Raw genomic sequence first — 165,263 nt, 5'->3', positions numbered from 1 at the left:
GGCGGGGGAGTTTAGCGATTACTTCGCCCGCCACTATATCTTGCCGATGGGAGCGGCGATCTGGTCATCGACCCTGGCCGATATGCGTGCCTTCCCCCTTGGCTTCTTCCTGCGCTTTTTTGCCAACCACGGCCTGCTCGATGTGGCCAATCGCCCCCAGTGGTACGTGATCCCGGGTGGCTCGCGGGAATATATCGGCCCCCTTACCGCGGGTTGGCAGTCGCAGATCCGCCTCGCCTGTCCGGTGCAGAGCGTACGGCGGGACGCGGACGGTGTGGTGATCCAGAGCAGTTACGGCGAGGAGCGGTTTGACGAGGTGATCTTCGCCTGCCATAGCGATCAGGCGCTGGCGCTGCTGGCGGATCCCGGCGAGCGGGAGCAGGCCATCCTCGGCGACATGCCCTATCAGGCCAACGATGTCTGGCTCCATACCGATGCTCGCTGCCTGCCCACCCGCCGCAAGGCATGGGCCAGCTGGAACTATCAGCTAGATGGCAACGACGAGGCGCGGCCGCTGGTGAGCTACAACATGAACATCCTGCAGGGGGTGAACTCGCCGGAGCCCTTCTGCGTCAGCCTCAACCCCAAGGGCAAGGTGGATGAGAGCAAGGTGCTGCGCCGCTTCGTTTACCACCATCCGGTGTTCAATCAGGCCTCCATCGCCGCCCAGCAACGGCGCGCGGAGATCTGCGGCCAGCAGCACACCCACTTCTGTGGTGCCTACTGGTACAACGGCTTCCACGAGGATGGGGTGCGCAGCGCGCTGGATGTCGCCAGGCGCTTCGGAGCCGAGCTATGAACGGCGCCACCGTTGCCACCGAACATGAGCGTACAGACGAACTGGCCGGTGTTACCAGCGCCATCTGGCAGGGCTCGGTGCGCCACCGCCGTTTTGCACCGCGGGCTCACGCCTTCTCCTACAGCCTTTTTATGCTGGGGCTGGATCTCGACGAGCTGCCGCAGCTCGATCAGGGGCGCTGGTTCGGGGTTGAGCGCTCGGGGCTGCTCTCGTTTCACCGCCAGGACTATCTCAAGGGGAGTGAGGGAAGCCTCAAGCAGGCGGTGTGGCAGAAGGTGAGCGAACTGGGTGGAGATGCCGAGCCCGAGGGGCGGGTACTGCTGCTCGGCAATGTGCGCTGTCTGGGGTTCTACTTCAGCCCGGTCAACTTCTACTTCTGCTACCGGCAGGGCGAGGCGCGCTATCTGCTGGCAGAGGTGTCGAACACTCCCTGGAACGAGCGTCACTACTACCTGCTGGATTTGGCGGCGCTGGCACCCCATGACAAGGATTTTCACGTCTCCCCCTTTATGGGGTTGGCGATGCGTTATCACTGGCGGATCAGGCCGCCCGCGCAGGAGACTCTGATCCATATCGAGAGTCATCCCGTATCCGGTGAAGCCAAGCTGTTTGACGCAACCCTGGCGCTCACTCGCGAACCACTGTCGCGCAAGGGGCTGGTGGCCCTGCTGGCCCGCTGGCCATGGATGACCATGAAGGTGCTGCTCGGGATCTACTGGCAGGCCCTGCGTCTATTTATCAAACGAACCCCGATTTTTACCCATCCGGAGAGCCGCTAATGGAACTTGCTCAATCAACCCTCTCTGCCTCTTTCATCGACAAGGGGGCAAGACAACTGCTGCTCAATCTGCTGGGTCGCCTCGAACATGGCCAGCTGCTGCTGCGGGATGGCGGTGAGCGCCACAGCTTTGGCGTCGCGGGTACCGATCTGCATGCCGAACTGGTGGTGCAGGATCCTGCCTTCTATCGTCGCCTGTTGCTGGGGGGCAGCATTGCCGCCGGAGAAACCTGGGTGGAGGGGCTCTGGACCAGCCCGGATCCGGTGGCGCTGGTGCGGCTGCTGGCCCGCAACCTGACCCTGCTCGACTCCCTCGAACGGCGCCTCGGCTGGCTCAGTTTCCCGTTCAACAAGGTGCGCCACTGGCTCAACCGCAATACTCTGACCGGTTCGCGCTCCAACATCGCCGCCCACTACGATCTCGGCAATACCCTCTATCAGGGGTTTCTCGACAGCCATATGCAGTACTCGAGCGCCATCTATCCGAGCGCCGAGGCCACTTTGGAAGAGGGGCAGCAGGCCAAGTTGCGCACCATCTGCGAGCGGCTCGAGTTAGGGCCTGACGATCATCTGCTGGAGATCGGCACCGGCTGGGGCGGCCTTGCTGTCTATGCCGCCCGCCACTATGGCTGCCGGGTGACGACCACGACCATCTCCCGGGCCCAGCATGACTATGCCAAGGAGTGGATTGTGCGGGAGGGGCTGGGGGATCGCATCACCTTGCTGCTGGAGGATTACCGCAAGCTGGAGGGCACTTACGACAAGCTGGTCTCCATCGAGATGATCGAGGCGGTGGGCCACGCCTTCCTGCCCGACTATTTCCGCCAGCTGTCGCGGCTGCTCAAGCCCGGTGGCCGTCTGCTCATTCAGGCCATCACCATCGCCGATCAGCGCCACGCCCAGTATCTGCGCGGGGTCGATTTTATCCAGCGCTATATCTTCCCCGGTGGCTGCCTGCCGAGTGTCTCCCAGATGGCGGGGCTGCTGGCGCGGGAGACCGACATGCAGCTGGTGCGGCTGCACGATCATGGTCATCACTATGCCCGCACCCTGGCTCACTGGTGCGAGCGGTTTCTGGCGCTGGCACCCGAGCTGCCCAAGCTCGGTTACAGCCAGGATTTCATCCGGTTGTGGCACTTCTACTTTGCCTATTGCGAGGGGGGATTCTGGGAGCGCAGCATCAGTCTGGTGCAGTTGGAGGCCGCCAAGCCGGGGCCTGCTGGCTGGTCGGGTGATGTGCCAGTAAGCGGTCACTGACCATGTGGCAGTGGGCTCACCTGCTGGGGTTCAACCTCTACTGGTTGCTGGCGGTGAAGTGGCAGCAGCCGGGCCCGCTGCTGGCAATGTTGCTGCTGCACTTTATCTTCTCACCCAGCCGCCTGCGTGACTGGCGGCTGCTCCCCATCGCGGTGGCCGGCTGTCTGCTGGATGCCCTGCTCTGGCAGCTCGGCCTGTTCCGGTTCCCGTCCGGTTTTCCCCTCTGGCTGGTGCTGCTCTGGCTCGGTTTTGCCCTGACGCTGGCCTACGGTATGCGCTGGCTGCTGCGCTTGCCTCGCTGGCAGCAGGCGCTGTTTGGCGTATTTGGTGGTGCCTCCTCCTATGTGGCGGGGGCCGCCATGGGGGCAGTACACTTACCCTGGGGCATCTGGATCAGCACGGCGCTGCTGGCAGTGATCTGGATGTGGTGGTTACCCGTACTCCTGTGGGTAATGGTCAAGCTGGAGGGTGAGTCATGACAAACACCTTTTCGACCGACTCGTTGCTTTTTTCCAAATGGACCAAAGAGAGCCAGCATGAGCTGACTGATCGCTTCTATCTGGTGGTTGCCTGCCAGCGGAATGCGCAGGGGCAGTTGGTGCAGGTGGTGATGCAGGATATCAACACCCTGCAAGAACAGGAGATGGACTGGCATGAACTGGAAGACCCCAACCACTGGCATATGGGGTGGAATTAACCCGCTGCTGCTGGCGTTTACGCTCTTTGCTGCAACCGCGGTGCAGGCTTCTTCCGCCCCCTGGCAGCAGTTGCGCCCGGTCGGGCAGGGGGAGATGAACTGGCTTTGGTTCAAGATCTACGATGCCACCCTCTACAGTGCGAGCGGGCACTATCAGCCCGGTCACTATCCGCAGGCCCTGACCCTCACCTATGCCAGATCCATCGAGCGGGAAGATCTGCTGAGCGCCACCGCCGCCGAGTGGCAGCGGCTCGGTCTTGGCTCTGACGCCGAGCGTCAGCGCTGGCTCGGCCAGCTCGCAGCACTCTGGCCCGATGTGCAGGCAGGCGACAAGCTCACCTTCTATGTCGACAAGGGCGGGGCAGGCCACTTCTGGTGGCAGGAGAAGTCCCTCGGTACCCTGGCTGATCCGCAATTCTCGGCCGCTTTTCTCGCCATCTGGCTGGCTGACAACAGCCGCGATCCCGCCCTGACCCGCCGCCTGCGTGGCCAACCCTGAACATGGAGTCTCTGATGCCTTTCTATCGTGCATACCGCTGGTTGCTGTTGCTCCCCTTTTTGCTGCTGAGCGGCTGTGGTGCCAGTCTCGATGACTATCGTGGGCAGGGGCCAAACTGGGATCTCGCCCGTTTCTTCAACGGCAAATTGGTGGCTCACGGCCTGGTGGCCGACCGCAGCGGCGAAGTGACCAGTCGCTTTCGGGTCGAGATGGTGGGTCGTTGGAAGGATGGCAAGGGAGAGCTGTTCGAGCAGTTCTACTTTGATGATGGCCGCCAGCAGACCCGTACCTGGTATCTGAGCAAGGGCGATGATGGTCATTGGCGCGGTACTGCTTCCGATGTGGTGGGGGAGGCGGTGGGTAAAACCCAAGGGTTTGCCCTCAACTGGCGTTATCAGCTCGATCTGGCGCTGCCGGATGGCGAGGTGGTGCGGGTGAGCTTCGATGACTGGATGTACCTGCTGGACGAAGATCGTCTGATCAATCGTGCCGAGATCAGCAAGTTCGGTATCCATCTTGGCGAGGTGATCCTCTATATCGAACGTCAGCCCTGACCGTTAACGCAAGATAACGGCCAATAAAAAGCGCGCCGATGGCGCGCTTTTGTTTACCGAAAAACCAGAGTCATCAGATGATGCGGTTCTCTTCCAGCATCTTGCGACGGGCCTCTTCCTTGGCCATCTTCTTCTTGCGGTTGTCGCAGGGTTCCGGGCAATCGCACTCTTTCTCGATGCCGACGCTACCCAGACCGCCACAGGAGCCGGAGATGGTCTTCTTCTGGAAGATGTAACCGATAGCCATGGCGGCTATCACCAGCATGAATACCCCGAAGGTGATCAGAAAAATCTGCATCTCTACCTCTTACTTCTTGACCAGATAGGGCTTGAAAGCATCGGAGTAAGCCTCTTCAAAGCCGTTGTCCGTCTTGGTGATCACGAAGATCGCCAGGCCGCGCTCGTTGGCATAGGCCAGGCTTTTCTCGGTCCCCATCACCATAAACACGGTGGCCAACCCGTCTGCGGTCATGCAGGAGGGGTGGATCACGGTGACCGATACCAGACGGTGCTGGATCGGCTTGCCGCTGCGCGGATCTATGGTGTGGGAGAAGCGCTGACCATCCAGTTCATAGTAGTTGCGGTAATCGCCGGAGGTGGCCACCCCGTTGTCACCGGGCACGATCACCTCTTGCACCGTGCCGGTGCCTGCGGTGGGCTTCTCGATGGCCACGCGCCAGGGGTGACCCTTGCCGTTGACGCCATTGATCCGCAGCTCGCCGCCAATCTCCACCAGATAGTTGCGCGCACCCAGTGACTCCAGATATTCGGCTACCTTGTCCACACCAAAGCCCTTGGCGATGGCAGAGAGATCGACGTAGAGGTCCGGAATATCTTTTTGCAGGGTATCGGCATCCACCGAGGTGATGACGTGCAGGTTGCCCAGACCGGTCTTCTGGCGAGTCTGGGTGATCAGCTCATCGGAAGGGACCTTGGTCGGCTTCTTGTCCGGGCCAAAGCCCCACAGATTGACCAAGGGGCCAACGGTGACGTCCAGCGCCCCCTGGCTCTCACGGCCAATGTGAATGGCCTCTGTGACGACCCGTGCGGTATCGCGGGAGACCACTACCGGTTTGTTGTCACGGCTCTGGTTGAAGCGCGACAGTTCGGAATCGGGGCGATAGGTCGACATCTGATCGTTGACCCGCTCCAGCAACACATCCACCTCAGCTTGAAGCTTGGCCGGATCGCTGATGGCGCTGTCCGCCACCTTGATGGAGTAATAAGTGCCCATGGTGCTGCCGGTGATGTGGATCTCCGGTTTGGATTGGACCGTCTCCTGACCGCACCCAGTCAAGAAAAAGGCTAGCCCGAAGGCTAGCCAGGTCTTTACAACACTGTGCATGGATTAACCACCAAAGTCATCCAACAGGATGTTTTCGTCTTCAACGCCCAAGTCTTTGAGCATGTTGATGACGGCAGCGTTCATCACCGGAGGTCCACACATGTAGAACTCGCAATCTTCCGGTGCTTCGTGGTTCTTGAGATAGTTCTCGTAGAGCACGTTGTGGATGAAGCCGGTGTAGCCGTCCCAGTTGTCTTCCGGTTGCGGATCAGACAGCGCGACGTTCCAGGTGAAGTTCTCGTTCTCGGCGGCGAGCATGTCAAAGTCTTCGACATAGAACATTTCGCGCTTGGAACGGGCACCGTACCAGAAGCTCATCTTGCGCTTGGACTTCAGGCGACGCAGCTGGTCGAAGATATGGGAACGCATCGGCGCCATACCTGCACCACCACCGATGAATACCATTTCGGCATCGGTGTCCTTGGCGAAGAACTCACCGAACGGACCGGAGATAGTCACCTTGTCGCCAGCCTTCAGGCTGAAGATGTAGGAGGACATCTGTCCCGGAGGGGCAGTCCAGTTGCTGGGCGGCGGGGTCGCGATACGCACGTTCAGCATGATGATGCCGAACTCTTCCGGATAGTTGGCCATGGAGTAGGCCCGGATGATTGGCTCATCGACCTTGGACTCCAGCTCAAAAATCTTGAAGCGATCCCAGTCCCCGCGATACTCCTCGGGAATATCGAAGTTCTTGTAGTGCACGTGGTGAGCCGGGGCTTCAATCTGGATATAACCACCGGCGCGGAACGGCACGCTCTCGCCATCGGGGATCTGCAGCTTGAGCTCCTTGATGAAGGTGGCCTTGTTATCGTTGGAGATAACAGTACATTCCCACTTCTTCACCCCGAAGATCTCTTCCGGCAGTTCGATATCCATGTCGGAGCGAACGGTAACCTGACAGGCCAGACGCTCGCCATGACGGGCTTCACCCTTGCTGATGTGATCCAGTTCGGTCGGCAGAATGTCGCCGCCACCGGATTTCACCCGTACCTTGCACTGGCCGCAGGAGCCACCGCCGCCACAGGCGGAGGAGACGAAGATACCGCTGCCAGCCAGCACGCCGAGCAGCTTGCCACCGGCCGGGCTGGTCACAGCCTTGGCCGGGTCACCATTGATGCTGATTGTCACGTCGCCCGCGGTCACCAGCTTGGACTTGGCGAACAGAATGACTGCCACCAGTGCCAGCAGGATCACGGTAAACATGACCACACCCAAAATAATTTCCATCTATCGTTCCTTTCTGATTGCAGGAAAGCCGATTACAGGGAGATACCAGAGAAGGACATGAAGCCCAGCGCCATCAGACCGGCGGTGATGAAGGTGATGCCCAGACCGCGCAGGCCTTCCGGAACATCAGAGTACTTCATCTTCTCGCGGATACCAGCCAGCGCAACGATCGCCAGCATCCAGCCTGCCCCTGAACCCACACCGTAGACCACAGACTCCATGAAGTTGTAGTCACGCTGCACCATGAAGGAGACGCCACCGAAGATGGCGCAGTTCACGGTGATGAGCGGCAGGAAGATACCCAGCGCGTTGTAGAGTGCCGGGAAGTACTTGTCCAGCGCCATCTCCAGGATCTGTACCAGTGCTGCAATCACACCGATGAAGGTGATGAAGCTCAGGAAGCTCAGATCCAGACCGGATACCAGAGCGCCATCTTTAAGCACGTAGTTGTAGATCAGGTTGTTGGCAGGAACCGCGATGGTCTGCACCACAATAACGGCAATACCCAGACCCATGGAGGTCTTTACCTTCTTGGACACCGCCAGGAAGGTACACATCCCCAGGAAGAAGGAGAGTGCCAGGTTTTCGATGAAGATCGATTTAATCAACAGACTCAGATAGTGTTCCATACCTTAATCCTTCGCCTCCACCTGCTTGGGATCCTTGGTGCGCACGCCCCAAATGATCAGACCAATGATGAAGAATGCACTCGGCGGCAGCAGCAGCAGGCCGTTGGGCACATACCAGCCACCGTTGTTCACCAGCGGCAGCAGCTCGATGCCGAACCAGGTGCCGGAGCCCAGCAGTTCACGCACGGTCGCGACGCTCAGCAGAATGGCGCCATAGCCCAGACCGTTGCCGATACCATCCAGGAAGGAGGGCAGCGGGGCACTCTTCATGGCGTATGCTTCAGCGCGGCCCATTACGATACAGTTGGTGATGATCAGACCCACGAAGACCGACAGTTGCTTGGAGATGTCATAGGCGTACGCCTTGAGCACCTGGTCAACCACGATAACCAGTGAGGCGATGATCGCCATCTGTACGATAATCCGGACGCTGTTCGGGATCTGGTTGCGGATCAGGGAGATGAACAGGTTTGAGAAGGCGGTGACCGCCATGACCGCGAGGGTCATTACAAACGCAGTTTTCATCTGGCTGGTAACCGCCAGTGCAGAACAGACGCCCAGCACCTGCAAGGCGATGGGGTTGTTGCCCAGCACAGGCGTCAACAGCAACTTCTTCATTTCGCTCTTGTCAGCCATTGTTGATTTCTCCTGCACGAACCTTGGCCAGGAAAGGACCGAAGCCCTTGGGACCCATCCAGAAGTCGAAGGTATGCTGTACGCCGTTACCGGTCAGAGTGGCACCGGAGAGACCATCGATCTCGTGCTCGGAGCCCGCCGGAGCATGGCCCTTGATGACGCGCAGCGCCGGCATGCCATTCTGGTCGAACAGTTTCTTGTCCTTGAACAGCGCCTGCCAGGCCGGGTTTTCGATCTCGCCACCCAGACCCGGGGTTTCACCGTGGTCATAGTAGGTGATGCCCTTGATGGTCTGGCCATCAGCGGCAACGGCGACGAAGGCATACATGGTCGACCACAGACCCTGACCGTAGATGGGCAGGATGATGCTGTCGATCTTGCCTTCGGCATCCTTGGCGAAGAATACCGGGATCTGCTTGGAGATCTGACGCAGGCTGGCCTTGTCGTCAGCGGCGGCAAGACGGATGCTGCGGGCCGGATCTTTGGCTGCCAGCTTGGTGTCGAAGTTGTCGGCATCGCCGTCAACAAAGTCACCGGTTGCCAGATCCACCAGACGCGCTTCGATCTTCTCGCCATACAGTTTGGCCAGGTCGCGCTTGGCCACTTCGCTTACATCCACACCGGCTACGGCGAGAATGTTGCTCTGCTTGTCCAGCGCCTTGTTTTCCTGCTGGGTAGAACGCAGGCCCACAGCGGCAACGGATACCACGATGGAACAGGCCAGACAGAGGCCGGTGACCACGCTGACGGTGCCGAGGGTTGAATCTTTATTAAACGCCACGAGCAATCCTCCGCTTGATGTTTGCCTGAGCGACGAAGTGGTCAAACAGGGGAGCAAACAGGTTCGCAAACAGAATGGCCAGCATCATGCCTTCCGGGAACGCAGGGTTGACCACGCGAACCAGCACGACCATTACGCCGATCAGGGCGCCATACCACCACTTGCCTTTGTTGGTAAAGGCTGCGGAGACAGGGTCGGTCGCCATGAAGGCCATACCGAAGGCGAAGCCACCCAGTACCAGATGCCAGTGCCACGGCATGTTGAACATGGGGTTGGTATCGGAACCGATGACGTTGAACAGCAGGGAGGTGGCGATCATACCGATCATCACGCCGGCGATGATACGCCAGGAGGCAATGCGCATGTAGACGATCATGGCAGCACCCAGCAGGATCATCAGGGTAGAGACTTCACCGATGGAACCCGGCAGGTTACCCAAGAAAGCGTCCATCCAGCTGATAGCCTGGCCGGTTGCACCGTTGATCAGCGCCATCTGGCCGCCTTGGGCCCACTGGCTCAGGGCAGTCGCGCCGGAGAAGCCGTCAACGGCAACCCACACGGCGTCACCGGAAATCTGGCCCGGGTAGGCGAAGAACAGGAACGCACGACCAGCCAGCGCCGGGTTCAGGAAGTTCTTGCCGGTACCACCGAACACCTCTTTGGCCATCACCACACCGAAGGTGATACCCAGCGCAGCTTGCCACAGGGGCAGCTCGGGCGGCACGATCAGGGCAAACAGAATGGAGGTCACGAAGAAGCCTTCGTTGATCTCGTGTTTGCGCACCATGGCGAACAGCACTTCCCAGAAGCCACCGACAAAGAAGACGGTGATATAGATTGGGAAGAAGTGGGTGGCGCCAATCAGCATCTTGCTGCCGATACCGGCAACAGCCGGATCGAGGGAGGCGCCCAGCATGGTAGCCAGGGCATATTGCCAGCTGCTGGCACCAGCAGCCGAGCCCATGTGGGCAATGGCGGCAATCGCCTGGTTACCAACGTTGTACATGCCCCAGAACATGGCCGGGAACACGGCCAGCCACACCATGATCATCATGCGCTTCAGATCGAGCGCATCACGAACGTGGGAGGCGTTGCGGGTAACGCTACCCGGGGTGTAGAACAGGGTGTACGCCGCTTCGAACAGGGCATAGTACTTGGCGTACTTTCCACCCGGTTCGAAGTGGTGTTCCATATTTTCAAGAAGTTGCTTGAAACTCATCGCTTAACCTTCCAGTTCAATCTTGGTCAGGCACTCACGCAAGATCGGGCCGTACTCTGTCTTGCCGGGGCAGACAAAGGTACAGAGCGCCAAATCTTCCTCATCCAGCTCCAGGCAGCCCAGTGCTTGCGCACCGTCGGTATCGCCGGAGACCATGTCCCGCAGCAGCAGGGTCGGCAGGATGTCGAGTGGCATCACCCGCTCATAGTTGCCGATAGGCACCATGGAACGGTCACTACCGTTGGTAGTGGTGGTGAAGTTGATCAGCTTGCCCTTCATCAGATGAGAGAGGGTGGTACGGGTGATAGAGAACTTGTTGGCGCTGGGGTTGATCCAGCCCAGGAACTCTTTCTCGCGACCTTCACCCAGCACGCAAACCTGATTGTGGTAGCGGCCCAGGTAGTCGTGAACACCTTCGGCTTTGGCACCACTCAGGATAGAACCGGAGATGATACGGTTTTCGTCGGCACGCAGCTCATTGTTGGTGAGCTGGCTGATGCAGGCGCCCAGACGGGTACGCAGCAGACGCGGCTTGAGCACGTTCGGGCCAGCCAGGGCGATCACCTTGTCAGTGAAGATCTGACCGGTGGTGAACAGCTTGCCGAATGCAATCACATCCTGATAGTTGATGTGCCACTGCACCTTGGTGCTGCTGACCGGATCCAGGAAGTGGATATGGGTACCCGGCAGACCGGCAGGGTGCGGACCAACGAAGATCTCTTCCTTGACCTGAGCCAGCGGAGAGTGGGGCAGACTGCCTTCGCCTTTACAGACGTAGACTGCGCCGTCGGTCAGGCGGGTCAATACGGCCAGACCATCGAGGAAGGCCTGCGGCTGTTCCTTGATAATCAGCTCGGCATCGGCTGCCAGCGGGTTGGTGTCCATTGCAGTCACAAAGATTGCGCGCGGGGCAGACGCTACCGCGGGGACTTTGCTGAACGGACGGGTACGCAACGCAGTCCACTGACCTGATGCGACCAGGATCTCTTGCACCTTGCTGCGCTCGAGCTTGGCCAGCTCGGCAGAGGCAAAATGCTCAAACGTCACCTGTTCATCGGAACCGTCGAGGTCGATGACCACTGACTGGAGAACACGTTTGGCACCACGGTTGATCTCTGAAACCACACCGGTGGCAGGAGCTGTGAATTTAACGCCCGGATTCTTCTTGTCTTCAAAAAGATCCTGACCTTTGATGACGCGATCACCTACTTTGACGAACATAGTAGGTCGCATCCCCACAAACTCCTCGCCCAGTGTCGCAACACGGGTGATGGCGGGGCCATCGTAGATTACTTGCTCTGGCGCACCCAGCACGGGGATGTCCAGTCCTCTTTTGATTGTAATCATACTTACTTGCACTACCGTTACGGGAGAGGTTGGTTAGCGCCGAGAAATACATCACGACGGGTGGTTGAATGAGTCGATGTTGTGGTTGCGCCAGGTGGGCAGGCTCAACAATTATTCAACATACAGGCTCACTCAAAAGCGCTTGAGTTTACCACTTAAGGTGCATTTTCTGCCATGCCAAATGGGCAAAATCCCCGTGCCATCACAAAATTAACCTGCAATGAATAAGCCCCCGACACCTTGTAAGTAGTGGTTTTAAAGGTTTTTTTATTTCGATACCTCGATGGGGGTATTTACCGTTGTCTCCACTATTAGCAAAAAGCCTTGATGCCGAAATATACCCCCTTGGATGTAGCCTTTTCGGGGCCAATGGGGGAAATATGTTTAATTTTTGTTGGCAGGTTCTCGAGGGGAATCCAGTGGTACAACCGGTTTCAGGAGAGTGACGGTTTGCCAACGCAGCTCGGGGTGCGCGGGGCGTGGCCTTTTTCCTGCCACTCGGTCTCTGTGTAGGTATGCAACGCCAGTGCATGAACGGCACCGGCCAGCTCGTCGGCCAGCACAGCATTGACCTGACGATGACGGGCCAGCAGCCGCTGCCCTGCAAATTGCTCGCTGACGATCACCACCTTGAAGTGGCTCTCAGATCCCGGTTCCACACGGTGCATGTGGCTCTCGTTGATCACCTCCAGCACGGTGGGGGAGAGGGCGGCGGTCAGCTTGGCTTCAATCAGTTGTTGGATGGTCATCGGGTCGGCTTCCAGAGTGAATGTCGGGCCATTCTATCGGCAGTCGCGGGATGGAATAAGCCCCCATAAGAGGGAAATCACCCGTCAGTTGCCCCCTTGATGCGCATCGAACTGGTGAAATTCCTGCTCCTCGCTAGAATAGCGCCACTTTGCGTCGCCCCTGGCGCCTGTATCCATGAATCAAGCCGAGGTTGGACTCTTCCTATGCAAACCCTTCTCGACACTCCCCATTGCCAGCTAACGCTCTACCGCTATCCGCGCCAGAGTCAGGAGACTCTGCAAGCCTGGGATGCGGCTGACGAATATCTGATCAACACCCTGGCTGAGTCCCCCCTCGAGCAGGCGGGCCCCGTCATCGTCATGAATGATGGCTTTGGCGCGCTGGCCGCCTATCTGCATCCGCACTCCCCCTGCTGCGTCACCGACTCCTACATCAGTGAGCGAGCGACTCTGGCCAATCTGGCCGAAAACGGGCTGGATGCGGGTGGTATCCGCTTGCAGGATGCACTGGCGCCGCTGCCCGATGCCCCAGCGCTGGTGGTGATCAAGGTCTCCAAATATCAGGCACTGCTGGAGCAGCAACTGCTGGCGCTGCGGGAGGTGGTGACACCGGCGACCCGCGTTATCGCTGCCGGCAAGGCGAAGGATATTCATACCTCCACCCTCAAGTTGTTCGAGAAGTATCTGGGGCCTACCCGTACCTCGCTGGCCTGGAAAAAGGCGCGCCTTATTCACTGCGAGCCGCAGGCAGAACGTCCCGCGCTGGCCAACCCCTTCCCGACTGTCTGGCCGCTGGAGGGGAGTGGCATGCTCATCCACAACCATGCCAACGTCTTCTCGCGCACCAGTCTCGATATTGGTGCCCGCTTTATGCTGGACAACCTGCCCATCCACAGTGCCCGCAAGGTGATCGATCTGGGCTGTGGCAACGGGGTGCTGGGTCTGTCGCTGCTCGCCAAAGACAGCGAGGTGGAGGTGACTTTTATCGATGAATCCTATATGGCGGTCGCCTCGGCACAGCTCAACGTCGAGCACAATCTGCCCGATGCACTGCTGCGCGCCCACTTTATGGTCAATAACTGTCTCGACGGGGTGGCGGTCGGCTCGGCGGATCGGATCCTCTGCAACCCTCCTTTCCATCAGCTGCAGGCGATCACCGATCATATCGCCTGGCAGATGTTCAGCGATGCGCACCGGGTGTTGCCTCAAGGGGGGGAACTCTGGATAGTAGGCAACCGTCATCTGGACTATCACAACAAACTCAAGCGCTTGTTTGCCAACGCGCAAGTCGTTGCGTCGAACAGCAAATTCGTTATTTTGAAAGCCATCAAACGCTAAAGCCAAAGGAAACCATGATGAAAAAGTCACTCTTGCTGCTGGCCGCCCTGATGCTGGGCGGGTGTGCCACTCATTGGCCGGAGACTGCGCTGCTCAATCCGCAGGTGATCCCCGCCAACCAGCAATACTACTCTGGCAATCGCATCACCATGGAAGGGGTAGACAAGCGTGAGGCTGCCTACGTCTTCTCCATCAAACATAAAGAGAAAGCCCCCGTGCTGGTCAACAGCGAGCGTCCGCTCAACCTGCTGATGGCCGAGCGGCTGGCCGAAGGGCTGCGCAGCCAGGGTCTCGAAGTGGGCAATAGTGGCACCACCAACCTGACGCTGGTGATCTCCAACGCCGCAGTCAATGTGGAAGAGAAGACCTTTACCTATGTCACCAAATCCCGCGTCAGCCTGCAGGTGATCGCCGATTTCCAGGGCAACCGTCTGACCAAGCAGTTCAACATGTCCTCCAGCAAGGAGAGCCCGAGCGAGCCAAGCATGGCCGACCTGGAGTCTACACTGAACCTGCAACTGGGTAGCGTGCTGCAGCAGATCATGGCGGATGATGCGCTGCGCGGTTACCTGAAAGGTCAACCGAACGGTGCAGGGGTCTGATGATGAAAAAACTCTGGTTGCTGGCCATGCTGATCGCCCCGCTGGCGTTTGCAGGCCCGAAAGTGAGAATGGAGACCAACCACGGCAATATCGTGGTTGAGCTGGCGTCCAAGCAGGCGCCCCAGACGGTGAAGAACTTCCTGCGCTACGTGGCTGATGGCAGCTATGACGGCAGCATCTTCCACCGGGTGATCCAGGATTTCGTGGTGCAGGGTGGGGGCTACAACCAGCAGTTCCAGCAACTGCCAACTTATGAGCCAGTGGTCAACGAGTCGCGCGGCGGTCTGGCCAACAAGCGTGGCTCCATCGCCATGGCCCGTACTCAGGCTGTTGACAGCGCTACTCGCCAGTTCTACTTCAATCTGGTCGACAACAATAACCTCAACGCCGGTGGCTCTGCGGGTTATACCGTGTTCGGTCAGGTGGTTCAGGGGATGGAGGTGCTGGACAAATTGGCTCAGGTACAGACCGGTTACAGCCCCATTCTGCGTGCCAACGATGTGCCGACCAGTCCCATCATTCTGAAGAAGGTGGTCTTGCTGGCAGAAACTCCGGCAGACAAGAAAGTCGACAAGAAAGCGGGCAAGTAACTCTCGCCGGACGCGGTTCGTCACCTCGCCTCGTCAGGTCACGATACAAGGCTCATCCCGTTCGGGATGGGCCTTTTCTCTATCCGGGCTTCTTTTGCCTATCTCTTTGCTTGCCTTGGCTATCTGCCATCAACCTGCCAAAATGACGCACTTTTCCAAAGTCGTCAGGTAGTTGAACATGATCCGCAAACCAAGCTGGAGAGAGTCCCTCGCCGTCTATCTCGAATTTCGGGTGTTTATTCTCTTTGCCATGGGTTTTTCATCGGGTCTGCCGCTGCTGCTGGTGTTCGGTACCCTCTCATTCTGGTTGCGCGAGGCCGATGTCAGCCTGACCGATATCGGCTATATGAGCTGGGTGGCGCTCGCCTATGGCTTTAAATGGCTGTGGTCACCGCTGGTGGATCGCATGCCGCTGCCGTTGCTCTCCACGCTGCTGGGGCGTCGCCGCAGCTGGATGTTCTTCTCCCAGCTGTTGATTGCCGCCGCGCTGGTCGGCATGGCGTTCTGCGATCCCAAGACCGAGCTGGCTCAGTTGGCGATGTTTGCCCTGCTGGTGGCCTTTGCCTCGGCGACTCAGGATATCGTTATCGATGCCTATCGCATCGAATCCGCCCCCGAGCGGCTGCAGGCGGCGATGGCTGCCTCCTACATGACCGGTTACCGGCTGGCGATGATCATGGCGGGCGCCGGTGCGCTGGCGCTGGCAGCCTGGTTTGGCAGCAATAGTGGCTATGACTATCGTGGCTGGCAGATTACCTATCTGGTGATGGCGGGTCTGATGTCACTCGGGGTTATCACCACGCTGTTTTGCCACGAGCCGAAAATTGATACCGCTGAACAAAATACAGAGCAAGTTATCTATAAAATGTCCTTGTTATCACGTGGGCATAATCTGTTTATTGCGTCTCTTCTAAGCTGGTGCCATGTGGCAGTTTGGTGTCCATTTGCCGACTTCTTTCGTCGCTATGGCAGCTCGGCGCTGCTGATCCTGGCTCTGATCGCCTGCTATCGGGTTGCCGATGTGGTGATGGGGGTGATGTCCAACAGCTTCTATGTGGATATGCAGTTCAGCAAGACTGAGGTTGCCACCATTACCAAGGTGTTTGGCGTCATCATGACGCTGGTGGGCGCTGCGTTGGGGGGCGTGCTGGTGATGCGCTTCGGCACGCTGCGCATCCTGTTCTTGGGGGCGCTGCTCACTGCCAGCACCAACCTGTTGTTTGCCCTGCTCAATCAGGTTGGTCACAACCTGGAACTGCTGACCCTGATTATCTCGCTGGATAACCTCAGTGCCGGTATCGCGACCGCTGCCTTCGTGACCTATCTCTCCAGCCTGACCAATGTGGCATTTTCGGCCACTCAGTACGCCCTGTTCAGCTCGGTAATGTTGCTGCTACCCAAGTTGCTGGCTGGTTTTTCCGGGCAGGTTGTGGAGCAGATTGGCTACAGTGCCTTCTTTGTCGGAACCAGTTTATTGGGCTTGCCCGTGTTGTTGTTGATTGTGCTTGTCGCCAGAAAAGGGAGTGAGTTGCTCTCAACGGCTGACAAATAGCAAGCGTTTGCGTAGAATCGGGGGTGATTAGATTCACACTTCCGGATAAAGTTCCCGAGAAGTTGTTTCACCCCCAATTTTATTTGATTAGAATCCCTCTCGCTCCTTGTGGGCAGGCTACGGAAAACCTCAACTAACGCACAAGAGACCAATAAAATGGCCAAATTTACCAAGACTCTGATCGCTGCCGGTCTGCTGGCTGCTGCCGCTACCCCGGCCTTCGCTGCTGACTACAGCGGTGATATCCACAAGAATGACTACAAGTGGATGCAGTTCAATATCATGCACACCATCGATCAGAAGCCCCATGGTCCGGATGGTTACAACGATACTTATTTCGAGATGGAGTTTGGTGGTCGTTCAGGCATTTTTGACCTGTATGGTTACGTCGATTACTTCGATATTTTTGACTCCAAGCACAGCGACAAGCACAAGCAAGAAAACCTCTTCATGAAGTTTGCTCCGCGTGTATCTCTGGATGCATTGACTGGCCAAGACCTCTCTTTTGGTCCGGTGCAAGAAGTTTACGTTGCTACCCTGTTTAACATCGGTGGTGTACAAGGCCTGAATGATGCATTTGTAGGTCTGGGTGCTGACGTTATGGTGCCGTGGTTTGGCAAAGTTGGTATGAACCTGTACAAGCGTCATGCTAACGAAACCTTCAGTGGTCAAGGCGAAGGCTGGAACGGCCAACAGTTCTCCATGAACTGGTTCAAACCTTTCTATACCTTCTCCAATGGCAGCTTCGTCTCTTACCAAGGTTATCTGGATTACACCTGGGGCATGAAAGAAACCAGTCATTCTGATGGTCTGGGAACCTTCCACGGTATCTACTGGCATTCCGACCGTTATGCCGTTGGCTACGGTCTGAAGTACTTCAACGAAATCTACGGTATCGACAACTCTGACGCGTTCAAGTCTACCGGTTTCGGCCACTACTTCTCTGTTACCTACAAGTTCTAATAAAACTTGGGGTACAAAAAACCGGAGCATCTGCTCCGGTTTTTTTATGGCCGCGATTTAGATAGCGTGGCGCGAGTCATCAAGTGCGCCACGGCTGAGTGGATAAATCAGTCGCGGAAGTTCTGGAACTGCATCGGTTGACCCAGTTCGGCGCCACGGACCAGTGCCATGGTCTCTTGCAGATCGTCACGCTTCTTGCCGGTGACACGTACTTCATCACCCTGGATGGCGACCTGTACCTTGATCTTGGAGTCCTTGATCAGCTTGACCAGCTTCTTGGCGATCTCTTTCTCGATCCCCTGTTTGAACTTGACGGTCAGGTGGAAGCGTTTGCCGGAGTGAACGGAGTCACCTACTTCCATGGAGCTGTTTTCGATGTTGCGCTTGAGCAGGGCACCGCGCAGAATTTCGACCATCTGCTTGAGCTGGAAATCAGCATCGGCTTCCAGTTTTACCTCTTCCTTGTTCAACTCGAAGCTGGCTTCTACCCCACGAAAATCGAAACGGGTGGCCAGTTCACGATTGGCGTTGTCGACTGCGTTCAACACCTCGTTCATTTTGACTTCAGAGACAATATCGAATGACGGCATAGCCGGAGCTCCTCATGTTGCGTTATCGGGGGGCAAATCTACCAGAAAACGGGCAAATTTGCTGATTTTGATGGGGTTGCTCTGCTAGAATCCCCTGCGCACAGGACGGGTGGACCCGTTAGTGTCCACCAGCGACATCTTCACTTATCCCCGGTAACAGGTTGAGAGGATTGCAACCCTTACCCTGACAGAGTCACACCATGCCAAGCGGATTAAAAAATTCCCGACAGCCCGTTATTCCACCCGTTACTCCTAAGTGGTCACTGTTGGGTTGTGGCGCCCTCGGCGGCGTTTTTGCCTCCCTGCTGACCCAGAGTGGTCAATCTACCCGTGTCTTGTTGCGCGAACATCATAAGTCCACGCTCCATCCGGGGATCGATTTCACCTCGCTGGAGGGGCATGTCCAGCTGCTCAATATCGAGCGCGGATTTGTCAGCAAACCTGGCAAGATCCAGCGTCTGCTGGTGATGACCAAGGCCAGTCAGGTGATTGCCGCACTGACACCGCTGGTGGGTAAGCTCGATGCCGGCGTGCCGATCGTGCTGCTGCACAACGGGATGGGCATTGCCGAGCAGGTGGTCGAGATGTTCCCGCACAATCCGGTGATTGCCGGTGTCACCAGCCATGGCGCCATGCAGTGCGGCCATTTTGTCTTCCGTCATACTGGCAAGGGTGAAACCTGGCTTGGCCCGATCAACGACGCAGCCAAGGCCCACGCCGCGCTCGCGGATGAGCTGGCGCTGGCACTGGGCCAGGCTGGTTGGGATGAGCAGGTATTGACGCGCCAGTGGCAAAAGCTGGCCATCAACTGTGCCATCAATCCCCTGACGGCCCTCTACAAGCTGAAAAATGGCGAGCTGGCTGGCCCCCGTTTTGCCGATGCCCTGCAGCAGATCTGCGTGGAAGTGGCGGATGTGATGTGTGCTGAAGGGATTGCAACCACGGCAGAGGAGTTGCAACGCCGGGTGATGACAGTGGTGGAACTGACCGCAGACAATTACTCCTCCATGCATCAGGATATGGAGCTGGGACGCGAGACCGAGATTGAGGCCATCACCGGCTTCCTGTTGGCCAAGGCTGCCCGGCATGGCATTGCCGTACCGGTCAATCAGGGTCTCTATCAGGCGATTAAAGAGAAGAGCCAGGCCGTCTGATCTTTTACATGGCAGAGCAAGCTGCAAGGAGGCGAACGTGAGTGTACTGGTGCTGGTGGCCCCCGGGTCGGAAGAGATAGAGACGGTCGCCATTGTCGATACCCTGGTGCGCGCCAGCATCGAGGTGGTGCTGGCCTCTTGTTGCCCTGCCGGATCGCGGCAGGTGAAAGCATCGCGCGGGGTACAGCTGGTGGCCGATTGTCATATCGACGAGCTGACCCGTCGGGACTTTGAAGCCATCGTGGTACCCGGTGGTCTGCCCGGCAGCGAAGTGATCCGCGATACCCCGCTGGCCATTGATCTGCTCAAAGAGCAGGCCGCTCTTGGTCGCTGGCGTGCTGCCATCTGCGCCGCCCCTGTGGTGGTGTTGCAACATCACAGTCTGCTGGGTGATGCCATCGTTACCTGTCATCCCGGCTTTCAGTCCCAACTACCGACATCGCAGCTGTCACATGAGCGGGTAGTCAGAGATGAGGCTCATCGCCTTATCACCAGCCAGGGGCCGGGCAGCGCCATCGAGTTTGCGCTTGAACTGGTCCGGGTGCTGCGTGGGGATGAAGTGGCGGCCACTGTCGCTGGCCCTATGGTGCTGCCTTGAGCGCACTCTGCTGCAGAATCAAGCTGGCCATGCTTTGAAAAACGGGCCCCGATCATTTTGATCGGGGCCCGTTTGTTATCTGCCGTTGTCGGTCACGCCATCTTGTCCGGCTCAGTAGTCGTACTGTGAGCACTGTTTTTTGTTGTACTCAGTTTTCCAGCGTGCCAATTCTTGCTCTGTGCCGAGCTTGTCTCCTTTCTTGATAGCCTGTTCCAGTATCTCAATCCGGTCATACAGCCAGCGGCACTCTGCCGTCGGGTTGTTCTTGCCGATGCCGGTCAACGGCAGCAAACAGAGTCCCAGCCAAAGATATTTCATCCCGAACGCTCCTTGTCATTGTGGTAGTAAAGGTCTCCTTGGAGTCTACTATTTTAGCCGCAATGAGAGAGATAGAGCTGCGGTTATCCTTGGGGTAAGATGATGCCATGTCTGTTTATTTATACAGTGGTATGCGCAAGATCATCCATATCGACATGGACTGCTTTTTTGCCGCGGTGGAGATGCGGGACAATCCGGCGTTGCGGGAGGTGCCGCTCGCCATCGGTGGGTCCTCCGAGCGGCGCGGTGTTATCTCGACCTGCAACTATGTGGCGCGCCGGTTCGGGGTGCGCTCCGCCATGCCGAGCGCCCTGGCGAAAAAACTCTGCCCGCCGCTGGTACTGATCCCTGGGCGAATGGCGGTGTACAAGGATATCTCCCGTCAGCTCAGGGCCATTTTCCTCCGCTATACCGATCAGGTTGAACCGCTGTCGCTGGATGAGGCTTACCTCGACGTGACCCACAGTCGTTGCTGTGGCGGCAGCGCCACCCTGATGGCGCAAGAGATCCGGCAAGCCATCGTCACCGAACTGGGATTGACCGCCTCGGCCGGAGTGGCCCCCAACAAGTTTCTCGCCAAGCTCGCCTCGGAGCAGCGCAAGCCTGATGGTCTGTTTGTCATTCGTCCCGACGAAGTGGCCGAGTTTGTCTGCCAGTTGCCCCTCGGCAAACTGCCCGGGGTAGGGCGCAAGACTGCCGAGCGGCTGGAGGCGCAGGGGCTCTACACCTGTGAGGATGCGCGGGCCTTGTCGGCACAAGAGCTGTGCAGCCGTTTTGGCAAGCTGGGGGAGATGTTGACGACCCGGATCTGGGGGCTGGATGAACAGCCGGTGCAGGCGCACCGGATCCGCAAAACCATCGGGGTGGAGACCACCCTGGCGAGCGATGTTTGTGACGAAGCCGCCTGCCTGACGGTATTGCAGCAACTGTTGCCGGAGCTTGAGCTGCGATTTCAGCTGGCGTGCCCTGCCGAGCAGGTGATGGGGCAGGGGATTAAACTCAAGTTTGCCGACTTCCACCAGACCACAGTCTATCGCAGTCAGGGTGGTTATCAGCCAGCCTTGTTCGTTCCCCTGCTCAAAGAGGGGCTACAGCGGGCGCAAGGGCGTTCGGTTCGCCTGCTGGGCTTGGTGGTGGGTTTGCCAAAAGAGGGTGAAGTTAATCAACTCTCGCTGGATTTGCTGTGAGAGAGTTAAGTTTTTGTTTATAAAGTCGATAATCTATCCATATCTGTATGACGTAGGAATATTGGCATGAGCGCTCTTTCTGTCCAGGGTCGTATTACCCTGATCGCCGGTTGCTGTCTGTTGGTGACAGCCGCCGCTCTGGTTGCCTCTTCGATTTACAACGCGAACAAGATGCAACAGCAGGTGCGCCAAGCCACCATGCACGAGGCGCAGCAGTCTGCCGAGAACTGGATGAAGGCGATGGGCTCGGAGCAGGCGGCCAAGGTGACCAGCTATCTCGATGAGGCCTATTTCCGCGCCAGTTTGCTGGCGGAGAGCGTGTTGTTCCAGCGCAAGAATGCGGCCGAGAACTTTGTCCATTCGGAGGCGCTGCGCAGCGCCGTCAATCAGCAACTGCACGATGCCGTTGCCTCATCGACCAATCTGCTTGGTGTCTATGCGGTGTTCGAGCCTGACCAGCTGGATGGGGAAGACAGCAACTATCAGGGCTCAACGGCGCTGGGTTCCAACGACAAGGGGCGTTTTTCCAGTTACTGGGCCTATGACAACGGCAAGATAGAGCCGGAAGTGCAGAATGAGGATGTACTGGCCGATGAGAGCCCGACTGAGGCTGGTGGAATCGAAAACGAGTGGTATCGCTGCAGTATTCGCACCCGTGCCCTCTGCCTGCTGGAGCCCTACCTGGACGATGTGGGCGATAAACAGATATTGATGACCTCGGTGACGGTCCCGCTGCTGGAGCAGGAGACCTTGCTGGGGATGGTCGGGGTCGATATCTCGCTGGCTACTTTGCAGAGTCTGGTCAGCACCATGGACAAGGAGCTCTATGACGGCAAGGGCAGAATATTGCTGGTCAGTCACGAGGGGCGTGTGGCGGGAGCCGATGAGTTCGATGTGACCATGGGGCGCGGGCTGGATCAGAAGTATCAGGGGCTGGCCAGCGAGCTGAAAGGCTGGCTCAGTCAGGGTCAGGAGCTGACTCGCTGGAGCAGCGATGGCACCCTGTTGCAGACCTTTGTCCCGGTATCCATGCGTGGCACCGACCGTAAATGGGGCATCTACATTGAATTGCCACGGGCCGTAGTACTGGCCTCGGCCCAGCAACTGCAAGATGAGCTGGCCAGTGAGGCCAATCGCAGCGTGGTCTCGCAGCTGTCGATCGGAGTGCTGATCTCGCTGGTTGCCCTGAGTTTTATCTGGTTGATGGCGCGCCAGATTGTGGCACCCATCCGCGCTGTAGTTGCCCGCCTCAAGGATATCGCCAGTGGTGAGGGGGATTTGACCCAGCGTATCGAGATCCAGCGGCAAGACGAGATCGGCGAGCTGGCCAAGTGGTTCAACAGCTTCCTCAACAAGTTGCAATCCACCATCAGTCAGGTGATTGATACCGTCTCCGGTACGCGCAACAGTGCCGAGCGAGCCGCGCAAGTGGCCGAGCGCACCAGCAGTGGCATGCAGGCCCAGTATCAGGAGATCGATCTGGTGGCGACGGCATTTGAGGAGCTGAGCGCCACCGCGTTGCAGGTCTCCGGTAATGCCGGCTCGGCGGTGGCGGCTGCCAACACCACTGATGCCGCGGCGCAAGAGGGCAAATATGTCGTTGCCGACACCCAGGAGGCGATGCGCAAGCTGATGACCATTATCAACGATGCCCAGCCGGTGGTGGAGCGGCTCTCCGCCAACAGCGACAACATCAATGACATTCTTATCGTGATCCAGGGAATTGCCGAGCAGACCAACTTGCTGGCGCTGAATGCGGCTATTGAAGCGGCGCGGGCCGGTGAGCAGGGCCGTGGCTTTGCCGTGGTGGCCGATGAGGTGCGCAATCTGGCCGGTCGCACCCAGAATGCCATCGTCGAGATCCAGACCCTGATCAGCCAACTGCAAGCCGGTACCGGCGCCGTGGTCAAGGCTATCCGCGATGGTCATGGTCAGGCTGACGAGACGCTCGCCAAGGTGGATCTCTCGGTGCAGGTGCTGGAGCAGATTATCCAGTCGGTCTCCACCATCCATCAGATGAACGAGCAGATTGCCCGGGCGGCGCAGGAGCAGAGCCGGGTGGCGGACGAGATCAACCGCAACGTCAGCAACATTCGCGATGTGAGCCACACCATTCGGGCCGAGGCGGCGACCTCCGCCGAAAATGGTCGCGAGCTCTCTGCGCTGGCGGATAAACAGCAGCAGCTGGTGGGGCAGTTCAAGGTATAGAAGGGATGAAAAAAGGCGCCATCCAGCTGGAGGCGCCAAACACATTCAGATGACAGACTGGGTCAAACCGGTGAGATTTGAGCCCCTCTTCCCGCAGAGGAAGAAACACAACACCACAATCGCAGTCGAAAGACTCACTAAAAACACATGTAAACCAACACGTAGTAGAAAATGTGAGCCATATGACGACTAATTGCTGGGCGAATTATGTTTATTCACTGGTCGACCCGCAACCGACAAATTATAATGCGCCCCATTAGAAAAACTCATCGTCGGCTGGTGTCATGTCTCGTCGTTTACCCCCGCTCAATGCCCTCAAGGCGTTTGAAGCTGCGGCTCGTCACTTAAGCTTTACCCGCGCAGCAGAAGAGTTGTTTGTGACTCAGGCTGCCATCAGTCACCAGATCAAGGCGCTGGAGGAGTATCTTGGCATCAAGCTGTTCCGCCGCAAAAACCGCTCCTTGTTGTTGACCGAAGAGGGGCAGGGCTATTTCCTGGATATCAAGGACATCTTTGCCTCCATTTCTGAGGCGACCGACAAGCTGCTGGCCCGCAGTGCCAAGGGGGCGTTGACTGTCAGTTTGCAGCCGAGTTTCGCCATCCAGTGGCTGGTGCCGCGGTTGGTCAAGTTCAGCGAGCGCCACCCCGATATCGACGTGCGGATCAAGGCGGTCGATCTCGATGAAGGGTCGCTCACCGACGATGTGGATGTCGCCATCTACTACGGGCGCGGAAACTGGCCGGGTCTGCGCTCGGACAAGCTGCATACCGAATACCTGATCCCGGTCTGTTCCCCCTTGCTGCTGACCGGGCCCAAACCGCTGCGTACGCCGCAAGATTTGACTCTTCATACCCTGCTGCACGATACCTCCCGCCGCGACTGGAAGGCCTGGTTCCGCCAGCTCGATATCGATGCCCCCAACGTCAATCAGGGGCCCATCTTCAGCCACTCAACCATGGTGATCCAGGCGGCGATCCACGGCCAGGGGGTGGCGCTTGGCCACAGCGTGCTGGCACAACCCGAGATTGAGGCCGGCCGCCTTATTTGCCCGTTCGAGCAGGTGCTGGTGAGCAAAAATGCTTTCTATCTGGTGTGCCAGGAACAACAGTCGGATCAGGGCAAGATCGTTGCCTTCCGCGACTGGATGCTGGAGCTGGTGGAGCAGGAAGAGGCGCGTCGCAGGGCAAGGCTCGCCGATGCGTGAGGTGATCCGCGAGGGGGCAATTGATGCCCCCGTTCGCATTTTGCTGGCCCACGGGGCAGGCGCGGGGATGGATCATGCCTTTCTTGCCGAGTTGTCACGTCTGCTGGCTGGCCCCGACATCGAAGTGGTGCGCTTCAACTTTCCCTACATGACCAAGCGTGCACAGGATGGCAAGCGCCGTCCGCCGGACAGGGCGCCTATGCTGCTTGCCCATTGGCACGACATGATCCGCGAGTTTGCCCATCCACGGCTGTTTCTGGCGGGCAAGTCGATGGGCGGGCGGATGGCGGCGGAACTGTATAGCGAAGGCGAGGGTGAGATGAATGCTGCAGGATTGCTCATTCTCGGGTATCCTTTCCACCCTCCGGCCAAGCCCGACAGCTGGCGAGGCGAGGTACTCAAGCATATTGCAGTGCCAACTCTGCTGTTGCAGGGGGAGCGCGATACCTTCGGTAGTCGCGCCGAACTGGCCGATTTCCCCTTCTCACCCGCCGTATCGGTTCATTGGTTGACCGATGGTGATCATGGTTTCAAACCGCGTAAAGCCAGTGGCGTGAGTGAGCAGGAGAATATGCAGCATGCAGCGGCGGCCATCAGCCATTTTGTGGCCCGGCATGGATAGCACGAGAGGGTTGGTTTGATTGCCAGCCGTGATGAGAGAGGGAGAGTGAGGATGCAGATCCATCGACATTGGCTGATACTGGCCGGTCTCTTCGGGTTGACGGCCACCATGCTGGGGGCTTATGGCGCCCATGGATTGGCGGCGACCGGCATTACGCCCGAGCGTCTGGCGGCGTTCAATACCGCCGTGCAATATCAGTTTTTTCACGCATTGGCCCTGCTGGTTCTGGGCTGGTGTGGTGTGCGCAGCAGGGTGATCCACCTGGCTGGCACCGCTTTTGTGCTGGGGATCATCGGATTCTCCGGCAGTATTTACGCCATGGTGCTGCTTGGCAGCAAGGGGCTGGGGTTGATTACCCCGGTCGGTGGCCTCTGTTTTATGTTGGGATGGGCGGCCCTGATCTGGGCTGGCTGTCGTCTTGGAGGAAAAAATGAATAATCTGCTGCTTTATTGCCGCCCCGGTTTTGAGAAAGAGGCGGCTGCAGAGATCACCGAGCGTGCCGGTAACATGCAGTGCTACGGTTTCGCCCGGGTCAAGGACGACAGCGGTTATGTGATCTTCGAACTGTATGACGAGGAGCAGGCGGACCTGCTGGCTCGCAAGCTGCCGTTCCGGGAGCTCATCTTCATCCGCCAGATGCTGGTGGTCACCCATGAGCTGAAGGATCTGGATGTCGCGGACAGGATCTCCCCGATCCTTGAGGCGGTGAGTGACTACACCATTTGCGGCGATCTGCGGGTCGAAACCGCGGATACCAACGAAGCGAAAGAGCTGTCGGCCTTTTGCCGCAAGTTCACCGTGCCGCTGCGTCAGGCGCTGCGCAGCAACGAGATCCTGACCAAGAAGGAGACGCCGAACCGTCCGGTGTTCCACGCCTTCTTCATGGCCAATGATCATGTGTTGCTGGGTTACTCCTATTCGTTCAACAACTCCGGATTCCACATGGGGATCCCGCGCCTGCGCTTCCCGGCCGATGCGCCGAGCCGCTCCAGCCTCAAGCTGGAGGAGGCGTTTTACGTGTTCGTGCCGCGGGAAGAGTGGGATGTGCGTCTCTGCTCAGGCATGAAGGCAGTGGATCTGGGGGCCTGCCCGGGTGGCTGGACATATCAGCTGGTGCGCCGTGGCATGATGGTGACGGCGGTTGACAACGGCATGATGGCCCAATCCCTGATGGATACCGGTCAGGTCAAGCACATCCGGGATGACGGTTTCGTCTGGCGTCCGAGCAAGAAGAACACCTACTGGCTGGTGTGCGACATGGTCGATAAACCGGCTCGGGTCGTTCACATGATTGCGGACTGGTTCCGTGAGGGTGACTGCCAGGAGGCGATGTTCAACCTCAAGCTGCCGATGAAGAAGCGTTATGCCGAGTCGGTGCACAATATCGAGGTATTGCGCGAGATGCTCAAGGAGATCGACAACGCGTTCGTGATCCAGGCCAAGCAGCTCTATCACGATCGAGAAGAGATCACCGTACATGTTTACAACAAGTACTGGGTCTCCAAACTCGAGCCCAAGGCGTGATGTAGCAGTTCTGCCCGTACGATAAATACCAAGGCCGACAGGGAAACCTGTCGGCCTTTTGCTATTCGGCTGCCGGAAAATATCAGAAACGGTAATCGAGGCGCAGGGAGGATTCGTCGTCGGTCACCTTGATCTCTATCTGCAGCGGGATGGTTTTGTCGACCGGATTGAATTGCATCTTTATCCCGTCTCCTCTCAGCCTGAGGGCGGTGTTCATTCCGCCAGCCTTGAACTTGACCTTGGGTCTGAAGCGTTCAACCGACAGACTGACGCTCTTTTCCGGGGTCAGATTGAGCTGCGGGTAGGAGGTGATCTTTTGATTGCCAAAGTTGTCTGTGGAGACTTCAATACCAAACGACAGGGGTTTGGGTGCCTTGAGCAGGTCGTTGGTATTCAGGCTCGAGCGCCATACCTCGGTGGCAGTCCGTTTTTCCTGCTGCGGCAGTTTGGCTGTTTGGGTTGATTGAGCCTGTTCGAAGGCACTTGCAGTACCACAAACCAGCATCAGACCCGAAACCAGATAGCACCCGTATCCCTTCATGAAAAACACTCCCTGTTCTTCTTCTCTATTGAACATAGTTGCTGTTTGGGGAGTGGCAAAGGATTCGGAAATATAAAAAAGGGAGCCGAAGCTCCCTTTTAAAATCAATGAATTAACTCACAGGCGATCGATGATGGCCTGGGTGAATTCGCTGGTGGAAGCCGTACCGCCCAGATCGCGGGTGACCCGATCACCGGATTCGATGGTAGCTCGTACCGCCTCGCGGATCCGCTCTGCTTTATCCTGCATGCCGAGGTACTCCAGCATCTGGATGGAGGCAAGGATCACCGAGGTCGGGTTGGCAATGTTCTTGCCAGCTATGTCAGGCGCAGAGCCGTGGACCGCTTCGAAGATGGCCGCGCCATCGCCGATGTTGGCGCCGGGCGCCATGCCGAGACCGCCAACCAGACCGGCGCAGAGATCCGAGAGGATGTCGCCGAACAGGTTGGTGGTGACCATGACATCGAAACGCTCCGGGTACATCACCAGATTCATGCAGGCGGCATCGACGATCATCTCTTCGCTCTGGATATCCGGGTAGTGGCTGGCGATTTCACGGGCTACTTCGAGGAACAGGCCGGAGGTTGACTTGAGGATGTTCGCCTTGTGGATGATGGTGACCTTCTTGCGCCCTTCCTGACGGGCCAGCTCGAAGGCGAACTTGACGATGCGCTCGGCCCCTTCGCGGGTGATGATGCTCATCGCCTCGGCACTCTTGTTGTCATCACTGCGCTTCTGACCTGCACCCGAGTACATCCCTTCGGTGTTTTCGCGCACCGTGATGATGTCGATGTTGTCGTAACGGCTTCTGGTGCCCTTGAAGGAGATGACCGGACGCACGTTGGCGTAGAGGTTGAACTTCTTGCGCAGGGAGACGTTGATGGAGGTAAAACCGCCGCCGACCGGTGTGGTCAATGGCCCTTTCAGGCTCACCTTGTTCTTCTCAATCAGATCCAGGGTAGCCTGGGGCAGCAGCTCGCCATGCTTCTCGAGGGCAACCAGACCCGCATCAGCGTATTCGTACTCAAAATCACAGCCCGCATGGGTCAGGATCTGGATGGCTGATTCAATGATGCTGGGGCCGATGCCGTCGCCGGGGATCACGGTAATTTTTCTTTTGGACATGAGAGGGTTCCACTTCCAGGGTATAGGGGAGGATGGGGCTGCTTTATAGCATTTACTCAGCAAACCAACCACATTCCTTTACATTCTACTCACTTTTATCAACAGCGAGGGTGAGTCTCGTCATGGTTCACGCCCTTGCCTGCATTTTTGTTCGGCACTTTAGTCTGGCTGGGGCGGGTAGCGGATGTCCCGCAGGTTGAATCCCAGCGGAATATCCCGCTGCAAGTGCACCAGCCGCTGGGCCAGCAGGGCCTCATCCTTATGTTGGCGCAGCTTGAGCAGTGGCTTGGCTGCGTCCTCTTGCTGACAGGCTTCGAGCATGGCTGCCAGATTGCCATATTGCTGCAACAGTTGGGTGGCGGTCTTGGGGCCGATCCCCGGAACCCCCTTGATATTGGAACCGCTGATACCGGTCAGGGCCCAGAAGTCGACCAGCTGAGCAGGGGCTACCCCATATTGCTGCTGGACGAAGGCGGCATCCAGCCAGCGCTTGTTGAAGTAGTCGCGCACCCGGATCTGCGGGCAGATAAGCTGGCAGAATCCCTTGTCGGTGGAGATGATGGTCGCCTGATGGCCATGGCTGGCGATGCCGCTGGCGAGGGTGGCGATAAGGTCATCCGCTTCATCGGTCTCGGAGAGCAGGGCATCGACACCGCACTCCCAAAAGGCATCCTGCAGGGTCGCCAACCCCTCACGCAGTTCAAGGGGCATGGGAGTTCGCCCCTCCTTGTAGGCCGGATAGACCTCTTTGCGCCAGCTATGCACCTCGCCATCAAACACGGCAATGACATGGGTCGGCTCGCTATTGGCCAGCAGCTTGCGACAGGTATTGATAAGGTTGGCGCGGGTTGCAACCAGCGCCTGGGCAGGGGTCAGTGCCTGCTGGGCCTGTACCGCGTGCAGACGGCGAATGAGGTTGAGGGCATCGATGATGAGCAGGTGTGGCCGGATAGTTGACATGGGGCACTCTTGGCGGTCGGGACGCCCCATTGTAACAAACCGCTCGCCTTATGGGGGATTGATGGCGGTTGGGAAGGCATAGCGCCAATAAAGAGGGGCGCCACTGCGCCCCTCTATCGATGATCAATCTGTACCCTAGCGGACGATTTCGTAGCAGGGCACATACTGGCTGCCCGGCAGCTTCATCCGCTGCTGCTTGACGAAGCTCTCCAGCAGCTTGTCCATCAGGTGCATCAGCTCCTTGTCGCCGTGCAACTTGAAGGGGCCCTTCTTCTCGATGGCGCGAATGCCCCCTTCCTTGACGTTGCCGGCGACGATGCCGGAGAAGGCACGACGCAGGTTGGCGGCCAGCAACTGGGGCGGCTGGTTGCGGTGCAGATCCAGACTGGCCATGCTGGCGTGATCCGGTTCGAAGGGGAGCTGGAACTCCGGCTCAATCTTGAGGGACCAGTTGAAGGAGTAGGCATCACCGACCGATTTGCGGTATTCGCGGATTTTCGGCATCGCCTCTTTCATCACCCGGGCCACTTCCGGTGCATCGCCGACAATGATCCGGTAGAGCTTGGTCGCCGGTTCACCGAGGGTCGCCTTGATGAAGTCGTCGATAGCACGGAAGTAGTCGGCACTCTCTTTCGGGCCGGTCAGGATGATGGGCATCGGCTGCCGCTCGTTGGCCGGGTGCATCATGATGCCGAGCAGATAGAGCAGCTCTTCGGCGGTGCCGACCCCGCCCGGGAAGATGATGATGCCATGGCCGAGGCGCACGAAGGCTTCCAGCCGTTTCTCGATATCCGGCAGGATCACCAGCTCGTTGACGATGGGATTGGGCGGTTCAGCTGCGATAATGGAGGGCTCGGTCAGGCCGATGTAGCGCCCGTTGCGCACCCGCTGTTTGGCATGGCCGACGGCAGCCCCCTTCATCGGGCCCTCCATGGCGCCAGGGCCACAGCCGGTACAGATGTTCAGCTCACGCAAGCCCAGCTCGCTGCCCACGGCGCGGGTGTACTGGTACTCGATCTCGTTGATGGAGTGGCCACCCCAGCAGACGATCAGGTTGGGATCGGCGCCGGGCAGGATCACCTTGGCGTTGCGCAGAATGGCGAACACCACGTTGGAGATGTGAGTGGAGTTGGTCAGATTGACCTGGCGGTTGGACTCGAGCTGATTGGAGACATAGAGAATGTCGCGCAGCACCGAGAAGAGATGCTCCTGAATGCCGCGAATGATCTCGCCATCGACAAAGGCGTGCTCGGGGGCATTGAACAGTTCCAGCTTGACCCCGCGCTCGCGCCGGATCACATGAATATCGAACGATTTGAAGCGCTCCAGGATCTCCTTGGAGCTGTCGGTATGGCTACCTGAATTGAGCACTGCCAGCGAGCAGTTGCGAAACAGTTGATAGATATCGCTGGAGGCAGTCTGCTTGAGGCGATCCACCTCGAGCTGTGACAGCAAATCCATGCTGCCGACGGGATTGATGTGCGTAATCATAGGTTCCCCTTTACTCACTTGTTATCGTTGTGTTTTTCCCTGGGGAGAAAAGGGGACGCTATGTTGCATCCCCTGAGATCGATAGTAGTGGTAACAGAGGGTGGAGGGAAATAGGGCGACGACTGTTCGCTGTTTTTTTGACCGCTCGTCAGGCCAGAGTCACTTGATCCCGACCGGTGTGCTTGGAGTGGTAGAGTGCCTTGTCCGCCCGTTCAAACACATCTGATGGGTTGTCCCCATCCTTGAACAGGGTTGCGCCGATGGAGATGGTGATCTCCACCTTGGCATCGCGAAAACGGAACGGGATGCTCTTGATGGTCTGGCGCAGGGTCTCCAGCGGCTTCTGGAACTTGTCCGGATTGATGTTGGGCAGCAACACCACGAACTCTTCTCCACCAAAACGGGCGATGAAGTCGGTGTCACGCAGCGCACTCTGCAGCGCTTTGGCGACCACTTTCAACGCCTTGTCACCCGCCATATGGCCGTAGTTGTCATTGATATTCTTGAAGTGATCGATGTCGATGATCGCCATGCAGAGCGGAGTGCGGTAACGAAGCCAACGTTTGTACTCCTGCTCCAGCCGTTCATCGAGGGCGGCCCGGTTGTGTACCTGGGTCAGGCTGTCGAGGAACAGCTTGTGTTTTTGAATGGTCAGCCGCTTCTTGTACTCGGCGGTCTCCTCCTTCATCAAGCGCAGCTTGGACTCCATGGTGGAGAGGCGGGTGAGCAGGTGACGCTCCCGCGCCGCCGTGCTGTCACGCTCTTGCAGCAGCAGGTTGATGGCGCCCATATGGCCGGAGATGGCGCGCTTGAGCGAATCGATGGAGTTATGGCTGGCCAGGGAGTGATCGATCGCCTGCAACTCGTTGACCAGCGCCTCGCGGGTCTCGCGGGTTTCGTTTTGCAGCGTACGCCCCTCATCGAGGGATTCGGTAAAGCCTACATGTACCGCGGAGAGGCTCTCGTTGAGGGAGCTGAGAAAGGCGCGGGAGGCTTTGCGTTCCTCACGGGTGCCCTCGATGATGAGCTCGATCACCTGCAGGCAGGTTTCCGCCAGCAGGGCAGGGTTGATCCCGATCAGCAGTTGGCGACGAATGTCGCTCAGGCTCTCGCCGATGGCGCCGGCAAAGTCGAGTTCGGTGATAAGCCGCTGCAGCTCATCGGCGATGCGAGCGTGATCCTTTAGATCAAACGGGTCGACATCGGGCTGGCCATCGTTGCTGGCAGTATCGCTTTCTTGTTGAGTTGCACCTGACGGTGCCAACAGCGGCTGACTTGGCAGCAGCTGGATCTTGATCGCCTGCTGGTAGAACTCCAGCAGCTTGATCACCTTCTTCTGGTGATCGGCAATGCCGTAACCGACCGGACTTGCCAGAAATTCCTTGAGGGACTTGCGGGTCTCTTCCGGGAAGCCCTTGATGGTTTTCAGCTGTTTGGAACCAAGATCGATGGCAGTTTGAGTCAGGGTGATCGACTCTTCCAGCGCATTGCTGTGCTGCTGCAGCAATTTTTCAATGGCCAGCAGGTCGGCGTCCAGCGAGGTAAATGCGGGATTGTTATCCAGTTTCTGCTTGAGCTTGGCGAAGCGATTGTCCAGCTCGCGGTCGAAGCCACGGCAGGAGAGCATCAACTTGTTGATAAACTGGATGCTGCGAGCACGCTCTGCATCGGAAAACGACAGCACGCCGTCGAGTTCCAGCTGTTTCTGCTGAAGGGATTCCCTGAGTCTTGCCAATTGTCCTGCTACGGCAGCGATGTCATTCATTATCAGGTCGCCCTGTTGTCATTATTGTTTTTGGTGTTGGATAGCAACAGTGGTCGAACCTGGTTTCGATCCTCGCCTGTTATCTACATTATTTCCTGGTGGTTATCGGCTGCCGGCTTCCTTGCAAGGCTGGGCCAATTAACCCATTGCTTTTCATGAGAAGAATTGACTTTTACCAGTCCCTTGTCAATTGCCATCAGGCCGCATTGCCACACATCTCCATTAAAAAATGCCGCTTGTTGGCAATCGATCGCAGCCAGCTCCAACCAGGCGTTTTGCTGGCATTTTTCACTGAGCTGAATGGCTCCCGACAGGGCGAGATAGCAGAGGTCAAACAGGCCATTGTGATCGAGCGCGGTCGCCGCTTTCGGCAGGAAGGGGTGACTGACAATCCCGAGGCTGATCTGGCGATCCAGCGGATAATTGCAAGGGAAGGCGGCGATGGCGGTCAGCAGGTCTCCCGCCAGTTGATGCAGGTTGGTGACGTGGCGCTGTGGCACCACATAGAGCATGTGTCCTTCACGCAAGTCATAGATACGGCCATCTTGCGGGGTCAGGGTGTCCATATAGGCACCAAAGGCCTGCTCGATTTCTCTGCTGGCCTGATAGCCGTGGCGCTCCAGCGTGTTGACCAGAAAGGGCACCCGGAACAGCAGATAGTGCAGCTTGTCATCGAACTCGCTGGAGGGCTGTTCACTGAGGTACCAGCGATCCGATTTCAGCTGGCGCTTTGCCATCTCCCTCGGCCAGCGGTTCATCAGACGCTGCCAGTTGGCTAGCCCCGAACGTGGCTCGATCAGCAGGGCCTCATTGGTCCGTTTCAGTTGCAGGCGGGCAGTACGCAGCTTGAGCCAGAGGGTGAAGAAGAGGTAGATAAAAAGCGCCAGCAGCAGGCTGGTGGTGATACTCGACCAGAGATAGCGCTCCTGCTGATGCTGGCTGTTGTTAAGCCGCTGCTCCAGCTCCTTGATATGTTGCACCCGCTCGACCTGGACATAGTTGTCGCGGATCGCCGCCTGCTCCATGGCCTGCTCCTGCTGGCGCACCTCCTCGCCAAGACGGTGGAAGCGCTTGTAGCTGTCGAGGGCCTGGCGCAGATACCCCTTCTGCTCATAGGCAAGCGACAAAAGGCGGAATACCTCGTACTGACGGCGGGTATCACCGAGCTGATTGGCCAGCGCGCGGGCGTTCTCCAACTGCAAGATGGCGATGGCGGCCTCCTGCTTCTTCAGATAGAGCTCGCCGAGCAGCAGCAGGGTATCGATCAGCGGCTCTTTGGCATCGCTCAGTTCGTGAGACTGACGGGCCGCATTGAGGTAGTTGCTGGCCAGCGAAAGGTTGCCGCTTTGCAGGTAGGTTTTGCCAATTTCATATTTGAGCAGGGAGGCTTGCGGTCGGTTGCTCCCCTCATCGAGCAGATCCAGCGCATTAAAGAAGTAGACCAGCGCCATATTGAGGTCGCCCTGCTCGCGGTTGAGTCGCGCCAGCACCATCAGGGAGTCGCACAGCAGGGAGGGGTTGCCGATGGAGTGGAAGTAGTTGGCCGCCTCATTGGCATACTGCAGCGCTTTCTGGGGCTCCTGCTCCTGCTGGTAAAGTTTGACTATCTGGTTCGACAGCAGGCCGAGAAAGAGCGGGTCGTTGAGGCTTTTGGCCTGTTGCTGGGCATCGATATATTCCCCCAGTGCCAGCTGTGGCTGCTGCAGCGCGCGATAAAGGTCGCCGCTGATGGCGCTGACCCAGGCACTGGCGAGAGGATTGGGGGTCTTGGCGGCCCAGATCCGCGCATCTGCCAAGTGGGCCTTGGCATCATCGAAGTGCTGGTTCTCGATGTCGTAGCTGGTGCGTTGCAGACGGCCATAAATCTGGAGCTGGCTCTGCTTGAGAGTGGGGACGGCCAGCTGTTCGTCCAGTTGATCCATCAGGGCGCGGCTGGTGCTCTGGTTATCCGGTTTGAGGGCCTGACTGCGGATCTTGAGATAGAGGCCGTGGGCCTTGAGTTCCGGTTGTTGCTCTTTGTCTGCCAGCGCCATCGCCTTGTCGAGCGCTTGCTGGGTGGCCTGATATTGGCCCAGTTGCAGCAGACACTCCCCTTTGAGCAAGTGGGCGCCTATGGTCTGGGCCGCCGTGCTGTAGCTCAGGATGGGTTCGCGATAACCGAACTCCTGGCGATTGCTGATGATTTGCTGGGGATTATTGGCTGCGCGCGTCAGGAAGGCGGTGGTGATCTGGACGCATCTGGCAGGATCGGTCAGTACCATCGATTGCGCTTGTTGCAGATCGATAGAGAGTTGCTCCTTGTCCAGCTCCAGATTCGGAGCTGACAGGGAGGACATCATCATGGCCAGAAAAAACAGTTGATTCATTGGATTAAGGACGGCGCAGAGGTGTTGGCATGTTATCCAAGCCCCCCCCTGCGAGTCCAGCGTTTACTGTGGTTTGCTGGTGGCCGGCAAGTGGGTTTCGTCTGGATTTTATTATCCAGCACCCTTATCCCAGCTGCGTAAAGCATCGATTGAAACCTTTTTGCCAGTCATGGAGGGCAGTGCGACTGCCTTCTCTGTCGCAACTCAACTTTATTGGCGGATCAGACGCAGGTTGGCGGGCACCGCTTCGAAATCGGAGCGGAACGGGTTGATGTCGAGGCCGCCACGGCGGGTATAGCGGGCATAGACGGTCAACTGCTCAGGCTGGCAATAGTGTTTGAGGTCGATAAAGATCCGCTCGATGCACTGCTCGTGGAACTCGTTGTGCTGGCGGAACGAGATGAGATAGCGCAGCAGCTTCTCCCGATCGAGTTTCGGCCCCTTGTAGCGGATCACCACTGAGCCCCAGTCGGGCTGGCTGGTCACCAGACAGTTGGATTTGAGCAGGTGGCTGTGCAGGGTCTCTTCTACCTGTTCGCTACCGGCCGCCCCTTGCAGCAGGGACGCATCAAACTCGTAATTGTCTACCTCGATATCCTGCTCGTCGATGCACTCGCCGGGCAGCTGGGCAATCTGGTGCGGCGCCTTGTCGAGGGGGAACAGGGTCACCTTGACGGTCTCACCGGCACAGGCACTCAGATCCTTGGTCAGCATGGCGGCGACTGCCTCGATAGAGTCGCAACGGGTCTGGTTGAAGGAGTTGAGGTAGAGCTTGAAGGATTTGGATTCGATCAGGTTCGCACTGGTGGCCGGAATGGCCACTTCACCCACCGCCACCATCGGCTTGCCCTTGGCATTGAGCCAGGAGAGCTCATAGAGGGTCCAGACATCGCAACCGCTAAAGGGCAGATCATCGCCCAGCTGGAGATCATCCCGGTTCAGGCTACGTGGAACCGGCTGCAGCAGGGAGGGGGTGTACTGACTGATGTAATCGGATTGCTGGCCCAGGCTCAGGCCGGTCAGGGCGCTGGCCCCGGCGTATCTATCTTGTTTGCTCACAGGGTTGCTCACGTAATGTGCTCATGATGAGTGGAATGAAACGGGCCATTGCAGAGCCGGATGGTTGTAGCCGTTTGGCTTGGGCGTCGGCCTCTCTGTATCCCGGGTTCTGTATCCCGGGTCGCAAGGTCGGCTGGCAACCTTGTCTGTTACCGGGTTTGGTGGTGCAATAGCGGACTTTGCCAGCAATTGTGGGGATTTTCGATGTCGGATCAAGTTTTGTCTGCCCTGGAGCACTTTTTTGCCTGCTGGCAACGGAATGGCGAGGCCAGACGAGGCCTGCCCCTGTGCGAGTGGGAGGCGGACTGGCGTTCCCCCTGCCAGCTTGGTGAGCCCGCCGATGGTCGGGTGGCCTGGCGTCCTCACCATCGTCCCGAACCCGCCGACTTTACAGCCATGGCCGATGCCCTCGAGCTGACGATTCATCCCAGCGCCATTGCCCTGTTCGGGCACTGGTTCAGCCGCCCTATCCCCTGCCTTTTCAAGGGGCTGCGCCTTGAACTGATCTTGCCGTGGAACGACGCGGATCTCGACCTGCTCAGGGAGAACCTCATCGGCCACCTGCTGATGCTGCGCAAGCTAAAACGAACCCCCTCCATCTTTATTGCCACCACCCGCAACGAGATGACGCTCATCTCGCTGGATAACGAGAGTGGTCAGGTGTGGCTGGAGTGGCTCGATTCTGGCCGCCGTCTGACGCTGGCTTCCTCCTTACCGGCGTTTCTGGAGCGGCTGGAGACGTTGCCGCAATAGCACCTGTTCGAGCCAAGGTTACTCATCGGAACGAAAAGAGCCTTGCCATGCGGCAAGGCTCTTTTTTATGGCATCGCGTACAGGGAACGCGCTTAATCCTTGAAATCCCAGGAGAGGTTGGAGACCAAGCGACAGCTGTCGCACTTGAAGTCGAAGATCTCGTGCAGTGGCTCTGCCAGCGCCCACTCACCGCCACAGCTGGGGCAGGAGCGCGCCTTCTCCTCGGCCGCGCTCAGCCCGCCCACTCGGTAGAGGTAGTAGTAGGTGGGGATGCCGCTCAGCACTTCCAGCCGTTTGGCCAGATCGCTGCCGCGCCGGTAGAGGCGGCTGCCCACTTCGCCGATTTCATGCAGCGCCGCATGTTCGGCGATGGAGCCGTTCATCTGCAGCTGATCGCATGCCTCCCAATCCTCCTGCCACTTGATGATCTGTTTCTGATCGCCGTTGGCGACCGCGGGCAGTTGGTAGAGCGGAATGGGGGCGAAGTGGTCACCACAGCGCAGCGGCGAGCAGGTATGCAGGAAGCTGGTATAGAGCATCATCCAGCTGGGGCGCTCGCCCTGTGTGCCGCAAGGGTCGGTGCTGTCGGAGAGCAGATCCGCCCCTTGAAGATGGAGCTTTGGCGCCAATAACCCGGCCTGATTGAGCTGCTGTTCGGCCAGTTTGACCTGCTCGCTCTGGTTGTCGGGGTGCAGGCTATCCTGCTCCGGGCAGACTACCCGACTGACGAAATAGCCGTCATGCATGCTGGTGGGGAATTCCCGCCCGAGGATCTGGCCCTGATAACGCAGCATGTCGAGGTAGTTGACGATGGCCCGCTCGGCTTCGCCAAGGGAGGTATCGCGGTAACACTCAAAGCAGAGTTCGACGATATACATGGTTCAGCCTTGCCCCTGCTGGAGGAGCAGGTCGGTCAGGCGATCCACCTTCTGTTCGATGCGCGCGAGCTGTTCGGCGAGTTGCTGCAGGGTGAGCTCCGGTGCAGGCTGAGGCGCGGCCTCTGGCAGGAGCTCGCTCTCGGCGGCCGCGACTGGCTGCTGCTTCCACTGGCTCAGCACTTTCAGCAGCTCGGCCATCGGCACGGGCTGGGTGAGGCGGGCCTTGATCATGGCGGTGGTGGGCGTCAGGCCCTTGGCGGCCAGCTCGTTGGCAATTCGGATGATCTCGTGGGCGGACATAAGCATGCTCTGGGTGAGAGGGGGGATCGATATCGGGGCGGGATCTTAACCAAAGCCGGCAGGGGAGGAAAGAGCGGCTTAGCGGGGCTGGCGCAGCATCACATCGAGCTGGTCGATCGCTTCACACCAGTCGGAGTCGTTCCACAGGGCATCGCGCAGAAAGCTGGCCTGGGCGGCGTTCCAGAAACCGGCCTCCGGCAGCAGGGTTTCATTGTCGAGGTGATGGTCGTGCACAAATCGGTGCAGGCTCAGCTCGTCGTTGGCCATCCCGAGCTGGGCAAACAGGGCTGGCAGATCGTGGACAAGGGGTTCCATCTCGTCTCTCCCTTTGTTTAATCCCTGAGATTATAGACAGGCACAGCCATCGGGCGCAGAGACGAGATTGGGGATCAGGCAGAAGGGATGCGATGGGGTGGCAGATCGACACCCACGACGTGCAGCCCCTGCATCTTGAGGGTGCCCTGATAGTGGCTCTCGCCATCGCTGGAGAATTCAAACTGATAGTGGGTCAGCAGCCGCAGGGGATTATGTGCCAGCTCCCGCCGATGGCGAGCCAGTGACAGCAGTTGCAGATCATGGTGCTGGCAGTAGCGGCGCATATATTGCCAGGCCACTTCTGCCTGTTGGCGTTGCAGCCAGAACAGGCCGGCAATCGCAATCAGCAACAAAATTCCGAGCATCTCTCCCATAGGCGGGCTTCCTTATCGTGATGTCGATAACCGGGAGTCCTGCTCGGCACTCCCGATCTCCTTTTCTATTTCCCGCCGTGTTGCCTCGTGGCGTGAGGGGGAGGCGAGGGATCAGGCCGAGGCAAACAGACGGCCGATGGCCTTGCCCAGCACATCGCTGCGCTCGGGGTCACGCAGTCTGGCCAGCATATCATTGCGCAGGGCCGGTAAAGTGACCAACTCGGCAAAAACCTGATTGAAGAACTGGGTCGGTTGCAGTGCCAGTTGTTCCAGATAGTGGCTGAGCAGATTGGCATCTTTCAGATCGGGCCAGAGCCGGCCGGCGATGGCGAGCAGCAGCGCAGGGCTCGGCTGGGTTTGCAGCAGGGTCAGCAGCTTGTTGGTGCGCAGCGTGCTGCCGGGGCAGGAGGCCATGGCGCGGCAGAGGTAGGCCAGGGTCTCCGGGTTGGGGGCGGCGCACTCCTGCTCCTTGCCGATCCGCTCGAGCAGGGCGCCTTGTACTGCTGGCGGCAGCGGGGCGTTTTCAAGGCTCTGGCAGAGGGCATAAAGCGGCTCTTGCGGCAGCTTGGGCAGCGCCTTGCAGATCAGCGCCAGATTACGCTCATCATGCAGTCGCTCGGCCAGATCGGCAAAGCCCTGCAGCCCCAGCGTCTGCCAACCGGTATCGTTGGGGGCGGCCAGATAGTGGCAGAGGGCATCGTAATAGGCGGAAGGGACCTGCTCCAGCTGGCGTGCCAGCTTGGCGTGCAGACTGGCCATCTTGGCCTCCGCCGGGCGGAAGGTGTAGGGATTGTCGGCCAAGCGCTGGGCCTTCTCTTCATCCAGATCGCCGGTGAGCTTGTAGCCCAGGGTCTCCACCACCTGATCCATGAACAGCTTGGGGCCATTTGACATCAGCAGGCCGCGCTCATCGAGGGCAAACTTGAGGAACCAGAGGTAGTGGCGAGACTCGCTCGGCTGGAAGAAGTGCACACCGAGCCAGGCGTGCTGTTGCAGCGGCCAGGGGTAGGGCTCCTGCTGCTGTTCGATGCGGACAAAGGTATCGCTTGCCAGTGACCGCACCTGGCGGCCCATGTCAAACAGCTGGAACTGGGTGCCAGCCTGAATCAGAAATTCGGTCAAGGTATTAATGGCAGTAGGCGTCGCAGACATGGTGAGATCCGGCTAATGGTGATGCGGGCCGATTATAAGGCCCTTGCCGAGGATAGCCAGTGGCAGCAGACGCGCGTTGCGGCAGATATCAACATGGCAGCCATGCGGGGGGAGGTGTATAGTATCGCCCTTTTTTAACGGCGGCAGGCCGCGCTGGTTGCCGTGTATGTCGTTGACCCGGCTGAACCGCCGGTGCTGTGCGACGGAATGTATCGGCATCATGGCTGACCCTGTCGGGTCGGCGGATCAATTTGTGGTTATGAGGAAGAGAGCGAGATGAATCAATATTTGCTGGTAGCTGGCCTGTTGGGGGAACTCACCGCCGAGTTGCAGCGCCTTGAGCGCTGGCAAGCTGACCATCCCGGTGACGAAGCCCTGGCAAGCACCCTGCCTTTTTGTGTCGATACCCTGAGCTTTGATCAGTGGCTGCAGTTCGTGCTGATCCCGCGCATGGAGCAGCTGGTGATGTTGCAGGCTCCGCTGCCCACCAGCGTCTCCCTTTATCCCATGGCCAGCGAAGTCTACAAAGAAGATCTGGCCGAAGCAGAAGCGCTGCTGCGCCTGATCGCCCGCTTCGATCTGCTGCTTTCCGGCAAAGTGATCGAACAATGATGCCAGATCAAACCCGAGAAGAGAGTGACTTGAAGCTGACCCTGCTCTATCAGGATGAGTGGCTGGTGGCGGTCAACAAGCCGTCCGGTCTGCTGGTGCATCGCAGTTGGCTCGACAAGGGCGAGACCCGTTTTGCCATGCAAATGACCCGGGATCTCATCGGCGGTCGCTATGTGTATCCGGTGCATCGCCTCGACCGACCCACCTCCGGTGTGCTGCTGTTTGCGCTCGATCCGGTGATTGCCCGCGCACTCACCGAAGCCTTTACCCAACGTCAGGTACATAAGGAGTATCTGGCATTGGTGCGGGGCTGGGCACCCGAACAGGGGGTGATCGACTATCCCCTCAAGGAGCAGTTGGACAAGATTGCCGATGCCATGAGCAACCCGGATCGCCCGGCGCAGGATGCCGTCACCACCTTCCGGCGCCTGCATCAGGTCGAGCTGCCCCACGCGGTCTCCAAGAAGCACCCTACCAGTCGCTACAGTCTGGTCAGATTGTTCCCGAAGACCGGCCGCAAGCATCAGTTGCGCCGTCATATGGATCACCTGTTCCACCCCATCGTCGGGGATACCACCCATGGGGATGGTCGTCACAACCGTTTCTTTCGCGAGCACTTCGGTTGCGAGCGGCTGCTGCTGGTGGCCCGCACCCTGAGCTTTACCCATCCGGTGCTCAAGGTACCGATGCGGATCCAGGCGCCGCTCGGTCAGGATGTGCTGCGCCTGTTTGCCGAGCTGGGCTGGCCCGCCAGCGAGAGCGACTACTAAGCGCCTGATCCTCAGCCTTGAACCGGTGGCATCTGACGCCAGCTTGCTGATAGAGTTGCTCAAAAGAGTGACTCACGCGGGGAGCGGAGAATGGCGCAGATCGATATCGTGGTAGGAACTGTCTATGGCGCAGCCATGCTGGTGGCCGAGACCTTGGCAGATGAGCTGGAACGCAAGGGGCATCACTGTTCTCTGCACGAAGAAGCACGGCTGGTGGACATCGACCCCGGCCGTTTTTTATTGCTGGTCAGTGCTACCACTGGGCAGGGGGACATTCCTCCCAATCTGCAGCCCTTTGCCAGCGAGCTGGCTGACAAGGCGCCCAGGCTCAAGGGGCTGCGGTATGCCCTGATTGCCATGGGTGACAGCAGCTATGACCATTTTTGTGGCGCAGGCCGTCGGCTGGACGGGTTGCTGCAAGAGCTGGGCGCCACGCGAGTGATGCCCACGCTGGAGCTGGATGCCACCGTGCACGATGAACCCGAACAGGTGGCACTCAGCTGGCTGAAAAAGTGGGATATTCAGCCCTGAATATTCTCTGAAATAGAGCCATATCAATCCCCTGATCCTTAACCGGCAGGGGATTGTTATTTGCACAAATGTCATCTCACTCAGCAAGCATATTTTCCACGCTTATTGTCGATAGTGGCGGAGGGATATTTTCCCCTTTTGGCATTCCATCGGCGTAATGGTTTCAAGCGTACCGCAGACCCGTCGTCCAAATAAAAGTTCAATCTTGAAAGCGATCTCAGTCATGTTTTTGTCATTCGAACGTAAAATAATGACTTTGGTTCAGTCGCGAATTAATTGCTGGTAACGCTTTCAAGTTTGGTGTAATTGCTTTTTTTGTGATTTTATTGGTTAACTATTGCTTAGTTTGTCGTTTTTTTGCTAGCAGGTGTTGTGGCGATCGTTTGCCGAGCGATTTGTCGCCATTTTGTGAGTCGCTTCATATTTGTCGTGAAATACGCTCCCTATAATCAACCTCGGTTATCACCAACAGGATTACATGGTGATAAGAAGTTGAATATTCAGGATCACACTCCTCACTGCGGGAAATAAGGAATATGACAATGAAAATGAAGTGGCTCCCGATTGCAGCAGCTGTTACTGCCGCCCTGGCTTCCCAAGCCGCCTTTGCCGTAGATTTCCACGGTTACTTCCGTTCCGGTGTCGGTGTTTCCGGCGACGGCGACATGGTTAAATACAACGTCAATAAAGTTGGCCGTCTGGGTAACGAAAATGATACCTACGGTGAAGTGCAACTGGGTCAGGAAGTATTCAACAAAGATGGCAAGACTTTCTATGTTGATTCCATGTTTGCCATGGCTTCCAACGGTTCAAACGACTGGGAAGGTACCGGTACTGTTTGTAACTTCGATGCCAAACAGTGCAATGGTGATTCTGACTTCGCTCTGCGTCAGTTCAACGTACAAGCCAAAGGCTTGCTGAACTTTGCTCCTGAAGCAACCCTGTGGGCTGGTAAGCGTTACTATCAACGCCATGACATCCACATCTCCGACTTCTACTACTGGAACATCTCCGGTGCTGGTGCTGGTATCGAAGGCATCCAGGCTGGTCCGGGTAAAGTCTCTTTCGCATGGGTACGTAACGACCGTAGCGCAAAAGACGTGTTCGGCGAGTACACCAATACCGGAACCAGTGCAGCTCCAAACTACGTGAAGAACGAAGATCTGAACGTAAATACTCTGGATCTGCGTTATGCCGGCATCCCGCTGTGGACCGATGCCTCTCTGGAACTGGGCGTGGATTACGCTCTGGTAAATGAAACCAATGATCAGAAAGCACTGAAGAAAGACCCGCAAGATGGCGTCATGCTGACTGCTGAACTGACCGCAGGCATTCTCGGTGGTTTCAACAAAACCGTGCTGCAATACGGTACCGAAGGTTACTCCAAGACCATGGCTTTCTACGGTGATGGTTCCTGGTACGGCGCTGAAGCCAAAGACGGTGCCGATGGTTTCCGTATCATCAACTGGGGCGTTGTTCCGATGGGCAACTCCTGGGAGATGGGTCATCAGTTGGTCTACGGTGTAGGCAACGAAATGTGGGATGGCAACGACAAGTACGAAACCATGTCCGCTGTTATCCGCCCGATGTACAAGTGGGATGACTTCAACAAGACCATCTTTGAAGGCGGCTACTTCAAAGACAACAACAAGTCTACCAATGGTAGCGAAGACAAAGATGCTGGCTACAAGCTGACCCTGGCACAAGCCTGGTCTGCCGGTTCCAGCTTCTGGGCCCGTCCGGAAATCCGTGTGTTCGCCTCCTATCTGGCTAACGACGAAGACAAGAAAGTCTTCGAAGGCAATACCTCCAAAGACACCTACCAGTTTGGTGTGCAAGCAGAAGCTTGGTGGTAAGCAAAAGTTTAAGTTAAGTTAGTGACTGCCCCCTTATGGGGGCAGTTTTGTTTCGCCGGATCACGGCCACCGGATTATGGAGATAAGAAAAATGAAACGGGTAAAGATGTCTATTGCAGCCGTAATCACTGCGCTATTAACCGGTTGTGCCGGAAACATGGTTGTTCCTCTGCAAGAACATGGCTCGATCTTGAGCGATGCAGATCAAGCCAAGCAAGCGTTGGCCAAAGCCTCCAGCTGCTGTGTGGCGTTTAAAGATTTCAGTTATGCCCCCTTGCCTGAAGGTGAGACCTTGCTGGCGATCGATGGCAAGCAACCCACTTTTCAGTTTGATGAGGGGATGAGTTACTTTGCGGCTTATCGCCTGCCGACCAACACCGGCAATCTGGCGATCAGCCTGGCATCACAGGTGAGTAAAACCGTGATGGTGCCCAAGGTTATTATGCTGGATGCCGAGTTCAAGGTGACTCGGGTCCTGGGTGAGTCAGTATTCAGCTATCAACCTGCTCACTTGCTCGATAACGACCGTATCGAAGGACGTGTTTTTGTTGACCGCAGCATGCCTGGCAACCCGGCCAGCGAAACATACATGATCGTTTATGCGCCCGCGGATAAGCTCTCAGGCAGCACAACAATCCTGCATCCATCAAAAGCATTTGCTCGCGCTAATGGTACCGTTGAGCCTGATATCAAGGATCCGGTGATCCCGCACTCCCCTTGGGGTTTGGTGCAGATCAAAGTCAAAGATATGGCCCGTGGGAGTGGCCTTGAAGCGGTATTCAAACCCGAATATGCCGACAAGGTGGCCATGAGCCAGGGTCAGCAGGTTGCAGCGATAGCGACTACCGCAGCCGTTACCACAACTGCAACAGCTGCGGTCGCAGCCAAACCTGCTCCTGCCATGTTGAGTGAAACTGAAGCCTTCTACCAGAGCCAGATCGAAAAAGAGGTCAAGGCGGGGGATATCGACAAGGCGATGAAGCTGGTGAACGAGGCCGAACGGGCTGGTTCAACCAAGGCAAAAAGCGTGTTTATTGATGCGGTCAAGCGGTCGCAAAAATAGAGTAATACGACCATTTACTGGTCAGATATATTTATTGAGGCCTCCCTTGTTGGAGGCCTTTTTAATCGGTAGACTGTAATAAATAAAAATCACGCCGTTACATTGAGTTACAATGAGTTTCCATTTGATATAAATGGCATTATTAAAATACAAAGTGAAACTGCTATTTATATATCTTTGTAATAGAGTGATAGTGCGGATTATTAACTTATATTAGATGCGTTTTTTAGCCGCTAAACAAGTTGTGATCTTCCCTCCAAATTCAATATTCCCCCGCCTTCGAAAGCAGCAATTTATGACCCGCTGGGTTATATTCTGATGGTCAAAATAAACAAGCCCGACTCGAAGATATCTGAATGAATCAGTCCTTATTTCATCCAGATAGATCGTTCAGGGACGACAATCCATTCAGGAGCGCACACAATGTTCAAAAATGCTTTCTCTAATCTGCAAAAGGTTGGTAAGGCGCTGATGCTGCCAGTATCAGTCTTGCCAGTCGCAGGTATTCTGCTGGGGGTGGGTGCTGCCCACTTCAGCTGGATGCCGGAAATTGTCTCCCAATTGATGGAGCAAGCCGGTGGTTCCGTATTTGGCCAGATGGCCCTGCTGTTCGCAGTGGGTGTTGCTCTGGGCTTTACCAATAACGACGGTGTATCCGGTCTGTCAGCCATCGTTGGCTACGGCATCATGGTCGCAACCCTGAAGGTCATGGCACCTGTGATGGGTGTTGAAACCATCGAAACCGGCGTGCTGGGTGGTATCCTGGCCGGTGGTATCGCTGCCTGGGCGTTCAACCGTTTCTACAAGATCCAGCTGCCAGAGTACCTGGGCTTCTTTGCGGGCAAACGTGCCGTACCCATCATCACCGGTTTCCTCTCCATCGGTCTGGGTGTGATCCTGTCCGTGATTTGGCCGCCAGTGGGTGGCGCCATCGGTGCCTTCTCTGACTGGGCTGCCAACCAGAACCCGGTACTGGCCTTCGGTATCTACGGCGTGGTTGAGCGCTCCCTGATCCCGTTCGGTCTGCACCACATCTGGAACGTACCGTTCTTCTATCAGGCTGGTACCTGCGTCAACGGTGCCGGTGAAACTGTTCACGGTATCATGACCTGCTTCCTGACTGCTGATGACGCTTCCCGCGCTGCCGGTAACGGCTTCGGTCAGCTGGCTGGTGGCTACCTGTTCAAAATGTTCGGTCTGCCTGCTGCTGCGTTCGCCATTGCTCACGCTGCCAAGCCGGAAAACCGTGCCAAGATCGTTGGTATCATGGCCTCTGCAGCCCTGACCTCTTTCCTGACCGGTATCACCGAGCCGATTGAATTCTCCTTCCTGTTCATCGCTCCGGTTCTGTACGCAATCCACGCTGTACTGGCTGGTCTGGCTTATGTGCTGACCAACTCTCTGGGTATCGTACACGGTCATACCTTCTCCAACGGCTTCATCGACTTCGTGGTGCAATCACCGCGTGCCGACAACATGCTGCTGCTGGTTGGTCTGGGTCTGGTTTACGCGGCCATCTACTACGTGGTATTCAGCTTCGTTATCCGTGCCATGAACCTGAAAACCCCGGGTCGTGAAGACGAGACTGCTGAAGAGGCCGTTGGCCAAGGCAAAGACGAAATGTCTGCTGCTCTGGTTGCCGCCTTCGGTGGTAAAGAGAACATCGCTTCTCTGGATGCCTGCATCACCCGTCTGCGTGTTGGTGTGAAAGATGTGGCCAAGGTTGACCAGGCTGGTCTGAAGAAGCTGGGTGCTGCCGGTGTGGTAGTGGCTGGTTCCGGCGTTCAAGCCATCTTCGGTACCAAGTCCGACAACCTGAAAACCGACATGGACATCTGGATGAAGAGCAACTAATTCTGTTGCCTGAATATCAGCGTGTTTGAAGAGGGAGGCGAAAGCCTCCCTCTTGCTATTTGTGCTTGCTTGTAGCGTGTCTCGTGGCTTGGCAGGGGTTGTGTTTTCCAAGGGGCGATATGTAACGGGTTGCCCAATGGTGGCCCAACAGCACAAGGTGGTGTGCTCCGCTCACCTTATCGCACGGCATTGCCAGATAACCCCATAGCCCCATAAAGCCAGCCAATAAAAAGAGCGCCACCAGGGCGCTCTTTTGTCGAGTCGGGGGGATTAGAGCTTCTCCAGATCCCGCTCGATTTCGCTGATCTTGTTCTGCACCACTTTTTCCAGATGGCGCAGGTCGCGCAGGATCTTCTGCTTGATGTCCGGGTCGGCCTGCTGATGAACGCCCTGGGTCAGGTTGTCCAGCTCATCTACCACATACTTGAGGTTGGCGTTGATCTCGGTGACATCCTTGTACTCATGGGTGCCCGAGTCAACCAGCATGGTCTTGCGCTGGCGGGGATACTTGAATTTGACACTCTTGGCGAAGAACTCGCCCTTCTGCTTCTTGAAGTAGATCTTGAGGATGTCGTGGTTGGCCTCCTGGCGCAGGGTGTAGCTGTCGACGGAGGCGGGATCCTGGATCCCCAGGCTCTTCAGATTCTCGTACATCAGGCTTCCTCGGTTTGAAACGATCCTGTCCCATCCATCTTAACCGATGCCTCATGGCTTGCCTGTGACAGGGGCGCCAAAATCAAAAGGGCGCCATCAGGCGCCCTTTCATCACAGCAATGCTGATTACTCGTCGATGGAGCGCAGCAGGGCGTTGATGCCGACTTTGGCACGGGTTTTGGCATCGACCTTTTTGACGATCACCGCCGCGTAGAGGCTGTACTTGCCGCACTTGGAGGGCAGGGAGCCGGAGACGACCACGGAGCCAGCCGGTACGCGGCCGTAGTGGATCTCGCCGGTTTCACGGTCATAGATGCGGGTGGACTGGCCGATAAAGACGCCCATGGAGATGACGGAACCTTCCTCGACGATGACCCCTTCAACCACTTCGGAGCGGGCACCGATAAAGCAGTTGTCTTCGATGATGGTCGGGTTGGCCTGCAGTGGCTCCAGTACGCCACCGATGCCGACGCCGCCGGAGAGATGCACGTTTTTACCGATCTGGGCGCAAGAGCCGACAGTGGCCCAGGTATCGACCATGGTACCTTCGTCAACGAAGGCGCCGATGTTGACGTAGGAGGGCATCAGCACGGTATTGGGGGCAATAAAGGAGCCTTTGCGGGCTGTTGCCGGCGGCACCACGCGCACACCCGCTTCCTTGAACTGCTCGGCGGTGTAGTTGGAGAATTTGAGGGGAACCTTGTCGTAGTACTGGGCATCGTCGCCCTTGATGATGCCGTTGTCGTTGATGCGGAAGTAGAGCAGTACCGCTTTCTTCAGCCACTGATGGACAACCCACTCACCGGCAATCTTCTCGGCAACCCGTGCCTTGCCGGAGTCCAGCAGGTCGATGGCTTGCAGGATGGCGGACTTGGTGGCGCTATCCACGGAGCCCGGAGTAATGGTGTCGCGGCGCTCGAAGGCCGCTTCAATGATCTGTTGCAACTCGGTCATGACAGGTTTCCTTTAAAAAATTCTGTTTGTTGTATCACACTTTTCCGACTGTTTTTAAGGGGTTGACCGGAATTCTTCCAGCCAGCGACCATTTCTTCATCCGATGTGCGCCAACCAGTTGTTTGGTATGGCAAAAAACGCCCGACAATCAGCCTCTTTCGAATCACTCTTCGCTTAATCAAGTACCGACTGCTGGGGGTTGAGTTGGTGTACCAGCCGCTCTTCCAGCTGCTGTTGCTGCTCGGCGGTCAATGGTTCTCCATCGAGGCTTGTCAGGCTGAAAAAGTCCTCGACCCTCTCACCGAAAGTGGCAATTTTGGCGGCGTGCAGCGACAGTCCGCACTGCTGGAAAACCGCACCGATCCGCGCCAGCAGGCCGGGGGTATCGAGGGCCGTCAGCTCCATCAGGGTGTGACGGCTCTCCCCTTTATGAGGCAGGAAGACTACCCGGGTCGGTACGCTGAACTGGCGGTGGCGCCGCGACAGCGGCTTATTGCGCAGCACCAGCTTGCCAGGCTCCTGCAGCGCCTTCTCCAGCGCTTTCTTGATGGTGGCTGTGCGGTTGGGGCTGATGGGCTCGCCGCTCGGCTCCAGCACCACGAAGGTATCGAGCACATAGTTACTGCGCGAGTTCATGATCTGGGCGTCGTGGATGTTGAGGTTCTTCTGATCCAGCGCCGAGGCCACGGTGGCAAACAGATTCGGGGTATCGCGGCAGTAGATAAATACCTCGCTGCCGCCGCGGGTTGGGTGTTTGCCGATGATCACCAGCGGCGCCGGATTGTCACGATGCTCGATGATATGGCGGCAGTGCCAGGCGATCTGCTCCGGGCTGTGACGCAGGAAGTAGTCGGCCTTGAAGTCGCCCCAGAGCTGGTTGATTGCTTCTTCCGATACATCCCGTTGCGCAAGCAGTTGCTTGGCCTGACGCTGGTTTTCGCGAATGCGCAGCCGCATGTCGGGCGGGTTCTCCAGCCCCTGGCGCAGCGCCTTCTGGGTCGCGAAGTAGAGCTCCCGCAGCAGGGTGCCCTTCCAGTCGTTCCACAGGGTATCATTGGTGGCGCAGATATCGGCCACGGTGAGGCAGTAGAGCAGGTCGAGATGCTGCTCGTCGCGCACCTTCTGGGCAAAATCGGTGACCACGTCGGGGTCATAGATGTCGCGGCGCTGGGCGGTGACCGACATCAGCAGATGGTGGCGCACCAGCCAGGCGACCAGCCGACTCTCGTAGCGATCCAGACCGTGCAGCTGGCAGAACTCCAGCGCATCGACGGCGCCGAGCTCCGAGTGATCGCCACGCCGTCCCTTGGCGATATCGTGGAACAGGGCGGCGATGCTGAGCAGCTCCGGTTTGCGCAGCCGGGTGAAGACCTCGTGGCAGAGCGGGTGGCTCTGGCGACTGGCCGGATTGGGGAACTGATGAATGTTCTTGAGCAGCCGATGGGTGTGCTCATCCACGGTGTAGGCGTGGAACATGTCGAACTGCATCTGGCCGACGATGAGGTTCCATTGCGGCAGATAGGCCGCCAGAATGCCGTACTTGTGCATCAGGGTGAGCGGCAGGCCGATGCCGTTGGGGTGGCGCAGCAGCGCCATAAAGAGGCGACGGCAGTCGGGCAAGTCCTGCAACCAGCAGTTGAGTTTGCGCCGTGCCTCCCGCAGCTGGCGCAGGGTGGCCGAGTGGATGCCCGCAATCTCGGGGTGTTGGGCCATCTGATAGAAGAGGCGCAGGATGGCGGCCGGTTCACGGCTAAACAACTCCGCATCCACCGCATCGATGAGGCGGCCACGGAGCTGGAACTCGTCGGAGAGGCGACGCACATCCATGGCGGTGTTGCCGAGGATCGCCTCGTCAAACAGCTGCAGCAGCATCTCGTTGAGCTCGGAGACCCGCCGCACCGTCTGGTAGAAGCGCTTCATCATCTGCTCGACCGGAGTGTTGCCTTCCCCTTCGAACCCCAGCATCTGGGCCACGGTGCGTTGGCGATCGAACAGCAGGCGGTTATCTCCCTTGTTGATGGCCATGTGCAGGGCGAAACGCACCTTCCAGAGAAAATTCTGGCAGTCGAGCAGCTCACGATACTCGGCGCGGTTGAGAAAGCCGTGGCTGGTCATCTCGAACAAGGTGGTAGCGCCAAAGTGGCGGCGGGCGACCCAGGCGAGGGTTTGAATATCCCGCAGGCCACCCGGATTGCTCTTGAGATCGGGCTCCAGCTTGTAGGCGGTGCCGAGAAACTGCTGATGGCGCTCCGTCTGCTCTTGCCGTTTGGCGCGAAAGAAGGCTTCGCTCGGCCAGAAGTGCTGGGGGCCGGTGGCCTCTTTCAGTTGTCGGAAACCCTCCTGGCGACCTGTGATGTAGCGGGCCTCAATGAGGTTGGTTGCGACCGTGATATCGGCGCGCCCCTGCTCGAGACACTCCGCCACGTTGCGCACCGCCTGACCCACCTCCAGCTTGAGATCCCACAGCAAGGTGATGAACTCGCCGATCCGCAGCCCCAGCACCTCGTCCAGCTCATCGCCGTCATAGAGGATCAGCAGGTCGATATCGGAGTGGGGGTGCAGCTCGCCGCGACCATAGCCCCCCACCGCAATGAGGGTGAGGTCGCTCTTGTCGAAGCCGAACTTCTGCCACAGCCGGCAGAGCAGCTGATCCATGTATTCGGAGCGGGTGGCAACCAGCTCGATGATGTTGTCGCCGGCATCAAAACGGGCGTGCAGCCAGCCGAGAAAGCGGCTCAGGTACTCTTTGCAGTTGTCGCGAGTGAGCTGGTCATCGGGTAACAAATGGGGGGAAAGCAGGCTGGCGTCCATGGCATCTCACACGCAAGTGGCAGGCAAATGGCTGAAACAGAAGTAAAAACCCCGGCGCGTTGGAAGTTCAGGGCCGGGGTTCGATGTTAGCTGTGTTTGATGAAGCGGTCGATAGTGTCATCGGGGCGCAGGGTGAGCACCTCGCAGCCGTCCTCGGTCACCAGCAGGGTGTGTTCCCACTGGGCGGAGTCGCCGCCATCCTTGGTGGTCACGGTCCAGCCATCCTTCGGATTGACCTTGCAGTGATACTTCTTGCTGTTGACCATCGGCTCGATGGTGAAGCACATGCCCGCTTTCAGCTCCAGCTTGCCGCTGTTGCGGTAGTGGAGGATCTGCGGCTCTTCGTGGAACTCGGCACCGATACCGTGACCGCAGTAGTCACGCACCACGGAGAAACCGGCCTTCTCGACGATGGGTTGAATGACGGCGCCAATCTCGGTGATGCAGGCACCCGGGCGCACCTTCTTGATGGCGGCATAGAGGCTCTCTTGCGCAACCTTGCAGAGCTGGCGGCGCAGCGGGGTGGTTTCACCCACGATGAACATGGCCGAGGTATCGCCGTGGTAGCCATCCTTGATGACGGTGATATCCAGATTAATGATGTCGCCATCGCGCAGCTTCTTGTGATTCGGGATACCGTGGCAGATCACATCGTTCACTGAGGTGCAGATGGATTTGGGGAAGCCGTGGTAGTTGAGCGGAGCTGGAACCGCCTGTTGTACGTCGACAATATAGTCGTGGCAGAGGGTGTTCAGTTCGTCAGTGGTGACGCCAGCTTTGACATGGGGCGCAATCATGACCAGCACATCGGCGGCCAATTGGCCGGCAACGCGCATCTTTTCAATCTCTTCCGGTGTCTTGATTTTAATGGACATGGGATCTCTCTTGCGGCCTGCCGCTGGGCCTGCGAGGGCAGACAGGACAGGTAATGAAAAATAGATGCGTTTGCAATCAGGGCAAAATTTTATCCGCAACCCCCTCGTACTTCCAGTGTGATTGTCATCACAACGTCAAATCAGCGTCGCAGCATCCTCTGGCGGGATCCATATTTACACCTGTTTAGGGTGTCGGCCGGTGGTGTCCTGAACAAAGTTATGGTATAAAGCGCGCCGGAATGGGGAACTTGCGTCCCGATTTCATCACCCTTACTTAAACAACACACACACATCGACACATATGCCGGGGTGCCTTAACGGGTCGGTTATATGGGATGTGTGGAGGCCTAACCCCAATACAGAGGTATAAAATGGCTAAAGTTTCTATGCGCGACATGCTGCAAGCCGGCGTTCACTTCGGTCACCAGACTCGTTACTGGAACCCGAAAATGAAATCCTACATCTTCGGTGCCCGCAGCAAAGTTCACATCATCAACCTGGAAAAAACCGTTCCGATGTTTGACGATGCCATGAACTTCATCAGCTCCGTAGCTGCCAAGAAAGGCAAGGTACTGTTCGTTGGTACCAAGCGTGCCGCGTCTGAAGCCGTAAAAGAAGCCGCTGAGCGTTGCGACCAGTTCTATGTAAACCACCGCTGGCTGGGCGGTATGCTGACCAACTGGAAAACCGTTCGTCAGTCTATCAAGCGCCTGAAAGATCTGGAAACCCAGAGCCAAGACGGTACCTTCGACAAGCTGACCAAGAAAGAGGCGCTGATGCGTACTCGCGAAATGGAAAAGCTGGAGAAGAGCCTGGGTGGTATCAAGAACATGGGCGGCCTGCCTGACGTTCTGTTCGTTGTCGATGCCGACCACGAGCATATCGCTATCAAAGAAGCCAATAACCTGGGTATCCCGGTAGTTTCCATCGTTGATACCAACTCCAACCCGGACGGCGTTGACTATGTCATCCCGGGTAACGACGACGCTATCCGTGCCGTACAGCTGTACCTGAATGCTGCTGCTGACACCGTACTGGAAGCTCGCGCTCAGGACATCGTTGTTCAAGCCGAACAAGATGGCTTCGTTGAAGCTGAGTAATTGATAAGGACTGTAAAGCCCTTATTAACCAAGCTGATGTAATTGGTTAGCAGGGGCCCTTGTGGCCCCTGTTTCTTGTCAATTCAAGACCGAGGATACTGGACATGGCTAACGTTACTGCCGCCCTGGTAAAAGAACTGCGCGAGCGCACTGCCGCTGGCATGATGGATTGCAAAAAAGCACTGGAAGAAGCTGCTGGTGATATCGAGCTGGCAATTGAGAACATGCGCAAATCCGGTCAGGCCAAAGCCGCCAAGAAAGCTGGCCGTATCGCCGCTGAAGGCGTTATCTTTGCTCGCACCGAAGGCAACGTTGCCGTCATGATCGAGCTGAACAGCGAAACCGACTTCGTCGCCAAAGATGCCAGCTTCATGGCAATGGGCCAGAAGATCGCTGACATCGCTGCGACCCAGAAAATTGCTGACGTTGACGCGCTGAAAGCCGCTGACTTCGGTAACGGCGAATCCGTCGAGCTGACCATCACCAACCTGATCGCCAAGATCGGTGAGAACATGAACCTGCGTCGCGTGATGCTGGTTGAAGGTGACAACCTGGGTACCTACGTTCACGGTTCCCGCATTGGTGTTATCACCAAGCTGACCGGTGGTTCTGCCGAGCTGGCCAAAGATCTGGCCATGCACGTTGCTGCCAACAGCCCGCAATTCGTCAAGCCTGAAGACGTGTCTGCTGAAGTCGTTGCCAAAGAGCGCGAAATCCAGATCGACATCGCCATCAACTCCGGCAAGCCGAAAGAGATCGCCGAGAAGATGGTTGAAGGCCGCATGAAGAAGTTCACCGGTGAGGTTTCCCTGACTGGTCAACCGTTCGTGAAAGATCCTTCCATGACCGTTGCCGAGCTGCTGAAGAAAGAAGGCGCTGACGTTGTCTCCTTCACCCGTTTCGAAGTGGGCGAAGGCATCGAGAAGCAAGAGACCGATTTCGCTGCTGAAGTTGCAGCCCAAATCGCGGCCGCTCAAAAGGCCTAATCGAACCGGTTTTTCCGTTTCCCCAGACCGCGACTTATGTCGCGGTCTTTATATGACCAGGAATCAGTGACATGAGTACCAATCCCAAACCTGCATACAGACGTGTTCTTCTGAAGTTGAGTGGTGAAGCCCTGCAAGGATCCGAGGGTTTCGGCATTGATCCGGCGGTGCTGGAGCGGATGGCCCAAGAGATCAAAGAACTGGTTGAGTTGGGTGTTCAGGTCGGTCTGGTCATCGGTGGCGGCAACCTGTTCCGTGGTGCCGGTCTTGCCAAAGCGGGCATGAACCGCGTGGTGGGCGACCACATGGGTATGCTGGCAACCGTGATGAACGGTCTGGCCATGCGTGATGCCCTGCATCGTGCTTATGTGAATGCCCGTCTGATGTCTGCCATCTCCCTGCAAGGCGTCTGCGACTCCTACAGCTGGGCCGAGGCAATCAGCCAGCTGCGTGCTGGCAAAGTCGTTATCTTCTCTGCCGGTACCGGCAACCCCTTCTTCACTACCGATTCTGCGGCTTGCCTGCGCGGGATCGAGATCGAAGCCGACGTGGTGCTCAAAGCCACCAAGGTTGATGGTGTATACAACGAAGATCCGGTCAAGAATCCGGATGCCGTGCTGTATCATGAACTGAGTTATGATGAAGTTCTTGAAAAAGAGCTCAAGGTGATGGATCTTGCTGCCTTTACCCTGGCGCGTGACCATGATCTGCCGATCCGCGTGTTCAACATGAACAAACCGGGTGCCCTGCGCCGGGTTGTCATGGGTGAACCGGAAGGCACTCTGATCCACCACGTTGGTAAATAAGATAAAAGTGAGCCACCTGGCGCTCTTATCCTATCCATCACGTCAGTAAATAAGATAGACACGGGCCGTGTAGCGGCTCGTTCGCCAAAAGGAAAACCACTGTGATCAACGAGATTAAAAACGACGCCAAGGACCGTATGGGCAAGAGCGTAGAAGCGCTCAAGACCCAAATGTCCAAGATCCGTACCGGCCGCGCTCACCCGAGCCTGCTCGACGGCATCCAGGTTGAGTATTACGGTGCTGCCACTCCGCTGAAACAGTTGGCCAACGTCGTGGCAGAAGATGCTCGCACCCTCTCCATCTCCATTTTTGACCGCTCCATGATCCAGGCGGTAGAGAAGGCGATCCTGACCTCCGATCTGGGCCTGAACCCGTCCAGCAATGGCCAGACCCTGCGCGTGCCGCTGCCGCCGCTGACCGAAGAGCGTCGTCGTGACCTGACCAAGATCGTCCGTGCCGAAGCGGAAAACGCTCGTGTTGCCGTGCGCAACATCCGTCGTGACGCCAACGCCGACCTGAAAGCGTTGCTGAAGGACAAAGAGATCTCCGAAGACGATGACCGTCGCGCCCAGGAAGAGATCCAGAAACTGACCGACTCCTACATCAAGCTGGTCGATGAGGCCCTTGCCGTAAAGGAGAAGGAGCTAATGGAAATCTAACCGTCTGAAAGGTATATTACGAGCGCCGTGTAGTGCCCCTGCACGGCGCTTTTGTCTTTGTGGGAGAATTACATGTCGCTTTTGGCTGCGTTGGGTGATTGTGCCAACTCGTCTTTACCCCGTCACGTCGCCATCATCATGGATGGTAACGGTCGCTGGGCCCAGAACCGAGGCAAGATGCGGGTTTATGGCCACAAGGCGGGCGTCAAGTCAGTGCGCGAGGCCGTTACCTTTGCTGCGCGTGCCAAGATCGAGGCATTGACCCTGTTTGCATTCTCCAGCGAGAACTGGCGCCGCCCGGAAGGGGAGGTCAGTGCCTTGATGGAACTGTTCATCACAGTGCTGGGTCGTGAGGTGCAGAAACTGCACAACAACGGGATCCGGCTCAAGGTGATTGGCGATACTGCTCGCTTTAGTGAGCGGTTGCAGGCCAAAATCGCCAAGGCGGAAGCCTTGACCGCCAATAACAAGGGGTTGACCCTGAACATTGCGGCCAACTATGGCGGCCAGTGGGATATCGCCCAGGCGGCCCGCAAGCTGGCTAAAGCAGTGGCGGCCGGTGAACTGGCCGCTGACGACATTGATGAATCCATGCTGACCCGCGAGGTTTGCATGGCCGATCTGCCACCCGTGGACCTGTTGATCCGCACTGGTGGCGATCATCGCATCAGCAACTTTGTGTTATGGCAGCTCGCCTATGCCGAGCTCTATTTTACCCCAGTATTGTGGCCCGATTTCAACGAGGCCGAGTTCAGTGAGGCGGTTGCCTCTTTCGTTGCCCGCGAGCGTCGCTTCGGTTGCACGGGTGAACAGATACGGGAATTGATCGCCGAGCAGCAGACCGGCTAAACCCCGCTCCCAAGAGAGAGGTTTCTTTTGCTAAAACAACGAATTATTACTGCTTTGATGTTGATCCCCCTGGTGTTGGGGGCGCTCTTCTTTCTGCCATTGAAATTTTTTGCCCTGTTGGCTGCGCTGGTGTTTTTGTTGGCCAGTCGCGAATGGAGCGGGTTTGTCTCTGCTGCTCCGCAGCAATGGTTGCCCATCGTATTTTGTCTGTTGCTCGGTACCAGCCTCTTTTGGCTGCCGGTGGAGCAACTCTGGACGCCCCACCTGCACCCTCTCGTGATGGGCGTGCTCTGGACCGCGGTAAGCTGGTGGCTGCTGGGTCTGCTGCTGGTACTGCGCTATCCCCAAAGCGCCAAGCTGTGGAAAGAGTCTATCTGGCTCAAGTCGCTGTTTGGTCTGGTGACCCTGGTTCCCTTCTTCTGGTCGCTGGTCGCCATCCGTGGTTACAACTTTTACCATGACCCCATGATGGGCGCCTGGATCCTGTTGTTCGTGATGGGACTGGTCTGGGCGGCAGATTCTGGCGCGTATTTTTTCGGCAAGGCGTTCGGTAAACACAAGCTGGCACCGGCTGTGAGTCCGGGCAAGACCATCGAAGGGATGTGTGGCGGCCTCTTTACCGCCAGCCTGCTGGCCATCGGCGTTACCTGGTCGATGGGATTTGTTCCTGCCAAGATGATCACCGTGCTGTTTTGCTCTCTGCTGGCGGTGCTTGCCTCCGTACTCGGCGATCTGACTGAGAGCATGTTCAAGCGCGAGGCGGGCATCAAGGACTCCGGCACCCTGTTGCCGGGTCATGGCGGGATTCTCGACCGGATCGACAGCCTGACCGCCGCCCTGCCGGTGTTTCTGCTCAGTTATCTGCTACTCAGTCAGGAGTTTTGATGCACAAGTCACTGGTTATTCTGGGGGCCTCCGGCTCCATTGGTCAGAGTACCTTGAAAGTGCTGCGCCATAATCCGGGCAGTTGGCAAGTGTTGGCGTTGACCGCCGCCCGCAACGTGGATGCCATGTTGCGGGACTGCCTCGAATTCTCCCCCCGTTTTGCCGTGATGGTCGATGAGGATGCCGCCCGTGAACTGGCTGCCCGTCTGAAAGCGCACGGCAGTGCGACCCGGGTCATGTCTGGTGCAGCAGCCCTTTGCGAGGTTGCCGCTCACCCCGACGCCCATAGCGTGATGGCCGCCATTGTGGGGGCGGCCGGACTGGCCCCGACCATGGCCGCGGTACGTGCCGGCAAGCGTATTTTGCTGGCCAACAAGGAGGCGCTGGTGATGTCCGGTGCTTTCTTCATGGAAGCCGTGCGCGAACATGGCGCCGAGCTGCTGCCCATCGACAGCGAACACAATGCCATCTTCCAGTGTCTGCCGACCGCCGTGCAGCGCCAGCCCTGTTTTTGCGATCTGGCGGCGGCGGGGATCAGCAAGATTTTGCTGACCGGTTCTGGCGGCCCGTTCCGTTACACCGAGATCAGCGAGCTGGCGAAGGTGACGCCGGCGCAGGCCATCGCCCATCCCAACTGGTCGATGGGGGCCAAGATTTCGGTCGACTCCGCCACCATGATCAACAAGGGGCTGGAGTACATCGAGGCGCGCTGGTTGTTCAATGCGGCGCCCGAGCAGATCCAGGTGGTGATCCACCCCCAGTCGGTGATCCACTCCATGGTGCAGTACAAGGATGGCTCCGTGCTGGCCCAGCTTGGCAATCCGGATATGTGTACCCCCATCGCCCATGCGCTGGCTTATCCCAATCGCATCCCTTCCGGTGTGGAACCTTTGGATTTCTTCAGTGTCGGAGAGTTCAGCTTTATCCGGCCTGATTACGATCGCTACCCCTGTCTGGCGCTGGCCATCAATGCCTGCCAGAAGGGACAAGCGGCGACCACTGCGCTCAATGCGGCCAACGAGGAGGCGGTTGCCGCCTTCTTGGCCGGGCGCATCGGCTTTATGGATATTGCCCGGATCAACGAGGCAGTGATGCTGGCGCTGGAGAGCAGCGCCGTCGGCTCGCTCGATGATCTGTTTGCCCTGGATGGTGCGGCAAGAGCCCGTGCTCACACTTTGATTGAGGATCTTGGCTGATGGGCGTTGTGTTGTGGAATATCGGTGCCTTTGTTGTTGCGCTGGGCCTGCTGGTCGCGGTGCACGAGTTTGGTCACTTCTGGGTGGCCCGTCGCTGTGGCGTCAAGGTTGAGCGCTTCTCCATCGGTTTTGGCAAGGCGATCTGGCGCCGGATGGGCAAGGATGGCACCGAATATGTGCTGGCGCTCATTCCCCTCGGTGGTTACGTCAAGATGCTCGATGGCCGGGTCGACGAGCTCAAGCCCGGTGACGAGCAGTACGCCTTCAACCACAAGAGTGTCTGGGCGCGGATGGCGATTGTCGCCGCAGGCCCCATGGCCAACTTCGTGTTTGCCCTGTTTGCCCTCTGGCTGATGTTTATCATCGGGGTGCCGAGCGTCAAGCCGGTGATCGGTGAGGTGCGTCCGGCATCCATCGTTGCCGAGGCGGGTGTGCTGCCGGGGATGGAGATTGTCGGGGTCGGCGATGAGCAGACCGGCGATTGGGAGAGCGTCACTTACGCCCTTATCAGTCATTTGGGTGATGATGCTGTGACTCTCAAGGTGCAGGCACCCAATACCAGCTATGCCACCGACAAAACCTTGTCGCTGACCGGCTGGACCTTCGATCCGGATAAAGAGTCGCCCATCGGTAGTCTGGGGATTGTCCCCCTGAGTGGCAAAGTGCTGCCCGTCGTGGCTGCTGTGGTGGCCAAGAGTGCCAGTGAAAAGGCGGGGCTGCAGGTCGGTGACCGTATCAAACAGGTCGGCGATCAGCCTATTACCGCGTGGGCCCAGTTTGTCGAGCTGGTGCAGCAGGCACCGGGCGAACCCCTGCAAGTGGTGGTTGAGCGCAACAACAGTGATCTCAACGTGACCCTGACCCCCGATAGCCGCAAGGTGCAGGGCAAGCTGGTTGGATTCGTCGGTCTCTCACCGCAACTGGTTCCATTACCGGATGAATATCGAATTCTGTTACAGTATGGGCCTTTGCAGGCGCTGTGGCATGGCGCGGACAAGACCTGGAGCCTGATCACGCTCACCTTTGACATGATTGGCAAGTTGATCGGTGGCATCGTGTCGCTGGACAACCTGAGTGGCCCCATCTCCATTGCCAAGGGCGCCGGTAGCAGTGCCGACTATGGTCTGGTCTATTTCTTGAGTTTTCTGGCGCTGATCAGCGTCAACCTGGGGATTATCAATCTGTTCCCCCTGCCGGTGCTCGATGGTGGCCATCTGGTCTATTTCCTGATCGAAGCGGTCACCGGCAAGCCGGTATCAGAGAAAATACAGGAAGTGGGTTTCAGGATCGGCGCCGCCATTCTGATGTTATTGATGGGCATTGCGCTGTTTAACGATTTCGCTCGCCTCTGAGGCCAGAGCATCAACAAGGACACATAAGAACAAAATGGCTGTTAAAAAAGCATTGGTGTTGAGTTGCCTGCTGGGTGCCAGTTTCCTGGCCCAGGCGGCCCCTGCCTCTTTTGTGGTGCAAGATATCCAAGTCGAAGGTCTGCAACGGGTGACCCTGGGTGCCGCACTGTTGAACCTGCCGATCCGGGTCGGTGATACCGTCGACTCCGTGGCTCTGGCCAGCGCCATCAAAAAGCTCTATGCCTCGGGTAACTTCGAGGATGTGAAGGTTTACCGTGACGGCCAGGTGCTGCAAGTGATGGTAAAGGAGCGTCCGACCATCTCCAGCATCGAGTTTGCCGGCAACAAGGATATCAAAGAGGAGCAACTGACCCAGAGTCTGGAGTCTTCCGGTATCCGTGTGGGTGATCCGCTGGATCGCACCGTACTCACCTCCCTCGAGAAGGGACTCGAAGATTTCTACTATGGCGTGGGTAAATACTCCGCCAAGGTCAAGGCCATCGTCACCCCGTTGCCGCGCAACCGGGTCGACCTCAAGTTCACCTTCGTGGAAGGGGAAGCGGCCAAGATCCAGCAGATCAACATCGTCGGCAACAGCGTCTTCCCTGAAGAGAAGCTGATTGCCCAGCTCTCCCTGCGCGACGAAGTGCCCTGGTGGAACTTCACCGCCGATCAGCGCTATCAGAAGCAGAAACTGGCCGGCGATATCGAGACCCTGCGCTCCTACTACATGGATCGCGGTTATATCCGCTTCCAGCAGGAGTCTACCCAGGTCTCCATGACCCCCGACAAGAAGGGCGTCTACGTTACCCTCAACATCAAGGAAGGGGATCAGTACAAGGTCTCCGGTGTCCAGCTCAAGGGTGACCTGATCGATCGCGGTGGCGAGATGAAGGGATTGATCCCGATCGCTGCCGGCAGCACTTACTCTGCCAGTCAGGTGACTCATACCGAAGAGGTGCTCTCCAAGTTCCTCGGCCGTTACGGTTATGCCTATCCGAAAGTTGTCACCTTCCCGCAGATCAATGACAAGACCAAGGAAGTGGAGCTGATCGTCAACATTGAGCCGGGCCCCCGTGTCTATGTGCGCAACATCAACTTCAGCGGTAACGCCACCACCGAAGATCAGGTACTGCGTCGCGAGATGCGCCAGATGGAGGGCACCTGGCTCTCCTCCGACAACATCGAGCAGTCCAAGAGTCGTCTCAACCGCCTTGGCTACTTTGAGAGCGTCGAAGTGGACACCAAGCGGGTGCCGGGCAACGATGACCTGGTTGACCTTGACTTCAAGGTCAAGGAGCAGCCAGCAGGCTCCATCAACGCCGGTATCGGTTACGGTACCGAATCGGGTCTGAGCCTGCAGGCGGGGATCTCCCAGGACAACTTTATGGGTACCGGTAAAAAGGTCTCCATCAACGCCAGCACCAACGACTACTCCAAGAACGTTGACCTGAGCTACAACGACCCCTACTTCACCGTAGATGGTGTCAGCCTGGGTGGTCGGGTCTACTACAACCAGTTCCGCGCCGATGATGCTGATATTGTCGATTACGAGAACGAAACCATCGGTTTCCGTCTCTCCAGCGGTTTCCCGGTCAACGAGTTCAACCGTCTCGACTTCAGTACCGGTATCGAGAGCACCAAGCTGAGCCGTCCCTCATTCAATAGCCAGAACTATCAGGAATGTCTAAAGGACAATCCGGATACTGACGGCAATACCTATTGCTGGGATCAGTGGAACGATAATCGCCAGTCGGTGCAGATGGATCAGTTCTGGAATCTCTATTCACAGGATGGTTCCAACCTCGACTTTGTGACCGTCGATGTCACCGCTGGCTGGACCCGCTCCACCCTGAACAAGGGGATGTTCCCGACAGCCGGTGACCGCCAGCGTGTCAACGCCAAGGTGACCGTGCCGGGCATGGAACTGCAGTACTACAAGCTTTCCGCCGAAGATGCCCACTACTTCCCGCTCGATGCGGATCATAACTGGGTGATGATCGGCAAGGGGCGCGTCTCCTACGGTAACGGCTATGGCGATGACCCCATGCTGCCGTTCTTCGAGAACTACTATGCCGGTGGTTTCGATACGGTACGTGGCTTCAAGAGCAACACCATTGGTCCCAAGGCGATTTACAAGACCTACAACAAACCGGGGGTTGGCACTTGTACTGGCAGTCAACCTTGTGAGACCGGCAGTTATGAAGGTTCCGACACCTCGGTGGGCGGTAACGCTCTGGCCGTTGCAACACTGGAGCTGGTCTTCCCGACCCCGTTCGTCTCCGAGACCTATCGTCCGCAGATCCGTTCCACCGTCTTTATGGATGCAGGTACCGTCTGGAGCACTGATTTTGCCAACGGAGCATATCCTTGCGCCGCCGGTTCTGATTGCAACTATCTGAGCCAGGACTACTCCAGCCCGGGCAATATCCGGGTCTCTGCCGGTGTCTCCCTGCAGTGGCTCTCGCCGATGGGCCCGCTGGTGTTCGCCTTGGCCAAGCCGATCAAGAAATACGAAGGGGATCGCACCGAGTTCTTCTCCTTCAACATCGGTCGTACTTTCTAAGCAGAGTTTCGCCCCCACCCATGCGGTGGGGGTCTTCAATGATGGGACGCGCGGTATGCGTGCCTCACCAGGTAACAAGACGGTCCTAACGCCGCTTGCATAATCGGGTAAATCAGGTAGCCCTCGCCATGAGGGAACAAGGAGTAAGTGTGAATAAAGCGTTGAAAGTAGCTGGTTTGAGCTTTGCACTGATGGCTGCCGGCATGGGTTCTGCCTTCGCTGAGACCAAGATCGCCGTGGTTGATATGGGCGAAGTCTTCCAAAAGCTGCCCCAGCGTGAAGCCGTTGCAGCCAAGCTGAAAGGTGAATTCGAGCCGCGTATGCGTGAGCTGCAAAAGCTGGAACAGGAAGGCCAGAAGCTGGTCGAGAAGTTCCGCAAGGATGAAGCCTTCATGAGCGCCGAGCAGAAGAAGCAGAACCAGGAGAAGCTGGCCAAGCTGCAGATGGAGTTCAACCAGAAGCGTCAAGCCTTTGAGCAGGACAACGGCCGCCGTCAGTCCGAAGAGCGCAACAAGATCCTGACCAAGGTGCAGGCTGCCATCGATTCCATCGCCAAGAGCAATGGTTACGATCTGGTGCTGGAGCGCAATGCCGCCCCGTATGCCGCCAGCAAGCTGGACATCTCCGGCCAGGTTATTTCTCAGGTAAGCAAGAGCAACTAATTGATGGCATTCACTCTCGCACAGCTGGCCCAGCAACTGGGGGCCCAGGTCCATGGCGACGGAACCCTGGAAATCCGCAAGGTAGCGACACTGGAAAAGGCCGGGGAGGGGGATATCACCTTCCTGTCCAACAAGAAGTACCGGCACTATCTGGAGCAGAGCAAGGCGACCGCCGTGCTCATTACAGAAGCGGATCTGCCATTTTGTCCCACCAATGCCTTGGTGCTCAAAGACCCCTATGTGGGCTTTGCCCGGGTAGCCCAACTGCTGGACACCACCCCGCAGCCGGCCACGGATATTCATCCGAGTGCCGTTATCGCGGCTGACGTGCAACTGGGCGAGAGAGTGGCCATCGGCGCCAATGCAGTGATCGAATCCGGTGTCGTGCTGGGTGACGATGTACGCATTGGCCCGGGCTGTTTTGTTGGCAAAAATACCCGGCTGGGAGCCCGCTCCCGGCTGTGGGCCAACGTCACCCTCTATCACAATGTGACCATGGGTACCGACTGTCTGGTTCAATCCGGCACAGTGATCGGCGCCGATGGTTTCGGTTATGCCAACGAGCGTGGTGAGTGGATCAAGATCCCCCAGCTCGGCGGTGTGACTATTGGCAACCGGGTCGAGATCGGTGCCTGTACCACCATTGATCGCGGTGCGCTGGAAGATACCCGCATCGCTGACAACGTCATCATCGACAACCAGTGCCAGATCGCCCACAACGTGGAGATCGGCTATGGCACCGCCGTGGCGGGCTCTACCGTGATGGCTGGTAGTCTCAAGGTCGGCAAATACTGTATCATTGGCGGCGCTTCCGTCTTTAACGGGCATATGGAGATCTGCGACCAGGCCACCGTCACCGGTATGGCCATGGTGATGCGACCCATTACCGAGCCCGGTGTCTACTCTTCCGGCATCCCTCTGCAAACCAATAAAGAGTGGCGCAAGACCGCCGCCCGGGTGATGCGTATCGAAGAGATGCACAAGCGGTTAAGCAAGCTTGAGAAGAAGCTGGATCAAGAATAATCACGATTGGTATAGGGTACTGTTTTGACTACTGAAAAGAAGAGCCTGGGTATCCAGGAAATCATGGATCTGCTGCCCCACCGTTATCCGTTTCTGATGGTGGATCGTGTAGACGACTACGAGATCAGCGATGAGCGCAAAACCCTGCGCGCCATCAAGAACGTCTCGTTCAACGAGCCGATCTTCCAGGGGCACTTCCCGGCCAAGCCGGTGTTCCCGGGCGTACTGATCCTGGAAGCGATGGCACAGGCCACCGGTATCCTGGCCTTTACCATGGTGGGCAAGCCGTCTCCCAACGAACTCTACTATTTTGCCTCAATCGACAACGCTCGTTTCAAGCGCCCGGTCGGCCCCGGTGATCAACTGGTGCTGGACGTGGAGTTCCTGAAAGAGCGTCGCGGTATTGCCAAGTTCACCGGTGTCGCCACCGTCGACGGTGAAGTGGTCTGTACCGCCGAGCTGATGTGCGCCAAACGCGAGGTTTAACACACGTGATCGACCAGACTGCCATCATTCACGATACTGCCATCGTCCATGAGTCTGCCGTGATCGGTAAAGGGGTTGAAATCGGCCCCTTTTCTGTCATCGGCGCCGAGGTGGAAATCGGTGACAACACCTGGGTAGGTTCCCATGTGGTGATCAAGGGCCCGACCAAGATTGGTTGCGGCAACAAGATCTTCCAGCATACCTCCATCGGTGAGGATTGCCAGGACAAGAAGTATGCCGGTGAGCGCACCTTCCTCGAGATTGGCGACAACAACGTCATTCGCGAGAACTGCACCTTCCACCGTGGCACCATTCAGGATCAGAGCCTGACCAAAGTGGGCAGCGGTAACCTGTTCATGGTCAACGTTCACGTTGCCCATGACTGCATCATCGGTGACAACTGCATCTTCGCCAACAACGCGACCCTGGCGGGCCACGTGGTGATCGGTGACTTCGTGATCTTTGGTGGTCTCTCCGCCATTCACCAGTTTGGCCGCGTCGGCTCCCACGCCTTCGTCGGTGGCTGCGCCGCCCTGAACAAGGACGTGCCACCTTACGTGATGGCCGCCGGCAACTACGCCAAGCCGTTCGGGGTCAACTCCGAAGGGCTGCGTCGCCGCGGTTTCAGCGCCGAGGCCATCTCTGCCGTCAAGCGTGCCTACAAAGAGATCTTCCGCTCCGGCAAGACCATCGAAGAGGTGCTGCCGGTGCTGATCGAGATGGCGCAAGCCGAACCGGCCGTCCAGCTCTATGTGGACTTCCTCAAAGATAACGAGCGCGGGATCATCCGTGCCTGATCCGGTTTGTATCGGTATCGTCGCCGGAGAGGTCTCCGGCGACATTCTGGCTGCCGGTCTGGTGCGTGAGCTGCAGGCCCGCTACCCGGATGCGCAGTTCGAAGGGATCGCCGGGCCGCGGATGCAGGCCCTCGGCGTCAAGGCACTGTTCGAGATGGAAGAGCTCTCCGTCATGGGGATCACCGAGGTGCTTGGCCGTCTGCCGCGCATCCTCAAAGTCCGTCGCGAACTGTTGCGCCACTTTATTGCCAATCCGCCCGATATCTTCATCGGTGTGGATGCACCGGATTTCAATATCGGAGTGGAGCTGAAACTGCGCCGCGCCGGTATCAAGACGGTTCACTATGTCAGCCCCTCTGTGTGGGCCTGGCGCCAGAACCGCATTCACAAGATCAAGGCCGCTACCGACATGGTGCTCGCCTTCCTGCCATTCGAGAAAGCCTTCTACGACCGCTTCGACGCCCCTTGCCGTTTTGTTGGCCACACCATGGCGGATGACATTCCGCTGGTGCCGGATCAGGCTGCCGTGCGTCGCAAGCTGGGCATCGATGCCAACCGCCGCTGGCTGGCGGTACTGCCGGGCAGCCGCACGGCGGAAGTGGGCTTTATGTCCCCCCTGTTTCTCGAAGCGTGCAAACACCTGACGGTGCGCTATCCGGATCTCGGTTTTATCGTGCCGCTGGTCAACCAGAAACGGCGCGAGCAGTTTATGGCCATCAAGGCTGAGGTAGCGCCGGGTCTCGACATGGTGCTGCTGGAAGGGCAGGGCCGCGAGGCGATGATCGCCGCCGACGTGGTGATGCTGGCCTCCGGCACCGCAGCGCTCGAAGCCATGCTGGTGAAAAAGCCGATGGTGGTGGGCTACAAGCTTAAACCCTTCAGCTATTGGCTGGCCCAGCGACTGGTGAAGACCGAATTTGTCTCTCTGCCCAACCTGCTGGCCGGTCGCATGCTGGTGCCGGAACTCATCCAGCACAAGTGCACCCCGGAGAATCTGGTGGAAGAGGTGAGCAAGTACTTCGAGCACGACAACAGTGCGCTGGTCAACACCTTCACCGAGCTGCACCAGCTGATCCGCTGCAATGCCGACTCGCAGGCCGCCGATGCGGTGGCGGATCTGCTCGTCAGATAACGCTATTTCGGACCGTCGATTGCGCCGCGCTACCCGTACATTCGTTTTCGAGCGGTAATGCCGCGCCAGTCGACCCCTGTCAGGCCCCACGGGGCCTGTTTTGATTCAAGGCTACAAGATGATGATCGATATTCCTGACGACAAGCTGGTTGCCGGTGTGGACGAAGTGGGCCGTGGCCCGCTGGTGGGTGACGTGGTCACCGCTGCGGTCATTCTCGATCCCGCCAATCCGATCGCGGGGCTCAACGACTCCAAGAAGCTCTCCGAGAAGAAGCGGCTGGCGCTGTTTGACGAGATCAAAGAGAAAGCGCTCGCCTGGGCCATCGGTCGCGCCAGCCCGGCGGAGATCGACGAGCTCAACATCCTGCATGCCACCATGCTGGCGATGCAGCGCGCCGTGGCGGGACTGAAGGTCACCCCCGAGCTGGTCTTTATCGATGGCAACCGTTGCCCGGCATTGCCGATGGAAGCGCGCGCTGTGGTCAAGGGCGATAGCCTGGTGGCCGCCATCAGTGCCGCCTCGATCCTCGCTAAGGTGACCCGCGACGGCGAGATGACCGAGCTGGACAGCCGTCATCCCGAATATGGTTTTGCCCGTCACAAGGGTTATCCGACCGCTGAGCACCTCGCCATTCTGGCCGAGCGTGGCCCGTTGCCCGAATATCGCAAGAGCTTCAAACCGGTGCGCCGTGCACTGGGGATCGAGTAGACCATGCCATTTAGTTTGAGCAGCGAGAGGAGATGACGATGGCTGACCCCCGTTTTATCCACCTGCGAGTCCACTCCGACTTCTCCATGGTCGATGGCCTGCAGAAGATCAATCCCATCGTCGGGGCGGCGGCGGCCAACAACATGCCGGCGCTGGCGCTGACCGATCAGATGAACATGTGTGGTCTGGTGCGCTTCTATGGAGCGGCCCACGGCAAGGGGATCAAGCCCATCGTCGGTGCCGACTTCTGGGTGCAGAGCGATGAGCTCGGCGACGAGCAGTTCCGCCTCACCCTGCTAGCCATGGATAACGACGGCTACCAGAACATCACCCTGCTTATCTCCCGCGGTTACCAGCGCGGCCACGTGCAGGGGCGGCCGGTTATCGACAAGAGCTGGCTCGCCGAACACGCCAAGGGGGTGATCGTCCTCTCCGGCGGGCGCGAGGGGGATGTGGGCAAGTTCCTGCTCAAGGGCAACCGGCAGATGACCGAGCAGTGTGTCGCCTTCTATCAGACCCACTTCCCCGATGCCTACTACCTCGAACTGCTGCGTACCGGTCGACCCGACGAAGAGGTCTACCTGCACATGGCGGTGGCGATTGCCACCGAGTTCGCGCTGCCGGTGGTCGCCACCAACGAGGTGGTGTTCCTCAACGCCGATGATTTCGACGCCCACGAAATCCGGGTCGCCATCCACGATGGCTATACCCTGATGGACAAGCGCCGCCCCCGTCGCTACAGCCCCCAGCAGTACCTGCGCAGTCAGGAGGAGATGGCGGAGCTGTTTGCCGATATCCCCGAAGCGCTGGAAAACACGGTGGAGATCGCCAAGCGCTGCAACGTGACGGTGCGTCTTGGCGAGTACTTCCTGCCCAACTTCCCGACCGGCGACATGACCACAGAAGATTTTCTGGTGGCCAAATCGAAAGAGGGTCTGGAGGAGCGTCTCGAGTTCCTGTTCCCGGATCCGCAAGTGCGGGCCGAGCGTCGTCCCGAGTATGACGAGCGTCTCGACATCGAGCTGAAAGTGATTAACCAGATGGGCTTCCCGGGTTACTTCCTCATCGTGATGGAGTTTATCCAGTGGTCCAAGGACAACGGCATTCCCGTTGGCCCTGGCCGGGGCTCGGGGGCGGGCTCTCTGGTGGCCTACGCCCTCAAGATCACTGACCTCGACCCGCTGGAATTTGACCTGCTGTTCGAACGTTTCCTGAACCCCGAGCGGGTATCCATGCCCGACTTCGACGTCGACTTCTGCATGGACCGACGCGACGAGGTGATCGAGCACGTCTCCGACATGTATGGCCGGGATGCGGTCTCCCAGATCATCACCTTCGGTAGCATGGCGGCCAAGGCGGTGGTGCGGGATGTGGGCCGGGTGCTGGGCCATGCCTACGGCTTTGTGGATCGCATCTCCAAGCTGATCCCGCCGGATCCGGGCATGACGCTGGCCAAGGCATTTGAGGCCGAGCCCAAGCTGCCCGAGCTCTACGAGCAGGATGAGGAGGTCAAAGACCTCATCGACATGGCCCGCCGCCTGGAAGGGGTGGTGCGCAACGCCGGTAAACATGCCGGTGGCGTGGTGATCGCACCCACCAAGATCACCGACTTTGCGCCGCTCTACTGCGATGACGAAGGCCATCACCCGGTCACCCAGTTCGACAAGAACGACGTGGAATACGCCGGCCTGGTGAAGTTCGACTTCCTGGGTCTGCGCACCCTCACCATCATCGACTGGGCGCTCGGCATGATAAACCCGCGTCTTGCCAAAGAGGGCAAGCCGCCGGTCGATATCGCCGCCATCCCCATCGATGACAAGAAGTCGTTTGACCTGTTGCAGCGCTACGAGACCACCGCGGTATTCCAGCTGGAATCCCGCGGCATGAAGGATCTCATCAAGCGGCTGCGCCCCGACTGCTTCGAAGACATGATCGCACTGGTGGCCCTGTTCCGACCGGGCCCGCTCCAGTCAGGCATGGTGGATAACTTCATCGACCGCAAGCACGGTAATGAAGCGATCTCCTATCCGGACGAGAAGTGGCAGCACGAGAGCCTGAAACCGATTCTGGAACCGACCTACGGCATCATCCTCTATCAGGAGCAGGTGATGCAGATCGCCCAGACCCTGGCTGGCTACACGCTCGGTGGCGCAGACATGCTGCGCCGGGCGATGGGTAAGAAAAAGCCCGAGGAGATGGCCAAGCAGCGAGCCGGTTTCGAGGAGGGCGCCGTCAAAAATGGCGTCGACGGCGAACTGGCGATGAAGATCTTCGATCTGGTGGAGAAGTTTGCGGGCTACGGCTTCAACAAATCCCACTCCGCCGCCTATGCGTTGGTCTCCTACCAGACCCTCTGGCTCAAGACCCACTTCCCGGCCGAGTTCATGGCGGCGGTTATGACCGCCGATATGGACAACACCGACAAGATCGTGACTCTGGTGGACGAGTGTCAGCGGATGGGGCTCACCGTGATCCCGCCGGATGTGAACACTGGCCGCTATCGCTTCTCGGTCAACGAAGATGGCCATATCGTCTACGGGATCGGGGCGGTGAAAGGGGTGGGTGAAGGCCCCATCGATGCGATCTTGAGCGCACGGGATCAGGACGGCCCATTCCGCGATCTGTTCGACTTCTGCAACCGGGTCGACATCAAGAAGCTCAACAAGCGGGTGATGGAGAAGCTGATCCTCTCCGGCGCCATGGATCGGCTCGGCCCCCACCGCGCCGCCCTGATGGCGACCCTGGAGGAGGCGATGCGGGCCGCCGAGCAGCACGCCAAGGCGCAGGCGGTGGGGCAGGTCGACATGTTCGGCGTGCTCACTGAAGAGATTGACGACGTCAAAAAGGCGTTTGCCAACGTGCCGCACTGGCCTGACAAGGTGTGGCTGGAAGGGGAACGCGAGACCCTCGGGCTCTATCTCACCGGCCACCCCATCAACCAGTACAGCAGCGAATTGCGTCGCTATACCTCGGGTCGCCTGTGCGATCTGCATCCCACCTCCCGCGATACCGTAACCACGGCGGCTGGGCTGGTGATCGCGGCCCGCAGCATGGTGACCAAGCGTGGCAACAAGATGGGGATCTTCACTCTGGACGACCGTTCCGGTCGCCTCGATGTGACCCTGTTCAGTGAAGCGCTGGAAAAATATGAAGAATTGATGCAAAAAGACCGCATTTTGGTGGTTTCTGGACAGGTCAGCTTTGATGACTTCTCCGGTGGCCTTAAAATGTCGGCTCGAGAATTACTGGATATCAACGATGCGAGGGAGCGTTTTGCCAGAGCAATCCGCATCTCCCTCGATGAACAGCGGATTGATGATCGCTTTTTCCCGCGTTTGTGCGAGATTTTGGAGCCCGCCCGTGCCGGAGTCTGTCCGGTTCAGGTAAACTATCGTCGCCCCGGCTCCCGGGTGCGATTGACGCTCGGTACCGAGTGGCGGGTGACGCCCACCGATCAACTGATAGATGACTTGCGAGTCCTGCTTGGACGAGAGCGGGTTGAATTGGTTTTTGATTAGAGGTTCTAAGGCCCTATGAGTCTTTTTCTGGATTTTGAACAGCCGATTGCCGAGTTGCAGGCGCAGATTGATGAACTCAAACATGTGAGTGAAGGCAATCACGCCGTGGATCTGAAAGACGAGATCCGCCGGCTGGAGAAGAAAAACGAAGAGCTGACCAAGAAGATCTTCGGTGATCTGGGTGCCTGGCAGGTATCCCAGATGGCGCGTCATCCCCAGCGCCCCTACACCTTTGACTATATCGAGCATATCTTCACCGATTTCGACGAGTTGGCTGGCGATCGCGCCTATGCCGATGACAAGGCTATCGTCGGCGGCATCGCCCGTCTTGACGGCGAGCCGGTGATGGTGATTGGTCACCAGAAGGGTCGCGAGACCAAAGAGAAGATCAAGCGCAACTTCGGCATGCCGCGTCCGGAAGGGTACCGCAAGGCCCTGCGTCTGATGGAGATGGCCGAGCGCTTCAAGATGCCGATCATCACCTTTATCGACACCCCGGGCGCTTACCCTGGCGTCGGTGCCGAAGAGCGTGGCCAGTCCGAGGCGATTGCCCGCAACCTGAAAGTGATGGCCGGTCTGACCGTGCCGGTGGTCTGCACCGTGATAGGTGAGGGTGGCTCCGGTGGTGCGCTGGCAATCGGCGTGGGTGACCGCGTCAACATGCTGCAGTACTCCACCTACTCCGTCATCTCGCCGGAAGGGTGTGCCTCCATCCTGTGGAAGAGCGCTGACAAAGCTTCTGTGGCTGCCGAAGCGATGGGTATCACTGCCCAGCGTCTGAAAGAGCTCAAGCTGATCGACCACGTGATCGACGAGCCTCTCGGTGGTGCCCACCGCGATGTGGAGAAGATGGCTAAAAACCTCAAAGCCCGCATCAAGCAGGATCTGGACGCCCTGCGTCCGCTCGATACCGAGCAACTGCTGGAGCAGCGTTACCAGCGTCTGCTGGGCTACGGCTACTGCTAAGCGCAGCCGTCAATCCCGAGTATTCAGGCCCCCGTCAGCGACGGGGGCTTTTTATTGCGGTTGATCTGCCATTTTGGTGAGAGCCCCAACGCGCCCTGAAACGGCGTCGCTCACTCTTCGCGGGTGAGGGGCAGGGTTGGTATGCCACGCTGTTGGTGATGACTGTCAGTAGCCTACAGCATCCTTTGGCATCGCTGGCGATGGCATGACAAGCCACGTGATCATCCGATTGCGGCAGAAAAAAGCGCCCCGACTGTGCGGAGCGCTTTTACAGGTGTCTGGCAGTATTACAGTTCAATCTCGTCTGTAAGACCTTCATAGGCGATATCGATGGATTGCAGCTCCTTCTGCAGGCGATGTTTGTCTTTCAACGCCTCGATTTCACGCCATTTACGTTTTTTTCCCGTTGTCCCGCGGCTACGCGAACCGAGTTCAACCACCTCGTCATAATCGAAGTTGAACATTTCCATGGCTCCCTCCTTGGTTTTTATCGTTTTCACCACCCGTATAACATAACGAATCTGAAATTAAAACGTTTTCGTGACGACTCTATGACAGCGCTAAAAAAGCCCATGAAAAAAACCGGGCCCCTTGGTAGGGGCCCGGTTTTTATCAGAAAAAAGAACTGATTACAGGCGGCTTGCCAGCATGGTTTCCAGCTTGCCCTGGTCGATAGCAAACATGCGGATACCTTCGCCCAGCTTCTCGTGAGCCATGGCATCCTGGTTCAGTTCCCAGCGGAATTCGGCTTCGGTCATCGGGGTCGGTTTGGCCTTGCGCTCACCGGTGTAGTCCAGTTTGCGTACCACGGCGCCTTCGGTCTTGCTCAGCTCTTCCAGCAAGGCCGGGCCAATGGTCAGGCGGTCGCAACCGGCCAGTTCCAGGATCTCGCCGGTGTTGCGGAAGCTGGCGCCCATCACCACGGTCGGGTAGTCGTGCTGCTTGTAGTAGTTGTAGATGGAAGTGACGGAGACCACGCCCGGATCTTCGCTGGCGGTGTAATCACGGCCATTTTTGGCCTTGTACCAGTCGAGGATACGACCCACGAACGGGGAGATCAGGAAGGCACCGGCTTCGGCACAGGCACGGGCCTGGGCGAAGGAGAACAGCAGGGTCAGGTTGCACTGGATACCCTCTTTCTCCAGTACCTCGGCGGCACGGATCCCTTCCCAGGTGGAGGCCAGCTTGATCAGAATGCGGTCGTTGCTGATACCCGCTTCGTTGTAGAGACGGATCAGCTTGCGGGCCTTGGCGATGCTGGCTTCGGTATCGAAGGAGAGACGGGCATCCACTTCGGTAGAGATGCGGCCCGGAACGATCTTCAGCACTTCCAGACCGATGTTGACGGCCAGCTTGTCGCCCGCGTCGATGATTTGCTGTGCCTTGTCCTGGCTCTGGGCTTTGGCCCATTTGATGGCGTCTTCGATCAGCGGAGCGTACTCGGGGATCTCGGAGGCCTTCAGAACCAGAGAGGGGTTGGTGGTGGCATCGATGGGCTGATAGCGTTTGATGGCTTCGATATCACCGGTGTCGGCAACAACAGTGGTCAGGGCTTTCAGCTGGGTTAATTTATCGGCCATAGCGAATATCATCTCTTAATGAGGGAGTAATCCCTGGGTTGCGGGCTTGAGACGGTGGTTCTGAAATAAAATTACAGGATCTTGGTGCCTCAGGCTCAGAAAAGCGCGATGGGAGCGGCCCATCGTCATTGCCTGCCTAATTAATACTGATGTGCTGCATCCTGCAATAGGGGCGCTTGGTTGTTAAACATTCAGGCTGTTGAGTTATCCCGTTTTATGGCTTGAAACTATATGATTAGTAAGGTTTTTTACATTTCCCTTCGACCTCGCTCCGGTTTGCTTTCAGCTGAACTTTTTTAGCCAATATCCATATTTGTGTCGTCGATCACATAAATTATCTCGCTACGTACTTGAAATTTAATTACAGCGAAAACGTTTGGCGAAATATCGCCGTTTGAAAGCCATTTCATGCAAGCGTTTGCGTTTTCGGATAGCTCATCAGGGATATATCAAAATGGTTCTCTTATGGGGCTTAATGGTGGCCTGTCTGATTGAATTATTGAGTTTGTTGAAAGTTTGCGATTTAAATGGAGCTTTATGGGCTTTTACCGTTCGTTTTTTGTGTCTCGCGTGACCGGGATCACTATTCCGGGCTCTCCCGCTGTGCTAGATTCCGCCCCTTTAGCGAAACGCTAATTAAACGACAGACAGAAAACGGTCAGCGCAGACTGGCCATGGATGTGAATAACAACGAGAGAATTATGGACACCTTGATTGCGATGCTAAACGACCTGATGTGGGGAGCCGTGCTCATCTACCTGCTCATCGGGGTCGGTATCTTTTTCACCTTCCGCCTGGGTTTTATCCAGATCCGTCACTTTGGCCACATGTTTTCCGTGCTGAAAAACAGCCGTAAATCGGACAACGCGGGCATCTCCTCCTTCCAGGCCCTCTGTACCAGCCTTGCCGCCCGTGTCGGCACCGGCAACCTGGCCGGTGTGGCTGTCGCCATCTATCTGGGTGGCCCCGGCGCCATCTTCTGGATGTGGCTGATTGCCTTTATCGGCATGGCGACCGCCTTCGTCGAAAGCACCCTGGCCCAGCTCTACAAGGTCAAGGATGAGGATGGCAACTACCGTGGTGGCCCGGCCTACTACATGGAGAAAGGCCTTGGCATGCGCTGGATGGGGGTGGTGTTTTCGCTCTGCCTGATCCTGGCATTTGGTCTGGTGTTCAACGCGGTGCAGGCCAACTCCATCAGTCTGGCGATGAAGGTGGCGTTTGGTATTCCTGACTGGGTCAGCGGTCTGGCGCTGGTGGCGCTCTCCGGCCTGATTATCTTCGGCGGCATTCGTGGCATCGCCCGTTTTGCAGAGCTGGTGGTGCCCTTTATGGCGCTGGCCTACATCCTGCTGGCGCTGGTGATCGTGGCGATGAACATCACCGAGTTGCCTCATGTCTTCATGCTGATCATCAAGTCCGCCTTCGGGATTGAACAGGCAGGCTCGGGTGCGCTGGGTTATGCCATCTCCCAGGCGATGATCAACGGTATCAAGCGTGGTCTCTTCTCCAACGAAGCGGGGATGGGCTCTGCGCCCAACGCTGCGGCGACTGCCACTCCCTATCCGCCGCACCCGGCCTCCCAGGGTTATGTGCAGATGCTGGGGGTCTTTATGGACACCATCGTCATCTGCAGCTGTACCGCCGCCATCATCCTGATGTCAGGTCAGTTTGAGCCGGGCTCCGGCGTGACAGGTGTCGAGCTGACCCAGCGGGCGCTCTCCTCCCAGATTGGTAGCGGTGGCAACATCTTCATTGCTGCGGCCATCTTCTTCTTCGCCTTCACTTCTATCGTGGCGAACTACTCCTATGCCGAGACCAATCTGGTGTTCCTCGAGCACAACCACAAGGGCGGCCTGATGCTGTTCCGGGTGTTCGTGCTGGGGATGGTGATGTTCGGTGCCGTGGGTGAGTTGCCGATCGTGTGGGCCATGGCGGATGTCTCCATGGGTCTGATGGCCATTGTCAACCTGGTGGCGATCCTGCTGCTCTCCAGCGTTGCCATCAAGCTGGCGAAGGATTACAACGACCAGCTCCGGCTGGGCAAGGTACCCACCTTCGATGCCAACAAATACCCCGAGATCCGCTCCCAGCTGGAAGAGGGGATTTGGGACAATCCGACCAAAAAATAACAAGCGGTGAATCAAACCTCTTGATTAAAACCTGAAGGGGGAGCCGGTGGCTCCCCCTTCTTTTATGAGCCGCTCTTCTGCGGCTGATCCCAGCGCTGGGCGAGCTGTCTGACACGCCGTTGCAACTGGCGCCAGCAGCGCCCTTGTTGCCGGTCGTTGAGGGGGGCATAACGCCAGCGGCGATAGAGCCACGCACTCTTTAGCAGGGAGTGGGCAAGGTCGGGACGCAGCCGTGCCAGCCGCTCGCACCATGCCCCCATGCTCTCGGCGGGCTGGGGTGGGTAGCCACTGCGTTTGCCCCGTTTGAGCAAGGGCTGCCAGATGCGCCGCTCTGGCGGCAGGCGGGCGGGCAACAGCAGGGGCAGGCTCACCAGCAGGGCGACCAGCATCAGGCTGGCGAGGATCAACCAGGGCGTGTGCCCCGCCAGTGCGGGCCAGCGCAGGCCGATTTGTTGCCAGAGCTGACCCGCATCGTAACCAATCACCCAGCGACTCCACTGGTAGTCGATATTGTTGCCCCACCAGCGCAGTTGATTGAGCAGGGCCCAGTTGCGATAACGCTGCAAAGCGAGCGGGTCGGCAGCGGTAAACTCGTCGCTCAGCGCCTCCCTCACGCCGCCTTCAATGCGCTCCGGTGCCACTGCCGCCGTGGGGTCGATTCGCTGCCACTTTCCCCCTTCATCGAGATACTCCACCCAGGCATGAGCATCGAACTGGTGTACCGCCAGATAGTTGCCCGTGGGATTCCACTCGCCGCCGAGATAACCGGTGACCAGCCGTGCCGGAATGCCGGCCGCGCGCAGCACGAAAGCGGTCGCCATGGCGTAGTGGCCGCAAAAGCCCTGCTTGGTATCGAACAGAAACTCATCCACCCCGTCACGGCCAAGTCGTGGCGGGGTCAGGGTGTAGTAATAGGATTGGCTGCGAAACTGTTCGAGCAGGGCGGCGACCAGCTCTGCGCGATCCGGGTGGCGTGCGGCCAGCCCTTGGCCGTGAGCGCGCGCTCTCGGGTTGCCTCCGGCTGGCAGTTGCAGGTTGCGCTGGGCGGCTTGGCTATCATCCTCGATCTGTTCTTCGCCGCGGCCAATGCGATAACGGATCGCCACCTCGCCGCTCCCCTGCCGATAGAGGGTGTCGAGAGGGGTGAGCAGAACCGGGCCCGCCAGCAGACGCGGTTCACTCAGGGCAAAGGCCCAGCGGTGGCGCTGAGGCTCGGCGATCACCTCGTAGCTCCCGGCTGGCAACGGGCTATCTGCCAGTTGAGTGTTGGCCTGAGAAGATGCCAGAAGGGTGAGCCCGGTCTGCACCGGCACTGTCTGCTGCCATGCTTTGACCTCGGGGCTCAGCAACCAGCGCTGGCCATCTAAAACTTCTTGGCGCATCACCGGAAAGTAGCGCTCGCGGGCAGGGGGCGGGCCATCGGCAAAAGTGACCCGAAACGCCAGTTCCGAGGAGTTGACCAGTTCGCTGATATCGCCGGGGGCCAGCTCTTCCGAGAGCCCCGACAGGGCGCGGCTGGTGGTGGGCATCTGCCAGAGGGGCGGGAGCCTCGGCAGCAGCAAAAACAGGGTGATAAGCAGGGGAAGCGCCAGCAGCAGGGCGCCGCCCGCGCTGCGCCAAGGCCGTTTCTGCTCGGGGGCGATGGCGGCCACCAGCGCGGTCACTGCCAGCCAGAGCGCTACTGTCATTCCGGCCGTCCAGCCGATGCTCTGTCGCTGCACCAGCGCCAGCGCGATCAGAAAGAAGGCGAGCAGCAGCACCTGCTCGATATCCCGCTCGCGCCGTACCTCGATCATCTTGAGGCTATAGCCTAGCCAGAGCAGATTGATCAGGGCGGGCAGGGTGCCCAATGTGCGCCACTGCAGCCCCAGCAACAGCACAGTGGTGATGGCCAGCAGCGCCAACCCGCGGGCAGGCAGGGGCGGCCAGCCGCGCCACAGCATAATGGCCCGGACGCCGAGGGTGATGGCGCCAACTGTTACTACCCAGAGTTGCAACTGGGGCCAGAGCGCCGCGACCAGCAGCAGCTGTTGCAGGGCGATGAGTGGCAGCAGGCGGCGGTTATCGAGCAGCATCGGGCGTGCTCTTCGGTGGTGTGGCATCTAACTGGGCCAGTGCTAGCAGGCAGCGCAGCACAAAGGCGGCACTGCTATCGGGCCCCAGTGTCTGGTTTGCCAGCGTCAGGGTAAAGGGGATGCCCCGCTTGCCGTAATCGGCGCACCACCAGGCGAGCACCGCCAGCCGCTGCTCCAGATCCCCACCCGCGACCCGCTGCAAGGTGAGGCGAGTGTCATCCTGCAGCGGTTCATGGAACTGCTTGGTCAGCAGGCCGCGCCCCTGGGCAAGTTGCTTCCAGGCGACCCGGCTCAGTGGTTCACCGGCCTGATGTGTCCGCAGGGTATCAAAGTCACCGAGAGTGGCCGGCGCCGGCTGGCCCTGATTCCCCTCGCTTTCGGTCGCGTGTTCCCCTCTTAGCGCTCCGAACGCCGGTTTGGGGGAGATCCAGCCCTCCAGTTGCAAGTCCAGCAGGGACCAGCAGCGAAACAGGCCGAGAGGGTAGCGGCTCTCGACCCGCAATCGACCAAGGTGCAGTGGCCCACGGCGCGAGCCCGATACTGGCAGGATAACTGTGCTGGGCACAGCGTCGGCCTGTGCCAGCCAGAGGGTGCCTTCGTTGAGGCTAAACCGGAGCGCCTGCACCGGGCGAGGGCTCTGCACCAAGATACGGATCGGCAGCTGGCTACCCGCTTCCCCCAGCACCAGCGGGCCCCCCAGCAGCTCCAGCCCCAGCAGATTGCGGTGGGTGAGCCACATGGCTGCCATAAACAGGCTGCCGAGGCAGTAGGCCACCAGCAGCACCAGATTGTTCTGGTAATTGGTGCCGAGCAGATAGATGGCGAGCAGCACCAGCAGATAGAGCAGCCCCATGCGGGTGGGGAGGATAAAGAGGCTGCGGGTACCCAGCGTGATCTGGCTGGCCGGGGGAATGCGGCGGTCGAGCCAGCGCCGCTGCCAGCGGGCTCGCCACTGCTGCCAACGGTTTAGCAATTTGCTCATCAGGGATTGTCCGGATCGACCCGGGCCAGCAACCGCTGGCTCAGGGGACAGGCTTCTCCGTGCTGCACGCCAAAGCTGCCCCGCAGCCGATGCTCGGCCACATAGGGGAAGACTGCCTGCACATCCTCCACCGTGACAAAGCGCCGCCCGGCTACCAGTGCCCAGGCCCGGCTCACCGCCAGCAAGGTCTGGGCTGCCCGGGGGGAGAGGGGCTGTGGCAGATCCCCATCAAAGCGGCTCTGGTACACCAGCGCCAGCAGGTAGTCGAGGGTGGCATCGGAAACATGGATAACATCACCTTCGCTTTGCAAGGTGGCGAGTCCGGCAGCATCCAGCATGGCGGGCAACGGGTCAGTCGGCTGATTGCCCCGCAGTAGCTGGCGCTCCGCTTCTCGCGGCGGAAAACCTAGCGAGAGTCGCACGGCGAAGCGGTCGAGCTGGGACTCCGGCAGCGGATAGGTGCCCGCCTGATCCGCCGGATTCTGGGTGGCGATGACGAAAAATGGATCGGGGAGTGGGTGCGTGTGGCCCTCAATGCTCACCTTGCCCTCGGCCATCGCCTCCAGCAGGGCGCTCTGGACCTTGGGGCTGGCACGGTTGATCTCGTCTGCCAGTAGAACCTGGGTGAAGATGGGGCCGGGGTGAAAGCGAAATGTTTGTTGCTGGGGGTCAAAGATCTGCAACCCCAGCAGGTCGGCGGGGAGCAGATCGGCGGTGAACTGCATCCGCCTGCATGCCAGCCCCAGTACCTGTGCCAGCGCGTGGGCTAGGGTGGTCTTGCCCATACCGGGCAGATCCTCGATCAGCAGATGACCGCGCGCCAGCAGGGTCACCAGCGCGATTTTCAGCTGTAGCGGCTTGCCCAGAATGACTTGCTCCAGTGCCGCCAGCAGCCCAGCAATCTGCTCTTCTCTTTTCATTCCCTTCATACACATTCCCTGTATTGCGTCGCACCTACAGCTTATACGCCCGCAAGGGCCAAGGCAGATAACAGACGGGCGGTAAAGTGCAGCGCAGGGATGGCAATGAGCGGGAGGTGACGCGGTTTATTAGTGAGTCTGCTCGATTCAATATGGCCGCTATGGCACGTAACTCAATACAATATTTCCTGATTGGAATGTACCGATCGCCATCTCTTCACTAGGTGAGGGCGCTGGGCGCCCATATAGTTGCCCCCATTGCGACGCACAGTGTTGCTACCTTTGTCACCACCTTGGCCCCGCCACTGTTCGCCTGTCGCTGTGATCTGGCAGGCATCGGCACGCCAATCTGTTATGGAGCATCCATGCCTGTATTCCTGTTGTGCGCCTTTCTGATGATCATCCTCTATCCGGTCGGGATCGATCTCTATCTGGTCGCTGTGCCCCAGATTGCCGATGCCCTGCAGGCGAGCGAGGCGCAGATCCACACTGCCTTCTCTATCTATCTGTTTGGCATGGCGGCGACCGTGCTGCTGGGGGGAATGATTGCCGATCGCTACGGGCGGCGCTGGGTGGTGCTCGGAGGCGCGCTGATTTTTGTCCTCGCCTCGCTGGTGGCAGGCAATGCGGAGGGGATTGGCCAGTTCTATTTTGGCCGTTTCTGGCAGGGGGTTGGGGCTGGTGCGCTCTATATCATGACCTTTACTGTGCTGCGGGATGTGCTGAGTCAGGAGCGGCTGGCGATGGCGCTCTCGATGATCAACGGGGTCATCTGCGTGATCCCGGTGCTGGCGCCGGTGCTCGGTTACCTCATCCTGTCACATTTTGATTGGCGCGGGATCTTCGTGGCGATGGCGCTGGTGGCGGCCGTCAGCGGTCTGGTCAACCTGCTTCTGCTCAAGGAAACCCGCCCGGCTCGGCAACCAGGGAGTTGTGCTGCGCTGCCCTTTGCCCTGCTGCGCTCGCCGCGCTTTATGCTGCTATCCCTGCTGACCAGTGCCAGCGTGACCGCCATTCTGGTCTATGTCAGCGTCTCGCCGCTGATCCTGATGAAGGAGTTTGGCTTCACCACCGAGCAGTACTCCATCGTGATGATGGTGATGGCCGGAGTGAGCATGTCTACTTCTTTCCTGACGCCCCTGCTGTTGCGCCGTTTGGGCAAACAGAAGGTGCTGGCGGTGGCTCATCTCTCCTATCTGCTGGCGGCGTGCTCACTGATCGGCAGCTGGCAGGCGGGGGGCGATATCCATCTGTTGCTGCCGGGGTTTGCGCTGGTCTGTGTCGGTTTTTCCTGTGGCTTCGGGGTGGCGATGGGAGAGGCGCTCGACGGTTGTCAGCACAATGTGGCCTTTGCCAGCGCCGTGCTCTGCATCATGCAGATCAGCCTCTCCGGCCTCTATATCTGGCTGTTGGGTCAACTTGGCTTTGCCCCGACCGAGATGCTGATCTGCGCCCTGCTGCTGGCACTGCTCAGTTACCTGGCTGTCAAAGGGCTGTTACCATGGCTCGCGCTTCGTGAAGCGCGGTCGCAGGGCTGATGGAAGATGAGAGGGGATATGCGCAATCTGGGTGAACTCGATTTAAACCTGCTGGTGGTCTTCAAGTACCTGATGCAGGAGCGCAGTGTGGCAGGGGCGGCCAAAAAGCTCTGTGTCACCCCGTCGGCGGTGAGCAAGTCTCTGGCCAAATTGCGGGAGTGGTTTGACGATCCCCTGTTTGTGCGGGTACGGCAGGGATTGCAGCCCACCAACCTCTCCCTGACCCTGGAGGAGGAGCTGAAGGTCTGGTTCCAGCTCACCGATAGCATCACCTCGCTCAATAGCGAGGCGATCCCCGACGGTGCCCGCTTCACGCTGGTGATGGAGTCCCCCTTTTACATCAGCTTCCTGAGCGATCTGCCCATGACCATCTACCAGAAGTACCCCAACTCGGTGGTCAGGATGCTGGGGTGGGATCACCACGCCCTCAACGACATCGTCAATGGCGATGCGGATCTCGGCTTCTGCGCCCGCGAGACCCATGGCCGCTCCCAGGCCAAGGTCAACCGCTTGCCCTACTACATCGATCACGAGGTGCTGTTCACCGATCGCCCGGTGGTTTTTCTGCGCAAGGATCACCCATTGCTCGAGCAGAAGTGGTCGTTGGAGAATTTTTTGGCCTGCCCCCAGATCAGCATGGTGTGGGAAGCGAACGATACCTGGGCTCTCGACAGTCTGCTGGAGGATGAGGGATTGAAGCGGGAGGTGCCCATCATGGTCTCAAGCTTCGAGCAGGCGCTGCATATCGCCTCCCAGTCGAGCCACAAACTGATTGCGGTGGCTCCTTCCTACTGCGGTGGTTATGCCAGTCGGCATCATGGCAATCTGATCGCCATGCCGCTGCCGCTCCCCGAGAAGCTCTACGCCCAGCTGGAGATCGCCTTCATCCTGTTGTGGCACAAACGACACAATCAGGATGCCAAGGTGATGTGGCTGCGCAACGAGATCCGGCGACTCTACAACGACGAATCGCCACGCTAGTGTGGCCGTGACGGTGCCCATCGATCAGCCGGAGCCATCTGCTCCGGCTTTTTGTTGTCGTATCGCCCGGATGAGTGGGCTTTGGCACGACTGAAGTGCTGCGTCCGGGGGGGCATGGGTTCAAGCTGTGTGCCATTCAACTCTCTTTATGCACAGATTAGCCTTGGTTGCACGTCTCGAGTGAGGCTCTTTTCACGAAAAAAATTCATGTGGTTTCATTAGAAAACTTCACTGACGGTCACTTTTAAAGTGTGATCGACCATTAAGTTCCTGTGTTTGCAGTGATATAGCATGACTCCCCTTGGAATGGCAGGGTTAGATATCGCCTGCGTAGGTGACAGCCATTAGAGCGCGGCGTGAGCCGGCCCCACAGGTCATCTGTGGCCGTGTCATGCCCCGGCTATCTAGCCACCAACCATGAGTGACGGAGCAGAGGGTAATAAGCATCAAGGTTGATAAACCGGCTTGAGTGAAGGGATGCGGCAAAGGTAGCGCCTGGAGCCGGCAACTGTACTGGGAGACGCCACTCACCATCCCCCGATAACACCTAATTGAAACCGGCTAGATGAAAAACACCTTTCATCGAACGGGGCGCGTGCACCCGAAAATAGCCAGATTGGCAGGCTGACTGCACTCCCCGTTATGGCAATAGCGGGCAAAAAAATAGTGCGGTAGCTACCACCAGATTAATAAAAATAAATCTCAGCAAAGGCAGGTTACTATGCGTCCAGCAACAGCACCGACCGGGTTGTTACAACAGCCCAAACCCTTCTTTATGATATTTTTCGTCGAACTCTGGGAGCGCTTCGGTTATTACGGCGTGCAGGGGATATTGGCGGTCTTCTTTGTACAGCAACTGGGATTTTCCCAAGAGCAATCCTTTATTACTTTCGGTGCCTTCTCGGCGTTGGTATATGGTCTGATCTCGGTCGGTGGCTATGTCGGTGACCATGTACTCGGCACCAAGCGCACCATGGTGCTCGGGGCTATCGTGTTGGTGATAGGCTACTTTATGACCGGCCTCTCTATCTACAATCCCGACCTGATTTTCTATGCGCTAGGCACCATCGCGGTCGGTAACTGCCTGTTCAAGGCCAATCCGGCCAGCCTGCTGTCAAAATGCTACCAGCCAAAAGATCCGCGGCTGGATGGGGCGTTTACCCTGTTCTATATGTCGATCAATATCGGCTCCCTTATTTCCCTCTCGCTCGCGCCGGTAATTGCCGATCACTACGGCTATACAGTGACCTATAACCTGTGCGGGGTGGGGTTGATTATTGCGCTGCTCACCTTCTTTGCCTGCCGCAATATGGTCAAGGATATTGGCTCCGAGCCGGATCACCTGCCGCTCGATTACAGCAAGCTGCTGCTGGTTATATTGGGTTCGGTAGCCATGGTCTTCTTCTGCGCCTGGCTGATGCACCACGTGGTGATCGCCAACATGGTGCTGATGACGGTAACCATCGCCGTGGTGATTGTCTTCTTTCGCGAGGCGTTCAGGCTCGACACAGTGGGCCGCAACAAGATGTATGTGGCCTTCGTGCTGATGCTGGAGGCAGTGCTCTTCTACGTGCTGTATGCCCAGATGCCGACGTCCCTGAACTTCTTTGCCATCAACAACATGCACCACGAGATGCTGGGCATGAGCGTCAACCCGGTCAGCTTCCAGGCGCTCAACCCCTTCTGGGTGGTAGTGGGTAGCCCGGTACTCGCGATGATCTATACCCGAATGGGCAGCAAGGGGCGGGATCTCACCATGCCGCTCAAGTTCACCCTCGGGATGTTCTTTTGCTCGCTGGGCTTTCTGACGGCGGCGGCATCCGGCTGGTGGTTTGCCGATGAGCAGGGGCTGACCTCCCCCTGGTTTATGGTGCTTATCTACCTGTTCCAGAGTCTGGGCGAGCTGATGATCAGTGCGCTGGGACTGGCGATGGTCGCCGCGCTGGTGCCGCAACGGCTGATGGGCTTTATTCTCGGAATGTGGTTCCTGACTCAGGCGATGGCGTCCCTGCTGGGTGGCTATGTGGCGACTTTTACCGCCGTGCCGCAAGGGATGACGGATCCGCTGCAAACTTTGCCCATTTACACCGGCGTATTTGGCAAGATCGGGATGGCGACCCTGCTGATTGCGGTAGTGATGGGGCTGATGGTGCCCTGGCTGAACCGGATGATGAATGCGAGCCCCGAGGCCGAAGGGCTGGTCGCGGGTCAATCACAGGCGTAATGAGGGGAGGATAGTGCGAGACAAGGCAAGGGCTGCGACCCTTGCCTTGCTGTTGATGGCTTAGTTGTACTGCTCTTCCATCCAGGCTTCGACGATCAGCTGCGCCGATACCCCGTCCACACTGCCTTTCTCCAGCGCGCGATAGCCGCCTCGCTCAAACAGGCGGGCGCGGGCATCTGTGGTGGTGAGTCGCTCATCCTTGAACTCCACCGGCTTGCCGAAACGGCCATGCAGCCGGTTGCCGAATTTGCGGGCCCGTACCGTGATCTCCTGATCGGTACCATCCATGTTCAGCGGCAGGCCGACCACCAGCAGGTCCGGTTGCCACTCCTTGAGCAGCTTCTCAATCTCGTCCCAGTTGGGGATGCCGTCGTTGGCCTTGAGGGCGCGCAGAGGCTGGGCAGTGCCTGTCAGCTCCTGACCGATGGCGACGCCAATGCTCTTGGTGCCATAGTCAAAGCCCATGATGCTGCGTGATGACATAACTGATAAATCCTCGAAATAGAGAGCGGAGCGGGCCAGCCGATCAGCTGTGGCCGATGTCGCTGGAGAGGTGAACCGGGTTCACCCCTATGCTGGCGGCAGCTTGCTGCCAACGTTTGTGAATGGGGGTCTTGAACACCAGAGCCGGATTGGGGGGGATCACCAGCCAGGCGCCGTCCACCAGCTCCTGCTCCAGCTGACCTGCGCTCCAGCCTGCATAGCCAAGGGCCACCAGCCAATGGGCAGGAGCTTCGCTCGTACCCAGGGTTTCCAGAATATCCTTGGAGGTGGTCACCATCATCTCATCCCCCACCTGCAGGGTGGAGTTGAAGCCGGGGCGGAAGCTGTGCAGCACGAAGCCGCGATCGGCGTGAACCGGCCCCCCTTGCAGCACCGGCTGCTTGAGCTCCGGGTTGTTGGGCGGGTTGAGCTGGAGCTGGGTCAGCATGGTTTCCAGCGACATCTCGACCGGAATGTTGACGACCAAGCCCATGGCGCCCTCTTCGTTGTGCTCGCACAGATAGACCAGCGAGCGCTCGAAGTAGGGATCCGTCAGGCTTGGCATGGCAAGCAGGAAGTGATTTTGCAGTGTTTGCATAGAGGCCAAATAGTGCAAAGGTATTTGAGGTCAATTATGGCAGTTGATCCCCATGGGAAAAACCGCTTTTTGGGCTGGGCGAGATCCCGCCCCTTTCCGGATTGCCTTGAAACAGAGAGGGTGGCGCCGGGCCACCCTCTCAGTTTCCGGGCTTGTCAGTGGCGGGTTACCCCTGAACAGGCCGGTTAGCCTGCCTGGCGATTATTTGCCCAGCCGACGCTCGATGGCATCCATCAGCATGCCGGTGATGTGCACATCGAAGGCGGCTTCAATCTCGCGAATGCAGGTCGGGCTGGTGACGTTAATTTCGGTCAGCCGATCGCCGATGATATCGAGGCCAACGAAGATAAGCCCTTTCTCTTTCAACGTCGGGCCCACTGCACGGGCGATGGCCCAGTCGGCTTCGCTCAGGGGACGCGCTTCACCACGGCCACCGGCCGCCAGATTGCCACGGGTCTCGCCCTGCGCCGGAATACGGGCGAGGCAGTAGGGAACCGGTTCACCGTCCACTACCAGTACCCGCTTGTCGCCATCCTTGATGGCGGGCAGATAGGTCTGCGCCATGCAGTACTGGCTGCCGTGGGCGGTCAGGGTCTCGATAATCACGCCGACGTTGGCGTCATCTTCCTTCATGCGGAAGATGGAGGCGCCGCCCATGCCGTCCAAGGGCTTCAAGATCACGTCTCTGTGCTGTGCGTGGAAGGCGCGCAGCTTGTCGGCACGGCGGGTCACCAGCGTGGTCGGGGTGTGCTCGGCAAACCAGGCGGTGTAGAGCTTCTCGTTGGCATCGCGCAGGCTCTGCGGCTTGTTGACGATAAGGCAACCCTCATCCTCGGCCCGCTCCAGCATGTAGGTGGCATAGATAAATTCGGTGTCGAACGGCGGATCCTTGCGCATCAGGATCACATCGAGGTTGGAGAGGGGCTGATCAACCACCTCGCCCAGGGTGTACCAGTCGGCATAGTCATATTTGACGGTGAGCGGGCGCATGGTACCAAAGGCGCGACCGGCTTCCATGTAGAGATCCTTCATCTCCAGATAGAACAGCTCATAGCCGCGCTTTTGCGCCTCTTCGAGCATGGCAAAGCTGGAATCTTTCTTGATATTGATGGCCGAGATGGGGTCCATCACGATGCCGAGTTTAATGGTCATCCGCTGTTCCTTTTTAATGGCTCGATTGGGTTGTAGGGTCGATTAGCGCAGCGTAATCGGCCGCTTGCGGCTGCGTCGATGCAGCCATGGGGCTGATTGATGCGACCGATAGTATCAAGCGAGATCGCCAAAGCGGCATTGCAGCGCGGTAATGGCGGTCAGGGCGGCAGTTTCGGTGCGAAGCACCCGCGGCCCCAGTAGCATCTCTTTGAAATCTTCCTGCACGGTACGGGCGATCTCGTCGCTCGACAAGCCCCCTTCCGGGCCAATCAGCAGGCGCACGCCGTGCTCGGGAACGGGTAGGGTGTTGATGCTGTACTCGGCCCGCGGATGCAGGTTGAGCTTGAGCTCTTTGGTCTCTTCCGCCAGCCAGGCGTCCAGCTCTATCGGCATGCGCACCTCTGGCACCACGTTGCGGCCGCACTGTTCGCAGGCGCTGATCACCACCTTCTGCCACTGTTCGCGCTTCTTCTCCAGCCGGTCTGCCGGCAGCTTGACGCCGCAGCGCTCGGAGAAGAGCGGGGTGATGCAGGTGACGCCCAGCTCCACCGATTTCTGGATGGTGAAGTCCATCTTGTCGCCACGGCTGATCACCTGACCGAGGTGGATGGCCAGCGGTGACTCCACCGATTGGACGTCGCAGCTGTCGATGGTCACTTCCACCGACTTCTTGCCGACGTTGGCGATGGTGGCGGGGTATTGATTGCCATCGCCATTGAACAGCTCGAGCTGCTGGCCCGGCTGCATGCGCAGTACCCGGCCGATATGGTTGGCGCCGTCTTCCGACAGGGCGATGGTCTGGCCAACTTGCAGGGTGGCCGGTTCATAGATACGTGGAATGCGCATGGCTGCTTGTCAGTCTCTTGCTTGGAAACCCTTCATATCCTGCGGCGAGCAAGGCTCACGCTGCGGTGAAGAAGGGTTTCATGATAGGAGGGGCGATCCCCCTCCCTGGTCAAATGGGGTTATTGGCACTGTTTTTCAATAAAGGGATTGGTATTGCCCTGCAGCTTGCCGATGCGGCGGTTACGCTCGCACTCCCAGCCCTCTGCCGGGTACTGGCGATCCCAAGCTTCAAACAGTTTACGCTGTTGCGCTGCCAGACGCAGCCCATACTGCTGGCTCATGTAGAGGTAGGCGCGGGCAATCTGGCCCCGTACCGGCCCCTTGGGCGGCTGCACCCGACGATCCTTGAAATCCACCAGCATCTGGCACTGGCCGTACTGATCCGGCTTGCCGTTCCAGTCGGAGAAGCGGTAGTTGGCCCGATCGCCGTTCACCTCGCCAATGGCGGGGAAGAGGTTGTGCATGTCCCCCTCCATCTTGTTGAACTCGGGGCTCGCTTTTTCGCAGTTCTTGCGACCGCCAGCCTGCCAGCATTGCAGCTGGTGGCCGAACTCCCAGGCCGGGACCACGTGTTCCCACTCGATGCGGGCGGCGCGCTTGGCCTGCTTGCGCGGCTCATAGCCGCAACTGGCGAGATCCGGGCTCATTTTCTTGCCCTGATAGTCGATGTCACAGCCGCAGTAGAAGGTGGTGACCGCAGGCTGGCTGCGGTAGAGCTTCACCAGATCCTGCTTGGCTTCGCGAAAGGTCTGGGCGTGCAGGGGGGCGCTGAGCAGCGGTAAACCGGCCAGCAGGGTCAGGGCGAGGGAGGAGATGAAACGCATGGGATTCCTTGCAAACGGGATGATTGACGAACGATGGCGGGCACCCTACCACAGGGGCGCGACACAAGCTGGCTTACTGCTCTGGCTCCGGCCGTTCCCGCTCCAGCGGCTGCTTGCAGCGGCGGCAGTGATAGCGGGCCTCGCCGCGCACCACCTTGTTGTGGCGGCGTACCGACAGCTGATGCTGCTGGCAGAGGCAGCGATAGGGGATGGTGCGCTGGGCCAGAACCGCCAGATCGAAGCTGTGGGTGGTTCTGGGTTCAAGGCCGAACACCTCCCGCATTACCGATTGCCACTGACGGCCGTGGGGCAACACCCGGCTTTTGCCGCGCCCTTCACCCCATAGGGCATGAACCAGCAGATGGGCCACCTCGTGGGGCACCACCTCATCCAGAAACGCCTGCTGGTTGGCCTGATAGAGGGCTGGGTTGAAGCGCAGCTCCCAGGTTTGCAGCCGCGCCGATCCCGCCGCTCGGCCCCGCATATTGCAGTAGATCCGCGGGCGGGGGAAGGTGCGGCCAAGGCGCGCCTCGGCCTGCACAAAGCAGGCTTCTACGCGTTGTTGCAACAGGGCGACAAGCTGGGCAGGGGTGGCAGACATCAACATCTCGTCAGATAGCGGATAAGCAAAAGGGGAGCCAGGCTCCCCTTTTATCACAACAGCGAGCCTTACAGGCCAGCGGCAGAACGCAGCAGTTCGGCCTTGTCGGTCTGCTCCCACGGGAACTCGTTACGACCGAAGTGACCGTAGGCAGCGGTAGCCTGGTAGATCGGACGCTTCAGATCCAGCATTTCGATCAGACCATACGGGCGCAGTTCGAAGTGCTCGCGCACCAGCTTGACCAGCAGCTCCTCGGCGACCTTGGCAGTACCGAAGGTTTCTACGCTGATGGAGGTCGGCTCGGCCACACCGATGGCGTAGGAGATCTGGATTTCACAGCGATCGGCCAGACCGGCGGCAACGATGTTTTTGGCAACGTAGCGGGCGGCGTAAGCAGCGGAGCGGTCAACCTTGGACGGATCCTTGCCGGAGAAGGCGCCACCACCGTGACGAGCCATGCCGCCGTAGGTATCGACGATGATCTTGCGACCGGTCAGACCGCAGTCACCCATCGGGCCGCCGATAACGAAACGGCCGGTCGGGTTGATGAAGTATTTGGTGTCTTTGTTGACCCACTCGGCCGGCAGCACCGGCTTGATGATCTCTTCGCGAACCGCTTCAACCAGATCTTTGTGGCTGATGGATTCGGCGTGCTGGGTAGACAGTACAACGGCATCCACACCGATGATCTTGCCTGCGTCGTCGTAGGCGAAGGTCAGCTGGCTCTTGGCATCCGGACGCAGCCACGGCAGGGTGCCGTTCTTGCGCACTTCAGCCTGACGCTTCACCAGCAGGTGAGAGTAGGTGATGGGGGCCGGCATCAGCACGTCGGTTTCGTTGGTGGCGTAGCCGAACATCAGGCCCTGGTCGCCAGCGCCCTGCTCCAGCGGATCGCTGCGGTCAACACCCTGGTTGATGTCCGGGGACTGCTTGCCGATGGCGTTCAGCACGGCGCAGGAGTCAGCGTCGAAGCCCATGTCGGAGTGGGTGTAGCCGATTTCACGTACGGTATCACGCACGATCTCTTCGATATCAACCCAGGCAGAGGTGGTTACTTCGCCGGCCACCATGACCATACCGGTCTTGACCAGGGTCTCACAGGCAACGCGTGCCTTGGTATCTTGCTTGAGGATGGCGTCCAGTACCGCATCGGAGATCTGGTCCGCAATCTTGTCGGGATGGCCTTCGGAGACCGACTCGGAAGTAAACAGCTTTGCCATGATAAGAGTCTCAGCTTGTCTGGGTTATCGCCACGGCAATAACCGGATGAATGGGATGGTGTAGAGGTATCTACATCTGGACGTCTATTTTAATTAGCGCCCCCCGTGATTGCCAGCACTATTTTGTCGCGCAGTGTCTAATGGGTCACAAGCGGTGCTCTCCTATCCCGAAAGGGATGGAAATCAAACGTTTTTCTCTGGTTGCTTTGGTCAATAGAGGGCAAGAAAAGCGATTGTCCTCCCAAAGCGGCTTTATTCGTCCAGATAATATTTGCACGCCGCGCGCCCTGCTGGGACAATAACGCGCCTTAATCTTGGCCATCAAATGAAGCAATCGCAGGAGATTCAGATGCCTTCTCGTAAAGAGCTTGCCAATGCCATTCGTGCATTGAGTATGGATGCCGTTCAAAAAGCCAACTCCGGTCACCCGGGCGCCCCCATGGGAATGGCGGATATCGCCGAAGTGCTGTGGCGTAGCCACCTCAGACATAACCCGAACAACCCCAAGTGGGCCGACCGCGACCGTTTCATTCTCTCCAACGGCCACGGCTCCATGCTGCTGTACTCCCTGCTGCACCTCTCCGGTTATGACCTCTCCATCGACGATCTGAAAAACTTCCGCCAACTGCACTCTCGCACCCCGGGTCACCCGGAGTACGGCTATGCACCGGGCGTTGAAACCACCACTGGCCCGCTGGGTCAGGGCATCACCAACGCCGTTGGTATGGCGATCGCCGAGAAAGCCATGGCTGAGCAGTTCAACCAGCCGGGCCACGACATCGTTGACCACTACACCTACGCCTTTATGGGCGACGGCTGCCTGATGGAAGGTATCTCCCACGAAGCGTGTTCCCTGGCAGGTACCCTGCAACTGGGCAAACTGATCGCGTTCTGGGATGACAACGGTATCTCCATCGACGGTCACGTAGAAGGCTGGTTCACCGATGACACCGTCAAGCGCTTCGAAGCCTACGGCTGGCACGTAATCCCGGCTGTTGACGGTCACAGCCCGGAAGCCATCAATGCCGCCATCGAAGCCGCCAAGGCCGAGACCGGCAAGCCGACCCTGATCTGCTGCCGCACCATCATCGGTTACGGTTCTCCGAACAAATCCGGTTCTCACGACTGCCACGGCTCACCGCTGGGCAACGACGAGATCGCCGCTGCTCGCGCGTTCCTGAAGTGGGACCACGCTCCGTTTGTTATCCCGGCCGATATCGCTGCCGAGTGGAACGCTCAGGAGAAGGGCGCTGCACTGGAAGCCGACTGGGCTGCCAAGTTCGCCGCCTATGAAGCCGCTCACCCGACGCTGGCTGCCGAATTCAAGCGCCGTACCGCTGGCGAACTGCCGGCCAACTGGGCTGCTGAATCCGCCAAGATCATCGAAACCCTGCAAGCCAACCCGGCCAAGATCGCAACCCGTAAAGCGTCCCAGAACTCTCTGGAAGCGTTCGGCAAGCTGCTGCCGGAGTCCATGGGCGGCTCTGCTGACCTGGCTCCGTCCAACCTGACCATGTGGTCCGGCTCCAAGTCCCTGACCAACGACGATGCCTCCGGCAACTACATCCACTACGGTGTACGTGAGTTCGGCATGTCCGCCATCATGAACGGTATCGCCCTGCACGGTGGTTTCATCCCCTACGGCGCCACTTTCCTGATGTTTATGGAGTATGCTCGCAACGCCTTGCGCATGGCCGCCCTGATGAAGCAGCGCGCCATCTTCGTTTACACCCACGACTCCATCGGTCTGGGTGAAGATGGCCCGACTCACCAGCCGGTTGAGCAGATCGCCTCCCTGCGTCTGACTCCGAACATGAGCACCTGGCGTCCGTGTGACCAGGTTGAATCTGCCATCGCCTGGAAACACGCCATCGAGCGCACCGACGGCCCGACCTCTCTGATCTTCTCTCGTCAGAACCTGGCCCAGATGGATCGTACTGCCCAGCAACTGGCCGATACCGCCAAGGGTGGCTACGTGCTGAAGGATTGCGCCGGTACTCCGGAGCTGATCCTGATCGCCACCGGTTCCGAAGTGGAACTGGCCGTTGCCGCCTATGAGCAGCTGACTGCCAAGGGCCGTGCCGTGCGCGTGGTCTCTCTGCCGTCTACCGACGTGTTCGACGCTCAATCTGCCGAGTACAAAGAGTCTGTCCTGCCATCTTCCGTCACCAAGCGTGTGGCCATCGAAGCCGGCATCGCTGACTACTGGTACAAGTACGTCGGTTTTGGCGGCAAGATCATCGGTATGACCACCTTCGGTGAGTCCGCACCGGCCGAGCTGCTGTTCAAGGAATTCGGCTTTACCGTGGAAAACGTGGTTGCAACCGCTGAATCCCTGTAATTGCTAAAATTTGGGTCAATCTGACTCAATAGCCAGAACGATAAAACGCCCTCCATCGCAAGATGGGGGGCGTTTTTTTGTAGAGATATAGTTGGTGGCTTGCGAGGTTGTAGGTAAGTTTTTAATATCTATTAGTTTTTTATTGTAGAATGAATCAGCAACATAAGACGATTTTATGTGGAATCTAACTTGCTTGTCATTAATTTATAAAATATTGTGTGTGCCAAGTAGTAATCCAATATGCATGTAATGTGAATATTAGGCATCACTGTTTTGTGAGAAAATCATGGTGGATGAGTACAAAGGTAAGCAGATTCAACAAACAATTGTTGTCACCGATCTTCTTAATGGTCGAACGGTGACAACTATGCAACAAGCATATCTGCTAACCGAAGCAGATTTTCTCCGTTTAAAAGGTAGCCCACCAGTTACTGCCGCGATTGCAATAATAATATTTTCCGGTGTAATTGGTTATATTGTGAGCCTAGGCCCTAAAATAGCTCCCATATTTAATGGGGGGGCATCAGAGCTCACATCTGGTGAAATAAATACAATTCTTGTTGGTATCACTATATCTATAATTTTATATGCAGTAGGTTTTTTCTGTCCTAATGATAAGAAGAAGCTTATGAATAAAATATCGAAGCATTTTGATGATGCGAAACCATCCTCACATATTGTGGGAGAGCAGAAATGATTACTCGTACTACATTGCCTAAAACCTATAAACCGTATCAGAAACTAACGGTATGTAGCAATATTCTTCTGGGTGGCGGACATCTGGTTGTTATTGGTGAGGTGTTACCACTATTAGTCGGAAGTAGCAATGAAGGTCCTAAAGTATGGTTGCAAGCTCCTACTGACAAAAGTGGTAAACAGTATATTCCACTTGTTACGGCATCAGTTGCATCAAATTCAGCGGTTGGAATTATCAGTAACAAGGATGGTCTATCTATTTCTATTGGTGGTGTACATGTAGTTAATATTAAACAAGTTAATGCCAGCACAGCAGTGATTGACCAGTTAGATCTTCGTCCGATAGGGTTCAACATCTATGGAAAAAAATCTTCGCTTACCGCTGGTGGGATAAATCTATCGAGTAATACTTTTAGTGGTGGCGGTTCACTACTAGCCTTTGGAGATGGTTAATAATTAGCCTGTAGGTTCGATTAGAGAAGCGTAATCGGACGTTCGAGTTCTTTAAGACGATGCCATAAAAATAATATCCCTCCCTGTTACCAAAAAAGAGACCGGCATATAGCCGGTCTCATTTTATTTATCGCAACCCTTACACCTGCGGCGGGGTACTTTCCGCGTTGGACATCACTGCATCCATCTGGATGCGTGCGCCGGCGGGCAGCTCGCGCACCGCGATCACGGTGCGGGCCGGCAGATAGCCCGGGAAGTATTTGGTGTAGATGGTGTTGACCGCATCCAGATCCGCGATATTGCCGAGCTGGATATTGACCTTGACGATATCGTCCATCACATGGCCGATGCTCTCCACAATCGCCTTGATATTGCTCAGGCACTGGGCGGTCTGCTCCTTGATGCAGCCAGCCAGGATCTTGCCGGTGGCGGGGTCTATCGGCAGTTGGGCAGAGAGATGGTTGTAGTGGGAGAAGGCGACGGTCTGGCAATGGAGCGGGCTGCGCGGTGCCTTGTCGGTATTGCGGGCACGGATCACCAGATTGTGACGGTCTTCCACCAGTTGCGGCGGGGTGCCGTCACCGTGGGAGATGACCGCATCCATCTGCACCCGTGACCCCATGGGCAGGGCAGCGGCGCTGACCACAGAGCGGGCAGGCAGATAGGCCACGGCGCGGGCAATGGCGGAGTCGGGGAAGAAGGTGGTGTAGACCTCGTTGACGGCCTCCAGATCGGCCAGATCGGTCAGATAGACGGTCACCTTGACGATATCGTCAAACGGCACGTCGATGCTCTCCAGCACCGCCTTGATATTGCGCAGGCACTGGCCCGCCTGCTCCTTGATGCCACCGGCAACCAGTTGGCCCGAGGCGGCATCGACCGGCAGCTGGGCGCCGATATTGTTGTAGTGGGAGAAGGCCACGGTATGGGTGGAGAGCGGATTGTGCGGCGCCTTGTCGCTATTGCGGGCCAGTTTAACCAGCGGGCAAGGAGCTTGCGGGAAGGTACCTTCGCCGTTGGAGATGATGGCATCGATCTGCACCAGCGCGCCCAGCGGCAGCGCGGCGACGGCGAGGGTGGTGCGGGTCGGCAGATAGCCCGGGAAGAATTCGCGATAGACGGCGTTGACCGCTTCCAGATCCGCCATCTCTTTCAGGAAGATGGTCGCTTTCACCGTATCGTCCATCACATGGCCGATGCTCTCGATGATCGCCTTGAGGTTGCTCAGGCACTGTCTGGCCTGCGCAGTGACATCGCCACTCACCATCTTGCCGGTGGCGGGATCGACCGGCAGTTGGGCGGAGATATTGTTGTAATGAGAAAACGCCACCGTTTGGGTGCTGGGGCCCAGATCCTGGGGGGCATGGGGGGTATTTCTTGCCGACTTGATGATGGTGCCACTCATAGATATGCCTCTTTTTAATATTTGTTGTTCATTCAGGTACAGGTTTACCCCATCTTGTTGTACGCCACGGCCACTGCGCCAGCGGCGGCATCCCCGGTTATTATTTGTGATCCACTCAATTACTGAGAGGAATAAGGGAGAAGAGGACAGGGTAGATATTTCAGACGCTGCGATTCTATGAGTGGCTATCAGGGGTTGCAAACCGCTGATTGCATTTCTATGAGATGGCTCAATGGGTGCAAATTTAATCATATTGCTATTCAATTCACCCGAAATTGCAGCCAATTCGTGCGCAAATGGTGCCGAACCGGCGGACAGCCTTGCCCTGACTGGGTTTGCTCTTTCCCTCTTCGGGATATTGGCATGTGAATAAAGGGTTAATATTATGCGCCGATGTGCAAATAATGCATATTATGGTGCATGGATATCTGTTTTCAGCTCTTTTAAGGGGCTATGAAAATTCCCGTGAATATGCATATCCACCTTATTAAAGATACCTCTGGAATATAATTCACGGCTTTTGCATTCCTCTCTGTTAATGATTGTTCCGGCATACTCGGTGACGCCTTGCTGGCAGCCGGGATCTGTTATTAACGCCATAAAATTCTATGCCATGAATTTGCACGGCGGATCTGCCTCTGCAGCACAGGAGTGGGGAGCGTGGCGTTGGCGTTGGCGTGACGGCGTGCGGGAGCTGTGGTGCTGGATGAGAGGTGGCGCTGGATGAGGAAGGGGAGGTGGTGGCAATCCGCGTCTCTTCACGCCGGTTGTATCCCCTGATGGGTGGGGTTGCCCCGCGTCATCGCTTTTTCCACTTTTTGCGGCTTTGTCTGATCTCCCTCTTATCTGTGGCTGGGTGTGATGATTGGGATGGTTTTCAGGGCTCTGAAACAGTTCAGGTGATTTCGCAGGCATAAATTTCAATGCACTGTTTTTAAAGGGAAATTCGTCAAAAAATGGATTTATCGACCGCTTCCTATTGTTTCTTGATGAAACTGTTAATTGGTGGCGTGATTGCGAGTCAGGTCGCTTTTTTCACTCGCTATTAATCGTATGATTAATAAGGTGATCAAGGAGTCCTGACGGAGAGCATCGATGCACCGGCAGGCCATTGCCCAGGATTGGCAAGCGAGATCGCATCGCGATCATCATTACCTGACTGTGGAGGATTTATGCTGGGTTTCGTTCTGGGCGATATGTATTGTCAAACATCTGGGCAGCGGTTACCTCCTCGCCTGGGAAAGAGCTTTCCCATTCCTGCCGATTACCGACTGCGCGGTCGGGTATCCGCCGCCATCATGACCATCGAGAGCCTGCTCGATACCCCTTATCCGCAAAAGCAGTTTCGTGATCTGGTCTTTGGCGCCTTTATCGAGCGCCAGCGTCGGCTGTTTGGCGAACATGTGATTGTGGCCCGCATGGAAGGGGAGGAGGGGCTGGAGCTATCGATTGATCTCTCGTTTGTCAGCACCGCCGTACCTGTGGGCCTGCTGGCTATCTCTGAAGAGCTGGCCCTCGCCACGGCGCCGCGTCCCAAGAAGAGCCATCCCCACTACGAGGCGCTGTGCAAGGCGATCGACTGCATGGTGATGCTGATGTTTTATGGCAAGGTGATCCGCCAGCGGAATACGGTGTTGGAAAATATCGGCCATCAGTTTGGTTATCAGCCCGCGGCGACCCTGACGGCGCGTGTTGGCAAAGGTGGGGAGGATGATTACGACGCCTTCATGGTCAATATCATGACCTGTATTGCCCACTCCAACTCGCTCAAGGAGGCGCTGGAGAATGCCAGCCGGATGGGAATTCAGGAGCCCGCTTTCTTCTGCATCGTCGGGGCGATTGCCAGCACCCTGTGGGGCGTGCCCAGACAGTGGGCGTATCAGGCCTCACTGCTGATCCATCGATCCCACCACCACTACATCCAGAATCTGCTTCGCTGTGAAACCCGTGCCGGGCGGCGCCATATCAATCTGGAGCCGCCAAAGCCCCCTTTGTTTGCACCGATCCGGCAACAGGTTGTGCGTCTGTTCAAGGGGGCACACTGATCTGCAGCCCCCTTGTCATCACTCAGGCGGGATAAAGCGCCCCCAGCACAGCTGGACGGCTGGCACCGGTGACGGCGGGCAGGTTGCCCGGCTTGCGGTGAACAAAGCACATGGCCAGCCAGGCAAAGGCTGCGCCTTCCACCCAGTCGGGGGCAAGGCCCAGCTCGGCGGTGCTGGCGATGCGCCATGCAGGCAGCAGGCTGGCCAGCTCCTTCAGCAAGGGGGCGTTATGGGCGCCGCCGCCGCAGACAAACAGCTCGGCTTTCGGCTGGCTGGCACCGACTGATTCGGGCCGGGCGGGTAGTTGGCGGGCGATGCTGTGGCAGGTGAGCGCCTGCAGGGTGCGCTGCACATCCACGGGGGCGTATGAAGTGCCTGCCAGCTCGCCATCGAGCCAATCGAGGGTAAACATCTCCCGTCCGGTGCTCTTGGGGGCGGGGGCTGCGAAATAGGGGTGAGCCAGCAGTTTCTCCAGCAGGGCCGGGATGGGCTTGCCACTGGCGGCCCATTTGCCACCGGCGTCATAGCTGCCGCCGTGGGGCTGATGGCGGCGATACCAGCCATCGAGCAGGGTGTTGGCCGGGCCGGTATCAAAACCATATACCCCGCCCGGATTGCCCGGCAGCACCGAGATATTGGCGATGCCGCCGAGGTTCAGTACCACTCGCAGGGCGCCGGGTTTGGCAAACAGCGCCTGATGGAAGGCGGGCACCAGCGGCGCCCCCTGACCGCCGAGGGCCATATCCATGGTGCGAAAATCGGCGATAACGTCGATGCCGGTCAGGGCGGCCAGCAGGGCGGCGTTGCCGATCTGCAGGGTAAACCCGAGCTGGGGGCGATGGCGGATGGTTTGGCCGTGACTGCCGATGGCGCGAATATCTTTGGGCTCGAGCTTCGCCTTGGTCAGCAGCGCGTGGGTGGCGGCGGCAAACTCTCGCGCCACCAGATTATCGGCCACCCCCATGCGGTCGATTTCGTTGTCGCCCGGGGTGCAGAGGGCATGCAGCGTGCGGGCGGTCTCTTGCGGCCAAGGGTGGCAAAGCGCCGCTTCGACCCGCAGTTCATCCCCGGCGATCATCACCAGCACGGCATCAATGCCGTCCATGCTGGTTCCCGACATCAGACCGATATAGCGTTCAGCCATGTGTCTCCTTACATTGCTACTTGAAAATGCGGTGTGCAGAGAGGGGAAAGAGGGGAGTGGCTTTCATCCCATGCCACATGGCGTGGTCTTTGACATCAGACCGATACAACGCTCAACCATGGTGCATCCTCAATGCGGACCGGAAAAAGAGTGAGAGAGACAGGATAGATAAGCCCTTGCTTCCGTGCCACATGCCGCTCCCGGTGTTCCATCTCATCTTATGCCTGAAAGGTGGACTCATTTCAATCTGATTGGCTGGCGCGGGTTCAATAAAAGGGGCTGGCAGGGCCTTCACCCTGCCAGCCCTGATGACTTAGTTGCCGCGACTATCCCGCTTGTTCTGGGCCAGCTGCAGCTCGGGGTTGTCGAGCTTGGCCAGTTGCGGCATCGCCAGCTTTTTGAAGTTGGCCAGCTCGCGTCCGCTCAGGGTCTCTGCCTGCGGCAGGGTGAGGGTGCGCGGGTTCTTGTGAATGCCGCCCACCACGAATTCGTAGTGCAGGTGCGGGCCGGTGACGCGACCGGTGCCACCCAGAGTGCCGATGGTCTGCCCCTGCTTCACCCGCTGCCCCTTGTTGACGGTGCGTTTGGAGAGGTGCAGGTACTTGGTCACATAGTTGCCGGCATGCTTGATAAAGACGTAGTTGCCGTTGAACTGGTTGTAACCGGCGGCCACCACGCTGCCTGAGCCCGCTGCCATGATGGGGGTGCCCACCGGCGCCACATAGTCGATGCCGTTATGGGGGCGGATCTTGCCGGTCACCGGATGGAGGCGGCGCGGGTTGAAGTTGGAGCTGATGTATTTGAAGTTGACCGGCGCACGCAGGAAGCTCTTGCGCATCGCCTTCCCTTCCGGGGTGTAGTAGTTGCCATCTTCATTGAGCACGGCGCGGTAGGCGGTGCCCTGGTTGACGAACTCGGCCGCCAGAATATCGCCAGAGGCGACCCGCTCGTCGTCGCGGAACTTGTCTTCATAGACCACCCGGAAGCTGTCCCCCGGCTGCAAGTCCTGGGCAAAGTCGATGTCCCAGCCGAAGATGGCAGCCAAGTCCATGATCTGATCTTCGGTCATCCCCGCATCCACCGCGGCGCCCCAGAAGCTGGAGCGGATCTCGCCCTTGCTCACCTGTTCGCGGGTGTCGAGGGCGATTTTGACGTTGCGGGCGACAAAGGTCTCCTCCTTGCGGCTCACCTTGAGCGCCTGCTCCAGACTGTGGGGGTAATAGAGGCTGTGCAGCTCGCCGTTCTCGGTGAGCTTGAAGGTGAGCTCCTGCCCCGGTTGCAGCATCCGCAGGGGATCGCTGCCCTCGAGCTGGTCGATCAGGTGCAGATCCGTGGTGCTCAGGCCAATGCGCTGGAAGATGACTCCCATGTTGTCGCCACGGCGTACCTTCACCTGCTTGGTGATATAGCGTGGCTTGGGCGGGGTAACGGGCTGGGCGGCCTCGGCCGGCAGCTCGTCGTTCAGCGCGTTATCGTTAGCCGGTTCCCGCAGGGCAATTTCGTTGCCGTTTTCATCGACCCGTGTTGCTACTGCCTGTTCGCTTGGCCAGGCAGCCAGCATCATGATCATGATGCTCAAGATCAGCACCATCTTGCGGTGCCAGTGGGGGAGTGCGTTGAAGGCGTGCCAAATAACCATGAGAAGCAGATGAAGTCGGGCAGAATGGACGGATTTTACAGCCTTTCCAATTGGCCCGCCATTCCAGTAATATGTTTGGCCCTGTGGAATCGTGATGGAGAGTCAAAAAATGTCCCAGCTCGAGGTGGCGCTAGCCGAGATCAAGCGCGGAGCGGAAGAAATTCTGGTTGAAGAAGAACTTGTCGCCAAGTTGAAGGAAGGGCGCCCGCTGCGCATCAAGTTGGGCATGGACCCGACCGCCCCCGACATTCACCTGGGTCATACCGTGATCCTCAACAAGCTGAAGACCTTCCAGGATCTGGGCCATGAAGTGATCCTGCTGATCGGTGACTTCACTGCCATGGTGGGTGACCCCTCCGGCAAGAACGCCACCCGTCCGCCGCTCTCCGAAGAGGCCATCAAGCACAACGCCCTCACCTATGCCGAGCAGGCGTTCAAGATCCTCGACCCGGCCAAGACCCGCATCGAGTACAACTCGACCTGGCTGAGCGAACTGGGGGCGACCGGCATGATCAAGCTGGCGGCCAAGCAGACCGTGGCCCGCATGATGGAGCGCGACGACTTCAAAAAGCGCTACACCGGCGGCCAATCCATCGCGATTCACGAATTCCTCTATCCGCTGCTGCAAGGCTATGACTCGGTCGCGCTGAAGGCGGACGTTGAGCTGGGCGGTACCGACCAGAAGTTCAACCTGCTGATGGGCCGCGAGCTGCAAAAAGATGCCGGTATGGCGACCCAGTGCGTGCTGATGATGCCGCTGCTGGTGGGTCTGGATGGCGTCAAGAAAATGTCCAAGTCCGCAGGCAACTACATCGGCGTCCATGACGCTCCGGGCGAGATGTTCGGCAAGATCATGTCCATCACCGACGATCTGATGTGGAATTACTACGAGCTGCTCTCCTTCCGTCCGCTGGCTGAAATCGAAGAGTTCAAGGCAGGCATCGCTGCCGGTACTCTCAACCCGCGCGACGTGAAGATCTGGCTGGCCAAAGAGATCATCGCCCGTTATCACGACGAAGCGGCGGCCGAAGCGGCCCACGAAGATTTCACCCAGCGTTTCTCCAAGAACGCCATTCCGGACGAGATGCCGGAAATCGAGCTGGCACTGGAAGGCGAAGGTCTGGCCATCGCCAACCTGCTGAAAGAGGCCGATCTGGTGGCCACCACCTCCGAAGCGCTGCGGATGATCAAGCAGGGTGCGGTCAAGGTGGATGGCGAGAAGCTGGAAGATGGCAAGGCACTGATTGGTGCCGGTACCGCCGTCTATCAGGTCGGCAAGCGCAAGTTTGCCCGGGTGACTGTCAAATAAGCAGTACCGTCAAATAAGCCGTCGCATCAGGCAAGCTGGTCATCAAACCGGTTCAAGCTTGTTCAACAGGGCCTCCTTCGGGAGGCCTTGTCGTATCTGGGCGGCACGGATCTGGGCGATAAAGTGCCGCAGCACGGCACTGCTTGGGTGTGGCCGTGTCGCCAGACTGATGCTGGTCATCATGCCGTTGCCCTCAATGGGGTGATAACTGACCCCGAGCGGGCGCAGCGCCGCCACCGAGCTGGGCACCAGAGTCACGCCAAAGCCCGCCTGCACCATGCCGACGGTGGAGATCACCTGCGGGCATTCGGGCCCCAATATCGGCTCGAAGCCAGCCTCCCGACAGAGGCCCACGATGCCGTCATAGAGCCCGGGCCCGATGGCGTGGGGAAACAGAATAAAACTCTCATCCTTCAGGCTGGCCAGTGACAAGGGGCCCGGCTTGGCCTTGGGATGGCTGGTCGGCAGGGCGATCAGCAGCGGCTCCTGCTCGATAAGGTGATGGGCAAAGCCCTCGCTACCCCGGCAGGGGAGCCGCAAGATGGCCGCATCCAGCCGATCGTTGCGCAGCGCCTCCACCAGTGCCGGCATGGTGCCCTCCTGCGGGCTGAGGGCTACCTCGGGGTAGCGCTCCCGATAGTCGTGCAGCAGGGTCAGCACCGCAGGGTGGAGCACGGTGGAACCGGCAAAGCCGATCCGCAGTGCCCCCTGCTCGCCCCGGGCAATCCGCTTTACCTTCAGTTTTGCCGCATCGGCCAGAGCCAGGATCTGCGCCGCATCCCGATAGAGGCTCTCGCCCGCCTCGGTCAGTTCGACACTGCGGGTCAAACGGCGCAGCAGCGGGGTGCCCAGGGTCTCCTCCAGCTTGCGGATCTGCTGGCTCAGCGGCGGCTGGGCCATGTTGAGTGATTCGGCTGCGCGGGTGAAATTCTGCTTTTCAACAACGGCCATGAAGTAGCGGAGCGTACGAAGTTCCATATCGATTGAGTCTCAAAGTCATGGGATCAGCGTATTGGTGTTGAAATGTGAACCAAGTCACCATTGGATCCGAACGCTAACAGGATTCACGGTGGAGGTGAAACCCGAATGGAACATATTGCAACATCTGACAGTGCCGGGTGCAGCTGTGCCCTCGAAGTGAGCCAGCAGTTTTCCCGCTGGCGCAGGCAGCATGACGGTGGCGAGATCTACCAGAGTTCCCTGATGAGCGCCCTGCTGGCGGGGGTCTACGAAGGGGAGACCACCATGAGCGAGCTGCTGCGCCACGGCGACTTTGGTCTCGGCACCTTCAACCACCTCGATGGTGAGCTGATCGCCTTCGAGCGGCAGATCCACCAGTTGCGCTCCGATGGCTCGGCCCGTCCCGCCCGCGCCGATCAGAAGACCCCCTTTGCGGTGATGACCCATTTTCGCCCCTGTCTGGAGCGTCGCTTCGATCACCCCCTCAGCCGTGACGAGATCCACCAGTGGGTGGATCGGCTGGTGGGCTCCGACAACGTCTTCGTTGCCCTGCGCCTCGACGGCCAGTTTGAGATGGCCAAGGTCCGTACCGTGCCGCGTCAGGAGCCCCCTTATCGCCCCATGCTGGAAGCCATCGAACAGCAACCGCTGTTCCGCTTTGCCGCGGTGGCGGGGACTCTGGTGGGATTTCGCTGCCCGCCGTTCGTGCAGGGGGTCAATGTGGCGGGCTTTCACGAGCACATGATCACTGCCGATCGCAAGGGGGGCGGCCATCTGCTCGACTACACCATGGCCCACGGCACCCTGCGACTTTCTGTGGTGCGTCACCTCAATCTGGCCCTGCCATCGGATCCCGCTTTCCGGCAGGCTGACCTCAACCCTGCCGATCTCGATCGCGCCATTCAGGCCGCCGAAGGCTGATAGACAAGGAGCAATAACATGGAAAACAGACAGTGGAAGTGCGGTGCCGAGCTGGTGGTTCGTCATCTGGAGGCGCAAGGGGTCAAGCAGGTGTTCGGTATTCCCGGCGCCAAGATTGACCGGGTGTTCGATGCGCTGGAGGATTCCCCCATCGAGACCATAGTGGTGCGCCACGAAGCGAACGCCGCCTTTATGGCGGCCGCCGTGGGGCGTCTCACCGGCAAGGCGGGGGTGGCGCTGGTCACCTCGGGCCCCGGCTGCTCCAACCTCATCACCGGGTTGGCGACTGCCACCTCGGAGGGGGACCCCATGGTGGCGCTGGGCGGTGCGGTGCGCCGTGCCGATGGCCTCAAGCTCACTCATCAGAGCATGGATACGGTCAACCTCTGCCGTCCGGTCACCAAGTTCAGCGCCCAGGTCAACAGCGGGGCGGCAATTTCGGAAGTGATGGCCAACGCCTTTCGCGCCGCCGAGCTGGGACGGCCGGGGGCGGCGTTTGTCAGCCTGCCGATGGATATCATCAACAAGCCGGTGCAGGGCAATGTGCTGGTGCCCCGTGAAGTGCCGGAGCCGGGCTGCGCCGACGAACAGAATATGGAGCAGGCATTGACCCTGCTGCGCAACGCCCAGAATCCGGTGGTGCTGCTCGGCCTGATGGCGAGCCGGCCGGAGAATGCCGAAGCGGTACGCGCCTTCCTCGACAAGGCGCGGCTGCCGGTGACCGGTACCTATCAGGCCGCCGGGGTGGTGGACAGCTGCCACTTCGATGACTTTGCCGGACGGGTGGGGCTCTTTAACAACCAGCCGGGGGATCAGCTGCTGGCGGGGGCCGATCTGGTGATCTGCATCGGCTACAGCCCCATCGAGTACGACCCCGTGCTGTGGAATGGCGACCGGGAGCGGCGCATCCTCCATATCGACGTGCTGCCTGCCGATATCGACAGCAGCTACTGCCCGACCGCCGAGCTGGTGGGGTCGATCCGCGCCAACCTGTTGCAGCTGACCCGCATCATGGGCAATCCGAAAATCCGTCCCCCCGAGGTGGATCGGCTGCTGCAAGGGGTTCGCCAGCAGCGACTGCGACTGGCGATGCGGGCCGACGATCTGCACGGCAATCCGGTTCACCCCTTGCGTATCGTGCGCGAGCTGCAGGATCTGGTGCGCGACGACATGACCCTCTGCGTCGACATGGGCAGCTTCCATATCTGGATTGCCCGCTACCTCTACAGCTTCCGCGCTCGTCAGGTGTTGATCTCCAATGGTCAGCAGACCATGGGGGTGGCACTGCCGTGGGCCATCGGTGCGGCGCTGGTGCGGCCGGGAGAGAAGGTGATCTCGGTATCGGGGGATGGCAGCTTTATGCAGTCAAGCATGGAGCTGGAGACGGCGGTGCGGCTCAAGAGCAATATCGTTCACATCATCTGGGTCGATAACGGCTACAACATGGTCGCGATGCAGGAGCAGCAGAAGTATTGCCGCACCTCAGGCGTCTCTTTTGGCCCCATCGACTTCAAACGCTATGCCGAATCGTTCGGGGCGGCCGGTTTCGCGGTGCGCTCTGCCGACGAGCTGCGCGCCACCCTGCGGGCCGCACTGGCGGTGGAGGGGCCTGCTGTGGTGGCGATCCCGGTGGATTACTCCGACAACCCGGGGCTGATGGCCCAGCTCAGGCCAGAAGTATTGGCATAAGTGTGAGTAGCGGTGCTGGCCTGAATCCTTGTGTAAGGGCAGGCAGACCCGCCCATATAGCAAAAACCGGCATCAATGGATGCCGGTTTTTTATTGTTTTGCGGGATGGGTGGCCTTAACGGGCCAGCTGGACGGCGGCGCGTGCGCGGGCCGGTTGTGGGCGCTGTTTGGCTTTTGGCGCGCAGGCTATCTTCAGGCGCAGCCACTCGCGCCACAGCAGCCAGCAGAGCGGCAGGGTGAGCAGCAGCACGGTCGCGGGCTGGGCCATCAACACGCCATCACGCCCCCACAGTTGCGGCAGCAGGAAGATGAGCGGCAGCAGCAACACGGTTTTGGCGATGGAGATGACCAGCGCCTGACGGGTACGTGCCATGGATTGCAGCAGCACGATGCCGAACATGATGATCCCCTCCAGCGGAATGGCGCCGAGGTTGAGGGTCAGGCTGCTGATGGCGGCGGCCAGCAGTTCGGGATCGTTATTGCCGGTATAGAGCATGGAGACCTGTCGTGGCAGCAGCTGGATGGTGAGCCATACCAGCATGCCGTAGATAAAGGTGAACTTGAGCCCCATCTCCATCAGGTACTTGAGGTTGCGATGGCGCTTGGCCCCTGCCGCCTTGCTGATGAGCGGCTGAATGCCGAACGCCAGCCCCTGCAGAATGACGATAAAGACCGCTTCGGTGTAACCGGCCACGGTAAAACCCGCCAGATCCTTCACATTGCCATACACCATCAGCTGGCTGTTGTGAAGCATCAGCAGCAGGCCGAGGTTGAACTGGGCAATCAGGCTCGGCAGGCCGGTAAAGAGCAGGTGCGGCATGGCCGGGAGGTTGGGCACCAGATCCCGCCAGCTGAGGCGCAGCCGCGCCCAGGGAGTGAAGAAGTAGCCAAGGCCGATCAGGCTCACCGCACCCTCTGCCATCAGGGTGGCTTGCGCAGTACCGATCAATCCCAGCCCCAGCCGACCCACCATGATGTAGTTGAGGATGATATTGAGCACGGCGCCGCTGCTCACCAGCACCATGGCCAGTTTCGGGCGACCATCGTTGCGCAGCAGATAGGGCACCGCCAGATTGCTGGCCAGCAGCAGGGTACCGCCGCCAATCCAGGTGAGGTAGTCGCTTGCCTGTTTCCAGGTCTCGGTGCCCTGTTCAATCCCCAGCCCCAGCAGGATATCGGTGTGGGTGTAGTAGAGCAGCACCGGCGCAATGCCCCCGAGTCCGGCCAGCAGCCAGAGGGCGTTGACCAGCGCCTGACGGGCCAGCGTGTCGTTTTTCGCCCCTTGCTGGAAGGAGATGGCGGTGGCCGCCCCCATGCTGATCATGGCGGCCAGACCGATCAGCACCATGATGACCGGATAGACCAGGTTGATCCCGGCGAGGCCAGCGGCGCCGACATAGTGGCCGACGAAGATGCCGTCGATGAGGTAGTAGGCCCCCGAGACCAGCATGGCAAGAATGGAGGGGAGGGCGTAAGCCCAGAAGCGACGGGTCATGGCCCGTTGCCGCAGTGTTAAATAGGCAGACATATCTGTTCTCTCGGGGAGTTCGATTATCGAACAGCTAGTCTAGATTAATACTTATTTGGTGATAATCAGGGTTTCACTTGATGAATTGCTGAGTATTACTCACTAATCCGGGGTTTTGGTAGTGCGCCTTGAGCATGTCGATCAGGATGCGCAGCCCGCTGCCCAGCTGATGCCGACTGGGATAGAAGAGGTAGAAGCCGGCAAAGGTGGGGCACCAGGGCTCCAGCACGGTGAGCAGTTTCCCCTCCGCGACCTTCTGGCTCACCTCCTCTTCCAGACAGTAGGCGAGCCCCAGCCCCGCCTCGGCGGCGCCCAGATAGAGGGCCGGGGTGCTGGTGGTGAGCGGCCCGGTCACTTCAATCTCCAGCATGGTGCCGTCGGCGGCAAAGGCCCAGCGATAGTGGCGGTGCGGAGTGAGGCGATAGCCGATGCAGGCGTGGCGGCTCAGCTCGCTCGGGTGCTCGGGCGTGCCGTGCTCCGCCAGATAGGCCGGGGAGCCCACCACCAGATAACGCTGGGGCGGGCCGAGGGGGATGCCGATCATCTCCTTGGGCAGCAGATCGCCATAAAAGAGCGCGGCATCGTAACCATCTTCAATCAGCCGGGGCATCAGCTCCTGCTCCACTACCTCCACCTGCATCCGCGGATAACGGGCCAGATAGTCGATCAGCACAGGTGCCAGCAGGCTGTCGATGGCGCCGCGCGGAGCGCAGAGCTTGAGTCGCCCTACCGGCTCGTCGCTGTTGCGGGCCAGCTCGCAAAGCGCCTCTTCCAGGGTATTGAGGGTGGGGAGCAGCTGCTTGAGCAGCCGCTGGCCCGCTTCGGTCGGCACCACGGCGCGGGTACTGCGGTTGAGCAGCCGCACCCCCAGCCTTGCTTCCAACCCCTTCAGGCTGTGGCTGAGGGCGGAGGCGGAGACCCCGAGTTCGAGGGCGGCCTTGCTGAAACTGCGGTGACGGGCGACGGCGGCAAACACTGCCAGTTCGGCGAGATCGGTACGGGTAATGGTCATCATCAATCAACAAAAAGGCGTGAGTCACAAGGGTACGCCAAGGCCGTGCTGCACACAATCCGCGCTAAACGGGTAGCTTGTTGCAAATATGTATCTGCTTGCAGGCCATTGATTCCAGTGAAACTAAGTTGAATTGTTAAAAAAAACTCACAATAAGGCGCTTTGAGTGTGATCTTGGTCGTCCGAAAGGCGACCAAAATCAAACTTTGGTTGATTAATTCAAAAAAACGCTGTGATTAATAAGGGCATTTAATTAAAGTCAGCCCATCAAGAGTGGCGCACGTTAATCGGTTGTTAAGTGAAACGGGCGCCGACCCTCAGGGTCAAAATCTCGCACTGTTGTTTGTTGCAATCCTGTTGTCACAAGGAGTGATGGCCAGGTTGCCGGGGGGCGAGAGGTTAATATCAAGGACGGACAGCAGGCGTTCCAGGGAGATGGAACCGGGCCAAGGCCCGACCAAACAAGAATCCCATTTTCCTAGATGACAGGAACAACGTATGTCTGACATGAATATTGCAGCTGATGGTCGTTTAGCCAGCAACACCTCCCGCGGCGTCAACAAGGCCGATGTGGTCTGGATGCTGGGTCTGTACGGTACCGCGATCGGTGCCGGTGTGCTCTTCCTGCCAATCAACGCCGGTGTAGGTGGCCTGTGGCCGCTGGTTGCCATGTTGATCCTGGCGCTGCCGCTGACTTTCTTTGCTCACCGTGGTCTGACCCGCTTCGTGCTGTCCGGCTCTACCCGTGATGGCGACATCACTGAAGTAGTAGAAGAACACTTCGGCAAGACCGCAGGCAAATTCATCACCCTGCTCTACTTCTTTGCCATCTACCCGATCGTGCTGATGTATTCAGTCGCCATCACCAACACCGTCGAGAGCGTGATTGTTCACCAGCTGGGCATGTCTGCACCTCCCCGTGCCGTTCTGTCACTTGCCCTGATCCTCGGTCTGATGGCGGTTGTTCGTCTGGGCGGCCAGGTTATCGTCAAAGCGATGAGCGTACTGGTATTCCCGTTCGTGCTCACCCTGATGGGTCTGGCGTTCTACCTGATCCCGCACTGGAACGGTGCCATCATCACTGAAGCTCCGGCTCTGTCCGACGCCTTCAACGGTGACTTCATCAAGACCCTGTGGCTGGCTATCCCGGTAATGGTGTTCTCCTTCAACCACTCCCCGATCATCTCCTCCTTCGCGGTGGACAACAAAGGTCGTTACGGTGAAGGTGCCGAGAAGAAGTGCAGCAACATCCTGCTGGGCGCCCACGTCATGATGGTAATGACCGTTATGTTCTTCGTATTCAGCTGCGTACTGAGCCTCTCCCCGGCTGACCTGGCTGCTGCCAAAGAACAGAACATCTCCATCCTGTCCTACCTGGCCAACCACTTCGATAACCCGGTTATCGGTACTGTGGCTCCGCTGATCGCCATGGTTGCCATCAGCAAATCCTTCCTGGGTCACTACCTGGGTGCGCAAGAAGGCATGAACGGCCTGATGGCCAAGGCGCTGCGCGAGAAGGGCAAGAACGTTGACACCAAGCAACTGAACAAAGTCACTGCCGTGTTCATGATCCTGACCACCTGGGCCATCGCTACCATCAACCCGAGCATCCTCGGCATGATTGAAGACCTGGGCGGCCCGATCATCGCAATGCTGCTGTTCCTGATGCCGATGTACGCCATCACCAAGGTTCCGGCCATGCGCAAATACGCTGGCAACATCAGCAACGGCTTCGTGACCATCATCGGCCTGATCGCCATGTCTGGTATCATCTACAAGCTGATTGCCTGATAACGCCGGTTACCAAGTTGAATGAAGAAGCCGCCTCGCAAGAGGCGGCTTTTTTATGGCTGTTTGGGGCGGTGAGCGGATGCGGTATCGCTACCTCATCAGCTTCTTCACCTCGTCGCTGGCCAGCGCCTTGTTGAATTTGTCCCGCGCCTCTTTCCCCTTGGCGGAGTTGGTAAAGCAGACGTGGAGGGACTTGTCCTCGAGGATCTTGCCGTTGAAGCCGAGGTTGGCGGCAACGTCCTTGAGTTGGGGATCGCTCTCCAGCAGATAGGTCATCACATTCTGGTCGATGACCGCCAGATCGAGTCGACCGTTGCCGAGCTTGAGCAGGTTCTGGCTGTCCGAGCTGGTGGCGTCGGCCGAGAGCGCCTTGCTGGCCACTTTTTCGTCAAACTCGGTGGTATTCACATAGCCGGTGACGACACCAATTTTCTTGCCCTTGAGGTCATCAAGGGTCTGCCAGGTGACCGGCTGATCGGCTCGCTGGGCAAAGCCGAGGGGGCCGTTACCTATGGGGTCGGAGAAGAGGCAACTGCTCTTGGGGTCGAGATACTCGGGGAAATAACCCAGTACCTCGGGGTTGTTGGTCGCCTCGTCCACTGCCCGTTGCCAGGGATAGAACTTGATAGTCAGCGGATCGCCAGCCAAGGCAAAGGCTGCGGTCACCACCTGACTGCTCTTGCCCTGTTCAGGGAGGCTGGCGCTGGTGTAAGGGGGCCATTCAAGGCTGGTCAACACCGCCGCCTGAGCGGCCGACATGCCGAACAAGGGAAGAGTGGCCAGGGCGAGGTGCTTCCATTTCAGGCTCATAGAGATAACTCCTTGTGGTCAAACACCCCTTAAAGATAGCCCCCGGTGTCGATTGCGGATGCCGGCCATGGCTGACCGGCATCGGTGCCATCTATTTGTTGTCGATATTCTCCGACTGCCAGAGGGCATAGCCCTTGCCGGAGGGCGTGGTAGGCAGATCAATCTGCATCAGGTCGTTGCCGATGACAAAGGGGCCCGAGTAGCGGGCGCGCAGATCCTGCGCCAGATCCTTCACCCTGATCTTGCCGTTGAGGCCGATATGGCTGAACACGGTCAGCGCCGGTTTGGCTTCGTTCATTACCTGGGCCGCCTGCTCGGGGGAGGCGAGGTGACCGGCGATCGCCTTGTAGCCGGGGTTGGCTTTCATCTGCTCGGCAGAGGTCATGGAGACGCAGTGCACCAGCAGATCGGCCCCTTTGGCCTGCTTCACTACTTCGGGGCTGTAGCGGGTATCGCCGGAGAGCACCACGCTGTGGCCGTGGTAGTCGATGCGATAGCCGAATGACGGCTTGATGTTGACCCCGTGGTCGTTGTCAAAGGCGGTTACCTTGACCCCGTCATGGTTGTAGACCACCCCGGCGGTGACCTCGTGGCTGTTGATCTCCACCCCGTCCAGCGGCGTTCCCTCATCCTTGACCCGGGTGGCGATATCGGTGGCGTAGGCCTGCTGCAGGCCGCTCGCGAGGGCATCGGTGCTCTTGGGCCCGTAAAGCTCCATCGGCGCGTGGCGCTGGCCATAGGCCGGTTGCAGCCAGCCGGTCAGCCAGAGATCCGCCAGTCCGTTGGTGTGATCCGAGTGGAAGTGGGTGAGGAAGAAGGCGTTGACCCGGCCGATGGGGATATGCAGCTGCCACAGGCGGGTGGCGGAGTTGCGGCCAAAGTCGAACACCAGCTTCTGGTTGCCCGCCTCGACCAGAGTGCTGTAGCCGCCGCGACTGATCTGGGGCACCGGGGTGCCGGTGCCGAGCAGGCTGACCCGGAAGATATCGGGCCGGGCTTGAGTTGCTGTGGCCGGGGCGTGATCGTGGTTGTTGATAAAGCTGCTTTCGGCCGCCTGGCTGACACCGGTGGTCAGCAGACCGACCAGCAGGGCGGCCAGATAGGTGCTTTTCATGGGGATATGTCCTGTTTGGTGGCGTTGCTGGCCACTATATTGGTAACCAAAAGTGCGATAAATTGGCTAAAAATAATTTCTTACTAAACTTTTGGTTGTGAATTAGAGCCCTTGTCGCGGGCCAAATGGCCTTGAAACGGGCAAAAAGGAGGGGTTGTGGACCGACTGACCAGCATGCGTATCTTCACCCGGGTGGTGGATCTCGGCTCCTACAGCGCGGTGGCGAGCGAAGAGGGGATCAGCGCCCAGATGGTGGGCAAGCATGTGCTGGGGCTGGAGCAGTGGCTGGGGGGCAAGCTGTTTCACAAGACCACCCGCCAGCAGACCCTCACCGAACTGGGCCAGCTGTTTTTGGCTCGCTGCCAGCGGGTGTTGGAGGAGCTGGCTCTGACCGAGTCGCTCACCCAGAACCTGCTGGCCGAGCCGGCCGGACGGCTGCGCATCGCCGCTCCCCTCAGCTTTGGCCACCACCGGCTGGTGCCGCTGCTGCCCGCTTTTCTCGACCGCTACCCCAAGCTGGATCTGGATCTGCAGCTCAGCCCGCGCTGGGTCGATCTGGTGGAGGAGGGATTCGATGCCGCCATCCGCACCCTGCGCCCGCAGGATGAGGCACTCATTGCCCGTCCGCTGCTGACCCAGCACTACCGCCTCTGCGCTGCCCCCGACTACCTCAATAGCCACGGCGTGCCCCGTCATCCGGCCGATCTCGCTCGCCACCAGTGTCTGCATGGCAACTGGGGCGAGCACGAGCGCTGGCAGTTTGTTGGCGAGGATGGCCAGAGCGAGGAGGTGCGGGTCGCCTCGCGCCTACGCATTAATCACTGGCCAGCCTTGTTGACGGCTGCGCTCTCGGGGGCTGGCATCACCTTGCAGCCAGCCGAACAGGTGCGTGACCATATCGCTGCGGGACGTCTGCTGCCGCTGCTTGATCACTATCAGAGCCCGGCCAAAACCCTCTACTTCATCTATCCGGCGGCGCGGCGGCAGGTGCTCAAGATCACCCTGCTGGGGGATTTTCTGGCCGAATCCCTGCAAGCTGGGCCCGAGCCTGAATAAAAGGCTGCATATTTTCGCCCCCACGCTTAACCATCGTACTTAACAAAGGGGTGGAGCAGGCCTAACATGGCGGGATGTTTTTCTAGTCAGGACAAAAGGATATGTCTGGGTTGAAAAAGGATCTCGGGCTCTGGCAGGGAATGGGGCTGCTCGCCACCTCGCTGCTCGGCACCGGGATCTTCGTGGTACCGGCGACCGCCGCCTCGCTGGCGGGTGGGGCCTCGCTCTGGGCCTGGTTGCTGCTGATTGCGCTGGTGCTGCCCATCGCCTTTACCTTCGCTCGCCTCGGCCGTCGCTATCCTCATGCGGGCGGCGCGCCGCACCTGATCGGCCTCGCCTTTGGCAACGGCGCCGAGCGCTTCTCCGCCTTCCTGTTTCTGGCTGTGCTGCCGGTGGGGCTGCCCGCCGCCCTGATGATTGCCGCCGGCTTCTGGCACGCCCTGTTCGAGATGGGGGAGTGGACCCTCTGGGCCATCCAGCTGCTCACCCTGCTCGGGGTCTTTCTGCTGGGGCTGCGCGGGGCGCGCTCCTCCGGCAATCTGCAACTGCTGATTGCGCTCGCCATTTTGGGGCTCACCCTGCTTATCTGGTTCAAGGGGGAGGTGAGCTGGCGCGATGCGGCTAGGCCGCTGCCGAGCGCGGACGAGTGGCCCCCTATGGCCACTGCGCTGGCGGTAATGTTCTGGTGTTTCGTCGGGCTGGAAGCCTTCGCCCACATGGGGGAGGAGTTCAAGCGGCCGGAGCGGGACTACCCCATCGCCCTGCTTGGTGGGGTGCTGCTGGCGGGGCTTATCTACTGGATCCACTCGCTGGTGGTGCTCAAATATGGCCTCTACGGCGATGAGGCGAAAAACGCCACAGCCATCCCCTCCCTGCTGGCGCTGTTGTTCGGCCCCACCGCCAAGTGGCTGGTGGCGGTGCTCGGCTACCTCTCCTGCTTTGCCAGCATCAACATCTACATTCAGGGCTTTGCCCGGCTGATCTGGAGCATGGCGCGGGAAGGCAAGTTGCCCCCCTCGCTGGCCGTGCTCACCGCGCGCGGCGCGCCGCTGCGGGCGCTCGGTCTGGTGCTCGCTATCTGTCTGCTCTGCATCACCCTTATCATCTGGCTGCGACTGCCGCTCGATGAGCTGATCCGCTACGCCAACGGCAACTTCGTGCTGGTCTACCTGCTCTGCATGGCGGCGGGCTGGCGTCTGCTCGGCGGGGTGGGCAAGGGGCTGGCGGGGATAAGCGTGCTGCTCTGCGCCCTGGTGCTGGTGGCGCTCGCCACTCAGGTGCTCTATGCGGTGGTGCTGAGTCTTGGCTACGGCGGCTTCTCGTTGTGGCGGCGTCATCTGCGCCGCAGTCGTCAGCAGGATGCGCTTCCGGTAGCGAAGTAACGTCTCCCCGATGGTCGAAGAAATGAGAAAGCCCTGATGTTCAGGGCTTTTTGATTACGGCATATGGGATGTTCATATGAATACTAGTTGGCACGCTATTTGCCGAAAAGTGCGGTGTCGGATCAACTCAACGGCGATTTATAGCCAAAAAAAGTGGGATCCAGCTCCCGTTTTGCTTAAAGTGATCCCTTCCGATCCCGGTGGTCGGAATGCCCGCAAGGATGCCCTTCAGACGTAAACAGGATGGCCTGGCCAGACTGACTCTCAGAGATGTGATTGCTTCGGTTCTCTTTTTATCTGTCACCTGTGGTGATAGCGCCTTGTTCCGTTCAGTCAGCCCGGGTTTTGCGTCTCTCTCATCGTGCATTGTCACCATCTGCAGCGAGTGAATCATGAGCGAATCGGTTTTTGAGATCCACGACTGGACCCTGAGCGTTGACGACAACATGTTGTGTCGCCCCGACCGCGAGGTCTACCTCGAACCCAGACTGGTTAATCTGTTGCGGTTTCTGGCCCACAATGCCGGCACCGTGTTTGGCCGCGATGCCCTGATCAACGAGGTGTGGGATGGCGCCGAGGTGACCGATCAGGTGGTGACCCAGTCCATCTTCGAACTGCGCAAGATCCTCAAAGATGGTCGCACCGATGCGACTGACTATATCGTCACCGTGCCCAAGCGCGGCTACAAGCTGGTGGCACCGGTGCGGCCGCTGCAGGTGGTTTCTGTGGTGATGGCGGACGAGCAGCCCGCGGTCAATACCACTCTCTCAGACAACCCGACTCTCTCCGATCTGAGCCCGCCCGCGGCTGAGCAGGATGATGATGCACAGCCCAATGTCGCCCCTTTTCCCGCCGGGCCCCTGACCCGCGCCATCTCCACCCATGCCAAGGATGCCCGCAGCCGCTGGAAGATGGTGAGTTTCGATATCTTCGTGGCCATCGTGCTGATCGCCATTGTCAGCATGCTCAGCTACCAGCACACCAGCCCCCAGGTGCATGCCATGCTGGATCCCAATCTGCTGGTGTTTCGCTTCCACTCCGGCATGGATGACAACAACGAGAACGTGCGCCTCGCCGATGGCATTACCCGCGCCCTGATGGGAGAGGTGGCCGTGGCTACGCCGCTGCGGGTGCAGTATGGTGCCACCACTCTGATGGGGGGCATCATGCCCGGCAAGGAGCTGAGTGTACGGGTCACCCGCCAGCCCCGTGGCACCTATCTCGATCTGGAGTATCGCAATATCAACACCAACCGGGTGCTGTTCAGCCATCAGTACCAGCTCAGTCGCCACAGTGTGCACGGCGTGTTGCAGGCCAGCAGCCAGGATCTGCTGCGTGCCCTCGACCAGCCCGATGCCGAGCCGGGGATAGGCTGGCCGACCGATGATGCCTCCCTGATGGCGATGATGGAGGCGCAGTACTACATCAACAGCCGGGATCCGGTCGCCCTCAAGCGTGGGATTGATCTGCTGGAGCAGGCGCTGAGTGCCCATCCGGATCAGCCGCTGCTGTTGGCGGAGCGCTATCTGGCGGGCGAGGCGCTGGCCACCCTGGCGGGCAAATCCGAGAGCGAGCGGCTGCAGGGGATTGGCACTCATCTCGCCAGCGTGGTGCAAAATAGCGGCGCTCTCCCTGCTCGGGTATGGGAGGCGTTGACCCTGCAGGCGATCCTCAACGGCCAGCAACAGCAGGCCAACTATCTGCTGGAGAAGGCGGCGAGTCGCGGCCGCTCGGTGCTCTACTACATACTGCAGGGCAAGCTGGCGGAGCTGGACGGTCGCCCCGAGGCGGCGGGTGATGCCTACAGTCAGGCCTTTCTGATGGAGGCGACCGAGCAGACCTATCTGCTCTGCCAGCAGCTCGGTTTCTACAGCAATATGGAGAGCCTCACCCCGGCTCTGTTCAATGCGCTGGGCCAGAGCAAGGTGAAGCTCTTCTAACACCGCAGTGTTGGTTTTCCTTCGGTCGGCGCGGTTGCCGACCCCATCCACAGGCTGCCTTCGGGCGGCCTGTGCTGTTTCTGCTTGTTTCAATCCTGCTTGTTTGCCACCGGGGATAGTCGCTCGGGTGCGGCCCGATTTATCCCCCGCAGCTCCCCACTATCCCCACTTGCCTTTGCCTTGCACGCGGCATTCGCGGCACTCGCGTTTGTTCGGCTTTACGCCGTGTGCAGCTTGTGACATCTGCTCATGGTTGGCGGCGGGATAAGCTGTCTGTCTCGACCCATTTCTCATTGCTTACCGGTTATCGCCATTGCGCTTTACCTCTGAGTTTGGATTGTGATGAGCCGAGCGAAGGGGAAAGCAGGAGGTGAGCGGCCACTCAGGGTGATGATCCGCAGGGCTTCCAAATGGCCGCAAGGGCAGGGGGGCGCAATGGGAGCTGCTTTATCGCGGGTTTATCTGGCCAAAAATATCAAGACGGCGAGATAAGGGGATTATCAAGGGGAAAAAATGGGGCGGAAGGATATCAAGGTTTTATCAAGGCGGCGGTGTGGCCTGATGTCAATTTGCTGTTTTTAAATGGTTTTTATCAAAAGTGACGAGGCGGCGAAAAAAGTTGCCTCATATTTTTATCCGTTAGCTGGTCTTTATGTTTTCCGGGGATGAGAGGCCTAGTCTGTGCCCATTCTTTGGCGGGGCGTTCCGCCAAATGTGTATGTGACGACCCGACCTTTTATAGAACCGGAGATCTTATGTCCCTAGATACGAGCAAGAAGATTGGCCTTATCGCCTGTACAGGTGTGGTGGCCGGCAACATGATGGGGAGTGGCATCGCGCTGCTGCCTTCGGCACTGGCCACCATCGGCTCCATCTCTGTCTTTAGCTGGGCAATCTGTCTGGTAGGCGCCATGGGCCTCGCCTTTGTCTTCGCCCGCCTTGCTACCAAGAACCCGCAAGAGGGTGGCCCCATTGCTTACGCTGGCGAGATCTCTCCGGTGTTCGGTTTCCAGACCGGTGTGCTTTATTACCACGCCAACTGGATCGGTAACCTGGCCATCGCCATTACCGGCGTCTCCTACCTCTCGGTCTTCTTCCCCATTCTCAATAGCCCAATTCCGGCCGCCGCAGCCACCATCGCTGCCGTCTGGATCTTCACCTTCGTCAACCTGCTTGGCGGTAGCTGGGTGAGCCGACTCTGTACCCTGGGTCTGGTGCTGATCCTGCTGCCGGTTGTCGGTACTGCGGTGATGGGCTGGGGTCATTTTGATGCCACCGTCTACAGCCAGAACTGGAACACCACCAGCGGCAGCGACCTGCATGCGGTCATCAGCGCCGTGCTGATCTGCCTCTGGTCTTTCGTCGGTGTTGAATCTGCCGCCGTCTCTTCCGGCATGGTGAAGAACCCCAAGCGTACCGTACCGCTCGCTACCATGCTGGGTACCGGTATCGCCGGTGTTATCTACATCCTCTCTACCCAGGTGATCAGCGGCATGTTCCCGGCCGGTGAAGTGGCTGCCTCCGGCGCCCCGTTTGCCATGGCCTCTTCTGCCATCTTCGGTAGCTGGTCTGCGCCGTTCGTCTCTGCCTTCACCGCCCTGGCCTGCTTCACCTCGCTGGGCTCCTGGATGATGCTGGTGGGCGAGGCGGGCAAGCGTGCCGCCAACGACGGCAACTTCCCGAAAATCTATGGCGAAGTGGACAAGAACGGCGTAGCCAAGAAGGGTCTGATCCTGGGCTCCCTCAAGATGACTGCCCTGATGGTTGGCCTGACCGCCTTCACATCCCAGTCCGCCCACGCTGCCGATCTCTTCAACGTGCTGACGACCGATGCGGTGCTGCTGACCATGCTGCCCTACTTCTACTCCAGCATTAACCTGATCCGCTTCGAGGGCATGACCTCCCGCAGCATCGGCGCGATGATCTTCTCCGGTGTGGCCTGTGTCTTCTGTCTGGTGGCCCTGATGGGTGCCAAGGGTTCCAACCTTACCGCTACCTTCGTGGTGTCGCTCATCATCCTGATGTTCTACGCCAAAAAACAGGGTCTGCGTCAGCACGACGCCCTGCTGAGCGAACAGCCCAGCAACTAATTCCCCCTTTTATCTTCCGAGCGCTCTTCACTCACCATCCCTGATGGAGAGCGCCCCTTTACGTGTGGAGCATTACGATGAATATCATTGCCATCCTCAACCACCTGGGCGTTTTCTTTAAAGAAGAACCCATTCGCCAGCTGCAAGCCTCCCTCGAGCGCAAGGGTTTCGAGGTTGTTTATCCGGTCGATGTGGCCGACCTGCTGAAACTGATCGAGAAGAACCCCCGCGTTTGCGGCGCCATCTTCGACTGGGACAAATACTCCCTGGGTCTGTGCAAGGAGATCCACGATCGCAACGAGAAGCTGCCGATCTTCGCCTTCGCCAACGACCAGTCCACCCTGGACATTCACCTGACCGACCTGCGTCTGAACGTGCACTTCTTCGAGTACCGTCTTGGCATGGCTGACGACATCGCCCTCAAGATGGGTCAGGCCACTCAGGAGTATCAAGACGCCATCCTGCCGCCGTTTACCAAGGCGCTGTTCAAGTACGTGGAAGAGGGTAAATACACCTTCTGTACTCCGGGTCACATGGGCGGTACCGCCTTCCAGATGAGCCCGGCCGGCAGCATCTTCTATGACTTCTACGGCCCGAACGCGTTCAAGGCTGACGTATCCATCTCCATGCCGGAGCTGGGCTCCCTGCTGGATCACTCAGGTCCGCACAAGGAAGCCGAAGAGTACATCGCCCGTACCTTCAACGCCGATCGCTCCTATATCGTCACCAACGGCACCTCCACTGCCAACAAGATCGTCGGCATGTACTCCGCGCCGGCCGGCAGCACAGTGCTGGTTGACCGTAACTGCCACAAGTCGCTCACTCACTTGATGATGATGAACGACGTGACCCCGATCTACTTCCGTCCGACCCGCAACGCCTATGGCATTCTGGGTGGTATCCCGCAGAGCGAATTCAGTCGCGACACCATCGCTGCCAAGGTTGCCGCGACACCGGGTGCCCAGGCTCCCCGTTACGCCGTCGTCACCAACTCCACCTATGATGGCCTGCTCTACAACACCGGCTTCATCAAGGAGAGTCTGGATACCCCTTACATCCACTTCGACAGTGCCTGGGTGCCTTACACCAACTTCAGCCCGATCTATGAAGGCAAGTGCGGCATGAGCGGCGAAGCTATGCCGGGCAAGGTGTTCTACGAAACCCAGTCCACCCACAAGCTGCTGGCGGCCTTCTCCCAGGCCTCGATGATCCACATCAAGGGTGACGTGGAGGAAGAGACCTTCAACGAAGCCTTCATGATGCACACCTCCACCTCGCCGCAGTACGGCATCGTGGCATCGACCGAGATCTCCGCTGCCATGATGCGTGGCAACACCGGCAAGCGTCTGATCAAGGACTCCATTGATCGCGCCATCTCCTTCCGCAAAGAGATCAAGCGTCTGCGTGATCAGAGCGAAGGCTGGTTCTTCGACGTATGGCAGCCGGACAACATCGACACCGTCGAGTGCTGGAAGCTGGATCCGAAAGATGACTGGCACGGCTTCAAGGACATCGATGACAACCACATGTACCTGGATCCGATCAAGGTCACCCTGCTGACTCCGGGTATGGGTCGTGACGGCCAGCTGCTGGAGAAGGGCATCCCTGCCTCTCTGGTCTCCAAGTTCCTGGACGAACGCGGCATCGTGGTCGAGAAGACCGGCCCTTACAACATGCTGTTCCTCTTCTCCATCGGTATCGATCAGTCCAAGGCGATGCAGCTGCTGCGCGCCCTGACCGAGTTCAAGCGCGGCTACGACCTGAACCTGACCATCAAGAGCATCCTGCCGAGCCTCTATCGTGAAGACCCGAGCTTCTACGAAGGGATGCGTATCCAGGAGCTGGCCCAGCGCATTCACGAGCTGACCAGCAAGTACCGTCTGCCGGAGCTGATGTTCAAGGCGTTCGACGTACTGCCGGAGATGAAGATGACTCCGCACGCCGCATGGCAGCAGGAGCTGGCCGGCAACGTGGTGGAAGTGCCGCTGCGTGACATGGTTGACCGCATCAGCGCCAACATGATCCTGCCGTACCCGCCGGGAGTTCCGCTGGTACTGCCGGGCGAGATGGTGACCCAGGATTCTCTGCCGGTGCTCGAGTTCCTCGAGATGCTGTGCGAGATCGGTGCCCACTACCCGGGTTTCGAGACCGACATCCACGGCCTCTATCGTCAGGCCGATGGCAGCTACACCGTCAAGGTGCTGCGTTAATCGACAGTGACAACAGTCGAAAGTGACAACAACGGGCCGCAAGGCCCGTTTTTCCCTCCGGAATTCCTGTTCTTATTGCGTGAGTCGCCAATCATGAAGCGAGTGCTCTCCATTCAATCCCACGTAGTCTTTGGCTGTGCCGGCAACAGCGCCGCCGTTTTTCCCATGCGTCGCCTCGGGATCGAGGTGTGGCCGATGAACACGGTGCAGTTCTCCAACCACACCCAATACCGCGAAGGCTGGCAGGGGATGGTGATGCCCGGCGGTCATATCCGTCAGCTGGTAAACGGCCTGGCGGAGATCGGCGTGCTGGCCGAGTGCGATGCGATCTTGAGCGGCTACCTCGGCTCGGCCGAACAGGGGGAGGAGATCCTGGCGGCGGTGGCCCGGCTCAAGGCGCTCAATCCAAACGCCCTCTATTTTTGTGACCCCGTGATGGGTCACCCCGACAAGGGGTGCATAGTGGCACCCGGCGTCGCCGATTTTCTGAAACACCGGGCACTGGCCTGTGCCGATATGCTGGCCCCCAATCTGCTGGAGCTGGAACAGCTCACCGGCCGCGATATCCGCAATGTGCCGGAGGCCATCGAGGCGTGCCAGCAACTGCGCGCGCAAGGGGTCAAGCTGGTGATGGTCAAGCATCTGGGCAAGGCCGGTTTTGCCATGGACCGCTTCGAAATGCTGCTGGTGTGTGAGGAGGGGACCTTTCATCTCTCCCGCCCGCTCTACCCTTTTGCCCGCCACCCCATCGGGGTGGGGGATCTGCTGAGCGCCACCATGCTGGCCAATCTGCTGGCGGGTTGTACCCCGGTAGCGGCGTTCGAACTTACCAACGCCAGCGTTGATGCCGTGCTGGCTCGCACCTGGCTGGCGGGGGCCTACGAGCTGCAACTGGTGGCGGCCCAGCACGAGATGGCGCTGCCGCAGGTCTCCATCCGGGCGACCCGCCTCTGAGCTGATTACGCGCACAGAAGAAACAACAAAGCCCTGATCATCAGGGCTTTTTATATTTCAGATTCGGGGAGAGGGCTTAGTCCTGCGGGCTTTTGAGCGCCTTGACCACATCCTCTTTGGGTTCCAGCTCCTTGACCTGATTGAAGATCTCCAGCTCCCCTTGCGGACTGACGGTGTAGGCATCGGCATCCTGATAGCTGCCGCTGCCGGCGCTCTCGATGATGACCACCAGCTCGGGCTGCTTGTCGCCATTCAAATCGACCAGTTTCAGCTCCCGGATAAAGCCGTTGCGAGCCATCACCTTGCCATCCTGAAACTCATCCAGTGGAAATTGGGCGTTCTGGCCCGAATAGAGCCGCACGTCATAGCTGCCGATGGAGGCGGGTTCACCTGCCCCCTGCGTCACCCGGATCACCTGCCCGGAGGGCAGGGTCAGTTGCTTGTTAAATCCCTCTTCGGCCTGGGCGGCCAGCGGCAGGGTCAGCAGCCCTGCCATCATCAATGCTCTGTTCATCTTGCAACCTCTTGCTGTCTCTTGAGTGCGGGCTCCCGGGGAGCCCGCCGTGATGCTGTTACCAGATCTTCACCCGCTTCTGGGGCGGCAGATAGAGCTTGTCCCCCGGCTGGATGTTGAATGCCTCATAGAAGGCGGGAATATTCGGCACCACGCCGTTGACCCGGTACTCGGGCGGCGAGTGGGGGTCGGAGCGCAGCAGCATCTGCATCAGCTCGGGACGATACATCCCTTTCCATACCTGCGCCCAGCCGAGGAAGAAGCGCTGTTCGCCGGTGAAGCCGTCCAGCACCGGTGCCTCCTTGCCATCCAGTGACAGCTCGTAGGCCTTGTGGGCGATGGTGAGACCGCCCAGATCGCCGATGTTCTCACCCAGAGTGAACTGACCATTGACGAACTGGCCGTTGATGGGCTCGAAGCGGTTGTACTGGGCCACCAGACGGCTGGTGCGGAAGCGGAACTCCTTGAGATCCTGCGGCGTCCACCAGTCGCGCATCATGCCGTCACCGTCGGATTTGGCCCCCTGATCATCAAAACCGTGGCCCATCTCGTGGCCAATGACCCCGCCGATGGCGCCGTAGTTGACCGCATCATCCGCCGTCATATCGAAGAAGGGGGGCTGCAAAATGGCCGCCGGGAAGACGATCTCGTTGTTGCTCGGGTTGTAGTAGGCGTTCACCGTCTGCGGCGACATGTGCCACTCGTCCCGGTCGACCGGCTTGCCGAGGCGAGCCAAACTGTCTGCGTATTCAAAGGCTTGCGAGCGTTGCAGGTTGCCCACCAGATCATCCGGTTTGATGGCGATGGCGCTGTAATCCTTCCACTTGTCGGGGTAGCCGATCTTGGGGCGGAACTTGGCCAGCTTCTCGAGGGCCTGCGCCTTGGTCTCGGGCGACATCCAGTCGAGCTCCTTGATGCTCTGGCCGTAGGCGGTGCGCAGGTTCTCCACCAGCTGCTCCATCCGCTCCTTGGCCGCAGGCGGGAAGTAGCGGGCCACATAGAGCTGGCCGACCGCTTCACCCAGATGATCGTTCAGCACCCCGAGCGCCCGCTCCCAGCTGGCGCGCTGCTTGGGCGTGCCGCTCAATGTGGTGCCGTAGAAGGCGAAGTTGGCGCGGTCGGTCTCGCTGTCGAGATAGGGGGCGTAGTCGGTCAGCAGTTGCCACTTGAGGTAGGCCTGCCAGTCGGCGATGGGGGTCTGGGCCATCACCTGATCCAACGCGCTCAGATAGGTCGGCTGGCCGATGATGAGCTCCGGCTGGCCAGCAATGCCCGCGGCATTGAGATAAGCCTGCCAGTCGAGATGGGGGGCGAGCCGTGCCAGTTCGCTGGCGGGGCGCTTGTTGTAGTTCTTCTCCCGATCCCGCAGGGCGACGTTGTCCCACTGGATGGTGGCGAGCCGGGTTTCGAGGGCCAGAATCCGTTTGGCCTTGCCGCTCGGGTCAGATTCCCCGAGGCGGCTCAGCATGGCGGCGATATGCTGCTGGTACTTCTGGCGCAGGGCCTGACTCTCGGGATCCTGCTTGAGGTAGTACTCCCGATCCGGTAGCCCCAGTCCACCTTGATAGAGGTAGACCGCATAGCGGTCGGGGGACTTGGCATCGGCGTCGATCCAGATGCCAAACGGCGCGCCGCCGCCCATGCGGCCCGACTGGGCAAAGGCGCGGGCCAGCGCAGCCTGATCATCGATCCGGTCGATATCGGCAAGCGCCGGTGCCAGCGGGGTGAGCCCCTTGGCGTCACGGCCTGCCTGATCCAGATAGCTGGCGTAGAGATCGCGGATCTGCTGGGTCGGCGTGCCGGTGGCGGCCTCCTGCTTGGCCAGCCCTTCGACCAGCACCCGCACATCGGCGAGGGATTTGTCCCGCAGCATGTAGAAGGCGCCATCGGCGGGGCGATCGTCAGGGATCTTGGCGGTGGCGAGCCACTTGCCATTGACGTAGCGGAAGAAGTCATCGCCGGGTTTGACCTGGGTGTCCATATTGGCCAGCGCCAGCCCGGAGTGTTTGGGGGAGTCTTGCGGTGCCTGACTGCAGCCAGCCAGCAGTGCCAGTCCAATCAGGCCGGCCAGTAAGCTTTTCTTATTGTTCATCTTGTTTGATTCCAATTCCGATTGTTTGCTTCCCTGCCCATCTTCCTTGCTCCAACCGGTTGTGCGACCGCCTTGCGGCCAGCCTGGTGGAGAGGGCGGGCGAGCCTCACTCTAGCAGCAGGGTTGCAGCTTGATAAGCCCGACTCTGCTAAGATCGGCCGGTCCGTTTTGGGGAAGCCTATGATTTCTCATCTTTATTCTCGCTTTTGTCTGACTATGCCAGCGCCGGAAGGTTCCACCGGTCTGCTGGTGGCCTTCAGTGGCGGCCTCGACTCCACCCTGCTGCTGGTGCTGGCGGCGCAGTATGCCCGCGAGCATGGCCTGCCACTTAGCGCCCTGCACGTGCACCACGGCCTCAGTCCCCATGCCGATGAGTGGGTCGCTCATTGTGAAGCCGTGTGTCAGCAATTGGCGGTGGAGCTGCTGGTCGAGCGGGTGACTCTGATCCGCGGCAATGGCGAGAGTCTGGAGGCGCAGGCCCGCACCGCCCGTTACCAACGGCTGACCGCCCGGATGCGGGAGGGGGAGTGGCTGCTCACCGCCCACCATCAGGACGATCAGCTGGAGACCCTGCTGCTGGCCCTCAAGCGCGGCGCCGGTCTGCGCGGGCTGGCGGGGATCCTGCCAAGCCAGCCCTTTGCTGGCGGCCTGTTGCTGCGGCCGCTGCTCGATATGAGTCGCGCCGAGCTGGCCGATGCGGCGGCGAGCCTCCCCTTTGGCTGGGTGGAGGATGAGAGCAATCAGGAGGTGAGTTATGACCGCAACTTTTTGCGCCAGACGCTTATCCCCCAGCTCAAGGCGCGCTGGCCCGCCATGGCCCAGACCGCGGCGCGCAGCATGGCCCTGTGCGCCGAGCAGGAGGCGCTGTTGGAGGAGCTTGCCGAGAGCGACTGGCAGCTGGCGGGCGAGGGGGAGGCGCTCCATATCGGCCCGCTGCACGCCCTTTCACCTACCCGGCGCAACAACCTGCTGCGCTACTGGATCCGCCGGCAGGGGGGCGAGATGCCATCCCGTGAGCAGCTTGCCCGGCTGTGGCAGGAGGTAGCGCTGGCGCGCGGCGATGCCAATCCCCGGCTCAACTGGGGGCGCCAAAGCTGCCGTCGTTTTCAGGAGCGGCTCTATCTGGTGAGCCCTGACCTACAACCTTGCCATCAGGTATTGCCGATGATTGTGGGCGAGCCGCTGACCCTGCCGGAAGGGGTGGGCGAGCTGGTGGTGCGTATGGCGGAGCACGGCGAGGATCGGCTGCGTATCCCCCGGCCGGATGAACCGCTCTCGGTGCGTTTTCAGGTAGCGCCCGGGATCCCCCTCAAACCGGTGGGGCGAAGCGGCAGTCGGCGGATGAAGAAGCTGCTGCAAGAGTATGGTGTTCCCTCGTGGCAACGGGGGCGCATCCCCATCCTCTACTATGGCGAGCAGGTGGCGGCGGTGGTGGGGCTCTTTATCTGCGACGGTTTTATGGCGCAGGGTGCCGGGCTGGTGTGCCACTGGCAAGGGGGCGGTGCCGCCCCCATCCTGCCCGAGCAGGATCTTGTCTGAGGTGGTCTCGGCGTAACCCCAAAAAAGAAGCTCCGGTCACATGGCGCGCATGTGCCGGAGCAAAGAAGAGTTCGGGATTATTCGTTAGGGCTGGCTTTGCCGGCTTTTTTGCGGGCGTAGAGGTGACTGTCGGCCGCCTCGTAGAGGCTCGGCACATCGACCCCGGATTGCCAGCTGGCGGCGCCAAGGCTGCATCCGACCGAGAAGGTGCTGAGCTCCTTATTGGTCATCAACATATGCTGCAGTCGCAGCCAGACCGGGCGCCACGCCTCGGGTTCGGCCGGTTGCAGCAGCAGGGCAAATTCATCTCCTCCAAGCCGGAAGGCTTGATCCGTGCTGCGGATACACCCCTTGAGCAGCTGGGCGAAGCGGCTCAGCACCAGATCCCCCACCGGATGGCCCCAGGTGTCATTGATCTGCTTGAAGCGATCGAGATCCAGCAGCACCAGCACCAGACCGTGGGGCTCGCGGCTGTGCTGTTCGATGGCGCGACCGATGGCCTCGTCAAAGTAGGAGCGGTTGCCAAGGCCGGTCAGGTGATCGAGCCGGACCAGCTGATCCAGTTTTTCCAGCCGCAGATAGAGGGGCAGCAGCAGGCAGAGCAGCTGATGGTATTGCATCAGTACCCGTTGCTGGCTGCCGCTCAGCGGATGTTCCAGCTCGTAGTGGAGCTGGCCGAGCAGCTGGCCATGTTGACCGCGCAGTTCGAACGGATAGTTGTGCAGGTTGAGGGTGGCCAGCGGCGGGTGCTGGATCAGCACATGGGGCTGGCCACAATCGAGGTAGAGACCGTGGATCCTGACAATTCTTGCCGCACGATCGGCAAAAGTTGTCAGCAGACCGCCGAGATCGCTCTGCCCCAACAACTGCTCGAGCAACTGGTTGCGTTCAACGCTGGGCAACGGCGTGAGCCGCTCCATCTGGCGAACCCACTGCTCGATGCCATGGCTAAAGCCATTAAGTGACGACGTATTTTCCATGGTCTTCCACCTGTAACACCTGACTACTGTCTCCTCCCTGCAATTGGCATGCCCAATATATCTTTCCTGCCCGCCAGATCGGCTGACTAAGCTTAAGTCGATAAAAGGAGAGGAAAATTTGTACACCGACCTGTTGATCCTGCTGTTCGCCGCCGTTCTGCTGGTGGCAACTTTCCGGCGCCTCGGCTTGCCGGTCATCCTCGCCTACCTGATTGCCGGCGTCTTGCTCGGCCCCCACGGGCTGGCGGTGATCACCGGCCAGTCGATCATGCAGACTATTGCCGAGCTGGGGATCGTCTTTCTGATGTTCTCGCTGGGGCTGGAGTTCTCCCTGCCGAAATTGCTGGCGATGCGCCGGTTGGTGCTGGGGGTCGGGATGTTGCAGGTGCTGCTCACGTCACTGCTCTTTTTCGCCATCGGCTGGTGGTGGGGGCTGGGTCTGGCCCAGTCGCTGGTGGTGGCGGGGACGCTTGCTCTGTCGTCGACGGCGGTGGTGATCAAGCAGCTTGGCGAGCAGAAGCAGCTCCATACCCGCCGCGCCCAGCTGGGGGTGAGCGTGCTGCTGTTTCAGGATCTGGCGGTGGTGCCCCTGCTGGTGATGATCCCGATCCTCGCCCAGCCGGAAGTGCAGGGGAGTGCGCTGGCCGCCGAGATCGCCTGGGCCACCCTCAAGGGGCTGTTTGCTCTCTTCACTCTGCTGGCGGTGGGCAAGTGGTTGCTGCCGCTGCTGTTTCACGAGGTGGCGCGAGCCCGCTCCGACGAGTTGTTCGTGCTGAGTGCCCTGCTGGTGGCACTGCTGGCTGCCTACATGACCCATTCACTCGGGTTGTCGATGGCGCTGGGGGCATTTCTGGCGGGGATGATGCTGGGGGAGTCCCACTACCGTCATCAGCTTGAGGTAGACATCAAGCCCTTTCGCGACGTGCTGATGGGGCTCTTCTTTATCACCATCGGCATGGCCATGGAGTGGGAGCTGGTGGCGCGGGCTTGGTGGCAGGTGCTGATCTGCGTGGTGCTGCTGGTGCTGTGCAAATCCCTGCTGGTGCTGCTGGCCGGGCGGCTGATGGGGGAGCGCAAGCGTGACAGCATGGCCGCCGGCATCATGCTCAGTCAGGTGGGGGAGTTCGGCTTCGTGCTGCTGGCGCTGGCGCTCCACCACGGCTTGCTGGATCAACAACTGGTCTCCCTGCTGATCGGCATCGGCATCATCTCCATCGCCATGACCCCCTGGCTGGTGACTCAGGCCCATTCGCTGGCTCGCAGCCTCACCGACCCGGCGCTGCTGACCCGCTCCGAAGTCGCCCAGTCGGGCCTGAGCAAAAACCAGCATGTCATCATCGCCGGGTTTGGCCGGGCCGGGCAGACCTGTGCCCGCTTTCTCAAGATCGAGGAGATCCCCTTTCTGGCCCTCGATCTTGACCCGGAGCGGGTGAGCGAGGCCAAGCTGGCGGGGGAGCAGGTGGCCTTCGGCGATGCCAGCCGCCGCGATATTCTGCTGGCCGCCGGGTTGTTGCGGGCGCGGCTGGTGATCATCACCTTTGATGATCGCAAGCGGGTGGAGGCGATGCTGGCACTGATCCGCGAACTGGCGGGGGATCTCAAGGTGCTGGTGCGTACCCGGGATGACAGTTTTCTGGAGCAGTACAAGCAGGCGGGGGCGTTTGAGGTGATCCCCGAATCCCAGGAGGGTGCCCTGATGCTGGTCTCCCACCTGCTGCTCAACTGCGATATCCCCATCGGTCGGGTGATCCGCCGGATGGAGCTGGAGCGCAGCAGTCAGTATCGCTTCCTGCACGGCTTCTACTGGGGGGATCAGAGTGCCAGCAATCTGGAGGCAGATCAGTTGCTTGAACGCCTCCATCCCCTGTTGCTGCACGACCAGGCGTGGGCGGTGGGCCATGAAGTGCGCGAGCTGCCGCTTGATGAGGTGCGGATCAAGGAGGTGCAGCGCGGCGATCAGAGTCTGGAGCCCAGACCCGAGCTGGTGCTGGCGGCCGGTGACCGGCTGATCCTGTTTGGTACCGTGGTGGCGATGGAACAGGCTGAGCAGCGTTTGCTGGAGGGGCACTGAAGCTCCTCGCTCTCATCGACCACGCTCCTGTTTACTCCCGCTCTTTTGGCTGCCCCTCGATATCGAGGAAGGTGGCGACCCGCTCCCGCTCCCGGAGAGTATCCCGATAGCCCAGCTTGATCAGCTGCTGGCAGTAACCCGGATAGAACATCAGAAAGCTGGCCAGACTGCTGGTCTCATCCCCCTTCACTCCCAACACTCGCAACAGGCGGCGCAACTGCAGCGGCAGTTTGCGCAGATAGGCCAGCGCCATGGCGTCGAGGTCTTCGCTTGGTTTGAGCACGCAGGTCTCCACCCGTTTCAGTTTGAGACGGCTGCGCTCCCGCTCCGGGATCAGATCCAGAGTCTGGTTGATGCGCCATAGCCGCTCCAGATCGGAGTTGAGAGTGTCGGTAAAGACCGTATCGAGCAGATGGCTGGCGATATTGGAGCTGGTGAGATGGCCGTGGTGATGGGTCGGCGCCGAGTGCGCTGGCGGATCCAGGGTGATCAGCAGGATCCGCTCCGCCCCCAGATGGATGGCGGGGCTGAGCGGGCTCAGCTGGTGGATGGAGCCGTCGCCGTAGAACTTCTCGCCGATCCGGGTGGCCGGAAAGACGAAGGGCAACGCCGAGGAGGCGAGCAGGTGCTCCGATGTAAGCACGGTACGTACCCCGCGCCGTCTGGCTCGCTCCCACGGGTGGTGGTCGGCCCGTCCCTGAAAGAAGGTGGTGGAGAGGCCGTCATCGTAATCCGATGCCGTGATGGCCAGCGCCTCCAGACTGCCGTAGAGGATGTTGTCATCGATGCGGTGATAGTCGATGAGCTGATCCAGCAGGCGGTGCAGTGGCGCGTTGTCAAAGAGGTGAAAGGCGTGGTTGGTGTGGGGGTTGATCAGCCCTGCCGACCCTTCGTACATCAACCGCCACAGCAGGCGCCCGGGGTGAAAATCGAAGATGTGGTGGGTCTCGAAGCGGCGCCAGACCCACTCCAGCTTGCGCACCCCCAGATGGAAGCAGGAGGCGTAGCAGGCCAGCGCGGTGACATTGATGGCCCCCGCCGAGGTGCCACAGAGGATGGGAAAAGGGATGCCGAGATTGCGCGGGTAGAGCTCCGCAATCGCCTTGAGGGCGCCGACCTGATAGGCGGCGCGAGCACCGCCACCGGTGAGCAACAACGCTGTATTGGGTCTGGCCATATGCTGGCGCCTTATCGTGTTCTGACAAGAATGTTCCCACTGACAAGTTAACTATAAGGCGCTGTATCAAATATAAAAACGGGCGCTCGCCCGTTTTTTTCATGGCCCCGTGTCAAAGGGCGCGGTGAGGATTTTCCGGCCGCGCCAGCTGATCGAAGGCGGCGAATACCGGGGCGCTGGCGAGGATGCGACCGTGGCCCAGACCCCGGGTGCTCACCAGCCGGGTATGACCATCCTGACTGGCCCGCAAGGAATCGCCGTGGGGGGCAAATCTGTCCTCCTCGTCGTGCACTATCATCGCCGCGCCGCTGCGACTGGCGAGGCGTCCCAGCGGATCGACCGTGCTCAAGGGGTGCTGGTACTCCTGCTCAATCTCCTTGACCACCGCATCGAACAACCGGATGGAGTAGCCGGAGCGCGCCACCATGCCGTAGAGCTGGGGCACATAGTCGAGCACCGGCGAAATCAACAGCAGCGGCAGGGTATCGATACCCGCCTGACGGCTGGAGAGGGTGACGGCGCCTCCCATGCTGTGAGCGATGACCCCGTGCAGCGGGCCTACTTCGCTAGCCAGCTTGGTCGCCAGCTCGTCGAAGGCGCGCACGAAACGGGGTAGGTGGCCAGTATTGCCTGTGCTCTGGCCGTGGGCCGGATGATCGTAGGCAATGGCGGTGAAACCCTGCGCGGCGATATGGCTCATCAGCGGATAGAACTGGCTGGCGCTGCCGGACCAGCCGTGCATCAGCAGCCACAGCGGCCCCTGACCGAGCCGATAGCTCATCAATACCCCTTCGCTGGTATGGACGGCCTGCTTCACCAGACCGGCAGGTTCGTGGTCATCCCGCTGGTTGCGCTGGGGGGTGAGCAGCAACTTGCTGGCGGTGCGCTTGGCATGGGTGGGGGCGAGTCTGTGGTGCAACCGGGTACCGATCCCCAGCAGCCATTTGCTCGGGCTGAAGCGGCGGGTGTTGAAGTAGATCTTGCTGCTCATGGTCATCCTGTGGTTTTTGTGTGCGAACGGTCGTGCTTTTTTGTTGGTTTTTAAAAATTAGTGTTGAACGGATGCCAAAACATCAGCGCCAGCTGCTCAGCAGAGCGTCCACCTCGGGCCAGAAGTGGCGGGCCGGATCCTGACACAGTTCGAGATCGTTGAACACCTGATCCGCCAGATAGAGGCCATAGAGGCGATAAACGGCGCGCCAGGGATCCATCTCGCGTCGCCACTCGCCTGCGGCCTGACCCTGCACCACCTGACGGGCCAGATAGTCGAGCCAGAAGCGCACCAGTTGCCGGGCGGCTTGCTGCACCTGGCTCTTTTGCTCATGGCCATCCTGCACCGAGGTCCAGGCGTCGAGGAACATGCAGCGTCCGGCGAAGCAGTGGTTCCAAGCCTGCCAGGCACGCAGCAGGGCGATCAGCTTGTCGTGCTGGCTCTGGTGCTCCTGCTGGCGTACCGGCTGGATCACCCGCAGCCGGAACACCTCGGCGGCGTACTCCAGCACGGCTATCTGCAGATTGTCTCGGGATTGAAAGTGGGCAAACAGGCCGCTTTTCGACATCTCGCAGGCGCTGGCCAGCGAGCCGATGGTAAGGCTCTCCAGCCCTTGCTGGCTCGCCTGCTCGAAGGCAGTCTGCAAAATGTTTTCCCGGGTCAGGCGCCCCTTGCTCATCACTATCTCCTCGTTGGCGCTGGCAGCATAAAGTACGATCGTGCTAATTGTCGAGCAACAAATAGCCAGCATGGCTGGCTATGTCGTCTCCCGCGTGTCACTGAGCGCGGGGGTCAGTTCTCCTTGATATCGAGCTGTTGCAGGGCGATGACCGCCTGAGTGCGGTTTTTGACGCCCAGTTTTCTGAAGATGGCGGTGATATGGGCCTTGATGGTGGCCTCTGAGACGTTGAGCTCCCAGGCGATCTGTTTGTTCAGGCTGCCATCGCGCAGCATTATCAGCACCTTGTACTGCTGGGGGGTGAGGCTGGCCAGCTTGCTGGCGAAATCGGGGCCATCTTCCGATTCAGGATGGAGCGAGATGCCTTCCGGCACCCAGTTATCCCCCCCGATCACCGTATTGAGGGCGTTGACCAGCTCCTTCATCGGTACCGATTTGGGAATAAAGCCGAGCGCCCCAAGCCGCAACACCTGTTGGATGATGGCCGCATCTTCCGAGGCGGAGACCACCACGATGGGCAGGTCGGGATACTGGCCGCGCAGGTGGGCCAGCCCCTCGAAGCCGTTGGCCCCCGGCATCTTGAGATCGAGCAGCAACAGGTCAACTTCGGGGTGTTCGCCGAGCAGGCTGGTCAGGCTGTCGATGGAGTCCGCTTCCAGCAATTGAGCGTCGTCGATGGCCATGTGCACCGCTTGGTAAAGGGCGCCCCGAAACAGGGGGTGGTCATCTGCGATGACGATGGTAAATTGGCTGTCCATATTTCGGTTAATGGCTCACATTGTTGCTAACTGATTGTTTTGAAAAATCAAACTAGCATCGCTCACCAAGAGGGTCAAACCCGCCGGTGCGCAAATGTGAAGCGACCATCGGATGTTTTGCCATCAGGGCAGCTCGGCCGGTCGCAGGCAACTCATGCAGGAGGCAACAGATGGGATCCTTGGTATTGGCGGTGGGCACCGGCTCCACCTGGGCGATGCGAGCGGCACTGGTGCTCGCCATGAGCGGGCTGACGTGGCAGGAGCAGGTGTTCGATCTGGAGGATGCCAAGTCGCTGGCCCGGCTCAAGCGGCTGGCACCGGCCGGTCTGGTGCCCTGGCTCGAACACGATGGCGTGCGGGTTCACGACTCGCTGGCCATCGCTGAATATGTTCACGAGCTCTGTCCCGACCGCCAGCTCTATCCGGTTTCGCTGGCCGAGCGGGCACTGGCTCGCAGCCTCTGCGCCGAGTTGCACGCGGGATTTCGGCAGATCCGTTCTCTGCTCCCCTTCTTTCTTGGGGCGCCAACCCGTATCGATCCCCCGGTGGAGGCGGTCGGTGAGCTGGCTCGTTTGCAGGAGATCTGGTCGCAGGCGCGGGGCCCCTTCTACTTTGGCGAGGCGGGCCTTGTCGATGCCTTCTATGCGGTGATGGCCTATCGGCTGGCCAGCTACGGCATCCTGTTGCCCGGTCAGGCCGGAGCCTATCAGCAGGCGCTGCTGGCCTGGCCCCTGTGGCAAGAGATGTTGGTCAAAGCGCGCCTGCAGTGGCCGGTGGCAGCGCGCCAGTCACTGTGAGCCTTGGCAGATAGATAAACGAAAGAGGGGAGCCAGTGGCTCCCCTCTCTGCTGCTGGTCAATGTGGCTTAAGGGTTACTTCTGCCGACCGGCAAAGACCACCACCACCTTGTCATCCCCCTTCTCCCGCACGAAGGCGTAGGGGGCATCCGAGAGTTTCTGGTGACTGCCTGCCGCAATGGCCGGATGGGCGGCGCGGAACTGACCCAGTTGCTGCCAGTGCTTGACCAGCTCGGCCTTGTCTCCGCTGGCCAGCTCCTGCCAGTTCATATCCGAGCGCAGCGCCTGATCGAACACCCCGCCATCCTTGGCCAGCCCGCGGCCGGACTCGTCGCCGTAGTAGAGCTGGATACCGCCCGGCAGCAGCATAAAGCTGTTGGCGACCCGGCGCTGTAGCGGCACATCCTGATAGTCGCCAAAGAACAGCTTGGTGTCGTGGGAGCTGATATAGCTCAGCACGTTGAACTCGGGATCCTGATTGATGCGGCGGGCGTAGCTGGCATAGGTGGGCTCGGCGCTGGCCATGCACTGGGCCTGGGGCAGGGCGAACTCGCGCTGATAGTCGAAGTTGATCAGCGAATCGAAACCGTTCTGATACCAGAAATCCTTGGCGACCCCGTGATCCCACACCTCGCCCACCATGTAGAAGGGGAGCTCGTCGAGGGCTTTGTCCGGGTTGGCAACCTTCCACTCCTTGAGCGCAGTGCTGCCCGCCTGTTTGAGCTTGGCCCACACCTCGGGCTCCAGATGTTTGACGGTGTCGGCCCGAAAACCGTCGATGCCAAAGCGGCGCACCCAGTCGGTGTGCCAGGCGATGAGATAGTCATTCACGGTGGCGTTGGGCAGCGCCTTGGCGAGGGTGTCTTTTTTCGCGGCCAGCAACGGCGGCAGCCCTACCGGTTTGGTCGATTCGGTCAGAAAGTCCGGCAGCCCCGCCACCGAGCCAGTGACATCGTCGGTGCCGGGCTGCGGGTAGCCGGGCAGACCGGCGCGCACCCAGTCACCGCTCCACCACTTGTTCCACGCGGGTGATTGATAGTCGATGAACTGGTTGTAGCCATGCCAGTTGAGGCCACCGCTCGGGCGCCACTGGTTCCAGACGGTCGGCAGTTTGCCGCTGTTCTGGGTCTGTTCGGTGAGCCCCAGATCTTGCAGATCGGCGAGGGTGGCATAACCGGCGTGGTTCATCACCACGTCGAGGATGATCCGCATGCCGCGCTTGTGGGCCTCGTCCACCAGGGTTTTCAGACTCTCTTCATCGCCGTAGTTGGGGTCAATCTTGGTGAAGTCGAGCGCCCAGTAGCCGTGGTAGGCGTAGAAGGGGAAATTGCCCTGCTCGCCGCCACCAATGAAGCCGTGAACCTGCTCCACCATGGGGGTGATCCAGATGGCGTTCATGCCGAGGCTCTTGATGTAGTCGAGCTTCTCGGTCAGCCCCTTGAAGTCACCGCCATGCCAGGTGGCTACCTCATCCTGACCATCCTTCTGGCGGCCGAAGCTCTGGTCGTTGGCGGGGTCGCCGTTGTGGAAGCGGTCGGTCAGCAGGAAATAGACGCTCGCCTGATCCCAGCTGAACGGTGCTGGTTTGGCTGCCTTGACCGGCTCGAGCAGCAGCAGGCCGCCGCTCTCTTTGCTCGGGGTCAGGGTCAGTTTGCCCTGTTTGACCACCGCCTCCTGTTTCGAGTAGGCATCCCGCAGTCGGGTGCCGTCGGGCCAGACCCCTTTCAGGGATACCGTGACCGGGCCGCCATCCCAGCTGATGCAGGGCTCTTCCGGGGGCTGGCGCTTGAACTCGCTCTTCTTGGTCGCCCGCAGCACCTTGAGGCTGGGAGTATCCGGGTTGAAGGTGAACTGATACTCCCCGGCCAGCATCACCCGAAGGGTAAAGCTCTGATCCTTGCTGCATTTGTCCATGGGCTGGGCGGTGCCGAAGGGGAGTGGCTTGCTCTCGCTCGGGCCAAAGCTGGTACCGCAACTGTTGTCTGCGTCGCTGATGCGGATCTGGTGGCTCCCCTTGGCAAGAGGGTGAGTCAGCTCCACAGTGCCCTTGTCCAGCGCGATCGGAGTCGCCACCGGTTGACCATCCACATAGAGGTGAACCTCGGGGGCAGCCATCGCCTGTTGGGTGAACAGAGGGGTGGCCAGCAGGGCGAGCCAGAGAGGGGATAAGTAATAAGCACGACGCATAAGCCATTCCTTGAGCAGGGCAGTTCGGACAAGGGCCCATTCTAGGAGCAGCAAAGCGCGCCTTGGATCGGCAAAATGCCGATTTGTGACATCAGTTCAAATGGTTACGTTTTCAAGCCGAGGAAAGTGTGACGGAGAGGAGAGGGACGCTCTGTCGATAAAAATAGCGGCCATAAAAAATGCCGGTCAGGTGACCGGCATTTGGTGTATCAGGCATTGTCGTCACATCAGACGGTGAAGAACTTGAAGTTGACGAAGGCCACCGCGATGAAGGAAGCCACCATGCCGCTGATGCAGAGCACAGCAGGGCGGATGGCGGGCCAGCGATGGGTCAGCAGAATGATGGCCAGCAGGGTCGGGTAGAGCCCGAACATATAGCGTGGCATGGCGTTGAGGCCGGTCATCAGCGGGATGGTGCAGCAGATGAACATCAGGGTCGCTTCAGCCCAGCGTTTCTGGCTGAACAGGTAGCCGTTCAGGCACCAGCCGAAGATCACCATGATGGAGAGGTAAGCCTTGCGGCCGCCCAGCTCGAAACCGCTCAGCCACCAGTCCAGCGGGCTGTCCATGTAGCGACCCCAGGCCACCTGAATGTGCTTGAAGGCGAAAGCATCGCCGGTCAGGTGATAGAGGTAGACCATGTAGGCAAACAGGCCAAAAGGGATCATCCAGAGGGTGAACACCACCTTGAAGGCGCGCTCGGTAAAGCGGAAAAATTCCCGCCAGCCGTAGGCTTGCAGCGCCAGGATCAGCACCGGGAAGACCATCATCACCCCCAGGTTGCGGGTGGCGGAGATACAGACCCCCAGCACGGCCACCATCAGCCACTGCTCCCGATAGGCGAACAGGAACATCCCCAGCATCAGCGCCATAAAGGTCGACTCGGTATAACCGGAGACGAAGTAGGCGGAGAAGGGGGAGAAGGCGAGCAGCCAGACGCCGAAGCGGGCGGTATCGTCCCCCAGCTTGAGCTGACGCAACACCAGCAGCATCAGCGGCAGGCTGGCGAAGAAGGAGATATTGGTAACAATGATGAGGCCGATCAGGCTCTCGACATTGAACAGGTTGGAGATGGCACCAGAGACAATCGGGTAGAGCGGCATGAAGGCCCAGTTGGCCGCATTGCCCTTGCTCAGCCAGCGCGGGTAGAGGTCGTAGCCGTTTTCGATGATGCGCTGGAACCAGACGCAGTCGAACTGACAATAGGCCTGCAGCGGGCCGATGTCGGGGGAGCCATAGAGCTGGACACCGAAGTAACCCATGCCATACAGCGCCACCCGGCTCAGCATGAAGGCGGCGATGATCATCAGCCAGTCACGGCCGCTGATGCGCAGTGAGGGGCGATAGGGGAGTGCAGTCCCGGTGAGCGGGGCAGTATTGGTCATATCATTCATCAGGCAAAAACCCAGACGCGAGAGAGAACGTAAGTGAGGACGGTAACGGTCAGGGTGGCGATGACCACCGGCAGCAGACCGGAGAGTCCCGCAAACAGCAGGCCGCTCAGGATCAGGTTACGCACCGCCAGCGAGAAGAGGGCAACCAGCAGAAACTTGCTGGCGGCTCCCTGCTTCTGGAAGGTGATGTAGCGGTGACCAAAGAAGGAGAACCAGAACGCGATGGCAAAAGCCAGCGTGGTAACCAGGTGCTCCGAGATGGTGGGCCAGGTATGAAACAGTGCGATGGAGGTGCCAAGGTCGACGAGGGTAGCCCCCCCGCCGACAAAACCGAAACGTACCAGCCGCCAGAATTCCTCGCGGGAGATCATTGAGGCGCTTGCTCCTGCTGCTCTTGCGGGTTGCCGTCAGCGCTCTGCGGTTTGGCCGCATCCTGCTTGGCATACTGGCCATAGACCCCTTCAATGAGGTAGACCGGGCGCTGTTTCACTTCCACGAACATGCGGCCGATGTACTCGCCGATGATGCCGAGCGACAGCAGCTGGATACCGCCGAGGAACAGCACTACGGACATCAGGGAGGCGTAACCGGGTACGTCGATGCCGAAGAAGATCACCTGGGTGATGATTTTCAGGATATAGAGGAAGGCCACCAGCGAGACGCTGACACCCACATAGCTCCAGACCCGCAGCGGCCAGCTGGAGAAGCTGAGCAGACCGTCGAGGGCGAAGTTCCACAGTTTCCAGTAGTTGAACTTGGTTTCACCGGCGTGACGGGCCGGGCGCTCGTAGGGGACGCCAACGGCACGGAAACCGGCCCAGGCAAACAGACCCTTCATAAAGCGGTTGCGCTCCGGCAGCAGCTTGATCGCCTCGACCACGCGACGGTCGATCAGGCGGAAGTCACCGGCGTTCTCCGGCAGCTTGGTGCTGGTGGAGAGGGCGTTGAAGAAGCGGTAGAAGCCACCGGCAGTCAGGCGCTTCATCGGGGTATCGGCACTGCGATCGACGCGGATGCCGTAGACGGTGTCATAGTCACCGGTCTGCCACAGTTTGACGAACTCCAGGATCAGGGCGGGCGGGTCTTGCAGATCCACGTCCATCGGCACGATGGCATCCCCTTTGGCCTGATGCAGACCGGCGGTCAGGGCGGCTTCTTTACCGAAGTTGCGTGCTAGGTTGACCAGGGTCACGCGCGGATCGCGGGCGATGGCCTGCTCGACCACTTCACGGGTGCGGTCACGGCTGCCATCGTTGACGAATACAATTTCAAGCTGGTCTTTCAGCGGGGCCAGTTCGTTGTCTATCGCGTTGATGAAGGCATCGATGCTCTCTTCCTCGTTGTAAACGGGAACGACCAGAGAGAGTCGAAAATCTGGATGCGACATAAGAACGTCCTTATTTGGGATAGTTGTTTTTATAAAATGGTATTCGGGGCAAGGATCACTGGGCTACGGTCAAACGTACCGACTGCACATTGATGGGAGTTGGTGCCGAGAGCGCCAGAAAATTGGGGCGCTTGGGATCTGCCGTGAGTGAGTCGCCGGGCAGACTGAGGCGGATTTCGTTGATGCCCGCTTTGGCCAGTTTCACCGTGGTGGTGAAGTCGTGACCCAGCGCCACTTTCAACAGGGCACCGGCTTCCGGGCTATTGATGCGGGCCTGTACGGTAAGCTGATCCGGATTGGCCGCCTGCTTGGGCAGCACAAAGTAGAGACCGCCCTGACCGCTGAGCAGGGTACCTTCATCGCTCGGCTTCTTGGCCCAGCCTTCGCTGGAGAGGAAGCGGCTCGGCTTGGTCAGATTGAGCTCGTTACCTGGCTGATAGGTCATGCTGGAGTTGTGTTCCCAGAAGCGGGTCTTGCCTTCCAGATAATAGAGTTTGTAGGCCAGGCTCACGTTGGGGTGAGCAGCCAGATAGAGGGTGTAAAGATAAAAACCGCTTAACGCCAGAATGGCAGTCAAAAAACCGAACTTTTTGTACGTCATATCACTCTCTATGCCTGACAGAATGGGTAGGCCGATGTCGCGCATATGCTAATCCAATTGCAAAAAAAGCATAGTGGATCACAAAAAAATATTTGGTCACATATTAACCCCTTTTTGCCCCTGTTCCAAACGTTGCTGTTTCCCGGTTAAACAGGTCTGGCGGGGCACAGGTTGCCAGTGGCGCTCCGGCGGAGCATTTGGCAAATAGACGTGCTTTGCTGCGTCATTTTCTAGCGGATGCGATAGTCATCTGGCCTCTATCGCCATTTTGCAGAGGGCGATTTATGATGACTCACTTATTCGTCAAGGATGACATATGAAGTGGATCTCTTGCTGTCTGTTGCTTGGATTATGGGCGCCAATGGCATTGGCCAAGGCCCTGTGTCCCGAGCCTATTCAGGTCGGTTACGATAACTGGCCCCCCTACCATTATTACGAAGCCGATTCACCGCAAGAGGTGCGCGGTTATGCCGCCGAGGTGCTGACGGCTGTGCTCACTTCCATGCACTGCAAGGTCAACTATGTGGAGCTGCCCTGGAAGCGGGTACTGCACGAAATGGAGCATGGCGAGATAGACATGGCGATGGAGGCGAATATCAATGATGAGCGCGCCCGTTATGCCTGGTTTTCCGACTCCTACAACCCGGGGCGCACCTTGCTGTGGATCCGCAAGGGCAGCCACTATCCCGAACAGGATCTGACGAGCTGGCTGGCCAGTGGTTACTCCCTCGGTGTTACCAAAGAGTACTTCTATGGTGAGGAAGTGATGTCGCTGCTCGCTCGCTATGCCAAACAGGTGAGTGCGGTGAGCGACCAGCAAAATTATGAGAAGCTGGCCCGCGGGCGGATCGACGGTTTTCTCGGTGACATGCTGGCTACCCCCAGCGCCCTTAACAAGGAGGGGATGAGCGGTCTGTTCACCAGCCACCCCATGGTGGTATCTGAATCGCCGAGCTTCTTTATGTTGGGCAAGCGCAGCTTTTCGCCGCAGTTCTTGCAACAATTTAATCAGGCGTTGGCGCGGTTCAAGGAGACCGATGCGTATGACATTATCTGGCAGCGTTATGCCCCCGGGCGCTAGCAAAGTATTGGCCGTTCACGCATCATGAGCGGCCTGAGCATCGGGTCTGCTTGTCAGGCCCGACAGAGTGAACAAACCGTTTTGAGGTACCCATGGGGATGAAGTATTGGCTGGCCCTTGCCAATCTGGTGTGGCTGGGATGTTTGCCCGCTGGCGCGGTACATGCGACCGAAGCACAAGTCGTGGTGGCGGCCAGTGAAACCGGACACGACTGGTATCAGGGCAGTCAGGCCGAACAGGCCCGTGTCGAGCTGGAGCAGCAGTTGCAAGAGGCTGTGCTAGCCCAGCTGCACCCCGATTTTTTCACGCTGTGGAAGCGTCTGCAGGCCGCCCCTGCAGACAAGCGTGGTGCCATCTATGACGACATTTTTACCAAGCTCAGTCGTTTCCAGCACGCCTGGCGGGGGATGGATCTGGTCTCGCGCGAGCAGATGAAGACCCTCAAACTCGATTTGAACCGCCCTGTGGTGACCCAGCCCAGCGATGATGACCTGCTCACCCAGGTGAAATCCCTGCGCCCCCAGGTGGCGGAATACGAGGCGGTGCGGGCTAAAGTGCACAAACTGCTGGCAATGCCGATGGCCAGCAAGTGGCCAACCCTCGATATGCCGACCCTGCGTGCCGGAGAGAGCTCAGCCGAGCTTGGCCAAATCCGCGCCATGCTCAACGAGCTGGGCGACAGCGCCCCGAGCCATGGTGATCAGATTTACGATGGTGATACCGAGCAGGCCATCAAGCAGTTCCAGCGTCGTCACGGTCTCACCGCGGACGGCATCATCGGCCGTCAGACCCGCTCCTGGCTCAATACCGGCCCGCAAGTGCGCGCCAGCCTGCTGCTGCGTAACCTGTGGCGTCGCGATCTGGTGGATCAACTCGCCGGTGGCCGCTACGTGCTGGTCAATATTCCCGACTACCGTCTGAGCGTGGTGGAGTCCGGCAACGAGGTGTTTACCAGCCGGGTCATCGTCGGCAAGGAGCAGCGGGCCACCCCCATTCTGGCCAGCGAAATTCGCTCCATCGTGCTCAATCCCTCCTGGCATGTGCCGCGCTCCATCCTGAGCAAGGACATCCTGCCCAAGCTGGGTCGCGATCCCGCCTATCTGAGTCGCGAGCAGTTCGAGGTGATCGACAGCGAGGGCAATCCGGTCCAGTTCACCGAAGAGGGGTGGCATCAGGCGCTGGCCGCCGGTTTCCCCTATCGCCTGCGGCAAAAGCCGGGGGATCACAATGCCCTGGGGCGCTACAAGTTCTACCTGCCCAACAATGACGCCATCTATCTGCACTCCACCCCGCGCAAGGCGCTGTTCGAACAGGGGGCGCGCGCCTTCAGTTCGGGTTGCATCCGGGTGGAGCATGCTGACGATCTGGCCGAGCTGTTGTTGGCGGACTCCCGCTATCAGCCGGACAAGGTGGCCAATATCCTCAAGGAGAGCCAGACCAAATGGTTGCCGCTTACCACGCCGATCCCGGTCTTTACCGTCTACTGGAGCAGCTGGATCGACGAAAATGGTCGCCAGCAACTGCGCAACGACATCTACGGATTTGATCGGGTCAGCTTCCAGAGCCGCCTGCTGTGATCCCTGCCACAGAGTGAAAAGCCCGGCCTGTGCCGGGCTTTTCTATGGGCGATTGTGGTTTGACAGTTCCCCCTGCCGGAGGGTAGTTTCAAGCGCCTGTATCACATTCAGTCAGTGATCTTATTCAACTATTTTCGCTTGAATCTGCGATGGACGAACCCCTTATGCTGGAACAAGAGATAAGTCGACGTCGCCTGTTGCTGGGAGCCGGTTGCCTGCTGGGCAGCTCGCTGATCTCCTTCCCTGCACTGGCCAGCCGCAGTACCACCGGGCGTGAACTCAGTTTCTTCAATCTCAATACCGGCGAGCGGGTGCGCGCCAGCTATTGGGAAAATGGCCACTATCTGAGCGACGGGTTGGCCGAGCTCAACCACATCTTCCGTGATTACCGGCGCAATGAAGTGTTCAACATCGACAAGAAGCTTTTTGATCAACTGTTTCTGTTGCAGCACAAGCTGGGTCGGCGCAGCGAAATCCAGCTGATCTCCGGCTATCGCGCCCCGGCGACCAATCGTCAGAAGCGCCACAAGAGCCGCGGCGTGGCCAAGCACAGCTACCACACCCTGGGGCAGGCGGTGGATGTGCGGATCCCCGGCGTACAGCTAGCCCATCTGCGCAAGGCGGCGCTCCAGCTCAAGGTGGGTGGGGTTGGTTACTATCCCCGTGACAACTTCGTTCACCTCGATACTGGCCCGGTGCGCAGCTGGTAAAGGGGTTGGCAAGCTGCCAAGCTCTTTCCACCAGAGAGGAGATAGCGATGAAAAAGATAGTGATTGGCGGCCTGATCGCCCTGTTGTTGACCGGTTGCAGCAAGCTCAACCGTGAAAATTACGACCAGTTGAAGATGGGGATGAGTTACGCCGAGGCCAGCACCATTCTGGGCAAGGCGGAGCGCTGTGACGATGCGCTGGGCACCACCAGCTGCCTCTGGGGTGGGGAAGGGAAGAACATCAAGATCCGCTTTATCGCCGACAAGGCGACCTTCTTCAGCTCGGAAGGGATTAACTGAGTCGCAGACCGTCCATGAAAAAAGCGCCGCTCGGGCGCTTTTTTGTTGCTCGCAATCCAACCCGCCTCGCCAGAAGCTGGCGTACTCAGTGGGTCGCGTACTGGTAGTTGAAGGTGGGGAGTCCCCACTTGAAACGTACCGCCAGCAGCCGCAGTACAAAGCCGATCCCGATGGAACCGAACGCGGCCCAGTTGGTCGGCAAGCCCTGATCCAGCGCCAGACAGTAGAGGGCTGCGGTGATCAGCGAAATGGCTGCATAGAGCTCGCGACGAAATACCAGTGGAATCCGCTGGCAGAGCAGATCCCTCAGCACACCGCCAAAGACCCCGGTCACCACCGCCATGATGCAGGCAATACCGGCGCCGTGGCCCATATCCAGCGCCCGGGCCGCACCGAAGATGGAGAAGACCACCAGTCCCAGGGCATCAAGGGCCATGAACAGCTTGCCGAGATAGCGCATCAGGGGGGCGGAGACCACACCCGCCATCGCGGCTGCGGCAACCAGCAGCACATATTCCGGATGTTCAATCCAGAGCAGCGGATAGTGGCCGAGCAGCACATCGCGGATGGTGCCACCACCGATGGCCGTCGCCGAGGCGATGATCACCACACCAAACAGATCCATCCGTCGCCGACCCGCGGCCAGCGCGCCGGTCATCCCTTCGGCCACCAGGCCCACCAAGAAGAGTGCATGTAACATGAGATATCCCAGGGAACGAGAAAGGCCAGAATCCTACCAACTCGTGTCATATGGGACAAGCTATCGAATGCATGCATTAATTTAATTCATGCTAAATACGAAAAAGGCACCGTTTCGGGTGCCTTTTTCTAATCAATGTTCAAGGGTTAGCGCCCCAACTGCTCCTGCCGGTAGTGATCGACCCACATAGCGGTGGCGCCACAGATGGCAACCGGCATCACGAAGAGGTTTACCACCGGAATGGCGGAGAATAGGGTCACCAAAGCGCCGAAGCTGAGGCACTTGCCGCGGCGCTGCTTCAAGGCGTCGCGCATGGTGATGAAGTCGATCTTGTGGTTGTCGAACGGATAATCCACATACTGGATCGCCATCATCCAGGCGCTGAACAGGAACCAGAGCACCGGCGCCAGGGTCTGGCCCACCACAGGGATCAGAAACAGGATCAGGCAGCCGATGGCCTTGGGCAGGTAATACTTCAGCTTGGTCCATTCGCGGCCGAAGGTGCGTGGCACATCCTTGACGATATCCAGCATGCCGCTGTCATTGGCGGGCTGGCCGGTGAGGATCTGCTCCACCTTCTCCGCCAGCAGGCCGTTGAAGGGGGCGGCTACCCAGTTGGCAACCGAGCTGAAGATAAAGGAGAAGACCACCAGTATGGTGATGAGGGCGATGGGCCACAGCAGGTAGTCCAGCCAGTCGAGCCAGGCGGGGATCTGCTGGTGGAGCCAGGCGAACAGGCCGTCCAGTTGCAGCAGCAGGGCATAGAAGGCCCCGGCAAACAGCACGAAGTTGACCAGCAGGGGGATCAGCACAAAGGTGCGGATGCCCGGTTGGCGAATGAGGGAAAAACCGCGCAGAAAATAATCTGCACCGCTGATTGAATCTTTGACCATATGGGGTGATTGGCTCATGTGAGCTCCATCTATGCATGGGAGAACTGCCAGCATATTACAAACAAGCCTTTGATTTGGTAAAGTCGCCGACTATTCCTTATTTCGTGCCGCGGCGACCAAAAATCGGGCATGAATGGGGATGATGCCTGCATATTACAAACAAAGCCGGGTCTGGATTTGGTAAAGTCACCTGCCCGCATCCTCTTTATTTAGCCACTGATACAGGTCGCCATGCGTCTGAAACTGATCAAACTCGCCGGCTTCAAGTCGTTCGTCGAGCCGACCCGCATCGAACTGTCGGCAGACATGACCGCCGTGGTGGGCCCCAATGGCTGTGGCAAATCCAACGTCATCGACGCGGTGCGCTGGGTGCTGGGGGAGAGCTCCGCCCGCCATCTTCGCGGCGAGAACATGACCGATGTCATCTTCAACGGCTCAATCAACCGCAGTGCGCACGGGCGCGCCTCGGTCGAGCTGGTGTTCGACAATCCCCATAACCGGGTGCCCGGCGAGTTCGGCCGCTTTACCGAGATTTCGGTGCGCCGCGAAGTGCTGCGCGACGGCTCCAACCACTATCAGATCAACGGCCAGAAGTGCCGCCGCAAGGATGTGACCGACCTCTTCCTCGGCACCGGTCTTGGCCCCCGCAGCTACGCCATCATCGAGCAGGGCACTGTCAGCCGACTGGTGGAGTCGCGTCCGGCCGATCTCAAGCTCTTTATGGAAGAGGCCGCCGGGGTTTCCCGCTACAAGGAGCGGCGCCGCGAGACTGAGCAGCGCATTCGCCACACTCAGGAGAACCTGGAGCGCCTCGGCGATATTCGCGGCGAGCTGGGTTCGCGCCTTGACCACCTCAAAGCCCAGGCCGAAACGGCCGAGCGCTACAAACAGCTCAAGAGTCGTTCGCGCGCCGCTCGCGCCGAGCTGATTGGCTCCGAGTTGTGGGCGCTGGAGACGCGCCTTGGCGAGGCCAAAACTGAACTGGCGCAGGCCGAGCAGGCGCTGGCTGCGCTCGATGCCAAGCGCACCGCGGATGAGGGGCGCCACGTCACCCTGTCGGTCGCCAGACAAGAGGCGCAAGCCGAGCAGGCGAGCCGTCAGCAACAGATTTTTCTCGGCGGGCAGGCCATCGCCCGTCTCGAGCAACAGCAACTGCACCAGAGTGAACTGGGGCGCGACTGGCAGGCCCGTGCAGAGGCGCTGGGCGAGCGGATTGCTACCCGCAAGGCGCAGCTTGCCAGCCAGCAGGATCAACTGACCGAAGGGGTATTGCGCGCCGAGCAGGAGAGCGCCCGGCTGGAGCAGTGTGAGCAGTTGCTTACCGAGCAGCAGGAGGCCCGCCAGCACGCCAGCGAGCAGCTGGAGCAGGCCCGCCTGCGCCAGCAGCAGTGGCAGCAACAGTTGGCCGGGTTGCAGGGCCAGCTCAACCAGACTCGCACCCGGTTGGGTGGCCTGCAGGAGCTGCAAGCCAAGACCCGACTGGCCCGCCTCAAGCTGGAAGATGAACGCGCTGGCCCCCTCGGTACAGAGGCCGACGATCTGCAACCGGCCCTCGATGCCCTGAGTGGTGAGCTGGAGCTGACGCGGGCGGCCAATGGCGAGCTGACCGAGCAGCTGGCGCAGGCGGTCGACACCCATGAACAACTCAAGCAGCAGCATGGCCAGCAGTTGAGCCTGCAACGGGAGCTGGAGGCGCGGCTGGCGACCCTGGATCAGATCCTCGGCGAACAGATGGAGGGGGCGACTCTGGCCGACCGGTTGCAGGTTGCCCCCGAATGGGCACAGGCGCTCGATAAAGTGCTGGGTCGCTGGCTCACCGCAACGCCGGCGGACGAGTGCAATCTGGCGCAAGAGGGGCTCTGGATTGGCCCGGCGCAACCGGCGGTTGCCGGTACGCTGGCGGCGCAACTGGGTGGTGAGCATATTCCTGCCTTCCTCAACGCCATCTGGCTGGTGGAGAGCCGGGAGGCCGCATTGGCCCGCCAGCCAAGCCTTGCGGCCGGTGAGTCGGTACTGACTCCTGCTGGCGACTGGCTGGGGCCAAACTGGGCAGATCTGGGGCAGGGCGTGGCGCTCGGCACCATGGCGCTGCTCGGTGAGCGTGAGCGGTTGCATACCGAGCAGGATAAGGTTGCCGCGGGGCTGGCACAGCTGAGCGAGCAACTTGTCTCAGCCGATGCCCGGCGTGCCCAGCTTGCCAGTGCGCAGGAGTTGTCGCAGCGAACCTTGCGCGAGCAAGAGCTGAAATGGCAACAACTGCGCGAAGCCTGGAGCCTGCAACAGGGTCAGCGGCAGGAGCGGTTGCAGCGGCTCGGTCAGCTTGGCGAAGAGCTGAGCCGGCTCGATCAGGAGCAGGCCGAAGAGGCAGCGCGACTGGCCAGCGCCCGTGAACAACTGGAACTTGATGAGGCGCGCCTTGCCGAGTTGCAGGAACAGGGGGAGCCGCTGACACAAGGGTTACAGGTTGCTCAGGAGCTGCTGACCCGCTGCGAGCGGGCGGTCGACGAGGCCCGTGTGCGCCGCGAGCAGCAACAAGCGGCCTGCCAGCGTTTGCAACTGGAGTTGGGCAATCTGCGCCAACTCATTACCCTGGGCGAAGAGGAGTTGGCGAGGCTCGGGCTGGAGCTGGCCGGGCTGAAAGGGCCGGATAGCGAGGCAGTGCCGGATCTGGCGCCCCTGCTGGCCGAGCAGCGTAATCTGGAGGCGCAGCAGCTCGCCTGCCATCAACGGCTTGCGGAGCTGGAGCGCCAGCTCGGTGAGCTGGAGCAGGCCAGAAGTGCCGATCACAAGCAGCTGGTGACGTTGCAGGAGAAGCTGGCAACCCTGCGCCTTGAGCGCGAACGCAACCTCACCCGTCGACAGGGGCTGCACGAGCAGTTCGAAGAGTTGGGGGTTCGACTGGTAGATCTCGATCAGGCAGTGTTGATCGCCGCTGATCGCAGCAAGTTGCGGCAGGAGATCCAGACCCTGGAGGGGCAAGTGGAGGCGCTCGGCGCCATCAACCTGGCGGCGCTGGAGGAGTACGAAGAGGCGAAAAACCGGGCAACCTATCTTGAAAATCAGTGCCAGGATCTCGAGCAAGCGCTGGAAACCTTGAGCCAAGCCATTAAAAGAATTGATAAAGAGACACAAATACGGTTCCGGGACACTTTCGATAAGGTCAACGAAGATTTAAAATCCCTGTTTCCAAAAGTGTTCGGTGGGGGCAGTGCCTGGCTTGAGCTTACCTCCGATGATCTTTTGGAGGCCGGAGTGAGCATCATGGCGAGACCTCCGGGTAAGAAGAATGCTACCATTGCCCTGCTTTCCGGGGGGGAGAAGGCGTTAACCGCGCTTGCGCTGGTTTTTGCCATCTTCAGACTCAACCCAGCACCTTTTTGTCTGCTGGATGAGGTGGATGCACCGCTCGATGAAGTGAACGTCGGTCGCTTCTGTTCTCTTGTCAAAGAGATGTCGAGCACAGTACAGTTCGTTTACATCAGTCATAATAAGGTCTCCATGGAGATGGCTGAGCAGCTGGTTGGCGTCACGATGCAAGAGCCCGGGGTTTCTCGCATTGTGTCGGTCGATATCGGTGAAGCCGTCGCTTTGGCTGAGCAAAACTAGAAAGAGAAGCAGCTAATGCAGGAATTGCGTTACATCTTGGTTGCCCTGGGCGGTATTGCTATTGCGGCATTGCTCATTCACGGGTTGTGGAGCAACAAAAAGAATCGTCAGGCACCGATCAAAGAGAAACCGATTGGACGGATGGACTCCAAGTCGCGGGATCGTGATAACGACGCCTTCGACAGCGATGGCATCGGCCAGGTACGCGTGGTCAGTGGTGGCCGTCGTGCCGAGCCCAAGCTGCGCAGTGAAGAGAGCCGCCAGCCGGAACTCGGTCGTCGCCCTGCCGTCCCCGCCTTTGATGATGAAGATGACGAGGACGATCTGCCGCCGCCCGTAGTGCGCAAGCCTGCTGCCCGCCCGGTTCCGCCGCCTCCTGTCTATGAAGAGGAGGAAGCGTTCGACGAACCGCTGCCCGAGGAGATCGACGAGGCGCCCGCCGCGCCGGTGCGCAAACCTGCTCAGGTCAATCGTCGTACCCCAGTCTACCGTTCCCGTCCCCAGCGCGAGCCCATGATGCAGTCGCTGGACGACGAGCCGCTGGTCGAGCCCGCCTACGCGACCGCCCCGACTTTTGGTGCCCGTGCAGAGACAGTCCGTACCGCTGACACCGTTCGTGCCGAACCGGTGCGTACTCCCGAGCCGGATTATCAGCCGCAGCCCCGTCATGTGGCTCCCGAGCCTGTGTATGAAGAGCCTGCCTATGTGGCACCTGTACCTGTGGTTGAAGAGCCGCGCATGGCGCCCCAGCCGGTCGAGAAGATCTGGCAGGATGTCTATGTCATCAACCTGATGGGCCGTCCGGGTCACGACTTGCAAGGTGCGACCCTGCTCTCATCCCTGATGGCGCTGGGCTTCAAGTTTGGCGAGATGGATATTTTCCACCGTCACGAAGATCCCAACGGCAAGGGTGAAGTGCTCTTCTCCATGATCAACATGGTCAAGCCGGGTACCTTCAACCCGTACAGGATGGAGCAGTTCACCACGCCGGGTGTCTCCCTGTTCATGCAACTGCCGCTGCGCAGCAATGCCGCGTTTGCCTTCGAGGACATGCTGCAGGCTGCCGATCAGCTGGCCAGCGATCTCGATGCCATGCTGACCGATATGGATCGCAGCCCGCTGAGCGATGAGACCATTGCCCGTTACCGTCACGAGCTGGCTGCCTACGAGGCCAGTCGCGACTAATACGCCATGCGGGTCGAGTGAAGAAAAAGTGCGGTACCCAGGTACCGCATTTTTGTTTCTACCCCGGCCGTATGTTCAATCACACTTCGAGACTTTTTCATGAGCGACACCCTCTCCCGCCACCGTCAATTGTGTGAACTGCTTACCGAATATGGTCACCAGTACTATGTGCTGGATAACCCCACAGTGCCGGATGCCGAATACGATCGCCTGATGCGCGAACTGATCGCGCTGGAGGCTGACCACCCCGAGCTGAAAACACCGGCGTCGCCCAGCGTGCGGGTCGGCGGCCAGCCGCTGACGGCGTTCAGTCAGGTGCGTCACGAGATCCCCATGCTCAGTCTGGATAACGTCTTTAGCAGCGAAGAGTTGCAGGCGTTCGAACAACGGATGAGCGATCGCCTCAAGCGTGACGTGCGTTTTACCTTCTGCTGCGAGCCCAAGCTCGATGGTCTGGCGGTGAGCCTGCTCTATGTAAATGGTCAGCTGGTGCAGGCGGCCACCCGGGGCGATGGCGCCACCGGTGAGGAGATCACCGAGAACGTGCGTACCATCAAGGCCATTCCGCTCGCATTGCGGGGCTCTGGCTGGCCCGATCGGCTGGAGGTGCGTGGCGAAGTCTTTATGCCCAAGGCCGGTTTTGAGGCGATGAACGCCAAGGCGCTGGCAGCGGGCGAGAAGGTATTTGTCAACCCGCGCAATGCCGCTGCTGGCAGCCTGCGTCAGCTCGATTCACGCATCACCGCCAGCCGTCCCCTGAGCTTTTACGCTTACGGTGTCGGTGTTGGCGGCGAGCTGCTCGGTGACTCTCACTTTGGTCGCCTCAATCAGCTCAAAGCGTGGGGGCTGCCGCTTAGTCCCGAGGTGAAGCTCAAAGAGGGGGCTGCCGGTTGTCAGGCGTTCCACGACGACATTCTGGCCCGTCGTGGCGAGCTCCCTTACGAGATCGACGGCGTGGTCTACAAGGTCGATGCCATCCCCCTGCAAGAGGAGCTCGGCTTTGTGGCCCGCGCCCCGCGCTGGGCGACTGCCCACAAGTTTCCAGCGCAGGAGGAGATGACCCTGCTTGAGAACGTCGAGTTCCAGGTCGGCCGCACCGGCGCCGTGACGCCGGTGGCCAAGCTTAAACCGGTGTTTGTCGGCGGCGTGACCGTTTCCAACGCCACTTTGCACAACGCCGACGAGATCGAGCGTCTTGGCGTCATGGTCGGCGATACCGTGATCGTGCGCCGGGCAGGGGATGTGATCCCGCAGATCGTCGCCGTGGTGGAGGCGCAGCGCCCAAGCGACGCCCGCGCGATCCTCTTCCCGACCGAGTGCCCGGTGTGCGGTTCGGATATTGTTCAAGAGAAAAAGATCGTCCAACAAAAAACCAAAACACTCGAAAAAATACTTGCGACTCGTAAATGTACGGGAGGGTTAAATTGTCTAGCTCAAGTCAAAGAATCTCTCAAACATTTCGTTAGCCGTAATGCGGTTGATATAGAAGGTGTTGGTGATAAAGTCATTGAACAGTTAGTAGATGGTGGATTAGTTAAACATCCAGCAGATCTATTTAGATTGAGTGTTGATGATTTTTTAAAATTAGATGGTTTTGCTGAAGTTTCAGCAAAAAATGCATTTGATGCTATCCAGGCTAAAATTGGTACAACATCCTCTATCGACTTTTTATTTGGATTGGGAATTCCATCTGTTGGTCAAGTTGTAGCAGAAAGACTGATTGTTGAGCTTGGATGCTTGGATAATATAATTTCAGCACCGAGAGGAATTATTAGTCAGATAAATGGTATCGGTTTAGATATTGATGCGGAAATATCAGACTATTTTAGTGCTGCTTCAGTAAGCGATTCGGTTATGGAACTAGCCGATGTAATGGGTGTGGAAAGATCTGGAATATCAATATCCAGAATGTATAAAAGAAAATTTTCAATGGCAAAAATCATTGAAGGTTTAAATATTGATGGCGTTGCTAAGACTTTCTCTGAAGCTATATCTAAAGAAATAACTTTGGATCAGTTGTGCAATGGTTTACAGCATGGTGATTTGGTTGGTATCACAACCACAGCTGGCACAAGTATCAGTAAGCAAAAAATTGATGCAGTTGTCAAAGGTATTAAAGAGAAGAAGCCCTTGCTTGATGCGGTCAAGATCTATGTTGATAAACATGCACTATTGGATGTTGACGATTTATTGGATTCTGAGCCAGCGGAAAAATCAGATAGTTTTATCGCGGGTAAGTCATTTGTAATCACTGGCAGTTTTACGTTCATGTCGAGGGATAAATTGAATTCAAAACTAAAGGAGCTTGGTGGTGAATCTAAAACTTCAGTGTCAAAAAATACAGATATGTTGATTATGGGTGATAAGGCTGGTAGCAAATTGAAAAAAGCGACCGAGCTAGGTATAAAAATCATTAATGAAGATGAATTGCGTTCTCTTCTGGAGTCTGAAAATGGAATTTAAGTATTCTGTTGATGGAAGTGAAGGTAATGTGTACACCGTTATTGTTAAAGAAAGTAATGGCGTATTCAATTTATATTGTGATTGTGCTGCTGGTTCTTATGGAAAGAAGTGTAAGCATAAATCAGGAATAATTGAAGGTATATTGAACGGCCAAATTAATGATGTTTTCAGGTCTGATTTTTTAGGTTCCGAGTTGTGTTCTCATTATCTTTCTTTGAAAGAGAGTGAAGCAGAGTTGGAGCAGATGAAGAAAGACGTTAAACGTAAGACCGCTCGTTTTGAAAGAGTCATGGCTGGATAAACATTATCCATGTCTATGAACCCGGCCTTAGTGCCGGGTTCTTTTTTCTGGATGTTTAGGTTCTCACTCACGCCAGAGGATCTTGTGACGCCATTTGTCGGGCACGGTGAGCTGCCAGCGGGCCAGCTCGCTCTTGCTGAAGACATATTCGCCGCGCAAGGCCGCGCGCGGGGAGATGGTACGGGGCAGGGTGCCCGCCAGAATGGTATTGGTGAGGCTGGCTGCCTGTATCCCCTGATCGTGGCCGTCCAGCACCAGCCCGCCGATGGCCATCCCCTTGCCGACGGTAAATTCCCAGAAACAGAAGAGCGGCACCGGCGTGTTGGCGCTGGTCCACTCCAGCACCGTCTTTTCGCTCACATGCTTGCCATTGTCATCGACCAGCGTGTGGTAGAGGCCGAGGAAGATCGCCTGATAGCCGTTCTTCTTGGCGTTGAGCACCGCCTCCTGCCATAGGCTGTAATCCCCCATCAGCTGGCTGTTGATCCGGGTCTGGCCGACCCGCAGCTCGGTCTGGGTCTTGAATTCATCCTCGATGGCGGTGAGGGCCACATTGCTGGAATCAAACAGCACCAGTGCCTTGTCGAGCCCTCCCATCATCTGGCTTATTTCGCTGATGTTGCGTTTGAGCAGGGGGCGCTCCAGCACGCCGGTGATCTTGGGGTGGCCGACAAAGCCTTTGAGGCGCGGGTTCTCGTTCATGCCAAGAAATACCACTGGAGTGCCCAGCGAGGCGATCTCGTTGGCCAGATAGTTGATGGCGTTGTCATCCCCCAGTACCACCAGATCCGGTTTGCTCTTCAGATAAAAGGCGATGGCTTGCTGGGCTATTTCGTCGAACTTCTCCCGTGGATGGCGTTTGGTGTCCATATAGAAGTGAGTGATCTTGTGCTCCCCCTGCAAGCCATCGAGCAGCCCTTTGTTGTAGCTTTGGTCCCACAGGTATTCGGGATGGTAGCTGCTGATCACCAGAATGTTTGCGGCCCAGAGCGGCAGTGAGAGGGTGGATAGCAGTAGCAACAGCAGGGAGGTGCGCATGGGTTGTCCCTTGTCGAGGGGGAGAGAGTTCTTGTTCAGTATGGGCGGTTTTGGTTGGCGCTGTCATCTCGAAACCGGTGCTGCGGGGGGCGATTTTTTTCGGGTTGATAGATCGGACGCCAGCCCGCACCCTGCTTGAGATTGGATTTGAATGGGGCTATTTTTGGTTGGTCGTGAACTGTCCCGCTCGCTGAAAAACCTGTTCTGGATCAAGAAATGAGGCTGCGCTTTGGTGCCTAATAGACACCACATATAGGGACGCATTCGTTTTTAATCCCTATATGTTGTGTTATTAAGCTGTGTATAAGCTGTTCCCTTCCTATCTTCAGCCCAGGCTTGTCAAGCCTCGGCTGAATTTATTTGCGTCCAGGACGAGATGCCGGGAGGGGGGCCCAACAAGGGTGAGCCAGAGGCAAATGCCTGGCCTTTTAACGGGGAAAATTCATGAAACCGGTTGTGATCAAACGTGACGGATGTCGCGCACCATTCAATGCCCAGCTGATTGCAGAGGCGGTCAGCCGTGCGGCGGAAGCGGTCAATCAGGCCAATCCGGCACTCGCCTCCCGCATTGCCAATGCGGTGAGTCAGGAGCTGGAAGGGCGTGGTGAAGTTGATATCCACGAGATCCAGAACCGGGTCGAAAACCACCTGATGGCTTCCGACGACAAGGCCATCGCCCGTGCCTATATCGAATATCGTCACGACAGGGATCAGGCTCGCGAGGCGCGCGGCCGTCTGGCGCAGGAGATCCGCGGTCTGGTCGAGCAGACCAACGCCGCCCTGCTCAACGAGAATGCCAACAAAGACTCCAAGGTGATCCCGACCCAGCGCGACCTGCTGGCCGGTATCGTCGCCAAGCACTATGCCACCAGCCACATGCTGCCCCGTGATGTGGTTCAGGCTCATGAGAGCGGTGATCTGCACTTCCACGATCTCGACTACTCGCCTTTCTTCCCGATGTTCAACTGCATGTTGATCGACCTGAAGGGGATGCTGACCCATGGCTTCAAGATGGGCAATGCGGAGATCGATACCCCGAAATCCATCAGCACCGCCACGGCCGTGACCGCCCAGATCATCGCTCAGGTGGCGAGCCACATCTATGGCGGCACCACCATCAACCGCATCGACGAAGTGCTGGCCCCCTATGTGACCATCAGCTGGCAGAAACACCGTGAAGTGGCCGAAGAGTGGGGCATTGCCGACGTAGAAGCCTACGCCATGGCTCGCACCGAGAAAGAGTGTTACGACGCCTTCCAGTCGCTGGAGTACGAAGTCAACACCCTGCACACCGCCAACGGTCAGACGCCCTTCGTCACCTTCGGCTTTGGCTTGGGGGACAGCTGGGAGTCGCGGATGATCCAGCGTGCCATCCTCAGCAACCGTATCGCTGGCCTTGGCAAGAACAAGAAGACCGCCGTGTTCCCGAAACTGGTGTTCGCCATCAAGGATGGCCTCAACCACAAGCAGGGCGATCCCAACTACGACATCAAGCAACTGGCGCTGGAGTGTGCCTCCAAGCGGATGTATCCGGACATCCTCAACTACGACCAGGTCGTGAAAGTGACCGGCTCCTTCAAGACCCCCATGGGTTGCCGCTCCTTCCTCGGTGCCTACGAGGAGAATGGCGAGCTGATCCACGAAGGTCGCAACAACCTGGGTGTGGTGAGCCTCAACCTGCCGCGCATTGCCCTGAAATCCCGTGACGAAGCGGACTTCTGGGATCGTCTGGATGCCTCCCTGCGGGTCGCCAAGAAGGCGCTGATGTACCGCATCACCCGTCTGGACGGGGTGAAAGCACGGGTTGCTCCGATCCTCTATATGGAAGGGGCTTGCGGCGTGCGGCTGAAGGCGGACGACAACGTCAGCGAGATCTTCAAGAACGGTCGTGCCTCCATTTCCCTCGGTTATATCGGGGTTCACGAGACCATCAACGCCCTGTTTGGTGACAAGGTGCACCTGTTTGACAGCGTTGAGCTGCAACAGAAGGCCATCGCCATCATCGCCCGTCTCAGGGCGGCCATTGATGAGTGGAAAGAGGAGACTGGCTACGGCTTCAGCCTCTACTCCACCCCGAGCGAGAACCTCTGCACCCGTTTCTGCCGCATCGATGCCAAGGAGTTTGGCGTGGTATCCGGCGTGACCGACAAGGGTTACTACACCAACAGCTTCCACCTTGATGTGGAGAAGCAGGTCAACCCGTACGACAAGCTGGACTTCGAGGCGCCCTATCCGCCCATCGCCAGCGGCGGCTTCATCTGCTACGGCGAGTACCCCAACATCCAGCACAATCTGGAAGCGCTGGAGAACGTCTGGGACTACAGCTATGACAAGGTGCCCTACTACGGTACCAACACTCCCATCGACGAGTGCTACGACTGCGGCTTCACCGGTGAGTTCGAATGTACCTCCAAGGGCTTTACTTGCCCGCGCTGCGGCAACCACGACCCGGCCAAGGTGTCGGTGACCCGCCGTGTCTGCGGCTACCTCGGCAGCCCGGATGCGCGCCCCTTCAATGCGGGCAAGCAGGAAGAAGTAAAGCGCCGCGTCAAACATATGTAAGCGCACAGGCGATGAAGAGCTGGCCCCTGACTCAAGGGGCCATTTTCATTGGAGGGCGGCAGTTATGCCGCTGTCCCGTGAACGAGGCAGGAAACAAGCGATGCACTACCACCAATACTACCCGGTCGATGTGATTAACGGCCCCGGCACCCGTGCCACCCTGTTTGTCTCCGGTTGTGAGCATCAGTGCCCGGGTTGCTACAACCAGAGCACCTGGCGGCTCGATGGCGGCAAGCCGTTCGATGAGACGATGAGCGATCGCATCATTGCGGATCTCAACGACAGCCGCATCACACGGCGAGGTCTGTCGCTCTCCGGCGGCGATCCGCTCCACCCGGCCAATGTTCCCCACGTGCTGGCACTGGTGAAACGGGTGCGCGCCGAGTGTCCGGGCAAGGATATCTGGTGCTGGACCGGTTATCTGCTCGGCGAACTGTCAGAGGCCCAGCGCGAGCTGGTGGCCTTGCTGGATGTGCTGGTGGATGGCAAGTTTGAAAAGGAGTTGGCAGACCCGGGCCTGCTCTGGCGTGGCAGCAGCAATCAGCAGATCCACGATCTCAATGCCTGGCGTGATGCCGGTGAGTGAATTCCCTGTCTGGTTTGCAGTTGAAGTCCGGGATGTTTATGGTTAGCCCATTCCAATCCTGACGACTTTTTTGAAAAGGAGAGCCGAGATGAACAATCTGCTCAAGATCCTGCTGGCCATTTTCCTGCCCCCGGTGTGCGCGTTTATCCAGGTGGGCTTTAGCCTGCACTTTTTAATCAACATAGTGCTGACCCTGATGGGCGGTCTGCCGGGCATGGTCCATGCTCTCTGGTTGGTGGTGAGCGACAAGCGCGGCTGATGCCAGCGGCTGGTTAGTGAGCTCATTGACGATAAAAGGGCCAACCTCTCGGGGTTGGCCTTTTTGTTCATGTTCATACGAATACTTTTTCGTTAGGATGGGTGACTGACCAAAAGGGCGCGTGTTGAGCGGCCCGCAGTCCGGCAACAAGCACCGGCAAAGAACAAGGAGCGTTACATGAATTGGAAAGTCGCAGTATGGTCAGGTCTGGCAGTGACACTGTTGCTGGGGTGCTCATCCCGTCAGGAGGTAGCGCACGAGCGCGCTCCGATCGCTATCCCTCTCGAGCAGTTGTCCAGCTACTGGGTTCAGGAGAAGCAGTGGTCATGGCTTGGTAATGACGAGCCCGCCCTGCCGGCCAAACCGGTCAAGGGGTATGTGGAAGTTCGCTATCAAATCGACGCCAGCGGCACGCCGGTCAAGCCGGAAGTGGTGGCGGCCGAGCCCCCCGGCGAACTGGAACAGAGCGCGCTGGCGACCCTCTCGCGGATCCGCTACAGCCCGGCAGAGGGCAACCCGGATGCCATTCCGGTCGAGGTGACCAACCGCTTCGAGATCGAGATCAACTGATCCCCCATCACTCTTATGCCAGAGAAAGAGAGACCCCGGCCAGGCCGGGGTCACGTTTATTGCTGTTTGCAGTCGTTGTAGGCGGTCTGCCACTCGCCATCCTGATCCCGCAGCTCGACAAAGCCCTCATCCCCCTTGTTCCACCAGACGGCCTCATGTTCGTCCGTATAGCGGGCGCCGGAGGCCGAGACGGCCTGGGGCAGGGTGTAATCCTTGCCGTCCGGCAGTGACAGCTTGATAAAGTTGAGGCTTTCGTCGGAGAGGGAGAAGTAGCGCACCTGCACCTTCTTGCCCTGCTCGCACTGGTAACTGACCGGTTCGCCACCGGTGACTGAGAGGGTATTGCCCTGATTGCAGCCAGCGAGCAGGCCGAGGGCCAGCGCACCAGCGGCCATCATATGTACCTTATTCATGATTACAGCTCCATTGGTGTCATACGGGCGTGAGCCTAACAGGTTGCCGTTATTGTGCAATCCGCACGGCCATTCGGTGCGTCGCTGGCTGTCCGGCATACCGCGCGAGTATGAGAGGGTGCAATCAGGAAGGCATCGCCATCAGTAGAGGCCAAGTCTGGTTTCAAACTGGCGGATCAGCGTCTCATAGATGCCGTTGTTTTTGATCTTCTGCAGCCCCTGCTCGAACTGTTTGGCCAGCGCTTCCCCTTGCGGGTGGTGGCGGGAGAAGGCGAGCCAGAAGCCATCAGTGGAGAGCTTGCCAACCTTGACCACCTTGCCGGTCAGCTGTTTTTGCTGGATCTTGAGGTAGCCCGGCATGCCGTTCATCAGGATGTAGTCGACCCGGCCACGTACCAGCATTTCGAGGATCTGGGCATCGGATTTGGCCTGAAAGCGGGTGATCCTGGGGTTCTCCATAAAATCGGTGGGGTAGGTGTAGCCGAGGGTGATGCCCACCCGCTTGCCCTCCAGCGAGGTGAGCTTGAGATCCCGTTGCGGGTCGCTGGCAAGGGCGAAGATGGCAAGATCCTCCTCGAACATGGGGGTATCGTGCCAGTGGTACTGGTAGCGGTTCTCTTCGGTGATGGTGGCGTTGAAGCACCCCGCAAGTTTGCCGCTTTTCGCATCGTGCATGCAGCGGGCGAAGGGGAGGGTGCGAAAGACAATCTCGATCCCTTCGGTGGCGAACACCGCCTTGACCAGCTCAGGCGCCAGTCCGTGGGGCTGGTCATCCTCATTGTCCTTGTCGCGCTCGCAGTAGGGGGCCCAGTCATCTTCGGCACCAATGACGAGCGGGGTGGCCCCGAGCGGGCTGGTAGCTAACAGCATCAGACAAACCAGCCATTTTTTTAACAACGGAACCATAGGTACACCTCATCGACAGCAGCCTTACAAGCATAGCCACACTTCTGCGCTGACTTGTAGTGGCAGGAGTATTGGTGAGGGAAGTAAACGAGCGAGCGAAAAAACGCCCCGGCAGGCGACGGGGCGAAAAAGAGCTCATCCATGGGCTGACAACAGTGCTTACAACAGGAAATCAATAACCGAAGCGGGTCGCCTCGAAGCGATTGAGCAACCGGTGGACGAGGTAGCAGGCCAACAGGGTGACCACAATGGCAAACAGGATGCTGCTCACCCGGTAGAGGGCGCTGAACACCAGATCGTTGCCCGGAGTGAGGTACTGGCCAAACAGGATGCCGAGGGTAGTGAGGGCACCAAAGCCGACCCCGGAGCCACCAGCCTCCTTGACATGGGCATGGCTGAACAGCATGGCGCCGAGCCACAGCAGCGGAGCGACAAGCAGCAGTTGCCCTGACCAGTCATAGAGCAGCAACTGGCCGAGCAAGCCGAAGGTGACCCCCAGCAAGGTGCCCATCGCCCGTTTGCGGGCATAACTGAGGGCGCCGTTCCAGTGCATGGGGAACAGCACCAGCAGGGTCGTAGCCTGGGCAGACATGGAGTCGCGCAGGTCAAACACCTGAAATACCAGAAACGACAGGGTGGCCACAGTGGCCCCCAGCAGGGCTTCATGGCGCATCCGGTGCGGTGCTTTGGGGGCCGAGGCGGGCTTGGGTCTGGCCTCCACATCCGGGATCAGCATGGTCATCAGATAGGCGATTAGTACCGACAGCATGCTCGCCCAGATATTGTTGAGGATCAGGTCGTTGAGGTCGGTCTGCGGATAGCTGGCAAAGTGCAGCATGATGCTGAGGCTCAGCACCCCGTTGGCCCCGAACAGAAACAGGCTGCCCCGCGACATGGCGGCGAAACGGTAGAGAAACAGCAGAAAGGCGATAGGGGTCATCAGCGCCGGATGGCTGCCAAACAGCCCCCCCAGCAGCCCGACCTCCACCCCACAGACCACCGCCGCCGCGATCAGCTGGCGCGCGGCATGGCCATTCATCACCGGCACCATCCCCAGCAGCAGCACCGGCGTGACCGTATAGAAGACCCCGTAATTCCAGCCAAACAGCTTGCAGAGCAGAAAGCCCGTGGTGCACCCAAAGGCGATGCGCAGGCACTGGCGCAGCTCGTTGCCGGTGAGGGGCCGATACCAGAGGTGGGTGGCAGCACCACCGACGGGGTGGGCTGGGGCAGTATTGGCCGACGGGTGAGTGGCGTGGTTAGTAGACATAATGGAGCAGGCTGAGCAGGTGGATCTGGCCCCGTGCCAGCATGGCGGTCAGGGCATTGTCCGGCAGCAGTTGCACCGTGGCTCGCGCCCCGGCTGGCAGATGATCGGGGAGCTGGTCCAGCTCGAGGTGCAGCCGCATCCGCTGGGCATCTCTTACCCAGCGATCCGACTCCACCGGCGCGGCCAGTCGACCATTGGCATCAAACTGACCGGCACTCACCCCGGCATCCAGACTGCTCACCCGGGCAGGATAGAGCTGACCCGGTTCGCCATCGAAGGCCACCAGTGCGCGGGTTTGCTCGCCAACATGGCGCAGGCTCTTCTCCCTAAAATCGGCAATGACATCTACCTGTTCCGACACCAGCGCCAGCAGCGGGCTGCCAGCGCTGGCGATACTGCCCGGCTTGAGCTGCAGGTTGGTGATGGTGCCATCCTGATCCGCGTGGACCTGGCTGTAAGAGAGGGCCAACTGCGCTTGCGCCAGCTTGTTGCGGGCCTGGCGCAGTAACAGATTATCCTCACCGGTCACGCCACGACTGGCCTTGATCTGGGCCAGTTTGGCCTGACTGGCGCGCAGGTTGGCCTGGGCGCTGCGCAGGGCGCTGTCAGCTTCATCTTTTTGTTGCAGCGAAACCATGTGACGTTGGTAGAGCGCATCGATGCGCTCAGCCTCGCGCCACTTCTGGCTGGCCAGGGTCTCCTTGGCGTTGATCTCGGCAACGGCGGCGGTCAGGGCGGCATCCAGTTCACCGTTCTGCTGCTCGGCCTGCGCCAGCGCAAGGTGGGCCTGCTCCACCGCCAGTTCAAAAGGGGCCGGATCCAGCCTGAACAGCAGCTCCCCTTTCTTGACCTGCTGGTTGTTGTGAACGGCGACCTCGATCACCTTGCCACTGACCTGGGGGGCCAGCTTGGTGACCACCCGGGTCGCCATCGCCTGAGGGGTGAGGGGCATCAGCAGGTCGGCTATCAGAAAATAGGCAAACAGGGTGGCAAAGCCAGCCATGGACCATTTGATCCAGCGGGTAAATTGTTGATCCGGGGTCATCTTATTCTCTCTCTGTGTCGGTCTCGGGAGGGCTTGTATCGCCTCCGGCTTGTCGGTCGTGGTGTTGTTCAATTTTGCTGAGGGCGTTGGCCGAGATCCGCTGCACTGTGGCTTCAAACAGTTGCAGGGTCTGCTCGTCGATGCCCCCCAGCAGCTCCCGGCGGATATTCATGATGCGGTCGGCGATCTGATCGAGCAGGGTCTGGCCTGCCGGGGTCACGCAGACGATGCGGGCCCGCTTGTCCTGACTGCAGCAGTGGCGCTCAATCAGTCCCTGCTCTTCCAGCTGGCCCAGGGTGCGCATCAGGGATGGCAGTTCTATTTCGAGGGCTTCGGCCAGGGTCTTCTGGCTGACATGGTTCCCCATGCGGGAGAGTTTCCACAGCGCGGTCCAGCGGGGATGGGTGAGGCCAAGGGGAGCCAGCTCCAGGTCGGCGGCAGTACGCCATAGCCGGTGCATCCGCGCTATCTGCTCGGCGAGCGACAGCTCGCGCAACCTTTCCAGATCCGTCATCTTCTCATCCTCAATGTACTTAGCATGCTAACTATCATACTTGTTTAGCAGGCTAAGTAAATAGTGTGATGCGGGTCATGTTTCTGGTCGGATCTTTCGTTGGTGAGGGCGAGCAGCATTCGAGCCCCTGATATTATTCTCGGGGCTGATCCACTCGAGGCTCTCTTGCCGATTCGGATATTGCGCCGTGAATGGAGGATATCCGGTGGTTATTTTCATGAAATTTTCAGCTTCAGCGAGCAGCTCTTTTTTTATCCGCTAATATTGATGGGGTTATAAAACAAGGGGGAAACGGGTTGTGGATGGATATGACAGTGGATGTGTGTATCTGGCAATTGAAGTGCTGTTGAGTGATGGGGAATATGGTGCAGAGTCACACCATGGCGTGAATCGGGAAGGCGCTATCAGAAGTACCGATATCAGTCATGATTTTGACCCCGCCAATATTCCATTGCTGTTGGCAGAATAGACCTGACCGTGTGTGATCCTTGTGAGTTCAAGCCAGTGCTCTGGTATTCGCTGGCTTGACTCATCACTATTTCAATCTCCCCTTTTTGCATCTTTCTTCTCACCCTTTTTCATCGTGGGAGCTTCCTGCACGCCGACTCAAACCCTGATGTGGCATGCCGTAGCACTCGCGTCATGGCGATGACATTGCCCGCTGATTATCACTCACAGGATCTGTGGCGATAAATGGTCGCAGAGCTTGTCATCTGGCTCTGTTATTTCCCCGAAGGGGGAGAGATCATCGCATCGTTATTACTGCTGATCACCCAAATATCCGCCATTGGGCTCGCTCGTTTTATCACCCTATTTCCTGACTTGGTCGGGTATCGGATGTCTGGTGTTCTATTGTGCTGCGCACGTTGGCGGCACCATGATGTTTAAGTTTTTAATGTTTTTATATGGCTTTGCAGTCTGGCTAACCGACAGGGGCGAGGGGGTTCAATAAAGTAGCGGCCACAATCACACGCAGAGTACATAACAATGAAAAACCTCTCACCCCTACAAACTACACAAGAAAAGGCCGCCTTTATGGGCGGCCAACAAATTGCCGGTATGCCGCTCTTTATATTTCTGGGGTTGGCAACCTGCGTTCTCTTTTCCGGCTGGAACGGCTCGTTGCCGCTGGGCATGGTCGGTGCGCTGGCACTGATGTTTGTGCTGGGCACCCTGCTGACCGAGCTGGGGGAGCGGATCATGCCGATCCGCGAATACCTGGGGGGTGGCACCATCCTCGCCATCTTTGGCGGCGCCGCCCTGTTCGAATACCAGCTGCTGCCGGTGCAGGCGGGGCAGGTCATCACCAACTTCATGAAGGAGGGGGGCTTTCTCAACTTCTTTATCGCCAGTCTGGTGACTGGCTCCGTGTTTGGCATGAGCGGCGCTTTGCTGAAAAATGCCGCCATGCGCTATCTGCCGGTCATTCTTGGCGGCGTAGCGCTGGCACTGCTGAGCGTGGGGCTGGTCGGCTCCCTGATGGGGTATGGCTTCAAGAATGCGGTGCTGCTGATCGGCCTGCCGATCATGGGGGGTGGCATGGGGGCGGGGGCTGTGCCTCTGGTGGAGATCCTCTCCGGCCCGATGCAGATGTCCAGTGCGGATCTCTTGTCGCGCATGGTACCGGCGGTGGTGATCGCCAATACCCTAGCCATTCTGGTGGGCTCCCTGCTGGCGCGCCTTGGTCGCCGTTATCCCTCCCTGACCGGCAACGGCAAGCTGATGGTCAAGGAAAATAGCCAGAGCATTGCTGACGAGCAGGCCGAAGCGCCGACCCTGCAGAGTCTCGGCATGGGCCTTTTCATCAGCTCCAGCATGTTTGTGCTGGGCTCCCTGCTTGGCAACTTTATCCCCATGCACCCCTTCGCCCTGATGATTTTGGCCGTCGCCTTTATCAAGGTGAGCGGCCTGCTGCCGCGCCGTTATGAGCAGGCGGCGGCCGACTGGTATCAGTTTGTGGTGAGCAACCTCACTCCTTCCCTGCTGGTGGGGATCGGCGTCGCCTATACCAGTATTCCCGAGCTCATCAGCGCCTTCTCCATCAGCTACTTCGTGCTGGTCATGGTCACAGTGATCGGTGGCGCCCTCGGCGCGGCGCTGGTGGGCCGGATGATCGGTTTCTATCCCATCGAGGCAGCCATCACAGGCGGGCTCTGCATGGCCAACATGGGCGGCACCGGCGACGTAGCCGTGCTCTCGGCGGCCCAGCGCATGAAGCTGATGCCCTTTGCCCAGATCTCCTCCCGTCTTGGCGGCGCCGTGATGCTGATCCTGGCCACTGCTCTTATCTCCCTGCTCGCCTGATACCGGATTGAGGAACAAACAAAATGAACGACATCATGATGGGCACCAGCCTGCCCTATGCCGAGCGCAAGCGTCAGGGTGTACGGGGTCGCATGCCCCACAAGGAGGAGTCCCTCTCCCAGCAGCGGCGCCGGATCTACCGATTGGTCAGCGCCATGCAGAGTCCGTTTGACCAGCATTTGCTGCTGCGCCAGTTGCAGGAGGACAACCCGGTGCTGTTCTACGATCTGGTGCGCCACCATCTGCCTGAGTTGCTGCCGATCATCTACACCCCGGTGGTGGGAGAGGCGTGCCAGCGCCACAGCGATCTCTATCTGCGCAGTCACGGCCTCTACCTCTCCTGGCACGACCGGGATGACCTTGACGACATCCTCGAGTCTGTAGAGCAGGAGGTGGACGTGATCGTCATCTCCGACGGTGAGCGGGTGCTAGGGCTCGGCGATCTCGGTATCGGCGGCATGGGGATCTGTATCGGCAAGCTGGCGCTTTACTCCGCTGCGGGTGGAATCAACCCGGCCCGTACCCTGCCGCTCTGCGTCGATGTGGGCACCAACAACCCCGAGCTGCTGGAGGATGACTCCTACCTCGGCTGGCAATCCCCGCGTATCGACGGCGAGAGCTATTACCACTTCATGGACAAGGTGGTGGCCGCCATTCGCAAGCGCTGGCCGCAGGTGGTGCTGCAGTTTGAAGACTTTGCCGGCAAGCATGCCGCCAACTTGCTGACCCGTTATCGCGATGAGCTCTGCATGTTCAACGACGATATTCAGGGCACGGCGGCAGTGGCTTCTGCCTGCGTGCTGGCCGGGTTGCAGCAGGCGGGTACCGCCCTGTGCGATGCCCCGGTACTGATCGTCGGCGCGGGTTCTGCCGGTTGCGGCATCGCCGCCATGCTGGCCCAGCTGGCGGGGAGTCACGACGGCGTCTGGCTGTTTGATCAGGACGGAGTGGTCTGCAGCGATCGTCCCAATTTGACCCACGCCCAACAGCCATTTGCCCGTGCCGTGGAGGAGGGGCGCAGTTCGCTGCTGGAGACCATCCGCCAGGTGCGCCCGGCGGTCTTGATTGGCGTGAGCGGTCAGGGCGGCCTCTTTACTGGCGAGGTGTTGCAGGCGATGGGGGAGGTGTGCGATCAGCCGGTGATCCTGCCACTCTCCAACCCGACCCACAGTGCCGAGGCTACCCCCGAGCAGGTGTGGGCCGCCACAGATGGCCGCGCCCTGCTGGCCACCGGCAGCCCCTTTGCGCCGGTAACGGTGGCCGGGGAGCTGCGGGTAGTCTCCCAGTGCAACAACGTCTATGTCTTCCCGGGGATTGGTCTCGGGGCCTGCGCCGTCAAGGCGCGCCGCATCAGCGATGGCATGTTGCTGGCCGCGGTGCGGGCTGTCGGCGCCTATCCGCTGGTGGCGGGCCGGCTGTTGCCCCCCATCGAGCAGGTGGGAGAGGTGGCCCGCGCCGTCGCCAGAGCGGTGGCGCTCTGCGCCCGCGAGGAAGGATTGGCCGATTTTGTCGGCGATCCGGCACCTTTGATTGACCAGACCTGGTGGCATCCGCACTATTGGGCAGCGTCCTGACGTTTTAAGGTATGTGCATGAAACTTCGCCACCAGTTGGTCACCCTCTCTCTTGGGCTCTCCCTGCTGCTGATCCTCATTCTGGGCAGCCTGCTGGCCCTCTTTATCCGCCATCTGCTGGAGAGCAATCTGCAGGATAAGGGGAGCGATCTGGCGCGGGTTATGGCGGCGGACACCCGGGTGGTCGAGGCCCTGCGTCAGGGCAGTGATCCTACCCTGCGCGACTATGTGGAGGCGGTCTGCAACCGCACCGACGCCACCTATATGGTGGTGACCGACGAGCATGGTCGCCGCCTCAGCCACCCCAACCCCGATCTGGTGGGTCAGAAGTTCCGCGGCGAGGATATCTGGCCCGCGCTGCAGGAGCGGCGCAGCTACTGCTCCAAGGATCGGGGCACCATGGGGCCGGCGATCCGCTGCTTCTCCCCGGTGGTTGGCGGGGATGGGCGCGTCATGGGGGCCGTGGTGGTGGGCTACCTGATGCAGCAGGTGGAGGGCATCTATATGGAGCGGGTGGCCCTGCTCATCTGCGCCATCGTTGCTGTGCTGGGGTGCGGCCTGCTGTTGGCACTCTGGGTGCAATACCTGCTGCGCAAGACCCTGCTCGATCTGGAGCCGGAGGCGATCGTGCGCCGCTTCACCCTGCAGGATCTGGTGCTGGAGCACATCACCGAAGGGGTGATTGCCCTCGACGGTCGCGGAAATATCAACATGATCAACAGCACCGCCAGCTATCAGCTGCGGCTGCCGGTCACCGGGCGCCACGCCCTGCAGGGGCAGTCGCTGGCGGAGCTGGTGCCACCCCTTGCCCCCTGTCTGGAGCAGGAGGGGGGGGAAGTGAGCTTCACCATTCAGGGGGAGTCCTTTGTCGGTCGCTGGCAGGCGGTGCAGGGCAAGGCGCCGGGGCGGCTGCTGATCTTCAGCCGTCCGGAGGTGGCCGCCAGTCTGGGGGTGCAGGTGACCCATCTGCGCCAGTATGCCGAGATGCTGCGGATGCAGAGCCACGAGTTTGCCAACAAGCTGAGCAGTCTCTCCGGCCTGTTGCAGCTGGGCCATGTGGATCAGGCGGTGGAGCTTATCCAGCAGGAGAACGAAGCGTGCCAGACCATGCTGCAGGAGCTGCTGCGGCTGATCGACAACAAGCCGGTGGCGGGGCTTATTCTCGGCAAGTTCAGCCGGGCTCGCGAGCTGGGGGTGACCCTGGAGCTCGATCCCGATTCGGCGCTGGCGGAGTATCCGGCCTCGGTCTCGGCCGATCTCATTACCCTCATTGGCAACCTGCTGGACAACGGCCTGCAGGCGGCCTGGCGCAATCGCCAGCAGCGGCCGCCGCGGGTGCTGCTCTCTCTGTGCGATGTGGGGCGGCGGCTGGTGATCGAGGTGGAGGATAGCGGCGAGGGGGTCGACGAGGAGTTGGCCGTTCATCTGTTCGATTACGGGGTGAGTCGTCAGAGCGGCGATCACGGAGTGGGTCTGTTCCTGGTCAAGGAGACCGTGGGTCGGCACGAGGGTGTGATAGAATGGCGGCGAACCGCCGAGCAGACCACCCTGTTTGGTATCTACTTGAATAAAAACCAATTAATGTGAGCCATGGACCCAATAATCACGCTTGTTATTGAAGATGACGATCGGATCGGTGCCATCTTGTCAGAACTGGTGGCGGCGACACCCGGTTTCTCCCTGCTGGGGCGGGCCGGCACCCTGGCCCAGGCCGATGCCATGATGGCCGGTGTGGTGCCCCAACTGCTGCTGGTGGATGTCTCCCTGCCCGATGGCTCCGGCCTTGAGTGGGTGAGCCGCCTGCGTAGCCACAACCGCGAAGCCTACGTCATCATGGTTACTGCCTCGCGGGATGTGGAGACCATCCAGCAGGCCC

149 protein-coding genes (1 of these 149 cut by a window edge) are annotated in these 165,263 nt (G+C 59.0%); 82 read left to right on the top strand and 67 right to left on the bottom strand.

Annotated features, from left to right (window positions below):
• From BN1139_RS13670 to BN1139_RS13640, 7 genes are all read left to right on the top strand, one after another.
• Positions 1 to 799 (top strand): NAD(P)/FAD-dependent oxidoreductase (locus BN1139_RS13670; protein ID WP_337588714.1); only part of this gene is annotated, 799 nt, incomplete at its 5' end.
• Positions 796 to 1,578: a DUF1365 domain-containing protein gene (locus BN1139_RS13665; RefSeq protein ID WP_013724032.1), complete on the top strand. Its 783-nt coding sequence runs from the start codon at positions 796 to 798 to the stop codon at positions 1,576 to 1,578. The genes BN1139_RS13670 and BN1139_RS13665, both read left to right, overlap by 4 nt.
• The gene (locus tag BN1139_RS13660; protein ID WP_013724031.1) at positions 1,578 to 2,834 is read left to right on the top strand and encodes an SAM-dependent methyltransferase; all 1,257 of its coding nucleotides are present in this window, start codon (positions 1,578 to 1,580) and stop codon (positions 2,832 to 2,834) included. The genes BN1139_RS13665 and BN1139_RS13660 overlap by 1 nt, the downstream gene beginning before the upstream one ends.
• 2 nt (positions 2,835 to 2,836) lie before the next feature.
• Positions 2,837 to 3,313 (top strand): DUF2878 domain-containing protein, encoded by a 477-nt coding sequence (locus BN1139_RS13655; RefSeq protein ID WP_005349669.1) that lies wholly within the window; start codon positions 2,837 to 2,839, stop codon positions 3,311 to 3,313.
• Complete coding sequence (locus BN1139_RS13650; RefSeq protein ID WP_041980611.1) at positions 3,310 to 3,531, top strand: TIGR02450 family Trp-rich protein; 222 nt, start codon at positions 3,310 to 3,312, stop codon at positions 3,529 to 3,531. The genes BN1139_RS13655 and BN1139_RS13650 overlap by 4 nt, the downstream gene beginning before the upstream one ends.
• Positions 3,488 to 4,030 (top strand): chalcone isomerase family protein, encoded by a 543-nt coding sequence (locus tag BN1139_RS13645; RefSeq protein WP_013724030.1) that lies wholly within the window; start codon positions 3,488 to 3,490, stop codon positions 4,028 to 4,030. Before BN1139_RS13650 ends, BN1139_RS13645 begins: the two co-directional genes overlap by 44 nt.
• A 14-nt stretch (positions 4,031 to 4,044) precedes the next feature.
• Positions 4,045 to 4,584, top strand: coding sequence for a DUF3833 domain-containing protein (locus BN1139_RS13640; protein WP_005349673.1), 540 nt, complete (start codon positions 4,045 to 4,047; stop codon positions 4,582 to 4,584).
• Positions 4,585 to 4,657: 73 nt separating this feature from the next.
• Here the strand turns inward: BN1139_RS13640 and nqrM are convergent, their stop codons facing one another.
• The 9 genes from nqrM to BN1139_RS13595 form a co-directional block, all read right to left on the bottom strand.
• The gene (gene nqrM / locus BN1139_RS13635; RefSeq protein ID WP_005338668.1) at positions 4,658 to 4,882 is read right to left on the bottom strand and encodes a (Na+)-NQR maturation NqrM; all 225 of its coding nucleotides are present in this window, start codon (positions 4,880 to 4,882) and stop codon (positions 4,658 to 4,660) included.
• A 9-nt stretch (positions 4,883 to 4,891) separates the two neighbouring features.
• Positions 4,892 to 5,929 (bottom strand): FAD:protein FMN transferase ApbE, encoded by a 1,038-nt coding sequence (locus BN1139_RS13630; RefSeq protein ID WP_005338666.1) that lies wholly within the window; start codon positions 5,927 to 5,929, stop codon positions 4,892 to 4,894.
• 3 nt (positions 5,930 to 5,932) lie between these two features.
• Complete coding sequence (nqrF, locus tag BN1139_RS13625) at positions 5,933 to 7,156, bottom strand: NADH:ubiquinone reductase (Na(+)-transporting) subunit F (RefSeq protein ID WP_005338656.1); 1,224 nt, start codon at positions 7,154 to 7,156, stop codon at positions 5,933 to 5,935.
• Between the two features lie 32 nt (positions 7,157 to 7,188).
• Entirely contained in the window at positions 7,189 to 7,785 is a 597-nt protein-coding gene (gene nqrE / locus BN1139_RS13620) for an NADH:ubiquinone reductase (Na(+)-transporting) subunit E (protein ID WP_005338645.1), read from the bottom strand.
• A 3-nt stretch (positions 7,786 to 7,788) separates the two neighbouring features.
• Positions 7,789 to 8,421: an NADH:ubiquinone reductase (Na(+)-transporting) subunit D gene (locus BN1139_RS13615; RefSeq protein WP_005338644.1), complete on the bottom strand. Its 633-nt coding sequence runs from the start codon at positions 8,419 to 8,421 to the stop codon at positions 7,789 to 7,791.
• Complete coding sequence (locus BN1139_RS13610) at positions 8,414 to 9,202, bottom strand: Na(+)-translocating NADH-quinone reductase subunit C (protein WP_005349682.1); 789 nt, start codon at positions 9,200 to 9,202, stop codon at positions 8,414 to 8,416. Before BN1139_RS13610 ends, BN1139_RS13615 begins: the two co-directional genes overlap by 8 nt.
• On the bottom strand, positions 9,192 to 10,421 hold the full coding sequence (locus BN1139_RS13605) for an NADH:ubiquinone reductase (Na(+)-transporting) subunit B (RefSeq protein WP_005338642.1): 1,230 nt from the start codon (positions 10,419 to 10,421) through the stop codon (positions 9,192 to 9,194). The genes BN1139_RS13610 and BN1139_RS13605 overlap by 11 nt, the downstream gene beginning before the upstream one ends.
• Before the next feature lie 3 nt (positions 10,422 to 10,424).
• A complete protein-coding gene (locus tag BN1139_RS13600) occupies positions 10,425 to 11,768 on the bottom strand; it encodes a Na(+)-translocating NADH-quinone reductase subunit A (protein ID WP_005349684.1) in 1,344 nt (447 codons plus the stop codon).
• A gap of 434 nt (positions 11,769 to 12,202) precedes the next feature.
• Positions 12,203 to 12,517 (bottom strand): BolA family protein, encoded by a 315-nt coding sequence (locus BN1139_RS13595; RefSeq protein WP_005349687.1) that lies wholly within the window; start codon positions 12,515 to 12,517, stop codon positions 12,203 to 12,205.
• Between the two features lie 204 nt (positions 12,518 to 12,721).
• Between BN1139_RS13595 and BN1139_RS13590 the strand changes: the two genes are divergently transcribed.
• From BN1139_RS13590 to BN1139_RS13570, 5 genes are all read left to right on the top strand, one after another.
• Positions 12,722 to 13,855 carry a methyltransferase gene (locus BN1139_RS13590; protein WP_005349689.1) on the top strand — a complete coding sequence of 378 codons (1,134 nt, stop codon included), beginning with the start codon at positions 12,722 to 12,724 and terminating at the stop codon, positions 13,853 to 13,855.
• A 17-nt stretch (positions 13,856 to 13,872) separates the two neighbouring features.
• Entirely contained in the window at positions 13,873 to 14,457 is a 585-nt protein-coding gene (locus BN1139_RS13585) for a YajG family lipoprotein (protein ID WP_005349692.1), read from the top strand.
• A gap of 2 nt (positions 14,458 to 14,459) precedes the next feature.
• Entirely contained in the window at positions 14,460 to 15,047 is a 588-nt protein-coding gene (locus tag BN1139_RS13580; RefSeq protein WP_041980608.1) for a peptidylprolyl isomerase, read from the top strand.
• 172 nt (positions 15,048 to 15,219) lie between these two features.
• Positions 15,220 to 16,599 carry an AmpG family muropeptide MFS transporter gene (locus BN1139_RS13575; RefSeq protein WP_041202665.1) on the top strand — a complete coding sequence of 460 codons (1,380 nt, stop codon included), beginning with the start codon at positions 15,220 to 15,222 and terminating at the stop codon, positions 16,597 to 16,599.
• Between the two features lie 156 nt (positions 16,600 to 16,755).
• Positions 16,756 to 17,562: a nucleoside-specific channel-forming Tsx family protein gene (locus BN1139_RS13570; protein WP_005349699.1), complete on the top strand. Its 807-nt coding sequence runs from the start codon at positions 16,756 to 16,758 to the stop codon at positions 17,560 to 17,562.
• Positions 17,563 to 17,669: 107 nt separating this feature from the next.
• On the opposite strand, the gene BN1139_RS13565 is transcribed toward BN1139_RS13570, so the two are convergent.
• Entirely contained in the window at positions 17,670 to 18,152 is a 483-nt protein-coding gene (locus tag BN1139_RS13565) for a YajQ family cyclic di-GMP-binding protein (protein WP_005338634.1), read from the bottom strand.
• Between the two features lie 200 nt (positions 18,153 to 18,352).
• On the opposite strand from BN1139_RS13565, the gene BN1139_RS13560 reads away from it, so the two are divergent.
• Complete coding sequence (locus tag BN1139_RS13560; protein ID WP_005349703.1) at positions 18,353 to 19,306, top strand: ketopantoate reductase family protein; 954 nt, start codon at positions 18,353 to 18,355, stop codon at positions 19,304 to 19,306.
• Positions 19,307 to 19,343: 37 nt separating this feature from the next.
• On the top strand, positions 19,344 to 19,904 hold the full coding sequence (locus BN1139_RS13555) for a DJ-1 family glyoxalase III (RefSeq protein ID WP_005349705.1): 561 nt from the start codon (positions 19,344 to 19,346) through the stop codon (positions 19,902 to 19,904).
• 111 nt (positions 19,905 to 20,015) lie between these two features.
• Here BN1139_RS13555 and BN1139_RS13550 read toward each other — a convergent pair whose 3' ends face one another.
• Entirely contained in the window at positions 20,016 to 20,222 is a 207-nt protein-coding gene (locus BN1139_RS13550) for a hypothetical protein (RefSeq protein ID WP_005338629.1), read from the bottom strand.
• A 131-nt stretch (positions 20,223 to 20,353) separates the two neighbouring features.
• On the opposite strand from BN1139_RS13550, the gene dinB reads away from it, so the two are divergent.
• From dinB to rlmM, 6 genes are all read left to right on the top strand, one after another.
• A complete protein-coding gene (dinB, locus tag BN1139_RS13545; RefSeq protein WP_041202666.1) occupies positions 20,354 to 21,409 on the top strand; it encodes a DNA polymerase IV in 1,056 nt (351 codons plus the stop codon).
• A 66-nt stretch (positions 21,410 to 21,475) separates the two neighbouring features.
• On the top strand, positions 21,476 to 23,617 hold the full coding sequence (locus tag BN1139_RS13540) for a methyl-accepting chemotaxis protein (RefSeq protein WP_041980605.1): 2,142 nt from the start codon (positions 21,476 to 21,478) through the stop codon (positions 23,615 to 23,617).
• Positions 23,618 to 23,901: 284 nt separating this feature from the next.
• Positions 23,902 to 24,822: a transcriptional regulator GcvA gene (locus BN1139_RS13535; protein ID WP_005338622.1), complete on the top strand. Its 921-nt coding sequence runs from the start codon at positions 23,902 to 23,904 to the stop codon at positions 24,820 to 24,822.
• Positions 24,815 to 25,444, top strand: a complete 630-nt coding sequence (locus BN1139_RS13530) for an alpha/beta family hydrolase (protein ID WP_005349717.1) — start codon at positions 24,815 to 24,817, stop codon at positions 25,442 to 25,444. Before BN1139_RS13535 ends, BN1139_RS13530 begins: the two co-directional genes overlap by 8 nt.
• A 51-nt stretch (positions 25,445 to 25,495) precedes the next feature.
• Positions 25,496 to 25,882: a DUF423 domain-containing protein gene (locus BN1139_RS13525; protein ID WP_005349719.1), complete on the top strand. Its 387-nt coding sequence runs from the start codon at positions 25,496 to 25,498 to the stop codon at positions 25,880 to 25,882.
• Positions 25,875 to 26,969, top strand: a complete 1,095-nt coding sequence (gene rlmM, locus BN1139_RS13520; RefSeq protein ID WP_005338617.1) for a 23S rRNA (cytidine(2498)-2'-O)-methyltransferase RlmM — start codon at positions 25,875 to 25,877, stop codon at positions 26,967 to 26,969. Before BN1139_RS13525 ends, rlmM begins: the two co-directional genes overlap by 8 nt.
• 82 nt (positions 26,970 to 27,051) lie before the next feature.
• On the opposite strand, the gene BN1139_RS13515 is transcribed toward rlmM, so the two are convergent.
• The 7 genes from BN1139_RS13515 to queF form a co-directional block, all read right to left on the bottom strand.
• Complete coding sequence (locus BN1139_RS13515; RefSeq protein WP_013724025.1) at positions 27,052 to 27,510, bottom strand: hypothetical protein; 459 nt, start codon at positions 27,508 to 27,510, stop codon at positions 27,052 to 27,054.
• Between the two features lie 117 nt (positions 27,511 to 27,627).
• Positions 27,628 to 28,635, bottom strand: coding sequence for an isocitrate dehydrogenase (locus BN1139_RS13510; RefSeq protein ID WP_005349723.1), 1,008 nt, complete (start codon positions 28,633 to 28,635; stop codon positions 27,628 to 27,630).
• Between the two features lie 159 nt (positions 28,636 to 28,794).
• Positions 28,795 to 29,595 carry a flap endonuclease Xni gene (gene xni, locus BN1139_RS13505; protein WP_013724024.1) on the bottom strand — a complete coding sequence of 267 codons (801 nt, stop codon included), beginning with the start codon at positions 29,593 to 29,595 and terminating at the stop codon, positions 28,795 to 28,797.
• 135 nt (positions 29,596 to 29,730) lie between these two features.
• Positions 29,731 to 31,086: a nucleotide 5'-monophosphate nucleosidase PpnN gene (gene ppnN / locus BN1139_RS13500; RefSeq protein WP_005338611.1), complete on the bottom strand. Its 1,356-nt coding sequence runs from the start codon at positions 31,084 to 31,086 to the stop codon at positions 29,731 to 29,733.
• 148 nt (positions 31,087 to 31,234) lie between these two features.
• Positions 31,235 to 32,851, bottom strand: coding sequence for a GGDEF domain-containing protein (locus tag BN1139_RS13495; protein ID WP_005349732.1), 1,617 nt, complete (start codon positions 32,849 to 32,851; stop codon positions 31,235 to 31,237).
• An 83-nt stretch (positions 32,852 to 32,934) separates the two neighbouring features.
• Positions 32,935 to 35,217 (bottom strand): tetratricopeptide repeat protein, encoded by a 2,283-nt coding sequence (locus BN1139_RS13490; RefSeq protein WP_005349733.1) that lies wholly within the window; start codon positions 35,215 to 35,217, stop codon positions 32,935 to 32,937.
• 210 nt (positions 35,218 to 35,427) lie between these two features.
• Positions 35,428 to 36,276, bottom strand: coding sequence for an NADPH-dependent 7-cyano-7-deazaguanine reductase QueF (queF, locus tag BN1139_RS13485; RefSeq protein ID WP_041202743.1), 849 nt, complete (start codon positions 36,274 to 36,276; stop codon positions 35,428 to 35,430).
• 204 nt (positions 36,277 to 36,480) lie between these two features.
• On the opposite strand from queF, the gene syd reads away from it, so the two are divergent.
• Positions 36,481 to 37,029, top strand: a complete 549-nt coding sequence (gene syd / locus BN1139_RS13480) for a SecY-interacting protein (RefSeq protein WP_005349735.1) — start codon at positions 36,481 to 36,483, stop codon at positions 37,027 to 37,029.
• Between the two features lie 92 nt (positions 37,030 to 37,121).
• Here syd and BN1139_RS13475 read toward each other — a convergent pair whose 3' ends face one another.
• The 5 genes from BN1139_RS13475 to BN1139_RS13455 all read right to left on the bottom strand — a co-directional run bounded on the left by BN1139_RS13475 (position 37,122) and on the right by BN1139_RS13455 (position 40,048).
• A complete protein-coding gene (locus tag BN1139_RS13475) occupies positions 37,122 to 37,907 on the bottom strand; it encodes a Zn-ribbon-containing protein (RefSeq protein ID WP_005349736.1) in 786 nt (261 codons plus the stop codon).
• A 3-nt stretch (positions 37,908 to 37,910) separates the two neighbouring features.
• Positions 37,911 to 38,207: a hypothetical protein gene (locus BN1139_RS13470; protein WP_005349737.1), complete on the bottom strand. Its 297-nt coding sequence runs from the start codon at positions 38,205 to 38,207 to the stop codon at positions 37,911 to 37,913.
• 78 nt (positions 38,208 to 38,285) lie between these two features.
• On the bottom strand, positions 38,286 to 38,522 hold the full coding sequence (locus BN1139_RS13465; protein WP_005338602.1) for a DUF2789 family protein: 237 nt from the start codon (positions 38,520 to 38,522) through the stop codon (positions 38,286 to 38,288).
• A 74-nt stretch (positions 38,523 to 38,596) separates the two neighbouring features.
• Positions 38,597 to 38,896: a DUF3301 domain-containing protein gene (locus tag BN1139_RS13460; protein WP_005349738.1), complete on the bottom strand. Its 300-nt coding sequence runs from the start codon at positions 38,894 to 38,896 to the stop codon at positions 38,597 to 38,599.
• 111 nt (positions 38,897 to 39,007) lie between these two features.
• Positions 39,008 to 40,048, bottom strand: a complete 1,041-nt coding sequence (locus BN1139_RS13455) for a DUF3549 family protein (protein ID WP_005349741.1) — start codon at positions 40,046 to 40,048, stop codon at positions 39,008 to 39,010.
• Positions 40,049 to 40,324: 276 nt separating this feature from the next.
• Between BN1139_RS13455 and BN1139_RS13450 the strand changes: the two genes are divergently transcribed.
• From BN1139_RS13450 to ptsG, 6 genes are all read left to right on the top strand, one after another.
• Positions 40,325 to 40,660, top strand: coding sequence for a YqcC family protein (locus tag BN1139_RS13450; RefSeq protein WP_005338596.1), 336 nt, complete (start codon positions 40,325 to 40,327; stop codon positions 40,658 to 40,660).
• The gene (truC, locus tag BN1139_RS13445; RefSeq protein ID WP_013724023.1) at positions 40,657 to 41,430 is read left to right on the top strand and encodes a tRNA pseudouridine(65) synthase TruC; all 774 of its coding nucleotides are present in this window, start codon (positions 40,657 to 40,659) and stop codon (positions 41,428 to 41,430) included. The genes BN1139_RS13450 and truC overlap by 4 nt, the downstream gene beginning before the upstream one ends.
• Positions 41,431 to 41,520: 90 nt before the next feature.
• On the top strand, positions 41,521 to 41,961 hold the full coding sequence (locus BN1139_RS13440; RefSeq protein WP_005349748.1) for a flavodoxin: 441 nt from the start codon (positions 41,521 to 41,523) through the stop codon (positions 41,959 to 41,961).
• 542 nt (positions 41,962 to 42,503) lie between these two features.
• Complete coding sequence (locus BN1139_RS13435) at positions 42,504 to 43,817, top strand: maltoporin (protein ID WP_005349751.1); 1,314 nt, start codon at positions 42,504 to 42,506, stop codon at positions 43,815 to 43,817.
• A gap of 91 nt (positions 43,818 to 43,908) precedes the next feature.
• Positions 43,909 to 44,880 carry a MalM family protein gene (locus BN1139_RS13430; RefSeq protein WP_005349755.1) on the top strand — a complete coding sequence of 324 codons (972 nt, stop codon included), beginning with the start codon at positions 43,909 to 43,911 and terminating at the stop codon, positions 44,878 to 44,880.
• Between the two features lie 423 nt (positions 44,881 to 45,303).
• Positions 45,304 to 46,734: a PTS glucose transporter subunit IIBC gene (ptsG, locus tag BN1139_RS13425; protein WP_005338586.1), complete on the top strand. Its 1,431-nt coding sequence runs from the start codon at positions 45,304 to 45,306 to the stop codon at positions 46,732 to 46,734.
• 270 nt (positions 46,735 to 47,004) lie between these two features.
• On the opposite strand, the gene BN1139_RS13420 is transcribed toward ptsG, so the two are convergent.
• The 4 genes from BN1139_RS13420 to map form a co-directional block, all read right to left on the bottom strand.
• Complete coding sequence (locus BN1139_RS13420) at positions 47,005 to 47,388, bottom strand: DUF3461 family protein (RefSeq protein ID WP_005338583.1); 384 nt, start codon at positions 47,386 to 47,388, stop codon at positions 47,005 to 47,007.
• Between the two features lie 126 nt (positions 47,389 to 47,514).
• Positions 47,515 to 48,342, bottom strand: a complete 828-nt coding sequence (dapD, locus tag BN1139_RS13415; RefSeq protein ID WP_005338581.1) for a 2,3,4,5-tetrahydropyridine-2,6-dicarboxylate N-succinyltransferase — start codon at positions 48,340 to 48,342, stop codon at positions 47,515 to 47,517.
• 174 nt (positions 48,343 to 48,516) lie between these two features.
• A complete protein-coding gene (gene glnD / locus BN1139_RS13410) occupies positions 48,517 to 51,153 on the bottom strand; it encodes a bifunctional uridylyltransferase/uridylyl-removing protein GlnD (protein WP_013724022.1) in 2,637 nt (878 codons plus the stop codon).
• Positions 51,154 to 51,239: 86 nt separating this feature from the next.
• Complete coding sequence (gene map / locus BN1139_RS13405) at positions 51,240 to 52,028, bottom strand: type I methionyl aminopeptidase (protein WP_005338579.1); 789 nt, start codon at positions 52,026 to 52,028, stop codon at positions 51,240 to 51,242.
• Positions 52,029 to 52,399: 371 nt separating this feature from the next.
• On the opposite strand from map, the gene rpsB reads away from it, so the two are divergent.
• The 17 genes from rpsB to accA all read left to right on the top strand — a co-directional run bounded on the left by rpsB (position 52,400) and on the right by accA (position 71,720).
• A complete protein-coding gene (gene rpsB, locus BN1139_RS13400; RefSeq protein ID WP_005303470.1) occupies positions 52,400 to 53,128 on the top strand; it encodes a 30S ribosomal protein S2 in 729 nt (242 codons plus the stop codon).
• A 104-nt stretch (positions 53,129 to 53,232) separates the two neighbouring features.
• On the top strand, positions 53,233 to 54,114 hold the full coding sequence (gene tsf / locus BN1139_RS13395) for a translation elongation factor Ts (RefSeq protein ID WP_005338578.1): 882 nt from the start codon (positions 53,233 to 53,235) through the stop codon (positions 54,112 to 54,114).
• Positions 54,115 to 54,185: 71 nt separating this feature from the next.
• Positions 54,186 to 54,920 carry a UMP kinase gene (pyrH, locus tag BN1139_RS13390; RefSeq protein ID WP_005338577.1) on the top strand — a complete coding sequence of 245 codons (735 nt, stop codon included), beginning with the start codon at positions 54,186 to 54,188 and terminating at the stop codon, positions 54,918 to 54,920.
• Positions 54,921 to 55,021: 101 nt separating this feature from the next.
• Positions 55,022 to 55,579: a ribosome recycling factor gene (gene frr / locus BN1139_RS13385; protein WP_005338576.1), complete on the top strand. Its 558-nt coding sequence runs from the start codon at positions 55,022 to 55,024 to the stop codon at positions 55,577 to 55,579.
• A 72-nt stretch (positions 55,580 to 55,651) separates the two neighbouring features.
• On the top strand, positions 55,652 to 56,428 hold the full coding sequence (gene uppS / locus BN1139_RS13380) for a polyprenyl diphosphate synthase (RefSeq protein WP_005338574.1): 777 nt from the start codon (positions 55,652 to 55,654) through the stop codon (positions 56,426 to 56,428).
• A gap of 27 nt (positions 56,429 to 56,455) precedes the next feature.
• Entirely contained in the window at positions 56,456 to 57,313 is an 858-nt protein-coding gene (locus BN1139_RS13375; RefSeq protein ID WP_013724021.1) for a phosphatidate cytidylyltransferase, read from the top strand.
• Positions 57,313 to 58,509: a 1-deoxy-D-xylulose-5-phosphate reductoisomerase gene (gene ispC / locus BN1139_RS13370; RefSeq protein ID WP_005349770.1), complete on the top strand. Its 1,197-nt coding sequence runs from the start codon at positions 57,313 to 57,315 to the stop codon at positions 58,507 to 58,509. Before BN1139_RS13375 ends, ispC begins: the two co-directional genes overlap by 1 nt.
• Positions 58,509 to 59,861 (top strand): sigma E protease regulator RseP, encoded by a 1,353-nt coding sequence (rseP, locus tag BN1139_RS13365; RefSeq protein WP_005349771.1) that lies wholly within the window; start codon positions 58,509 to 58,511, stop codon positions 59,859 to 59,861. Before ispC ends, rseP begins: the two co-directional genes overlap by 1 nt.
• 34 nt (positions 59,862 to 59,895) lie before the next feature.
• Complete coding sequence (bamA, locus tag BN1139_RS13360) at positions 59,896 to 62,427, top strand: outer membrane protein assembly factor BamA (protein ID WP_005349772.1); 2,532 nt, start codon at positions 59,896 to 59,898, stop codon at positions 62,425 to 62,427.
• A 149-nt stretch (positions 62,428 to 62,576) separates the two neighbouring features.
• Complete coding sequence (locus BN1139_RS13355; protein ID WP_005338563.1) at positions 62,577 to 63,089, top strand: OmpH/Skp family outer membrane protein; 513 nt, start codon at positions 62,577 to 62,579, stop codon at positions 63,087 to 63,089.
• 3 nt (positions 63,090 to 63,092) lie between these two features.
• Entirely contained in the window at positions 63,093 to 64,112 is a 1,020-nt protein-coding gene (gene lpxD / locus BN1139_RS13350) for a UDP-3-O-(3-hydroxymyristoyl)glucosamine N-acyltransferase (RefSeq protein WP_005338561.1), read from the top strand.
• A gap of 24 nt (positions 64,113 to 64,136) precedes the next feature.
• The gene (gene fabZ, locus BN1139_RS13345) at positions 64,137 to 64,598 is read left to right on the top strand and encodes a 3-hydroxyacyl-ACP dehydratase FabZ (protein ID WP_005338559.1); all 462 of its coding nucleotides are present in this window, start codon (positions 64,137 to 64,139) and stop codon (positions 64,596 to 64,598) included.
• A 5-nt stretch (positions 64,599 to 64,603) separates the two neighbouring features.
• Positions 64,604 to 65,395, top strand: coding sequence for an acyl-ACP--UDP-N-acetylglucosamine O-acyltransferase (gene lpxA / locus BN1139_RS13340; RefSeq protein WP_005349773.1), 792 nt, complete (start codon positions 64,604 to 64,606; stop codon positions 65,393 to 65,395).
• Entirely contained in the window at positions 65,388 to 66,527 is a 1,140-nt protein-coding gene (gene lpxB / locus BN1139_RS13335; RefSeq protein ID WP_005349774.1) for a lipid-A-disaccharide synthase, read from the top strand. Before lpxA ends, lpxB begins: the two co-directional genes overlap by 8 nt.
• A gap of 118 nt (positions 66,528 to 66,645) precedes the next feature.
• Positions 66,646 to 67,236, top strand: a complete 591-nt coding sequence (gene rnhB / locus BN1139_RS13330) for a ribonuclease HII (RefSeq protein ID WP_013724019.1) — start codon at positions 66,646 to 66,648, stop codon at positions 67,234 to 67,236.
• A 38-nt stretch (positions 67,237 to 67,274) separates the two neighbouring features.
• Positions 67,275 to 70,754: a DNA polymerase III subunit alpha gene (dnaE, locus tag BN1139_RS13325; protein ID WP_005349777.1), complete on the top strand. Its 3,480-nt coding sequence runs from the start codon at positions 67,275 to 67,277 to the stop codon at positions 70,752 to 70,754.
• A gap of 15 nt (positions 70,755 to 70,769) precedes the next feature.
• A complete protein-coding gene (gene accA, locus BN1139_RS13320; RefSeq protein WP_005338549.1) occupies positions 70,770 to 71,720 on the top strand; it encodes an acetyl-CoA carboxylase carboxyl transferase subunit alpha in 951 nt (316 codons plus the stop codon).
• A 287-nt stretch (positions 71,721 to 72,007) separates the two neighbouring features.
• On the opposite strand, the gene BN1139_RS13315 is transcribed toward accA, so the two are convergent.
• Positions 72,008 to 72,190, bottom strand: a complete 183-nt coding sequence (locus BN1139_RS13315; protein WP_005338547.1) for a DUF3545 family protein — start codon at positions 72,188 to 72,190, stop codon at positions 72,008 to 72,010.
• A gap of 159 nt (positions 72,191 to 72,349) precedes the next feature.
• Positions 72,350 to 73,300 (bottom strand): transaldolase, encoded by a 951-nt coding sequence (gene tal / locus BN1139_RS13310; RefSeq protein ID WP_005349780.1) that lies wholly within the window; start codon positions 73,298 to 73,300, stop codon positions 72,350 to 72,352.
• 701 nt (positions 73,301 to 74,001) lie between these two features.
• On the opposite strand from tal, the gene BN1139_RS13305 reads away from it, so the two are divergent.
• Entirely contained in the window at positions 74,002 to 75,432 is a 1,431-nt protein-coding gene (locus BN1139_RS13305; RefSeq protein ID WP_013724018.1) for an alanine/glycine:cation symporter family protein, read from the top strand.
• Positions 75,433 to 75,494: 62 nt separating this feature from the next.
• On the opposite strand, the gene BN1139_RS13300 is transcribed toward BN1139_RS13305, so the two are convergent.
• From BN1139_RS13300 to BN1139_RS13290, 3 genes are read right to left on the bottom strand one after another with little or no spacing between them, the layout of a single operon-like run.
• Complete coding sequence (locus BN1139_RS13300) at positions 75,495 to 77,507, bottom strand: transglutaminase TgpA family protein (protein ID WP_005349782.1); 2,013 nt, start codon at positions 77,505 to 77,507, stop codon at positions 75,495 to 75,497.
• Positions 77,494 to 78,489 carry a DUF58 domain-containing protein gene (locus BN1139_RS13295; RefSeq protein WP_005349784.1) on the bottom strand — a complete coding sequence of 332 codons (996 nt, stop codon included), beginning with the start codon at positions 78,487 to 78,489 and terminating at the stop codon, positions 77,494 to 77,496. Before BN1139_RS13295 ends, BN1139_RS13300 begins: the two co-directional genes overlap by 14 nt.
• The gene (locus BN1139_RS13290; RefSeq protein ID WP_005349787.1) at positions 78,489 to 79,418 is read right to left on the bottom strand and encodes an AAA family ATPase; all 930 of its coding nucleotides are present in this window, start codon (positions 79,416 to 79,418) and stop codon (positions 78,489 to 78,491) included. Before BN1139_RS13290 ends, BN1139_RS13295 begins: the two co-directional genes overlap by 1 nt.
• Positions 79,419 to 79,774: 356 nt before the next feature.
• Between BN1139_RS13290 and BN1139_RS13285 the strand changes: the two genes are divergently transcribed.
• The 3 genes from BN1139_RS13285 to dtpB all read left to right on the top strand — a co-directional run bounded on the left by BN1139_RS13285 (position 79,775) and on the right by dtpB (position 84,152).
• A complete protein-coding gene (locus tag BN1139_RS13285; protein ID WP_005349789.1) occupies positions 79,775 to 80,947 on the top strand; it encodes an MFS transporter in 1,173 nt (390 codons plus the stop codon).
• A gap of 18 nt (positions 80,948 to 80,965) precedes the next feature.
• On the top strand, positions 80,966 to 81,928 hold the full coding sequence (gene yidZ, locus BN1139_RS13280; RefSeq protein WP_005349791.1) for an HTH-type transcriptional regulator YidZ: 963 nt from the start codon (positions 80,966 to 80,968) through the stop codon (positions 81,926 to 81,928).
• Between the two features lie 721 nt (positions 81,929 to 82,649).
• Positions 82,650 to 84,152: a dipeptide/tripeptide permease DtpB gene (gene dtpB / locus BN1139_RS13275; protein ID WP_005349792.1), complete on the top strand. Its 1,503-nt coding sequence runs from the start codon at positions 82,650 to 82,652 to the stop codon at positions 84,150 to 84,152.
• Positions 84,153 to 84,212: 60 nt separating this feature from the next.
• Here dtpB and ruvX read toward each other — a convergent pair whose 3' ends face one another.
• The 7 genes from ruvX to metK all read right to left on the bottom strand — a co-directional run bounded on the left by ruvX (position 84,213) and on the right by metK (position 89,876).
• Positions 84,213 to 84,635: a Holliday junction resolvase RuvX gene (gene ruvX / locus BN1139_RS13270; RefSeq protein WP_005343821.1), complete on the bottom strand. Its 423-nt coding sequence runs from the start codon at positions 84,633 to 84,635 to the stop codon at positions 84,213 to 84,215.
• Positions 84,636 to 84,678: 43 nt separating this feature from the next.
• The gene (locus BN1139_RS13265; protein WP_005349793.1) at positions 84,679 to 85,233 is read right to left on the bottom strand and encodes a YqgE/AlgH family protein; all 555 of its coding nucleotides are present in this window, start codon (positions 85,231 to 85,233) and stop codon (positions 84,679 to 84,681) included.
• A 201-nt stretch (positions 85,234 to 85,434) separates the two neighbouring features.
• A complete protein-coding gene (gshB, locus tag BN1139_RS13260; RefSeq protein ID WP_005349794.1) occupies positions 85,435 to 86,385 on the bottom strand; it encodes a glutathione synthase in 951 nt (316 codons plus the stop codon).
• A gap of 114 nt (positions 86,386 to 86,499) precedes the next feature.
• Positions 86,500 to 87,231, bottom strand: coding sequence for a 16S rRNA (uracil(1498)-N(3))-methyltransferase (gene rsmE, locus BN1139_RS13255; protein WP_005349795.1), 732 nt, complete (start codon positions 87,229 to 87,231; stop codon positions 86,500 to 86,502).
• A 119-nt stretch (positions 87,232 to 87,350) separates the two neighbouring features.
• Complete coding sequence (locus BN1139_RS13250; RefSeq protein ID WP_005349796.1) at positions 87,351 to 88,055, bottom strand: endonuclease; 705 nt, start codon at positions 88,053 to 88,055, stop codon at positions 87,351 to 87,353.
• Positions 88,056 to 88,128: 73 nt separating this feature from the next.
• Complete coding sequence (locus BN1139_RS13245) at positions 88,129 to 88,656, bottom strand: SprT family zinc-dependent metalloprotease (RefSeq protein ID WP_005349798.1); 528 nt, start codon at positions 88,654 to 88,656, stop codon at positions 88,129 to 88,131.
• Positions 88,657 to 88,724: 68 nt separating this feature from the next.
• Entirely contained in the window at positions 88,725 to 89,876 is a 1,152-nt protein-coding gene (metK, locus tag BN1139_RS13240; RefSeq protein WP_005349800.1) for a methionine adenosyltransferase, read from the bottom strand.
• A gap of 349 nt (positions 89,877 to 90,225) precedes the next feature.
• On the opposite strand from metK, the gene tkt reads away from it, so the two are divergent.
• From tkt to BN1139_RS21425, 3 genes are all read left to right on the top strand, one after another.
• Positions 90,226 to 92,217 carry a transketolase gene (gene tkt / locus BN1139_RS13235; protein ID WP_013724012.1) on the top strand — a complete coding sequence of 664 codons (1,992 nt, stop codon included), beginning with the start codon at positions 90,226 to 90,228 and terminating at the stop codon, positions 92,215 to 92,217.
• Between the two features lie 286 nt (positions 92,218 to 92,503).
• A complete protein-coding gene (locus tag BN1139_RS21430) occupies positions 92,504 to 92,914 on the top strand; it encodes a hypothetical protein (protein ID WP_143231922.1) in 411 nt (136 codons plus the stop codon).
• Entirely contained in the window at positions 92,911 to 93,366 is a 456-nt protein-coding gene (locus BN1139_RS21425) for a hypothetical protein (protein WP_074045164.1), read from the top strand. Before BN1139_RS21430 ends, BN1139_RS21425 begins: the two co-directional genes overlap by 4 nt.
• 139 nt (positions 93,367 to 93,505) lie before the next feature.
• Here the strand turns inward: BN1139_RS21425 and BN1139_RS13230 are convergent, their stop codons facing one another.
• Positions 93,506 to 94,771, bottom strand: coding sequence for a RidA family protein (locus BN1139_RS13230; protein ID WP_005349802.1), 1,266 nt, complete (start codon positions 94,769 to 94,771; stop codon positions 93,506 to 93,508).
• A 1,172-nt stretch (positions 94,772 to 95,943) separates the two neighbouring features.
• Between BN1139_RS13230 and BN1139_RS13225 the strand changes: the two genes are divergently transcribed.
• Positions 95,944 to 96,816 (top strand): hypothetical protein, encoded by an 873-nt coding sequence (locus tag BN1139_RS13225; RefSeq protein ID WP_005349804.1) that lies wholly within the window; start codon positions 95,944 to 95,946, stop codon positions 96,814 to 96,816.
• A 22-nt stretch (positions 96,817 to 96,838) separates the two neighbouring features.
• Here the strand turns inward: BN1139_RS13225 and BN1139_RS13220 are convergent, their stop codons facing one another.
• Both BN1139_RS13220 and BN1139_RS13215 read right to left on the bottom strand, forming a co-directional pair.
• The gene (locus BN1139_RS13220) at positions 96,839 to 97,960 is read right to left on the bottom strand and encodes an anhydro-N-acetylmuramic acid kinase (RefSeq protein WP_013724010.1); all 1,122 of its coding nucleotides are present in this window, start codon (positions 97,958 to 97,960) and stop codon (positions 96,839 to 96,841) included.
• 313 nt (positions 97,961 to 98,273) lie between these two features.
• Positions 98,274 to 99,599 (bottom strand): peptidoglycan DD-metalloendopeptidase family protein, encoded by a 1,326-nt coding sequence (locus tag BN1139_RS13215; RefSeq protein ID WP_013724009.1) that lies wholly within the window; start codon positions 99,597 to 99,599, stop codon positions 98,274 to 98,276.
• A gap of 109 nt (positions 99,600 to 99,708) precedes the next feature.
• On the opposite strand from BN1139_RS13215, the gene tyrS reads away from it, so the two are divergent.
• Positions 99,709 to 100,908, top strand: a complete 1,200-nt coding sequence (tyrS, locus tag BN1139_RS13210; protein ID WP_005347884.1) for a tyrosine--tRNA ligase — start codon at positions 99,709 to 99,711, stop codon at positions 100,906 to 100,908.
• A gap of 42 nt (positions 100,909 to 100,950) precedes the next feature.
• Here tyrS and BN1139_RS13205 read toward each other — a convergent pair whose 3' ends face one another.
• Positions 100,951 to 101,886: a LysR family transcriptional regulator gene (locus BN1139_RS13205; RefSeq protein ID WP_005358751.1), complete on the bottom strand. Its 936-nt coding sequence runs from the start codon at positions 101,884 to 101,886 to the stop codon at positions 100,951 to 100,953.
• Between the two features lie 108 nt (positions 101,887 to 101,994).
• On the opposite strand from BN1139_RS13205, the gene budA reads away from it, so the two are divergent.
• Both budA and alsS read left to right on the top strand, forming a co-directional pair.
• Complete coding sequence (budA, locus tag BN1139_RS13200) at positions 101,995 to 102,789, top strand: acetolactate decarboxylase (protein WP_005349809.1); 795 nt, start codon at positions 101,995 to 101,997, stop codon at positions 102,787 to 102,789.
• Between the two features lie 18 nt (positions 102,790 to 102,807).
• Positions 102,808 to 104,478: an acetolactate synthase AlsS gene (alsS, locus tag BN1139_RS13195; RefSeq protein WP_005338504.1), complete on the top strand. Its 1,671-nt coding sequence runs from the start codon at positions 102,808 to 102,810 to the stop codon at positions 104,476 to 104,478.
• 115 nt (positions 104,479 to 104,593) lie between these two features.
• Here alsS and BN1139_RS13190 read toward each other — a convergent pair whose 3' ends face one another.
• Both BN1139_RS13190 and BN1139_RS13185 read right to left on the bottom strand, forming a co-directional pair.
• Complete coding sequence (locus BN1139_RS13190; RefSeq protein ID WP_005349811.1) at positions 104,594 to 106,006, bottom strand: MATE family efflux transporter; 1,413 nt, start codon at positions 106,004 to 106,006, stop codon at positions 104,594 to 104,596.
• A gap of 73 nt (positions 106,007 to 106,079) precedes the next feature.
• Positions 106,080 to 107,018, bottom strand: a complete 939-nt coding sequence (locus tag BN1139_RS13185) for a LysR family transcriptional regulator (protein ID WP_041980596.1) — start codon at positions 107,016 to 107,018, stop codon at positions 106,080 to 106,082.
• Between the two features lie 498 nt (positions 107,019 to 107,516).
• On the opposite strand from BN1139_RS13185, the gene BN1139_RS13180 reads away from it, so the two are divergent.
• Positions 107,517 to 108,809, top strand: coding sequence for an HAAAP family serine/threonine permease (locus BN1139_RS13180; protein ID WP_005338498.1), 1,293 nt, complete (start codon positions 107,517 to 107,519; stop codon positions 108,807 to 108,809).
• A 90-nt stretch (positions 108,810 to 108,899) separates the two neighbouring features.
• Here BN1139_RS13180 and BN1139_RS13175 read toward each other — a convergent pair whose 3' ends face one another.
• Both BN1139_RS13175 and BN1139_RS13170 read right to left on the bottom strand, forming a co-directional pair.
• Positions 108,900 to 109,619 (bottom strand): substrate-binding periplasmic protein, encoded by a 720-nt coding sequence (locus tag BN1139_RS13175; RefSeq protein ID WP_005349813.1) that lies wholly within the window; start codon positions 109,617 to 109,619, stop codon positions 108,900 to 108,902.
• Between the two features lie 91 nt (positions 109,620 to 109,710).
• Positions 109,711 to 110,733 (bottom strand): MBL fold metallo-hydrolase, encoded by a 1,023-nt coding sequence (locus tag BN1139_RS13170; protein ID WP_005349816.1) that lies wholly within the window; start codon positions 110,731 to 110,733, stop codon positions 109,711 to 109,713.
• Positions 110,734 to 110,889: 156 nt separating this feature from the next.
• Here BN1139_RS13170 and BN1139_RS13165 point away from each other — a divergent pair, with 156 nt between their 5' ends.
• The 7 genes from BN1139_RS13165 (at position 110,890) to pdxY (ending at position 120,365) form a co-directional block, all read left to right on the top strand.
• Positions 110,890 to 111,789 (top strand): LysR family transcriptional regulator, encoded by a 900-nt coding sequence (locus BN1139_RS13165; RefSeq protein WP_005349818.1) that lies wholly within the window; start codon positions 110,890 to 110,892, stop codon positions 111,787 to 111,789.
• 101 nt (positions 111,790 to 111,890) lie between these two features.
• Positions 111,891 to 113,171 carry an L-methionine/branched-chain amino acid transporter gene (gene yjeH, locus BN1139_RS13160; protein ID WP_005349820.1) on the top strand — a complete coding sequence of 427 codons (1,281 nt, stop codon included), beginning with the start codon at positions 111,891 to 111,893 and terminating at the stop codon, positions 113,169 to 113,171.
• Positions 113,172 to 113,563: 392 nt separating this feature from the next.
• Positions 113,564 to 115,111 carry a lysine decarboxylation/transport transcriptional activator CadC gene (cadC, locus tag BN1139_RS13155; RefSeq protein WP_005349822.1) on the top strand — a complete coding sequence of 516 codons (1,548 nt, stop codon included), beginning with the start codon at positions 113,564 to 113,566 and terminating at the stop codon, positions 115,109 to 115,111.
• 410 nt (positions 115,112 to 115,521) lie between these two features.
• On the top strand, positions 115,522 to 115,713 hold the full coding sequence (locus tag BN1139_RS21420) for a hypothetical protein (protein WP_013724006.1): 192 nt from the start codon (positions 115,522 to 115,524) through the stop codon (positions 115,711 to 115,713).
• A 153-nt stretch (positions 115,714 to 115,866) separates the two neighbouring features.
• Complete coding sequence (cadB, locus tag BN1139_RS13150) at positions 115,867 to 117,201, top strand: cadaverine/lysine antiporter (protein ID WP_005338486.1); 1,335 nt, start codon at positions 115,867 to 115,869, stop codon at positions 117,199 to 117,201.
• 77 nt (positions 117,202 to 117,278) lie between these two features.
• Complete coding sequence (locus tag BN1139_RS13145) at positions 117,279 to 119,411, top strand: lysine decarboxylase CadA (protein WP_005349824.1); 2,133 nt, start codon at positions 117,279 to 117,281, stop codon at positions 119,409 to 119,411.
• A 93-nt stretch (positions 119,412 to 119,504) separates the two neighbouring features.
• A complete protein-coding gene (pdxY, locus tag BN1139_RS13140; RefSeq protein ID WP_005349833.1) occupies positions 119,505 to 120,365 on the top strand; it encodes a pyridoxal kinase PdxY in 861 nt (286 codons plus the stop codon).
• A gap of 76 nt (positions 120,366 to 120,441) precedes the next feature.
• On the opposite strand, the gene BN1139_RS13135 is transcribed toward pdxY, so the two are convergent.
• Positions 120,442 to 120,879 (bottom strand): PliI family lysozyme inhibitor of I-type lysozyme, encoded by a 438-nt coding sequence (locus BN1139_RS13135; protein WP_005349835.1) that lies wholly within the window; start codon positions 120,877 to 120,879, stop codon positions 120,442 to 120,444.
• A gap of 58 nt (positions 120,880 to 120,937) precedes the next feature.
• Positions 120,938 to 122,971, bottom strand: coding sequence for a M13 family metallopeptidase (locus tag BN1139_RS13130; protein WP_005349836.1), 2,034 nt, complete (start codon positions 122,969 to 122,971; stop codon positions 120,938 to 120,940).
• 180 nt (positions 122,972 to 123,151) lie between these two features.
• Between BN1139_RS13130 and tilS the strand changes: the two genes are divergently transcribed.
• Entirely contained in the window at positions 123,152 to 124,510 is a 1,359-nt protein-coding gene (gene tilS / locus BN1139_RS13125) for a tRNA lysidine(34) synthetase TilS (RefSeq protein WP_005349837.1), read from the top strand.
• A gap of 77 nt (positions 124,511 to 124,587) precedes the next feature.
• On the opposite strand, the gene BN1139_RS13120 is transcribed toward tilS, so the two are convergent.
• Complete coding sequence (locus tag BN1139_RS13120) at positions 124,588 to 125,490, bottom strand: GGDEF domain-containing protein (protein WP_005347848.1); 903 nt, start codon at positions 125,488 to 125,490, stop codon at positions 124,588 to 124,590.
• A gap of 118 nt (positions 125,491 to 125,608) precedes the next feature.
• Between BN1139_RS13120 and BN1139_RS13115 the strand changes: the two genes are divergently transcribed.
• A complete protein-coding gene (locus tag BN1139_RS13115) occupies positions 125,609 to 127,561 on the top strand; it encodes a monovalent cation:proton antiporter family protein (protein ID WP_005349838.1) in 1,953 nt (650 codons plus the stop codon).
• A gap of 31 nt (positions 127,562 to 127,592) precedes the next feature.
• Here BN1139_RS13115 and BN1139_RS13110 read toward each other — a convergent pair whose 3' ends face one another.
• From BN1139_RS13110 to BN1139_RS13095, 4 genes are all read right to left on the bottom strand, one after another.
• Complete coding sequence (locus tag BN1139_RS13110; protein WP_005349839.1) at positions 127,593 to 128,738, bottom strand: patatin-like phospholipase family protein; 1,146 nt, start codon at positions 128,736 to 128,738, stop codon at positions 127,593 to 127,595.
• A 112-nt stretch (positions 128,739 to 128,850) separates the two neighbouring features.
• The gene (locus BN1139_RS13105) at positions 128,851 to 129,729 is read right to left on the bottom strand and encodes an alpha/beta hydrolase (protein ID WP_005349840.1); all 879 of its coding nucleotides are present in this window, start codon (positions 129,727 to 129,729) and stop codon (positions 128,851 to 128,853) included.
• A gap of 82 nt (positions 129,730 to 129,811) precedes the next feature.
• Positions 129,812 to 130,408, bottom strand: a complete 597-nt coding sequence (locus tag BN1139_RS13100) for a TetR/AcrR family transcriptional regulator (protein ID WP_005349841.1) — start codon at positions 130,406 to 130,408, stop codon at positions 129,812 to 129,814.
• 113 nt (positions 130,409 to 130,521) lie between these two features.
• Entirely contained in the window at positions 130,522 to 131,166 is a 645-nt protein-coding gene (locus tag BN1139_RS13095; protein ID WP_005349842.1) for a response regulator, read from the bottom strand.
• A gap of 170 nt (positions 131,167 to 131,336) precedes the next feature.
• Between BN1139_RS13095 and BN1139_RS13090 the strand changes: the two genes are divergently transcribed.
• A complete protein-coding gene (locus BN1139_RS13090; RefSeq protein WP_005349844.1) occupies positions 131,337 to 131,963 on the top strand; it encodes a glutathione S-transferase in 627 nt (208 codons plus the stop codon).
• A 75-nt stretch (positions 131,964 to 132,038) separates the two neighbouring features.
• Here the strand turns inward: BN1139_RS13090 and BN1139_RS13085 are convergent, their stop codons facing one another.
• From BN1139_RS13085 to BN1139_RS13065, 5 genes are all read right to left on the bottom strand, one after another.
• The gene (locus BN1139_RS13085; protein ID WP_005349845.1) at positions 132,039 to 134,150 is read right to left on the bottom strand and encodes an alpha-amylase; all 2,112 of its coding nucleotides are present in this window, start codon (positions 134,148 to 134,150) and stop codon (positions 132,039 to 132,041) included.
• A 227-nt stretch (positions 134,151 to 134,377) separates the two neighbouring features.
• Positions 134,378 to 135,544, bottom strand: a complete 1,167-nt coding sequence (locus BN1139_RS13080; RefSeq protein ID WP_005349846.1) for a hypothetical protein — start codon at positions 135,542 to 135,544, stop codon at positions 134,378 to 134,380.
• Positions 135,544 to 135,915, bottom strand: coding sequence for a GtrA family protein (locus BN1139_RS13075; protein WP_005338463.1), 372 nt, complete (start codon positions 135,913 to 135,915; stop codon positions 135,544 to 135,546). The genes BN1139_RS13080 and BN1139_RS13075 overlap by 1 nt, the downstream gene beginning before the upstream one ends.
• Positions 135,912 to 136,931, bottom strand: coding sequence for a glycosyltransferase family 2 protein (locus tag BN1139_RS13070; protein ID WP_005349847.1), 1,020 nt, complete (start codon positions 136,929 to 136,931; stop codon positions 135,912 to 135,914). The genes BN1139_RS13075 and BN1139_RS13070 overlap by 4 nt, the downstream gene beginning before the upstream one ends.
• Positions 136,932 to 136,986: 55 nt before the next feature.
• Positions 136,987 to 137,532, bottom strand: coding sequence for a hypothetical protein (locus BN1139_RS13065; protein WP_041202288.1), 546 nt, complete (start codon positions 137,530 to 137,532; stop codon positions 136,987 to 136,989).
• Between the two features lie 316 nt (positions 137,533 to 137,848).
• Here BN1139_RS13065 and BN1139_RS13060 point away from each other — a divergent pair, with 316 nt between their 5' ends.
• The 4 genes from BN1139_RS13060 to BN1139_RS13045 all read left to right on the top strand — a co-directional run bounded on the left by BN1139_RS13060 (position 137,849) and on the right by BN1139_RS13045 (position 141,199).
• A complete protein-coding gene (locus tag BN1139_RS13060; RefSeq protein ID WP_005349848.1) occupies positions 137,849 to 138,613 on the top strand; it encodes a substrate-binding periplasmic protein in 765 nt (254 codons plus the stop codon).
• Between the two features lie 92 nt (positions 138,614 to 138,705).
• Positions 138,706 to 140,190, top strand: a complete 1,485-nt coding sequence (locus BN1139_RS13055; protein ID WP_005349849.1) for a L,D-transpeptidase family protein — start codon at positions 138,706 to 138,708, stop codon at positions 140,188 to 140,190.
• Between the two features lie 164 nt (positions 140,191 to 140,354).
• Entirely contained in the window at positions 140,355 to 140,900 is a 546-nt protein-coding gene (mepK, locus tag BN1139_RS13050) for a peptidoglycan L,D-endopeptidase MepK (protein WP_005338458.1), read from the top strand.
• A gap of 47 nt (positions 140,901 to 140,947) precedes the next feature.
• On the top strand, positions 140,948 to 141,199 hold the full coding sequence (locus BN1139_RS13045) for a lipoprotein (RefSeq protein WP_005338457.1): 252 nt from the start codon (positions 140,948 to 140,950) through the stop codon (positions 141,197 to 141,199).
• Between the two features lie 85 nt (positions 141,200 to 141,284).
• On the opposite strand, the gene BN1139_RS13040 is transcribed toward BN1139_RS13045, so the two are convergent.
• A complete protein-coding gene (locus BN1139_RS13040) occupies positions 141,285 to 141,899 on the bottom strand; it encodes a trimeric intracellular cation channel family protein (protein WP_005338456.1) in 615 nt (204 codons plus the stop codon).
• A 146-nt stretch (positions 141,900 to 142,045) separates the two neighbouring features.
• Positions 142,046 to 142,810 carry a sulfate transporter CysZ gene (gene cysZ / locus BN1139_RS13035; protein ID WP_005338455.1) on the bottom strand — a complete coding sequence of 255 codons (765 nt, stop codon included), beginning with the start codon at positions 142,808 to 142,810 and terminating at the stop codon, positions 142,046 to 142,048.
• A gap of 213 nt (positions 142,811 to 143,023) precedes the next feature.
• Between cysZ and BN1139_RS13030 the strand changes: the two genes are divergently transcribed.
• From BN1139_RS13030 to BN1139_RS21415, 4 genes are all read left to right on the top strand, one after another.
• A complete protein-coding gene (locus BN1139_RS13030) occupies positions 143,024 to 146,398 on the top strand; it encodes an AAA family ATPase (RefSeq protein WP_005349859.1) in 3,375 nt (1,124 codons plus the stop codon).
• Positions 146,399 to 146,413: 15 nt separating this feature from the next.
• On the top strand, positions 146,414 to 147,583 hold the full coding sequence (gene zipA, locus BN1139_RS13025) for a cell division protein ZipA (protein WP_005349861.1): 1,170 nt from the start codon (positions 146,414 to 146,416) through the stop codon (positions 147,581 to 147,583).
• A gap of 99 nt (positions 147,584 to 147,682) precedes the next feature.
• Positions 147,683 to 150,046 carry an NAD-dependent DNA ligase LigA gene (gene ligA, locus BN1139_RS13020; RefSeq protein ID WP_005349864.1) on the top strand — a complete coding sequence of 788 codons (2,364 nt, stop codon included), beginning with the start codon at positions 147,683 to 147,685 and terminating at the stop codon, positions 150,044 to 150,046.
• Positions 150,036 to 150,347, top strand: coding sequence for a hypothetical protein (locus tag BN1139_RS21415; RefSeq protein ID WP_013724005.1), 312 nt, complete (start codon positions 150,036 to 150,038; stop codon positions 150,345 to 150,347). Before ligA ends, BN1139_RS21415 begins: the two co-directional genes overlap by 11 nt.
• A gap of 63 nt (positions 150,348 to 150,410) precedes the next feature.
• Here the strand turns inward: BN1139_RS21415 and BN1139_RS13015 are convergent, their stop codons facing one another.
• The gene (locus BN1139_RS13015) at positions 150,411 to 151,385 is read right to left on the bottom strand and encodes an ABC transporter substrate-binding protein (protein ID WP_005349866.1); all 975 of its coding nucleotides are present in this window, start codon (positions 151,383 to 151,385) and stop codon (positions 150,411 to 150,413) included.
• Between the two features lie 444 nt (positions 151,386 to 151,829).
• On the opposite strand from BN1139_RS13015, the gene nrdD reads away from it, so the two are divergent.
• The 4 genes from nrdD to BN1139_RS12995 all read left to right on the top strand — a co-directional run bounded on the left by nrdD (position 151,830) and on the right by BN1139_RS12995 (position 155,362).
• Positions 151,830 to 153,947, top strand: a complete 2,118-nt coding sequence (nrdD, locus tag BN1139_RS13010) for an anaerobic ribonucleoside-triphosphate reductase (protein ID WP_005349869.1) — start codon at positions 151,830 to 151,832, stop codon at positions 153,945 to 153,947.
• A 100-nt stretch (positions 153,948 to 154,047) separates the two neighbouring features.
• Positions 154,048 to 154,533, top strand: a complete 486-nt coding sequence (gene nrdG, locus BN1139_RS13005; RefSeq protein WP_013724004.1) for an anaerobic ribonucleoside-triphosphate reductase-activating protein — start codon at positions 154,048 to 154,050, stop codon at positions 154,531 to 154,533.
• Positions 154,534 to 154,621: 88 nt separating this feature from the next.
• The gene (locus tag BN1139_RS21035; protein ID WP_005338440.1) at positions 154,622 to 154,792 is read left to right on the top strand and encodes a YqaE/Pmp3 family membrane protein; all 171 of its coding nucleotides are present in this window, start codon (positions 154,622 to 154,624) and stop codon (positions 154,790 to 154,792) included.
• 177 nt (positions 154,793 to 154,969) lie between these two features.
• A complete protein-coding gene (locus BN1139_RS12995; protein ID WP_005349872.1) occupies positions 154,970 to 155,362 on the top strand; it encodes a TonB family protein in 393 nt (130 codons plus the stop codon).
• Between the two features lie 56 nt (positions 155,363 to 155,418).
• Here BN1139_RS12995 and BN1139_RS12990 read toward each other — a convergent pair whose 3' ends face one another.
• From BN1139_RS12990 to BN1139_RS12970, 5 genes are all read right to left on the bottom strand, one after another.
• Positions 155,419 to 155,775 (bottom strand): MliC family protein, encoded by a 357-nt coding sequence (locus tag BN1139_RS12990; RefSeq protein ID WP_005349873.1) that lies wholly within the window; start codon positions 155,773 to 155,775, stop codon positions 155,419 to 155,421.
• Between the two features lie 141 nt (positions 155,776 to 155,916).
• Positions 155,917 to 156,681 (bottom strand): substrate-binding periplasmic protein, encoded by a 765-nt coding sequence (locus BN1139_RS12985; protein WP_005349874.1) that lies wholly within the window; start codon positions 156,679 to 156,681, stop codon positions 155,917 to 155,919.
• Between the two features lie 172 nt (positions 156,682 to 156,853).
• Positions 156,854 to 157,951 (bottom strand): DUF2955 domain-containing protein, encoded by a 1,098-nt coding sequence (locus tag BN1139_RS12980; protein ID WP_005349882.1) that lies wholly within the window; start codon positions 157,949 to 157,951, stop codon positions 156,854 to 156,856.
• Complete coding sequence (locus tag BN1139_RS12975) at positions 157,941 to 158,996, bottom strand: HlyD family secretion protein (protein WP_005349884.1); 1,056 nt, start codon at positions 158,994 to 158,996, stop codon at positions 157,941 to 157,943. Before BN1139_RS12975 ends, BN1139_RS12980 begins: the two co-directional genes overlap by 11 nt.
• A 1-nt stretch (position 158,997) precedes the next feature.
• The gene (locus BN1139_RS12970; RefSeq protein WP_005349886.1) at positions 158,998 to 159,510 is read right to left on the bottom strand and encodes a MarR family transcriptional regulator; all 513 of its coding nucleotides are present in this window, start codon (positions 159,508 to 159,510) and stop codon (positions 158,998 to 159,000) included.
• 987 nt (positions 159,511 to 160,497) lie between these two features.
• Here BN1139_RS12970 and BN1139_RS12960 point away from each other — a divergent pair.
• The 4 genes in view from BN1139_RS12960 to BN1139_RS12945 are tightly spaced (at most 23 nt apart) and all read left to right on the top strand, a layout consistent with a single transcriptional unit that may run on beyond the window.
• Entirely contained in the window at positions 160,498 to 161,814 is a 1,317-nt protein-coding gene (locus BN1139_RS12960) for a 2-hydroxycarboxylate transporter family protein (protein ID WP_013724001.1), read from the top strand.
• A 23-nt stretch (positions 161,815 to 161,837) separates the two neighbouring features.
• Positions 161,838 to 163,388 (top strand): NAD-dependent malic enzyme, encoded by a 1,551-nt coding sequence (locus BN1139_RS12955; RefSeq protein ID WP_005349890.1) that lies wholly within the window; start codon positions 161,838 to 161,840, stop codon positions 163,386 to 163,388.
• Between the two features lie 17 nt (positions 163,389 to 163,405).
• Positions 163,406 to 164,974 (top strand): ATP-binding protein, encoded by a 1,569-nt coding sequence (locus BN1139_RS12950; protein ID WP_005349898.1) that lies wholly within the window; start codon positions 163,406 to 163,408, stop codon positions 164,972 to 164,974.
• A 3-nt stretch (positions 164,975 to 164,977) separates the two neighbouring features.
• A protein-coding gene (locus tag BN1139_RS12945) for a response regulator (protein ID WP_005338420.1) crosses the window boundary here: on the top strand, positions 164,978 to 165,263 show its 5' end (the start). The gene runs 410 nt beyond the window's last position; the window shows 286 of its 696 coding nt (coding positions 1-286); it begins with the start codon at positions 164,978 to 164,980; the stop codon falls past the right edge of the window.

Origin of the sequence: Aeromonas veronii bv. veronii, from assembly GCF_000820225.1 — a bacterium.
GTDB classification, from domain to species: domain Bacteria; phylum Pseudomonadota; class Gammaproteobacteria; order Enterobacterales; family Aeromonadaceae; genus Aeromonas; species Aeromonas veronii.
The sequence above is the reverse complement of the archived record's forward strand: the minus strand, read 5'-3'. Positions and strand labels throughout refer to the sequence as shown.

Coding starts and splice junctions, on each gene's coding strand:
- BN1139_RS13630 (WP_005338666.1), bottom strand. CDS start 5,929: ATGCACAGTGTTGTAAAGACCTGGCTAGCCTTCGGGCTAGCCTTTTTC.
- BN1139_RS12950 (WP_005349898.1), top strand. CDS start 163,406: ATGAAACTTCGCCACCAGTTGGTCACCCTCTCTCTTGGGCTCTCCCTG.
- ligA (WP_005349864.1), top strand. CDS start 147,683: ATGAGCGACACCCTCTCCCGCCACCGTCAATTGTGTGAACTGCTTACC.
- BN1139_RS13650 (WP_041980611.1), top strand. CDS start 3,310: ATGACAAACACCTTTTCGACCGACTCGTTGCTTTTTTCCAAATGGACC.
- BN1139_RS13530 (WP_005349717.1), top strand. CDS start 24,815: ATGCGTGAGGTGATCCGCGAGGGGGCAATTGATGCCCCCGTTCGCATT.
- BN1139_RS13535 (WP_005338622.1), top strand. CDS start 23,902: ATGTCTCGTCGTTTACCCCCGCTCAATGCCCTCAAGGCGTTTGAAGCT.
- nqrF (WP_005338656.1), bottom strand. CDS start 7,156: ATGGAAATTATTTTGGGTGTGGTCATGTTTACCGTGATCCTGCTGGCA.
- tyrS (WP_005347884.1), top strand. CDS start 99,709: ATGTCCCAGCTCGAGGTGGCGCTAGCCGAGATCAAGCGCGGAGCGGAA.
- dinB (WP_041202666.1), top strand. CDS start 20,354: ATGCGCAAGATCATCCATATCGACATGGACTGCTTTTTTGCCGCGGTG.
- BN1139_RS13495 (WP_005349732.1), bottom strand. CDS start 32,851: ATGAATGACATCGCTGCCGTAGCAGGACAATTGGCAAGACTCAGGGAA.
- BN1139_RS21035 (WP_005338440.1), top strand. CDS start 154,622: ATGAACAATCTGCTCAAGATCCTGCTGGCCATTTTCCTGCCCCCGGTG.
- BN1139_RS13440 (WP_005349748.1), top strand. CDS start 41,521: ATGGCGCAGATCGATATCGTGGTAGGAACTGTCTATGGCGCAGCCATG.
- BN1139_RS13515 (WP_013724025.1), bottom strand. CDS start 27,510: ATGAAGGGATACGGGTGCTATCTGGTTTCGGGTCTGATGCTGGTTTGT.
- BN1139_RS13285 (WP_005349789.1), top strand. CDS start 79,775: ATGCCTGTATTCCTGTTGTGCGCCTTTCTGATGATCATCCTCTATCCG.
- dapD (WP_005338581.1), bottom strand. CDS start 48,342: ATGACCGAGTTGCAACAGATCATTGAAGCGGCCTTCGAGCGCCGCGAC.
- gshB (WP_005349794.1), bottom strand. CDS start 86,385: ATGACCATTAAACTCGGCATCGTGATGGACCCCATCTCGGCCATCAAT.
- BN1139_RS13145 (WP_005349824.1), top strand. CDS start 117,279: ATGAATATCATTGCCATCCTCAACCACCTGGGCGTTTTCTTTAAAGAA.
- BN1139_RS13015 (WP_005349866.1), bottom strand. CDS start 151,385: ATGCGCACCTCCCTGCTGTTGCTACTGCTATCCACCCTCTCACTGCCG.
- zipA (WP_005349861.1), top strand. CDS start 146,414: ATGCAGGAATTGCGTTACATCTTGGTTGCCCTGGGCGGTATTGCTATT.
- BN1139_RS13180 (WP_005338498.1), top strand. CDS start 107,517: ATGTCTGACATGAATATTGCAGCTGATGGTCGTTTAGCCAGCAACACC.
- BN1139_RS13615 (WP_005338644.1), bottom strand. CDS start 8,421: ATGGCTGACAAGAGCGAAATGAAGAAGTTGCTGTTGACGCCTGTGCTG.
- ruvX (WP_005343821.1), bottom strand. CDS start 84,635: ATGTCATCACGCAGCATCATGGGCTTTGACTATGGCACCAAGAGCATT.
- accA (WP_005338549.1), top strand. CDS start 70,770: ATGAGTCTTTTTCTGGATTTTGAACAGCCGATTGCCGAGTTGCAGGCG.
- dtpB (WP_005349792.1), top strand. CDS start 82,650: ATGCGTCCAGCAACAGCACCGACCGGGTTGTTACAACAGCCCAAACCC.
- cadC (WP_005349822.1), top strand. CDS start 113,564: ATGAGCGAATCGGTTTTTGAGATCCACGACTGGACCCTGAGCGTTGAC.
- BN1139_RS13470 (WP_005349737.1), bottom strand. CDS start 38,207: ATGTCCGCCCACGAGATCATCCGAATTGCCAACGAGCTGGCCGCCAAG.
- BN1139_RS13030 (WP_005349859.1), top strand. CDS start 143,024: ATGCGTCTGAAACTGATCAAACTCGCCGGCTTCAAGTCGTTCGTCGAG.
- BN1139_RS13220 (WP_013724010.1), bottom strand. CDS start 97,960: ATGGCTGAACGCTATATCGGTCTGATGTCGGGAACCAGCATGGACGGC.
- cysZ (WP_005338455.1), bottom strand. CDS start 142,810: ATGAGCCAATCACCCCATATGGTCAAAGATTCAATCAGCGGTGCAGAT.
- BN1139_RS13100 (WP_005349841.1), bottom strand. CDS start 130,408: ATGAGCAAGGGGCGCCTGACCCGGGAAAACATTTTGCAGACTGCCTTC.
- yidZ (WP_005349791.1), top strand. CDS start 80,966: ATGCGCAATCTGGGTGAACTCGATTTAAACCTGCTGGTGGTCTTCAAG.
- BN1139_RS13105 (WP_005349840.1), bottom strand. CDS start 129,729: ATGAGCAGCAAGATCTACTTCAACACCCGCCGCTTCAGCCCGAGCAAA.
- BN1139_RS13295 (WP_005349784.1), bottom strand. CDS start 78,489: ATGAGCAAATTGCTAAACCGTTGGCAGCAGTGGCGAGCCCGCTGGCAG.
- glnD (WP_013724022.1), bottom strand. CDS start 51,153: ATGGACGCCAGCCTGCTTTCCCCCCATTTGTTACCCGATGACCAGCTC.
- BN1139_RS13080 (WP_005349846.1), bottom strand. CDS start 135,544: ATGAATGATATGACCAATACTGCCCCGCTCACCGGGACTGCACTCCCC.
- BN1139_RS13120 (WP_005347848.1), bottom strand. CDS start 125,490: ATGGAAAATACGTCGTCACTTAATGGCTTTAGCCATGGCATCGAGCAG.
- BN1139_RS13455 (WP_005349741.1), bottom strand. CDS start 40,048: ATGTCTGCGACGCCTACTGCCATTAATACCTTGACCGAATTTCTGATT.
- BN1139_RS13640 (WP_005349673.1), top strand. CDS start 4,045: ATGCCTTTCTATCGTGCATACCGCTGGTTGCTGTTGCTCCCCTTTTTG.
- BN1139_RS13055 (WP_005349849.1), top strand. CDS start 138,706: ATGGGGATGAAGTATTGGCTGGCCCTTGCCAATCTGGTGTGGCTGGGA.
- tal (WP_005349780.1), bottom strand. CDS start 73,300: ATGGCCGATAAATTAACCCAGCTGAAAGCCCTGACCACTGTTGTTGCC.
- tsf (WP_005338578.1), top strand. CDS start 53,233: ATGGCTAACGTTACTGCCGCCCTGGTAAAAGAACTGCGCGAGCGCACT.
- BN1139_RS13135 (WP_005349835.1), bottom strand. CDS start 120,879: ATGAACAGAGCATTGATGATGGCAGGGCTGCTGACCCTGCCGCTGGCC.
- dnaE (WP_005349777.1), top strand. CDS start 67,275: ATGGCTGACCCCCGTTTTATCCACCTGCGAGTCCACTCCGACTTCTCC.
- ptsG (WP_005338586.1), top strand. CDS start 45,304: ATGTTCAAAAATGCTTTCTCTAATCTGCAAAAGGTTGGTAAGGCGCTG.
- BN1139_RS13175 (WP_005349813.1), bottom strand. CDS start 109,619: ATGAGCCTGAAATGGAAGCACCTCGCCCTGGCCACTCTTCCCTTGTTC.
- BN1139_RS13475 (WP_005349736.1), bottom strand. CDS start 37,907: ATGTATATCGTCGAACTCTGCTTTGAGTGTTACCGCGATACCTCCCTT.
- BN1139_RS12970 (WP_005349886.1), bottom strand. CDS start 159,510: ATGACGGATCTGGAAAGGTTGCGCGAGCTGTCGCTCGCCGAGCAGATA.
- ppnN (WP_005338611.1), bottom strand. CDS start 31,086: ATGATTACGCACATCAATCCCGTCGGCAGCATGGATTTGCTGTCACAG.
- BN1139_RS13085 (WP_005349845.1), bottom strand. CDS start 134,150: ATGCGTCGTGCTTATTACTTATCCCCTCTCTGGCTCGCCCTGCTGGCC.
- BN1139_RS13585 (WP_005349692.1), top strand. CDS start 13,873: ATGAAAAAGTCACTCTTGCTGCTGGCCGCCCTGATGCTGGGCGGGTGT.
- budA (WP_005349809.1), top strand. CDS start 101,995: ATGGAACATATTGCAACATCTGACAGTGCCGGGTGCAGCTGTGCCCTC.
- tkt (WP_013724012.1), top strand. CDS start 90,226: ATGCCTTCTCGTAAAGAGCTTGCCAATGCCATTCGTGCATTGAGTATG.
- BN1139_RS13205 (WP_005358751.1), bottom strand. CDS start 101,886: ATGGAACTTCGTACGCTCCGCTACTTCATGGCCGTTGTTGAAAAGCAG.
- BN1139_RS12990 (WP_005349873.1), bottom strand. CDS start 155,775: ATGAATAAGGTACATATGATGGCCGCTGGTGCGCTGGCCCTCGGCCTG.
- BN1139_RS13300 (WP_005349782.1), bottom strand. CDS start 77,507: ATGCTGCTCGATAACCGCCGCCTGCTGCCACTCATCGCCCTGCAACAG.
- BN1139_RS13605 (WP_005338642.1), bottom strand. CDS start 10,421: ATGAGTTTCAAGCAACTTCTTGAAAATATGGAACACCACTTCGAACCG.
- BN1139_RS13110 (WP_005349839.1), bottom strand. CDS start 128,738: ATGGCCAGACCCAATACAGCGTTGTTGCTCACCGGTGGCGGTGCTCGC.
- BN1139_RS13215 (WP_013724009.1), bottom strand. CDS start 99,599: ATGGTTATTTGGCACGCCTTCAACGCACTCCCCCACTGGCACCGCAAG.
- BN1139_RS13245 (WP_005349798.1), bottom strand. CDS start 88,656: ATGTCTGCCACCCCTGCCCAGCTTGTCGCCCTGTTGCAACAACGCGTA.
- BN1139_RS13090 (WP_005349844.1), top strand. CDS start 131,337: ATGGGATCCTTGGTATTGGCGGTGGGCACCGGCTCCACCTGGGCGATG.
- BN1139_RS13660 (WP_013724031.1), top strand. CDS start 1,578: ATGGAACTTGCTCAATCAACCCTCTCTGCCTCTTTCATCGACAAGGGG.
- BN1139_RS13190 (WP_005349811.1), bottom strand. CDS start 106,006: ATGTCTGCCTATTTAACACTGCGGCAACGGGCCATGACCCGTCGCTTC.
- metK (WP_005349800.1), bottom strand. CDS start 89,876: ATGGCAAAGCTGTTTACTTCCGAGTCGGTCTCCGAAGGCCATCCCGAC.
- BN1139_RS13450 (WP_005338596.1), top strand. CDS start 40,325: ATGAATCAATATTTGCTGGTAGCTGGCCTGTTGGGGGAACTCACCGCC.
- syd (WP_005349735.1), top strand. CDS start 36,481: ATGTCGGATCAAGTTTTGTCTGCCCTGGAGCACTTTTTTGCCTGCTGG.
- BN1139_RS12980 (WP_005349882.1), bottom strand. CDS start 157,951: ATGTCTACTAACCACGCCACTCACCCGTCGGCCAATACTGCCCCAGCC.
- BN1139_RS12995 (WP_005349872.1), top strand. CDS start 154,970: ATGAATTGGAAAGTCGCAGTATGGTCAGGTCTGGCAGTGACACTGTTG.
- BN1139_RS13435 (WP_005349751.1), top strand. CDS start 42,504: ATGAAAATGAAGTGGCTCCCGATTGCAGCAGCTGTTACTGCCGCCCTG.
- map (WP_005338579.1), bottom strand. CDS start 52,028: ATGTCCATTAAAATCAAGACACCGGAAGAGATTGAAAAGATGCGCGTT.
- nqrE (WP_005338645.1), bottom strand. CDS start 7,785: ATGGAACACTATCTGAGTCTGTTGATTAAATCGATCTTCATCGAAAAC.
- rseP (WP_005349771.1), top strand. CDS start 58,509: ATGGGCGTTGTGTTGTGGAATATCGGTGCCTTTGTTGTTGCGCTGGGC.
- BN1139_RS21430 (WP_143231922.1), top strand. CDS start 92,504: ATGGTGGATGAGTACAAAGGTAAGCAGATTCAACAAACAATTGTTGTC.
- BN1139_RS13430 (WP_005349755.1), top strand. CDS start 43,909: ATGAAACGGGTAAAGATGTCTATTGCAGCCGTAATCACTGCGCTATTA.
- BN1139_RS13540 (WP_041980605.1), top strand. CDS start 21,476: ATGAGCGCTCTTTCTGTCCAGGGTCGTATTACCCTGATCGCCGGTTGC.
- xni (WP_013724024.1), bottom strand. CDS start 29,595: ATGTCAACTATCCGGCCACACCTGCTCATCATCGATGCCCTCAACCTC.
- bamA (WP_005349772.1), top strand. CDS start 59,896: ATGGCTGTTAAAAAAGCATTGGTGTTGAGTTGCCTGCTGGGTGCCAGT.
- BN1139_RS21420 (WP_013724006.1), top strand. CDS start 115,522: ATGGCCGCAAGGGCAGGGGGGCGCAATGGGAGCTGCTTTATCGCGGGT.
- BN1139_RS13045 (WP_005338457.1), top strand. CDS start 140,948: ATGAAAAAGATAGTGATTGGCGGCCTGATCGCCCTGTTGTTGACCGGT.
- BN1139_RS13040 (WP_005338456.1), bottom strand. CDS start 141,899: ATGTTACATGCACTCTTCTTGGTGGGCCTGGTGGCCGAAGGGATGACC.
- BN1139_RS13230 (WP_005349802.1), bottom strand. CDS start 94,771: ATGAGTGGCACCATCATCAAGTCGGCAAGAAATACCCCCCATGCCCCC.
- BN1139_RS13060 (WP_005349848.1), top strand. CDS start 137,849: ATGAAGTGGATCTCTTGCTGTCTGTTGCTTGGATTATGGGCGCCAATG.
- tilS (WP_005349837.1), top strand. CDS start 123,152: ATGATTTCTCATCTTTATTCTCGCTTTTGTCTGACTATGCCAGCGCCG.
- rsmE (WP_005349795.1), bottom strand. CDS start 87,231: ATGCGCATTCCACGTATCTATGAACCGGCCACCCTGCAAGTTGGCCAG.
- BN1139_RS12985 (WP_005349874.1), bottom strand. CDS start 156,681: ATGGTTCCGTTGTTAAAAAAATGGCTGGTTTGTCTGATGCTGTTAGCT.
- rnhB (WP_013724019.1), top strand. CDS start 66,646: ATGATGATCGATATTCCTGACGACAAGCTGGTTGCCGGTGTGGACGAA.
- rpsB (WP_005303470.1), top strand. CDS start 52,400: ATGGCTAAAGTTTCTATGCGCGACATGCTGCAAGCCGGCGTTCACTTC.
- BN1139_RS13645 (WP_013724030.1), top strand. CDS start 3,488: ATGAACTGGAAGACCCCAACCACTGGCATATGGGGTGGAATTAACCCG.
- lpxD (WP_005338561.1), top strand. CDS start 63,093: ATGGCATTCACTCTCGCACAGCTGGCCCAGCAACTGGGGGCCCAGGTC.
- BN1139_RS12955 (WP_005349890.1), top strand. CDS start 161,838: ATGAACGACATCATGATGGGCACCAGCCTGCCCTATGCCGAGCGCAAG.
- pyrH (WP_005338577.1), top strand. CDS start 54,186: ATGAGTACCAATCCCAAACCTGCATACAGACGTGTTCTTCTGAAGTTG.
- BN1139_RS13490 (WP_005349733.1), bottom strand. CDS start 35,217: ATGAATCAACTGTTTTTTCTGGCCATGATGATGTCCTCCCTGTCAGCT.
- BN1139_RS13570 (WP_005349699.1), top strand. CDS start 16,756: ATGGCCAAATTTACCAAGACTCTGATCGCTGCCGGTCTGCTGGCTGCT.
- BN1139_RS13550 (WP_005338629.1), bottom strand. CDS start 20,222: ATGAAATATCTTTGGCTGGGACTCTGTTTGCTGCCGTTGACCGGCATC.
- BN1139_RS13665 (WP_013724032.1), top strand. CDS start 796: ATGAACGGCGCCACCGTTGCCACCGAACATGAGCGTACAGACGAACTG.
- BN1139_RS12975 (WP_005349884.1), bottom strand. CDS start 158,996: ATGACCCCGGATCAACAATTTACCCGCTGGATCAAATGGTCCATGGCT.
- BN1139_RS13075 (WP_005338463.1), bottom strand. CDS start 135,915: ATGATCTCCCGCGAGGAATTCTGGCGGCTGGTACGTTTCGGTTTTGTC.
- nqrM (WP_005338668.1), bottom strand. CDS start 4,882: ATGCAGATTTTTCTGATCACCTTCGGGGTATTCATGCTGGTGATAGCC.
- BN1139_RS21425 (WP_074045164.1), top strand. CDS start 92,911: ATGATTACTCGTACTACATTGCCTAAAACCTATAAACCGTATCAGAAA.
- BN1139_RS13510 (WP_005349723.1), bottom strand. CDS start 28,635: ATGTCCAAAAGAAAAATTACCGTGATCCCCGGCGACGGCATCGGCCCC.
- BN1139_RS13265 (WP_005349793.1), bottom strand. CDS start 85,233: ATGCAAACACTGCAAAATCACTTCCTGCTTGCCATGCCAAGCCTGACG.
- BN1139_RS13315 (WP_005338547.1), bottom strand. CDS start 72,190: ATGGAAATGTTCAACTTCGATTATGACGAGGTGGTTGAACTCGGTTCG.
- BN1139_RS13590 (WP_005349689.1), top strand. CDS start 12,722: ATGCAAACCCTTCTCGACACTCCCCATTGCCAGCTAACGCTCTACCGC.
- BN1139_RS13170 (WP_005349816.1), bottom strand. CDS start 110,733: ATGAAAAGCACCTATCTGGCCGCCCTGCTGGTCGGTCTGCTGACCACC.
- BN1139_RS13420 (WP_005338583.1), bottom strand. CDS start 47,388: ATGTACGAGAATCTGAAGAGCCTGGGGATCCAGGATCCCGCCTCCGTC.
- BN1139_RS12960 (WP_013724001.1), top strand. CDS start 160,498: ATGAAAAACCTCTCACCCCTACAAACTACACAAGAAAAGGCCGCCTTT.
- BN1139_RS13225 (WP_005349804.1), top strand. CDS start 95,944: ATGCTGGGTTTCGTTCTGGGCGATATGTATTGTCAAACATCTGGGCAG.
- nrdD (WP_005349869.1), top strand. CDS start 151,830: ATGAAACCGGTTGTGATCAAACGTGACGGATGTCGCGCACCATTCAAT.
- yjeH (WP_005349820.1), top strand. CDS start 111,891: ATGTCTGGGTTGAAAAAGGATCTCGGGCTCTGGCAGGGAATGGGGCTG.
- BN1139_RS13185 (WP_041980596.1), bottom strand. CDS start 107,018: ATGACCATTACCCGTACCGATCTCGCCGAACTGGCAGTGTTTGCCGCC.
- pdxY (WP_005349833.1), top strand. CDS start 119,505: ATGAAGCGAGTGCTCTCCATTCAATCCCACGTAGTCTTTGGCTGTGCC.
- BN1139_RS13465 (WP_005338602.1), bottom strand. CDS start 38,522: ATGGAACCCCTTGTCCACGATCTGCCAGCCCTGTTTGCCCAGCTCGGG.
- BN1139_RS21415 (WP_013724005.1), top strand. CDS start 150,036: ATGGAATTTAAGTATTCTGTTGATGGAAGTGAAGGTAATGTGTACACC.
- alsS (WP_005338504.1), top strand. CDS start 102,808: ATGGAAAACAGACAGTGGAAGTGCGGTGCCGAGCTGGTGGTTCGTCAT.
- BN1139_RS13595 (WP_005349687.1), bottom strand. CDS start 12,517: ATGACCATCCAACAACTGATTGAAGCCAAGCTGACCGCCGCCCTCTCC.
- BN1139_RS13290 (WP_005349787.1), bottom strand. CDS start 79,418: ATGAAGGGAATGAAAAGAGAAGAGCAGATTGCTGGGCTGCTGGCGGCA.
- nrdG (WP_013724004.1), top strand. CDS start 154,048: ATGCACTACCACCAATACTACCCGGTCGATGTGATTAACGGCCCCGGC.
- BN1139_RS13580 (WP_041980608.1), top strand. CDS start 14,460: ATGAAAAAACTCTGGTTGCTGGCCATGCTGATCGCCCCGCTGGCGTTT.
- BN1139_RS13065 (WP_041202288.1), bottom strand. CDS start 137,532: ATGACGTACAAAAAGTTCGGTTTTTTGACTGCCATTCTGGCGTTAAGC.
- BN1139_RS13095 (WP_005349842.1), bottom strand. CDS start 131,166: ATGGACAGCCAATTTACCATCGTCATCGCAGATGACCACCCCCTGTTT.
- BN1139_RS13305 (WP_013724018.1), top strand. CDS start 74,002: ATGGACACCTTGATTGCGATGCTAAACGACCTGATGTGGGGAGCCGTG.
- rlmM (WP_005338617.1), top strand. CDS start 25,875: ATGAATAATCTGCTGCTTTATTGCCGCCCCGGTTTTGAGAAAGAGGCG.
- ispC (WP_005349770.1), top strand. CDS start 57,313: ATGCACAAGTCACTGGTTATTCTGGGGGCCTCCGGCTCCATTGGTCAG.
- truC (WP_013724023.1), top strand. CDS start 40,657: ATGATGCCAGATCAAACCCGAGAAGAGAGTGACTTGAAGCTGACCCTG.
- BN1139_RS13655 (WP_005349669.1), top strand. CDS start 2,837: ATGTGGCAGTGGGCTCACCTGCTGGGGTTCAACCTCTACTGGTTGCTG.
- mepK (WP_005338458.1), top strand. CDS start 140,355: ATGCTGGAACAAGAGATAAGTCGACGTCGCCTGTTGCTGGGAGCCGGT.
- BN1139_RS13600 (WP_005349684.1), bottom strand. CDS start 11,768: ATGATTACAATCAAAAGAGGACTGGACATCCCCGTGCTGGGTGCGCCA.
- BN1139_RS13250 (WP_005349796.1), bottom strand. CDS start 88,055: ATGCGTTTCATCTCCTCCCTCGCCCTGACCCTGCTGGCCGGTTTACCG.
- BN1139_RS13130 (WP_005349836.1), bottom strand. CDS start 122,971: ATGAACAATAAGAAAAGCTTACTGGCCGGCCTGATTGGACTGGCACTG.
- uppS (WP_005338574.1), top strand. CDS start 55,652: ATGTCGCTTTTGGCTGCGTTGGGTGATTGTGCCAACTCGTCTTTACCC.
- BN1139_RS13565 (WP_005338634.1), bottom strand. CDS start 18,152: ATGCCGTCATTCGATATTGTCTCTGAAGTCAAAATGAACGAGGTGTTG.
- BN1139_RS13560 (WP_005349703.1), top strand. CDS start 18,353: ATGCCAAGCGGATTAAAAAATTCCCGACAGCCCGTTATTCCACCCGTT.
- BN1139_RS13525 (WP_005349719.1), top strand. CDS start 25,496: ATGCAGATCCATCGACATTGGCTGATACTGGCCGGTCTCTTCGGGTTG.
- BN1139_RS13460 (WP_005349738.1), bottom strand. CDS start 38,896: ATGGGAGAGATGCTCGGAATTTTGTTGCTGATTGCGATTGCCGGCCTG.
- BN1139_RS13070 (WP_005349847.1), bottom strand. CDS start 136,931: ATGTCGCATCCAGATTTTCGACTCTCTCTGGTCGTTCCCGTTTACAAC.
- cadB (WP_005338486.1), top strand. CDS start 115,867: ATGTCCCTAGATACGAGCAAGAAGATTGGCCTTATCGCCTGTACAGGT.